The sequence below is a fragment of the Mucilaginibacter sp. genome, from assembly GCF_965225845.1.
Classification (GTDB): domain Bacteria; phylum Bacteroidota; class Bacteroidia; order Sphingobacteriales; family Sphingobacteriaceae; genus Mucilaginibacter.
On sequence record NZ_CBDDBL010000002.1, the window covers coordinates 1 to 230,686 of the forward strand.

A 230,686-nucleotide genomic window follows, 5' to 3' on the forward strand; every position below is an offset into this window, starting at 1 on the left:
TTGCAATCAAATACTGTTGGCCCACCGCTACCGGGTACTGACCAAAACCAGGAGACTGCTTTCCAAAGTTCGTACCAGCGTCAATATTCTACACAACAGCAACGAATAGGGACCATTGCATCTTTGGACTATAAATTTGATGAAAATAACACGATCAATTTATTTGCTACTTATGTTGCATTAAACCAATACCGCGTTCGTCAAACTATTGACGATACTTATGGTGGTTATACCTACCAGGGTTATCGTGGTACATTCTCTGTTGATAATCTTACAGAAACACGTTCCGACCTGCAAGATATTCTTAATTTAACTTTAAATGGAAAGCATAAAATAAGTGATCCGTTTTCACTTGACTGGTCCGTTTCAGATTCAAAAGCAGAACATAAATTACCTGATGATGCGGAATTTGACACAAAATATGGTACAAGTCCTACATCTACAACAAATGAAGCCACAGGCAACCCCAACGAGCCGGACGTTTCAGTGGCACAAGGTATAAAATACTACACCTACTTATGTTCAAAATGAATCACGGCTGTGGTCTCATAATACAGATAAAGACATATCTGCCTATTTAAATTTGCATTATAATGCAACAATTTTTGGCCGAAAAGTTATTTTCTCTGCCGGTGGAATGTTAAGGCACAAAACAAGAGATAATTATTATAACAATTATAACCTGCCAAACACAGTTGTTAATGGAACAAATGAGCTTTATACAACTATCCCGAACGCGAAATTCATATTCCTGGGTTCCGATTCGCTCAATGCAAAAGGCTCCTATGCTACAGACGCTAACGACTACACATTTACCGAAAACGTACAAGGTGGTTATGGAATGTTTAAATATTACATCAGTGATAAATTATATCTGATAGCAGGTTTAAGGGCCGAACATACTTATCAAACTTATCTTACTAACCTGCCTGTTTATTTTCCTGCTAAAACAGCTACGATAACTTACACAGACTATTTACCTAGTGTTAATCTAAAATACGACTTTACAGATAATCAGGCGTTAAGGGCATCATATTATAAATCTATTCTTCGTCCGTCTTTTGATCAACTTGTTCCCGGCGTAGTATATACTTCTGACGAAAATTATGGTTACCAAGGAAATCCAGAGCTACAACACACTATTGTAGACAATTACGACCTACGGTACGAATTTTTTCCCCGCGTATTTGATGAATTTATGATAGGAGGTTTTTATAAAAATCTTACTGATCCTATTGAAACAGTTCTTAAACAAGATCAAAACGGTGGAGCAAGCTTAAACTACACCCCATCTAATTTTGGCAATGCCCAAAACTACGGCGTAGAAATAGAGGCAAAAAAGTACTTCGGTAACATAGGCGGAGAAATAAACTATACTTACACTGACTCCAAAATCACTACAGCTAAGAGTATTGATCTTAATGGTGAAATAACCAGCCGCGAACAAACCAGGCCTTTACAGGGACAGGCTGCAAACATTGGGAATGCATCATTATTGTACAAAGATCAGCGAAATGGTTTAGATGCTCAATTATCTCTATCATATGTAGGTGAGCGTATTGAAGCGGTATCAAATTATTACAACCTTGATACCTGGGAAAGGCCATCTACTTATTTAGACTTTTCTGTACAAAAGAAAATCGGCAAGCATTTTATTATTTATGCTAAGGCCAATAACCTGTTAAATACCCCTTACGAATTAATAGTAAAGCAAAATAACACTTACAACTACTCTGGTATAGCCAAATACCCTCACCAGGAGAGCCCAAATTACACTACTGTAGAATATGATCAATATTTTGCCCGCTACAACTTAGGGGTTAAATACAATTTTTAAACAAGCACACACTTTAAAAAATCAATAAACATTTATTCATTCATCATTTTATGAAAAAATTACAAATTCTCTCGTTAGGATTATCAGTTTTACTGCTTGCGGCATGCGGTAAAGGTGGTCAAAAAACTGTGGTATCAGTACCACAGATCCAGATTGGTAAAGCAATCCCGAATACAGGTACTTTACCTGCAGGAACTTACAAAGGTACATTCCTGGCTAATCAAACTTACACTATAGGTGGTGACATCACCATTAATGCAGGCGATACGCTATTGATCCAAAAAGGTGTAAAGCTTAATATGACCAACGGTGCAAACATCATTGTAAATGGTGATTTGATCAGCTTAGGTACACAAGCGTCTCCGGTTACTATTACTGACCCACGCAGAACTAAAGTTGCAGGTGCTTCTACTTTTGGTACCGATTCGGCTTACGTAGGTGGCTGGGGCGGTATTTATGCAGGCCCAACAAGTAAATTGGTTGTAATTAAATGGACTCACCTTGATTTTGGTGGTGCTGCGTTAAAAGCCTTGCCTTTCTCAGGATCTAACTCATTAAAAACCGGAGCTCAGTATATCCTTTATTTTATGAATCCTGCCGGTGTCTTCATTATGGAAGATTCATGGTTATACGGCTGTCCTGATGACGCAACCCGTTTTTATGGCGGTACTTACAACATCATGAGAAATACCATGGAAAAAGCTGGTGGTAACGGTGGCGACGGCTTTAACGCCAAAGGTAGCGCTGTAGGTAACATGGCATACAACCTAATTATAGGCGGTGCTACAAACGGTACAAAAACTGCAAGTGACGGTACTACAGCAGGCGAATGCCAATTTGCAATGTATAACAACACTTATGTAAACGATGGTTTCAGAAACAGTGGTGTTTACGGTGCAAGAAGTGGTTCTGCTGAAATTGAGAACAACTCAAGAGCAGCAGTATTTAACAACCTGGTTGTTGATTGCGATTTTGGTGTACGTATTGCCGGCGGCCCGGGTGGTGCTAAAGTTTATTTAGCTGATACTACTTTAAATTCTTCAGATCTGATCCCGAAAACCGTTGCAAATTATAACTTTTATTACGCTGATAATGCTGCTATCGCAGGCCAGTTTGTACCAACAAACGTTGCTCAGCCGGTTGTTACACATCCTCAAACCAATGGCATTCCAAATATGGCGGCTTTCTTAGGCGCTTCTTACACTTTTGGTTTAGTTTATGATGGTACTTCATTAGTAGGTAAAAATAACCCAATGTTTGTTAACTATCCTTTACCAGCTCCTGCAGGTTTCTGGTTAACTCAAGCATCTGTTGATAGCTATAACTTCCGTTTGCAAGCTGGTTCACCGGCAATAGGCCAAGGAACTGCTGCTTCTTCAACTTATACATATGTAACAGCAGGCATCCCTGTTGATCCTAACTTCGGTTCAAGCGGTATCACTGCTCCAGGAAAAGATATGGGCTGCTACCAAACAAATGGTACAGGTAACCAACACTAATATTTAATTACATACATAAGGGCAGCTACATATGTGGCTGCCTTTATTTTTAAAGCAAAATAATTTTTCAAGCAAATACCAGGATGAAAGCAAAAGCAGCGATAGTTTTTTTAATAACAGGAATATTTTTTTGGGTAGCATGTTCAAAATCACCAGGTACTGCACCGGCCACTAAAACTACTACTACAACACCAACCGGGCCGATTGTTATTCCGCAACCTTTACCTAATACAGTTGATAAAACTGATACGCTAAAAGTTATGGCTTACAACGTATTAAATTATGGTGATATGTGCCAGGGAAGTACGTCTACCTTAAATGGTTATTTTAAAACTATTATTCAGTATGCTTCACCAGACCTGTTAAGCTGCGAAAAAATGAATGCCTTTCCTATCTCATCAACTATGCCTGATAATTTGGCAATAAATATTAGGGACAGTGTTCTTAATATTGATTTCCCGAATCGTTACGCGTTCGCCACACCTACCGATGTTTCCGGTGGCGGCATGTCTGTATTATTTTATAACAAGCAAAAGTTAACTTTTGTAAAAACAGAAACCTTATATCAATACATCACGGATTTTGACTTGTATAAACTTTATTATAACGACCCCAATTTGGCTATTACTCATGATACTACTTACATATATGTAGTAGTTAATCATACGCAATCCGGTACGCCAAGCACAACCAGGGATCAGCAGGTATCTACGTATATGGCCACGCTACGAGCCAAATTTGCGTATTTCCCCAATTTAATAAACATGGGCGATTTTAATACCGCCAACAGTTATGAAGCAGGTTACCAAAGTGTAATAACTGCAACTGACTCCACACAACGTATGAGTGACCCTCCGTTTTATCCGGACCAAACAGTAAAATACCCTGCTGAATGGGAAGATAATGCAAGTTCTTATGCATCACAATTGACCACTACCACCAGGGCCCTGGCAACTGTACCCAATTCATGCGGTACTAGCGGCGGGGCGAAATCCTGGTACGATCATATTTTTATTTCTCCTTGGCTGGTTAAAGGATCCAACTACGTATCCTACATTCCAAATTCATACAATACCATTGGTAACGATGGGCATAGGATTGGGGTAGATATTAACAGCACTGCGCCACAGATAAATACATCAGCCCCGGCTGCTGTTATTAATGCATTGTGGCAATTTTCAAATAAATATCCAATTACAATTAAATTACTGGTTAAAGCTAACCGTAACGCGTACAGCATTGCCGATCCAATTGAAAAGAATTAGTCAGACAATGAAAAAGACTTTAATAAACAAAATAGCAACGGTAGCTTTTTTAGCTGCCGCGATGCTATCTCCAACAATTGCATCGAGCCAAACGGTGCAAATGGTTTTTACTTCGGATTCGCATTACGGCATTACCCGTGATAAATTCAGGGGGGATACTGCTGTGCCGGGTTACAAGGTGAATGCAACACTTGTTAAACAAATTAACGCCTTGCCTGCACTTAGCCTACCGGCAGATAACGGAGTAAACGCAGGCAAACAGGTTGGTGGAATTGATTATGTAATTGAAGGCGGTGACATCGCTAACCGTATGGAAATTCCGATCCAGAGCGCAGCAAAATCATGGGCGCAGTTTTCGCACGATTATATGCATAGCTTAAACGTAAAAGGGCACGATGGAAAACCGGCAACATTGTTAATAGTGCCCGGAAATCATGATATTTCAAATGCGATTGGCTTTGCTAAGCCTATGAACCCGCTTACGGACCCAACATCAATGGTAAATATTTACAACCTGATGCTAAAGCCTGAACAACCACTCACCAACCAGGATTATAATTATAAAGTTGATAAGATCAACTATTCGAGAAATATAAAAGGTATCCACTTTGAATTTATTACGCTTTGGGCTGATTCAGCCGAACGGATCTGGATGCAAAAGGATCTGGATACAGTTGCCTCTACAACACCGGTAATTATTTTCACACATGATCAACCTGAATGTGAGTCTAAACACTTCACCAATCCTTTGCCACCATATAATATGACTATAAAAAACAAGTTTGAAAACCTTGTTGAAGAGCATTATAAAGAAGGTAATACCGCTGGAAAGGATGAGGATGCAACAGCAATTGAACAGCGTGGTTTTGTTAAATTCCTGAAAGCTCATCACAATATTGTAGCTTATTTTCATGGTAATAGCAACTGGAATCAGTTTTATACCTACCACGGTCCGGATAACGATGTTGCCCTAAATGTTTTCAGGGTTGATTCGCCGATGAAGGGTAAATATTCATCCAAAGATGAAACGCTTGTTTCTTTTCAATTAATATCACTCGACCCTGCAAAACAGGTATTAACGGTACGTGAATGTTTATGGAACACGCAGCCTTTAAATCCGGATAACAAAGTAGTTTTTGGAAAAAGTGCTACGGTTTCATTAAAAATTAATTAACTTACTCATTGATTTTATTTCTTTTTTGTCGGATATCTAAGTTTCGATTAAAAATGTGTCCAGCGGAACTGTAAAACAGTTTTATCGGGATGCATTTTTATCCATTACTTATTGATTCATACCCCATCGGCATTACTAAATTAATCCAAGATTATAATATAGTTTAGCTGACAAATCATTCGGAGTTATTGATAATGAGATTATTTTTAAGCATTGTTTTGTGCATATTTACCTGTTCTGTATCATTGGCGCAAACCTACACGCTAAATCATTATCTCGAACTCGCGAAAAGCAATAGCCCCTTATTAAAAGATCTTAATAACCAAATAGCATCAAATCAAATTGATAGTATGCGGATAAAGGCTGGTTACAAACCGCAGGTAAATTTAAACAGCAGCGGTCTATACGCGCCTGTTTTAAATGGCTACGGCTATTCGGAGGCTATTACCAACGAACATACACTCGCCGGTTTAGTTGGCGTTAATCAGGCTATAGTTAGCAAAGGAAACGTTAATGCCCAGGTTGAAGCGATCATGCTGCAATCGCGGTCACTAAGTAATTCTGCAAAAATATCTGAGCAGGATCTGAAAAAAGCGGTTACAGCGCAATACATTACGGCCTATGGTGATCAACAACAATACAGCTTTAATAAAGATGTTGTTGATCTGCTTACCAAAGAAGAAGAGGTACTTAAGAAACTTACGCGCGCTAACGTTTACCGGCAAAGTGATTACCTTACTTTTTTGGTTACATTAAAACAACAGCAATTGCAGCTATCGGTAGCTCGCTCGCAATACAAAAATGATTATGCTACGTTGAACTACCTGGCCGGTATAGCGGACACCACTACCAATGAACTTACGGAGCCTGATATTCAAAAAATGAGCATGCCGGAAGCAAATAGCAGTATTTATTTTCAGCAATATAAACTGGATAGCTTAAAAATCATCAATAGCAAGCGATTGGTAGATTATGCTTATAAACCCAAAGCCAATGTTTTTGCTGATGGAGGATACAATAGCGATTTTATGGGCCAGGCATATAAAAATATTGGGTTTAGTGCCGGCTTTAGTTTTGTATTACCAATATATGATGGCGGCCAGCGTAAAATGCAACACCGCAAATTATCTTTAGAGGAAGAAACACGTGAAAATTATAAAGCATTTTTTGATGTGCAATATCGCCAACAAATAGCACAATTAAATCAGCAGATTTTGGAGAATGAAAGGCTGATAGCACAAATAAATGATCAGACTAAATATACCGAAAGCCTGATAAACGTTGATACCGAGCTACTGCAAACCGGCGACCTTAAAATTGCCGACCTGATAATTGCTGTAAATAATTATTTGAGCATAAAAAACCTAAGGGCGCAAACCGTTATCAGCAGGTTGCAACTCATTAACCAATTAAACTATTGGAATAAATAAGTCCATGAAGAAATTTAGCATATCATATAAAATCTACTCCCTGTCTCTACTGTTGATTGTTGCTATGTTAACATCTTGCGGAAGCAACACTAAAATTGATGGTGAAGATGATGATAAAGCCGTAAATGCCCAGGTACCCGTTACGGTTACCAGTGTGAGTGATAGTAGTATGGTTGATTATACCACGCTGAACGCTACTTCATCTTTTCTTCAAAAAAACTTTGTAAAGTCAAATACAAATGGATATGTGCAAAAGGTTAATACCCAAATAGGCCAGTTTGTTAATGAGGGCAAAACCTTGTTCACCATTAAAACCAAAGAGGCAGCAAGTATTGGTAACAGTATTAATATTTTAGATACCAGCTTAAAGTTTTCAGGCATTAACCGTATTAAAGCGGCGAGGCACGGCTACATTACCCAATTGAATCACCAGGTTGGTGATTATGTTCAGGATGGAGAACAACTAGCCGTAATCAGCGACCGTGGCAGTTTTGCTTTTATTATGCAATTACCCTTTGAAATGCGTAACTCGGTAAAAATTAACCAGGGTGTTCAATTATTATTGCCCGATGGAGAAAAGATAGATGGCGAGGTAACATCTTTCATGCCTGCGGTAGATACCGCTTCGCAAACACAAGGCGTGGTGATTAAAGTAAACACCAATACGCAAATTCCTGAAAACCTGGTAGCAAAAGCACGGATTATACATACAGCAAAATTAAATACCATTTCGCTGCCAAAATCGGCTGTGTTAACCAACGAAACGCAAACCGAATTTTGGGTGATGAAGCTCATTAATTCAACCACAGCAATTAAAGTACCCATTACCAAAGGCATAGAAGTTGGTGAAAGGGTGGAAATTTTATCGCCAAAGTTTACACCCGAAGATAAAATAGTAGTAACCGGAAATTATGGTTTAAGCGATACGGCAAAAGTTAAAATTGTACACTGATGACGCCGGTAAAGGATTATTTTATTTCGCACAAAAAGCCAATTGCACTGCTACTGTTCCTGGTCATTATCGGGGGCATGTATTCCTATTCAAGGTTACAAACGTCGCTTTTCCCTGATATTACGTTTCCTAAAATCAAAATAATTGCGGATGAAGGTTTACAACCTGTAAATAAAATGATGATTACGGTTACCAAACCATTGGAGAACGCTATTAAACAAGTGCCCGACCTGCAGTTAGTACGCAGTACAACCAGCCGGGGTAGTTGTGAAATATCAGCTTTTATGAACTGGGGCGCTGATATTGATTTGAGCCAAACTAAGATCCAGTCTGCAATAGATCAAATAAAAAATGATTTGCCCGCTGATGTAAATATCAGTGTAGAAAAGATGAACCCATCCATTCTGCCGGTAAGTGGCTACACGCTTGAAAGCCATAACCGCAGCCCGATAGCGCTAAGGCAACTGGCAACTTATACGGTTAAGCCCTTTTTGTCGCAGGTTGACGGCGTATCGGAAATCCGGATAATTGGCGGGAAAATAAAAGAATACTGGCTGGTATTGAACCGGCAAAAAATGAGTTCGCTTGGCATAACACCTGATATGATTAGCAATGCCCTGGCTCAAACAAACTTTGTAAAATCAGGTGGCTATCTGTCTGATTATAAAAGGATGTACTTAACTATAACTGATGCTACTATTGCTACAAAAGAGGGGCTGGAAAATATGGTTATCAGCAACGACCGTAAAAGAGTTATCCAATTAAGGGATGTCGCGAACGTTGAGATAAGTGAAGGAATAGATTATACAAAAATTAACGCCAATGGTCACGAAGGTGTATTGGTAGCTGTAATAAAACAACCAAATGCTAACCTGGTAGCTGTATCGGCCGATATGGATCAAAAGGTAAAGGATCTGCAAAAAATATTACCTGCCGATGTAACTATTAAACCCTACTATATTCAGGCCGATTTTGTTAATGACGCTGTGAAAAGCGTAAGTGATTGCTTATGGGTTGGGTTATTGTTAGCGATTATTGTAGCTATTGTTTTCCTGCGCTCGGCAAAAGCAAGTTTAACAATACTTATAACTATTCCGGTAACGCTGTGCCTTACTCTTATTGTATTGTATTGCATAGGGTATACCTTCAACATTATGACGCTTGGGGCCATAGCAGCATCCATAGGTTTAATTATTGACGATGCTATTGTTATAGTGGAGCAAATTCACCGGATGCATGAAGAATATCCGGATGAGCTCACCCGTAATCTGCTGAAAAAAGCAATTGACTATCTTTTCCCGGCGATGATCGGTTCGTCCATCAGCACAATTGTTATATTTATCCCTTTTTTATTGATGACTGGTGTTGCCGGAGCTTATTTCACCGTGCTCACCAACACAATGATCATTACGCTAATATGTTCATTTTTTGTTACTTGGATAGGACTACCGGTTATTTACCTGCTGTTTACCCGCAAGCCGAGTGCTAAAAATATATTTAAAGAAAAGAAGCAAAAGGCTGAGCATGTTAAAAAGCAAAAATGGGTTTCGTGGTTTATTTTGCGCCCATGGCTTAGTATTATTATCATATTAGTTCTTATTGCTGTTATTGTAATTGTTCCGCCATTGCTAAAAACTGGTTTCTTGCCGGATATGGATGAAGGCAGTATCGTATTAGACTACACCTCTCCTCCTGGAACATCACTTGAGGAAACTGACCGGATATTGCGTGAGGTTGAAAAGATCATTATAAAAGAACCTGATGTTGAAGCCTATTCGCGCAGAACAGGGACTCAAATGGGTTTTTTTATTACGGAACCCAACACAGGCGATTACCTGATCCAGCTAAAAAGAAACCATAAGCAAACAACAGAAGAGGTGATCAGCGATCTGCGCTCCAAGATCGCATCCACACAACCTGAATTGACCATTGACTTTGGGCAGGTAATAACCGATATGCTTGGTGATTTAATGTCATCAGCGCAGCCAATAGAAATAAAAGTGTTTGGTGATGATCAGCAGAAACTGCAGGGTTTTTCCAAACAGACAGCGGCTGCAATAAGCAATGTAAAAGGTACTGCTGATGTTTTTGACGGCATTGTAATTGCAGGGCCTTCAGTTTCTATCAATCCCTATTTCGACAAGCTTGCCCAGTACAATATCAGCCCCGCCGAATTACAATTGCAGGCGCAAACTGCATTGGAAGGGAATATTGTTGGAAATGTAATTGAACAACAACAGCTATCACCAATCCGCATGGTTTATCCAGGGAACCGTTCATTAAGTATTGCGGACATTAATAACCTGGATGTTTTTTTATCAAAAGGACAATTAATACCTATAAATCAGGTAGCAAGCATTACCCTTAACCCTGGTGATGCAGAAATAAACCGCGAAAACCTGCAATCTATGGGTATAATAAGCGCCCGTATGGAAAATACAGATTTGGGCACAGTTATGGCTGCTATTAAGCAAAATATTGCTAAAAAAATAAACTTGCCGCAAGGTTATCATATTGAGTATGGGGGGGCCTACGCCCAGCAGCAACAATCATTTAAAGAGTTGCTTTATATATTAATACTTGCTTGTTTACTTGTATTTGGGGTTATTCTATTCCTGTTTAAACAATTCAGGATAGCATTTTTGATCCTGGTTATAGCTGTATTAGGCGTATCCGGCAGTTTGCTTGCTTTGTTTATTACAAACACGCCGCTTAATGTTGGCAGTTATACCGGCTTAATTATGATTGTTGGGATTATTGGCGAGAATGCCATATTTACATTCCTTCAGTTTAAACAAAGTGCGGCAACATCTTCTGTAAACGAAGCCATTATATTTTCGATTTCCACAAGACTACGCCCAAAATTGATGACTGCTTTGGGGGCTATTATCGCGCTAATGCCATTGGCATTAGGAATAGGTGCCGGCGCACAATTACATCAACCCCTGGCAATTGCTGTAATTGGTGGGTTTTTAGTTGCGTTGCCGCTATTGCTGATTGTGATGCCAAGCATGCTGCGTATATTATACCGCAATGGTGGCGTAAACCCTTTAGCAAATTTAGATCATCCGAAAAATAATTAAATACAAGTTTTATACAATATCCGGATAGACATTTATATTATAAATCACCGACAAATGAAAACCAACTTTCTAAAATTCGCATTGCTATTAATTATTGGTATTGCGCCGCTTGCGTTACATGCACAAACTTATGTACTGGATAAAAGCATCCCCCTCACCGGCGATGGCGGCTGGGATTATTTGTCTATTGACAAATTGAACGATAGGCTTTATGTATCACATAGTAATTGTGTAAACGTAGTGGACCTAAAGACCGAAACACAGGTTGGAGTTATCGAAAATTTAAAAGGTATTCATGGTATTGCTGTTGATAATAAAGCTAACCGTGGTTTTATTAGCGATGGCAAAGCAAATGCTGTTGTTGCTTTTGATCTTAAAACGCTGGCAATAATAGCTACTATACCTGTTGATGCTAAAGGTCCGGATTGCATTATTTACGAACCGTTTAGTGATCATGTTTTTAGCTTTAATGGAGATAGTAACAATTCATCAGTTGTTGATCCAAACATGCTAAAACAAGTGGGAACTATTGACCTTGGCGGAGGCCCTGAATTTGCGGTATCTGACGGTAAAGGGAAAATATATAATAACCTGGAAGATAAAAATAGCCTCGATGTTATTGATGTAAAAAGCTTAAAAGTAATTGCCAATTATCCATTGTCCCCCGGTGGAGGCCCTACCGGCATTGCGATGGATATAAAAAACGGGCGCACCTTCAGCGGCTGCCGTACTAACAAAGGTATGAGTGTTGTTGATGTTAAAACAGGCAAAGTGATTACTACTTTGCCAATAGGCGCGGGCGTTGACGCAGTTGATTATGACCCTGAAACTAAGCTGATATTTTGTTCTTGTGGTGATGGTACGGTTACTATCATTAAACAATTGAGCCCGGATTCTTATTCAATTGTACAAACTTTGCAAACACAAAACCGCGCGCGCACTATGGCTTTAGATACAAAAACGCACAAAATATATTTGAGCGTTGCTGAAACCGTTACCGGAACAAGAAAACCACTACCCGGTACTTTTAAATTATTAGTTTATAAAATTCAGTAGAATAAACAAATAGTACATGGTAGATAGTTTATGGGCTGTATAACTGGAGGATAAAAAAAATGAACAATAAGATCATTATCTAACCAGTCAGAATGATAAGAAAATAAGTATAACACCTGCACAATAGTTATAATTAATAAAAAGACTAATAGTCAATTTATTACAAAAAATATTGAAAAATATTCGGTAACAACAAATTATCCGCCACACTCATTTTTCATGGCCGATTTAAGATTCCATTATATTATGAAAAAAAGAGGACTTTTTTGAAAGATTAACTACCTGAATATTTGTATGTTAGATAATTTATACTTCTTTAGTGTTGATAAATAAGAAATCGCTTCTATCATTAATAGAAGTGGTTTCTCCTAGGTAGTTTTGCGGAGAGGGAGGGATTCGAACCCTCGATACACTTTTGGCGTATACACACTTTCCAGGCGTGCTCTTTCGACCACTCAGACACCTCTCCGGGTATTTTTTGGATTGCAAATGTAAAATAAATTTTCGGATACATTTGCTCATCTTTATCTTCACGCAATAGCTTATCCTCATTAACGTTTTAGCATTATTAAACGCACACAAAAAATGAAACTATTCCGCTCTAACTTTTCCGTACTTGTTATTTTAGCCGCGCTAATTACAATGCAGGCCTGTAAGGCAAAAAAACTGGCTCAAAAACCGGCGCCAGTGGTGACTGAAGCTACAAAACCAGCGCCTCCGCCAGTGCCTGCACCACAACCAGCACCGGCTGCACCAGTGCCGGCGCCTGCACCACCGGTTTACACATTTACAAATATTCAGTTTGAGTTTAACTCCGGCATTCTTAAAACAACTTCATATCCTGATTTGGATAAGGCTGCCGCTTTGATGAAGGTTGACCCAACCGTGAAGTTTGTTTTAAAAGGATATGCTTCAGCAGAAGGAACCGATGCCCACAATATGGAACTTTCTGTTGATAGGGCAAATGCCGTAAAAGCATATCTGGTTAATTCAGGTGTTAGCGGCGATAATATAACCGCTAATGGTTATGGCGAAAGCAACCCTGTTGCTGATAATTCAACCGAAGCAGGTCGTATCTTAAACCGTCGAGTTGAAATAAGTAAACAAAATTAAGTTATTCACTAAACAAACAGGTCTGCGGTTTAGTCGGCCTGTTTGTTTTATGATGTGTCTTCTGTCCCTGTCTTTGCTACGTTTTGTCGTCAATCAGCAATATTGGTAAGTCATATTATAATACTTAATAGCTTGTAAGCAAATAGGCACCACCTTGTACTACTAAAGTAAAATATTGATAAAATCATACCAAAATGAAAACAAGAACATTAGGAAAAAGCGAACTTGAAGTATCTGCATTAGGTTTAGGTTGCATGGGGCTTAACTTTTCATACGGACATCCTATGGAGAAAAAGGATGCCGTAACGCTGTTACGTGCCTCGGTTGAACAGGGAGTAACCTTTTTTGATACGGCAGAAGTTTACGGGCCATACACCAACGAAGAAATTGTTGGCGAAGCACTGGCGCCTCTGCGGAAGGACGTAGTTATTGCCACAAAGTTTGGATTTAATATACAGGATGGAAAAATGGCCGGAGTAAACAGCAAGCCAGCGCACATCCGGGAAGCGGTAGAAGGCTCGCTAAAAAGATTAAATATTGAGGTGATAGATCTGCTATATCAACATCGTGTTGATCCTGCTGTTCCCATTGAAGATGTTGCCGGAACGGTAAAAGAACTGATAACAGAAGGTAAAGTAAAACATTTCGGCCTTTCAGAAGCCGGCGCGCAAACTATCCGTAAAGCACATGCTGTACAACCGGTAACCGCGCTGCAAAGTGAATACTCATTATGGACAAGAAATCCTGAAAATGAAATTATCCCAACACTTGAAGAGTTGGGCATTGGCTTTGTACCGTTCAGTCCGCTGGGCAGAGGTTTCCTGACCGGCAAAATGGGTGCAGATACTAAATTTGACAGTACTGATTTCCGTGCCGGCAACCCAAGGTTTCAACCTGAAGCATTAAAAGCCAACCAGGCATTAATTACTTTGCTGGATAAAGTAGCAAGTGACAAAAATTCAAGCACTGCTCAAATAGCGCTGGCTTGGTTGCTTTCTCAAAAACCTTGGATCACACCTATCCCGGGTACTACTAAACTGGAACGTCTTAAAGAAAATATCGGTTCCGTTGATATTGAATTGACCTCGGCTGATCTTAAAGAAATTAATGAAGCAGCAGCAAAGATCCAGATTGAAGGTGACCGTTACCCGGAAGCTGCCGAAAAAATGACAGGTTTATAATATATATACCAAGAAAGAAGTATATCGGATGGAAAAGCCCTGGGTTTTTAAAACCCAGGGCTTATTAATATCAAACTTAACACAAAGATTACTTACGTATGAAACTTATATTGCGTTCTCAAAACAGATTTTCCTAATTTTAGGTTCTTAACTTATGAACCCAGTAAATTATGGAAAATCACACAGATCACAGCTCCTTATCCGAGGTTAATAACCAAAGCTCGGCGAAGTGCCCCTTTCTAAACGGATCCTTAAAACAAAGTGCAGGTAATGGCACCCGGAACCGCGACTGGTGGCCTAATCAGTTAAAATTAAACATCCTGCGCCAAAATTCTTCTCTTTCCGACCCGATGGATAGTGGTTTTAACTATGCGGAAGAATTTAAAAGCCTTGATCTGGATGCTGTAAAGAAAGATATTTTTGAACTAATGACCACCTCGCAAGAGTGGTGGCCAGCCGATTACGGGCATTATGGTCCGTTATTTATCCGTATGGCATGGCATAGCGCGGGTACATATCGCGTAACAGACGGCCGTGGGGGCGCTGGCTTCGGAACACAACGTTTTGCGCCATTGAACAGCTGGCCTGATAATGCTAATTTAGATAAAGCACGTTTATTGCTTTGGCCGATCAAAAAGAAATACGGCAGGAAACTTTCATGGGCCGATCTGATGATATTGACCGGTAACTGCGCACTTGAATCAATGGGGTTAAAACCCTTTGGCTTTGCCGGTGGGCGTGCCGATGTTTGGGAACCCGCAGAAGATATTTACTGGGGATCGGAAAAAGAATGGTTAACTGACACCCGTTATACCGGCGATCGTGAATTGGAAAGCCCGCTTGCTGCCGTACAAATGGGTTTGATCTATGTAAACCCTGAAGGGCCTAATGGTCATCCTGATCCGCTGGGTTCTGCACGCGATATCCGTGAAACATTTGGCCGCATGGCGATGAACGATTATGAAACTGTTGCATTAATTGCAGGCGGACATACTTTTGGAAAAACGCATGGTGCAGCTGATCCGGGTGAACATGTGGGCAAAGAACCTGCCGGTGCCGCCATCGAAGAAATGGGTTTAGGCTGGAAAAATTCTTACGGAACCGGCAATGCCGGTTATACCATTACCAGCGGCCTGGAAGGCGCCTGGACTACCACGCCAACAAAATGGGGTAATAACTATTTTGAAAACCTTTTTGGTTATGACTGGGAATTAACCAAAGGCCCGGGTGGCGCCAACCAATGGAAACCAAAGGACGATGCAGGTGCAGGCTTAATTCCTGATGCGCATGATCCGGCGAAACGACATGCGCCATTTATGCTGACATCGGATATCGCTCTTAAAGCTGATCCGGCTTATGAAAAGATCTCAAGGCATTTTTATGAAAACCCGGAAGAATTTGCAGACGCTTTTGCACGTGCCTGGTTTAAATTAACCCACCGTGATATGGGCCCACGCGCTCGTTATTTGGGTGCCGACGTTCCGGCAGAAGAATTGATCTGGCAGGATCCTATCCCGGCCGTAAATCATAAACTGGTTGATAATTTTGATATCGACACATTAAAAGTTAAAATACTGGATTCAGGTTTGAGTATTTCCGAACTTGTATCTGCTGCCTGGGCATCAGCATCAACATTCCGTGGTTCTGATAAACGTGGCGGCGCTAATGGAGCACGAGTTCGTTTGGCTCCTCAAAAGGATTGGGAAGTAAATAAGCCGGCTCAGTTAGATAAGGTATTAAAAACCCTTGAAGGCATCCAACAGGAGTTTAATAGCGCACATACAGATGGCAAAAGTATTTCTATTGCTGATTTAATCGTTTTAGGCGGAGTTGCTGCTATAGAAAAAGCTGCAAGGAATGCCGGCCACGATGTTACCGTTCCATTTACTCCTGGACGTGCTGATGCTTCACAAGAACAAACCGATGTAGAATCATTCGAAGTGTTAGAGCCAGCAGGTGATGGTTTCCGCAATTATCTGAAAAATGTTCATACTGCTTCGGCTGAAGAAATATTGATTGATAAAGCACAGCTTTTAACATTGACCGCTCCTGAATTGACTGTTTTAGTTGGTGGTATGCGTGCATTGAATACTAACTTTGATGGTTCAAAACATGGTATCTTCACCACACGCCCTGAAGCGTTGACCAATGATTTCTTTGTAAACCTTCTTGATTTTTCAACTACCTGGAAAGCAACTTCAGATTCCGCAAAGGTATTCACCGGTTCCGACAGGATCTCAGGTGAGATCAAATGGACAGGCACCCGTGTCGACCTGATCTTCGGTTCAAACTCTGAGCTTCGTGCCATTGCCGAAGTTTATGCTTTTGAAGATGCACAGGAAAAATTCGTTCACGACTTTGTAGCCGCATGGGATAAAGTAATGAACCTTGACCGTTTTGATTTAAAGTAACATTCATTTTATTCAATAAAAAGGTGGCTCGTTTAGGGCCACCTTTTTAGTTATAGGTTACTTGGATAAGAAACTTAGGCTTTTATAAACTCCAGCAAATCCTTATTGATCGTAGCCGCTTCGGTGGCCGGCATCCCGTGAGGGAAACCCGGGTAGCTGATCAGCTTACCATTTTTTAATAGTTTTACTGCTTTTGCCCCGCTGATTGGGAAAGGGACGATCTGGTCATCCTCGCCATGCAGAACCAGTACCGGGATATCCACACTTTTCAAGTCTTCAGTAAAATCAGTTTCCGAAAAAGCTTTGATGCCTTCATAATGAGCTTTTACACCGCCCATCATTCCCTGGCGCCACCAGTTTTTCCTGATACCTACTGATATTTTCGCACCTTCACGGTTATAACCGTAGAACGGCATGGTGAAATCCTCAAAATATTGTGCCCTGTTGAATCCCGTACCCTGGCGGATCTCATCAAATACCGACATCGGCACACCGTCAGGGTTACTTTCAGATTGAACCATGATTGGCGTAACCGCGCTGATCAAAACTGCTTTGGCTACACGGCCTTTACCCTGGTTGGCCGCATAATGGATAGCTTCGCCACCGCCTGTTGAGTGGCCAATGTGAATAGCATCTTTTAAGTCAAGTGCTTCCGTAAGCTCGGCAACATCTGCTGCATAAGTATCCATATCGTGCCCGCCTGATACTTGAGTTGATCTGCCATGTCCGCGGCGGTCATGGGCGATTACACGGTATCCGTACTGCAGGAAAAACATCATTTGTGCGTCCCAGTCATCACCGGATAAAGGCCAGCCATGATGAAATACGATGGGTTGGCCTGTCCCCCAGTCTTTGTAATAAATTTCTGTTCCGTCTTTTACTGTGATTGTGCTCATTTTTATTTCGATTAGGTGAGTAAATAGCATCAGCTTTGAATAATTAAAGCTATCAAATAAAAGCTGATTTATATATTAGTTAATTATAAACCAATTGTTACTTCGATATTTGTAATACTTAAATTCCATGATATGAAAAGGATAGTCACTACACTTTTGCTGTTATCTACATTGCCTGGCTTTGCCCAAACATCTTCAGATATATCAAGTGGCACACACACGCAAACTATTGGCAACTTAAAGCTTCAATCCGGTGCAGTAATAGAAAATTGCGAACTGGGTTACCGTGTGCATGGCCATCTGGATAAATCCCGTTCAAACGCCATCATATTTTGTACCTGGTATACCGGTGACGCTTCGGGTGTGGAATCAACTAAACCATGGCTATCTGTGGATACCAATAAATATTGCTTAATTATTATTGATGCTTTGGGCGATGGAACATCCTCATCTCCATCAAACAGTAAACAGCAGCCCGGGGCGGATTTTCCCCGCTTTACTATTAGCGATATGGTGAACAGCCAGTACCAGCTTTTAACAAGTAAGTTGCAAATTAAACATGTAAAAGCAGTTATGGGTATCTCAATGGGGGGTATACAAACTTTTCAATGGGCGGTAAGCTACCCGGGTTTTATGGATGTGCTGATCCCAATAGTCGGCAGCCCGCAGCCAACCAGTTTTGACCTGATGGTTTACAATACGTTACGGGAAACGATTGAAGAAAACCCTGGTTATAACCAGGGACATTATAAAACTAATCCGATAATTCCCAATGCAACCATGATGCTGGACGTGTTTTTAACCACACCCGCCGACCGCGTTAAAACAGTTAACAGAGCAGATATACCGAAATGGGTCGCTTATAACAAAACCCGCCAGGACCAGGACTGGAATAATACGGATTACCAGCTGAATGCTATTATCAACCACGATATTTCTAGAAGCTTTAATAACTCGTTAAAAGATGCCGCCGATCATATCAAAGCAAAAATGCTCATTATTTCATCATTGCAGGATCATATGGTAAACCCAACGGCAGCAATTGAATTCTCGAAGTTATTGCCTGCAAAACTGATTGTTTTGAATGATGAAAAAGGGCACCAGGCGCCAAATTTTTATACGCCGGTTATTAAAAATGCTATCGTACAGGTATTATCCGGAGATTGAAATTGAAAAGTATAAATAACCTTATCGGCTATAAAAAAGCGCTTTTTAACCTAAAATTAATCAACGATTATGCAGGTTTATTCACGGTAATTAATATAAATTAAATAATTAGCTTATTATCAATTAATTAATTGTATGTTTGAGGCTAATATAAAATACAATGCAAACAGGAACAGTAAAATTTTTTAATGAAACGAAAGGCTTTGGCTTTATTACACCAAGTAATGGTGGTAGCGAAGTTTTCGTTCACTCAAGCGGACTGATTGACAACATTCGTGAAAACGACAGCGTTCAGTATGAAGTTGAGCAGGGCAAAAAAGGCCCTAATGCGGTAAATGTAAAAGTAGCTTAATCACTATATAAAATTTAATCGTAAAGCATCCTCTTAACCGAGGATGCTTTTTTTTATTATTATGAAACCAAAAGCTTTCGCTACAATAGCACAAAAAGAGAATTTTAAAACAGAATTCGCGGCCATAGTTGCCGATAATAAAACACTTAGTAATAATTACAGCATCCAGTTTTTTGATACGGCAGCCAAAAGCAATTATGTTTTTAATGGCACCAACGGAAAATCGATCAATATAATGGAGCACCTGTCTGTTGAGGAGCTGGAAAAATACAGGCAGCTTAAAAATAACTGGCAGTCTTAAAGTTTTTATTACTGTAATATCAGTTTTAAACTAAAGCCTAAAGTAGTAAACGACGTATTAAAACTTTGTGATGTATATGGCTTGGTAATGTTCGCGTCGTAAAAGAAACTGATGTTAAAGCGTGAGCTTAGCGCATAATTAATTTCCGGGCGATAAGTGATATTTTCAGCGCCTGATGATACCTGCGCGGCTAACACATCCGGTTGATAAATTAATGTTTTGGTATTTCTGAGGGCGAATGCCAGGTTAAAAGTAAGGTCGTTTTTTAATATAAAATCCTCCCACAATCCAAACGGAAACCTGAAGTTTTTGGCTTTGTATCCAAAGCTTACTATTACATCGTCTTCATTTTGCTGCGCCAGCTGGCTGTTTAGCAGGCTTAGGCTAAGGGCCCGGCTTTGCGCATACGATACACTTGTAGTAACGCCATTTTTAAAACGCATATCAATACCCAATAATGGCGCGAATTGCTCAAATATGGTTACCTGCGCAAACTGGTACATCGGCAGAAAATCGTTATTAATATCCCTGGCATTTACCTCCCCATCACTTTCAGTGTACTGCAATAAGGTGGTATAGCCGCCAACATTGTAGGTTGAGCTATAGGCGTGCTTAAGATCGAACGAGTCAAAAATATCGGACATAAAAGGTATTTTAACCAGTCCGCCATATGTTATTTGCCAGTTTGGTAAAGGAATATCAGGAAACTGGCTAAGATTTGATGTTGCAGGATTTTTGCCGGAATAAGCAGCCAGGAACGCGGGTACCAGCACGTTTTGTGAATTTGGGCCATAGCCATCGGCGAAGCCATTAGTTATAACACCGGTTGAATTTGGATTGGTTTTACCCAGGCGTCCCGAAATGATCGACCTGTCATTCATAAACGCATTATAAAGTGGTGAAGTGTTATTTACACCGCTTGTTTTTGAAAACGCTGTCGCGATAGTAAGGTAGGATATACTGTAATCGCCTGTAGTTACCGGTGAAAGGTTTTCAAAGCTGCCTGTTTCATCCAGATACTTTAATGTGGTTTGATAGGTGTGATCCTGTGTTTTAAACGCTGTTAAATTTATTCTTAACCCTTGTATTGGCTCTAATGTCGCGCTTAGGTGTAAATCGGCGTTATAAGTTTTAACATAGGCCTGGTTTTGTAGTGTATCGGAAGATATCCAGCCATTTTCCACAGCCCGCTGCCTTATATCGGTTTGGCTGCCCAATAAAAATCCAATGCCCGGCGCATTATAGGAAGGATCTTCACCAAAAATTGTTGATTGTGGCAGATAGCCAGGCAAAAAGATACCCTCGGTACGGGAATAGGTAACATTAACAGTTTTTAGCCCGGTTAACAGGTTTAATAAAAACTTTTTAAAGCCTTTTGGCTCGTCGTCGGGCTTTGCCGGTTTGCGAAGTAATTTAAATTTGTTGTATAATGTATTAAAATTAAGTATTGGATTAAACAATATAGTGCGTGAGTTCTGGATGCTGTTACCTACGTTGAGTTCAGGATCATCAATAGAAAAACCCGGCTCTGCCAGCCAGTTAAAGTGCGCGCTGTAACTGGCATTGGCAGTAATGAAATCAAGATAAGGTATCTTACTAAATGGTATGGCGTAGTTTAACGCGAAAGTATGGTTGTAATTGGTGGTGCGGCCTAAACGTGCCAGGTTGTTATATAAAGTATCCCTGTTAAGGCCGGTTAGCGGACCCTGAGGCTCATCAACCGTTGAAAGGTTGGTTGCATCAAAATTTAGTGTTAATGATTTGGTCAGATTCCACCCCAGGCCAAATATCCTTGTAATGGTAAAGGTATTATTATACGTTGTTGGTATCGCAATAACATCACTCGGATCATTATTTCGCAGTGTAGTTTCCGAATCGAACCTGTTGAAATCAATACTCATATTAACCCTTGTGGGTACAAGGTCCAGGTTAATGTCCTTAATCAATTGCAGGCTATTCTTTTTAATGATCTTAGCAAAAGGGGTAAAATAATTAGGCCTGTTGGTATAGTTATAAGCAAGCTCTAACTGGTAGGTCTTTTCAAAATCCGATAGGGTAGTAAAATCGTGGTGCTCATAATCGGTATAAGCGTAAGTAGCTGTAAAGTTAGAAATATCATAAACCCTGTTAGGCGCACTGGAGTTTGTTTTAGCTATATGCACATTGGTAAAGTTTATGCTTTTTCGTTGCGTTACAGATTCAGCGGCATTTTTAATCGAGTCCCGTTGTTTGGTACTTGTGGCATTTTTGAGTGTTTGGCTCAACAAAACATCGGGTTGTGCCGGATCATACAAGGGGGCGCTTACCTGCTGCGATATGTTGATATAAGTTGGAATGTGCACACCACTTTTATCGGGAAAAAATTTACCAAGCTCAACGCTTGCAGATACGTTATAGCTTGAATTGTTATCTAACGACCGGTCGCCGATTTTAGAATCAAGCGTACCAAAACCAGCAGTTTGATCGCTGCCCGATACGGTTATATCGGCAAAGTCAGCCAGTTTAACATCGGCTTTACCAATAGCCGCCCAGCCATCGCGCTGGTTAAAGTCCGTTAGCCTCAATTCGTCAAACCAAACAATACCTGATTTTGCCAGGCCATCATCAGCAGCAGGATTATTGCCTTTAAACGGGTTGCGTACCCCCAGCATAACTGTTGTGAGGCGACTTAAATCGGGCTGACCCATGATCGTGATTTTGGCCGTGCCTATCGTAATGGTATAGGGAACTGTTAAAGGCCATGGCTGGCCTTTATATTTTGCTGCATCACGGGCCAGTTTTGCATTGGTTAATAATGAAAGCTGCAGATCGATCTGGTTAACAGTTGGCCATATACCGGCTGGGCTGCTTGTACCCGGTTGTGTAACTGTTAACGGAATTTCGTACTCATAATAATTTTCGGTGTAATCAAGCCCCAAACGTATAAAAGTGTGCAGGTCGCCGTTGTTTAAGGTAGCTGTTGGCAATGCCTCGGCGTGTACAAACATTTGCAGGTTTTTGTATTGGCGCAAATCGTTATTAAAGGTTTTAAAAGCTGCCTGCGAATAACCATCACTCAGGTTATTAACTGTTAATGATAATGATTGCTCATTTAATTTGGTATTTGCATTAACGCTGCTGTAATTGGTTTGGCGTTGTATGCCCGGCGGAACTACATAGGGGATAGGGGTACGATTGCCATTTTCCTCGATATTTACGGTACCCACAACCAGCGTTGAACCATCGGCCACAGGGTTAACAATGGCAGGATCAGCAATAACATTGGCCGGGTTGTTATCTGAATCAAATGCACGCCAATCACCCCTTACCAGTTGCAGAGATGCAAAACGTAAAACGGCAGTATCCGCAAAATTAGTCATGAATAAGCGCAAAAAGCGGATGGATTTAAAATCCTGTATGCCGCCTACTGCCGATTGATAATTGGCAATAGGGATACGGAATTGATACCAGGTATAAGTTTGCGTAGTACCGTCGGCAAGTTTAACGCTTGATGTTACCTTATCATTAACAAAACCCTGGCCAACAACCAGGTTTTTAGGGGTTATATTTACGTGATATTCAAAATATTCATCATCCTGGCTCATGTTGTTATCGCGGTCAATATCCTCCTCATCAGGTAGTGAAGTAGATGCCGACGTTTGCAACCCTAATTGCGCCTGTGACTGTGCCGCTGTTTTAGAATTACCATCTGTTCCATTGTATTTGGCATAACGTTGTAATATACCGGCGCCGGCCTGATCGAGCGTTGGCCCCTGGTAATATTGGTAATCATCTGTTGAAGGATCATTTGCAATTGCCGCTGCGGCCTGCGGGTTAACCTGGCTTTGGATCCGCTGTACCTGGGGGGCAAATTTTGTGCGTTCATCTGCATCGCCCAAACCATCTAAACCAACATCCTGCAACGCGCGGGAATTAGGGTCATTGTCAAAAGCGTTTACTACGGGTTGCAGTTTAGCCACGCGTCCCCATGCGGTAGTGTCAACGGTGCTTAAATCGCCGTTTACCGGCAGTCCATTTTCTATGCTTTTGCGGCCATCTTTTAATATATCTTCTGAAATATCACCCAGGTCAAAATAGATATCGCCGCCTGTTGAGTTTGGTTTACCTATAAATGGATCCAATACCCAAAATTCAATATAAGTTACGTTTAGCGCCTCAAAATCGGTTGTAGATATCGCGCGCATCATACCACCCCAGCGACTGCTCGGGTTTTGTAGCGTACCATCTGTATTGATACCTGTTGTAACATAGTTATAAGGGCCGCGGGTATTTGGATAATAAGCTAAATCAAGAGTTGGCAAAATTTGCGGTTGGCCGGTTACTGATTGTATATACGGAAACACCTCGGTTTGCAATACTTCGCGAACATAGGGCTTGGATAGTTCAGCACGTGATACAGGAATTGTTGACGAGGTGTAAAATGTTGGGTCGATATTATAAAAGGCTAACCGGGCACGGTTATATCCGTATCCCAGATTGTCAAAAAGCTGCGACTCGTTAAAGAATTGTGGTGTGCTTGATATTTGCCATGTATTGGCACTTTTAAGGTCTATCTCGGACTGGCTATTTTCAAAATCGTCCAAATATGCAGTGCCATTTTTTGAGCCGGCATAATTTAATGAACTTGGGGTACCGGGTAATAATTGCGCAAATTCTCCGCTTAAACTTACTGATGATGGAACCTTAGTATGTATAAAAGGAATTCCATCAACCAGCCTGGTAAGCATCCGAGATGGTGAATTATAATTGGCATCGAAACCCCAGATGGTATTTGAGATTGATTCAGCGCCAACAGCCTCATTTTGCGAGATAGGCTCTTCGGTTAAGTGCATTATAGTTGCACCCAAAGCAAATTTAGGGCTTACCTGGTAGTCAAACCTTGATCCAAACAGCGATTTTTGCTGAACTCCGAAAAGTTCATTATTTTCCAGGTTTACCGTAATTGGCTGGCCTGATGCAAGAATGGATTGATTAAGTATCCGGATGGTGCCTGCGTTATAATCAACGGTATAATCATTACCCTCAACCAGTTTGGTTGCGCCTGCCGTTACAATTACCGAGCCTTGCGGTATGTTGGTGGCATTCAACTGGTATTCCGATCCACCCTGTGAGGTATAAGTGCCTGAGATTACATACCGGTTTAACAAGGGATAAAATTGCTGCGCCACACTTTGGGTGGAATCATACAATGGTTGATACACATAGGTATTGATCAGGCTGGTTTCACCCGGCGCAAATTTGGCGGCAAGGTCCGCACCAAATGGCTCCACTTCCGGGAAGATCAGTAAACCGTTATGTGAATCGATAGTTATACCTTCCAGGTAGTCAAAATATCCATCCGGGATTTTTTGGTTTTGCTGGTCGAGGTTGTCAAGGCCGGTTAGCTGCAACCATAACTTTCCAGTTGTGTTTTTGCCTTCGGCCATAATAGGTTTGGCAATGCCCGATGTATTATCCAGCCGTGTAATTAACATTTTAAAGTTTGCAGGACTTATTTGGTATGCGCCCAGGGAATAGATGTTTTTCATCATCAGGTTCCAGGTTGGCAGGTTGGTTTTAAGTAGCGTGTTTTTTAATAATTTTACATACAGCACGTTTGGCGTGGTATTGTTTATTGGCCTGTCGCTGGAGAATTCACCCACCTGGTAAGTAACCCCGTTATAGGTATATTGATAGGCTACCGCCAACACTTCATCATTATTTAAAGGATAATTTAGTGAGATATAACCCAACTGCGGATGCAGGGTATACTCCTTGGTGGTTAGCATACGGGCATAGGTTAACTGCGCATAGTTATCGCTGCCGCCTGTGCTCGCAAAATAATTTGCCGCAGTATTTGAGTTTGTTAAACGTGCGCCCGCAGGCAGGTTTTTAAGCAAACTGTTTGATTGCTGTGGAAAGCCCGGTACATCAGTTCCTGCAGGTAAAGCGGTAAAACCCGAGCCGCCCTGGATCAGGCGTTTGTCATATGGATTGTTTTCGCCCAGATCCATAAAAGCTAATATATCCCTTGAGTTGGTGGTAGTGTTGTTGCGGTTAGTGATCCAAACCTCAATTTTTGTAATGTTTACATTTGAGCTGATGATTGGCGAATTGGCCAATGCCTTATCATAATTATTCCTAAAGTACTGCGAAAGGAAATAGTGTTTATTAGCATCATAGGCATCGGTAGTTAACTTAAAATTTCCCTGCTCCGATCCATTGGTTATGGTAATGGTTTTTGATTGCGAGCGCTGCTGGGACATGATAGAGGTAATGTTCAGCTTGCCAAATTTCAGCTTGGTTTTTACCCCGAACAGCGCTTGTGTGCCGGTGATTAACGTAGTATTCAGCGGCATGCTCACCGTACCCGCCTGAATCTCCTGGATGATATCATCCTGTTTACCTTTGTAATCCAATTTGATTTGGTTATCAAATTGGAACTGGGCATTGGTATTGTAATTGGTAGCCACAGTAAGGTTTGTACCTATTGTACCCGTAAGGTTTAATTGTATTTGCTGGTCGAAATTAAAATTAAACTGATTGCGTTGCGCCGAGTTAAATAGCGGGTTGTCGTTTTTATTTAATTGCCCGGCAAAAGTTGCATTGGCCGATCCCTGCGCCTTAATATCAATATTTGGGCCACCAAAGATCTGCTCAAATGTTTGGCTATGAATTTTTATTTGTGGAATAAAACCCGGTTGCTGTGATTGGTAAGCATATTTATCTGCCAGTGTTTTAAAGTAATCCCGCTGCGTTTCTTCCTGCTTTATAGCCAGGTATTGCATATAGGTGAGGTACTGCGGCGCTCGGTAAAGCATATTGCCTACACGCTCATACAAAATATATTGGTTGGTAGCGGGATCGTACTCAATTGTACGGACAAGATTGGGCGGGTCCTGGTCAAAAATACCCTGCCGTAAGCGCATGTTATTTGTTTCCTGAATATTGTATGGTTCCTGTACAATAACGGTATCATTAGTACGGCTGGTAATAGTGGAAGGTGAGCCTGTATTAGGCGGAGCTACTTTGGTTGGATCAGGCAATTGGGCAAAAGAACGCTCTGTTCCGCAAAAAGCGAAAATTATTAAGATGCAAATAAGAGTTCTGAGCGTAAGAATCTTAGTCAAAAAGCGATCAAATTAATATAGTAATTATAAGTTTTTTAAGGCGGACTTGATCAACTGTTCAACAGTTAAATCTTCCCCGCTTTTCTTTATTTCCTGTTCCACAACCTTTTCGGCAGCATTACGCGCAAAGCCAAGCATTACCAGCGCAGAAAGCGCTTCATCCTTAGTGGTGTGCGTTGCCGGCATAACGGTAAGCGTATCAGGGCCTTCTTTACGAAGTTTATCCTGTAATTCCAGTATTACGCGTTGTGCCGACTTAGGGCCAATACCCTTTATACGTTGAATGAGGGCAACATTGCCACTAATAATTGCATTTTGTATTTCGGTTGGTGTAATGGACGAAAGCATCATCCGGCCGGTGTTTGGGCCGATGCCTGAAATAGAAATTAAATGAAGAAATAACCGGCGTTCGCCTTCTTCGGCAAAACCATAAAGGCTGTGAGCATCCTCCTTTACATAAAGCCAGGTGTAAAGCTTACAATGCTCGGAGTTGCCTATTTGCGAATAAGTGTGTAGAGAAATATTGATGTGATAACCTACTCCGCCGGCATCAATAACCACATACGAAGGGCTTTTAAAAGCTAATTTACCATCAATATAAGCGTACATGTTTTTTCTATATGTTATTTTGTTAATTGTATATGGACTGACTCAGTTTAGGTGATGGCGCTAAGACGGCCAATACCGCCGTTAGTTTAAGGATGAGGAAAATTTCTCACCCTTTTCAAGATCACATTATATATGTTTAAATTTAATCAACAGCATATTATTTTTTTATCTCGTCGTTCAAATTGCCTTCTTTTTCTTGCGCGTCAACCACCGCGATGGTTATCATATTCACAATTTCGCGCACCGAACTGCCTAATTGTAAAACGTGTACCGGTTTTTTTAAGCCTAATAATATCGGCCCTACAGCTTCGGCACCACCTATTTCCTGCAGCAGTTTATAAGCAATATTCCCAGACTCCAAATTAGGAAATATCAGCGTATTTGCAGCCTTCCCGGTTAAAGTTGAGAATGGAAAATTATCTGTTAATAAATTCGGGTTCAAGGCAAAGTTAGCCTGCATATCGCCGTCCACTATCATTTCAGGGTACTTATCATGCAATACCTTTACTGCTTCGCTAACCTTCTCCGGTACCGGCCCGCTGTTCGATCCAAAATTTGAATAAGAAAGCATGGCAACACGGGGCGTAATATTAAACTGTTTTACAGAACGCTCCAACAGCACGGTAATATCTACCAGTTCCTGTACTGATGGGTTTACGTTAACCGTTGTATCACCAAAAAATACAGGGCCTTTTTGCGTAAGCATCATGTACATACCGGCAACACGGTTTATACCCTCTTCGGTACCGATGATTTGCAAGGCAGGTTTAATGGTGGTCACATAATCTTTAGTTAAGCCGGAGATCAAAGCGTCGGCCTCACCAAATTGCACCATACTGGCGCCGTAATAGTTACGGTCATACATTAATTTACGCGACTGGAACAGGCTTACGCCTTTACGCTGACGGCGTTCATAAAGATAATCCGCGTATTTTTCAGTGTTTTCCGCATGGCCGTTGGTTGGGTCGATGATCTTCACATCATCCAGATACAGGTCATTCTCGCGCATAATGCGCTTAATGGTTGCCTCGTTACCGAGTAGGATAGGGGTTGCAATACCTTCTTCCTTAATAATTTGCGCGGCTTTTAATATTTTGTAGGTGTCTGCCTCGGCAAAAACAATGCGTTTAGGGTTTTGCTTGGCCTTGTTGGTTAGCGTACGCATAATGCGGTCATCAACCCCTACGCGTGAGCGCAATTCTTCAATATAAGCATCCCAATCGGTAATGACTTTACGGGCAACACCTGAATCTATAGCAGCTTTTGCTACCGCAGAGGATACCTCGATAATCAGGCGCTGATCCATAGGTTTTGGGATGATATAATCCCTGCCGAACTTAATATTTTTGGTATTGTAAGCCAGGTTAACAGCCTCGGGCACCGGTTTTTTTGCGATGCAGGCGATTGCGTTAACCGCGGCGATCTTCATTTCTTCGTTAATCGCGGTAGCCCTAACATCCAATGCTCCACGGAAAATATATGGGAACCCTAAAACGTTATTCACCTGGTTAGGAAAGTCAGAGCGGCCGGTAGCCATAATAATATCCTTACGTGTAGCGTGTGCAATGTCGTAAGCAATCTCCGGTTCAGGGTTAGCCATGGCGAAAACAATCGGGTTTTTTGCCATCGTTTTCAGCATATCCGCAGTAACCACATTGCCTGCTGAAAGGCCAACAAAAACGTCAGCGTTCTTCATGGCATCGGCCAGGGTTTTTATATCGGTGCGGATTGTGGCGAATTGCAAACGGATGTCATCCAGGTCAGTGCGCTGGGCAGTGATCAGTCCGTTGATGTCGAACATCACCATATTTTCCTGTTTCACACCCAGTGAAAGGTACATTCGTGAGCATGAAATAGCTGCCGCGCCTGCACCATTAACCACCATTTTTATTTTGTCAAGCTTTTTACCCTGGATCTCGCAGGCATTAATTAACGCTGCTCCGGATATGATCGCGGTTCCATGCTGGTCATCATGCATCACTGGGATCTTCATTTCGGCCTTTAGGCGGCGCTCAATCTCAAAACAGGTTGGGGCAGATATATCTTCGAGGTTGATGCCACCGAAAGTTGGCTCAAGAGCTTTAACAATAGCAACAAATTCATCCGGAGTTTTGGCGTTGATCTCCAGATCGAAAACATCAATATCAGCATATATCTTGAATAAAAGGCCTTTACCTTCCATCACCGGCTTGCTGGCTTCGGGCCCTATATTTCCTAAACCCAATACCGCGGTGCCATTGCTTATAACACCCACTAAATTGCCTTTAGCGGTATATTTATAAACATCGTCAACATTTTCGGCAATTCGTAAACATGGTTCGGCTACACCCGGTGAGTAAGCCATAGAAAGATCGCGCTGTGAATTGGTTGGCTTTGTTGGCACTACCTGTATTTTGCCCGGGCGGCCCTTAGAATGGTAATTTAAAGCGTCCTGTTTACGATTGGTTTTGTTATTCATCATCTCAAGTTCAAGGACCCAAAATTACAATTTCTTTTCTAAGCGATTTGCCGAAAGCCTTTAGTTAATGATTAAATCATCAACAAATAATCCTGCTTGTATAGAAATTATATGGCTTTACTTAAAACAACAATAATTAACCATTGCTTATTTTAAGCCTTTGCCCTACAACTGCTTTATTGTGATGTAAATGATTCCAGGTTTTAAGGTCGCTTACTTCAACGCCATAACGGTCTGCAATATCGGCCAGTGTTTCACCACGTTTTACTTTATGATAAGCCGGTTTATCGTCAGCGGCACTATACGTTGAATGTAAAGGAACGTATATTTTGGGGGAGGCGGCAGCCGCGTATGAGGTACTGCCGGTAGTATTGTTCAGCGCATCGTAAAGCGCGGAATATTTTGTTCTCTCTACCTGCGGGATGATCAGCCTGCGCGGGCTGTGTGCCGAAGCATTGATCACCTGCATGCGGTAAGCAGGATTAAGCAGTGACAATAATTTAGCATCAACCCCTAAAATATTTGAAACGGTATTAAGCGAGATTTGCCTGTCAACCACAACGGTATCAATATTTAGCGCGAAGCTGCAAGGCTGTTCGGTAATATTATGCTTTTTATAATAATTCATTACATAAGCTACCGCGATATAAGCAGGTACGTAATTCCTGGTTTCGGCAGGCAGGTACTGGCGGATAGACCAAAAATCGGTTGCGCCACCGGCTTTTGCCAATGCGTTTTCCACATTGCTTTTACCGCAATTGTACGATGCGATGGCCAACAGCCAGTCGCCAAATTCTTCGTAAGCATCTTTGAGGTAAGCAGCTGCAGCATAGCTTGCACGGACAGGGTCACGGCGCTCATCGATGTAACCATCCATGTTCAAGCCGTAAAGCTTTGCAGTTGTACCCATAAATTGCCACGGACCAGTAGCCCCCACGCGTGAAATAGCATTGGGATCAAGTTTTGACTCTACAATAGAAAGGTATTCAATTTCGGCAGGGATACCCGCGTCGCGAAAGATCTTTTCATAAATAGGGAAGTAGTATTTTGATAAACCGATCACATGGCCCATTTCCTCGCGGTTTTGGGAATAGATGTCGATATAGTTTTGCACAAATTCATTATAGTCTAACGGCACATCCTTTTTAATGGCATCAAGGCGTGATTTTATGATGCTTTGATCGGCATTCAGTTGCGCCTGGTTTGCTGCTGCATGGGCAAAAGAGGTGTCTTTAGAAGAACTTTGAGAAATATGTTTTTCGCCCGGATTTAAAACACTCCCGGCATGTGAAAATTGCAAGGATAGAAGGCAGATGATCAGGATAAATAATCTCTTCATTTTTTATCAATTAGGGATTTAACTTCAGACTATGTAATACGCCTAAAATCATACTAATGTTGCAAAAATTTATAGTTTAACGAAATATTTTGAAAAATTTAACAATTCCAGTTCTTCGAATTGTCCCGCAAGTAATTGTATCCCTAACGGCAATCCTTCATGATTATTGCCCACCGGTAAAGAAATTGCCGGTAAACCCGTTAGTGATGCCTGGACGGTGAAAATATCGGCTAAATAGCTTACTACCGGGTCGGTTTTCTCTACACCTATATTGTAGGCAGGTTCAGGAGCTGTTGGGGTTAAAATAAAATCGTATTCCTTTAAAATATCCAGTGTTTTTTCGCGGATCAACCGGCGTGTTTTTTGGGCCTTCGCATAATAAGCATCATAATAGCCGGCACTTAATACAAAGGTTCCCAGCATTATACGGCGCTTCACCTCTTTGCCAAAACCTTCCGAACGGGAAAGCTTGTAGGTGGATTGAAGGTCTGTAGCCTTCGGACTGCGGTAACCATAATGCACACCATCATAGCGCGACAAGTTCGACGATGCTTCTGCCATCGCCAGTATGTAATAGGTTGGTACCATATAATCCAGGTACTCAAAAGTTATAGGTTTAACGGTGTGGCCATTGGCGCGAAGTTTCTCAATAGTTAAGCTTAAGGCGTTCTTAACTTCTGCATCAACACCCGGGCTTGATAATGATTCCTGCAAATAGGCGATCTTTTTTTTGCCCGGCTCCGGCATTTCGGCGCTGAATTCGGGAACTGTTTTGCGCGATAAAGTACTATCGTATTCATCCTCACCTGCCATAACCTCTAAAAGCAAGGCAGCATCCTCAACAGACTTAGTGATCGGGCCAACCTGGTCGAACGATGAGGCATAAGCAATGATTCCGTACCTTGAAATACGTCCGTATGTAGGTTTTAACCCAATCAAGCCACAGAACGATGCCGGCTGACGAACAGAACCACCGGTATCAGTGCCGATAGCTGCATGGCACAGATCAGCCTGCACAGCAACCGCCGACCCGCCTGATGAACCGCCTGAAACTTTGGTATGATCAGCAAAATTCTTTACCGGGCCAAAATAGGAGCTTTCATTACTGGCGCCCATGGCAAACTCGTCGCAATTGCAGCGGCCGATGATGATGGCATCTTCAGCCAATAAACGCTCTACAATAGTTGATGAGTAGATGGATGTAAAGCCATCCAATATTTTTGATGAGGCCGAAACCTGGTGGTCTTTATAACAAATATTATCCTTTATACCGATAACCATACCGGCAAGCTTGCCACCGGTACCTTCTTTTATTTTGGCATCAATAACCAAAGCCTGTTGCAGCGCTTCATCCTCAAAAACCTCGATAAACGCGTTTAAGTGAGCATTTGCCTTGATGTTTTGTAAATAATGCTTCACCAGTTTCTCAACGGTAACTCCCCCGCTTTGCAACCCGCCCTTTATTTCTGTTAAAGAGGAATAGTTTTTAGCCATGGGGCTAAAATAAAAAACTTATCCGGTTACACGGTCAAAAGATTGAAATTGATATGAAGCGTTGGTTGCAGTACGGTGATAACAACAACCACAAGCTGCAACTGAAAATGCAGTCAATAAACTTAAATTACGGACGATTTTACTCTTAATTATCGAACGTAACCGAACAGTAAACTGTAACGAAATCGAACATTAAATAAATTTATTCTATTTTAATTTACTGATAATTAGATAATTATAAACATGGCTTATGTTTTGAATTATTATCGAAAAAATTCTTAACTATCATTTGAATCGGTCGCATGATAAAAAATTACATTAAAACCGCCTGGCGCAATATTATTGCCAATAAACTTTTTACATCGTTAAATATTGTAGGCCTGGCCATTGGGATGTGCGTATGCATTACCTTGTTTGCTTGTATATCATACGAATTAAGTTTTGACCGCATGTACAAAGACTCGCAGGATATTTACCGGGTTAACATGCAAACCAGCGCGCAATATAACTATAAGGTATGGGCGGAGTTACCTAATGCGGTGGGCCCATCCATGCTGCAAAATATCCCGCAGGTAAAGGCCATGACCAGGCTTATCAAACATGATTTTGGCGGATCCGTATCTTTAAAAACCGACGACAAAAACTTTACTGAAAAAGGCTTGTACCTCGCCGATTCGTCAGCCTTTAAAATGTTTGATTTTAGTTTTACCGAAGGGAATGCCAGAACAGCTTTTTCGCAACCTAAATCAATTGTGCTTTCACAATCTGCTAAAGACCGGTTATATGGTAGTGAACCCGCTATCGGGAAAATTATTTACGTAAATAACCGGGATACTTTGCACGTTTCGGGTGTTTATAAAGACCTCCCGGTAAACAGCACCATCGATTGCGACATGGTTTATAATATAATGGACTCATGGATGGGAAAGAATGTTTACTGGAGCAACGCCAGCTTTGAAACTTATTGCCAATTGCAGCCCGGCGCTGATATCAACCAAATACAAAAACAGGCCACTGCACTTATTGATAAAAATGTAGCTAAGAAAGATCAATATTTCACCCAATTCTTTTTGCAGCCCTTAACCGGCATCCATCTTTATTCGGCTGATATACGCGAGGGTTATTCTTCCCGAATAGGAAGTATAAGCACTGTAAAAGCATTGTTGTTTTTGTCGCTGCTGGTATTGGTGATTGCCTGCATTAACTACATGAACCTGGCTACCGCGCGTTCACAAAAACGCGCCAAAAGCGTAGGGGTAAATAAAGTGATGGGGGCAAATAAAAGCCAGCTGCTCGCGCTTTTTTATACTGAAACCGCTGTGTTATCATTTATTGCCATCCTTATCGGCTATTTGCTGGCATTTATTGTGCAGCCTTTGTTCCAAAATATTACCGGTATTTTTTTAGAACCATCGGCATTATATGCCATGCCTATTTTGCTGTGTTTGCTATCAACATGGCTTTTGGTGACAATCCTTGCAGGCAGTTACCCGGCATTCTCCATGTCGGGTATTTCTCCGCTGGTGTTAATGAACAAGTTGAAGTTAAAAAACTCAGCTGCTGATTTTGTCCGCAGATCGCTGGTCGTATTCCAGTTTGCATCATCCGTGATCCTGATCGTAGCGGTTATTGTAATTTTGCAGCAGATCTTTTATATCAGGAATAAAGACCTGGGGTATAATCCTAATGGTGTTATTGCAGTTTCAATCAAGGCAGCTGAGAACAAACAGCAGATCGCTTCGCTTATCAATAACCTGCATACCATGCCGAATGTAGAAAGCGTTTCGGCTGTACAATCTATTCCCGGTGATATTGAAAGCGGCAGAAGCGTCAGGAAATTATCGACCGATAAAGACGGTTATCCTGTAAAAACCTGCCATACAGATGGCTCTATCGTAAAAACCATGCAGCTAAAACTACTGGCCGGCACCACATTGCCACAAACCCTTGCCGAGGGCGACACCAATTGTTATGTATTAATTAATGAAGCGGTATTAAAATACCTCGGCTTTAAAACGCCGCAGGATGCCGTTGGCAAAAACATCATTACAGAGATGAGCGAAAAATCAATTGTAATGGGGGTTGTTAAGGATTTTAATTTTCAATCCCTTAAAAATGATATTGGCGGTTACGTTTATTATAGCATGAACAAGGCACCTGAATCATTAAGAACATTATTGGTGCGCTATAATGCCAAAAACCTCCCCCGGTTTGTGCAGCAAGTGCAGGCTACATTTAAAGGGAACATGCCTAACTCCAGTTTTGATTATGAGTTTCTGGATACGCATATTCAGCAGCTGTATGCATCAGAGCAGTATACAGCCAGTACTGCTACCGTGTTTTCAATGCTGGCCATATTTGTTGCCTGCCTGGGCCTGTTTGGATTAGCAGCTTTCATCGCGGAGCAACGAACAAAGGAAATTGGCATCCGTAAAGTGCTTGGCGCAAGTGTGCCGGGAATAACTTCGCTATTAACACGCGATTTTCTGAAACTGGTCGTCATCGCGATAGTGATCGCATCGCCGATTGCCTGGTATATTATGAATCAATGGTTAATGAGCTTTAGCTACCGGATGACACTTAGCCCTTGGCCGTTTGTAATTGCCGGGCTTACCGCAATTGCATTCGCGTTGCTTACCATAAGCTCTAATGCGATAAAAGCGGCATTGATGAACCCGGTAAAGAGTTTGAGGAGCGAGTAGGTTAGTCAATAAAAGCCGTGCGGTAATAACACCGACCCGGGCAGTAATAATGATGAGAATACGATGTAAAAAATAAAAGCCCGGCAACTACCCCGGGCTTTTAAATTCCAACTTAACTAAACTACAAACTATTCTACAATTAGAATCCACGTTCTTGTACGTAACAGGCAGTTAAATAGTTACTTAATAGTTTAAAATAATTATGAGTGTTTTGGCCCTAACTATTTGGATAAGTCAACTTAATAATCAAATCAATAAATTAGACATTAATTATAGATCAGAATATGATGAGTACTAAACCTGTAATCTTGTTCATTGCAATTATCCTTTCATTTTTAACATCCCGGGCACAGGAAATATTGCCTGTTATAAAAGGGAATGTAGATATTTCTATAAAAAAGGGGACCATGTCCTGCGACATGATCCTTAGTAATCTCCCCAATACAGACAAGTATGTTATTCGCTTAAATGCAGGCATGAATATTTATTATTTTAAAGATGTAAAGCGAGGCCCTAAACCTTTATTTTACGATGTGGATAAAAGGGACAGCGTGCAGACTGATGAAAGTAAGTCTTACTATGTACATGAAAATCGTGGCAACCCTGCGAGGTATTTACCACAAGAGCTTGAAGTGAAATATTTAGGCATGTACCCGGTAGTTACAGATTCAACAAGCGGATATGAGGGGGAGGACTGGCGCGGTAATATTGCTTTTAATAGCTTCTCAATTCGTGCGGATGGTTTTCAATCCAACTGGTATCCTGTTCTTTATGATATCAGCACAAAAAAGCAATATGAACGCTTAAAATATGATTTAACCATAACCTGCGAAGACTGCACGGTACTTTTTGTTAATGGTAGTGTTCCTGTAAAGGCAAAATCAGCGCAATTTATTTCAGATATTCCACGCGAGTTAGCTATTTTTTGCGGCGATTTTGAAACGGCACAGCATAATGGCGTATGGTTATTAAACTCCGGAATGAAAAAAGAAGACCAGGACAAACTTTATGCACTTGCAGGTACTTACCAGGCCTATTATTCCAAAAAATTCGATATCCCCTATAAAGGTAATTTAACATTTTTACATGCAGCCACAGTAGCCAATCCGAAAGAATGGGGATTTAATTTTTATGCGGATCCTACAACTTTTAATGTGGCTGATGGCGAATATAGCTTAGCATCTTTTTTCAATAGCGGCAACAGCACAAAAAATAAACAGAGCATGGCGCATGAATTGGCTCACTATTATTTTGGCACTTTACTTAAGCCGGGAGCGGAGTTTGGGCATGTTATGGAAGAAGGATTTGCCGAATATTTATCTTTTTATTTAACATTTAATTTAGAAGGTGCAGCACCTTACCATGATCTGTTGCAAGTAAAATTTGACAGGCTCCAGAATTTACATCACTATAAACCATTTTCCCTGGTTAAAACTGAAGCGGATTATGGCAACAGGGAATACTATCTTTACTATTATGCGCCTGTGATTTTTTTAGCTATACAAAAAGAAATTGGTGAACAGGTTATGTGGAGATGGTTAAAAGCAATGGTTGCTACAAAATCCGACCGTACAGATTATAATTTGTTTTTGGATACTTTTAACAGTTCAGTTACCGATCCTGTACTGCGGAAAAAGATCATAGGTAATTATTTCACATCAGACAACGCGTTGCAAAATGCGAAGGATGAATTGGGTGAGAAATAATCGTATGTTATTTTTGCTTATATTTTGTGTGAATACCGCATAAGTCACAAAGCAGATAATTGAAGATCCGAAATCAAATAATTCCGGATCTTCAAATTTTATGAGGTACCGAAAGATTAAACCTTTGGTTTTTCTTCGGTAGTTGTTGCAGTTGGGTTTGCAGCAGTAGTGTTTGTTGTAGTTGTAGTACCCTCGCCGTTGGTTGCGTCTTTAAATTCTTTAACGCCTTTTCCTAAACCTTTCATCAGTTCAGGTATTTTTTTACCTCCAAACATCAGTAATACTACCGCGCCTATTAGAATAAGCACTGGTCCGTCTAATCCCATGATTTTTAAGTTTTATGTATGATTAATATTCTTGTTTACGCTTTATGCTCTTCGTGTGTTGTATTGGCTTCTGCCGGTGTTACCGGTACAGCCGGTGCTTCCTGTACTTTAAAAGGATCAGCAACAGGGGCTGTATTTCTAACAGGCTCGGCAACTGCCGCTGTGGCGCCTATTTCGGCAACCGGTACGGTGTCATGATGCTCAATAACAGCAGGTGCCTCGCTTGGTGCAACAGGCACATCGCTTACCGGGTTTGTAACCGGGTTTTGTACTGCAGCCGCTTCGGCATCTTTTTTAGCCTGAAAAGTATCTATCTGGTTGGTTATTTCGCGTTTTACGCCTTCTGATGCATCCTTAAACTCACGGATGCCTTTACCTAAACCCTTAGCCAAACCCGGTAGTTTTTCGCCCCCGAATAAAAGCAAAACTACAAACAGGATCAGCATGATCTCCGGTGCGGTAAATTCAAAAAATAACAGGACTGAACTAAACATAATCTTTTATATTTAAGAGGTTACAAATATAAACATTTTTAATATCACAAAGTTTCAAATCAATTTGGCGCCAGCCATTGTTTTGGGTCAACCGCGGTAACACCTTTGTATAAACCAAAATGTACGTTGGCCTGGCCTGTTGTAGGATCGGTAGCTACTGTCCCTATGCTTTGCTTAGTGCTAACCTTATCGCCTTTGCTTACACTAACCGATTTAAGGTTGGAGTACGCCGTAAAGTACTCCCCATGCCTTATCAGTACCAAATACGTGCCACTTATATCGGCAACCCTAATCACATCCCCCTGGAAAACCGCCCTTACCGAAGCGCCCTGGTTGCTTTTTATATCAACGCCATCGCTTTCGCTTTTAATATTCTCAGGGGTATAATAAATACCAAACCCTTGTGTTACTACCCCGTTAGCCACCGGCCACGGTAAACGGCCGCGGTTGCCCAAAAAGTCGTTGGATAACCGGGCAGCTTCAGGCGTCGCGTTAAGCACTTCGCTATTAGAAGATACTTTGCTTATAGCGGCCCTTTTAGGTGCTACAACTTCTTTGTTCTCTGCCTTAGCCTTTGCTGCTGCTAATCGTGCCTGCTCCCTGGCTTCTTCTTCGGCCTTGCGCCTTGCTTCTTCAATTTCGCGGCGTACAGCGGCATCAATCTCATGGTTTGTTGCAACTATCTTACGCTGCAGGTCTCTTTGCTGCTGCTTAAGTTGCCCTATCTGTTTCGATAACCCTACAACTACCTGGGCTTGCGTATTACGCTCATCACCCAACGATTTCTTTTCCTTTTCCTGGTCCTTTAACAGGTCATCCTTTGCCTGCTTGGTTTTATCCAGTTCAACAATTTTAACGTTCAGGTCTTTCTCTGTTCCCTGAATATAATCTGCCTGCCTTTCGCGATAAGTGCCAAACTGTTGCAGGTACTTTAAGCGTTTGTAAGCCTGGTTAAAATCCTGGGCGGCAAAAATAAACATCAGCTTATTGTAGGCACTCTGGTTACGATAGGCAAACAATATCATTGCCGCATATTCCTTTTTTAACTGGCTTAACTGGCTTTGTAAACTACGTACGGAATTATTACTCTCAGAGATTTCATTATCCAGGTTTCTTATTTCGGAATTGATGTTGGTGATCTTTTCTTCGCGTAGGTTTATCTGTGCTTTCAGGATGTTCAGCTGCTTTAGCGTGCTTTTTTTATTGCTCGCAGTTTGCTGGTATTCGGTATTAAGTTCCTGTAACTCTTCATTTAACTTGTCGCGGCGGTGCTTTAGCTCCGAGCTGCTTTGGGCATGGGCGCTTATCGCGGCAAAAACAAAAACCAGGAATAATAATATTTTAAAAGATCTCATCCGTATTGGTGATATGTATAAGTTCGGCAGGCAAATTTATTTTTCCCGGCATCAACACTGCAAAAATAGGATTTAATTTTGAGGTGTATAACTGGCCGGGATAGTAAACGGATAATCCTGCGGTTGGTTAAGGTCAACCTTAACGTAATGCAAATTAACCTGTATTTTTTTATCTTTTGCTACCGAATTGATATCTATTTGCGATGGCAGCTTTTGCGCACCTGCCGGCATAAAAGCACTGTTGTTCACTTGTAACGATACACCTTGCTCCTGGCTGATTAAGCTGGTTTGTGTTGCTTTTAAGCTGGTATCAAGCATTAAGCGGTAAATAATATCATCCAGGTTGCCACTTAGCGTAACAAAATTATTTGCGGCCAACATTTTTGCACTGTCATTCAAAAGCGATGGTATCGCATTGCCGGTCAGTAATGCCTGCACCATGCCATAATTAATTTGCCTGTTGGTATACTTATAAATATAACCGAAAGGCTGTTTAACATAGATGTCCTGCAAACGGTTAATAATAAGTATACTATCAGGTGTTATAACCGCCCTTGCCACCTCGATACCCAACAGCGCGGTTATAGATACCCAGATCTTTTTATTATTGGCTATGCGGATGTTCATGGTAACATCATTTTGGTTACCGGAAATATTCAAACTGGTACGCGCCTTGCCCGAAAATGTGTTGAACGTTAATTGCTGCGAACGGATGTTATTCAACTCAAGCGCTAAAGCACTTTGGTGTTTTGCTACAACAGGTGATGTTTTTGCGGCGACTATTTTACGCGCCTTACAACTAAACATGGCCAGCAGGCAACAAACTATCAGTATTTTATTCAATGTATTTTCTTTCATTTATTTTCCTGTCTAATATTGGCGACTGCTCACCGTGGGCCTTTGCCTTTTTCCAGCTGGCAACGGCGGCATCGGTGTCGCCTAAATAAAACATAATATCGCCATAATGTTCTGTTTCGGTAACGCTGTTTGTTTTATCGTGTAAAATGGCTTTTTCAATCCAAACCTTGGCATCGGCATATTTTTTTTGTTTGAAGAGGATCCAGGCATAAGTATCCTCAAACGAGGCCATATTCGGTTGCAGTTCATTGGCGTGCGCCGCCATTTGTGCTGCCTTATCCAGTTGCTCACCTCTTAACGATAAATAGTAAGCATAATTGTTTAGCGAAAACGCGTTATCGGGGTTATAACTTAGCGATTTATCATATGCACTATCCGAATTTGGATTGTCCTTGATTTCATGGTAACAATCACCCAGCGAAGAGTAGGTTAACGATAGCAAATCCTTATCATCCGGAGCCATTTCCGTAGCGGTTTTCATGTAGCTGATCGCCTTATCGTATACTTTCTTTTGCGAATAGGCAACGCCGACTAAATAATTCATCCAGGCCTGGTTAGGATAGAGGGATAGCGCCGTGCCGCCATCCTTAATCGCGGCATCCGCTTCATTGTTGCTTACTTCCAGCCGAACTAACTGGTCGTAAACCTCGTAATGCTGGCCATCGATGGCAATAGATTTACGGTAAGCAACTTCCGCATCAGGATATTTCTCATTTTGAAAAAGCATATCGCCATACATCGCCCAGGCGCGGTAATCATCAGGGTGTGAAACGCTTATCGCACGGCTCAATTCCAGCGCGCTGGCTTTGGCATTAGGGTCAGGAAATTTGGGGATGTAACCCGATATGATCTTCAGTTCCTGCTCAATATCCAGGTCGGGGCTTGCAAAGGCCAGTTCAACCTGGTTAAAAAAGTCTTCGTATTTTTTTTGATCGCGGTAAACATCAGCCAACGCCAAATGCAACTGCGGATTTTTAGGGTTGATCTTTTCGGCAGCTTGTAATGTTTTAAGCGCCTTGTCATTTAAGTTATTAGAGTTATACAACTCGGCAAGCAGCAGGTAATAACGTACCTCGGTTGGGTTAGCGGTTATCATCTGCTGTACTTCGGCCGTGGCTTGGTCTACCTTGCCCTGTTTTAAAAATATTTTTTGTCGGCCTGCCAATATATCATCATCAAGTCCCCCTTTCATTTGGATCAGCTGATCATACACAGCCAGCGATTCATCATATTTCTGATCGAAATATAAAACCTTGGCTAAATCAAACCGGTAATCGGTATTGTTCGGCTCCAGGCGTATAAGTTGGTTCAGCGCATGCTCAAGTTTAATAACGCTGGATGTTTTTTCATAGCAATCAACCAGCGTTAGCCAGTACCATTTATTATCAGGTTTTACTGCAACCGCGTTCTCCAGCATGCCCTGCGCGCTGGCATAATCCTGTTTTTGAATTTTTAACTGCGCAAGCTGGTACAGGGCGGCATCGTTTGTGGGTTCAATCTGCAAAACGCGGTTAAACATTTCGGCGGCCGGGCCATAGTTATCGGTAACCTTGGCTTCCATAGCCGAGTAAAATATCTGGTTCACCATCAGGCTGTCCATATCGGTCATTTTGCGTGGCTGTGCCACACTTGTACCCTCGCTTGTTTTGCTTTGCGCGCTAACAAACATCGGCAATACCAATAATGAGCTTAAAATGAACCTGAATTTCATGAATTTAACTAACCCCTGTATGACCATAACCACCAACCCCGCGCGAAGTTTCATTTAAAACCTCAACTTCTTCCCAATCCACTTTTTCATGTTTTGCCACTACCATTTGCGCAATGCGGTCGCCGGTATTGATCTCAAATACCTCGCTCGAGAAGTTGATCAGCAATACCTTGATTTCGCCCCTGTAATCCGCATCAATGGTGCCCGGCGAATTTACAATACCTATTCCAAACTTAAACGCTAAACCACTGCGCGGGCGTATCTGTGCCTCAAAACCTTCAGGCAATTCAATGTGCAAGCCCGTTGGCACCAGTTTACGTTCCATTGGCGCAAGGGTTACAGTGCTTTCTACATCGGCACGCAGGTCCATACCCGCGGCATGCAAAGTTTCATAAGCCGGCAGGCTGTTTTTTGATTTGTTTATTACTCTTATAATCATGTAACCCCCTCTAAATCTCCCCGGCAGGGGAGACTTTATTTTTATGTTTTTTATCGTTTAAATATAGCCTTTAGGTTAGCCCGTTCAAAATAAAATGCAACGGCAACATAAAATAATAACAGTCCATCACCAATAAATATATTGCGGTTAAAAATGTAAAACGACAGGTAAACCACCACTGCCGACGAAACAATATAAACCAGGTTTTTTTTGATGTTATAGGGTATCGGGTAATTTTTTTGTCCCCAGATGTAGGATAGTACCATCATGGTAGCATAAGCGATCAGTGAGATCCAGGCTGAAGCCATGTAACTGTACGCCGGGATGAAGATCACATTTAGTACGATGGTTAAAATGGCACCAATCCCCGAAATATATAAACCATATTTGGTTTGATCTGACAGTTTGTACCATACCGAAAGGTTCATATATATCCCTAAGCTAACATAACCAAAAACCAATGGCGGCACCACACGCAGGCCTGTCCAGTAAAGCGCAGTTTGTGTTGGGTTGGCACCATGTACAAAGTATTTGAGTATTTGGATATTGGCGATCAGCGCGATGAAGATCACACAAACGGCTATCACAAAATAATCCATAATGCGGGCATAGGTTTGGCCGGCGTTTTTATTTTTGGCGTGATTGAAAAAGAACGGCTCGGCACCCAACCTGAAAGCGTTTACAAATATGCTTAGGAACAGCGATATTTTAGCGCAGGCACCATAAATGCCCACATCATTTAAACTACCATGAGGCAGCAGTTTGCCTAACAATATCTTATCCATGTTCTCATTCACCAGATAAGATAAATTGGCGATCAATACGGCCAGCTGTAGCTGTACATGTTCCACAGCATTTTTTTATCAAAGTCCGGCCTTAACTTCAACAATTCGGGCAGTAACAGCAGTAAGGTTACTATGCTTGATATCAGCTCCGAAACAAACACATAGCCCACCCAGCCTTTGGTGTACCATTGTGATATCCATGCTGAACCCACAATGTGATGCTTTAACCAAAATGGGATCACCACAATAAAACTTACGTTGAACGCGATAAACACCAAAACGCTGGCTAATTTGATCAGCCCGTATCTCGAAGGCCTGCCATCTGACCGGATCTTGGCAAAAGGTATAGCGCACCAGGCATCTATAATTACGATCGACAAAAAAAGGTAAGTATACTTTACAAAGTCAACATGGGTTGTGCCGATTACCGCCCCAACATGGCCGTGCATTTTTTGCGCATGGCTTATATCCACAAAATTGGCAATGTTGCCAATAAATGGCAGCGGAACACAGCAGGAAAATTATCGTTATGGCAAATACCGATGCAAAGGCATTATTATAAACGCGCTGCTTGTTATCGGCATGTTTATTAAGATAACGGAAAAAAGTAGTCTCCCATTCCGAACGACAGTAAAGCATTCGTCATGGATACATAGCTGTACATGGTAGTTAAAATACCATATGCCGCGGTAGGGTACGCCCAGGTGTAAAGAGGGGTCAGGAAAAAAGTAAGCACCCTGCTGGCAATGGTACTTATCCCATAAACAGCGGTTTGGCCCGCGAATTTTTTAGCTGTTGACAATCGTGTATTATTTATGATAGCGTAAAGAACCAAGGATCAAGCGCCAAGATTGGAATAAGAAGCGCGTCTTGATTCCTGATTCCTGACTATTAATTCTAAATCCTTACCACAAAAAGTTCTTTTTTACTACCTCAAAATTACGATAGTTTTTTAATTCGCCTTCATGCGATTCCACAGAAGTAACATCGGCTTTTTCGGGGCCTTCCTTGCACCAGTCTAAAAACATATCGAGCAACGTGTTAGTGGCTTCGGCAGCGATCAGCACATCGCCATTTTCGGCATTTTTTACATAGCCGCGTATGCCAAGCTGGTCGGCAACGGCTTTGGTTGCCATGCGGTAGGACACGCCTTGTACTTTGCCTTTTATCGTGATATCAAGATGTTTGATCATATTGGTTATGGTGTCATTGGTCATTATGTCATAAGGGACCCGTATATTCAAAATGCTAAAATAGGGGTTTGGTTTTCTATTTTCACAATGGAAACCTTTTTCGCACCTCCAAATTTCGGACAATAGATTGACTTAAGTACTGACACTACTTTGTCAGTAACTGATTTACAAGAAGTTATTTTTATAATAAAGGCTATACCAGCCTTTTTATTTTCGATTCGGGCGTAAGCTGCGTATCGTTAACTCCGGTAATAAGGTTCAATCCCGGTTTTTTTCCAACCTCAAGCGTTCCTTTTTCCTTGTCGATACCTAAAAACTCAGCGCCATTTATGGTCGCCCATTCCATCAGTTTGGCGGTAGAGATTGCAGGGAATTTATGCTGAATGGCTTGCATTTCGCTTAAAATACTTAAACCATGGTTTGATGCCAGGCTGTCAGTACCCAAAGTGATGTTAAAGCCCTGGTCGACAAACAGGTTAATCTTAGGCAGCTTATGTTCTATGTATAAATTTGCGTTGGGGCAAAAGCACCAGTTGATCTTACGGTCAAAACGCTTCAGGAAATAAATATCCTTTAAATTGGTACATGTATTATGCACCATCAGCACTTCCTGCCTGTTAGTCAGCATCGGGATAATGGATTGCAACGAATTACGCGCCTGAGGCTTAAAGTAGCTGATATCCATCCCAAAGTATTCGTACAGCTCGGTAAATTTCCCTAATTTATAGCGGAAGAATTTATTTTCGTCCTCGCATTCCTGGTTGTGGATGCTTAGCAGGTTCTCGTGTTTATCACAATAACTTTTGATCAGCCTGAACAAGTCTTTCGATACCGAATAAGGCGCATGTGGTGTAATAGAAACCGGTTGCGGTTTAAACTGATCCTTTAATGCCAGCGCTTGCTCAAAAAGCGCGTCGGCACGGTCGGGCAAAAATCCGAAGATCTCTACAAACGTGTGATAATACAGCTTGCTTTTAGCTTTTATGCCGATGGTACTGTTGTTGTTGGAAATATCGCCAACGGCAACAATACCATTTTCATACATATCGTGGTCTGCCTTTTCAGCGGCCGCTTTAATCAGCCCGTCATCTGACACACGGTTCTTGGTGATGGCTTTTATAAATTCAACCAGGCCGGTTTGGGTTGGTACAACACCCGACATGTGCGAAAGCTCCAGGTGGCAATGGGTGTTTACAAAGCCCGGGGTTATGATACCGCTTAGTTTTTCGGGGGTGGGGGTATTGTCTAAAGGTTTATCTGTAACGGATATGATCTTCCCATCATCGTCAACTGTAACAACTCCATTTTTGATCGGATCGGCATAAACGGGAAAAACGTAATCGGCTGTAAAACTTTTCATTATAAAAAACTAAGTATCTGCATAAACTCTTTTTCTAAAACAACCAACACCTGTTTGCCACATCAATTACAATTAACTTAAAGTTATTGTTTTTAATTTGACAAAAAGAAGATTTTAAAAAAAGCCACAATTTTTAAAATTGAGTACCTTTGCAAAAGTGATCACAACAAAAGAAAAAACAGACATCCGTAATATCAGCCTTGCGTCTCTGCAAGAGCACTTTACGCGTATGGGCGAAAAAGCCTTCAGGGCAAAGCAGGTTTACGAGTGGCTTTGGAAAAAATCCTGCTTTTCTTTTGACGATATGAGCAATATTTCAAAGGAACTCCGCACCAAACTAAACGAGAATTTTGTAATCAACAATGTCAAAATTAATAACTCGCAGTTTAGTGCTGATAAAACTATAAAAAATTCTTTTATTTTACATGATGCCCACCTGATTGAGGGTGTTTTAATACCCACTCCGGGCCGAATGACGGCTTGTGTGTCATCACAAGTGGGGTGCAGCCTTACTTGTAAATTTTGTGCTACAGGCTACATGGAGCGCAAACGCAACCTCAATCCCGACGAAATTTACGACCAGGTGGTGCTGATCAGTCAGCAGGCGCAGGAAAATTATGGCATCCCGCTAAGTAATATTGTATATATGGGGATGGGCGAGCCGCTGCTGAACTACAAGAATGTGATGGATTCGATTGACAAGATCACATCCGAAGAAGGACTGAACATGGCAGCCAAAAGGATCACGGTTTCAACCGCGGGCATTGCCAAAATGATCAAAAAACTGGGCGACGACCAGGTGAAATTCAACCTGGCACTCAGCCTGCATGCCGCAAACGACGAAAAGCGCAATACCATAATGCCCATCAACGAGCAAAACTCGCTGAAGGCATTAGCCGAAGCCCTGAAATACTACTACGCCAAAACCAAGAATCCGGTAACTTACGAATACATTATTTTTGATGGCTTTAACGATAACATCCAGGATGCTGTTGAACTGGCCAATTTCTGCAAGCATTTGCCTTGTAAAGTAAACATCATTGAGTATAACCCGATCGCCTTCGCCAATTTCATTAACGCCGGTGAGGATAAAGTTGAAAAATTCGCTGATTACCTGAAAAGCCAAGGCGTTAACACGCATCTGCGCCGCAGCCGCGGTAAGGATATTGATGCCGCCTGCGGGCAATTGGCTATTAAGGATAAAGCGGCTGCAGAGTAATAGCAAGTCCTACCCTTTGTCCATTGTGAACGGAGTGAAGAATCTGTAAAGTGGTGACCATCGGACAAGTCTCTGTGCTTATCTACTTCTTGTCCTTACGAGGAACAAAGCAATCGCGAACTTTGCATCTTCATAACACACCCTGTTTCATAATCGTTCCAAACCACATAATTATCAGATTAAAAAACCGTAATAAACACTATTTTTTGAGCGTTTCTTGGTAAAAAAAGGCGCTATTTGGGCCGATTTAAGGCGAATTATAACTCAAAAAGTACCTTTTTTTATTCAATTTGGCATTTAAAAACCGCGTTTTCAGGATTATTTAGGGCGATTTCAGGCTAAAGTTTATCAATTGTCCTAATTGTACCAGTATTTTGGTGATACAATTTTTTAATTTTTCTTCCTAAATTACCTCCGTGAAACTATCCCGAACCTACCTTGCTGATTTTGTGGCTTTACTGTTCCCCCAGCTTTGCGCCGCCTGCGGGGAAAGTTTAATGGCTAATGAGAACGTCATTTGCACTACCTGCCAGTATAGCTTGCCGCTAACCAATTTTCATTTACAGCCGGACAACATTGTAGCCCGCCAGTTTTGGGGAAAGGTGAATTTGCAGGCTGCCTATGCATTGTATTACTTTACCAAAGGTGGCAAAGTGCAAAACCTGTTGCATCATTTAAAGTACAAAGGCATGCAGCAGGTAGGCCACATCACCGGCAATATTGCCGCAGAGCAACTGATTAAGAATGAAATCTTTTATTCAGTTGATGTTATAATCCCGGTTCCGCTTCATAAAAAGCGCTTAAAGCAGCGTGGGTATAATCAAAGCACCTGCTTCGCCGAGGGCTTATCTAAAAAATTGAATGCGGTTGTTGATGAAAGCAGCCTAATCCGTAAAAAAGCAACCTCTACTCAAACCCGCAAAGGCCGTTTTCTGCGGTTTGAGAATATGCAGGAGGTATTTACCGTCATCAATCCTGAAAAATTGGTGAATAAGCACGTTTTATTGGTTGACGATATTGTAACTACAGGCTCAACACTGGAAGCCTGCGCTATTGAACTGCTGAAGATAGAGGGTTTAAAGCTGAGCATCGCGACTATTGCCTACGCTGAGTAAACAAATTGATACAATGATTTTTTGGTTTGATTATTGGTTAGTTGGCTTTAATTAAACAACCCAAATTATGCGTATAGTAGCCCTTGAAGAACATGTTATATTTCCTGAAATAACCGCGCTTGCACCCAAAGATAAGGTTGGCGGTTTTAACCAGTCGCCGATGATGGAAAAGCTTGCACCCAAACTGGCCGATGTTACCGGTGAGCGCCTGGACCTGATGAATAAAAGCGGCATCAGCGTACAGGTATTGTCAGTAGTAGGCCTTGGCGCAAATGTGCTAAGTGCTGAGGATGGACCCGCTTATGCCCGTAAATACAATGACCTGCTTGCTGAGAAAATCAGTGCACAACCCGATAGGTTTGCAGCATTTGCGCATCTGCCCACATCCAACCCGAAAGCTGCGGCCGAAGAATTGGAACGCACAGTAAAAACCTATCACTTTGTTGGCGCATTGATAAACGGACTAACCAACGGTGAATTTTTAGATGATGCTAAATATGCACCTATCTTGCAAAAAGCTGAAGAATTAGGCGTGCCGATCTATCTTCACCCGGGATTACCTCCAAAATCAGTCTTGGATGCTTATTATAGCGACTTGCCCGGGCAATCAGGCGCCACATTATCTGTAGCTGGCTGGGGCTGGCATTCCGAAACCGCAATTCACACCTTGAGATTAATCATTTCGGGTACATTTGATAAATACCCTAAGTTAAAATTGATCATTGGCCATATGGGCGAAATGCTGCCAATGATGATGGTGCGTTGCGATGGCATGTTCAGGCCGGGTGAAAATGGTGTAAATCAGCGTACTATCAGCCAAACCTTAAAAGACCAGGTTTATATTACCACCAGCGGCATATTTACCCAACCACCTCTAAAGGTAGCTATTGAAACTTTTGGTATAGATAATATTATGTTCTCGGTAGATTATCCGTTCAGTCCGAACGAAAAGGGAAAGGAGTTTTTAGATCAAATTGATCTGCCGGTTGAGGAAAAGGAAAAGATAGCTTATAAAAATGCCGACAGGATATTAGGCTTGAAAGCTTAAACTTTCTGATACTTGTTCAGCTTATCAAATAATGTCTTAGCATCGAATGGTTTCAATATGAAATCATTCATCCCGGCATCGCTCATTTTATTAACCTCGCTGGTTAGCATTGATGCAGTTAACGCGATAATAGGCAATTGCTGAAAATATGCTTCTGCTTTGCCTCGAATAACTTTGGTTGCTTCTAATCCATCCATAACAGGCATATGTACATCCATTAGTACCACATCGTAGTTCATGTTTGATGTAATCTTGTCAACTGCCTCCTGGCCGTTTTCGGCAAAATCAACAGTAGTACCCCATTTTTGCAATACTTTGTTAACCAAAATCCGGTTTATCTGGTTATCGTCAACTACAAGTACATTAAGGCGAAGTCCTGTTTCCATTTTATCTGGTGTGATGTTATCGTGGCTCTGTGCTTTGTTAAACGTAATGATAAACCAAAAAGTTGAACCCTGCCCTAAAACACTCTCAACATTTATCCTGGAATCATACAATTCAACCAAACGCTCACTTATCGCAAGCCCTAAACCTGTACCTCCGTATTTACGGGTGGTATCTGCTTCGGCTTGTTTAAATGATTCAAATATAGTGCCTAACTTATCGTTCGGTACACCTATACCGGTATCAGTAACATCAAACCGAATGCGGATATTGTTTTTGGTTTCTTCTAATACTTTCAAATCAATAGTTACGCCGCCCTCATCTGTAAACTTTATGGCATTGCTTACCAGGTTCAGCAATACTTGTATCAACCTCGCGCTATCTCCAATAATAAACTTCGGTAAGGCCTTATCAATATTTTCTGTAAGATAGATGTTTTTTTCATTCGCCCTGTACTGCATTGAATTTACAATGCGATGTACCATATCGCGTAAATTAACATCAGCCTGCTCCAATTCAATATTACCGGTTTCTATCTTGGTAAAATCAAGCACATCATTAATCAGCGTCATTAAATTCTCAGCAGAAAACTTGAGGATATCAAGATTTTCCTTTTGAGATTCCAAATGGTCGTTATCGATCAAAATGCGCGACATGCCGATAACTGCATTGAGCGGTGTGCGGATCTCATGGGTCATTATGGATATAAACATATCTTTAGCCTTATTCAACTGCAGCGCTTCTTCTTTGGCCGATATTAACTCCATCTCAACTTTCTTTTTCGATGTGATATCAATAATAACTTCGATATATTTATCTACATCGCCATTAGGAGCTAAGATCACTGAGTTAATTACCGTGATCCATAGCGGTTGCCCATCCTTACGGTAGGCTAACAAATCAACTTCAAAAGATTGCTTATTTTTGGATAAACTGCGCGCCCGTTCAATGATAGATATATCGGTAAGCTCACCTTTTAAGCTATCGCCTAAATGTTTACCTGCAACATCGCCTAAATTATAACCGGTAATTTTTTCAAATGCGCTGTTTATCCACTCTACTTCGCCGTTGCGGTTATTAATTACAACGCCGCTGGTTGTACTGCTCGCCACTAACGACAATAATTTCAATTGTTCGTCTGCCGTTTTTCTTTCGGTAATATCAACAACAACGGTTATCTGTCGCTCAACGTGGCCCATTTCATCAAGCAAAGGGCTGTTTGATAAATATGCCCAAATCGGCTTCCTGTTTTTAGGATATATTTTTAATTCAACTTCATAGGGCCTGTTTTCTTTAACCGCCTGTACAGCCTGCTCAAATTGATTGACATCGCTTTCCTCACCCATTAGCAAAGTACCAAATACTTTACCTTCCATTTCCTCAAGCGTGTAACCAAGCATGTGCTCCAACGCCTCGTTCATCCAGATCACCCTGGTATCCTTATCACGTATTAATGTACCGCTTGGTGATTTTCGCGCAGCGAATGATAATATATCTAGGTCTTTTTCAGCTGCTTTGCGCGAAGTAATATCTATAATAATACGGATAAACTTGTCAACCTTACCGGCATCATTATAGATAACCGAGTTGATCACCGAAATCCAAATATCCTTACCATCTTTCCGGTTAATTAGCAGATCAGCCTGGTACGATTCTTTATTCGCTATCGCCTTATCTAATCTTTTTTCCGTTTCAGGATTTGACCGCCCCTTAAGCAATGTTCGTAAGGTTTTGTCCTTAACATCATTTATGCTATATCCCGTAATTTTTTCAAAGGCATCATTTGTCCATACAACCTCATCAGCAGCATTGCTAATAACCACCCCATTATAAACCTTACTGGCAACCAGGGCCAGTTGCTCCAGTTCGATCAGTAATTTCTTTTGATAGGTAATATCGCGGCCACTGCCATACCATTTACCCTCTTTATTAACAGCACTCCAGCCTATCCACTTAACATCTTTGTCAGCAGTAACGGTTTCCGTTTCTATATCAAATGGTAATTGTGTGGCAACAGCTTTTTCAATAAGAGGAACAAATTGTTCGCGGTTTTGTCCGACGACAAATTCCCAAAGAGAACGACCGATAGCCTGTTCAGGGGTGTAACCTAAAATATTTTTTACAGCATTGTTGATCAGCTCAATATTTGAGTCCTTATTTGCAATAAAATGCACCTCAGGCGAGCTGTTGAACAACCTGTAAAAATCCTCGTGTACTGCTAATGATGCTTCTAATTCTTTTTTCTGCTTTCGCAGGATGAGGTGCGACATCACCTCATCAGCCAATATACGCAATGCATCATGTTGTTCTTCAGTAAGTTTGCGTGGTATAAGATCAACTACACATAATGATCCTAAACGATGACCATCAGGATCAATCAGGGGGGCACCTGCATAAAATCTGACTTTTAAACCGCCGGTAACATCCGGGTTATGTTTGAACAGGTCATGTTCAAGCGTATCTGTTATTTCAAGCGTATGATCATTCTGTATGGCATAGTTGCAAAAGGCATCTTCACGCGGAACTTCTTCATAATCAATCCCTACTTTTGATTTTACCCACTGGCGTTCGCCGTCAACTAAGGTGATCAATGCAATAGGCGCCTGGCATATATAGGATGCCAGGCGCGAAAGAGCGTCATATTCCTTTTCGGGCAATGTATCGAGTACATTGTAGGAATTCAGCGCAGCGATGCGTTGATTCTCGTTATCCGAAGAGGTATTTAGTTTCGTCACTATGCTTATTAAGCCAACTCTTTGTTGTGCTTGTATAATGGAAAATCTTCCATCAATTTATGTACCCTTTTACGCACTTTTTTAATAGAATGTTCATTTTCAGGGTCTGATATTACGATATCTATCAATTCCACAATATGTTCCATGTGTTTTTCTTTCATACCACGTGTGGTAATAGCTGATGTTCCAACGCGTATACCAGAAGTAATAAATGGTGATTTGTCGTCATAAGGTACCATGTTTTTATTAATGGTGATATCAGCAGTAACCAAAGCATTCTCGATAGCCTTACCGGTAACATTTTTATTGCGCAGGTCGATCAGCATCATGTGATTATCAGTACCGCCTGAAACGATCTCGTAACCACGGTCAGTAAACGCCTTAGCCATTGCTGCGGCATTCTTTTTAACCTGTACAATGTATTTCATGTAATCCTCGCTTAAAGCTTCACCAAAGGCAATTGCTTTTGCGGCGATGATGTGCTCCAACGGACCGCCCTGTATACCGGGGAATACCGCCATATCCAATAAATTTGACATCATGCGGATCTCACCTTTTGGAGTTTTTATTCCCCATGGGTTTTCAAAATCTTTACCTAATAAAATCAGGCCGCCACGCGGGCCGCGCAGGGTTTTGTGAGTAGTTGTAGTAACAATATGGCAATGCGGCAGCGGATCGGTCAGTAAACCGCGAGCGATTAAACCGGCAGGATGCGAAATATCAGCCAAAACAAGCGCGCCGATCTCATCAGCTACTTTGCGGATAAATTCGTAATCCCAATCGCGCGAGTAAGCTGAAGCTCCGCAGATGATCATTTTTGGCTTTTCTTTTAAAGCTACTGCTTTAAGCTGTTCATAATCAACATAACCGGTATCTTTTTTAACCCCGTAAAAATGTGGAACATATAATTTACCTGAGTAATTAACTGCCGAACCATGTGTTAAGTGACCGCCATGCGAAAGATCAAAACCTAAAATTTTATCTCCGGGCTGTAAACAAGCCAGCATAACCGCGGCATTAGCCTGTGCACCAGAGTGCGGCTGAACGTTTGCCCATTCAGCATTGAATAGTTGCTTAGCACGTTCAATAGCGATGGTCTCTATCTCATCAACAACCTGGCAGCCGCCATAATAGCGTTTGCCCGGCAAGCCTTCGGCATATTTGTTGGTTGCTACAGAACCCGCAGCTTCCATTACCTGTAGGCTTACAAAGTTTTCAGATGCAATCAGTTCAATACCTTCTTCCTGGCGTTGTTGCTCTTCGTCTAACAGCTTAAAAATTAGTTTATCTCTTTTCATTGTGATTATTAAAACGCCGCTAAGTTAAATAATTAGAAATTAGCTTTAAGCCTTAAAATGGCATTTTTTGAGATTATGAGCTTGATGTTCAAACGATACGGAAGATGTACTTTACTTAATTTACTCGCTTCGTAAACTTTTAACCGGGTTAGCAAAAGCAGCTTTGATAGTTTGTAAAACGATTAAAACCGTAGTTATAACCGTAAGCAAGGCCACCGAAAAAACAAAAGGTGATAGGGAGATACTTACCCTGTATGCATAACCGCTCAACCACTTTTGCATGATAAGATAAGCAAGCGGACAGGCAATCACGCCTGCGATTATGACCACCCCTAAAAAATCTTTCAGGAAAAGCGAGGTTATACCCGCAACAGAAGAACCTAATACCTTGCGGATACCGATTTCTTTGGTGCGTTTTTGAATGCTTAAAGATATTAAACCTAATACACCAAGTAAAACTATTATCAAGGCTAAAACAGTAGCGATATAGGCTGCCTTTTTTAGCTGTAGTTCTGTAGCATAAAGATTTTTAAGCGCATCATCCATAAACTTATATTCAAATGGCGCGCCCGGTATAAGCTCGGCCCACTTCTTTTGTAAGGCAGATAGATTTTGTTGAATGTTGCCTGGCTTTAGCTTAACGGAGAAGTAACGGTAATAAGTACTGAAATTAACATTATTAAATGTGATTGGCAAGATCTTATCCTGCATTGATCCAAAGTGAAAATCAGCAGTAACGCCGCGAATGATAGATGCAACAGGGTAACCCGGCGACATTATTTTTTGGCCAATGGCTTCATCGTTATTTTTAAATCCCAGCGCTTTGGCTTCTGTTTCGTTGATCACCACATCGCTACTATCTGCAAGGTTAAAAACAGGTTTAAAAAACTGCCCTGCTTTTAATGGAATATTATAGGTTGAGGCATATTGATTATCAACTGTTAGGCCCTGGGCTACTACAGTTTGTGATGGGTTTGCACCTTCACGGTAAACCTGGTAATTACCGCCATTTGCACCATCCGGAATTACGTATGATAAGGTAACACTGCTTACCTGTGGCATTTGTGAAAGCCGGTATCGGATCTCCTCCATTTTTTGGACACCTTTTGGCGACCAGTCTCTTGGTACTTGTGAATAGATCACATAATCCTTACTGTAGCCTAAATTATTGCTAAAAAACAGGTTGACCTGCTGCGATACGATTACTGCGCCAATTAACACAATAGCCGCCGTAGCAAATTGAAAAACAACCAGTGATTTACGGAAAAGCACACTTTCCTTTACCGAAGCCAATTTCCCTTTTAGCGAGTCGACGGATTTTAATGAGGATAAAACTAATGCAGGATAAATACCTGCCAGCACACCAACAATCAAAGCAAACACAAATGGTACAGGTATAAAATAAACTGGGAAAGAAAACAATCCCATAATATCTTTCCCAAGAACATTACTAACAAAAGGTTTTGCTATTAAGTAAATGCCCAGTGAAACTACCATCGCCAGCATTACTATTAAAGTCGATTCAGTTAAAAATTGCCATATCAACTGTTTGCGTAAGCCGCCCATTACTTTACGGATACCCATTTCCCTCATTCTTCCCGAAGCCCGGCCTATGCAAATATTTACAAAATTGATAATTGCCATCAGTAAGATAAACAGCGCAATACAGGATAATGTATAGATCATTTTTTTAATTACGCCGCCTGAGGTAATCATGTTGTATTCTTTAAGCGGCACCAAATATGGGGTTAGGTTTTTGCTGATCTGTTCCGGTGCGTTTTTTTGCAGCAAAGCAACCATCGCCTTTTCAACCGCTTTGGGATCGGCGCCTTTTTTCAATTCAAGATAATCTACGATATAGGTATTATCCCAACCTGATAAATTTCTTTTGAAATATTTGGCAGCATCGGCATTAAAAAAGAAGTCGGAAATATTGCGGGTGCTTACGGAAGTAACAGAGTTTTGCGGAAGATTCCCCAATACACCCGAAACGGTAAAGTCGTGCTTGTCGCCTGAAAAGCTCTCAAAATTCAGCAATTGCCCAACTACGTCTTTACGGCCGAAATATTTAATCGCCATTTGCGAAGTAATCACTACCGAGAAAGGATCGTTTAAAGCGGTATTCGCGTTGCCGTGCAGCAATTTAAAGCCATACATGTTTAACAACGTGCTATCGCCTACCTGTACGGTTTCACGAAAATGCTTATCTCCTTTTGATACATTAGTGGTCACGCCATCAAACCGGTAATAATTAGCAACTAAGCCCGGATAGGTTTCCTTAAGGGCTTTTGGCAATTCCGCTGAACTACCAATTTCAAACCCCATATTTGGGTCTTTCCACTTACTTTGGATGATGTATTGATTGTCAGCATCCTTAAGATCTCGGTTAACCTGCAATTCGCTCCAAACATAAGCGCCGATCAGCAAGCTAAAAGCAATTCCTATTGATAGTCCGAAAATATTGATCATAGAGAATACCTTGTTTTTCCAAAGGTTTCGCCAGGCAATTTTAAAGTAGCTTTTGAGCATAGGATAATCGTTTAGTTAACACAAATATGCGCATCGATACCCGCTTATTTTTAGGCAGATATGTTAAATAGTGTTATTTATCCGCAGTAAATGTTAAACTGCCGCTATCCAAAAATTATTAAAGCCTAATCCAATCTCAATTTTAACCAGTTCCTGTTGCAACATCTCCAGCACGGCTAAAAAGTTGTATACAAAATGTACTTTATTATCCGAGTTCCCGGCAATGGATTTAAAATCGAGCATTTTGTTAATGCTCAGTAATTGTTTAATGGCCTCCTTTTCTTTTTCGATAGTGTAGGGATATTGAATGATGGTATGCGTAACCTGTTTTTCACGGCTTTCATAGTTTCTGTTTAGCCGGTCATAAACCATCATTAGTTTATACAGGCTTAGTTCCTGTAATTCATCGCCGGGTAATGGTACTTTTTCAACCTGCTCAAGGTCGTAGGCTATATTACCGCGTTTTTCCTGCTTAAAACGTTCATCTTCGTACGGACGAAGCTCTTCGCACACCTGTTTTATCTTTTTGTATTCGATCAGCTTGCGGATCAGGTCTTCCTTGTGATCTATTTCATTGCCCGCTTCGTCAACTTCATATCGCGGCAGCAGCATTTTCGCCTTGATTCGCATCAGCGTAGCGGCCACAAAAATAAACTCGCTGGCAACTTCCATGTTCAGCGTAGCCATGTGGTGCAGGTAATTCAGGAAATCGTCGGCTACTTTGGCAATCGGGATATCGTAAATATCAAGCTCATCACGCTCAATAAAAAACAGCAACAGGTCGAACGGCCCCTCAAACTGGGGGAGCTTAATTTCAAAACCATCTTCTGCAACCATAACTCAAAAATAGGTTAATTGGGGAGAAAAAGAAATCTCACATTCTCGTACTAAATCAGGTGGGAGATGCCGACTTAGGAGACAGGTGGGGTAAGGTAATATTTATTACACTAACCCTAACAATTTTAATAATAAAATAACTTACTTTGTAAGTTATAACTTTGTTTACATGGCAATGCAGGTACCCGCCGGGAATTTACTTCAAAATATAAACTATCCATTTGACCTAAAGCAACTTAGCGAAGAACAGCTGGAGCAGGTTTGCCAGGAGCTGCGCCAATATATTATTGATATTGTATCGGTAAATGGCGGCCACTTCGCCGCGAGTTTAGGCGTTGTTGAACTAACCGTTGCCCTGCAGTATGTTTTAAATACTCCTTACGACCAGTTAGTCTGGGATGTGGGCCACCAGGCCTACGGACATAAAATACTAACAGGCCGCCGCGATCAGTTTCATACCAACCGCTTGTATGGCGGTATCAGCGGTTTCCCAAAACGTTCAGAAAGTATTTATGATGCCTTTGGCGTCGGGCACTCGTCTACTTCCATTTCAGTAGCTTTGGGTATGGCAGTAGCTTCTCAATACAAAGGCGAAACCGACAGGCAGCATGTAGCCGTAATTGGCGATGGTTCCATGACGGCCGGTATCGCTTTTGAAGCCTTGAACCATGCCGGTATTGAAAATTCGAACCTGTTGGTTATCCTGAATGATAACAATATGGCGATTGACCCTAATGTGGGTGCATTAAAAGAATATTTAACAGATATAACCACTTCTAAACCATACAACCGTTTTAGAGATGATATTGCCGGCGTATTGGCAAAGATCTCATCAATGGGGCCTGATGCTTTTAAGATCGCTAAAAAAATAGAGAAAAGCATTAAAGGCACTTTGCTTAAACGGAGTAACTTTTTCGAGGCGCTGCAATTCAGATATTTTGGTCCAATAGATGGCCATGATGTAAAACACCTGGTTAAAGTGTTGAATGACCTTCGTGATATACCCGGCCCGAAACTATTACATTGCGTTACCACCAAAGGTAAAGGCTATGCTTTGGCCGAAAAAGACCAGACCAAATGGCATGCGCCGGGCCTGTTCGATAAGATAACCGGCGAGATCAAAAAAGTAAAATACGATAAGCCACAGCCTCCTAAATATCAGGATGTTTTTGGCCACACCATAATCGAGCTTGCCGAGCAGAACTCTAAAATAATGGGGATTACCCCGGCAATGCCTTCAGGTTGCTCATTAAACCTGATGATGAAAGCCATGCCTAACCGCGCTTTTGACGTAGGTATTGCCGAGCAGCACGCGGTGACTTTTTCTGCAGGATTAGCTACACAAGGATTAATTCCTTTCTGTAATATTTATTCCAGCTTTATGCAGCGGGCCTATGACCAGGTAATACACGATGTTGCCATACAAAAGCTAAACGTAGTATTCTGCCTTGACCGTGCCGGATTTGCCGGAGCTGACGGTGCGACACACCATGGCGCTTATGACATGGCTTACATGCGTTGCATCCCGAATATGACAGTATCAGCTCCTATGAACGAAGAAGAGTTGCGCAACCTGATGTTTACTGCACAGCAGGATGATATGGGACCGTTTGTGATTCGCTACCCGCGTGGCAATGGTGTAATGGTAGATTGGCAGCGCCCTATGAAAGCTATCCCGGTTGGTAAAGGCCGTAAAGTTTGTGATGGTGAAGAAATTGCTATTATTTCAATAGGTACTATTGGCAATGAAGTTGTGAAGGCAACTGAAAGCTTGAATGCTGATGGCTATAACCCTGCTCACTACGATCTGCGCTTTGTAAAACCTTTGGATGAAGCCTTATTGCATGATGTGTTTACAAAATTCAACAAGGTAATTACCGTTGAAGATGGTTGCCTTGAAGGCGGCATGGGCAGTGCGATATTAGAATTTATGGCCGATAATAAATACAAAGCTGATGTTGTGCGTTTAGGTATACCTGATCATGTTGTAGAACATGGTGAACAACCTGAGCTTTGGGCTGAATCCGGCTATGATGCCGCATCAATTGCTGTACGGGTTAAGGCAATGGCCGGAAAACGCAGCGCGCATATTATAGCTTCTTAATAAATGTGCAGATTAGTGGATGCGCAAATTGCAAATGAAACTGCATTAGTTTGCCTCAACTAATACTAATCATTATCTAAATCAAATAGTATCTGCATCTCCGCACATTTGCATACATGCACAATAGCCACTATTCAAAATAATTAAGCGTTTTGTAGCCGCCCTTTTTTAAATAATCGTCTTTTTTAACTAAATTAAAATCTGATTTAACCATGTCGCTAACCAGCGATTGCAAATCATATTTTGGTTGCCAGCCTAATTTTTGTTTTGCTTTGGATGGATCACCGATCAATAGATCAACCTCGGTAGGCCTGAAATATTTAGGGTCTACCTTTACAATGGTCTGCCCGAATCGCAAAGCATCAGGATTTAATCCTAACTCTTTAATTTTCTGTTCTTCGATATCGATAATAACACCTTTCTCAAACTGATCCCTGCCGCTAAATTCAACTTCGATACCTAACTCAGCAAAAGCCATTTTCACAAACTCCCTAACAGTGGTTGTAACGCCGGTAGCGATCACAAAATCTTCGGCCTTATCCTGTTGCAGCATCAACCACATGGCTTCAACATAATCTTTCGCATGGCCCCAATCCCGCTGTGCTGAAAGGTTACCCAGGTATAAATAGTCCTGCAAACCCAAGGCTATTTTTGATGCCGCACGCGTTATTTTCCGGGTTACAAACGTTTCGCCACGAACGGGGCTTTCATGGTTAAATAAGATGCCATTACAGGCATACATATTATAGGCTTCGCGATAATTTACAATGATCCAATAGCCGTATATTTTCGCTACAGCATAAGGTGAGCGCGGATAGAAAGGAGTTGTTTCGCTTTGTGGAACAGCCTGCACCAAGCCATAAAGTTCGGATGTAGATGCCTGGTAGATACGGGTTTTATTGGTTAGGCCTAATATGCGAACCGCCTCTAATATTCGTAAAACTCCGATTCCATCAGCGTTAGCAGTATATTCAGGGGTTTCAAAGCTTACCATTACATGGCTTTGCGCGGCGAGGTTATAGATCTCGTCGGGCTGAGTTTCCTGGATCAACCTGATGAGATTGGTTGAATCCGTCATATCGCCATAATGAAGTTTAAATTTCACATTAGGCTCATGCGGGTCGTGATATAAATGATCTATCCTATCGGTATTAAAAGATGATGACCTGCGTTTGATACCATGTACCACGTAACCTTTTTTTAGCAAAAATTCGGCTAAATATGCCCCATCCTGCCCTGTTATACTTGTTATCAGCGCTGTTTTCATCTCTAATAATATTTAATTATAGCACAATATTATTAATTTAATCGCGAAAGGCGAGTGCAAGGTAAAAGTAATACAAGTAAGGGTTTAAAACCCAGACTTGTATCATAATAATTACACCATCGTCTTTAGTACACCACCTTCAGCACGGATAGCAGCGCCATTAGTTGCGGCAGCCAATGGACTCGCCAGGTAGGTAACCATATTTGCAATTTCTTCAGTTGTTAAAAACCGTTGTACGATAGAAGTTGGGCGCATGTGTTTAAAAAAATCATCCTCGATCTGCTGCTTGGTTTTCTTTTGATCTTTTGCCAGACTTTCAATAAAACTACCTATACCTTCTGACATGGTTGGGCCAGGCAGCACAGCATTTACCGTAACATTAGTTCCTTTGGTCAATTCAGCTAAGCCGCGTGATATAGCCAGTTGTGCAGATTTTGTCATCCCATAATGGATCATTTCTGCCGGGATCTGCAAGGCTGATTCGCTTGATATAAAAATGATCCTTCCCCAGTTCTTTTTTATCATTTTATCAAAGTAAGCACGAGATAAACGGATACCACTCATCACGTTCACCTCGTAAAATTTTAGCCAGCCGGCATCATCAATAGCTGAAAATTCTTTCGTATCAAAAATAGCTACATTGTTTACCAGTATATCCACTTCAGGAACTTGCCTGATCAAAGCATCAATTTCATCTACTTTCGAAAAATCAGCAATAACGCCTGTCACTTTATCGCTACCGGTATCTGCCTTTATGTTTTTTACCGCGGCATCAACACGCGCTTGTGTACGCCCATTAACTATTACGCTTGCACCTTCGGCAGAGAGGCTTTTCGCAATGGCATAACCAATACCCGCGGTTGAACCGCTTACCAAAGCAATTTTATTTTTAAGTTGTAAATCCATGTTATTTGTATGTATCAACTTAAAACCTAGTACGGATTAATTAGTTTGAAACATAAAATAAGGTTGACATTGATATGATGTGAGCCTGTTAAAATATTGCTTCTGCAATCTTTTGAGTAGGGCCGGGGTTACTCATGGTATAAAAATGCAATACCGGAACCCCAAATTTTATTAATTCTTTACATTGATTGATCATCCATTCAATACCTAATTCTTTAACTTCTTTTTCGGTTTTGCAGGCATGTACCGCATCGCTCAAATCTTCAGGCATATCAATATGGAAAGTTTTAGCTAATCCTGTGAGCTGTTTTGATCCGGTAATAGGCTTTAAACCCGGAATGATCGGCACATTGATACCATTGGCACGGCAAGTATTTACAAAATCAAAATACTTTTGATTGTCGAAAAACATTTGGGTTACGATGAAATTCGCGCCCATATCAACCTTTTGCTTCAGGTATTTAAAATCAGTTTTAAGGTTTGGTGCCTCGAAATGTTTTTCAGGATAACCCGCAATACCGATACAGAAATCAGTCTTTAAGTTCTCATCGCCATGTTCATGCAGGTAAATGCCATTATTCATATTCACTACCTGCTGTAGCAGATCGGTAGCATAATTATGCCCGTTAGGCGTAGGCACAAATGATGCATCACCACGGCGCGCATCGCCACGCAGTACCAACACGTTCTCGATACCCAAAAACTGCAGATCAACCAAACCATTTTCGGTTTCATCCTTGGTAAAACCACCACACAACAAATGCGGAACGGTATCTACCTTATATTTATTCATAATGGCCGCACAAATAGCAATTGTGCCGGGGCGTTTACGATAGCTCAGTTTCTCCAGTAAACCATTTGGGTGTTCTTTATAAATAAAGTCCTCACGTAATGAAGTCACATCAATAAACGGCGGTTTAAACTCCATCAGAGGGTCAATTGCATCATAAATCCCTTGAATACTATGGCCTTTTAGCGGTGGTATTAGTTCGAAGGAGAATAAGGTTTTGCCGTTAGCGTTTTTTATGTGATCCGTGATTTTCATTTGGTTGTGTGTAAACTCTATATTTTTACCGTCATTGCGAGGAACGAAGCAATCTTTACATAAGCAAATCCGCAATGTATAATATAGAGATTGCTTGGTCCCTCGCAATAACGCTTTTTTACTTTCCCATTTAATAATTAAGATTAGGACTTAGCCATCTCTCCACCTCTTCCAAATCCATCCGCTTCCGCTTTGCGTAATCCTCAATTTGATCCTTGCTAATTTTACCCAACCCGAAATACCTTGATTGCGGATGCGCGAAATAAAAACCACTTACCGATGCAGCCGGTGTCATAGCTAAGCTTTCGGTTAAATGCATGTGGGCATTATCTTCAGCCTTTAGCAGCTCAAACAAAGTTGTTTTTTCGGTATGATCCGGGCAGGCGGGATAACCCGGTGCCGGGCGGATTCCCTGGTATTCTTCCTTGATCAGTTCAACGGTATCCAATTGTTCTGTCTTCGCATAACCCCAGTAATCCTTGCGGACAAGCTCATGCATCTTTTCAGCGAAAGCTTCCGCCAAGCGGTCGGCAAGGGCTTTGGCCATAATGCTGTTGTAATCATCATGATCCTTTTCAAATTCGGCAACCATTTCATCGCAACCAATTCCAGTGGTTACGGCGAATCCGCCCCAATAATCAGGGATCCCGCTTTCTTTAGGGGCGATAAAATCCGACAGGGCATAACAAGGTTCGCCCTTAACTTTCTCGGCCTGCTGTCGAAGCGTATAAATGGTAGTCAATACCTGCGTGCGGGTATCATCAGTATATAATTCAATATCATCACCTACGCTATTCGCAGGCCAAAAACCAATCACGCCATTGGCTTGTAAAAGCTTATTGTTAACTATTTTTTTCAATAGTTCCTGTGCGTCGTCATAAAGCTTTTTGGCTTCATCGCCCACAAACTTATCATCAAATATTTTAGGAAAACTACCCCGCAATTCCCAGGTATGGAAAAACGGTGTCCAATCGATATAAGGCACCAATTCTTCCAGCGGATAAGCTTCCAAAACCTTTGTTCCCAAAAATCTTGGCTTTGGTGGCATCATCCCATTCAGATTGATCTCGAATTTCTGTTTACGCGCTTCATCAATACTCACAAAACGTTTGTCAGATTTTTTATTCAGATGCGCCTCACGTGCTTTTTCGTATTCGTCTTTAATACCTTGAATATATTCGTCACGCCCGGTTTCGCTCATTAAATTACTGCAAACCGTTACGCTGCGCGATGCGTCCAAAACATGTATAGCAGGCCCCGAATAATTTGGCGCGATCTTCACCGCGGCATGGATCCTTGAGGTAGTTGCTCCACCGACAATAAGTGGAATGGTAAAATTCTGGCGTTCCATCTCCTTGGCGAAGTGAACCATTTCATCTAATGATGGTGTGATCAATCCGCTTAAACCTATAATGTCAACTTCCTGCTTGATAGCTTCTTCAATAATGCGTTGTGCGGGCACCATCACGCCAAGATCTATCACTTCAAAATTATTACAGGCTAAAACTACGCCTACTATATTTTTACCAATATCGTGCACATCACCTTTAACCGTAGCCATTAAGATTTTACCGGCATTGGCGCGCGAGTCGGCTGCGGTATCTTCGCCAGAGGCCAAAACACGTTGTTTTTCCAGTTCGATAAATGGCAGCAGGTAAGCCACTGCCTTCTTCATCACACGGGCCGATTTTACAACCTGTGGCAGGAACATTTTACCCGAACCAAACAAGTCACCCACGATATTCATGCCGTCCATTAATGGCCCTTCAATCACCTCTAAGGGACGGGCATACTTTTGACGGGCTTCTTCAACATCTTCGTCCAGGTATTCAATAATTCCTTTTACCAAGGCATGTGATAATCTTTTCTCTACCGGATCTTTACGCCATTCCTCATCACGTACGATCACTTTGCCTTTACTCTTGATGTTATCTGCAAATTCCACTAAACGCTCGGTAGCATCCGGGCGGCGGTTTAATAGTACATCCTCAACAAGCTCTAACAAATCCTTCGGAATCTCCTGGTAAACTTCCAGCATACCGGCATTCACGATGCCCATATCCATACCCGCTTGAATAGCATGGTAAAGAAAAGCCGAGTGCATCGCCTCCCGCACAACATTATTACCGCGGAACGAGAACGAAATATTACTAACCCCGCCGCTAACTTTGGCATATGGCAGGTTTTGCTTTATCCAGCGGGTGGCTTCAATAAAATCAACCGCATAGTTGTTGTGCTCTTCAAGTCCGGTTGCAACCGTTAATATGTTCGGGTCGAAAATAATATCCTGTGGCGGGAATCCAACTTCATTCACTAAAATATCATAAGAACGCTGGCAGATCTCTTTACGCCTCTCTAATGAATCTGCCTGACCAACTTCATCAAAAGCCATCACAACGGTAGCAGCACCGTAACTCATGATCTTGCGGGCGTATTCCTTAAACTTCTCTTCGCCTTCTTTTAATGAGATGGAGTTCACGATACCTTTTCCCTGTAAACATTTCAACCCGGCCTCGATAACGGTCCATTTAGATGAATCCACCATTATTGGCAGCTTGGCAATATCCGGTTCTGAAGCTACCAGGTTCAGGAATTTCACCATTACCGCTTCCGAATCGATCATCCCCTCATCCATGTTAATGTCGATCACCTGCGCCCCACCTTCTACCTGCTGCAAAGCAACGGTTAGGGCAGCTTCGTAATCCTCGCCCAATATCAACTTTGAGAATTTTGGCGACCCAGTAATATTGGTACGTTCACCCACATTCATAAATACACTTTCGGGTGTCAGCGTTACCGCTTCCAAACCACTCAGCCGCATGTAAGGTTGTATTTCAGGTATTTTTCTTGCAGGATATTGGGCAGCCTTATCTGCTATACATTTAATGTGCTCGGGCGTTGTACCACAGCAACCGCCGACAATATTCACCAACCCGGCCTGCATAAAATCATCTACCTGGTGGGCAGTTTCATGCGCGGTTTCGTCGTACTGGCCAAACTCATTTGGTAAACCCGCGTTTGGATAGGCCGAAATAAATACATCAGCAATATTGGATAATTCCTCTAAATGCGGGCGCATTTCCTTCGCACCTAAAGCGCAATTCAGGCCAACGGATAACAAGTTTGCATGGCGGATGGAATTCCAAAATGCCTCAACGGTTTGCCCCGATAAAGTACGCCCTGAAGCATCGGTGATCGTACCGGAAATCATGATCGGCAAATGCTTGCCCGATTCTTCAGCATACCTATTGATCGCGAAGAGTGCAGCTTTGGCATTCAGTGTATCAAAAATGGTTTCCACCAACAACATATCCGAACCGCCATCAACCAAACCCCTAACCTGGTCGTAATAAGCCGAAGCCAGGTCATCAAAAGTAACCGCACGATAACCCGGGTCGTTAACATCGGGTGATAAAGAAGCTGTTCTATTCGTAGGCCCAATGGCACCTGCTACAAAGCGTGGCTTGTCAGGTTTTTTTTTTGTGTATTCATCAGCAACCTCTTTGGCTATGCGTGCGCCTTCATAGCTCAACTCATAAGCCAGTTCTTCCAGGTGATAATCAGCTAATGAAATTACTTGTGTGCTGAAGGTATTGGTCTCGATAATATCAGCGCCGGCATCCAGGTATTCGGCATGTATTTGTTTAATAACGTCGGGCCGTGTGATGTTCAGCAGGTCGTTATTTCCCTGCAGGTCTGATATATGGTCACGAAATCGCTCTCCACGAAAATCCGCCTCGGTCAATTGGTACCGCTGTATCATGGTGCCCATTGCCCCGTCAATTACGAGTATGCGTTTTTCTAATTCTTTTCTGATATCCATTGTTGAGTACTAAGTAGCGAGTATCAAGTATCAAGACCCAAATTTGATCTCAAAACATCAGTCCAAATGCAAGCGCAATCTTGTTACTTGATACTAATTATTTGATACTAAAAAAAGCTTATATCGAAAAGTCGGGCGATAACTGACTTTCGCTTATCTTTCCTAACCCTGTGTGTTTAAGTTAAGTAGAATGTAGCACCTTGTGAAGCACAGGTTGCTAAGACATCGCAGGGTCTAATCCCTCCGTCTTTCTCTATAAGCATTGCAAATGTGCGTAATAAATTGGTAATATGCAATAGGGATGAAAACCATGCTATCTCACGCTCTTGTCATAAAAAAAGCCGTCTCTTTCGAAGACAGCTTTCAATAATTGCTTTTATGATTAGCGTCTTCTACCGAAAATACGCATCATCGACATAAACAGATTTATAAATGTGGTATACAGTACAAATGCACCGATAATTACCAACTTTTTCGATTGCTCATTACCATATTCAATACCTGCACCTATTCGTTTAAGCATTTGCATATAATAAGCGGTTAAACCAACCATAATAGCTACGAACAGGAAGCTGATGATATAATCTAACTGTGAGCTTCTGAAAAAGAAGTTAACCAAACTGACTACGAATACACCCATAAATATCATGAATAGGATAGAGCCGAATTTGCTTAGATCCATTGATGTTCTGTAACCAGCTATTGCCATTATACCGAACACTAATGATGCGCTCAGGAATACGCTGAATATTGAACCGGAAGTGTAGATCAAGCCAAAGATACTAAGAGTAATACCAATAGCTACTGAATAAGCCAAATAAAGCACAACCATTGCTGTGTAGGACAAGCGGTTAAAGCCAAAGTTTATAACCAATGAGAAAGCAAGCGGCGCAAATATGGCCACATAGCCTAAACCTGTAAAACCACCTGCAACCGGATCAATGATCAGGCTTAAAAGGCTTGGTGTAAGAAAAAATTCAAACGCGGTAAATGCCGAAACGCCCAATGCCACAAACATCCAGGCAAAAACTTTTGCCAAATACTTGCGCGATGCGGTTTCGCTGTCATCTAATTGTACTACACTATTATAAGTGTAATTAGGATTATTACTTTCCATTTTTTAAAATTCTATTTTCTTTTTTTGGGTTATACAAATTTAGATATTAGATGTGAGATTTTATACATGAGATTAAATCCCATCACGCATAATATCGGTTTTTAAATCTATGATATAGATATCAATATTCTTATATGGTTTAATCAAATCTTATACCGCGATGCTAATTAAGCCGTTTTGTCAGTTGTTCATCAATTTGTTTAAAAACCTGCAGCGGTTTTAACGCCCGCCAGTTCATTTCGTCCAGTCCTCCGCCAAAGTTGATATAGTAATCGATATTGTTACGCTTAAACTCTTCGATCACATGATCACGAAAATTGATACCGGCTACCCAGCCATCCTCTACTTCCTGGAACCATTCCTCGTAATAACAATCGTCTGAAGAGTGGAAGTTTAGTACATTCTCGCCAATTAATATAAAATGCGTTACCCCCTGGTCGGTCATTAGGTCGATCAGTTCCCGCTTCATCAGCATAATGTCATTGTTGATGGCGTCGTTCCATTCACCTATAAACTCAATAATGGTATACCCGATGTCATAATCAACATACAATACTTTTAAATATAAGGTATTTGAGCCAAACGAATCCCATTGCGGGTGCAGCAAATAGTTATATACCTGCTTATCAAACTCAAACTCACTATACTGCGTAGCATAAAAAGGCGAAAATTCGTCCTCTGATGCTACGTAGTCATCTCTCCAACGGTAATATGGTTCTATTTCGTGCATTCTTTTTTATGTGCAGATGTGCGCATATGCAAATGTGCGGATTTTATTTAATGAGATGCAAATGGATCAATTAGAGCATTCGCGTATCTGCACATCAGCATATTTGCACATCTATTTTTTTTTATAAGCATCAACCGCTAATCTTACACTGCCGTGTTCTTTTAGCAAATCAGCGGAGGTTGCTTCGTCCAAGCCAGTTTCAGCCATGATCATACGCATACCACGATCAACCAGCTTGTTATTGGTTAGCTGCATGTCTACCATTTTATTTCCTTTTACCCTGCCCAACTGTATCATTACGGCGGTGCTAAGCATATTCAACACCAGCTTTTGGGCGGTACCGGCCTTCATACGGGTTGAGCCGGTTAAAAATTCAGGTCCGGTTATTACTTCAACCGGGTATTGTGCTTCTGCCGCTACAGGGCTGCCACTATTACATACGATGCAACCAGTAGCAATATTATACTGGTTAGCCATTTTTAACCCGCCGATTACATATGGCGTAGTGCCCGACGCCGCTATTCCAACCAAAACATCCTTTTCATTAATACGATATTCTTGCAGATCAATCCAGGCTTGCTGTGCATCATCTTCAGCAAATTCCACCGCTTTGCGGATTGCGCTATCTCCGCCGGCGATAATACCGACAACCATATCAAATGGCACACCGAAAGTTGGAGGGCATTCTGAAGCATCAACAATGCCCAAACGGCCGCTGGTGCCTGCACCAATGTAAAATAACCTGCCGCCTGATTTCATTCTTTCAGCAACAATACTTACCAGCTTTTCAATCTGCGGCAATGCTTTGGCTACTGCAAATGGAACAGTTTGATCCTGGTCGTTTATATTCTGGAGGATGTCGCCAACAGGCATTTGCTCCAGGTTATTGTATAGCGAGCTTTTTTCGGTGGTAGATTCCATTGCGGCTGTTTTTACAAAATTGGTTAAAATTGGGACACGATTATAGGATTGGATAGATTTTTATTTTTTAAGATGACCCAAAAATATCAAGTCAATAAAAATGACAAATTAAGTAGAAGTTAAAGAATTTCACTTCTACTAATCGCCCCAATTGGCTAACTTTGTGAGCGACACGTTTGGTATGAAAAAAAGCGCCGGCATTATTTTCAGGTCTGTTATTTTAATTTTGATAGGGGTAGCTATCGGCCTGCTTGTTGGCGACAACAGTTTTTCATCAAAATATTTCGGCGAGTCCGTTTCCCAAAGTGATAAGCTCGCAAAAGTACTACAGCTCGTTCGCCAAAATTATGTCGATTCTGTAAATGTAGATAGTGTTGAGGGTGTTACTGCAAATAATTTATTGCAAAACCTCGATCCGCACTCTACCTACCTGCCGCCCAAACAAGCACAGGCTATTCATGATAAATTAGAGGGTGGTTTTAGTGGTTTCGGGGTTGAGTATCAATTATTGCGTGATACACTTTTTATTACCCAGGTTTATCCCGGCGGACCGGCTGAAAAGGCGGGTTTAGCAAGTGGGGACGCGATCATCGATATCAACAATCAAAAATTTTCAGGAACGAACCTTACAACTGAAAAAGTAGACAACGTATTTACCAATGCAAAGCAAACACAACTGGTTTTTAATGTACAAACACCAAACGACGAGCAAAAAGAAACTTTTACCGTAAAACGCGGCTACGTGGATTTAAGCAGCATTGATGCTTATTATATGGCTACGCCAACGATAGGTTATGTAAAGATCAGCAAGTTTGCGTCCACTACAGATAAGGATTTTCGCCATGCCTTGATCGACCTTAAACAAAAGGGAATGAAAAAGCTGATCCTCGACATCCGTGGCAATGGCGGTGGTTACCTGAATACCGCGACTGCCTTGGCTGATGAGTTTTTAACCAAGGGCCAGCTCATCGTTTTTACAAAAGGATCACATGAACAACGTACGGATTATTTCGCTACTGATTCCGGCGTATTTCAGCAAGGTAAAATGGCGGTACTGATTGACGAATATTCGGCATCAGCAAGTGAAATATTGGCGGGTGCTTTACAGGACCTGGACAGGGCAACCATTATTGGCCGGCGCTCATTTGGCAAGGGTTTGGTGCAGGAACAATTTCCTTTTGATGATGGATCGGCAGTAAACCTTACTGTAGCCAGATATTATACCCCGTCAGGCAGGTCGATACAAAAATCATACGCTGAGGGAGTGGATAATTACCATGCAGAACTGTCCAACCGGATGAAAAAAGGCGAACTTTTTACCGCGCAAAGCAATATGGATGACAGCCTGTTCAAAAAACAATCGCCCTATCATACCTTGAGCGGCAAAACGGTATACAGTCACGGCGGTATTATGCCTGATATTTTTGTCCCTGCGGATACTACAGAAGAAACCCAACTCATACAGGAGCTTGACGATAACCAACTATTTACCGCTTATGTGCTCGACAGGATGCAGCCAACCTTAAATAAATATTCCAATGAGGCAGACTTTGTAAATCACTTTTCGGTAAGCGGGCCAATGTTTGACGATTTTATTATTTATGCTTCAGGAACTATTAAAGAAATGGATTCTACCGATATCATTATATCTAAGCAAACCATCAGGCTGCTATTAAAAGCTTACGCAGCGCGTTTTAAATGGGGCGACCAGGCCTACTACGAAACGGTAAATAATGATGATGCCGGCTTTAAGAAAGCTGTTAGAAATTTGAGCCAGGATTAGAGAATGTGCCAATGCGTAGATAGGTAGATGTGCAGATAAGGTTATTTGCACATCAAAACTATTTCTGCCTAAACCAAACCTGTACCGGGGCTCCCTGGAAATCGAAATGCTCTCTTAACTTATTCTCTACAAAACGGTAATATGGTTCTTTTACATATTGCGGCAGGTTGCAAAAGAACGCGAACATTGGCGATGAGCCTGCAATTTGGGTTGCATATTTGATTTTTACGTATTTGCCTTTGGTTGATGGTGGGGGATAAGCCTCAATAATAGGTAACATAACTTCATTTAATTTTGAAGTAGGGATGCGTTTAGCACGGTTGGCATAAACCTCGTTAGCTACATCAATCACCTTTAACACGCGTTGCTTTTCTGTAACGGAGGTAAATACAATAGGCACATCAGTAAACGGCGCTATCTTTTCGCGAATCATTTCTTCAAAAACTTTAATGGTTTTATTGTTCTTTTCAATCAAATCCCATTTATTTACTACGATAACGATACCTTTTTTATTCTTCTCGGCAAGGTGAAAAATATTGATGTCCTGCGACTCAATACCTTCAACAGCATCAAGCATCAGAATGATCACGTCGGCTTCTTCAATAGCCTTGATGGTGCGCATTACCGAGTAAAATTCGATATTCTCTTTTACCTTGGTTTTTTTACGCATCCCGGCAGTATCAATGAGCATAAAATCATGACCGTACTGGTTGTAATGAATATGGATAGAATCACGGGTTGTGCCGGCTATTGGCGTAACAATATTACGTTCCTTACCGATCAATGAATTGATGATAGAAGATTTACCCACATTCGGGCGACCAACTATCGCATACTTTGGCAAGGTATTCGGTTCAGTTGGTTCATCATCAAAATGCTTAACAACATCGTCCAATAACTCACCTGTACCCGAACCGGTCATGGATGATATATTGTATAACTCACCCAATCCCAGGCTATAGAAGACCATTGAATCTGCTAACAACGAGGTATTATCCATTTTATTAACCACCACAAATACCGGCTTTTGGCTTCTGCGTAATAATGAGGCGATCTCATCATCCAGGTCGGTGATGCCTGTGGTAACATCAACCACAAACAAAATAACGCTTGCTTCCTCAATGGCGATGATCACCTGCTCGCGGATAGCCGCTTCAAAAACATCTTCAGAATTGGCCACATAACCACCGGTGTCAATTACCGTAAAGCTGTGGTGTGTCCATTCAGAAACACCGTAGTGCCTGTCGCGCGTTACGCCGCTTACGTCATCAACAATAGCCTTGCGGCTCTCGGTTAAACGGTTATATAAAGTTGATTTACCTACGTTAGGCCTGCCCACTATGGCTACTATATTGCTCATTTTTTATTAGATGTGAGATGTAAGACTTGATATATGAGTTTTACTTCACATTCAAATCAACATCGATATATAAAACAAGATATTAGCGTAATCAGATGCGAAACCAAAGGGCTCCAATCTCATATCTAATATCTCAAATCTTTCTTATTCGTACCCAAATTTTTTCAGGTAATTTTTTTTGCTGCGCCAGTCGGGTATAACTTTAACAAACATTTCCAGGAACACTTTCTTCTGGAAGAATTCTTCCATATCGCGGCGGGCGTAAGTGCCTACAATTTTGAGCATGCTGCCGTCCTTGCCGATCAATATGTTTTTCTGTGAATCGCGCTCCACAATAATTTCGGCACTGATTCGGTGCAGCGTTTCCCCCTCAACAAAGGCAGTAACAATTACCTCACTGCTGTATGGGATCTCTTTTTTGTATTGTTTAAAGATTTGCGCACGAATCATCTCCGAAGCAAAAAACCTATCGTTACGGTCCGTCAGCGCGTCCTTTTCATAGTATGGCGGATGTTCGGGCAAGTGCTCAATTACAAAGTTCATTACCGCAAGCACGTTGTAATCTTTTAAGGCTGATATCGCGAAGATCACTTTTGGGTTTAATTTCTCTTTCCAAAATTCAACCTTTGCCTTTACCGTTTCTTCGTCGGATTGATCTACCTTATTGATCAACACCGCAACGGGAGCCTGTGTACCTGATAATTTCTTCAACACGTCCTCCTCATCGTATTCTTCGTAGATGTCGGTAACCAAAAGGATCAGGTCGGCATCAACAATAGAACCATCAACCTGGTGCATCATGCTTTCGTGTAAAGCATAGTGCGGTTTGATAACGCCGGGTGTATCAGAAAACACGATCTGGTAGTCCTCTTCATTAACAATACCTAAAATACGGTGACGGGTTGTTTGCGCCTTTGGGGTGATGATGGACATTTTTTCGCCCACGAGTGCATTCATCAGTGTTGATTTACCTGCATTTGGCTTACCTATTATACTTACAAATCCTGCTCTGTGGGCCATAAAAAAATAAATGAAATAATATTTGGACTGCAAAGAAACGAATTATATCTTTGCAGTCCAATTTAAACAGGATGTAAATTGCATTTTTGGTTTAGATGGCACACTTTTAGTAGTTATGAACTAAGAGTTATAATAACAAAAACAGTGCGGGATGGAGCAGTTGGTAGCTCGTCGGGCTCATAACCCGAAGGTCGTAGGTTCGAGTCCTGCTCCCGCTACCTGAGTAAAAAAGAAAGCCTTTAATCGCAAGATTAGAGGCTTTTTTGTTTTACACCTATTTGTTTTGGAGATAAAGAGGTACACAATAAGGTACACAGGTTTCTTTTCCGAGGTACACAATGAAAGCTCTGTAAAGCATTGTAAATCAATTTGTAATACCGGTTCTCTGATTTATCATTTTTTAAAATTAGACAATCATGGGACACAACATGAACATCCTTTTCTTCTTTTATAAGTCGAAAGTGAATGTTAAGGGAACGGCTCCTATCTTCTGCCGAATCACATTAGAGACAAAACGTAAACAATTCTCTACTGGTATTTACATAAAAGAACAATCCTGGAATACATTAGCTCAACACGCGAAGGGTAACTCAACGGATGCACAACAAACGAACAGTTCAATTGACACTATCCGACAGAAGCTCAATAAAGCCTTTGACGAATTAAACAAGGAACGTGAATACTTTGTGCTTGATGAAGTTTACAATCGTTACACAGGTGCTGACAAGGAGTATAAGACGTTGCTTCAGGCCTTCGATTACCACAATGAGAAGATGAAAGCACTTATTGGCATGGACTATGTTCAAGCCACCTATGATAAATTTGTAGTGATACAGAGCCACGTTTCAGACTTCATTCGTGAAAGATTCAACGTAACTGATTACGCATTAAGCTTCATAAAACTTAACTTCCTAACTGAGTTAGATCACTACCTAAAAGTAACTAAAGGGCACAATCAGAACACCATTAACAAAGTCATCGAAAGGGTTAAGAAGGTCATGAAGATTGCAGTAGGCAATGGATGGGTGACCAACGACCCCTTTCTGCTTTATCAAAAGAAGAAATATACTAAAGAAGTTGTGTTTCTTAGCAATCAGGAACTAAAGAAACTTGAGGCGCATAAGTTTGCGCAAGAAAGACTTGCTGTCGTGAGAGATTGCTTTATATTCTCTTGCTATACAGGATTAGCTTATAATGAAGCAGCCATACTTACTAAACAACACATCCAACTTGATGAAACGGGCACACTGTGGATTGATATGGTAAGACAGAAAACTCAGCGACCGATCACGGTACCAATGTTGCCTAAAGCGTTGAGGCTTATAAAGAAGTACGGTTATCCTGACAACAATGGATTGCTACTGCCTGTTATATCCAATCAAAAGATGAACTCTTACCTTAAAGAGATTGCTGAAGTTATTGGTATAAACAAAGTTTTGACACATCACATAGCCAGGAAAACTTTTGCATCAACAGTACTTCTTAACAACGATATACCTTTAGAGATCGTATCATTCCTTCTCGGCCATAGTAAAACTACTACAACCGAATCTCATTACGCCAAAGTTGTAAAAGAGAACGTAATGAGCCATATTGCCAAACTCAATGAGAGGCTTAAGTAGAACTTCAAGTTGCAGAGTAGTATCACTACTCTGCTTTTTTTATCTTCGCCCATGGAATTTTTCATCGTTCGACCTGACTATGCACAGATTGCTAAGTATCATCAGATTTCTATTTCGAGAGAGGATCTCGTTAAGTTAAAGACAGACAAACAGAAGTTACAATACTTAAACAAGTTAACAAAGGAACAATCCAAGCATGGCATAGAGCTGATGATTGAACCCTACGACAAAGATGGCAAAGTCTTATTCGACGATGAGCATGTTAAAGAGGTACTGGTTGAGTTTGAAGTAATTTTAGAGCGATACAACTTAGTACAGCATAGAGAGAACCTATTGTTCATGATAGTCAACTTGGTTCAATCTTTGAATAGCAACTTTGATTATCTACAATATGAATCTTATGAGTTCCAGCAACGCTTGAAAGAGTTGGCTGGTTTCATGTACAGCCTTAAGAACAATCCCAAAGACAAGAAATATACGTTGACATTGAAATCTAAGGATAGGGAGACAAGTAAAGCAATGGACACCTTCAATATCACCGATCAAAAGTTGATCGAGTGGATGGCAAAGTTTGTTATGGATGTGATAGACGGAGGAGAAGCCCCTGTCTACCTGTTTGGGATCTACGAAAATGCAGTGAATCGAACAAAATCATCTGGTCCAACAATACTTAGAGAGCTGAAAGATGCTGCATCACTTACCAACAAATCAACCACTCAGAGTCGAAATAAGCAGACAGCTGGCCATTTTTGCTTATGTCTCATTCCTTATTTGGAAGGAGAAACGTCTTTGAAGGTCGCGGAACGCTGGAAGACCAATGATAAGCAGTTGAGATTCCTTTATGAGATTTGTATGTTATTTGATTTGATGGACAAACAATTTGACCCTGACATTAAGGATGTTACACCAGAGAGACACATGAGAACGTTGTTGAATGACACCAGAAATAATCTTTAACTTAAGGTGGTAGAAAAAGCTTAGGAAAGTTCCACATATCTATCAAACAAAGGTTTTGAGTGTTGGCGACCTTGCAAGTGCCAACGCACTAAGGCTGCGGCAAAACTAAAATGAATCACTTATTTAAAAGTGCAAAAGACACAAAAGATGTGTCACACAGCAGTACTGCTACATTGTTAACTGCTCAAATGTTCTTTGGCAGAAACGGAGAAACACCTTATGAGGTGCCAGAGAAATTCCTAAGCTTTGGAGAAAGCTTACGACCCAAGGAAGCCAATGACTGGCAAAAACTTGTTTTGTGTTTGAAAAACAACATGAAGATGGATGGCAACCCTGCCACCGGTGTTGATGCTGGCAATAGGCCGTACACATTTCATAGGGTGTACAAATCCAGGGCAACATTGGGTTTTAAGATGATCAACGGTGGAGGGATGCCGCAACTGATCGAGGATTACCAAGAAGGTAAAATCCTAATCGGCTTTACTTTGGATGACCTTATAGAAGAAGCCAAGAAAGTCTAAACTATTGCTTGGGAGCGATCCAGCTCCCAAGCTTTTCAAACAATTTACTAATCACTCATGCCAGATCACCTCGTGACACTGATGGGACAACTATTTCCATAACTATGATACCTATAACTATAACCTTACCGTTTGGTAATTACATAAGCCAAATTGAACCCTTTATGTCAGAAGGAATCGACACTGACAGTATTTATCACAAAACAGTACCAGGCTGTGGCTTCACAGACTTCGCGATCAGAAAGCTCAAAGAAAATCTAATTGGATGCCTGCCAAACAAACCCGTAATAGAAGATAAAGTAACTAGACACAATGAGAAGTACCCTGATAAGAAAATACTTGGGGTATATAAAGGAATTGAGGTAGCTGACATAAAAGCTTATCTGCTATCTGATGTCAAGTATAAAAAGATTTTGACGACCCCCGAAGGCTTTACATCTAAGGTAGTAAAAGCTTTTAAAGACATACAGGTAATGCGAGACACATTCTTTATGCTGTTAGATGAATGTGAACGTATTATAACTGACGTAAGATACAGAGGAAAGATAGCAGCACCGATCAATGAATTTCTAAAGTTCAAACGCAAGGCTATGGTGTCTGCCACCACTTTACCGTATAGCGACGAAAGGTTTAAGGACTTTAAGCACTACCTGATAGAGCCAGACTATGATTACAGTAAACATATAACTGTGGTCAATACGAATAGCGTTGCAGCTTCATTGCATAAACTCTTAGATAAACTAAAAAGTGAACACGTGTGCATATTCATGAACTCTACCAAAGGAATAGCAGCACTAACAAAGACATTAGACATTAGAGCAGAAAGTAAAGCATTCTGTGCTAAAGAAAGTGTAGTTAGTTTAATGGAGAAAGGGTTCAAACAAGCCTATAGTCACTTTGAAGTTGAAGACTTGGCTAAGTACAACTTCTTTACAAGCAGATACTTCTCAGCATTTGACATGAAGATAGATGATTACAAACCGGATGTAGTTATGATCTCCGATGTGATTTTTGCTGACCATAGCATACTTGATTGATATTCCGGGGATGTTGACCACCTGATTCCGTGGCAAAGTGACCAGGCGATTAGCTGGCGAACGATAGCAGCGAGAGCTGTAAAAGCGTTTTCAAAGTTAGTTATTAAAAGTGGTTATTGATAACTGACCTCTTTATCATCAGTTCTTCGTTTCTTTCTCATTGATTCCCCCTTCAGTTCGATACGGTGTGCACTATGTACAATCCGGTCCAGTATAGCATCAGCAATTGTCTTTTCACCGATCACATCGTACCATTTACTTACAGGTAGCTGAGAGGTAATGATCAGCGAGGTCTTTCCATGCCGGTCTTCAATGATCTCCATTAGCGCAGCCCTGCTTTGCGCATCAAAAGGCTGTATACCGAAGTCATCCAATATCAGTAGTTCTTGCCGCTCGATCTTCGCAACCTCTTTGAGATACGAACCATCGGCCTTCGCCATTTTGAGTTTAGAGAACAGTTTGGGCGTACTGGCATAAAAGACCCTGTAGCCCAGTGTGCAGGCCTGGTACCCAATAGCAGAAGCGATATAGCTTTTACCGATACCTGTGCTGCCGGTGATCAGCAGATTCTCATTGCGCTCGATGAATGTACAGTCCGCCAGGCGCATGATCTGGTTACGGTCGATACTTCGGTCGGCATGATAGTGAACGTCCTCTACAGAGGCTTTGTAGCGGAACTTGGCATAATATATCTGCCGCTCGATACGCCTGTTATGGCGGTCATCCCATTCTGCATCTACCAGGTGCGCCAGTAGCTCATCTGCTGTGTAATCCTCTGTTTTACCTGTTTCCAGGGTGCTTTGAAAAGCATGGTACATGCCGAAGAACTTGAGCTTCCGCATTTTGTCTAACGTGTTTGTGTTCATTCCATTGGTTGTTTAAAAGGTTATTTGTAATAGTCTTCGCCTCTGATATTATCATGGCTGGGCATAGGAAGTTCATCTGCGAACAGGCTTTCTTCGTATTGATCCATCTTCTTTTCCAGGATCATATGAATGGTCTTATAGTTATAAACGCCATAGTGAAGACCTCTTCGGCAAGCCATGATCAGGCGTTCATTACCTACTTTGCGGGAGAAGCCAAGGATACCCAGGCAGGACTTATAAGCCTGTTCAGGATGTTGTTTACGGTCGAATATATTATGGATATAAAGCCTGACATCCTCGTGTATGGATGAGGCCCAGCCCAGGAACTTATCTTTTGACCAGTCGGCCACGAACTGATGAGTGGAAGCCAGATGGTCTTTCTCGGTTGTATAAAGATATAGTCCCCTTGTGCGTTTATGCATGGCAATACGCTCATAATGGTAAAAGGCTTCTACCGAAGAACTGGAATATAGCAGCTTGATCTTTCTGCCGATAAACCGATAAGGGACGCTGTAATAATGTTTATCCGGTCCAAGGCATACATAGCCGTTCTTCATCACGGTAGCATGGAACTGCTTTTTAAGCTCGTAACGCAGAACAGGTAAAGGGTTGAGCACTTCGCGCTCTATCTCATCGAACTGCTGCCTTCGGCTGTAGTTCCTCCCTTGCAGGAACCGGTTGTTGTGCTCTTCGAGCACCACTCTTATGGCTTCGTTCAGATCCTTTAACGAATGGTAAACTACTTTTCTTAAGGGGGCATAGATCCGGGTATACATGATCTTAACCGCACCTTCTACCAATGCTTTATCACGAGGGCGGAACGCCCGAGCTGGTAGTATGGTAGTACCGTAATGATCAGCAAAGTCAGCGAATGTTTCGTTTAACGTGGGCTCAAAACGGCTGCTTTTGGTCACGGCAGCTTTCAGGTTATCCGGTACAATGGCATCAGGAACGCCACCGATATAATGCAGCGTATTCTCACAGGCCGTAATAAAGTCCTCCTTTTGCTGACTACTCACAGCTTCTACATAAGTAAGCTGGCTGGCTCCGAGTATCGCTACAAATACCTCAACGGTAATGATCTCGCCGGTCTCCTTATCGGTAATGCTCAGCTTTTGCCCTGCAAAGTCCACATACAGCTTATCACCTGCTTTGTGATCCATATGCATGGTCGGGTTGACCCTCGCTTTCCACTGGGTATAATAGAAGCAGAACTGGCTGTACTGATAGCCTTCCGGGAACTCTTTATAATACTCTGCCCATAATATATGACGGTTAACGCCGGTGCGTTTAAGCTCCTTATCTACATGCGGAAAGCACCGCAGCATAGATTGCATACGGCCTGTAGGAGGCATCTCCCTGCTTTTTCCAAAGAAGTCCTCTAGTTCCTTATCGTTCAGCGCATCAACCTCCTCGAACGTAAAGCCACTATCCTTAAACGAGGCCAGGTACTTCTTAACGGTATTCCGGGACGTATCAGCCTGGGCAGCTATCGACATGATACTGCGCCCATTGGTGTACATCCTTATTATCTTTCTGATCTTACTCATGCTAATCGTAGTGTTGGCCATGCTTTTGGAGGTTATATTAAACCTCGTAAAGATGGGTGCTTCTACAGCATTAGCTGCTCGTTCGGGGTGGTCAATTTGGCCCGGAATGCCTGGTCAGTTTGCCCCGGAATGGGGTGGTCAATTTGACGCGGAATCACTGGTCACATTCCGCCGGAATTGGGTGGTCAATATCAGCGGTATATCCACCATACTAAAGAAATGAAACCTTTGGCAACCTTTAGAGATGAATATCTGCATGAAGCTAAACTGCTTATTAAACAACACAATGAGTACGTAGCTGACTGTAAACTACAAGGCACAGAGCCTAAAAAGGACGATAGATTGACCCCATACGCATATATAAACGAAACGAATAACATCGCGATCTTGAACCTCATGAAACTTGATCAACAAATAAACGAAGCAGCTAACAACGAGATATACAACCACATCAGTTATAAGAACAGGATTGGGAGAAAGGTTACTTTAATATAACCCGCTACGATTCCGACATCAAATTGGACACGAAAACCATTATCAAACGCAAGTCGGCTTCAAAACGACTTGAGGAGACTATCTGAAAATAGCGAATTACAAAAATCAACAGCAAAAGTGTATGACGTTCTTCCTAGGCGAAACACCGGAGGAAGAAGTCAAGGAAAGTAACCCAACAGCTTATAAAGCGTATATTCATTTAGATGGAGCAACACTGATAAAATTTAAGTACAATGTGAAGAAAGTGGACGCAGCCATCATACTTAAGGAAAATACTATCGCTGAGATTAAATTGCTAAACTGATTGGAGAGTTATTTAAAGTAAGTGAACGCTATACCAACGAATACATCAAGAGCAAGTTACAGGAGATTTACATCAAACTGGACATTCGGGAAGAGAATGGTAAAGTTAAAATAGCGAACGCGAATGATCTTGGTGACAGAGGAAGGTTTGAAATAAAACATTGTAAGATACCATCCAGTAAGGGCAAACCGATTAACGGACAATTAATTCTACGCGCTCAGTTTGGCTTAAGGATGGTGGCATAAGCTATTCTAAAATATATAGTTTCCAACTTTATCAGGAATGTTGCTTCTATATAGAGTATTACAAAAACTTAAGAAATATTGGAAAATCTCAATTTGGTATTATCAATGTAATCCATGAGAACCTGCATACAGTGCAGGTTTTTTTGTTTACTGGCTATGTTAAACGAGTATGACCGTAACAACATATTTAAATCGTTGTAGGCTTAAGACGTGCATTTTACGTCCGATAAGGATTAAAGCATGCAAATTGTACCATTTGGCGCTTAATGAATGCAACTTGCACCCTTTTAAAGCTTTCAAGTGACTATTTGCACTTCTAAAAAGACAACAAACATTGGTTTGAACTTGTTGAGCATCTGCTTGTCTTTTTTATAAGGTAAAAGTTAGTGCTTTACCTTAGTCTAATTTATAAACCCAAATTGCAATCAGAGTGATGCTACCATAAGCAAGTAGGTATTCTGTCCCCTGTTGAACCCAACTACCTTTTAGGATATAAAATGGAAGTGCAGCAAGCACGACTCCTGCAACAGAGAGTAAAAGTTTCTTAACTACAAGTGTAGTAGAAAGGTGTTTAACTATTACTACTGCTATGATAGACACGATAAAGCTCGGCATGGAAAAGTAAAACCCATACTTGACATCATAATGAAATTGATGTGGGTATTGAGGTTCAATAATGGTTTGCACTGGATAGTAAAGCATTGGGCCAAGCAGTAAGCTGGTTAACCAAACCTTCAAACTATAAATGAGTGCTTGCTTCATGCGCGTAGTTTGTTAGTAATCATCATGACCAATGCACCCAAAAGCAATATACCAGCTATTATAAACATTTCGTTGTCACCATATCGTACAGTTGCGCCATTTCCACCATACCTACTATATAATGTCCCGCCTGTAGAAGTATTCGTAAGATTACAGTAAACGCCTAACCCCATGATAAAGAAGATTGCGAAACCGAATACATATAGAGCGCGCTGCATTGCTGGATTACTAGCTTCTTTCATTCCCATTCTTTGTTATTAGGGTTATTGTAATAGCGCTTATCCATACCCGGAAACAAGCCCTTAAAGTAACATGCAGCTCCCAGCGTAACCACCAAACCTGTTATACCAATTGTATCGCTTAACCAACTGGTTCGAACGATGCTTTTTGCAGCAATCCAAATCATCGCCCCGCCCACCGCAATAACACCTATTGTAATTACTTTCTTTTGAAGTTTGCTCATATGGTTTAGCTGATGCTAATATACAACGGCATTGGCATATATCCAACCAACCGCTCCCTCCATGCCTAATTTACGGACTTCACTTTTTCATAAAACATATCCCCTCCACACGCCGATTGAGACCAGACATCACCCCCGGCACTGAATCTTGATTTAAACTAAAGTATATCCCTTACTCTCGGCTACATCCAGCCAAGCTTTTAAACGCCAACAGATTTACGAACCAAAATGCAACTGATTTATACTATAAGCAGTGCCTGGACAAAACACTTCGATGCTGTTCGGTTTAACCGCTGCTGTGCAGCCGAGCGTAGGGATTGCCTGTCTATCTCTAATTCACATCAATTCATCACACTAAAACCTAAAACTATGAGTGCCGAACAAGTACCGGAGAGTAAACCACGCATAATTCAGCCTATCCTCATGCATCAGCGCATCCCTAAACGCTGGGTGCTTGCTAAACGAAGGAACGGAGTACAGCAACAACTTCATAACGAGGCAATCGAGAATGAGTATCACAGCATACTTGCTACAGCAAAGCAACTTCTAAAAAATCAAGGAGGAGTTTATTTTAAACGCGACTACAAGCGCGACAACACGGAGAATGCCTTTCTACTTCACGCCTTTACAAGTGACAGCTTTTATTTCATCCTTGAATGCAATGTGGCGTTTGTTTATCAGGTAGAGTATGCCTTTTATAACTGCAAACACGAAGCATCAATCAAAAAGCTGCTTGATAACTACAGCTTCAAGTTAAGCACAAACGAAGTAGTGTTGGCCGACTTCAACACCTTTTATGATACTGTAACTACTGTACAGAACCAACGCTACGTCCATTCTTTATAAGTTTCACCCATAACAAAAAGCTTGGCTTGTAGCCAGGCTTTTTCTTCGTTAACCCATAATCCAATCATTATGAAAAATCAAATCCATTCCGAGAGTCAAATGCTTAACGCATTCAACAAGCAAGTGTATGAGAGCTACTTCAAACTTTTAAAAGAAACAGAGAAACTTTTAGCTACCTTACAACAACATGAATTGCGTTTCACCTTACAACGCAGGGATAACTCAGAGATCAGCACATTCAGTAAAGTTCATGAGTTGGTGAATCCGTTAATTTACCTCTCGCTTGAATCCCAGGATGGAGAAAAGCTTTGCATCAAGTTCGGGTTCGAGCAAGGCGGAGATGACTACCGGTTCTCACACATAACCGCTAAGTTTCTGCGTATGCTGTACAAGTGCACAGCAATCGAAAACACAGCCTTTAACATCAAGGACTACATCAACACTGATTACATCATTGTTAATTGCTCAGAGCTTTACGAGTGCATCGAAGATTCCAAACATAATCTGCACACCTTTAAGTTTATAAAGTACAAGCAACCAGCTACTCAGAGAAAGAGAATGCTCAGTGTAGCTTAACATTCACAACTGTTTATTAACTTTACACCAAAACAAGGAGGAACACATCAACATAGCCATTTACTAACATACCATATACGATACAAGCGTTAAGCTTTGTTTGTTCAGCTATTTAGGAAACCTAGGAAATTTCAGTACGCCAGAACAGATGAGTTAGACGTCCACGCGCAAGCTTAGGACGAAAACTATCTGTGGCCGTGCGGGCTCTCCCAGGTGCCTCTAAAGCTCAGACTAAGTTCAGTCCTTCGCTTTCGTGCTTTAAAGCCAGCCGATGAAGGGACTGCCCAGGTATTACAAAACAAGATCCTTTCACACAATGAAAAAACTTCTATTGCTTGCCTTTTTATCAGGTACAACCTTATTCTATTCATGCTCTAAAAGCAGCTCTACAAAGCCAACAATTCCATCAACCACAGCAACAATAACCGATACGGTCGTAATTGGTAATCAGACCTGGACTTCGGTAAACTATAACGGTTCAGGTGGAGTAAACTACAATAACAGTAGTACAAACGATCCGACCTACGGTAAACTTTACACACTAGCTGAAGCGAAGGCGATAGTTCTACCGAAAGGTTGGCACCTGCCATCAACCGACGACTTCAACACACTGATGAAAAACTTGGGTGTTACTTTGCAAGACGGTAATGGTTACTACCAACCGAGTCAAACCGTAACTTTACAACTCATGTCTACCTCTAAATGGACATTACAGAGTGGTGGGAACAACACTGGATTCAGCGCTTATCCGGCTGGCTTCTACAACACCAGTGAGTCGAAAGGCTTTTCAAGTCAGGGAACAGAGGCAGATTTTATCACAACGTCAACATTAGTAGGTTACCCTGGCACACAAGCTAACTTTAGTATCTATGAGGAAAAGGATGCAAACCAACTCTTAATCAGTTCAGTGTTCTCGGATGAAGTAGGTTAAGCAAAACATAAAATTTTGCATTTTAGAAGATTTAAATGGAGGGCTGCTGCAAGATTATAGAGGGTACCATAATTTGTCTTTCAATTAATTCCTGATTTAACATCTTAAAAAATAGTAGCGTCGATTTTTTAGAAATAAAGCTTTTAACGAATGGGTACTTTAGGAGGTTGATTACAGTTGGTTCACAGCTTGAGATAATGTAAATTTCAATTTTTTTGGTCAAATTTTTCGTAATGGCTTTAAACATGTCTAAAAAAATCCAACCGTTAAGTATTGGCATATCTAAGTCTAAAAATATAATATCGGGTAATATGTCTTCATAATCGATACTTTTGCTTAGCTGATTCAATACTGCATAGCCATCTGTCGTATATTGAGCGTTCATTACTTTCTGGCTAAGAGATTGCTTGGCAAAACAATGAAAAATTAAGTCATCGTCTAGTATAACTATATTAGTTTGTTTAAACTTGATTAGCTCCAAAATATTATCAAGGATTATATCAAAAATAAATGAAATCAATTTTTCACCACAAGAAGGGCAATTAAAATCACTGGAAATAGCTGCTTCAGGGTTAATACTAACTAAATCCCAACTTGCAACGTTAGTAATCGAATTTAAACAATGATTATTAAAACAATAATAAAGAAGCTCTTTAGGATTTTGCATTATCTAATAATATTATTTATTAAGTCAATCTTCATACCAATAAACAATATACCACAATTATTCATGCGTTTATTATTTGAATTTATTTTCTGTAAGTCAATGACTTAATTTGAACTAATAATGTAAGCTATTCCGACATTGTAAAAGCTTATTACTAATCATTAGAAGGCCGTCACAGTAGGCTTGTTAACTAATCAATCACATAAAATTAGGAAATATAAGTAACTTTTCATCGCTGGTGGATATATTTTAGCAATGTGGGTTTCGGATATTAAGTAGAGCAAAAATAAATATTAAGCTGGAAGCGTTCAAGTTTCTTTGTAAAACTAATAACGACATAACTAGAGGCAATGCAAGTGAAGAAGCGAAACTGGTTTAACTCCCTTTTACCAAAAAACCAGCATTCTATATCTTAACTAATATCCAACTTATTCATAAATATGGTAAGGCGACATGAAAAACTGTTCCTCCATCAACATTGTTTTCAAACCAAATTTTACCATTGTGCATGTCGATTATTTTTTTTGAAATTGATAATCCAAGACCAAATGGTTGTTCTCCGTTAGTGCCATACCTTTTAGCGGAAGTAAACATGTCAAATATCCTATCTTTGGAATTGGCAGGTATACCAATACCATTATCAGCTACAAAAATTTGCACGCCATTATAATCGGAACTTAAGCCAATGTTAATTTCACTGTTTGAATAACTGAATTTTATAGCGTTTATAATTAAGTTATTTATAACACGCCAAATTTTTTCGTAATTAGCTTTAATTAAAATTGGGTTATTTTCGCTTTTCATATTTAACTGCTGAGTTTTATTATTTGCTCTAAACTGCATCAGCTCAACCGAGTCATTTAATAAAGCATTAATATCCAATTCCTCTTTTTCCAAGACCTGATTTTCATCCATGAAACCATTTTTTAATAATTCATCAATCATTTCTAATGAATGTATTCCGGTGGATTCAATTAATCGGATCATATTTTTATGCTCGGATGAGAATTGCATTTCGTCCAACAATATTGCTGCAAAGCCGGTAATCCCTGAAAGCGGCCCCCGTAAGTCATGTGCCATAATTTGCATAATACGCATGTATTCACGATTAACAGCTTTTAGCTCGTCCAATTCTTTTAGTAGTCTCTTATTATTTTTTGAGAATTTGTGGTGAGTATTTCTACCCTTGGGAATTATTCGCCCCATGAGACTTCTAAAGTATTGTAATAAAGTTATTTATCATGTTGTCTCTAAACGAAATTATATTGAATAGATTTAATAATGGCTTATACGAATAATATTTAAATTGGTTAACTAATAAACTTTGTGACTTAAAGTTGAAATAATTAGTCCATTTCTTTATAAGTATAAAATCGAATAGTGTGTTATTTACTGACGGAATTGCGCTCTAATTTAAAAATCAGTTATATACAATATAATATCGCACGAATTATTTAGGAATGATTATTGCGTATTTTTATATAAAACCTTATAAAAATTAAGTATATGGAAATTTTTGACCTTCAACCGAATGATGTTTTTATCAAAGTAGAATCATATAAGTCAAGTGACTTATCACCTGAAAAATGGGCTTATTTACACCGACCTTATGCTGATCACCATTTGAAATTTGATGAGTGGAATGTTGAATACAATCGCAATGAAATTAATAATTTTACGCGTTTAATTTAGTGAACGTAGTTTAATAGGCATATTAAACCTATAATAATTTTCTTGTTTTAAATTCATCATACAATAATTACTAGTAACGACATGCTGATAAGCATTTCCGCAAGTAAATAATGTAAAATTAATTAGTTTAAAACTTTTAAGATTATTTATTATAAAATGTCAACTTCATAGATTAAATTTATGATATGACTCAAACCGGAACCTTACTCAAAATTATCAAACTTTGCATCCCCTTCAAGTTTGATTAAAACCGTAAGAGTATTGAGTTTTAGAAATCGTTTTTCATGTCGACTAATTTACGTCGATTATTAAGTTAATTATATCAATGCCTAAAATATTATGCGTAACAAATATGCCAGTCCCTTATCGTGAAAAAGTTCACGAAATTGTTAGCCAAACTTTAAATTCAGATTATCTGGTGATTTATTGTGCGAAACTTGAACCTAACCGGCAGTGGAAATTTAAATATGGTAATTATGATAAAATTTTCTTAGCTGATGTTAGTAAAGGATATATTCATAATAACATTGCAATATGGAGAGCTTTGAATAGATCTAAACCAGAGGTGATAATTTCCACAGGTTTTAATCCAACAATGCTATATGCTTTTATTTGGTCTATATTACATAGGGCAAAATTTATTCCTTTTACCGATGGCACATATGACTCCGAAAAAAAGCTATCTTTAATTCATGGCCTAGTCCGAAAAATAGTTTTTTTTAAGTCCTATGCCTTTATTGGTGCAGGTAATGGAAGTTCACAATTATATCAAAGCTACAAAATACCCAATAATAAAATATTTAAAAGTTGTCTTGCTATTGACAATTCCTTATTTAAAAAAAGCACATCTAATAAAGAATACACATTAATGTTTTCTGGTCGGCTTGTAGAAGGTAAGATGCCATTTTTTTTCGTAGAGGTAGCCAGAAAAGTTAAAGAACTGACGGGAAATTGTAATGTGCTCATATTAGGTAGCGGCGAATTGGCCAATGAAATAGGAGCAATGCTCGATGGTTATAAGATAAGTTACAATATGCCTGGCTTTATTGATCAAAAGCAACTACCAAATTTTTACCCAAAATCGAAACTGTTTTTATTACCAACCAAAGGCGATGCATGGGGCATAGTAGCCAACGAAGCAATGGCAGCAGGTGTTCCCGTGATTACCTGCGAAGAGGCCGGTGTTGCGAATGACCTAGTGATTGATAATATTAACGGATATATTTTACCTTTAAATGTGGATATCTGGGCTGAGATGATTGTAAAAATTTTAAGTAATGATGAGTTATATGCAGAATTTGCAAAAAATGCTTATACACATGTTCAGAAATATAATTTTAAATCCGCAGCAGACGGAATTATTGATGCGATAGATTTTACGTTTGCTAATTTAAAATAGATGCTACGAATTAGGGTGATTTCTGGTGATAATACACATTAAGCAATTATAAAATTATAAATATCGTCAAAATTTAAGTTAATTTAAATATGCGGCTTTTTTCAAACAGCCAGTTGGTATTTGTATTTTAATATTCTAATATTCTAATATTCAAAATAGTTAACAACATAATCTCACTTCTTAAATAAAATTAATAATCGTACCTGAGTAATTTTGATCTTTTATTATTTAAAGTTTTTTTATTAAATACGATAGCTCTATTTTGAGATCTGTTAATCTACTGTGATTTATAAGGCTTTTATATGGTATTAAAATGAGGTGAATTTTCCCCAATAGTGGGTATAGCGACCCCAATTAAAATGTTGGCAAAATATGATTTCGCTTTTTAAGCAATTAATAGTTAAACCTATTTTTAAAAAAGGTTTATATTCTTGTATCAAAAATGTTGTTTAAAACTAAAAGATTGAATGATTGTTTATATATATAATAAAAATTATGCATAACGATGTTTCGTTTATTATTCTTCCAAAAACAATAATTAATAATACTGTTTCCACATCCGAAAAAAATATAATATGAACATTTTTCAGGATTGGGATGCTAATATGGGAAGCATCAAGAGTAGATTAATATTATTAAATTATCGAACAGCTAGAGCTATACGGTATAATAGGGTGTTATTGATCTTATTTTTTTGGTATCTCCCAATATATATAATTTTTGTAGAATGGTTTTTGGGAGTAGAGCTGCCTTGGAAGATCAACGCAGGATTTGGATTGACAATACGTCATGGACAGGCATTAGTAATAAATCCTGATGTTATTATAGGGAATAATTGTACGCTACGGCAATCAACAACTATTGGAAATAAAACCAATAAAAGAGCTAATTATTTAACTAAATCACCTGTAATTGGAAATAATGTTGATATAGGTTGTAATGTTTGTATAATTGGTGATGTTAATATTGGAGATAATGTTATAATCGGAGCAGGATCAGTTATTGTTAAAAGCATACCCTCAAACTCTATTGTTGTTGGTAATCCCGGAAGAGTTATAGGTTTAATCTAATACTATATTAGCCATAGAAGGTTATAACTGCTTATCTCCTCTGCTATGATTATCAATAGCTTTTAGCAAAATCAAGAATGGTAAAGCCGGGACTTTAGTAGGTATCTTGTAAGAATTCTTATACTATAGCGTAATAGAGTCGAATTAAAAACAGTTGCTTGTTATCGTAAATATTATTCACCAAAATTAGTTTTTTGTAGGTTCGAAAAAAATATATCAAAACTAATAGTAAAATTCTTTTAGAAATTTATAAATGAAACTAATACTATATATAAGACGTTTAAAAGTCTTATGCATTAGCGCCTAGGTTTTACTACCTAATTAATTTAGAAATTGTTTAAAAAAAATAAATCTTTAAAAAAGTTGTCGGTCAACTGATGCGTTATAAAATAATGCTCATCGTAAATAAAAGACGAATTATTAGCTTTTGTAGATACAGCGTTAAATGGTTATCACACAAGTAAATTTTAAACAATTATATTTAAAACGAATTTACTCAATGGCTTCGATAGATTTCATTAATAATACTTATTATTTCAGTATAACTCGTGTTAACAGAAATTCTCCTGGAATATTGCTATACAATGTATGTCTCAATGATATTACATATCTAATAAGTAAAAGTATAGCGAAAAATGAATTTACTCAGTTAGATAGTCATCCAAAACTTAATACCGCAATATTTTATGAATTAAATCAAGTCCTCCTGGAGGTAGAACCTTTAATTCATCGTCGCGTCAGCATCGAGTTAATAAACCAGCAGATATTTAGGATTCTTAGTAAGATGCGAAGTGAAAGTATTAAGCTATCCGGATCTAATTTAAAATAGTTTAACTTTTGATGGATAAAAAATTAGTTGTGAAATAAGTTAATATTGATAATCTAATAATCGATGTCCTTGAATTGAAACCAACTGTTTTTAATTTTAATAATGCATTTCTGGCTAGTTAATCCTGGAATAATCTTTTTTTAGGTAGCCCAAGTTAAAAAATTAAGCAACTATTTCAATTTAATTATATTCTATATTCATATCGAAAAATTTAGCATACGACTTAAAACAATGCTAAAAAGACAATTTATTTATTATAAAACTGCTTGTTTAATCGATACTAAGTAAATTCCAAATTTAGTTCAGAGCTTATTTTTTTTTCTGTTCTTTATGAAAGGTATACTTGGAGGATCGTATATAGCGATGCTAATTCGTTTAGAATGCTACTAGTCATTTGTAAAGCGCAGGTTGGAAAATAATTTAGTATTAAGGGTGTTGAATCATAGCACTTCCTATTAGAAGAGAATATTTGAGCCGAAAATTGCCGGACTTTCTAAATGGTCAAAAAATTATATATTTAATTTCGCAAAATGCTTTTATTAACTTTCAAAAGTTATAATTTTAAATCCATTACAGATGTTATTTTTGATGCTGTAAAATTTGCGTATTAGTAATTTTCACCTTCACAACGAGACACTTTTTATTTATTTTTAAACGATGTCAATTTTACCTAATCTAATTGTGAACGCGGATGACTTTGGTTTAAGCTCATCAGTAAATAATGCAGTTTTATACTGTTATCAGTTAGAATACATCAATAGTTCTTCTTTATTTGCCACCAACACAAATGATTTGGCGATTTATGAAGCCCTCGATATGATAAAAAGTAATAAGGTAATTAAAAATGTTGGAATCCACATTAACTTGGATGATGGTAAACCACTCACAAATTTTAAAAATAAACATTTTTTAAATGAAGACGGAAAGTGGGATTCAAGTAAAACTGGAAAAAAAATAAAATTTTTAGATACACAAACAAGACATGATTTTTATAATGAGATTGAATCACAAATTTTAAAAATACTAAGAACAAATATTAAAATCAATCACATAGATTCACATCATCATTTGCATACTTTACCTGGCTTCTATAATTTGTTTTTAACTGCAGCCCGTAAATACAAATTGAAATTACGGATAGCACAAACTTATAATGAAGGAAATTATATTAAATCAGTTTTTCGTAAATATGTTAATATGAAGATAAAGGCTAATGGTTATAATTATTCAGACTTCTTTGAAACTGTAGACCATTTTTTAGCGCATAAAATCGACGGAATAAATTACAAGAAAACAGAATTAATGTTGCATCCTGATTTTGATACCCTGGGAAAGTTAACAGATCATTATTCGGCGTCCGATATGAATAACTGGTTGTCTTACTTGAAAAAATAATTATAGATATAAGATTGAAAACAAAAGTTTTTGATAAATATCGGCTTAGAAATATTTTACCATTGGTAAGTAAAATTGCTACGGGGTATAATATCCCCAATTTAAGGAATTTTGTCATTGATGTTTATAAATAAATAATTTGTTTTAACTCTAAATTAAACTTTTAGGCAATTATTGAGTGGTTATTTTATATAATTTATGTATAAATAGAATGTTTTTAAGTATTTATTAAACAGTGGCACAATTATGGCGATATTGCAAAAAATATTATAAAATAATTAACCAACAACAAAAAATTAACTCATTTTTTTAAATCTTATGAAGCAAAAAATACTTTATTTCGTTTTTATTTTATCAATAATTATCTCAAGTTCTTCTTGTAGTACCTATAAAAACGTCCCTTATTTTCAAGATTTAGATCATTCAAAAATCACAGAAAATCAGGTCGAAAATTACTCACCGCTTATCATCAAGCCAGCTGATATTTTAGGAATTAATGTAAACAGTAGGAATCCTGAATCATCTGCCGTATTTAATTATAATTTGAATAGAGTAAATGGTGGAAGTATGGACAGTTCACCCGAAAATCCGATCACTGGCTACATGGTTGATGATAAAGGTGATATACATCTACCGCTGATAGGTAATTTAAAAGTTGCAGGTTTAACAACATCTCAATTAAGTGTTAAACTAGATCAAATGTTGCTAACTTATTATAAAGATCCCGTTGTAAATATAAGACTAATCAATTTTAAGGTTTCGGTATTTGGCGATGTTCTGAGACCTAATGTTTATACTTTGCAAAGCGAAAGGACCACAATAACTGAAGCACTTACCTTAGCTGGGGATTTGAATATTACAGCAAAGCGAACTAACATCATTTTGATTCGGGAGCAAGACGGAAAAAGAATGTTTATTCCAATAGATTTGACTTCTAAAACTATATTTGATTCCCCTTATTACTATTTAAGAAATAACGATGAAATTTATGTGCAGGCAGACAGGGTTAAATATTCTCAGGTCGATTCAAGATTTCAGGTTGCAAGTTTAATTGTTGCTGCTTTATCAGTATTAGCTATAGTTTTCACAGCGGTGCACAATCATAACTAATTTATACAAATCATGAATAGTCAAGAAGATTTTTTAAAAAGTTTAAATACTCCCCAAAAAACCAATAAATCTAACAATGCAACGTTGGCTTTAAAGAAATATTTATTTCATTGGCCATTATTCTTATTAGCTATAGGGATTTCGCTGGCGGTTGCAACACTCTATCTCACTTTTTCAAAGCCTGTATATACAATAAAAGCATCTATTTTAATTAAAGAAGATAAATCTTCTGCTTCAGGTGACCCTCAAACAGCGATGCTCCATGAAGTAGGTTTAGCAAGTTCATCAGAGGGAGTTGAAAACGAGATTTCAATTATAAAGTCGAAACAAATTATTGATAAAATAGTTAATGATCTACAACTATGGGTGACTTACATTAAAAAAGATGGTTTTTTGCAAACTGAGGATTTGTATAAAAATACTCCAGTAAAATTAGATACCCTAATTGCCTATGGTGGTTCTAAAAAGGGAGTACTTGAAGTTAAGATAAAGGATAGCAAAACTTTTTTACTGAAACAGGGTGATGACCAATTTGTTGAACTTGCGTTTGATAAGTACCATATATCAGACTTCGGTTCTTGGAAATTGAGCCCTACTAAAAATATTGATCAATTTAAGGGAAGTTTAATAAAGATTATTATTGCAGATCGTAACACAACTACAATAAATTATCAAGAGGCAATTGATGCTAATTTAAAAGATAAACTATCAACCTCAATAGATATTTCAATAAATGACGTTGTTCCTAGAAGGGGTATTGATATATTGAATTCTCTTATATCCAGTTACAATATATCTTCCACGGATGAAAAAAATCGTGAAACTAAAAGCACGTTAACATTTTTGGATCAACGCATTGACTCTCTTTCAAAAGAATTAACAACATCTGAAAAAGGAATTGAGGGCTTTAAAAGCAGCAACGGCTTAACTGATATAAGTGCTCAATCCCAAGTGCAATTACAAAATATGCAACTTAATGATAATAACTTAAATGAAGTTAACATTAAGCTTAATGTAATTGATGGAGTTGATAAATACGTAAACTCTAATCAAAATTCTGAAAAAGCTCCTGCTACTGTTGGTATTGTTGACCCAGCATTAAGTAATTCCATTGAGCGGCTATCATTATTACAATTACAACATGATAAATTAGCCGCTACTCTACCTGAAACTAACCCTGATTTTGAACCAATTAACAATCAAATAAAGACAGCTAAGGCGGCCATCCGTGAAAATGTAAAGAATATAAAATTATCTCTTTTGGCTACTAAGCAAAAATTAGAATCTATCAATTCAGGTATTGAAGGAAATATAAAAAGCATGCCTGAAGAAGAACGACAATATGTAAGTATTAAAAGGGAACAATCGAGTAAGGAGGGGCTTTATACGTTCCTTTTACAGAAGCGCGAAGAAGTGTCAGTTAAATACGCATCTAATCTAGCCAACAATCGCGTTGTTGATACTGCATATGCTTCCCCTCCCCAGGATAAAACATCACAAACTTACTTGATAGCACTATTGTGCGGGGTGGCAATTCCGGTAGGTTTAGTTTACAGTAGAAAACATTTCAACAATAAAATTTTATCTATTGATCAAATTAATAATGAATTAAAAGCGAAAGTTGTTTGTGAACTACCCTACGAACCTTTAGAGAATAGCTCACCCTTTTTTAATTTCGAAAGTTCTAATGCGGCAAGTGAACAATTAAGAGCCTTAAGAATGAAATTGTTTTATTTACATGGCGAGAAAGAGAATGGAAGAGTGACATTAGTGACATCCAGCGTTCCTTCTGAAGGTAAAAGTTTTATTAGCACTAGTTTAGCTTCAATTTTAACATTAGCTGAGAGAAAAACCCTGATATTGGAATTGGACATGCGCAAACCCAAAATTATAAAATCATTGGGGATGTCTAATGATGTTGTTGGCATGAGTGATTACTTAAATAAAAAAGCGACTAAAGAAGATATCATTCAAACTTTTGAGAATTTTCCATACTTATCAGTTATAAGTAGTGGTTCGCCAATTAATAATCCATCCGAGCTTTTGGAAAGAAAAAGGTTAAGTGATTTACTTCTAGAATTAAAAGCAGAATATGATGATATTATTATCGATAGCCCGCCAGTGCATCTAGTTTCTGATGCAGTAATTTTATCAAGGTTGGCCGGGGTTACATTATATGTAATAAGGCAAGGGTTTACAGGTTTAGATGAATTAGACTTTATTAATCAGCTAATTGATCAGGAACAGCTTAAAAATGTAAGTGTGATTTTTAATGGTATAGACAGAGTTAAACATGGTTACGGTTATAAGTACGATGAAAACTATTACCATAAAAAGAAAACAAATATTTTTTCGCTTGCTTTTAGAGATTTCAAACATAGATTTTAGTTCCATAGCTCGTTTAGCCGTAATTGTCTTATCAATAATTTAAAAAATGAATTTGCCAAAAATTTCAATTATTACACCCTCTTATAATCAAGGACAATTTATTGAAGAGACTATTCTTAGCGTTATTAATCAAAATTACCCAAACTTAGAATATATTATTATTGATGGCGGATCTACTGACAACTCTGTAGATATAATAAAAAAATATGAAAAGCATCTTAGCTACTGGATAAGTGAAAAAGACAGTGGCCAAACGGATGCGATTAATAAAGGTTTTAAATTAGCGACAGGAGAAATTATTGCTTGGATTAACAGCGACGACTTATACGTTAATAATGCATTTTATAATATCGCTGAATTCTTTAATGAAAATTTGTCTGCAAGAGTGGTAGTTGGAAATGGACTATTTATGAATGCTGATGGAACCGTTTATTTACGAAAACATCCCAATATATCTAAATGGCTAGAAAAACATTGCATGATGTCTATTTTTCAGCCAAGTACCTTTTTGAAAAGAAGTGTACTTACCGATATTGGGTATCTTGATGAAGCATATGTGATGATGATGGATGCGGAATGGTATTGCCGAATTAACAGAATTTTCCCATTTTATGTGATTGATAAAGATATATCGATCTTTAGATGGCATCAAGCGAGTAAATCATCTTCTCAAAAAAACTCGAAGCTTTACCATCGTTATGTCGAAGAGCAATTATTGGTCTTTAATGCATCACACAGTAACTATAAAGCTCTTGTAAATAAATTTCCAATGACGTCGATGTACCTGTATACAAAAATTGGTTCATCAGTGAGATTCATTAGACGTTTATTAAAAAGAGAATTGTTTAAAATAAACGATGTTAATGTTTAACATACATGTAGTCTAATATCATTTCAACAATGGCAAATGATACCCCTGGAATCTATATTAAAAAATTATCGGACAATGGTAGCGTTTTTAAATTTATTTATAATTTCTTGATTCTATCAGTTAAATTGGTTTTAGCTGTTCCGCATTTGATCATATTCGCATTTCATCCTAAAAAAAAGTTAATACTTTCTGATGTTTACGATGTTAAAAATTTATTATTATCCTTGATTTTTGTAAAACATTATAGGAACTTATTTTATTACAGAGTTGGGAATTGTAAATATTTTTTTAAGTGGTTATTACCGGAAGACAGTACGATTCATGTTCCAGTTAGTTTGGACCTTGGAAGTCATGCTCATTTCGTCCATAATACGTCTTGTTTTTTAAACGCAAAAAAAATTGGAGATAATTTCGTTTGTTATCATCATGTTACAATTGGGACAAATGGTTTAGGTTATTTCGACAAACCTGTTATTGGAAATAATGTAACAATTTATACAGGAGCTGTAGTTGTAGGCAATATAACTATTGGCGATAACGTTATAATCAGCGCTAATTCTGTTGTAATAAAAAATGTCCCTTCAAATTCATTAATCGTAGGAAATCCAGCCATGATAGTAAAGCTAAATGGTCAACGTGTTGATATTAAACTTTAAATTATAAATAATAATAATGAAAGTTCTTTGGGTTAATCCATCATTTCTTGACTACAGAATACCTGTTTATAAAAAACTATTTGATTTAACCCATGGAAATTTTTTCTTGATATATTCAATGAAGCGCGTGCCTGAACGAGTAGTGAGCAAAATAATTAAAGCTATAGGTCTAAATGCAATAGGATTGAAAGGCGAAATTGTATTGGAGACTAAAACAAAAGGCGATTTCGCGAATACTGGCCTTCGATTGCCTATTCAACCTGGATTATTAAAGGCAATAGCCAAAGTAAAAGCTGATGTTATAATTGCAGAAGGATTTTTTCAATGGACTCCTTTTGCGTTATTAATAGCCAAATTATTTGGAAAACCCTTTTTTATTGCCTATGAGCGAACTGCTCACACTGAACGGAATTGTCCCAAATGGAGAACATTTTATCGGAAAGTAATAACATGGTTTGTCGATGGGTATCTAGTTAATGGGTTACTTACTAAAGAATATTTATTGGGTTTAGGTATAAACTCTGATAAGATATTTATAGGAGGAATGTCCGCCGATAGCGAAAATCTTGTAGTTCGAGTTAAATCTTTATCAGATAAAGAAAATAATCAAAAGATATTAGATCCTAACGATAAAGTCGGGTTAACATATTTATATGTTGGTCAACTTATCGAAAGAAAAGGTGTCACCTACTTATTGAAAGCATGGGAAAGTCACACAAAAAAATATGCATTTGACAACTTACTAATTGTCGGCACCGGTCCATTACTTGAGGAGTTTGTTGAAGAATACTCTTTTTGTGATTCAATTAAAATACTGGGTAATGTAGACTATGATTTAATTCATCAATATTATGCAATTTCTGATGTGTTTATAATACCTACCCTCGAGGATAATTGGAGTTTAGTAGTACCTGAAGCTATGGCATGCGGTCTACCTATAGCGTGCTCTATTTATAATGGATGTTATCCAGAATTAGTTAAGGAAGGTTTAAATGGTAAATTATTTGATCCATTAAATGAAGGTGATATTTTAAATGTATTAAAATATTTTCACGACAAAGATTTAGAATCATTTGGTAACAATTCTATTGATATAGAAAAGGAGTACAACGCAGATAGTGTTGCAAATAAGATATTTAATAGTTTGTCTACTAAAACTTCAATATAATTTATAATGATATTTAAAAAAATTTAGTCCATTAATTAAATAATGAAAATTTTAATAGTTCATAATAAATATCTTGAACGTGGTGGTGAGGATACTGTAGTAGAAAATGAACTTGATCTTTTAAGGAGAAATAGAGAGGATTGCGAGGTAGTATTCTTCAATAATAGCGGATCTTCCTTGACAAGATTTTTTAAATTTTTATTTTATCCATTCAATATTTTTTCTTATCTAAAAATGAGAAAAATTATAAACGATGTTAAGCCAGATGTTATTCACGTACACAATTTTTTTTATGAAGCTTCACCATCTATTTTCTATGCTATAAAACATAAAAATAAACCTTTTGTAGTAACTATACATAATTTTCGGCTATTATGCCCATCAGGGATATTATTTTCAAAAGGTAAATTATATCTGAAAAGTTTAGGTTACCAATATTCATTTCAACCAGCGCTGGATAAGGTTTATAGAAATTCAGTTTTTCTTACATTTTGGCTATACACTACAAATTATTTTCATGCCAAGCTTGGAACATGGAACTTACCCGATAAGTACATATTTGTTTCAAAATTTTCTCAAGATATTTTTTTAGAAAGTAATTTTTTAAAGTACAAGGATAAGTTTGAATTAAAGTATAATTTCATGTCGCCAAAAAATGAAATAGGTCATTATAAGAACGTTCATAATAGTTATGTGTATGTTGGGCGATTGTCTGAAGAAAAAGGAATTAATTTATTGTTAGATGTATTTAGTAAATCTACATTCAACCTTTTAATAATTGGTAATGGTAAGCTGAAAGATGAAGTTGTTAAAAACGCTTCTATAAATAATAATATTAAGTATCTGGGATTTAAATCAAATGATGAAATACTAAAAATTTTAAGCGAGAGCAAAGCTTTGATTTTTCCTTCTATCTGGTATGAAGGTATGCCGTTAACAATAATAGAAGCTTTATCTGCAGGCACTCCCATAATAGCTAGCGATATTGGAGCGATGTCTGAAATGGTAGTCGATAATGTAAACGGTTTTCATTTTAAACCAGGTGATGCAGATGATATGTCCGAAAAAATTAAAAGTTTTGATGATCTTGATAAAGAGCGATATAAAGAATTGAGGATATCAACTCTTAAAGATTTTCACGACAGATTTACAGATTCAAAAAGCTTTGTCACTTTGAAAGATATTTATAAAAAAATTTTGTAAATTAATAAAATCCAATGTTGATACCTTTTTTACTAAAAATTAATCTGTAATTTGATCCTCTATTAAAAGTGTAAGTTTCTAGCATGAAAAAAGTATTGATGTTTTTTATTATATGTATAAATTACGCTAATGCTAATACTTATTATGTTAAAGCAACAGGTGGAAATGGATCGGGTTTAACCGATGCTGATGCATGGAGTTTCTCAAAATTGTCATCAACCAGTTTGAATCCAGGTGATTTTGTGTTTTTTAATAGAGGAGATACATTTTACGGACAAATATCAAGTACAAATGCCAACTCAAATGGTGTAACATTTGGCGCATATGGCACAGGTGTTAATCCACTTATTAGTGGGTTCACACAGGTAAATTCCTGGACTCAGTTTAATGGTAATATTTATTATACAACACTTAATGTTGCATCTTTGAATGCCGTAACATTGGATGGTTCAATAATTGGGATGGGTAGGTATCCCAAAACGGGATATTTGACATATATAAGTCATACAAATAATTCCTCTATTACTGGGAGCGTATCCATTCCTTTTAATCCAACTGGAGGACAAGTGGTTATAAGAAAATATCGGTGGATTATTGATAGGCATAAAATTGCTTCTGTTAATGGAAATACAATTAATTATACTACTGATAATAACTATGGAAATAATAATATATACTCACCTGTTGATAACAATGGTTTCTTCATTCAAGGTTGTTTAGGTACGTTAACCCAAAACGGAGATTGGTATTACGATAATAGTAGTGGTAGGTTGTACATGTATTTTTCAGATTTACCTGGCAACCACGTTGTAAAAGCAAGTACTCAAACTCAAAATTTATACGTTAACTATTTTACTACATTAACTTTTAACAATATTGATTTTGAGGGCGGTAATTTATATGGCGCTTACATTGTAGGTACATCAAATATAACTTTTAACAATTGCAATTTTAGGCAGCAGGGAGGTGACGCAATCAATATCAATAATTCTCAAAATATTATTTTTAATTTTATAAATATTTCTGATGCACTTAATAACGGTATATATGAAGCTACTGGTGGAAACAGTACATTGGTAACCAATTCTGCTACTACCAATATAGGAATTATTGCTGGAGCCGGCAAATCAGGAGATGGTGCACAGCAAGCAATAGCTATAACAGGTGATGGAACTACAATTTCTAATTGCGTTATAAAAAACACTGGATATAATGGGATTAATTTTGCGGGTAATAATGTATTGATAGAAAAAAATTTAATCGATACTTTTTGCACTCTAAAAGATGATGGAGGCGGAATATATACTTACAATGGAACCGCTTCTGCGCCCACCACTAATAGAATTGTCAGGAACAATATTATATTAAATGCGATTGGTGCACTGGCAGGTGCGGGAGCTTATTATTGGGAAAATTTCGGTAAAGCTGCAGGAATATATTTAGATGACTACAGTAATGGCACTCAAGTATATAATAACGGTATAGCAAATGGAGGGTGGTTAGGAATTTTTTTACATAATGGCTATAACAATCAGATTTTAAATAATCAGGTCTTCAATTTTGGAGTAGCGCAAATAGAATTAGGAGAAGACTTTTTAGGTGCGATAAGGTCAAATCTAATTACTGGAAATAATTTCATATCGAAGACTACTTCTGAGTCTACCTTAGAAGCAGCTATGACGGTAAATGAAAGTCCTAGATTATTTGGTAGCCTAAATAATAATGAATATGGAAGGCCTTTTGATGATAGTTTGACTTTTGATGTATACCAAAATTATACAGGTGGGACAGGTATAAATAACGTTACTTTGGCAACTTGGCAGCTCAACTATAAACTAGATTTGAATTCTAGAAAATCACCTATTATTTATCCTTCATATTATGTTGGAAGTGTTAACGGATTAAACAAAGATTTAAATAGTAATTTTGATAGCAATATTTCAGGAGTATCATTAACAGGTAGTGGTTCACTCTCGTACGTTCCAAACAGTAAGCTTTCCGGGGGGGCCTTACAAGTAGCAAATTCAGGAACAACCTATGTTATTATACCTGTCGGCGCATTGGATCCAACAAAACAATATGATTTAAAATTTACTGCTTTAAGCAGCCAAACCGCTAATTTAAAAGTCTATTTAAGACAAGGTTCTTCACCATACACATTATTATCAACAGTTTCAACAGAAAAAATAACTACTTCTGTTGCACAGTATGAATGTTTATTCTCCTTTCCTACTGTTCAGGCAAATAGTTCTCTTATTTTTGAATCAGATAGTCAAAATTTAAATTATTGGTTAGATAATATTCAGTTTTACGACGCAAACGTAACAGCTATTAAGCCTGATGATTTTATGTTCTTTTATTATAATGCTTCAACAGCTCCAGAAAGTATTTCTTTATCAGATAATTACATAGATCCTCAAAATGTGAGTTATAGCGGTGCTGTAGTTTTGCAGCCTTTTACTTCGATTATTTTAATGAAACAATATTGTGTTCAACCTCCAAAACCGCTTATTCAATCAACTACACCCTAATATATTTCAACAATTTTACAACATATTTCATTTTTAACTTTAAATTTACAAAACATAATAAGCCTGTTACTCCGATTAAATTACTGAAAGTTTTGTGTTAATAATTTATATGCCTATCATTTTTTTTGAAATTATAATTTAGCTACAGCTTAACTATCAGTAACTGTCGTGTGAGTAAAATTATTTTCTTTTTATTAAAAGTTATAAATAACTCTATAATATAATTAATATAAATGAAACTTGCATATTTAATTGCGGCCTACGCAGATGAAAAAAACCTTTGTCGTTTAATTAAAGCACTTAATTTCAACGCAGATTTTTTTATCCATATTGACCAAAAAAAAGATATAAATATCTTTAAAAATGCACTGGTCGGAGTAGAAAATGTTCATTTTTGCGAAAATCGATTTTTTGTTAATTGGGGCGCGTTTGCGCAAGTTTTATATCAAAGAGAGTTGTTAAGGTGTGTATTTGATACGAATATTAGATATGAAAGATTAATATTTATAGGTGGTACAGATTACCCAATTTGGTCTAATAAAAAAATAGCCTTAGAATTCAAGTTGAATGCGGATAAGGAATACATATCTGCAAAATGTTTAACCAGGGATAAAGATATTCACCAGTTACAAAAAATTTCTCTTTATCACTTTTTCAGAGATATAAAATTCAAGAATATCAAGCTTAAAAAATGTTTCAGTGGCCCTACCAGACAATTGATGCGTGCTTTGCCGATAAGAAAAAAAACAACAGTTTACTTGAACTCAAAAGAATCTGAAGTCTATTTTGGGGGAGATCTATTTGGGTTGACATTTAACTGTGCCAAATACGTTTATCAGGTTATGTGTAACGATAAGAAATTTATGAAATACTTTAAATACTCTTTTGCGCCTAGCGAATTAGTTATTCCAACAATTGTTTTCAATTCTGATTTTGTAAAAAATGCTTGTTTGCTACCGGATAATACAATTAAATTGGAGGACTTACTTTCCTTACATCATATTGACTATTCAGATATTGTAAAAGTTTTTGACGAAAATGACTATGATATCTTAATCGATAGCGGAAAAATGCTTTTTAGAAAAGCTATAACTGGAAAATCAGATGGATTATTAGATAAAATCGATCTTTTAAGATCCGAATAAAAGCGATCTTAAGGTGTTTGAAATGTTGTTTTATTTTTCAATGCCTCTAATTGTTTTTCTAAGATTTTGATAGCAAAATCTTCATGAATATTTGAAATATAGTTTCCAATTTTGATTTCATTTTCTACATTACATACAATCAAGGCAAATCCTAAACCGGGAGCATGCGATTTTATAATGTCAGCCAATATCCGCATATCATCCGCCCCTATATTTTTTGCTTTTTTAATAGTCATATTTACAAATTTTATTTTGCTGTTATGAAAGTATTGACAATAAAATCCTAATCTTTTTACGCAATATTTCAAGAAAGGTTTCAATAATCAAATTATATAACGGGAAATAGTTACCCAAAACGTAGAATTTTTTTCTCGAAATGATTTCTGTCAAGAAAATTAAATAAATAATAATTGTTATATTTTTAATTGGTTAGTTCATAATTGACATTAATTAACTCTTAATAGTTGTCAATGAGGTGTTTTAGCATTTATATTTAAATATCTTCTAATTTAAATTACACGGGCATAAAAATTGAACTAATACGTAAGAGCATATAAAATAGTTACATATGAAAAGTTTATCAACTATATTACTTTCGGATTATTCAATTTTAAATACTAATCTAGATAATATTGATTTCGATTCGAAATGTGTAATTAATACTGTTAACCAGTATTCATTTATCATTGCTGAACAAGATAATGATTTTAAAACGGCACTAACACATTCCACTGTCCTGTTACCCGATGGTATTGGAATTGTTGCGGCCGTTAAACTTTTGACTGGTAATTTAATAAAAAAAATAGCAGGAGCAGATATACACTTGCATCTATTAAAAAAACTAAATGAAAGCTCAGGTAAATGTTTTTACCTTGGTTCGACAGAAAAAACTTTAGGGTTAATAAAAGCAAAAATTAAATCGCAGTATCCCAATATAAGTGTTGAGACCTATTCTCCACCTTATAAGAAAAATTTCTCTATAGAAGAAAACACTGAAATAATAAATATTATTAATGAGTTTAGCCCAGACGTCTTGTTTGTAGGAATGACTGCTCCTAAACAAGAAAAGTGGACCTATCAATTTCAGGATGTGCTACGAGTACAAACAATATGTGCCATTGGAGCTGTATTTGATTTTTATGCAGGAAATATTAATCGTCCATCTAAATTCTGGCAAAATATGGGCCTGGAGTGGTTTATTAGGCTTGTAAAGGAGCCTCGACGGATGTTTAAGAGATATGTTTATTATGGTCCTGTTTTTATTTTTTCCATATTGAAAAAAATGTTTGGGAATTTAATAGTCTCATTATTTATTCACAATAATCAACTAATCGATAGCTGAAGTAAAGTAAAAAGTAGTTTAAAAATAAAAAGTTTTAGGTTCACCACTACTTTTGTTTTTCTTTAATAAAAAGCTTACAGACAATTCATGAGATCCATATCCAGAATTGCCGATCGCGTTCAAGGAATAATCAAAAGCATATCCAACTCGAAACCTTGGATTTAAAAAAAATTCCACCATGCCTACTACGGCATTTGATGAATTCAAATTGATATTACTCCCATTATTGCTTGAATTTATAGTCGTACGATAAGTTGCGCCAACCCAAAATTTATCATTAAATAGCAGAAAGGAATTTATATCTACACTTTTTGGAGAACCAGGGCTATCTCTCATTAATATGGAAGGCTTAAACTTAATATCATCTTGTAGTTCAAATAATCCACCTACTGTAAAATATAAATGAGTTTCTGGGATTGTTGTAAGAGAACTTTCTGCAGATGTATGTACGCGTGAAGCAAGTAAATTATCAGCAGATGCTCCAGCAAAAAAATGGTCTGAAGTATATAATATTCCCAAACGTGCATCCGGTAAAATCACACTTACATTACCAGAAGGGATATAATTATCATTTGTTTGTGTAGCATTTAGTTCATTTCCATTTAAACTGCTTTGTAAAAAACCAAATCCTAATCCAAAGGATATATTAGAGTCATATTGCTCATCGAGTTGAATTTTATAGGAATAATTACCGTACATCGAGGTAGTGCTTTGTGCCCCGATCTTGTCCTGATTCAATAACACACCTAAACCAGTATTTAAATCACTTAAAGATCCGTCAACGGCAACAGATATTGTTTGCGGTGCACCTGGAATTCCCGTCCACTGTGAGCGGAAAAAACTATTCACAAAGACATCTTGTTTTTCTCCTGCATAGGCTGGGTTGATATATAAGCCATTAAATATATATTGACTGAATTGTGCATCCTGTTGGGCGTTAGATATCTTGAAATAAAAGACAAACACAAGCACCATTGCTATTTTTAGAAATTTCATATTTTACTTCTTAGTAATGTGAGATAGCCTTTATTTACTTCCCAGGTTCCAGACGATGACATTGTTTTTAGTACATAAAAATAGGTACCTTCCACTAATCCCTGCCCCGTCCAGTCGTTCTTATAGTTTTTCCTTGCGTAAATTTCGCTTCCCCACCTGTTCATGATGTGAAGTTCATTTTCCGGGAAACTCTCAAGGCCGGGAATAACAAATGCATCATTCACTCCGTCGCCATTTGGTGTGAATACATTAGGGACCTTAAGCGATCCAACTTGTTGTTCTGTTGTGGCGGTATTATTTTGCTCATTAGGATCGTACTGTGCACCAGCAATTGAAACTGTGCTTACGATTAATCCTGGTAAATTTATTTTTACTGACACAGATAGATTTTTCGACTGATCCTTACTTAAACTATCAATATTCCATACCAACATTCTTGTAGTATCATTAAAGGTTACACTGCCATAATCTGATGTCTCGGATATGTAGCTCAAATTACTTGGAATAGTATATTTTACTTTTATATTGGAACCAGTACCGCCGCTATTGTTAATTGCAGACAAGTTGTAACTATAAATTGTTCCCAGTCCCGCGTTAGCGTTACTTGAATTTATTGTGGTCATTAAATCAATACTATCGGGTTTTAAAGTAGGAGTGGCTAATGACGTAAAAATAACAGTTACTACATCCGATTGAGGGGATTGACATCCTTGAGAGTTAAATGCTAAGACACTATATACGCCGTTTGTAGTGACTGCCAGATCTCTAGAAAGCGCACCATTAATTGAGATTCCATTTTGATACCATTGATAAGCTGCCGCACTGTCAGAGGCGGCATGAAGTGTAATAGCATTTAAATTACTTATAGTAAAGGTTGTATTATTACCTACTGTTACAGAACTTATTTGAGAGAACGCATATATTGGCGATTGCAATAAAAAAAGCAATAAAATGATCTTTAATATACGCAACATAATAAGCTAAATAAATAATAACCTGAAATCACTCTTATCAACTTGCGGTAATAACCGGCTTTGTCGGAATTGGAATAATTGTAATCGGAATGGTAGCGTTTGCCGTGCAAGATGGATGTAGTGCATAAGAAACGATCACTCCATAGGTTACAGTAGCATTTGCTGTTTCACCATTTACGTTATAAGTGTTGGATTGCGCTCCTGGAATATTTGTGCCATTTCGAGTCCATTGATATGTAACCGAATAGCCGGTACTTGCAGGCACTTCAGCAGTTAATAATAGTGAGCCAGTAGAAGAACATACAGATGTGCTTGATGAATTTATCGAAATTAATAAAGCAGGAAGAACATAAACTTGATATTCGTCTGAGGCGTCAGATGTGCAGCCTGTAGAATTTTCAGTTATTAATTGATAATTGTAGTAGCCTGCTGCAGTTGTGTTTTCGGTATAAACTTTACTTGTTGTAGACGTCAAAATTTTATTGCCATTTCCATCCACTTTATACCAATGGTAAAATGTATAATCTGCTCCATTTACATCCTGGGGGCCGGTTATAGAAATGTTTTGACCATTACAAAGTATTTGATTAACGCTTGTATTTGTAGTTGGCGGCGGGGTAGTAATATCACTAGGTCCTGAACTTTGGGCAGTAGCGACGCCAGAAAACAGCATTAACATCACTGCCGTTAATTTACATACCAAGTAAACTCGTTCCATAATTACCATCTGAAGTATCTGAATTAAATATTAAACACAGTTAAAAAGCAGCGCAATGGTAAAGCCATCGTTGCCGTTTTTTACGGTGTTTAAATTGAATTGTTTCAGAATTACAAAATGGCAAATATTAAGATGGGGAATTTTGGGGAACTACCGTAGAAAAATTTCCATTATCTTATATGACAAATTCAATAAATTTGGTTTAAATGCAATATATTTTATGATAATAAAAAATATAACAACATATTTTATCAATATCGAAAAAGTAAAATAATATACTAAAATTTTAATTTTGGCATGATTTTATAAAAAATATATATGAGAGATCTCAATGGAGTCAACTTTGAAGACAAATATTTAATCTTAAGGTAAGATTTTGAGAAAACTGACTCAGTAAGCAATAATTTTTATGAGTATTTAAAGGCGCAAATATTCAGTTGTCTGTTTGTAAATATTCGTAATAAGACCTAAAAACAATAATTCGATACACAGAGAATATTTTTCCCACATCGCTTCTTGCGTCATAAACGTTATAATCCATAACAAAGACACGAAAATTAATATTTTAATAAATTCACTATGTTCAGTTTTATTCTTTCTCAAAAGAAGCCATAACTTAATAGCGTAACCAAACAACAATGCAAGGATAAATATGTATAATGTTGTTCCTATCAATCCTCCATGGTATAGTAAATCTATAATACCATTATGTGGATTGGCTAAGTCATCTGGTAAACCATAATTTTGGAGGCTGCTAAATCCTATACCACTAACCATGTTTCTTTTCCAAATTTTCATTGCAAACTCTTGCGGCTGACGTCTTCCATTGTCCCACTGTGGATTGTCTACATCAGTCGCAAATGTCGCGGTAGCTACGATTTTGCTCACCGGATCATATCCTTTTTTTGCTAGAACGTCTCCAAAAACAAAATATCCAGCAAAAAGAAATAATGTTACTGCCAATATTTTAATAATAGTTTGTCTAATGCTTACGGTATTAAATATGAAATATAAAGTTATTAATAAAACCATTATTAGTGTACCTCTAAATATTTGAATAACTAAGCACATTAAAATGCTTACTACAGCAGCGGTAAAAATCGCTTTTAACCATACAGGATTTTTCCTTGAAAGAAAAAACAATCCATATGCGTATACAAAACATGTTAAAATAAATGAATACACTGACTCTTTGCTTCCAATAACTTCAATTTCTATTCTGGTACCAAAATCAGCGAAAATTACGTGACCAATAGAAAAGCAATACAGCAAATAAAAATTTGTTAAGGTCACTACAACAGCTCCAATAATGGCGATTCTTTCTAAAAAATGAATAATTCTTTCAATTTTTATAGAAAATGTAGACAGGTCAATAATTATGAAAAAAGCTAACACAGTAATAAACTGGGATTGTTGAGTGGAGGCATCCACTAAGCCACTTGTCCGAATAAGCTGAATTAATTCGTAAAAAATATAAATATAACAAACGAATGTTATTAGGCTTTTGGTAGCAAACTGTATAGTATTATTAAAAAAAGCATAAAAATGTTCTAGTAAAACTATTAAAATGGCTACATCTATCCATTTAAAATTAATAATTGGGATACGATAAAAAATTTGAACGTTAGTGTTTAATGCATTTGCAATAGAGGAAGATGCTACAGATATTAAATATACTAGTACCAAAAACCAATATTTTATTAGAATTCTATTTTCATTGTTCATATTAAATCTTTTTATCTAAAATTCCTCGTTTTATCCTCTTCCACATTCAAAAAGAAATTGTCAATTTCATAAAAATATCTTTCAATTTTTTTCCAAACACGTTTATCTTGATCCCACCATTTCAGGAGTAACAATTTATCAATAACTTCTTGGTCAAATCTAAATTTAACAACTTTAATAGGGCAACCTATCGCTACCCCGTATGCTGGAATGTCTTTACTTACAACTGCTCCTGCGCCTATTACGGCACCGTCGCCAATAGTTACACCATCTAAGATCGTAACATTGGCGCCAATGAATACATCATTGCCGATTGTGATTGTGCTTAACTCTTCAATTTTATTTTCGGATACGAAAGTAAAGCCGTTTTGTTTACCAGTTGAATAAAAAGCAGGAGATGTAGAAATTCCATTAATTGGATGTATCCCGAAACCGCATAAAACATTAGGTCCAATTGAGCAAAATTTTCCAATTGACGTATTTATTATTTTTGCATTAGTCGAAAGATAGGTACCATAGCCGATCTTCACATTTTGAAAAGAGGACTTTTGGTTGATAACTACTCCATGTGATATTTGGCATTTGTTCATTTTGTTAAAAAGATAAATCATCATTTTTCTATAAAATACCAATTTCACCGACGTAATTTTATTATACAAAGCTTTTATCATAATTACTGATTCCAAATTCCTTTAGCAGTTTTATTAACAATTTTATTATATTGAATAGTACAAATACCACCAATTAGAAAGAATACGATTGTGTTGGCGTTAATTATCCCAGGAAGCCCGAATTTTTCACCAAAATAAATGGATAATGGAATATTGACAAAAACACCACATATAACCACAACCAATTGGAGCTTTATTTTACCAATTCCATTCAAAAAATAAACATGTAAAGTTTGCCATGTAAAAACAATTACATAAATAAGCATACAGAAAGAAATTGAAATTGGAACATCAACTGAATTATGAATCCAAACCCTATATAAGAATTTCGAGAATATGAATATTATTATTGCCATTAATGATAAGGCCAACCAAATAAGTCTAAGTCTCTTAATGTTAGCTTTAATCCAAATATAATCGTTAGTAGTATATGCATCAGTAAAAGCGCTCCAATAAGGTGTGATTACGATTACAAATAACATTGAAATAACTGAAAATAATTTAAATGGAATATAATAAGTTGTAACGGCGGCCGGACCAAGAATTTGGGTTATTATAAAGTTGTCCGTGTATATCAGTATCATCGCACAAATTTGAATTAAAAAAAAATTCCCTCCTACGCTGAGTAATTTTTTTAAAAATCTAAAATCAATATCTTTAATACTGGGTGCAAATCTGCTTAAACTAGTGTTATAAAGGTAAACTGTTGCAATTATTATTATCAAAATTGGACTACCAGCCATTATAGTAACTAACAGGAACAGACTTCCCGGAACAAACAAGGTTAATAAATAAATTCCCACAAGGCCAGCTAATTGTCCCAGGAAAAGAATTATTGCTGATAAATAAGTTTTTTGCACAGCAGCAATTACGGCATCTAATAATTGTAAAATAAATTGAATGCTAAAAAAACCAATAAAAAGTATTAGGATAGGTCGGATGTTCAAATTGTTTCTATTGGAAATATTTAAAATATGATTCCAGTTAAAAAAAAGAGTTAGAATATAAAAAGTTATAAAAATAAATATTGCAATTAGAGTTAATATAGCATAGCTTGTACTTACATATTTCTTTAAATTGCTTTCGTCTTTTGTAGCTATAGCATAAGCAATTTCATTCTTCAACCCATTTCCAATTCCGATATCAAAAACAGTTATCCAATAAATCATAGAACTTATCGTTAACCATACACCATATTGTTCAGGATTGATATAATTAATAGTTATGGGTACTAACAAAAATGTAATTAATACACTTCCGCACTTCAAAAACAATGAAATAATTATACTTTTTTTAACTTTAAACGTTCTTTCATGGTCATCTTTAAAGAAAAATAGATTTTTTAATTGCATATAGTAAAGATATAAATTTGTAGAAATTAGGCTTAGGAATAAGGAAATAAGATAGGCATTTAACGGCAAATATTTTAAAAATTACAACTTATAGTTTTTATTAATGCAAATGGTTTGAGAATAAGATTAATTATCTAAAGCATCTATTTTACATTTATTATCACAATTACAATTCTTTTTTTATAAAATCTTTTGGTTTCCAATTAGAGAACAACCCCTTGTCAAGCTAATTTGGTTTGTTATCTTTAATGAAAATTTAATTCAATAGTGACAAAAAAAAAATCAATAACAGTAATACCTTCGGGAGGTTTGGGAAACAGAATGAGGGTGATATCATCCTGTGTTAATATTGCAAAAACTGATCAACGCGAATTGGTAATTGCCTGGCCAAATAATTCCGAATTAGGTTGTGAAATAACAGATATTTTCAAAAGTATAGGACTGAATTATAAAATTCCTTCAAAATTAAATTATTTTATTCTTGTTCAATTATATAGGCATGGGGCTGTAAAGAAATTTTATAGATTATATAAATTCTTTTCAAAGTTATTTTTTGATAAAACTGTTTTTGATAATGATACTGAATTTAACCGTCCTGAAATAAGTGAAAACGATGATGCTATATTAGTTTCTACATGTTTTGCTTTTAGGGACCTTGATTTAACACAATTTAAATTTATTGATCATTTAAATAAAAAAACCGATGAATTTTATAATCTAATAGGTGGCGATTATATTGGTATACATGTAAGAAGAACAGATCATTCTGCCATTATAAAATTGAGCCCGTTAGAAAATTACCTGTTGCAAATTGATAAGTGTATTCTAAATAATCCTCAACAGAAGTTTTACTTGGCCACGGATGATATTAATACTAAAAATCTGTTAGTTGAAAAATATGGTGAACGGCTATACACATCAGATCATAAATTAAGCCGGGAAAATTTGGAAGGTATTCATGGAGCAGTAATTGAACTTTTACTTTTGTCAAAGGCGACCCATATAATCTGCTCATCAATGAGTTCATATAGTGATACAGCAATACTCATCGGAAACATCAATAATGTTATTTTTGTCTAAAATAGCAAGTACAATACAAGCGAATATTTTAAACATTACCGTTGTGTAAACAACAATTCTTTATTTAAAAAATCTTGATATGCTAGTTTTATACCTTGCTCCAATGTAGTATGAGATTTCCATCCGGCATTAGACAGTTTAGTAACATCCATTAGCTTTTTCGGCGTACCATCGGGCTTTGAAGGATCAAACTTTATTCCACCCTCAAATCCTATAATTTTTTTTATAAGCAAGGCAAGATCTTTGATAGAAAGATCTTCGCCGGTGCCGATATTAATTAAACCATGTTCATTATAATTCTGCATTAGGTAATAACATGCTTCAGCCAAATCGTCGGCAAATAGAAACTCACGCATAGGTGACCCGGTACCCCAAATAGTTACTTCAGCTGCATTTTGATCTTTTGCCTCATGGAATCGGCGAATTAAAGCTGGTAATACATGTGAATTCTGGGGGTGATAATTATCATTTAAGCCGTAAAGATTTGTAGGCATAACCGAAATAAAGTTACAGCCGTATTGATCGCGGTAAGCATCACACATTTTTATACCTGCTATTTTTGCAATAGCATATGGCTCATTAGTTGGTTCTAATAGTCCTGTTAGGAAATATTCTTCTTTTATAGGTTGGGGTGCCATTTTTGGATATATACAACTCGAACCTAAAAACATTAGTTTTTCAACCTGATTTAAATAGGAGTTATGTATAACGTTATTTTGTATTTGCAGATTATCGTACAAGAAATTTGCACGGTAAGTATTATTAGCAATAATTCCCCCAACTTTGGCTGCTGCTAAAAATACATACTGTGGCTTTTCTTCAGAAAAAAAATTACTTACCTGTTGTTGATCTCGTAGGTCAAGCTCTGATGAACTTCGAATTATTAAATTGGTAAATCCCTCTTTAACCAGCTTGCGATATATAGCTGATCCAACCATTCCTTTATGACCTGCTATATATATTTTATCTTTTTTATCCACTTTGAATACGAATTTGATTAATAATATTGATTAAAAATATAGTTAGGAAGGAAATGTGTTATTAACGAATTACTCAAACTGATTTTTAATGTAATAACCTGATTCTTTCAATAGTTTTTCCTTTCTAAATAGTTCCAGATCGGCAGCAACCATTTCAGCAACCAAACTCGCAAGATTGTATTTAGGTTTCCAGCCAAGTTTAGTTTGCGATTTTGTTGGGTCGCCAATTAGTAAGTCAACTTCCGTCGGCCTAAAGTAAGCGGCATCAACGGCAACTATTTCTTTACCTGTTGCGATTTGATATTCGGGTTTTGAACATGAAACCACATACCCTTTTTCGTCAGCACCCTCTCCTTTAAATTCAATGTCAATACCAACCTCAGCGAATGACATTCTTACAAATTCACGTACCTTCGTTGTGATTCCTGTAGCTATGACAAAATCTTCGGCCACCTCTTGTTGTAATATCAGATACATGGCTTCAACGTAATCCTTTGCATGACCCCAATCGCGTTCAGCATCGAGGTTACCTAAATATAATTTATCTTGTAAACCAGTGGCAATCTTAGCTGTAGCGCGAGTAATTTTACGCGTTACAAAGGTTTCTCCCCTTAATGGGCTTTCATGATTGAAAAGAATTCCGTTAGAAGCGAACATACCATAAGCTTCACGATAATTTACTGTAATCCAGTAAGCATACATTTTTGCAACAGCATAGGGTGATCGAGGATAGAACGGTGTAGTTTCCGATTGTGGCACAGCTTGTACTAAACCGTAAAGTTCTGAAGTTGAAGCTTGGTAAATTTTAGTTTTTTTAACCAAACCAAGAATTCGTATCGCCTCTAAAAGACGCAGTGTTCCAATTCCATCTGCATTTGCAGTATATTCAGGTGTATCGAAACTTACTTTTACGTGAGACATTGCACCTAAATTGTAAATCTCATCAGGTTGAACCTGTTGAATAATACGGATAAGGTTGGTTGAATCCGAGAGATCACCATAATGTAAAGCAAATTTTAAGTTGCTCTCATGCGGATCTTGATATAAATGATCAATTCTGTCAGTGTTAAATAGTGAACTCCGGCGTTTTATACCGTGAACTTCATAGCCTTTAGAAAGTAAAAGTTCAGCCAGATAAGCACCATCCTGTCCGGTTATTCCGGTAATAAGAGCGATTTTTTTCATTTGTTAAAAGAAGATTGATTTTGTAATCACTTTCACGTGAATATTTTATTTATTTATCACTTACAAATATGTAATGATTTCTTGGTCCGGAAATTTTTGTTTCGCTACTGGATGATGCTTCCTGAAGATTACTTTGATTTGCGGATTGTGAGGAAGTTTTTCTTGAATGAACAGTTTTATAACTTTTACGATTAAAATAATATGTTATTCCAAAGGTCCCAAATAAATCTCCTTTTAAAGTATTACTAACAATATGAGTGTTATATATTTCGTTCCCATCTTTAGTATCTATATTATATAAACCTCCTGTTAATGATAATTTAAAATTATTCTTTTGTAAACCTAAATCTATTGCGGCATAGTTACTTGATGCATATGAACTTTTAACATCACCATTATTCAATAAATCTGTAGCTAAAGTTTTATCAAAAATACCAGAAGGGTGTACTTGATTATAGTCACGATACCATTGGCCGCTTTTAATTTGCGCATCTGTCCCTTCATCTGTGTTATCCCCAAACCCAATATTGTTACTTTCAGCAACTAAATCAAGATCTATGGTGAAATGAAGATCTTTTTTCAATTTTAAGTATAGTACATGTGTCAACAGTTCATAACGATAATACGTCATGCCTTGCGATAAATCAAAATATCTTTGATCTGGAGTTGATGCAACAGGTGTATTTATCAAGGTTGCATCTGCTCCAATTAACACTGGTCCAATATTCAACCCCAAATGTGCCCCCCAATTTTTATATAGGGTATTAAATCTAGGTACTTGGCCAAATGCACCGGTATACTCTGAATTTTGATATCCTACCTCTCTTGATCCAATCCCATAAACAACGCCAAACTCTGGATATATAATAGGTTTTATTCCTCTTTTATTTACAGAATCTAATCCAGAAAAGAATAAATCTGTTTCCAATCTCAATTCCACTCCATTCTGTGATATTTTGGAGCCATCTGGTACATATCCCAGAGGATCGTTAACAGTTCTATATTCTGTATGTCTACTTGATAGACTAATTCTAGGGCTAAATATATTTAAATTGTTTATTTGCGTAATTTCTTCGCTTGAGGAATTATTGATAACAGTATCTCCGCTTTTTGTTATTACAGTTAAGTAACTTTTAGGGATAACATGAGGCTGCAAATCGGGCGACGCTACTGCAAGTAAAATCAAATCAGCATTTGTAATATTGTCAGTTTTATTTTTTTGAAATCCCAATGAAGTAAATTGTTCAGTTCCATGTTGGGCTAATTCACTTACTCTTTTCGCAGTAAAACCGGATTGTTGTGCGGGAGTTGATCCATAACCATTGATTAATTGAAACAATAGTTTAGTAGCGTCGCGTTGACCATAATGTAATGAAGCCAATATAATTAACTCTTTCGCTTTCTCTGCTGAATTAGCAGCAATTTCTTCCGGATTAATGAGTTTATTCTCCGTTAATAGAACAGGTCCGTCGCTTCCAGGCACATTTGCTGTAAAAAAAAGACTTTCTTTAAGTGCAATAATAGTGTTACTTTCTTTTCCTTTCGACAAATCTAAAGTTAAATCTGCTGTTAGCTTCTCTTCTAATGCATTACTATTGATATAATTTTCTTGTGCTGATATTAGCGCAAAGAGTGCCCTTTTATAATTTTCATTTGCATTTGCTAAGGAAATTCTGCTATTTGGAAAGGTATGATTTCTGAAGTCAAGAACCGCATCCTTTTCTGTTTTATTACGGGCTGAAATGCTTCCTAAAGTGACTGGTTTTCCGTCATAATCAATCAGTTCTAAATTTTTATTTTGTCGAATTTCAGTTATTGCAGTTGTTTGCGTGATAGTATTAGATAATTTTGTACCATAATCCCTTGCTAGATATGCAGTATAAATATTGCTTTTCCACAATGGCTCACCTATAGAAGCAGGCCTTTCAGCTATCGTTGCTTTTAAATTCTTTAATTCTAGAGGATTATTAGCATCAATAATAGTCTCTATATCATCAGTTTTAAAGGAAATTAATTCTCCTTTAGGAAGGTTTTGGTTTATTAAATGAAACAAAGCAATTATACCATTAGTGCCCTGATCTTTCACATATGTTAAATCATCATTGTTGAATATTTTGATTAATGGTAAGCCTTGCTTTCTATCATACTTACTTGTGTCCTTTAAAATGATTGATGCCCTGGAAGCAATATCTAATAACCTGGAATCATTTTCCAGCATTTGTGTTTTAACTGAAAAAGTTGTGAGAGATTCATTAGGATAGCGTTTCGTAGCTGCTGTATCTTGCGGCGCTTTATAGACCTGCGCTTTACAAAAAAGGCAACTGCAAGTTACAATAACTATTAAGATAGATTTGTAGATTTTTTTCATAAGATGTTTTAAAAATTCAGGATTTGTAGATTCATTTTGAGTTCAGCTTTCTTTATGCACTTCTTTAAAAAAGAACCAGCCAAAAAGATAAAATGTCAACACTACCAATAAAATAATCATAAAATAAAAATTTAGATATTGCGTAATAATTAACAGGCAATATATATGCCATTGAAATATTGATATAAATATTTTCAAATTAATAAACATTTGGTAGAATTAATTCCCCATATAGTTGAATTCTTTACTCATTTAGGCAATTGCAAATTGACTGATGTTGAAATTTTTTATTCAAATACTTGAATAAAAATTAAATTATTTAACAAGATAAGTAGTGCCATTTGATTTAAATTAATCCGGTTTAAGATGACCATTGTTTTCTTCACTCAAATTAATCGGAAACGTGAATCCAAAATTAAGGCCGGCTGATCCAGAATAATTTCCTCCCCTATTTTTGTTTTTTTGGATAGTCACTAATCCATATTTGCCAATACCCTGTATAAAAATGTTATTTGAATCAAAGTATTTTTTAAAACCTAATATATACTCTACGCCGACGTTTAACTCATTTAATTCAGATTTTACGTTTATGGAAGCATTTATCGAGTTTTGATCTTGTGTTAGAAAAAATTCATTTGCCGAAAGTAGATAACCGACATATCCACCTGCCGAAGTGTAAATAGAAATTTGAGAATTTTCCGAAAATGTATAATTAAATTTAATTAACAGCGGGACATCTAGGTAATTTAGTTTAGCAAAAGTTGCATCATTACTTGTGGTGTTTGGGTAATTGCTCGTAGATACAAACCCTCCTTTTTTACTTCCTTGATTTGAATAATCAATTCCAGATTGAAATGAGAAATTTCCGAATGCTTGAAACTCAATTAGAGCGCCAGCATTGAATCCAAGATCTAATTTTTTTAAAGAATTCGAACCATAACTCAAATTTCTAGATTCGGGCCCTCCATATACTCCTAATGAATAAGTTTGTGCCTCAATAAAATTTATAGAAATAAAAATTGTTATAAAAAAAGCGAATGTAATTTTCTTTAACACGGATATATGTTTTTAATTAAGTTTTTTTAGACAAGAATGAATAAATATTTTCTTGTAAATATAATTTTTTGAAAATCTTTTGACGGTAATCTTGAATTATTGATAATTACTTATTTTTAGAACTGATATGATAGTCTTAATTCTGGTTTAGAGTTTTTTTTATTTATGATATTTTAACTAGATAAAGTAGCTTTTGTTTCGACTTAAATAGATAATTGTAAATTCTAAAGTTTACACATCAAAGCTTAAATACTTGCATTTAATTAGTATGGTAGTAAAATTAAATTAATAAACCTTATCACCTTTTTTTGAAATTTAAAAGTAGAAGTCAGGATGATCGATTTTTGATAAGTGCCATTTTGTTTTTTGTAATTCAAGAATTTAAAAATAACAAGACTCCATTTTTTTACCCAATTGTTTTATAATTAAATCTAAATTTTGGCTATTAACATTATAAAATTCTTGGTATTGTAATTGCATAATTAGTAATAAAAAGTATGAGTTCTCTTGTAGTAGTTGATGATAATGAATTAGATTTCTTAATAGTTAATCACAATTTAAAAAAATATTCTAAGTTTAGTACCGTTACTTACTACAACGGAGGATTGTCATTCATAAACTATATAAATGAGCATGCTAAAGAGAGGGATTTTTTGCCGGACACGGTTTTCCTTGATTTAAATATGCCAACATTTAATGGATGGGATGTTCTTAACGCACTAAAAACCATTTATCCAATTTTGGCGAAAAAAATTAATGTGTATATTGTTTCTTCGTCAATAAACCCAATAGATGTAATTAAATCTAAGGGATATGCTTTCGTAAAAGAATTTATTACCAAGCCATTTACTAAGGAACATATTTTTGAATTTGCTTGTAAAGATTGGGAATAATCTAACATTAAATGATTATAAATATAATCTTATTTGGAAAACTTACTTTAATAATTTAATGTAATAATTGGTCTATAACTCTTACGTTCTGCTAATTCTAAGTTTAAACTCTTAAAAAAACGAATTGTTAAACTTTTTGAAATGAAACATTTAACAAAAGGAAATAGTGAAAGGTCTATTTCAGATTCGATACTATTGGAAATTATATAAATCTCAATTTCTTTTGTCAAATTTTTAGTGACCGTTTTAAATAACTCTAAAAAGGCCCATCCATCTAGCACTGGCATATTCAGGTCTAAAAAAATAATATCAGGTAATATTTGCTCGTTGTCGATATTTGAGGCAACTTTATTCAATAAATCAAATCCATCAGTGAAGTAAGATGCATTTATTAAATCCTCATTAAATAATTTTTTGACAAAGTGATGGAACATTAAATCGTCGTCTAACAACATCACATTGGTTTGCTCATTATTTATGAGCTCTAATATGCTTTGTGTCATCAAATTCAAAATAGGCGAAATCAATTCTTCGGCACAAAATGAACAATTTAAATTGTTGACAAGTGCGGTTTGAATATTAACCCTTACCAGAAAAGGAATTTCAACATTCGCGATGGAATTCGCACAATTGGGATTAAAACAATAAAAAAGTGGATCTTTTTGATTGAACATAGTATTTTTTTAAATAATAATTGAGCAATCTCCGGTCCATGATAATATTTTCGTCGACCTTTTTTATTTTATTGTAAATTTAATTATTAGATATATAAAAAACTAATTAAGATCTATATTTATAGAAAACCAATTAAGATCGATAATTGATTTCTCTATTTATTTTAAAGTACATTGATTATTATACCTCATTTACTTTTGTTTATTCATAACTAGTTAAAATTTGCTGTTTAATAAAGTCTTATTTGATTATTAATGAAATACCCGTATGCACACACTTTTTCTTGTTGATGACAATACTGTTGATCAGTTCATCATGATGACCGTTTTAAAGAAAAATCCAATTTTTGAGAACATCAAAAGATTTGACTCAGGCGAGTCTATAATCAAATACATTCAGAATAATAAAAAGCATCTTGAAGATTTACCAGATGTTATTTTTTTAGATTTAAGTATGCCGCAGTTTGACGGCTGGGATGTTCTAGAGGCTTTAAATAATGAATACGAGTCATTGATAAAAAAACTTATTGTTTATATTATTTCTGCATCTATTGATAAAAATGATAGAGCTAAGGCTTTTACATTTCCTTTTGTTAAAAATTTTTTTTCCAAACCGATAACAAGCGCCAACTTTGTGCTTATTTCTTCCGATTTAGAAAGCTTTTGGCGAAGTCAGAAGCTTAAAAGTTAAAAATGTGTTTAGTTTTTTAATATTAAGAGCGGCCGCTGAAATACTGTGACGAAATCGAACATTAATTTGATTTGTCGCCTCTATAAGCTAATCTGTGAAATAATTATCTCATAATCCTAACTCATTTTAATCCATTATACACATTTTACTTTTCCGGAGAGTCCTTATCCTCATTATAAAATGGCGAATTGAAAAGAGCAACTTATTGATGCAATTTAAAATAATATTAATCCAATATAAGTAATGCGTCATATGAGCCAGTCATTAATTAAGGCTTTTTGTTCATTTCGTTTATTGTTTATTTAATTTCTGAAAATTAAGAGAGGGTAGTTAGATTAGTATTATACTATTATTAAGTTAATCACCTATTTTATGAGCGACCTTGAAATTATAAAGAATCTTGTCAAAATAGAAATCAAGTATGATGATTATTTTAATATTCAAGATATTTGGATTCTGAATTGTGTAGAAATCAATGGAAGAGAAATTACTATAATCAAAAAAGACATTCCTAAAGAAATTATAAAGGAGATTAAGCAAATAAGCACAACTAAATGATTTAGAATATTCTTAAAATAGTTAAAATTATAAATTAATAGAAACTAATTTACTGAAAATAGGTTTTAATTAAAAGAATATTACCTATATGAGTGCAAATGTGTTAATTATTGATGATGAAGAATTAGATACTTTTATAGCTAAAATAACGCTGACTAATATTTTGTCAGATGTAAATATCAGTACTTGTAAAAATGGGTTGAAAGCGCTACAAAGCCTAAGAAAACTCGTAGTTTCCAATCCACAAAATCTTCCTGACTATATTTTTTTGGATCTATCAATGCCTGTCATGGATGGCTTTGAATTTTTAGATGAATACAATAATCTATCTTTGGATAATACAAGAACAACAAAAATTTATGTTTTGTCATCATCTATATTCACTGATGACATAAAAAAAACTTTGGAGAACTCATCTGTATCTGGGTTTCTCTCAAAACCTATCGATTCTAATAAAGTGAAAGATATCTTCAATCTTAACTAGCATCCCTTGCTCGTTTCTTTATTGTATGAAACAATACTTGTTATCAACAATGATATTATATTTGGTTGAAATTCAGGTAACGTTAGCCGGGCATAGCCAGTTAAACGCGTCTGTTGCCGCTAGTGTTGCTATTTTATCTTCATTGGAAAACGCGGTGATTAATTTACCCATCATCTGGAGAGCAGTAAAAGATAAGGCGGTAGTAAAAAGGTTTACCATAGAACTCATTACGATAGTTTTCAGCGGACTGGCCGTAATTTGGGCAGACCAGTCGTTTGCCCTTTCTGATCATATATTACAATTATTAAAATCCTGATATTCATGAAAATATTGCTTTCCTTCTTGTTACTCATTGGGCTTTCTACGAAAGCACAACAAATTCATTGGCCTGAAAATCATCAATGTGCAATTATCTAACGTATGATGACGCATTGCCTTCGCAACTGAATACTGCCATACCCCAAATGGAAAAAGCAAAATTAAAAGCTACGTTTTACTAACTAGCGATATTGACAGCCTGAGTATCCCACGTTGGCGTGTGGCAGCAAAAAAGGATTTGAGTTGGGAAACCATACGGTGTTCCACCCTTGTTCCGGCACTGAAGATAATCCGGTACCATCCGAACCTTACACTGCTTATCAGATCATCAGGGAAATTGAAGTAATGGATTACTTCCTATATGCTGTTGACGGCAAAACCCACCGTACTTTCGCTTACCCTTGCGCAGAGACATTGTTGGAGGTAAAGATTACGTAGATACCCTGCGAAAATATATGCTAATTAAATATGCCCGTGCTGGGGGCGATAACAGTTCAGTAATCACAGACTTACAGCACCTTGATTCTTTGCGAATACCATCCTAGGGACTGGATGGGGGCGAAACAGGGGCGCAACTGGTCGCCTTTGTAAAAGGGGTACAACAAAGCGGAGGTTTGGGAATTATTATGTTCCATGGTATAGGCGTTGATTACATCACTGTTTCTGCTAAAGCACACCTCGAATTAACAGAATATCTGAAACAACATAAAAAAGATGTTTGAGTCCCTACTTTTTCAGCAGGGAATGGATTATGTAAATAAGCAGGTACTATTGAAGGCACAAAAGCAATGAATGAATTCATCTTATAATACTTTCGGTGAATATACAGAATAAGTATAATTGCAATTATTTAGTCGACTACCAAGGATTTAAAACGATTTAAATGTGATTAGGAAAGCTGTGAACCCTTCGGATGCTCGTAATAAGAGTCTCCCAAATGGGTTCAACCCTAATCATAATCATACAATAGTAATTTACATATTATGTTAAGTATATATTGCGTGTTTACAAATGTTCATTACATCAAATGATTGATTATCAATATTATTACATAGCTGAAAAAGCAGCTATGGACTTCAAATTCTCTAGAAAGCGGTTCGAGTTTAGTCCGATTGGGGCTACCCAGTAAGTAAGAAGCCTTTTAGAGTAATCTAAGAGGCTTTTTTGCTTTTACACCAAAAATTAAAATATGAAAGCCTTTAATCTTTTGATTAAAGGCTTTCATGTACTTGGGTAAAAAAGATAATTTTCAAGCTAAGCTTAAAGTTTGGAGATAAATCGCTCCTTTGATGATCATCTGCTTACTCAGGCTTTGCTTGCCATATAAGTTGGTAAGCTAAAATAAAACCTGCTGCCTGCACCAACTTCGCTTTCCAAACCTATTTGGCCGCCCTGGGCTGATATAAATTCTTTGGATATAGCTAAACCTAATCCTGAACCTGATTTATTTTGCCCGTCGGTAGGTACCTGGAAATAACGGTCAAACAGGCGCTCCTGGTATTTTGCCTCTATTCCTTTGCCATAATCTTTTACGGCAAATTCAACATTCCCATTTTTTTGTTCAACACTTACAATGATTTTTGATTTTTGGGCGCTATAACGTAAAGCATTCGATAGAAAATTGATCATGATCCAGGCTGTTTTTTCTACATCGGCGTTTACGGCAGGTGCATTTGTATCAATATGTTGTTCAATTACTACACCCTTTTGATCTGCCTCAAATTTCACCGCTTTAATCGCGTAATCAATGATCTTGTCCGGATCTGTCTTTACAAAATTCAACTGGATATTCCCGGTTTCCACTTGCGACAGATCGAGCAATTCATAGGTTATTTTGAGCAGGCGTTCTGCATCGCCGCTAATGTGCTGCACCAATTGCTCCTGTTCGCTGTTTAAGGAACCAACCCGGTTATCTGCCAGTAATTTCGAGCTCATTTTTATGGCTGATATCGGTGTTTTTAATTCATGCGAGATAGTAGCGATAAAATTACTTTTAGCCTCATCCCGTTCCTTAAATTCGGTTATATTCCGCAGGATAAAAACTTTACCTGCAGATTTGCTCGCAATGTTTACCGGCGAATTTTCATTTGGAGCCAGGTTTGGTACAGTTATCTCACGGGTCTCCAGCTGGAAGTGTGAATCCTTGCCATTAACCACAATTTTAAATGGTTTTCCTGCATTTTTTTCTTCGATTATAGATTTGAACAAATCATTATCCTTTACCAATTCGGCAACCGCTTTGCCCTCTATCTTTTGCTCGGTTAGGTTTAAAATACTTTTCGCGGCGGTATTGATGAATAATATTTTTTGATTTTCATTAATACCGATAATGGCATCATGCATTTGCTCAATAATAGTTTCAATCCGCTGCTTTTGCGACATGATCTTTGACAGGTTGCTATTCTCCCAGTCGTTTAGCCGGGTTGCCATGTTGTTAAATTCATCGGCAACTTCTGCAAACTCATCATTTTTTTCAAAGTGTATACGCTGTCCGTAATTCTTTTGACTTATTTCCCTGATACCTGTTAACAAAGTATTTAAAGGCTCTGATATGATGTTAGGGAAGTTAACACTAAAACTAAATAATACAAGGAAAGTGAACGTGCCGGCAAGGCCCAGGAAAATGGTTGCTTCTTCAACCGATGCATGTGCCTTTTCATTTTTACGGACAATGGCTTTCATGTTTTGCGTTTCAATATTACGTAAAAACCGCCGTGCCACTTTTTCGGCATCGGTTAGCTGTGGTAGCGTGGTTGATTTGTTTTGCAATTGGGTAAATGCTGCACGTAAACCACGTGCGGATTCCAATTCGCCAACTTCGGTAATATTATGTTCCTCCTTAACCAATTGCTGGTTAAAATGGCTTATCGCCGCATATGATAAGGGGAGGTTCTCCTCGTCCAGTACAGTGCGCATTTCGCTTACGTAGTTAAGGGATTCATAATTATCCTTTAAAATAACTTTAGCGCTGTTAGAGATCTGGTTAATATAAAACAGGGATATTGTGCCAAAAAAAATGACAACAATAAACAAAAAGCCAAAGCCTAAACGAAGTTTGTTTTTTACTTTCATGACAGTATCACTAAATCAGTTTCAGTAGCTGCCAAATTTTTCAGCAGCTCATTAAATACAGTTGTTCTCAAGATTACCTGGAAAAGGTTCAAATGCGGTTTACCTATACAAATGGTTGTTATTTCCCGTTCCGAAGCAACCTGCATTATCGAGGCGGTAATTTTATCACTCTTTACTTTCAATAATTCGGCTCCAAGTTCGGTAGCCAGTTTAAAATTGTTGATCAAATGACGTTGCTTATCGAGTTTAATCTTATCTAAACTTTCGCTGCTGCTTTGTACATAAAGTACTATCCAGGGCGCGTGAAAATAGGATGCTAAACGTGCCGTTTTTCTGATTACTATTTTCGATGTTTCGGCGTTTGATGAGATACAGGCGAGGAATCGTTCTGGGCGTAATTTAATTTGTTTCGGTATCTCGATGCTGATCTTACGCTCCAAATGATGAGCGACTTCCTTTAGTGCGATCTCGCGCAATTGCAGTATCTTATCACTCCGAAAAAAATTTTGTAAGGCACGCTCAACTTTTGATTTTTCGTAAATCTTGCCATCTTTTAACCTATCGATCAATTCATCGGCGGTTAAATCAATGTTGACTATCTCATCTGCCAGCTCAAGCACTTTATCGGGAATACGTTCGGTAATCGCGATGCCTGTAATAGACTCGATCTCTTCATTTAAACTCTCCAGGTGCTGTATGTTTACTGCCGATATCACGCTAATGCCTGATTCCAGAATATCCAGTACGTCCTGCCAGCGCTTGCCGTTCTTGCTGCCCTCTATGTTACTATGGGCCAACTCATCCACAATAACCACTTCCGGGTGGCGGTTGATGATCTGTTGGGCGTCCATCTCCTCCAATTCCTTGCCTTTATAAAATATCTTACGGCGGGGAATAAATTTTAAGCCATCAATAAGTGCATGCGTTTCTGCACGATTATGAGTCTCAATATAACCTACTTGAACATCAATCCCATTGCGTTGCAGGGCATGCGCTTCCTGCAGCATACGGTAGGTTTTACCCACACCGGCGCTCATACCAATATAGATCTTGAACTTTCCCCGCCTGGAGCGTTTCACCAACTCCAGGAAGTGTTCAACAGATTGTTCTTTTAGATCTTCTTCACTCATGATTAGTCTTAATTCTAATTGTCATTTCGACCGGAGGGAGAAACCTTCTTCGACTTGCATAGCCGCTTTGCATATTGAAGAAGATTTTTTCCTCCGGTCGAAATAACAAAAAAACTTATTTCATTTCATCTAAAGCCACATTCAATTTCAAAACGTTCACTTTAGCAGGCCCGAATAAACCTAACAATGGCTTTTCGGTATTAGCAGCTATCAGGCTGCTGATCTTATCAGCAGGGATATTTCTAACCTTAGCAATACGTGCAATCTGTATCTCGGCACCAGCCGGTGACAAGTCCGGATCCAAACCACTGCCAGATGAAGTTACTAATTCGGCAGGAATTTGTGCGCGGGTTACAGTTGGGTTGTGCTTTAAAAAAGTATCGATAACCGCGTCCACACTTTTTAGATAATCAGGATTGCTTGGGCCCTTGTTTGATCCCGCACCTGCATCAGCCTGGTAATTGGCAGCTGAAGGGCGCGACCAAAAGTATTTATCCTTAGTAAATTTTTGACCGATATTGGCAAAGCCAACAACACGGCCATTGTAAATAACTGTTTCGCCATCGCCGTGGCCCGGTGCAAACTTGCCTAAACCGGCAATTGCCAATGGATATATTCCTGCTAATAACACTATCAGTATGACAGTTAGTTTTAGGGATGGTAAGAAAAACGATTTCATTTTCTTGAGATTTGAGATATTAGATTTGAGATTTAAGACACCTTGTCTGTTCTCTTTTTTATTTTAATTTTTCGTGGGTATGAAATGTTAAAATGAGATCCTGTCTCATATTTAGCATCTCAATACGCACATCTATATTATAAAAATACACCTACTGCTAAGTCGATCAGTTTAATGCCTATGAACGGGATAAGTACACCGCCCAAACCGTAGATCAATAAGTTACGGCGTAACAAAGCACTTGCACCTATCGCTTTATATTCCACACCGCGTAAAGCCAATGGGATAAGTAGCGGGATGATAATGGCATTAAATATTACTGCTGATAAAATTGCCGATTGCGGGCTGTGCAGATCCATAATATTCAATGACCTTAATGCAGGTATTGACACCATAAACAATGCAGGCACAATAGCAAAGTATTTGGCCACATCGTTAGCGATAGAGAAGGTGGTCAACGTGCCACGGGTCATCAATAACTGTTTGCCAATTTCAACGATCTCGATTAGCTTGGTAGGGTCATTATCCAAATCCACCATGTTACCGGCTTCTTTGGCTGCCTGTGTACCGCTGTTCATGGCTACACCTACATCTGCCTGGGCCAATGCGGGGGCATCGTTTGTACCGTCGCCCATCATGGCTACCAGTTTGCCTTGCTGCTGCTCAACCTTAATATAGTTCATTTTATCTTCCGGTTTTGCTTCTGCGATAAAATCATCCACACCGGCCTTTTCAGCGATAAATTTGGCTGTTAACGGGTTATCGCCGGTTACCATTACGGTTTTTACACCCATGCGGCGCAAACGCTCAAAACGTTCGGCAATGCCGGGTTTAATGATATCCTGTAGCTCAATAACACCTAATATTTCTTCGTTTTGTGATACAACCAAAGGCGTACCTCCGTTAGATGCGATGGTTTTTACATTTACTTCAACTTCCGCAGGAAAAGCATGACCGGCTTTGATTGCCATGGTACGGATAGAATCAAATGCGCCTTTACGTACACGTGTGCCGTCAGGTGTATCTAACCCGCTTGAGCGTGTTTCGGCTGTAAACTTGATAAATACTGAGTTTTCAGGCGCTTTGGTTACTACCATGTTTTTATTCTGTTCAGCCAGCTCAACAATTGATTTACCTTCAGGTGTTTCATCGGCTAATGAGCTTAATACGCAGGCTTTGATAAAGTCGGCTTCATTTACACCGGTTGCAGGGTAAAAATTGGTTGCCTTACGGTTACCAATGGTGATGGTGCCTGTTTTATCTAACAAAAGCACATCTAAGTCGCCGGCAGTTTCAACTGCTTTGCCCGATTTGGTGATCACGTTGGCACGTAATGCCCTGTCCATGCCCGCAATACCGATGGCCGATAAAAGGCCACCGATAGTTGTGGGTATCAAACAAACAAACAAGGATATGAATGCTGCGATGGTTATCGGCGTGTTAGCATAGTCGCCAAACGGTTTCAGCGTGATACAAACAATCACGAATATCAGCGTGAAACCGGCTAATAAAATTGTTAACGCAATTTCATTAGGTGTTTTCTGGCGGGATGCACCTTCAACCAACGCAATCATTTTATCCAGGAAGCTTTCGCCGGGTTGTGTAGTAACCTGGACCTTAATCCTGTCGGATAATACTTTTGTACCACCTGTTACGGATGATTTATCACCGCCTGATTCACGGATAACCGGGGCAGATTCACCTGTTATAGCAGATTCATCAATGGTTGCAATACCTTCAATGATCTCGCCATCGGTAGGGATGGTATCATTTGTTTCGCAAATAAATATGTCGCCTTTTTTTAGGAGGGACGACATGATGGTTTGTTCCTTACCATCCACCAGTAAACGGGCCGGAGTTTCAGACCTGGTTTTGCGTAAGCTTTCGGCTTGTGCCTTGCCACGTGCTTCGGCAATTGCTTCGGCAAAGTTGGCAAACAGTACGGTCAGGAACAGTACTAAAAATATAGTAAAGTTATAACCCCAGCCACCCTGGCCGGTATTGGTGAAAGAGAATATGGTTACAATAAGCATTACAACAGTTCCTATCTCCACGGTGAACATAACAGGGTTGCGTACCAGTATACGTGGATCAAGCTTGATGAATGATTGCACAAAGGCATCCTTCATTTGATCAGCCTGGAATAAGGTATTTTTATCAGATTTCATGATTGATATCTATTAAATTATTTGATTGAAAAGTGTTCGGCTATTGGGCCTAAGGTTAATGCCGGGAAGAATGACAGCGCGGCAACAATTATAATTACGGCCATTATCATTACTCCAAAAGTTCCGGTATCGGTTTTTAATGTTCCGGCAGATTCTGGCACAAATTTTTTGTTGGCGAGTATGCCTGCAATTGCAAGCGGGCCAATAATAGGCAGAAACCTTGCCAGGAATATTACGATACCTGTACTCACATTCCAGAAGATGTTATTGGCAGTTAGGCCGGCATAACCTGACCCGTTATTTGCCGAGCTTGAGGTATACTGATAAAGCATTTCGGAAAAACCATGGAACCCTGGGTTATTTAACCATGCTGATGGCTTGGTTGCCCAGCCCGCGTTAGCAAAATGGATCAAAACATAAGTTGATATGGCTGTACCTACCAGTATCAGGAAGGGGTGAAGCAAAGCGATCAATGATGCGATCTTCATTTCGCGGGCTTCGATCTTGCGGCCCATAAACTCAGGCGTACGCCCAACCATCAAGCCTGAAATAAATACCGCGATAATGATGAAGATGTAAAAGTTAAGGAACCCTACACCCACACCACCATAAAAGGCATTGATCATCATATCAAACATTTGCGCCATGCCCGATACTGGCATCATGCTGTCATGCATGGAGTTTACCGAACCGTTTGAGGTTACTGTAGTAGTAATACCCCAGAAAGCTGAAGCCGCAGCGCCGAAACGCACTTCCTTGCCTTCCATTGACCCGCCGGGTTGACTGATACCTAAATGCGCGATTGCCGGGTTACCACCAACTTCGGCATTTACCGATGGATATACCATTGCCAGGAATCCGACGGTCATCACCCCGAAAATTACCCAGGCCAGTTTCTTTTTATTTAGATAGAAACCTAAAGCAAAAACCAAAGCAATAGGGATTAATATAATGCTGATATTCTCAACCATGTTGGTTAAGTAATTAGGATTTTCAAGTGGATGGGCAGAGTTAACGCCGAACCAGCCGCCACCGTTTGAACCTACCTGCTTAATAGCAACCATGGCTGCAACCGGTCCGCGTGATACGTGAACAGTATCGCCTTGTAAACCTATTACAGCAACCTTGCCTTTATAACTGGTTGGTGTACCGTTAAAAGCTAATATTAATGCAACAACAAAACTGATCGGCAATAATACACGGGTGATAGATTTCAGGAAGAAATCCCAAAAGTTACCAAGCTTATCGGTGATCTTGTCTTTCATGGCTTTAAAAACCACCATCATGGCAGCCAAACCTGTAGCGGCACTTGCAAAATGCAGGAACATGAATACAAAATGCTGTGTAAAATAAGTAGCTAATGATTCGCCTGAGTAATCCTGCAGGTTGGTGTTAGTTAAAAAACTGATGGCGGTGTTAAAGGCCAGATCAGGGGTTTGGCTTGGGTTGCCATCGGGGTTTAACGGTAGATGCGACTGGAACAGTAAGCAAAAGAAAGCGTAAAATAACCAGATTGCGTTTATGGTTAACAATGCTTTTAAATGCTGTTTCCAGTTCATTTCGCGGGTTGAATCAATACCTGCGATCTTGAAAATAAAGCGTTCTACCGGGGCTAAAAAATCAAGCCAGGTGTGCTCGCCTTTAAATACTTTAGCAATGTATTTACCAAGCGGTATGGCCAGTGCTATGGTGGCCAGGTACATAAAAATTATACCTATAAATTCTGTGTTCATGGTTATAGAGTTTAAAATCTTTCGGGATTAAGCAGTACATATACCATGTATATGAATACCGCGATGGCTACAAAGAATAGTGCGATCATGATGATTAAATTTTTTCGAAGTAATTAACAGACTTGAAGAATAGCCAGAATACGACTACAAATACAATTAGATAAGCGAAGGTGAGTATGACATCCATAATATTGTTTGTTATTTTGGAGAGCTTATAACCAAGCAGATGCCATAAAATGGGATTTATTTATAAGTAATTATATATCAATAAATTATGTGATTTTTTCTATGTTTAAAATTACCTAAATAAAAAAGACCCTACCATTTTGGTAGGGTCTTTTTTCATATTGATGTGGTTTAGGTATTATAAAAATCTTTTGTCATTATTCGCTTAACTAATAATAACATTTAATTAAATCAGCTTATACTGATCAAGTTTACGATAAAGCGTAGTCAGGCCGATATTCAGCAATCGAGCTGCTTCGGTTTTATTGCCGTGGGTGTGGTTTAGTACTTTGTAGATGTGTTGTTTTTCGATTGATTCCAAATCGAGAGCATCCTTTTCAACATGGGCTGTTTTGAATTCTAAGGGCAGCAGATCAGAGCTGATCACCCCATTTTCAGCCAGGATCACAACACGCTCAATTACGTTTTTAAGTTCCCTAACATTACCTTTCCAGGTATGCTGCGTGAGCATGTAAATAAATTCATCGCTCATTTTCTCAATCCGCATATTTACTTTGGCGCTGAACTGCTTAAGGTAATGTTTGGCTAACAGTTCAATATCTGCTTTACGATCGTTTAATGATGGCAGGTTGATCGTGAATACTGAAAGCCGATAGAAAAGGTCTAACCTAAATCTTCCTTCTTCGGCCTCATGCTGCAGATTGCGGTTGGTTGCCGCCAATATGCGGATATTTACTTTGGTGGTTTGTGTATCACCAATTTTGATGAACGAACGGCTCTCGAGCACACGCAGTAATTTAGCTTGCAGCTCTAAACTCATTTCGCCAACCTCATCTAAAAATATGGTGCCGTTATTGGCTTCCTCAAATAAGCCTTTTTTATCTTTCAATGCACCGGTGAATGATCCTGCTTTATAGCCGAATAATTCGCTCTCTAATAGATCGGGTGGGAAACTACTGCAATTAACCGCTACAAAAGGCTGCAAATGCCGCGGACTATCGTAATGTATAGCCTCGGCAAAAACTTCTTTACCGGTACCTGTTTCGCCAAGTAATAAAACAGTTGTATCAGTAGGGGCAACGCGTTTGGCAATATCAATGGCCTCGGTTATAGCTCTTGATTTACCGAGTATATTATCAAAGCTGTATTTGCCGCTAATACGCGCCTCTAAATTAAAAACCCTTAATTGTAATTGCGCCTTTTCGGCTGCTTTGTAGGTAAGCGGAATTATTTTGTAGTTATCATCACCTTTGGTTATATAATCAAAACCACCATTTTTTATGGCTAACACGCCATCAGCTATGGTACCGTAAGCAGTAAGGCTAATCACCTCTACATAAGGTTTTTTATCTTTTATAAGCTTAACAAGCTCAACACCGTTAATATCAGGCAGTTTTACATCACTCAAAACCACGTGAATTTCCTCCAGCATTAAAACTTTTAGTCCATCCTTAGCTGTATTTGTTTGGAAAACTTTAAACCCTTCCAGTTCCAATGTGCGTGCAATTAATGCAGCCAATGTTTTTTCATCATCAATGACGAGTATATTCGCCAATATTTTTGTTTTGGTTTCCACAGTTCTTGAGGTTAGTCATCCGTGCCGGTGCTAAAAGAATGCCTTATTATCCGCCAAGCTATATAATTGCTTTATATAGCTGTAAAACAGCTTATTTAGTTTTGTAAAATTTATTGTAAACTAATAAATCCTTTCAAAATGATAAGGTATTTTATCATTTTGGTAAAGTAGACAAGTTCATAAAACAAAAAGCCACCTGATCGAATAGTTATTGTTTTATGATTGAGTAAAAGTAATGATAAATTACATTCCAATTTTTCGCGGGTATCTTTACACGCCGTATTTGTTTGATAAAATCTGTATAGTGAATTTGAAGTTCAATTGATAATATATGTAGCTACCAATAAGCCTTGGGTATGTTAACCTCCATTATATTTATTATTTAAGTAATAGATAGTATTTAATGGTTTAATATTCGTCAAAATATTTAGGCAATTAACCGGGATAGCTATTTTTAGCTTATGTTTGTTTCACATTGCCAATAGGGCGACAATTACTTATAAAAGCCGTTTTGTTTTAGATGCTGAGCATTAACGAGATTAAAAAACCCATAGCTACAGAGATAGACGTTTTTGAAGATACCTTCAAAAACTCCATGTATAGCTCAGTACCCTTGCTCGACCGTATTACGCACTATATTGTAAAACGCAAAGGCAAGCAGATCCGCCCGATGTTCGTATTTTTTTCGGCGAGTATTTGCGGCGGAATCAATGAATCTACTCACCGTGGCGCGGCTTTAGTCGAATTATTGCATACAGCTACATTGGTACATGACGATGTGGTTGATAATTCTTATCAGCGGCGTGGCTTTTTCTCGATAAACGCTTTATGGAAAAATAAGATAGCAGTTTTGGTAGGCGATTACCTGTTATCAAAGGGATTGCTGCTATCTATAGAAAACAACGACTTTGAATTATTACGTATCGTTAGCGAAGCGGTAAAACAAATGAGCGAGGGCGAATTATTGCAAATAGAAAAGGTTCGGCGCATGGATATTGACGAGCCTATTTATTACGAAGTGATCCGCCAAAAAACAGCTTCACTTATTGCATCATGCTGTGCTTGCGGGGCTGCATCGGCAGGTGCGGATAAAGAGGTTATCGAGAAAATGCGTTTGTTTGGCGAGAAGATCGGCATCGCGTTTCAGATCAAGGATGATATGTTTGATTTTGGCACCGATGATGTGGGCAAGCCATTAGGCATCGATATCAAAGAGAAAAAAGTTACGCTCCCGTTGATCTACTCATTAAGTAATTGCGATAAAGCCACTAAAAAACGAATGATCAACCTGGTTAAAAATCATAATGATGAATCGGAGAAGATTGCACAGATCATCAAATTTGTGCAGGATACCGGTGGCCTGCAATATGCCGAAACCCAAATGAAGAAATACCAGGACGAAGCCTTTGAGATATTGAATACCTTTCCTAATGGTGACTCTAAAACAGGTTTGGAACAATTGGTGCGATTTACAACCGAACGCAATAAATAATGCCGAGCGAGCTAATATTCATATTAGGCTTTTTGATTTTCATTTTCATTATGCTGGCGCTCGACTTGGGCCTGTTTGCCAAAGCCGATAGGCCGGTTAGCCTGAAACGTGCCGGGATAATGAGCGCGGTTTGGATCTCACTTGCTTTACTGTTTTACTTGCTGCTCTTAAATTTCGGAGATCTGCTGCATCATGTAGATAGCTTTGACGCGTTACAAAAGGTTAATACGGAGAATTTTCATCAGCTTAAATTAAATCCAAATGATTTTGCGGGCGGATTGGAGCTTTATCGTAAAAATCTGAGCCTTGAATTTATTACCGGCTACGTGGTTGAATACGCCTTATCGGTAGATAATATTTTTGTGATGGTGCTGATATTTACTGCGTTTTCTGTAGAACCTAAGCATTATCATAAGGTGTTGTTATGGGGCATCATCGGCGCGGTAGCTATGCGTTTCGTGTTCATATTTGTAGGTTCTGCATTGATCCTGAAATTCCATTGGATCCTGTACCTGTTTGGCGCGTTCCTGGTTTATACGGGGATTATGATGTTTGTAAACCGCAACAAGGAAGAAAAGATCGATCCGGATAACCACCCTGTCGTGAAATTCGCATCCAAATACTTTGCGGTATCGCCTCATTTTGCAGGTAATAAGTTTGTTGTCAAGGTTGATAGCAGGAAATTAATAACACCTTTATTATTGGTCTTATTGATCATCGAAGTAACTGACCTGGTATTCGCGGTGGATTCTATCCCCGCGGTTTTCTCTATTACTAAAGATCCTTATATTGTTTTTTTCTCCAATATCTTCGCCATTTTGGGATTGCGCTCCATGTTCTTTTTGCTGGTGAATATTATTGATAAGTTCCGGTTTTTAAAAATTGGTTTAGCGGCATTGCTCACTTTTATCGGCTTGAAAATGCTCGGCGGAGAGTTTGTTGCTGAGATGGGGTTAACTACTATTAATTCGCTATTTATTATATTAGGGATATTGGTGGTGAGTGTCGGGGCCTCGTTGTTGTTCCCGAAGAAGGAAATTATGTAACTATTATTTATTGCTAAGTTTTTTCTAATTTGTAACCTAAATCCAATAATATCACGATGCAAGAAATTACTATACAAATTCCATTTGATAATCAAGAGTTCATTAGAGGTCAAAATACTGCTTGGAAATATATGAGTAAGGGATTTATTAAAAATAATACGATATATGTAGTCATTGCTGTTATTTGCTTGGCGGTTGCTTTTGAACCTGTAAATCGGGAAAGGTATCCTTTGTTTATATCCTTTGCAGGTGGATATCTTTTTTATCTTCTTGCCAGCTGGATGGGCTTTTATGAACGACGCTCCAAATTTATTAAAAGAGTTAATAACTTAGCCAACAATAAAGTGATTAACGATAGCGGATCTAGTTTAATATTTTCCGATTATGGTATTGAATATGCTGATGCTGAAAAGCTATACAAGCATAGCTGGCCTCTTTTTAGTCGGTTTTTAATAATCGACGACACCATATTGATAATCTTAAAAGAGTCATCAGCTGTCCTCTTTACGCTTACTAAAAAGGAGTTAGGTATAGATAATTACAATATAGTAAACGAAATATTAAAAGCGAAACTGGGATAACTTATCTGGTTTCTGTCAAAAAAGTTGATTGAACTCGTTGAACATACTGCTTTAACAGGAAAATCTTACCTTAGTAAAATGCAGTCCCTCGATTTTAGCTTCCTCAAAATTACACCGTTGAGCGTGTTGGATGTAATACTGGTGGCATTTATTATATACCAGCTATACAACCTGATACGCGGCACCATTGCGGCTAATATTTTTATTGGTTTTGTAATTGTCTACCTGGCCTATTTTGTTGTTAAAGCATTACAAATGCAATTACTTACGGTAATACTGGGCAAGTTTGTTGAAGTTGGGCCTATAGCCTTAATTGTAATTTTTTGGCAGGAGATACGACGGTTCTTGCTGCTCGTTGGTAAAAATGCCTCGCTGCAACGCAACAAGGCCTGGTGGCAATACTTTTTTGGCAAAGCCGAGGCCGAGAAAAACAACTTCGCGCGTATAAAACCGATCATCGATGCCTGTAAAAGTTTAAAACAATCTCGTACCGGTGCGTTAATAGTATTTACAAAGTATTACGACGAGCAGTTTTACCAGAATAGTTGTGAGGTGATTGACGGAAAAATATCAAAACGCCTGCTGGAAAGCATATTTCAAAAGACAAGCCCGCTGCATGATGGCGCGGTGGTGATATCGGAAAATAAAATAAAATCGGCCAGCTGCATTTTACCGCTTACCGATAAAACCGACCTGCCGCCGCAATTTGGTTTGAGGCACCGCGCAGGTATCGGTGTAACGGAATCGAATGAAGCGTCGGCTATTATCGTATCCGAAGAGACTGGTGAAATATCATACGCCAAACAAGGCCGTGTAAAGATGAACATCAGCTTTGCTGAACTGGAAAAACTGCTGAATAAGGATTTTTAATGTATTTGAGTTAATTTTGCAGCATGGGAGAGGGGAACACATTATGGTATGTGATAGGCTATATATTTTTAGGCCTGGCTGTGATGTACACTATTTTCGCGGGTTTTGCTTACTTGTTTTTTTACAAATGGCGGGGCAAGTTTTACTGGGAGCATAAGATCCAACAATATTATCCCGAACGCAAACACATTATGCGCGAGATATGGCTATCAGCAAGCACGCTGCTTATTTTTGGCGTAGTGCTGATATTTGTTGCCTGGGCCAACTACCGTGGCTATACACAAGCGTATCATCCCGCCAATAAATATGGTTATTGGTATTACGCGCTTAGCATTGTAATTATGGTGTTTATACACGATACTTATTTTTACTGGGCGCATCGTTTGCTGCACTGGAAGCCTTTATTTAAAACCGTGCATGTAAAACATCATTTATCTATTAACCCAACACCTTTTTCAGCGCTGGCTTTTCACCCGATGGAAGCTTTGAGCGAAATATTTGTAGTGCCTTTAGTGGCGTTTACCATTCCACATTATCCCTCTGCCATGCAGATCGTATTTATTTACTCCTTACTGGTAAATATTGGCGGACACATGGGCTACGAGACTGTACCCAAAGGATTTGTACGCCACTGGGTATTTAAATGGCATAATACATCCACCCATCACAATATGCACCACCGGTTGGTGAAATACAACTATGGCTTGTATTTTAATATATGGGACAGGCTGATGGGAACTAACCACCCTGACTACGAGAAGCATTTTGAAGAAGTAGCTGACCGTCGCGATAAGGAGAAATTAGCTAAACTTAACAGAAAAGTTTGGGCCAAAAAAAGCAAGCAGAAAAATCTGACTAAGGGATCAAAGATTTCGCAACCGGCTCATTAGGGTTAATGATCGTCACTTTTTTTATCAGCATGGTGTAATTCATAAGTGAGTTTGGTACAGATACTGGCATGCGATCGGTTGATGATACCTTTGCAACAGGCATGGTGCTATAAATAGTAATCCCTTTATTACTTTGATCAACATTAACTTTTGGTTGCAGCAACAATTGTTGGGGTGTGAGCGGGGTTACCGGTTTAAAGGCATTTTGCAAACCATTGTTTAATTCAAGATTAGGTTGGGCAGGCAATAATTGCTGCGCTTTAAGTTGGGTTGATGCTGCTGCTATCAGCAATAAAAAAACTGCTATCTTTTTCATAACCGGCTAATTGTTAGCACTAAATTAAGATATCCTATTGTAAAAAAGTGTTAAATAAATAATTTGTTACAAAAAAGCCGCCCGTTAACTAGCGGGCGGCTTTTTTATTGAAGATATCCTAATTATTTAGAGTCCTGTATTTCTTTTACAGTTTTATCGATCAATGCTACCGAAGCATCATCATGCAAGGCAGTACGGCCGGTTTTTATCTCGCCGTTTAATTCACCGATTACAAATTGATCAGCGCCATACACTTTGTACTTTATACCCATTTCTTTCAATTCCAATATGCCTTGCTGCGCATAAGCAGGATTGTCAACACGAGCTGTAAAGGCAGCAAATTTCCTGGCCACGTTAAATTTGGTTTGGATATGCGCATCCATAAATTGTTTATAAACAAACGGCCATTCTGCCGAGCTGCCACTTGTTGCATATACGCCAAACATAGCGGTAGTCAGGTCGTCCATATTATCACTTTCAAAGCCTTTAGCCAACTTAAGGCCCTTAGCCGGATCAAGCTGATTAATGGCGGTTAAAGCAGCACCTTGTACGGCATATGAACGGCTTTTTAGAGCAGCTGTGAATATATCCATATTGCCCGATGCTTTTAAATTGCCTAGAGCGGTAATGGCAGCAGCTTGTACCAAAGTATTTGGATCAGTTTGCGCTAATGAAGCTAATATTGGCATAGCCGCATTGCGGATAGCATCATTCTTCATATCCAGCGCCTTGATATCTTTAATTTGCAGGCGATAGTATTTATCGTGTAATGCAGCAATCATTACTTTTTGTGCGCCTTTATTATCCTGTTGTTTGCTTGCAGCGGTTATAGCCTCGGTGCGGTCAACATATAACGGTGCATTAAAGTATTGGAATACAAATTGGTCTAACGGCTTATTGTCTGTTTTTTTAACTAACAGCACTTTATCGCCGTCAACATTAACCAAATCAGGTTTAAACTCGCTGTTAAAGGTTAAGGTATCGGTTTTGTTCTCCATCCAAACTTTGTGGCGTACCTTTTTGCCGCCTGCATAAATATCTACCGCGAACGGTAAAATAAATGCTTTGCCTTCCTGGGTTTGCTGCAGGAAAACTGTTTCTTTTTTAGCGGCATCATCCCATTTGTAACTGATGCTTAAATCCGGATTGCCTGCACCGTAATACCATTGGTTAAAGTACCAGTTAAGGTCAAGTCCGCTGGCTTCTTCCAAAGCTAAACGCAATTGTTGTGCCTCGCCTGCTTTAAAAGCGTTGGTAGTCAGATATATTTTAAGGCCTTTAAAAAAAGCGGCATCACCTAAATAAGTGCGCAGCATGTTTAAAATTCGGCCGCCTTTTTGGTAGCTTACCAAATCAAACACATCTTCCTTATCATTATAATGGAAACGAACCAGATCTTTGCTTTGATTAGCAGGATCCTGCATGTATTGATTCATATCTACATAATTCTGGTAGCCGGCTTCATCCTTACCATATTTATGCTCAGCCCAAAGCATTTCGCTAAAGTCAGCGAATGATTCGTTCATGGTGATGTTGGTCCAGTTTTCGCAGGTTACATAATCACCAAACCATTGGTGGAATAATTCGTGGGCAATATCTATACGACTATCATTATAGTATGCATCAATCAACTGGCGGTCAGTTAGTTGCACCTGCTCGCCATGCAAAGTTGCCGTGGTGTTCTCCATAGCTCCGCTAACATAATCACGCACTACAATTTGCGCATATTTATTCCAGGGGTAATCAACACCTAATGTGGTTGAGTAAAACTCCATCAATTCCGGTGTCATACCAAAAATTTCTTTGGCGTAAGGAGCATATTTTGGCTCAAGATAATAGTCAACATCTTTACCGCGCCATTTATCGTGGTAGATCTTAAAGTCGCCCACAGCCATCATAAACAGGTATGGCGAGTGTGGCAGGTCCATCTTCCAGGTATCGGTGCGGGTACCATCGCCATTAATCTTTTGTGTAGTTAATTTACCGTTAGATAAGGTCACATATTTAGCCGGAACGGTCATCGTGATCTCGTCGGTAGTTTTTTGTTGTGGCTGATCGATTGTCGGGAACCAGGCAGAAGAACTTTCGGTTTCGCCCTGCGTCCAGATCTGGATCGGTTTATCCGGGTCCTTGCCATCAGGGTTTATAAAGTATAACCCTTTTGCATCGTTAATAGCCGCGCTGCCATGTACTTTTAATAAGTTAGGCTTTGAAGTATAGCTAATGTAAATGGTGTAACTCTCGTTATTATGATAAACCCTGTCTAAACGGATAGCTAATGAAAGGCTGTCCTGGTAAACATATTTAAGCGGGATATTTTTACCGTTTTGAACGATAGAGATATTATTAATATCCATGCCTTTGGCATCAAGCCTTAAAGTATCGGTTGGGTAGAAATGCGGTTTTAACGTAACCCATTCCTTACCATACATAAAGCATTTTTTATAATCAAAACGTACATCAAGCCTGGTATTGATCAAATCATTTACTCTTGCCGGTGTAGCGCGGTAAATATCAATTGGGGGCACATGGTGTGGGATAGGCGGCTCTATTTGTGCCGACGCTGTATTAAGCGCTGCAACGGCCATAAAAAGGCTGCCTAACAAGCCCGCAGTAAGGGTTCTTTTCATATTAGTTTAATGATATTTGTTTATTATTAGCGAAAGTATGATTTGCTTAGGATTTTAAGACAACCGGCAATGAAAAATGTTACAGAAAGAATAATTTTTTGAGTGGAGCGAGGAGAGAGACCAGGGAGCGAGTTTCCAGTTTTTTTGTGTAGCAAGCATTTTAATACGAACGAAGTTTTAAAACTTTGTACGTCTGCTACAGCGCTGTTTATTACGAAAACAAAAAGCCGTCAATATTAATATTGACGGCTTTAAATATTATTTTTATTAAATATTATTATTCAATAACGCTTACTTTAAGCATGTTGGTTTTCCCTTTTTTAACCAATGGAACAGAGCCGGTGTTAATTACTACATCGCCTGCAAATACTAAACCGTCAGCTTTAAGGGTGTTATTTACATCCTCAATAGTTTGATCGGTACTTTCAGTTTTATCGTAATAAAAAGAACGCACACCCCAAACTAAACTTAAGGCATTTAACAGCTGTTTATTTGGTGTAAAGATGTAGGTACTTGCTTTAGGGCGATGGCTTGATATTTCAAAAGCGGTATAACCTGATCCGGTCATAGAAACGATCCCGACAGCGTTTGTATGTTCAGCTAAATATACTGCTGATCCGCAAACGGCATCACTTAAGTTAGTTGTCAGATCTTGTGATCGGATTATTTCTTCTTTAGCGTTGTAAGGATAGCCTAACTCTTCCACGTTACGAACAATTTTAGCCATTGTTTCAATAACGATAACCGGGAATTCGCCAACAGATGTTTCACCGCTAAGCATCACCGCGTCGGCGCCATCCAATACAGAGTTTGCAACGTCATTCACTTCGGCACGGGTTGGGCGCGGGGTGGTGATCATTGATTCCAGCATCTGTGTAGCAACAATAACCGGTTTAGATGCCGCACGGCATTTGCGTGCGATCATTTTTTGCAATAAAGGAACTTCTTCCATCGGCATTTCAACACCAAGGTCGCCACGGGCAACCATTACGCCATCTGTTACTGCAATGATCTCGTCGATATTATCGATAGCTTCAGGTTTTTCAATTTTAGCAATTACACGGGCTGAACTGCCATGCTCGCGGATGATATGTTTTAATTCAACAATATCCTGTGCGTTACGAACAAATGATAAGCCGATCCATTCTACATCAAACTGTAAAACAAATTTAAGGTTTATCAGGTCCTCTTCGGTTAAACTTGGGATAGATACTTTGGTATTTGGCAGGTTAACGCCTTTACGTGAAGTAAGGATACCACCGTGTACAACTTCGCAAATAACAGTATCAACACGATTGGTTTCAATAACACGCATCTGGATTTTTCCATCGTCCAATAAAATAATTTCATTGGCCTGTACATCCTGCGGGAAGGTGTCATAAGTGATGTAGATCTTGTTATCATCACCAATACACTCGTGTGTGGTAATATTAATTCGTGTGCCGTTTATTAAATGTATACCACCATCTTTCACTAAACCTATGCGAATTTTTGGCCCCTGTAAATCGGCAAGGATACCAACATTGGTATGGTATTGCTCGTTTATTTCGCGAATGGTGTCGATGACTTTTTTGTGATCTTCAGGTTTTCCGTGCGAAAAATTCAAGCGGCAAACATTTACGCCTGCCTTTATCATCGATAAAAGGGTTTCTTTCGGGGCCGAGGCAGGGCCCATGGTGGCAACTATTTTAGTACGATTATAATACAATTTCATAAATTCTAAGTTTAATCTTGGCTTTTAATGCTCTACAAAGTGTAAAACGGACACGTTTAAATTTTCCGCTAAAATAGAAGATTTTCGCGTGATTTTATTTTTTTTGGATCAATCTTTACCGCCGCCACTATTTCGGCTATGCGGTTAAGCGAAGATACAAGGTTATCCAGTTCATCTTCATCAATATAATTTTTTATCATTAAAAAATAATCGGTTTTGCGCATTTCAGGAATAAGGTATCCATCAGAACCTTTATTGGCTATAAAAAAGAAGTCAGTATCACTATCTTCCCAATGATAAGTATACATCGAAAAGAAAACCGCTTCAGTATTTGGATGAATCTCGACTTTCAAATCATCAGTTTTAGCCAGGTTAAAGTTTAAATACTTGTTAATAAGATAACAAATACGGTAATCTTTAAGCGGTGTTGTAACTGCAATCAACACAAAATCAAGATCGATCTCAAACTTTAATATTTTTCTGTTCAAAATCATTACATTTGCGCCGGTAAAAATACAATTTGAAAACCTTTGCAATTAAATTTTTGTTGAGTTAAATGCGCAAAAGTTTTTAGATTTGATATTTAACAGAATTTATTTTTCTTTGCACTGAAATTATTAATCATTAAACTATAAGACTATGTCTGATATCGCTTCAAGAGTAAAAGCTATAATCGTAGAAAAATTGGGTGTTGACGAAAACGAGGTAACCCCGGAAGCAAGCTTCACCAACGACCTTGGTGCTGATTCTTTAGACACCGTGGAACTGATCATGGAATTCGAAAAAGAATTCAATGTAGCTATCCCTGACGATCAAGCTGAAACCATTGGTACTGTAGGCCAGGCCATTGCTTACCTTGAAAAAAACGTTAAATAACTCCTAAAACCTTTAAATGGAGTTTAAAAGAGTTGTAATAACCGGGCTTGGAGCACTTACTCCAATTGGCAACAGCGTTCCTGAATATTGGGAAGCGTTGATAAATGGGGTAAGTGGCGCCGCGCCTATTAAGAGTTTTGATACTTCGAAATTCAAGACTAAATTTGCGTGCGAAGTAAAAGGTTTTGATGCTGATGCCTTTTTAGGCAGAAAGGATGCGCGCAAGCTGGATCCTTTTGTTCAGTACGCCTTATATTCAACCGCAGAAGCGGTTGCGGATGCCGGTTTGGATTTTGATAAACTGGATACCAGCCGCATTGGCGTTATCTGGGGTTCTGGCATTGGTGGTTTGAAAACATTTTTGGATGAAATTGTAAATTTTGCCAAAGGTGATGGTACACCGCACATCAACCCATTCTTTATCCCCCGAATGATCGCCGACATCGCACCAGGCCATATCTCTATCAAATATGGTTTACGCGGTCCAAATTTCACTACAGTTTCTGCATGTGCTTCATCAAATAACGCATTAATAGATGCCTTTAACTACATACGTATGGGTAAAGCCAATATGTTTGTTACCGGCGGATCTGAAGCAATTATAAATGAGGCAGGTATTGGTGGCTTTAATGCAATGCATGCTTTATCTACACGAAATGATGACCCGGCTACGGCCTCGCGCCCGTTTGACCTTGACCGTGATGGTTTTGTAGCAGGCGAAGGTGCAGGAACAATTATTTTAGAGGAATATGAGCATGCCAAGGCACGCGGCGCTAAAATTTATGCTGAAATGATAGGCGGTGGCATGAGTGCCGACGCTTACCATATGACTGCCCCGCACCCGGAAGGGCTTGGCGCGGCATTAGTAATGAAAGAGGCGTTACGTGATGCAGGTATTGAAGCAACTGATGTTGATTATGTGAATGTGCATGGCACATCAACCCCGATTGGTGACCCGCAGGAGATAAAAGCGATACAAACTGTATTTGGTGATCATGCTTATGACATCAACATCAGTTCAACCAAATCAATGACAGGACACTTATTAGGTGCTGCCGGTGCTGTTGAAGCTATCGCGACTATATTGGCTATTAAAAACGGCATTATCCCGCCAACAATTAATCACTTTACTGATGATCCTGCTTTCGATCCGCGTATAAACTTTACTTTTAACAAGGCGCAAAAAAGGGAAGTGAAAGTTGCCCAAAGCAATGGTTTTGGTTTCGGCGGTCACAATGCATCGGTAATATTTAGAAAGTTAGAAGATTAATTGTATTAAATGCCTATAAGCCGTTTCTACAAGCTATATATATCTCCTAACAGAAAATATGTTAAAGTTTTAAAGAATTTGCTCGGATTTGTTCCGGGCAATTTGTCGTTATACCGGTTGGCGTTCCGCCATAAATCGGCAGCACAAAACGTTAAAAAGGGAGTAAAGAACAGCAATGAACGCCTGGAATTTTTAGGCGATGCCGTTTTAGGCAGCGTTGTTGCAGAAGTATTGTTTAAACTTTACCCTTACGAGGATGAAGGCTTTTTAACGGAGCTACGGTCAAAAATAGTTAGCCGGGTTAACCTAAACCAGTTAGGCAAAAAGCTGGGCTTTGATAAACTGATTGAATTTGATAACCGCGCATTAAACTCACAGCGCCAGGGATCGCTTTTGGGCGATGCTTTCGAGGCATTGATTGGCGCCGTTTATCTTGATAAAGGCTACGACTTTACCAAAAACTTTTTGATAAACCACATTATCAAATCGCATATCGACATCCACAAACTGGAGCAAACCGAAACTAATTTTAAGAGTAAGCTGATCGAATGGTGCCAGCGCCATAGCAAGGACATTAGTTTTGATTTGGTAAGCAACCTGGAAGGCGAAAATATAAAGCTCTTCACCGTACAAGCCAGCGTTGACGGCGAAGTTGTTGGTTCAGGAAAAGAATTCAGCAAAAAAAATGCGGAAAAACTTGCCGCAGAGAAAGCTTGTGAAACTTTAGGGATCTAAAAACTATCGTCTTTGTCTGAACCTGAATTAAATGAATTAAAAATTCACAAATTCACAAAATTCGAGTTCAGACAACTTTAAACTTAATATAGCCTCTGCAACTCTATCCCGTCCTTATGCTTCTTGTAATATTCCAGGTAATGTTTAATGTGGCTTATCAGCGTATAATCGTTCCAGCCCCGCATGTCCTCGTATGATGGTGTGTATTGCTGCATAAATTTCACCACATCTTCATCAGGTAGTTTTGTAACCTGTTTAACCAGTTCAGGGGTATAACGTTTATTTACCTCAATGGCCTCTAACTCGTTCTTTGAAAATTTAGCAAAATGACGCTCGTTAATCGCATCCGAACTAAAAAGTTCGTAAAAAGCGGTGAGCGGAGAGGCAATAAATGCCATTAGCGGTGGATGGCCGTCAAAATATAAACCCTTGCTACGGTAATCATTCATTACACCGTTAATTTCCTGCTTAGTACTTTGGCCCTGAATAGTTACCTCCGGCAAAACAATAATTGGCTGCATGTAAACAACCAGGTCATTAGCGCTGCCCACCACTTGTATTTGGTTAGTATAACCTGTTTTTTTAAATAGCAAAGTATCACCTTTAGATACGGGGATGCTGAATCCGCCAAGCTCATCACTCATCATGATCTGCTGGCTTTTAAGGTTAGTAACGGTTGCCGATGCTATCCGCACATCGCTGCTTTTCCTGAAGAATATACCTTTTAACGTAAATGTTTGCTGTGCCGATGATAGCAATGGCAAACAAAATAATACGATTAATAAAAAATATGCAGGGCGAATATTTATGTACATTATAACGCAAACTTATTAATTGTATACCGTACTAAATGTAAAAAAGTGTTAATGATTGGAGATTAGAGGTCAGTTGATTAGAGATTAGATTTTTTTAGAAGATAGGATTCATTATAATGTGATTATTTTAGCCTGAACTCTAAACTACAATCATAATTACTAAATTTGCACATGATAAAATCCATGACAGGGTATGGAATTGCCACTTTAGATTTCGGCAATACAAAATATACCGTTGAGATAAAGTCCCTGAATAGCAAGTTTTTAGAGCTATCGTTACGATTGCCAAAAGTTTTCTCAGATAAAGAGTTCCAGTTGCGTACCGAATGCAACAAACAAATAGAACGCGGAAAAGTTAATCTTTCCATCAATGCCGAGCAGCAAGCCGGTGTGGTTAAAGCCGCCGGAATTGATACCGTATTATTAAAAAACTATTACGAACAATTAAAAGCAGTAAGCATTGAACTTGGCGAGCCAACCAGTAACCTGATGCAGTTAGCGCTTGGCTTACCCGAAGTGGTTAAATACGACGAAGAAACGGTATCCGAAGATGCGTGGAAAGTAGTTGAAAAAGCGTTTAATCAGGCGGTTGCTGCATTCCAAAAGTTTCGTGCTGATGAAGGTAATGTTTTAGAACAGGACCTTAAGTACCGCATTAATATCATTCTTGAAAACCTGAAGCTGGTTGAAATTGAGGAGCCAAAACGTGTTCCTGTAATCCGCGAGCGTTTGAATACCTTTTTACAGGAGGCAGCAGGCCGCGAAGCGATTGTTGATCAAAACCGGTTTGAGCAGGAGTTGATCTATTATATTGATAAACTGGATATTACCGAAGAAAAGATCCGCCTGAAAACACATTGTGATTATTTTGTTGAAACATTGAAAAATGCGGATGCTAACGGCAAAAAATTAGGTTTTATTGCACAGGAAATAGGCCGCGAGGTAAATACACTTGGTTCAAAAGCTAACGATGCCAACATGCAAAAGCTGGTTGTTGGCATGAAAGAGGAGTTGGAAAAAATTAAGGAGCAACTTTTAAACGTATTATAGCAGATGGCTACAGACGGTAAATTAATTATTTTTTCTGCACCATCCGGAGCCGGTAAAACTACCATAGTACATCACTTGCTGGGTAAAATGGATGAGCTGGAGTTTTCCATCTCAGCCACCACACGCGAAGCCCGCGGTGAAGAAGTTGATGGCAAGGATTACTATTTCATCAGTAAAGAAAGCTTTTTGCACCGAATTGCAAAAAAGGAATTTGTTGAATTTGAGGAAGTATACTCCGGTACTTTTTACGGAACCCTGCGCAAAGAAATCGAACGCATATGGGAAAAAGGTAAAGCTGTTATATTTGATATTGATGTAGAGGGCGGCCTGCACCTAAAACGTAAATATAACGGGCAGGCATTGGCTATTTTCGTTCAGCCGCCATCACTTGAAGTATTAAAAGAGCGTTTAACCGGTCGCGGGACAGATAGTGCTGAAAAGCTAAAGGAACGTTTCGCTAAAGCGGAAAAGGAATTGAACTATGCGCCGCAATTTGATGTCATCCTGAAAAACTACGACCTGGATACTGCATGTGGAGAAGCGGAATTGTTGGTAAAGAATTTTTTGAATCAATAAATTTTAGCTATATTTCTAAAGTAATAATAACTGATCAGCCATACCTTAAAGAATGAAAATAGGTTTACTATTCGGTTCGTTTAATCCCATACATATAGGCCATTTAATAATAGCCAATTACATGGCCAATTACACCGACCTTGATAAGGTTTGGCTGGTTGTATCACCCCAAAACCCGCTCAAAAAATACGGCGACCTGATCAATACTTATGACAGGCTTGAAATGGCGAAACTGGCTACTGATAATTCAAAAAACCTGTCAGTTAGTGATGTGGAGCTTAAATTACCGCAGCCTTCTTATACCATCGATACCCTTACCCACCTGAAAGAGAAGTATCCACAGCACGAATTCGCCATCATTATGGGTTCGGATAACCTGGTATCGCTGCCGAAATGGAAAAACTTTAAGCTGATATTACGTGATTATAAGATCTATGTTTATCCCCGCCCGGGTTATGAGAACGCGGAATATGCTTCGCATCCATCAGTAACCATCACCATGACGCCACATATGGAATTATCCGCAACCTTTATCCGTAAGTCTATTGCTGATAAGAAGGATGTACGCTATTTTGTGCCCGATCCTGTATTGGAGTTTATAGAGAGTAAGAATCTTTACGGGACGGTCAGATAGATTTCTCTGAATCGATAGCATTTTAAGTATCAGCATTAACGCTTAACTTTACCCCTGTGAGCGAGAAAACCATACTAAAACTACAATTACCTACCGACCCAACCTGGGTAAAGAATGTTGTTGAAAGCAATATTGAAGAACTATTAACTGACCATGCTTTTTGTGAGCAGAAAGCTGCCAGCAATGCCATTACGCTGATCGTTCAAAACCCTAATTTATCCGACCTGGTGCAGGAAATGATTTCCCTGGCACAGGAAGAAATGGATCACTTTAAACGGGTTCATGAATTAATCGTTCAACGTGGTTTTGTTTTGGGTAGGGAGCGCAAAGACAATTACGTAGGCGAACTGCAAAAGTTTATTGTAAAAGGCGGCGGCCGTATAGTGCAGTTGATTGACCGTTTATTGTTTTCTGCAATGATTGAAGCCCGTAGTTGTGAGCGTTTTAAAGTGCTATCCGAAAATATTGATGATAAAGAGTTAGCTGATTTTTACCATGAGTTGATGATCAGCGAGGCTACACATTATGCCATGTTCATCCGTTTAGCTAAAAAATATTGCGGTGATATTGATGTAGATGCCCGCTGGAAAGATTACCTGGAACATGAAGCTGTAGTAATCCAGAATTATGGTAAAATGGAGCGGATCCATGGATAATCTCACCAACAGTTCAATGAGAGGACTATACTACACCAATAATATTTTTTAAGTAATTATCCATCATCGTAATATCGACCACATCATTAATGTAACCAATGTACATATCCGGCCTAACAATTAGCGCCTTTTGACTGCGCGGATTTACTTCGAAAGCCTCAAATACATCCAGGTTTTTGCCTGATGGCGGCAAGTAGAAGAAATTAAGCAATCCCGGGTAGGTTTGTGTAATCCATTTAGCTACGGTGAATAGGTATAGCTCGTCAAATTTGCCTAAGATGATAAGGGTAAAGCCAGGTTTGCTGCACCATTCGTGTAAATCTGTTTCTTCGTGTTTCTTTTCGTCATATACCTTTAAATAAGGCAAGCGGTCGCCGGCTCGTACTTTAATGTCCTTGCTCAAATGCAGGTTGATGAGGCTTTCAGTATAGCAAATATCAATTTGCGATACCCGCCTGAAAAACGCCAGCCGGATCTTCTCGCTTTTCCATAATCTATTCAAAAGCCTGAACAGGAACCATTTTTTTAACAAGCCCATAAAAAAATTGCCAGACATCACGATGTTGAACACCCTGTCGGTTGTTTTTAGCAGGGCTTTGGCTACAGGCATACGCTCGTGCGCGTAACTGTCTAAAATGTCGGATTTTAGTTGTCCGTTCACAACACCGGCCAATTTCCAGGCTAAATTATAGGCATCCTGCAAGCCGGTGTTCATACCCTGTCCGCCAACCGGCGAATGGATATGTGCGGCATCGCCAATTAAAAAAGAGCGCTGAACACGGAACTGATCCGCCATGCGGTGGTGCAGCTTGTAAGTAGTGAACCAGTTATTATGAATGATCTTTAACTTCGACCTGATGATGGGATCGATATAAGGAATGATCTCTTCAATTTGGACATCCTCCCGGTCGCCAATGGCAGCAGGCAGGTTACCTAAAACACGATAACTTTCTTCCTCCGGCATAGGGAAAAATGCAGCGAAACCATCTTTCGAAAAATACATATTCATGTAATCCTCGGTTAAGGCTATCGTATCCAGTTTGGCATCTATCAGGTAAAAATAATGCGCGTAGGTATCTCCATTAAAGTTTAAGCCCGATTGCTTACGCACCACGCTATGTGCGCCATCAGCTCCTACCACCCAATCGCAGCTTAACTTATGTTCACCATCGGCATTTTGCAGGATAACATCTGCGCCGTCAGTTTTTTGCGTTAACGATGTCAGCGTCGTATTCCAATATACCGGGCAGCAGTTTTGGGTGAGATAATCCAGCAGCAAACGCTCGTTTTTGCTTTGCTCATACATTAACAGGTAGGGGAAAAGTGTTTGCCCTTCGCCAACATTGGTTAGCGATAACGATGCTTCTTTCTTGCCATCCTGGTTAAATACAATGCCCCTTGATGGTTTGCCATTCGACAATACTTTATCGATCACACCCATCTGGCGGTAGATCTCCAAGGACCTCGACTGAACGGCTAACGCTTTGGAATGAATAGTCGGCCCGTCCTTGCTATCGATAATGATCGGCTGCACACCATAACGCAGCAATTGCGCTGCCATCATCAATCCCGACGGTCCGGCGCCTACGATGAGTACTGGGGTATGTTGCGGAATGATGAGCATTTATTGATTAACGAAACAACAGGAAAATAGTTGGGCGTTTATGCAACTCGGGTACTTTTTTTTGCCATTCGGCGATGGTTTTAGTTTGCACAAACTCTGTCGCAGCGGTAAGGTCAGTCGCGATACACAAACGTGTTTTCGGGCTGCATGACCGCAAAATTTCCTCCAGCATCGGGTTGTTGCGGAACGGCGTTTCGATAAATAATTGTGTTTGATTATTTTTTACAGCGGCAGCTTCCAGTTCTTTAATACTGCGGGCACGTTCCACCTTATCAATAGGCAAATAGCCATGGAAGGTAAAGCTTTGTCCGTTAAAGCCGGAAGCCATCAACGCCAGCAAAATAGAGCTCGGCCCAACCAGCGGGACAACTTTAATGCCCATACGGTGTGCTTTTTCTACAATATCCGCACCCGGATCTGCAATACCGGGGCAACCCGCCTCGCTCATCAGGCCCACATCGTTACCTGCCTGCAGGCCTTTGAAAAATTCGCCGCCATCACCTTCGCGGTTATGTTTGCCGTAGTCGTGAATGATCAGTTCGCTTTGCGGCGTTTTCAACCCGGCTTCTTTTAACATGCGGCGGGCAGTTTTTTCGTTCTCTACAATATATTCCTTAATGCTGTTGATGGTATCAACCAAATAAGGCGTAAATGATTTAGCGGCCGCGTTTTCGGCAAGGGGGACGGGGATTAAATAAAGGGTTCCGTAAGGCATATTGCAAAATTGGCTTTTTTTATTTAATTTAAGCTACTGTAAAGGAGGCTAAACTATTGAATTCATTAGGCTTAAATTGGTTTATTGAGGGTTCGCTTGATTTTGAGCATAAAAAATATGTGCTTTTAAATTATTTGCAGGAAATAAACCGACATTTTGATAAAAGTAAACTCTACCCAAATCTAACAGACTTGGTTTTTCACTACAACAACCTGCTCGATTTTAAGCAGAACAAAACCACCCTACAACAAGCTTTTCCGCAGCGGTTAACCAAGGCCGACATTGAAGCGGTTAAACTCACTTACAAAAAGATAGTGGCGGATGACAGCACCATGCAGGAAATTGAGCACATCATCAATTACGCCATCGCTAAGATGAATTCGACAGTACAAATCGGCAGGGAGATCTATGATTTTGTGGAAAGCCGCCTGAACATTGACCCGATTGGCCTGATCCCGCTGAAAGTGGATTATGGCTATTTCTCCCTGCGCAATGGCAGCGATAAAACCAACTGGATCTACGAGTACCAACTCTCCATATTTAAAAATAAGGATGATGCCTATCGCGACATTAACGTGGTACTGATTGACACCTACGAGCAAAGCATCACCAATACGCTTGAATCTGTCAAACTCAACCTCATCAATCATCGCAGGCATTTGCCTAACCCGGCAGTTTATTATGTGCAAAGCGATATCAGTTTCCCGCTGGAGCAAACCTTATTGCCGGTAGCGAAAAGGTGTTTGGTGAAGTATATAATGGCAGCGTAAACCATACCTTTGCCCATTATGAAGGATGTTTATAAATCGAAGATCGGGCCGCCGATCATGTTCCCGCTGGTTACTGTTGGCGGCAGTTTTATCGCCATGCTATTTACCCGGTCCTGGCCCGCGGTGGCGGCTACCGGTGTGGTTACCTTGGTAATGATCCATATGTGTTTTAATACCTACTACACAATTGCCGGCAACTGGCTGCTGGTTAAAAATAGCTTTGTTATTAATAAGAAGATCGACATCGGCACAATTAAAAAGATAGTACCCATTAAAAATATGCTAAGCGCGCCCGCGCTTTCGATGGACAGGCTGGAGATTTTCTACAATCAAAATGAAAGTGTGCTGGTATCGCCGGAAGATAAGGAAGAATTTGTGGAGCGGTTGAAGGGGATTAATCGAAGGATTGCTGTCTGATTCGATTGCCTCAACCGGATTTTCCCACCTGCTCGTTTGTAACTAGTCCTTAAAATGGGTTTGCGATTGCATCTTGCAGACGCATTGCAAATGCGAAAAAGAGTTAAGCACTCGTTAGAAACGAGCGCAAGTTTACTTTTTAGCGGGTCAGTTTCAATATTTCAAAGAACATTCTTCGCCCTTCACAAGAGCTATTAACCGGTCCATAGGACTCCTTCGGAGTGCATACAAATTTCAGGAAATGATTTGAGAAAAGTACTGACACTGTTTTGTCAGTAGTTGGGGCGTTTGTGAGCGTAGATTGACTTTCGCTTGGTATCGTTGCGCTAAGCGTCACTGTTTTCGGTTGTTTGTTTTTCAAAGGCTCTCAAGAGGGCTCCGCCGTTCTTTTGGCCGTCAAAAAGAAAGTAACCAAAGAAAAACTCCCGGCTGCGCCTGCTTCTATGAAAGTTGGTGTCAATTGTTCTGTTGTACTACCCGAACCAGACGATGCCGATATTTGGAGTTAACGGGGCTTGTGCGTTTGAATGGCGGCAAATGTCTGAACTCGAATTTATAGAATTTAAGAATTAATCGAATTGCAGCTTATTCTGGCAATTCAATTAATTCTATCAATTCCGGTTCAGACTAATTTAGCCAACGCTTCCTTAATCCTCGGGATCATCGCCCGAATGTCTTCTAAAGTAATAGCGCCAACCGATACGCGGAACCAGGCCAGGCCTTCATCGGTACCAAAAGCGGAGAATGGCACTAAGGCCACTTTAGCTTCTTTAATGAGATAAAAGTTGATATCCGCCGGGTTGTTTAATACCGTTCCATCAGGTGTGGTTTTGCCGGTATAGTCAACCTTTACGGTTAAGTAGATGGCGCCCATGGGCTCGATAGAATCAACGTTAAAACCTTCAGTTTTCAATTGCTGAAAACCTTCATGCAGGGTATTTAAACTTGCCTGTATGTTGGTTTTTAACTTAGCCAGGTAAGTGTTTACGTAAGTATCGTTAGCTAAAAATTTAGCCATGGCTACCTGCTCGGCTTTTGGCGCCCAGGCACCCATGTGGCCTACAATGGCTTTCATGTTGTTAACTACGTTCGTTGGGCCAAATCCCCAGCCTACGCGTATACCCGTAGCCGCAAAGCATTTGGACGAGCCGTCAACAAATATGGTATAGTCTTTTAATTCAGGGCGTAAAGTAACCGGGTCGAAGTGCTGGTGCGCGCCAAATGTTAATTGCGAATAGATCTGGTCGTACATTAAGTACAACGGTTTTTCGCCGGCTGCACGGGTTTTGTTTTCGGCAATCACCAGGTCGCAAATTTCTTCTAAATCCTTTTTACCAAACATGGTACCGGTTGGGTTCAGCGGCGAGCATAAAGCCAGCAAAGCAGCGCCCTTTAAATGAGGACGGATCTCATCCGCCGTAGGCATAAAGTTATGCTCAGGCCGGGTAGTTATCATTACAGATTCAGCACCAAGCAAATCGCAATAGTGGTTGTTATTCCATGACGGGGTAGGGAAAACTACCTTGTCGCCGGGATTAACCACAGCTAAAAATATAGAATAGATCAATGGGCGTGAGCCGCCTGAAATTAAGATCTGTGTTGGGGCGTAATCTAAATTATACCTGCTTTTTAAAAACGAGGAAACACTTTCGCGCAGGCTCAGCATACCATCTGCAGGAGGATAATTGGTTTGGTTATCATTATAAGCAGCAATGATGCCTTCCTTCAGTTCGGCAGGGATTGGGTAGATGTTAGAATCGAAATCGCCGATGGTTAAATTGGCAATATTTTGTCCCTGGCGTTTTAACTCGTTTATTTCGCCGGCAATTTTGATGATCTCAGAACCGCGAAGGCCCTGCGCTAATTTAGATACACTCATTTTGATAAGTAAAAAGCCAAAAGTAAAAAGTCAAAACGACTTCAACGAATTTTTACCTGTTTAAAGTAGAAGGCTTTAATTTGATCAGGCGGATCCAATGCATAAACTTCATGACAGGGTAAACCGGGTCAACCTCAAACCAGCGTGCGCCAAAGTTGGCATTATTGGGGCGTTTATGGTGATTATTCTGGAAAAGCTCGCCTAATAACAAAAAGTCAAATGGGGTGGTATTTTTTGATTTATCGTTATTGTCGAAGTTTGAATAACCGTACTTGTGGCCGCACCAGTTAACAATAGCGCCTTGTATAGGGCCCATTAAAAAGTGTACCGGCAATAATAAGAACATCCACCAATGGGTAGCAAAGGCTACGTAAAAGGCAGTATAAAATACACCAAAGCCTATGCGCATAGCCAGGCTCGAGCCTACGGTATCAATAAATTTCCATTCGGGATAGTGGCCGCCGAATTGTGCGTCAGGTTCCTTAACACGGCTTTCGTAAGCCTTGTAGCTGGTTGCTGTGTACATCATCATCTGGAATACATCTTTAAAAAAATGCGGCGAATGCGGGTCTTTTTCAGTATCGCTGAACGCGTGGTGCTCGCGGTGCATAATTGCATATGCACGCGGGTTTAAGAATGATGATCCCTGGAAAATGAATGTCAGAAAGTAAAAAACACGCTCGTTAAACTTGTTTGTAGAGAACATTTTGTGTGAGACGTACCGGTGAAGAAAGAATGTTTGGAAAAACAAGGAGAGGAACCAGTGAGCCAAAAAGAAAATAAGTATTATCACGAAATTGGTATTGATAGAAATAAAAAAATCTGTTTACAAAGATACGATTTAATCCCGTAAAAAGTTTTTTTAGAACGTCGGCGGTTAAATAAACCTGCTTTGGTAACGCGGGCGCGACTGTAAAAATATTAATTAAGTAAGAGCCTGTTTCGCCTGCATTTAACGCATTTATAGTGCCTGAGTGGTAAAAAGAATAAAAATATTTTAATTAACCAGGGTCGTTTTATCCTGATCAGGTCAGATCGGCTTGTTTTACCGCACGGACACGTAGGCGCTAATGGTAAGACAGGGTCGGGGATACTTATCATAGCTTATGGGTTGAGCCTCTGATCAAATATAATAAAAAAAGCCGTACTATCAGAAATAGTACGGCCTCATTCTCAATATAAGCTGATTATTCAGCTTGCCTGTCGCGTAAAAACTTGATCTGGTCATGAGCGGCAATTATGCCTTCCTGTTGACGGGCGATAATCTGCTCGTTTTGAACAGATAAGCCGCTTTCAGGTGTTAAGGCATCTTTATAAGCTTTTTTAATAGCATCTTCGCCGCGTTCGCACTCAGCTAATACACTTTTACGGTCATGTCCGGTAAAAGTAGCTTTTACGTCAAGCCATGCACGGTGAATGCTGCCGCTTGCGCTGTGCGTGTTATCCGCTTCGCCACCTAACTGATTAACAGCTGCAGTAAGCTCCTGTACATTTTTACGGCTGTCGCTGCTGAACTTTTCGAAGATCGCTTTTAGGTCTGCATCACCCTCGCCTAAATCTTTGCTTGCATGCTCAAAGCCCGCGATACGGTCATTATTGATCTCGATCAAATCGTTTAATACTTCAACTGATTTTTCTATGGTTTCCATAATAGTAGATTAAATATGTTTTGTTAAACCATATGCAAGTATCTTGCCAGTATTTATTTTTTAATTTAAAATAAAATTAAGAAATGTGGATAAGAAAGATTGGGGCATTACCTTTGGCCCGGGCTTTGCCATTGCCCGAAAGAGGTTGAAAATTACTTTATCTTTTGCAGTATATTAAAGTAAATGGTAGTCCTGGGTGTAAAGCCAATGCTTTCGTAAACCTTAATTGCACGTTCATTGGAATCCTTTACATGCAGTATTGGAATATTACCCGCTGCCCGCATCCGGTGGATCTGGCCCAGCAGTAATTGCTTAGCATACCCTCTGCCCAAATAATCCGGGTGGGTGCAAACAGCGCTGATCTCGGTGTATTCAAAAATATGCAGGCGCTGGCCTGCCATAGCTACCAGTTTATCACCATCAAATACACCGTAGTAATGCCCGAAATCAATGGTACGAGCTGCAAACGGACCGGGGTTGGTTAACCGGGTAAGCGCCAGCATTTGGGGTATATGCTCTTCAGCCAACGGAACAAGATCTATCTCAACTTTGGCAGCTGTTGTAGAAGCGTCAAACACCATCTGGTAGGCGTTATTGGGGCTTAGCAACTTCCAGTTTTTGGGAGCTTTGCGGCCTGTGTTGCTTACAAAGCCTACCGGGCCGTCATGGTCGGTCACATCATGCAAAATCTGGAACTGCTCATCGGAATTGTCCTTCATACCCACGAATGGCGATACATCAGTTGCGAAGTACTTTACCTGATCATTACCAAAAGCGAGGTTCTTATTGCCGGATAAAAGCGCATTCCAGCAGGGGTTATCTAATACATGTTCCATCATCGGCAAACGTATAAAAAAGCGATAAGATGAGGGTAATCAAATTGTATAATTTAGTACCGTTGTGTTCCGGTAAATGATGAAACAACCATTACAATTGATACACTTTTAAGACAAAAAAGAGCGTTTTTGGGTCTAAAAACGCTCTTTTCACATTGCTTTTTAATCATTTTTTGACCAAAAACCACCTTTTTTAAGCAAAAAAAAATTAAAAAACGAGACTTTTTTTCTTATTTCTACCCATTTTTTTGCCTTTTAAACACTTTTTTATACCAGCACATGCCCGCCATCCGCAATAATAACCTGCCCGGTACTGTAGGTTTGGCGCATCAGGTAAATATAGGTATAGGCTATATCTGCTGCTTCGGCGATGAATTTTACCGGCAGTTGATTGCCAATTTGTTCATACATGGTGTCACGATCCGTAACTGCCATATCCGACCACAGATCAGTTTTTACAAGGCCCGGTGCAACCATATTTACCCTTAACGGTGCAAGTTCAACAGCCATAGCGCGTGTAAATCCTTCCATGCCTGCGCATATGCTTGCCCCCAGTGACCATCCCTTGCCCGGCCTAACACTGGCGGCGCCACCTGTTAATACAATGGAACCGCCGGTGTTAATATGCGGTGTTGCATATTTTACTGCAGTTAACGCTCCCCAGTAACGCAGTTCGAAAAAACGTTTTGCTTCCGCGATAGGCATATCCTGTAAGGTCTTTATTACCAGGTTTTCGCCGGCAGTATAAACCAAATGGTCTAATGGACCGATTTTGTCGAATAGTTCCTTTACTTGTTGTTCGTCAGTGAGGTTTACTGCAAAACCTTTACTGCCTTTCGGCAATTGCTCAAGTGCTTTATCAATACGTTGCTGATTGCTGGATACGATGATCACTTCGGCGCCTTCCTGCGAAGCCGCTATGGCTGTTGCTAATCCTATACCGGCGCTGCCGCCTAGTACTACAACCCTTTTGCCTGTTAAAAATCCTTTGTTTTCAGATGTTTGGTCTTTCATAATTATACTTCTTTTTAGATGAAGCAAATTTGCGAAAGCTATTGCCTGTTACAATTAACAAATGGTAAAAAGCAGTCTTATCTTAGATTTTTCCGGATGCGGCTGAGTGATTGCGGCGTAATGCCCAGGTAGGAAGCAACATCGCTCAGCTGTACCTGCGATGCCACAAAGGCCTGTTGGTTAAGGAAGCGTTTATAACGCGCGGTAGAGTCAAGGCCGAGGTAGCCGTTGGCCAACGCGATCTTATCCATTAAGCCCTGTTGCGTTATCCTCGTTATCAATTCCTCCAAATAAGGTATCTGGGTGTAAAGATGATCAAGTGTTTTGCGGCTGAGTACTAATACTTCGGCATCGCTGGCAGCTTGTATCTGTTCGTGTGCGGGTACCCGGTTATTAAAACTATTGAGTATGCTGCAAAACTGGTTGTCCTTTAAAAAGAAATGGATCACCGGGTTACCCTGCTCGTTGATCACCATAATGCGCAATACACCTTTGCAAACAAAAAATAATTCGCGGCAGACCTTGCCGCCGCTAAAAAGTTCATCACCCTCACTATAAGCCCGGCGCTCGGTGGCCTCTGCAATTAATTCAGCATCACCTTCCCGAAATTTGCCGTATCCCCGCAGAAAAGCCACCAGTTGATTTTCCATGCCCCGAAATTAGTGATTTTTGAAAGAGTGCAAGCGCATTGGCCAAATCCCGGATATTCATTTCCACCTAAAAAGCGCGCAAACAGCAATAGAGGCCTGGTCGGGAACCGGACTTTACAGGTTCTTCACTACGTTCAACATAACAATTGTTGGTAAAGTTCGCTTAATCCAAAAAGTGATACAAGAAAACCACCTCACCTACATAAGCAGGTTTTTTTACGCCCTCAATCTCCATCGTAACACCTATATTGGCTTTTGTAACGCCGCGCAGGTTAACAATTCCGGCAAGCTTGGCTATCAGCCTTACTTTGCTGTCAACCAACACAGGTTGGGCAAACCGCATACTCTCTATACCGTAGTTAATTTCCATTTTCAGGTTTTGCACGTCGGCAATCTGGTGCCAAAAGTAGGGCAGCAGCGATACCGTTAAATAACCATGGGCAATGGGGCCGCCAAACGGTCCTTCGCTTTTTGCGCGTTCCGGGTCGGTGTGGATCCATTGGTGGTCGATGGTTGCGTGGGCAAACTCATTAATCTGCTCCTGGGTTATGGTATGCCAGCCTGATGTGCCTAACTCCTTACCTAAAAAAGCTTCAAATTCTGCATGGGTTTTAATAACAATCATTGTTTCGGAATTGTATTGGTAACGGATTATGCGGTAAAAGTAATAAAGTAGCGGGAATTGCAAAGAGGGGAAGCTGTTTTTGTTGGTAGGATTATCTGAACCGCATCACTTCTACACTTAGCTATCAGATATAACATTGGACTGGTGAGGTGATAACACCGACCAGAAGCTAAATTACCAACCCGGTAAAAGCCTTAAAATTAAATAACTGATTTAACTTAAAAACTAACCCCCAACCTAACCGCTGAATTTACATTGCTCCCACTGTTAAACGATTTGCCATACATTAACCTGAAGTTGAGGTATTGTACGCCGAAGCCCAGTTCAGTATAGTTTTTTAATGAAGAGGTGCTCAAATAATTCGCATCGACGATCTCCTGTAGCTTCAGCTTCCTGATCAGCGGGATTTTATTCAGGATAAACCCGGAGAAGTTTTGCTCAAAGTGCCCTTCTATATATTCCTTGTAGGTGCTAAAGGTATAATAATTGAGCAGCAGAAAGCTACTAATGCCACTCTTATAGAATAATACCTGGTTACCCGCAAATTGCTGGTAGTCGGGGTAATAAAGTTTGTTATCGTTCAGGAATTTGCCCGCGCCAACATAAAATGAGCTTTGCCCCAACACGCCCGCGTTTATATTTGATTTAGATATATCGGCAGATAGCAAACTATAATCCACATCAGAGCCTAACACGCCTTTTATACCTGTGATGTAATTTACACCAATGGTTGGATAAGGCGACGGCAGATAACGCCTGCCGGTAGGGAAGGTCTCGTATTTGTCGCTAAAATCATATGATGTTCGTAGAGTGATCTTGAATGATTGGTTCTCAGGAAAAAGCGGTATGTCTGCATTAGGTAAAAGCGGATTGTTAGACATGTATGTCTTGTTGCCGGGGTTAAAAAAACTATAGGATGTGGCATTAGGTAGCCAGGTCCTGTCGGCCCATTCCGCGCTGGCACTTGCGAGCCAGCCACCGGCTATCCGTTTATTGGCCGAGAGCGATACATATCGTTTTTGGTAAAGCTTTTCATAGTTCTCCTTCTCAAACAAACTGTAAAATGTGTTAACGAGCGGAGAGATAGGATTGTCACCATTTAGATCCACAACTTCTGAACCAGCCTTAATACCAAGCGTGAATGAAGATACCGGTAATAAGGTGTAAACATTCCCGGTAAATTTATGGTCGGCAAAACCATAACCGGCTTTAGCGCCAATTACCAGGTAGCGGTTGTTCAATGTATCAATGCGTTTGGAGAATGATCCGCCATAATTAATATCAAAGCCCTGTACGGTGTTGAATTTTACGGCTGTTAGCAGCGGATCAAGGTTGAGGTATTCGTGCTTATACCTATCGCGGTAATGGTAACCGCCCAATATCGCGCCGGCATTAAATTTATTATTCACCCTATCCAGCGAATCAAGATAGGGTTTTGATTCGCGCTTACGGGCTAGCACAGCTTTATTTTTGTAATCGGTTTTTTCTTCTTCGGTTAAAGGTATGGGCCGTTCATTCGCCCAAAAAACAGAATCCTTTTTATTGATGCCTGTTGAAATGCGCAATACTTCGTTAAATTCGTTTTTACTGAAGACAGGCTCAATATTATAATTCTTATAAACAGAAATAAAGTACCCGCTGAACTTAAAACTGAAGAATCCGCCCACAAATTCAAATTTGACGGTCGAAGGCATCCAGGCCGTTTTCCCTACCGGGAAAAACTGCTGACTGAAACGCAGCGTATCAACAAAATTGATGTTTTGCGCTTTGGTTATAAATAAATTCAGGCTATAAATGCGCCAGCTATCTTCCAGAATATAAATATCACCCTGGAAACAGGCGTCATAAGTTCGCTTAGGTGTAACCCTGATCTTGTAAATGGTTTCACCATTTTCAACCGTTTTGCCCAGGAGCTTATATTTGTAATAAAACAAAGCGTTATCAGCAACAGGCGATATCACCGGGCGGTTGCTTAAGCCTTGCCAAACCTGTATATTTTCGTAAAAATTGATCTTCATGTCGGATGCCCTATTGTAGCTAAATGCCCGGTTGCTCCCGGATACTTTGGAGGAGATCATTTCCTCGTGTACTTTATCAGGCTGCTCAAAACTGTATTTAGATTGCGATTCAGACAGGTAGATAATGCCCCTGCGGTTTGAATCAAGGCCGGCTTCGCTGGTAGCCTTCTGAACATCGAAACCCATGAATTTTTTTGGCGCGGCTAATAATTTTTGTACGCCTTTTATATAAACATCGCAGGTGTAGGCTTTAACTTCTTGCAGGTGCTGTTTGCGTTTTTTTATCGCTTTGCGGATGATGCCATAAGCCGGGTTCTCGCCCGTAGCGCTGATCACTACATCAGTAAGCTGATAGCTTTCAGTTTTTAAAACAATATTAAGCTGTTTATTTACTGTAAGAGTTACCACCTTGTTTTCCTGTTTGTATCCAACCGAACCGAATCTTATTTCATAGGTGCCCGGCTTTAATTGCAGGGTGTAGTCGCCATCGCTGTTTGATGATGTGCCCGCTGTGGTGTTTTTAACATATATACTTGCAAAAGGTATAGGCTGATTATGCTCGTTTGTTATTTTGCCGCTTACAGATACCTGCTGGCCAAAAACAGCAATCCCGGGTATCATAAAAAATAATAAGGCAATAATGAGTTTCATTTACGATGTTTCCACTAAGATGAAACTTATTTACGAGTTATGTAAATGAGATCCTGTTAATTATTGTTAAAGTGACAACACAAGTACAAATTCAGATTTTTTAAAAAACATTTGCGCAATCAGATAATTGCACATATATTAGCAATCAAATAGTTGCAAATGGATACAAGAAGAGATATTTACCAAGCCATAGCCGACCCTACCCGCAGGGCCATCCTGATGTTGCTTACCGTAGGCGCCATGACGCCTAACACTATTGCCGGGCATTTTGGCAGCAGCAGGCAGGCGGTATCAAAGCATATACAAATATTGGCTGAATGCGGCGCCGTTGATCAGGACCAGCGCGGTCGAGAGATTTATTACCAGCTGAATATTGATAAAATGAAAGAGATAGACCGTTGGATGGAAGCTTTCCGCAAGATGTGGGAGGACCGCTTTAACCGATTAGATAATTTATTAAACGACTTATAAAAATAAAAATTATGACAAATTATTTTGCGTTCGAACCAGACCTGGCCGCCAAAAAAATTCATATGATACGTGAATTTAACGCGCCTGTTGAAAAAGTATGGAAAGCTTTTACCGATCCTGATCTGCTTAAACAGTGGATAGCGCCAAAACCATGGACCGTTGTACCCAAAATTGCAGATTTTGCTGTTGGTGGGGTATGGCAATATATTATGGTTGGTACTGAAGGCCAGGAACATTGGGTTTACGATGAGTTTACCGCGATAGAAACCTGCAGCCTGATTGAATCAACGGGTGCGTTTTGTGATGAGGAGGGCAACCCGAATATGGATGGGCCAAAATCTTACGTAAGCACCAAATTCTCAACTATTGAAGGTAACAGGACCAGGGTTGAAACTCTGATAACGTTAGATAGTGCCGACACCATAAAATGGTTTGTAGAAGGAGGATTTAAAGAAGGCACCGCCATGACTTATGAGCAGCTGGATGAAATACTGGCATTGGAATAAGTAATTCACTATCAATTAAAATGATCACGATGCGGAAATTAAAATTACAGGTACAAATAACCATTGATGGCTTTGTATCAGGGTTAAATGGCGAGCAGGATTTTATGTTGGCAGGTGGCCCTGATGCTGCTGGCTTTAAAAAGGTAATTGAACTGGCCGAAACCAGCGATACTATTTTGCTTGGACGCAAAATGACGCCGGAGTTTATAGCTCACTGGGAAAATATGGTAGATAACCAGCCCAGCAGCCCGGCACAGCCTTTGGCACAACTAATGGTAAATATGCGTAAAATTGTTTTCAGCCGTACCCAAACCGACATAAAGGGCCGGAACCTGGAAGTGGAAAACGGCGACTTGGCCACTAAGGTAAACGCCCTGAAAAATCAGCCGGGTAAAGATCTGTTAGCTTATGGCGGAGCTGATTTTGTAAGTTCGCTGATCAGTTTAAACCTGATTGACGAATATTATCTTTTTGTATGCCCTGTAGCTATTGGCGAGGGTCTATCAATTTTCAAGGAGAAAAAATCGCTGAAATTAGAAAGTTCAACGGCTTACCAGCATGGCAAGGTGCTTAATAAATATGTACCGGCATAAGCTTAAATTAGCATGCCTTTAAAATTTTTGTAGACGCAGGGTTTGAGGAAGGCCCTGCGTTTAAAGATAATCGTTAATTTATTGTTGTTCTTCTTACACTTATCTGTAATAATTTGGTTACCAATTGTTTTCACCATGAATTGAGGTATATTTACAGATGAGAAAACCAATGCTCGTTTTGCTGTTATTAGCGCTCGCACTAACAGTTAAAGCACACCAAACCAATAAACCAATGGATGCTACTGTGCTGTCAGCTTTCCAAATCAATCAACAGGATACAGCGCCCGAGCCGCCGGGAGGTATTGATGTATTGAATAAGTATATGAAAAAGTATACCAATCATCAATATAACAACGACCAGGCAGGCAAGGTAACTTTAAGTTTTGTTGTTGAAAAAGATGGCACTTTATCCGGCTATAAAATTGTACAATCACTCAATAAAGAAGCGGATGGCATAGCCATACAGGTACTGAAAGACTATAACCAAAAATGGAAACCGGCAATGCAAAACGGGCAACCTGTTAGCGCACCGTACACCATTGTGGTGCCATTCGGCAAATAATAATTAACAGTTCTTATACTAACGTACAACCGGGGGTCATTTTAAAAAATGAACCCGGTTTCAATTAAGGCCCTGCTTTGTGAATTGTCATTATGCAACGGGCCAAACGCGTATCCGTTTGTGGTATTGCCTGCTTTAACGTACGATAATTCCGCACGAACAAAAACGCGTTTATATTGGTAGGTAGGTGTAAACGTAGCCGACCAGGCGTTGCTGCCTTGACCATAGATCAAATTTGGTGCACCCCGGGCCGCGCTTCCTGTAGAATTGATATACTCCACCCGAACCGGGAAACTAAAGCCAGAATGCGGCACAGCATATTTTACCAATAACGCGGCCCCGAAGGTGGATGCATTTTGTGTTGTATTCAGCAGTGCTGCCTTCGGTACCTCGGTATACTGCAAATATGGTTCAACGGTAAACGAACCTGAAGTATAGGTATAAATGATGTTGTAGCCTTGCTCGTTATCCTGGTAAAGAGGTGTCGCGGTAGTTGAAATATTAGTGCGGCTTAAACTACCTGCGCCAATCAGGGTAAATGTATTGCTGTTATTAATCGTATAAGTAACCGTGCCGGAAAGCCAGTTATATTTATTAGAGTAGAAGCCATCGTTATAAGAGAAGGCGAACACAACCGGACCCGTCGTATAATTTAACTGAATACCCCGGTTAATGGAATTGCTCTGATCCCACAATAAACCGCGTTGGATATTCAAATTCTGGAATGAAAATGTATACTCGGCACCCATAAACGCCGGAAGCTTACCAATCATAACCGAGAAATTATTGATTGGGGCAATCTCCAGATAGGCTTGTGGTACAACGCCATAAAATTCCGGCGGTGAAAGGCTTGACCGTAAATACGGAACGCCAATATCCGGTTGGGAATAAGCCCCAACCTCCGCGAAAAACTGGATAAGCCCGCTGTTTTTCTGAATAAAGAGCTGGCCATTGCTGATGTCTGTTTGCGCTGCTTTATCGCCTTTAGTAACGTTATTTTGAAACTGTGCCAATCCACTCACTACGCCCGACACATAAATATCACCAAATTTTATAGGGCTCGGGTTAGGTGTAAGCGGCCCGGCCATGCCGGGCAGGCTCAATACGGATTCCACCGGAATTGCAGGTTTATTTGTAGTGTCGGAATTGGTTTGTCCGAAACTACGTATTGCATAAAAACAGGAGAAAGCGAAAATAAGAATCGGTCGTATCTTCATTAATGGATATGTTTTAGTGAAATTATTTAGTTAGATAACCTCACCAATTCAACACCATGAGTTGGCACGCCAAACTTAAAAGTCTTATTATCGGTCTGTATATACTTTTGGCGCCAAACATCACGTAGTTTATGATACCCGCTAATACCAAGCCCGGCCCAGTTAAGTTCAATGTTTTTGTATTTACCCGATATATTGAATATGCCAACCGCTTTGCTGCCGTCTTCCATATCTTTTACATAAACTAAATAATCGTCGGTTTTTAAAATTTGAGTTGCCTCTTTACCCAGGGCATCCTGATTAATGGCAAGTACCTCATCATTGGTAAGCAGGTTTAGGGTAAACCTGTCCAGCTTGCCCATATCACAACCTATCAATAATGGCGACGCCAGCAAACTCCACAAACTGATGTGCGTGTACTGTTCATCAGGCGTTAAGCGGGTGTTGTGCTGATCATCTCCCCAGCCAACTTTACCCACAATCAGCATATCCGGATCATTAAAATGACCGGGGCTTGCATGTGGCGCTTCAGCCTGTTGATGGAAACCGATAGCGCTCATGCTTTGCCAGGTATCGGTAATATCACCTGTGGTGCGCCAGCTGTTAGCCCCAATTTCGCCGGCCCAGTTCCAGCTATCGCCCATGCCATACTGGCAAAAGCTGAATAATATGTCACGCTGGTTTTGATCCAGCGCCGAACGCATTAGAATATAAGGCTTTTTGTAATCATCAATAGTTGGTTGTTTTGGGGCAATATCGCCGTACGAACACCAGTCGTATTTTAAATAATCAACACCCCAGTAGGCGTAGGTTTTAGCATCCTGCGCCTCGTTTTTATAGCTCCCCAAAAACCAGCCGCAGGTACGCGGGCCGGGCGATGAGTAAATGCCAAATCGTAATCCCAAACTGTGGATATAATCAGCTAAACCCTTCATATCCGGGAATTTTTGGTTGGGCACAATAGTGCTGTCAGCGGCGCGGTGTTCCGCTTCCCATCCGTCATCAATATTAACATAGCTCCATCCGTGAGCGCTTAATTTGTCTGATATGGTTTTTGCGGCTGTGCGCACTTTGACATCATTAACACTTAAGCCAAAGGCATTCCAGCTATTCCATCCCAAAGCAGGTGTAAGGCCAATAACATCGCCAATTTTAATGGTGAATTTTTTAGTGATGAAAGCCACTTTATTAGTTACCGTGAACACAACATGATAATCGCCTTTTGTGGCGACTGTTCCGGTAATTATGCCTGTTGTTGGGTCAAGGGTTAAACCGGCAGGCAGGCTATCAACCTTAAAAACAAGCGGTTTTTGCCCGGTTGCCGGTATTTTATATAAGAACGGGTAGCCCGGATGCGCGCCAAAAACATTCGGACCGTTGATCTTCGGCCTTGCACTTGCATAAGGTGTTAAAATATAAGGTGTGCCCTCAGTCCCTATAACTTTTTTTGTTGACCTGCTATCGGTAAAAGTATAAGTTAACAAATACGATTGCGTTTTGAGCGAAGCAATGGTAAATGTGTAAGTAAACGGTTTTCCTTTTGCCAGCTCTGCATTATGTGTACTTTGGTAGATCACTGTGCCGGTAACCGGGTCGGTAGCTGTGAAATCCAGTTTGCCATTGTAGGTATAATTGCTTGTTGTTTCTATTTTAACGCTTTTGGTAAGGCTGTTTTTATCGCCATAACTAAAATCGCCGCCCTTGTTTATCCGCACATGGTCCATAATATCAACCATGCTCAGTTTAAAATCGGCCGGATCGCCGTAAAGCCCGCCATCGCCGCCGGTATCAAATACACGTACCGCGATCACATTATCTTTACCCCACAAAACAGCAGGATCATTTGCCGCTATCACCAATTTTATCCTGCTATAAGATCCTGATTTAGGGTCGGTATTATAATTTTTACCGATCATTTTGCCGTTAAGATAAACCGCGTAACTGTCATCACCGTAACCCATCTCAAAACGCAGACTGTCTTTTAAAAAAGAACCTTCTTTTAATGATGCAGGGATTATAACATGCGTTCTGTACCAGCCAAATCCGTCCAGTCCCTCGTGCCCTTGCTGTTCCCAGGGTTTTGATATGTCGATGGCTTGCCAGTTTTGATCCTCAAAGCCGGGCGCCAGCCATTGCTCAGAATCGCCGGGACTAAATTTCCAGCCGGTAGCTAATGAAACGTCCTGCGCATGAACAAAAACAAAAGTTAGTGAAAGTAGCGTAAGCAGGAATAATTTTTTCATAAGAAATTGGTTTGCAGACTTGGTATTGCAATATTAAAAATATTTATTAAAAAATGTCGGAGATACATTTACAATTAGTTTTATCTTTATAAATCATAACCCTGATTGCCAATAAACCTGTAATCAAAAGATAAATTTACCGCCTTAATAGCATACTGATGGCTCAAATGAAACCCTCTTTAAAAAATCTGTTTACAGTGTTTTTTGCTTTATTATTGATAACAGGCTGCGCTGCTAAAAAATCAGGCATAACTAACCATTCCGATGCATTTGTAAAAGGGGCAGATATTAGCTGGTTGCCGCAGATGGAAGCTTCGGGCTATAAGTTTTACAACGAAAACGGGGTACAGCAGGACTGTTTTAAAATATTGAAGGATCATGGTGTGAATACCATCCGCCTAAGGGCTTTTGTAAATCCCTCCGATGATAAGTTTAGCGGGCATTGCAGTACTGAAGAAACTGTGGCGATGGCGCTCAGGGCTAAAAAGTGGGGCATGCGCATACTGATCGACCTGCATTATAGTGATAGCTGGGCGGATCCCGGCAAGCAAAAGAAACCAAAGGCTTGGGAAGGCCATGATTTTCAGCTTTTATTAACTGATGTTTATGACTACACATTAAGCGTGATGACGGCGCTAAAAAAAGCGGGCGTTACTCCGGAATGGGTACAGGTTGGTAATGAAACGCCAGGCGGTATGATCTTACCCGATGGAAGTACAGCAAACTGGGATAAATTGGCACAACTGATTAACAAAGGCTACGATGCCGTAAAGGCAGTGAGCCCCAAAACCAAAGTTATTTTGCATGTAGACCAGGGAAATAACAATGCGCGTTTCAGGCATTGGTTTGATAATGCCACCGCGCACCAGGCAAAATTTGATGTGATCGGTTGTTCGTATTATCCATATTGGTTGCCGGGCAGCCCTGATTATACATTATCCATCAACGACTTGGGGAATAACTTAAAAGACATGGCTTCCCGCTACGGAAAAGAAGTGATGGTAGTTGAAGTAGGTAACGAGGACAAAAAAGCGCAAAATACCTATGACATGTTACTGGCTGTGGAACAAAAAGTTAAGGAAGTGCCTAATGGTAAAGGAATTGGACTGGTTTACTGGGAGCCCGAAGGTGCCCGCAACTGGAGCCACTACGCCTTAAGCGCCTGGGGCGATGACGGCAAGCCAACCAAAGCGCTGGAGGCCTTTATGGTGAAGTAATTATGAATCAGAATTTATTAAATTAAGGAATTATAGCCTCATTGCTCATTCTCTATATTATTAATTAACAATCTTCGCTTCTCCTGTTTTAACGTTTAAGGTCCATGGTTGCGGTTTGGGTAAGCTTAATTTGCCATCGCCAATCTCCAAAGGCATCCAAAGGTAGCGCGAATCCCATTGTGTTTTGGGTTTCCAGATATCGCCCATAAAAATTACGGTAGTTTTTTTGCTGCCTACTACTTTGATCAGCATGGTAGATTGTGAGCCATAGGTATTAGTTTCCGGCGGGGCAATATCCTTAAAATCACTCCACGGCCCGGCAAGCGAGGTTGCTGTTGCGTATTTGTTAGGGTTTGGCGACCACCCGGTTAATGATGAACCGATGGCGTAATACAATCCACCGTAATGCACAATGGCACCACCCTCCATATGCTCGGGGATAAGGCTCATTTGTTTTTCTACCGTTAAATAATCGTCTGAAAGTTTTGCGATGCGGAAACCATAAGGCCTATCCTCAAATACAAGATAGGCTGTGCCGTCGTCATCAATAAACTGACCAATATCCCGGCTCTCATGCCCTAAAGGCCTAAACGAGCTGATGAGTGTAAAAGGGCCCGATGGACCGTCGCTAATAGCTACACCAACCCGCGCATAGGAATATCCGCCGGAAACCTTTTTAGTAACCGGGTCGCGCACGCCGCCATCAATATGCAGGTACATGACATATTTTTTGGTCCGCTCGTTGTAATAAACCTTGGGGCGCTCAACCACCCAGTAAGTTAAAGTAGAATCCGGCTTGCCGAATTTAATTGTGGTGATAAATTTCCAGTTAACCAGGTCCTTCGAGGTATAACAACCTACAAAACGATAATTGGTATCAAGCCCCTTGCTGCGGTATTCGCCATACCAATAGTAATCGTCCTTAACTTTAATTATTCCGCCGCCATGGGCCTGTATATGGTTGCCGTTGTTGTCGGGCCAGATGTCAGTTGGTTTGATAGTGTCGGTTTGCGCTTGACTGTGCAATATTTGTACGAGAATCAAGAATAAAGCGGGAAATATATATTTAAATAGTTGTTTCATTGAGTTTAAGATCGTTCGGTTAGCAAAATACCAAATATTAGTTAAGGAAGCAGCGTTTGTTTTCAGGTTAACAGTAATTTTTTAGATGCTGATTTATTTGTATCAACCATGATTTTTAGGATTAAAGGATTTACCTGATTTTACCTTCGAATTAATATACAGCAGACAAGTATATTCCGCTATAGATCCCACGCTCCAAACTCCCGCTCTTTAAAAAAAAGGTACAAACCATTTGTTAACCACCACTACTGGTAAGATAGCGCAGTGCTCTTAAATCCACAGATCAGGGGGAGTCTATGACTTCCTAACGAGATTACATCGCCGCCCCAAACATTGCACAAACAAAAGTACTGACAAAACAGTGTCAGTACTTTTCCCAAACCATTTGCCGAAATTTGTATGTACCGGTTAATAGCTCTTGCGACAAGAGCAAAGCACGTTCTATGAAATATGAAAATCAAACGAGGAAAACCCAGCTAACGTTAAATTCGGGAAAACAATAGATAAACCCCGTATATGATCGAAAGCACTATCAATACCCAATAAATAGTATAAAGCCAGCCCTTGTAGTAATGTGGGTAATCGTTTACGATAGCATTTAATTCAGGTTGAAAAAGGATGTTTATCATCGTATGAAAAAACAGGGAAAAAATAATTACAACGATAAGCCAACTGGATGAAATAGGTATATTAATCAGCCTTAACGAAGCTAAAAGGCAAATCTCTAATCCTGCATTCATTGCTATCGCAGTGCTTTTGTTACTAGTAAAGCTATTGTCAAATACTCCATCAAGATCATTTGATAGTTTATAACCTGTCGCATTCAGGAATAATAATATTTTTTTTAGGGTATTCATCTGGTATATTCAATAGTTTAGCCGGCTTTAAATATATAGATTTTTAACAAATCCGAAATTGATAAAACGAGTTGTCATGCTGATGCATTCGAAGCAAATGCGCAAAGGCGATCACCACCAGCAAATTTCCTCTGAAAGGGTAGAACCCGTAGGACTCCTTCGGAGGTGTGTCTCTGCACCATAAAAGCTACCACCACAGGTTTAAGAGTTAGCATAGCGCTCTTAAACCCACAGATTAAGGGAAGTCTCCGACTTCCTAACGAAATCATATCACTACTCCAAACCCACGCATAACCAAAAGTACTGACAAAATAGTGTCAGTACTTTTCCCAAACCATTTACCGAAATTTGTACGTACCGGTTAATAGCTCTTGCGATAAGAGCAAAGAATGTTCTTTGAAATATTGATTACAAACAAGCGTAATAGTGATGAACCTACATGCTGACTAATTAATTCAAGATACTCTCGGTATAAGAAAAAAATCTTAAGTTGGATTTATATTTTATCTTTAAAACTAATTCCCACTAAAATCATGAAAAGGCTTTTCCTAATATCCTTATTATTTATACAAAATGTTTCTGGGCAGCAATCGGGTAACTCAAAATCAATTAAAATAATTAATGTTACTGTAGCTGATAACTATACTGGCCAATTAATTACGGTACAATGCAAACCTGAAACGGATATGATTTATGAAGACAAAGACCGTGGAGTAATGCTTTTTTGTGAAAAGCCCCATACAAATAGCATATTATTTGAAATATGGTTGGTAGGTAAAGTTAGTTATCTTGCTAAAACAATGATCCATAAAAAAATTGCGGTTACAGGTACCATAACTGATGATGGCAGCGGGGCTCAAATGACTATAACTGATCCTAAGCAAGTTGAAATATTAAGCAATTATTATAAATAACTTAGTCAGCTGTAGCATATCCTCCCACATCGACAAATAACCGTTTAGGGCCTGCCGGTTTAGAGAGAAAAAGATCGTCAGCGCTACCTAAACCATAATTGGATGTATTAATTATAAAGTCAGGTAACCCATCACCATCTAAGTCTCCAATAAAATTAATATAGGTGACAAATCCGCTTTCATAAAAATCATTATGAACCAACAGTTGCTTAAAATAATGGCCTTTGGCATTTCCTTCAATGTATAGGTTATAATTTAAAATAAAATCAATACTATGGCCGGCAGGGATATGCCCTGTCGCATAAAGTTTATAGGTGTTTCCATTAAAATTAAATGTGTATGGCTTTCCCGGGATAATCTCTAACATAGCCGGTATCTTTAAAAAATTGACAGGACCATTGTCTATTAAATAGGATAGCCTTGTAACAAGTAAAATCTCATCATCTTTATTATCAGTTTTTACAATATAATCACCATCCGGATTCTCATCACTTATTGATTCTTTATCAAGCGTAACTGTAACTTTAGTATCTGCTAAGTAATATAAACCTTTATGTTCAAATAATCCTCTCCAATTATATTTGCTGTCTTCAGGAGTTATCGATTTATCAACACATTCGCCTGATTGAATAAAGCGGGCATTTTGTGTTGTATCTACTTCGCGTTTTGAAAGTAGTTTGATCGTATCACCATTTACTGTATCATTTTCAATTATTTCTTTATCACTTTCTATGGTATCACCGTCAATTTTGCCAATTGTTTTTGTGGTGGTTTTAATGGTATTGGTAGGTTTATTATTGTTAAATGCGGCCTTATGATTACAAGCTAATAAGAATATTGTAATTGTTACTATGATAAAGGTTCTCATGTTGTTATAATATATTTCTAAAATATAGATAAGTTTTCAGAGTATTGAATTTAAAATGTGCTGAGCTATAGAGTACATTAATTATATAACTTTATTGGCACCTGTTTCGGCCATCCTGGTAATCCAATAAATCCTACAAACGGCAAAGCCACCCCAAACGCCAAAATTAAATAAATCCTGTAAATCCAGACTCCGACAAAAAACTTACAAACCATTTGTAAATCACACAAAAACATCTATCTTTGCAGTCCCGAAAATGCGGGGTATAATAAACGTTTAATTAATTTAATTTAAAGCAAGTGAATACGTTAAGTTACAAAACTGTCTCAGCCAACAAAAAAACCGTTAACAAGCAATGGGTTGTTGTTGACGCACAAGGCGAGATTTTGGGGCGCTTGTCTACTAAGATCGCAATGATCATCCGTGGAAAAAACAAGCCTGATTTTACCCCAAACGTAGACTGTGGTGATAATGTAATAGTTATCAACGCAGACAAGGTTAAACTGACCGGAAACAAATTCAGCGAAAAGCAATATGTTTCTTACACTGGTTATCCAGGTGGTCAGCGATTCATTTCTCCTAAGGAGTTAATGGCAAAACATCCAACACGCGTAATTGAAAAAGCTGTGCGTGGTATGTTACCTAAAAGTCGTTTGGGCAAAGCATTGTTTGGCAATTTGCATGTGTATGCAGGCGCCGAGCATCCTCATGCAGCACAAAACCCTACAACCATTTAATTTTAAAGGAGAAAAGAAATGCCAACAACAACTAACACTTCGGGCAGAAGAAAAACAGCAGTTGCACGCATCTACTTACAAGATGGTAGCGGCGCAATTATCGTAAACGGTAAAGATTACAAAGAGTACTTCCCTACATTGCCTTTACAATACATCGTTACACAGTCGACAGAAGTTTCTGGCTCGACCGGTAAATTTGATGTTAAAGTAAATGTTGCAGGTGGTGGTGTAAAAGGACAGGCAGAAGCCGTTCGTTTAGCTATCGCGAAAGCCATTGTTGAACTGGATCCTGAAAAGAAACCTTCACTACGCGCTAAAGGTATAATGACACGTGATGACCGTATGGTTGAGCGTAAAAAACCAGGACGCAAGAAAGCACGTAAGAGATTCCAATTCAGTAAACGCTAATCAACAAAGGAGGACAACAAAATGGCAAGAACAACATACGACGAGTTACTGGACGCAGGTGTACACTTTGGTCACCTTACCCGCAAATGGGATCCAAAAATGTCTCAGTACATTTTTATGGAGCGCAATGGTATCCACATTATCGATTTAAATAAAACCTTAACTAAGGTTGAAGAAGCTGCTGCAGCTATAAAACAAATTGTAAAATCAGGCCGTAAGGTATTATTCGTAGCTACAAAGAAACAAGCGAAGGATATCGTAGCTGAATATGCAAAAAATGTAAACATGCCTTTCATCACCGAAAGATGGTTAGGTGGTATGTTAACCAACTTTGCAACTGTACGCAAGTCGATCAAAAAGATGTCAAACATCGATAAATTGACTAAAGACGGTACTTACAGCAACCTTTCTAAAAAAGAAAGACTGATGATCCAACGTGAGCGTATCAAATTAGAAACTTTGTTAGGTGGTATATCGGACTTAAACCGTTTACCTGCAGCATTGTTCCTGATCGACGTTAAGAAGGAACACATCGCGGTATCTGAAGCATTAAAGTTAAATATCCCAACCTTTGCAATGGTTGATACTAACTCTGATCCATCAAACATCGATTTCCCTATCCCTGCGAATGACGATGCTACCAAATCAATTTCATTGATCACCGGTATCATCATCAAAGCAATTGAAGAAGGATTAGATGAGCGTAAACGCGAGAAAGATGACGAAGCTGAAAAAGAAGCAGCAGCAGCGAAAGCTAAAGCAGATGCTCCTGAAGCAGTAACGCCAGACAGATCAGCTAACGAAGGTGGCAAAAGAAGCCGTACCAAAGCAACAACTGCTGAAGTAGCAGAAGCCGCTGCTGAAACCGGTACCGAGCCAGCTGAGAACGAATAATAATATTTAGTTGAAAGTTTAAGGTTTAAAGTGTAAAGTTTTTTTACTGCTTTTACTTTGAACTTTCAACTTTTAACATTTAACTAAAAATACAATGTCAACAGTACAAATATCTGCATCTGATGTAAATAAATTGCGCCAACAAACCGGTGCAGGCATGATGGATTGCAAAAAAGCTTTAACTGAAACCAATGGCGATTTTGAAGCTGCTATTGATTTTTTAAGAAAAAAAGGCGCTAAAGTTGCTGCCAGCCGCCAGGACCGCGAATCAAACGAAGGTGTTGTTATTGCGCGTACATCTGAGGATGGCAAACGCGGTGTGATCATCGAGTTGAACTGCGAAACTGATTTTGTTGCTAAAAATGCTGAATTTATTGCTTTTGCTAACGCGATCGCTAATGAGGCAGTACAAAAGAACCCTGCTTCTATCGAAGCATTAAACGAGTTGCCAATTGATACTGAAGTTAACCGTGTTAGTATTGCTGAAGCTATCATCAGCCGTACAGGTACTATCGGCGAAAAGATCGGTGTATCTAAATACGAGGTTGTTGAAGGCGAAAAAGTTGTTGCTTACATCCACGGTAATTTCCGTTTAGGTGTGTTAGTAGCACTAAGCGCTAACGCTGCCGGTGTTGACGAAGCAGGTAAGGACGTAGCTATGCAAATTGCTGCCATGAACCCTGTTGCTTTAGATAAAGACGGTGTTGACGCAACAGTAATCGAGCGTGAGTTAGAGATCGCTAAAGAGCAGATCCGCGCTGAAGGCAAACCTGAAGAAATGGTTGAAAAGATCGCTGCAGGTAAACTGAACAAATTCTATAAAGACTCAACTTTACTTAACCAGGAGTTTGTAAAGGACCCATCTAAAAACGTTGCCCAGTTTTTAGGCACCGTTGATAAGGGACTAACAGTAACCGCCTTTAAGCGGGTAGCTTTAGGAGCTTAAATATATTATCCCCCTCGTTTATTAACGAGGGGGATTTTTTTTGCGATATTGTTTCGGTTTTCAAATACCATCATGTCATTTCGAAGAACGAAGCAATCGCACATAAATAAAAGCTATGACCACTGCCCTCCACAACCTCCAGCTAATCTCCGATGGTGTGATCACCAGGGGCAAAGCCATTTTAATTGATGGCGAAAAGATCATTGATATTATCGATGAATCTGTAATTCTACCAGATGTTAACGCAATTGATCTAAACGGTGCTAACATAGCACCGGGATTGATCGACCTTCAAATTTACGGTAGTGGCGGTAAGCTATTTGCTGGTACGCCCGAAGTTGCTGCGTTGGAGCAAATGGAGAATGATCTGTTGAGCCAGGGTACTGTAGGTTTTTTTGCATGCATCGGCACCAATAGTGATGAGATTGTAGAGCAGGGTATTGAATCAGCTAAGATTTATCGCGAGAGGGCAAAAGGTAACTTTTTAGGGCTGCATTTAGAAGGGCCTTTTTTAAACCCCATCAAAAAAGGTGCTCATCCTGAAAAGTACATCAAAAAGGGAACGATTGAGTTAGTCCGCAAATGGGTTGAATCTGCCGACGGTGTGATCAAAATGATGACCATAGCACCGGAATTGCAGGACAATGACGTGGTTAATTATTTAAATGATCACGGCGTAATCTTATCATCCGGTCATAGTAATGCGAGTTATCAGCAAGGCAAAACATTTTTAAATAACCCCATAAAAGCAGTTACGCATTTGTTTAATGCCATGCCGCAAATGCATCACCGCGAGCCGGGGTATATTCCTGCAATCTTCGAAGAAAAACCATATACAAGTATTGTTGCCGACGGTATTCATGTTGATTTCGCGATGATACGTTTAGCTAAACGCGAGTTGGGTGATAAACTTTTCTTTATTACTGATGCTGTTACTGCAACAGATAAGGGCGAATACCAGCATCGTTTTACAGGTGACCGCTACACTATGCCCGATGGTACGCTATCCGGTTCGAGTTTAACCATGCTTAAAGCAGTGCAAAATGGTGTTGAGCAGATTGGCATCCCTTTAGCAGAGGCTATAAATATGGCATCATTATACCCGGCGCGATTAGCATCATTAACAGCAAACGGAAAGATAGCTGCCGGCTTTTATGCCGATATGATTGTATTTAATGAAACCTTTGAAGTACAAGGCACCGTGTTTAAGGGCAATTACATTAAACACTAATTTTCACTAATTAATTCAAATTGCACGAATAAACTGTAGGAAACTTCAATTTTTTAATTCGTGTTATTGGTACTCATTCTTAACAAAGTAGATATATAATTTTAACATCAATTTTATTTGTATAATTTTGACAAACTCTCCTCAATGAAATACAAAAGAATCCTACTAAAACTTAGCGGCGAATCGCTTATGGGCGACAGGCAATACGGTATTGATAACAACCAGGTATTGCAATATGCAAAAGATATAAAAAGTGTATTTGACGAGGGCATAGAAATAGCCGTAGTTGTAGGAGGAGGTAATATATTCAGGGGTTTAAGTGCCGAGAAATCAGGCATGGAGCGCGCCCAGGCCGATTACATGGGTATGCTTGCCACCGTTATTAACTGTATGGCGCTGCAAAACGCGCTGGAAAGCATTGGCGTTGAAACCCGCCTGCAATCCGCCATAAAAATGGAACAGATCTGCGAGCCTTATATTCGTCGTCGTGCCATGCATCATCTACAGGAAAATAAGATCGTGATTTTTGGTGCCGGTACTGGTAACCCGTATTTTACCACGGATACAGCCGCGTCGTTACGCGCTATCGAAATAAAAGCTGATGTTGTATTAAAAGGCACCCGTGTTGATGGCATTTATACCGCTGATCCTGAAAAAGATCCAACCGCTACCCGTTATGATGAAATTTCTTTCCAGGAAGTTTATGATAAAGGACTGAATGTGATGGATATGACTGCCATTACCCTTTGCCAGGAAAACAACCTGCCGATCATTGTTTTTGATATGAACATAGAAGGCAATTTTATGAAGATAGCCAACGGCGAAGCCATTGGAACGCTGGTAAAATAAATCTTCCCCGGTGTTTTTGGCATCTGCAGTTTCGGCAGGTGTTCAATCCCGATTAAAATAATACATAGCCCTGGCCTTTAGGCCAGGGCTATGTATTTTAAGGAAATGTGGCTTTAGGCCAATCAACTTTATTATAATTAATAATTTTTATTCCCCCAAAAACCTCATTCAGCTTAATTACGTAAAATAATTATAAGCATTAAACTGGTATGAAAGCATTTTGCATAGCCCTGATAGTTTTTTTTACTGCCTCGCCGGGCATTAGTAATAAACCGATTGACAAGCTTGATATTCACCGCTTTGCGGGGAAATGGTATTCCTTATACTCTATACCTACCATGTTTGATAAGGATTGCCGTGAAACAACCGCAACCTACACACTTAATAACGATGGCTATTATAATGTACTCACCGAAGCCAAAAAGGTAGGCGATAACGAGATCCATACTTATAATTCTAAATTATATCCGGGTAAAAACGGCGAACTAAAGGCACAATTTGTTTGGCCTTTTAAAGTTGATTACTGGGTTATTGATATTGCCGATGATTATTCCTACATGGTGGTTGGTCACCCTGATCATAAATTCCTTTTCATCATGAGCCGTAAGCCAACTATGGATAAAAAATTACATGAAGAATTGGTAGAGAAATGTAAGGAAATGGGTTACCCGGTAGAAAAACTAACTGCACAAAGAGGGAGTTGAAATGCGACCGATAGCTAAAATATACGCGTCATTACAAGAGTCCAGGAATTTTATGAACAAGATATTGATCAAGCATATTTTGTATAGTATAGAGATCGCATCATATTACGCGACCACGCTTTAAGTTTGCGTTGGAATATAGAAATTATGCTATCGGCAATGTAAACCAAAAAGTGCTTCCTTTACCCGGGTAATTATCCAGGCCTATCTCGCCATTATGCTTTTTAATGATCTCGGCACTGATGTAAAGCCCCAAACCAAGCCCCGAAAATTGTACGCCAGAATAATCAGCACGGAAATAGCGGTCAAATAATTGCGCTATTTTATCAGGTGGTACACCCGGCCCGTGGTCTGATACGGAAACCCGAAACTTATCGCCTTGTGCTTTTATTTCAACTATAATTTCTTTAGAATCCGGTGCATATTTAACCGCATTATTCAGCAAGTTAACCACCACCTGTTCAATCTGCTGTTCATCAGCAAAAGCCTCAAGCCAAAGATCACCTTTTATTGATACATGATGTTCGCCGGCGCTATTAATATGATGGCTCGATTGTTTCACCACATCAGCAACGGTGAATTTAGTTTTATTGAGCATCAACTGCCCTTCGGCAATACGATTGGTATTTAGTAAATCATTTACCAGCTTGGTAAGCTTATCAAGGCTTTTGTTGGATTGCGCTATCAGCGTTAAAAATATGGTTGGCAGTTTTACAGTTTCCTTAAGTTTATCCAATAATTGAACAGATGCTTTAAGGCTGGTGATAGGTGTTTTAAGCTCATGGCTGGCAATGCTGATGAATTCCTCTTTTTGTTTCATCAATTTACGCCGGTTCGTCACGTTCATAAAGGTGCCTATGCCACCACTCAATCGGCCATCCTTATCAAAAATAGGAGCGGCGTTTATCGAAATGTAAAATCGCTCGCCATTTATAGGTTGTACGCCTATTTCCTTATCATAAACAGGCATACCTGTTTCCCTGATGATGTACATTGGGTGTTCTTCTTCGGGTAACACACTGCCATCAATTCTTAAATTGGTCCATTTCGTATCATTATAAACCCTGTTTTTCATACCATCATCGTCAATCCCGAAAATCCTTTGCGCCATAATATTGGCATAAACTAATTTTCCTTTGGCATCAACAACGGTTACCCCTTCGGCCATGGTATCCAGTATTCGTTGCAGGTGTTCCTGGCTGGTATTTAATTCCTCGTTTATTGATTGTTGTTTTTTGGTTTTCTCAATGTTTGATAAGCGCAGCTCTACCTGGTCCATTGTTACATTAGCCATGTGCTGCAATATCTCCAATTCATGGTCACTTAATGTGCGTGGGCTAAAGTCTATCAGGCATATGGTACCAATAATATAACCGTTGGTATTGATGATGGGGGCGCCGGCATAAAACCGTAAACCAAGCGGGCCCACTACTGCGGAGTTTCCAACCAGCGCCGGCTCTAATAAAGCATCCTCAATTATCGTCACTTCATTTTGCTGAATTGCCAGGTTGCAGAGGCTGTCTTCGCGTGGTACCTGTTTTACACCCTCTAACCCGGTAATAGCTTTTACAAACTCAAAGTCGGTATCTAAAAATGAAATATGCGCAACCGGTACTTTGAATATGGTTTTGGCAAGCTTAACCAGGTTGTCAAACTCCGGTTCCGCAGGGGTATTTAATATTTGGTAGCAATGAAGCGCGGCAACGCGTTCCGGTTCATTTTCAGGTATTAAATTAAGGCTTGTTGTATATTTCATCTGCAATAGTTACCTAATGTATATACGACGACAATTGATAAAAAGTTATTGTGTAAGGCAGTTAGTTTATAGGTTTTGTTAAATTTTTATATTCAATCTGTATAGTTTAATATTGCCTTCTTCCATAAAATCCATGGGTTAGCAGGTAACGTCTTGAATAAATCAAACAATTTAGCTTTCACCTGCTTTTTAGAATTGAGATTAGTAACTCCGAAATCATACTTTTTACTATTTTTGTCAAAAATCTATATCGATGAGCGAACTCATTAAAAAACAGGTGACTGAAACAAAGGCTCTAATGGATAAAGCCATTGACCATTGCGAAAACGAACTGCAAAAGATCCGTGCAGGCAAGGCAAACCCATCTATGCTGGATGATGTTTATGTTGATTACTACGGTACTGCTACGCCATTAAGCCAGGTTGGTAACGTAAATACCCCCGATGCTCGCACTATTGTTGTGCAACCATGGGAAAAATCATTATTAGGCCCGATAGAAAAAGCCATTATGGAAGCGAACTTAGGTTTAAACCCGCAAAATGATGGTGTGATCATCCGCCTTAACGTTCCGCCTTTAACTGAAGAGCGCCGTCGTGATTTGGTTAAAAAAGCTAAAGCTGAAGCCGAAACAGGTAAGATCGCTATCCGCAACCTGCGTAAGGACGCGAATGAGAAAATAAGAAAACTTAAAACCGAAGGCGTTTCAGAAGATGAAATGAAAGTAGGCGAAGCCGAGATACAAAAGCTAACTGATGCCTACATTATAAAGGTTGACCAACATTCTGAAGCTAAGGAAAAAGATATCATGACGGTATAAAAACAACCTGGGTTATTTGAGAGCCGCTTTATTTAAAGCGGCTTTTTATTTCGGATCTTCGAATATTTTTAACAATAACCAGATCTTTACTATAATCTTCCTTATAACCTTTATATACCTCGAAATTTAAATATACAGTTGAGCCCAGCGGAGTCTTTAATATACTCCAATTGCAACTTATTGGTATGTCAATGGTGTCCTTGCAATTTAAAGGTATAAAAGTTACTGCCGAACCTCCAATAATCTTTATCGATAACTTTCTATCTTTCTTTAGCTTAACAAGTTCTGTTGACCCATCATACCGGTGAAAGTCTAAAAGTTTTGCTTTTATGGAAGCATTTGCTTTTCCATTTAAAAAATGTAATCTGCTTAAAAAATCACAATATTGATTGTTAGCTATTTGTGCTGACACACAAGTTGAAATAAAAATTAAAGAAATAAGGGCTTTGATTTTCATAATTGATTTTCTTTAAAGATAGTCAAAATGTCAAATTAAAGGGAATGAGCTACTTAGCCGTTCCCTTTTTTTACTTTTGCAGCAAACATGAAAATACTCTTATCATATCTAAAAAAACACCGCTGGATCGTAATGTCTGCATTGTTATTCGCAGCTTTCAACATCGGTTTTTCCTTACTTGACCCCTACATTTCGGGACGAATTTTCGATACCGTAATCAACAAACACAGCAGCCTTGATTACAATACGTATCTTTTTAGGGCATTAAAATTAGTTGGCCTGGCTATTGGCGTTGCCATGGTATCGCGCATAGCAAAAAACTTCCAGGATTATTTTACCAATATCATCACCCAAAAAACTGGTGCAGAAATGTATGCCGACGGCTTAAAACGTTCGCTTGAATTACCTTATCAGGTATTTGAAGATCAGCGCAGCGGCGAAACTTTAGGTATCCTGCAAAAGGTACGACTGGATTGTGAAGCATTTATCACATCATTTATAGGTGTACTATTTGTGAGTATTACCGGTATGACTTTCGTTATCGTCTATTCATTATTTGTGAGTTATAAGGTAACATTGGTATACGTTGCTGCTATCCCAATCATCACCTTTGTGAGTGTAGCATTAAGCCGCAGGATCAAAAGAATTCAGCGAAGTATATTGTCGGAAACAACCGCTTTAGCAGGTTCGACTACTGAATCATTAAGGAATATCGAATTGGTAAAAAGTCTGGGATTAGTTAAGCAAGAGATCAACCGCTTAAACAACACAACCTACAAAATATTAGGCCTCGAACTTAAAAAGGTAAAATATGTACGCAGCATGAGCTTTGTACAGGGCACAACCGTAAACTTTGTGAGGAGTACGATGGTAGTTGTATTGCTATTGCTGATCTTCGGACAAACCATTACCCCGGGCCAGTATATTAGCTTACTTTTTTATTCATTCTTTTTGTTTAACCCTTTACAGGAGCTTGGCAACGTGATTGTAGCCTGGCGCGAAGCTGAAGTTTCATTAGGGAATTTTGAAAAGATATTAAATACACCAATCGACATCAAGCCTGAAAAACCGGTTTTATTAGAGCAGGTAAACACGCTTACTTTTGACAACGTAACTTTTAAACACTTAACCGCTAATCGTAACGCGCTTAACCACATCAACTTTGAAGTTAAATTTGGCGAAACCATAGCTTTTGTTGGCCCATCAGGTTCGGGTAAAACTACCTTGGTTAAATTGCTGGTTGGTTTATATCAGCCCTTGGAAGGTGATGTACTTTACAATAATATTCTAAGTAAAGATATCGACCTGGATCAGCTGCGCGAGAAAATCGGTTTCGTAACGCAGGATACACAGTTATTTTCAGGAACTATCCGAGAGAATTTGTTATTCGTGCGCCCGGATGCTACGGATGCCGAATGTATGCAGGCCTTGGAAAAAGCCGCTTGTCGTACCCTGTTGGCACGAGCCGATAAGGGTTTGGATACTGTGATTGGCGAGGGTGGTGTTAAGGTTTCCGGTGGTGAAAAGCAACGTTTATCCATTGCCCGCGCATTGTTGCGCAGGCCTGATATTTTAGTGTTTGATGAAGCCACTTCATCACTGGATTCATTAACCGAGGAAGAGATCACTGAAACTATTAAAGATGTATCGGTGTTCGGCGATCATATTACCATTTTGATCGCTCACCGCCTGTCAACCATTATGCACGCCGACAGGGTATATGTATTGGAGAAAGGCAATATCATCGAATCCGGCAAGCACGCCGACCTGCTTGCCCAAAAAGGCCTTTACTACGCCATGTGGAGGCAACAGATAGGTGAAAAGGATGACGTGGACGCGTAAGAATTTATTATTATGAGCGAAGTGAAAAATCCGTAAGGGGTAAATTATTTTACTGGTTCTTCACTTCGCTCAGAATGACAATTTTGTTTAATAGCAATTCGCATTAGCGATGGAAGCAGGTACCGGCCTTGAACCTAAGGCATTGTGCAGTATGAGCGCACAGCCTGGGCCGCAGGCAATGCCAAATTAATTTAAAGTTTAATTAAGATTCCAGCTCCTCTTTCTTTTCCGCATTTTCTTTTGGTACGTGTATGTCTTTTAACTTTAAAGGCAACAAGCTTTTAGTTTTAAAATAAGTAAACGTAACAATCATTAAGGTCATGCTTCCGCCAAACAATACCGCGGGTATGGTATTTAATAGTTTGGCTGCCATTCCCGATTCAAAATCACCGATTTCATTGGATGAGCCGATGAACATGGAGCTTACGGCAGATACCCTTCCCCGCATTTCATCGGGTACTAATAATTGCATTAATGTGCTCCTGATAATTACACTTACGCTATCAAAAGCACCCTGTGCAAACAAGAATATTAAGGATAAATAAAAGCTGGTTGATAAACCAAAAGCTATAATACTACAGCCAAAGCCTGCTACTGCAATTAATAAATTTCGCCACGGCTTGCCCATAGGGGAGTATTTAACCATAATGATCATGGTTAGCGCCGCGCCTAATGATGATGCCATCCGCATTACCCCTAAGCCTTCGGCGCCTACTTTTAAAATATCAAGCGCGAATACAGGCAATAATGCTACTACACCACCAAAAAATACAGAGAAAAGATCAAGGCTCATGGCATACAACAGCATTTTATTATTGAAAACAAAATGAAGCCCTGCCGAAAGGCTTTTTTTGATACTTTCTTTAGCAACAAATACCGCCGGATATTTTTTAAGCCGGTAAACCAGTACCAAAGCTATAACAAGTGAAATCAGTATAATGCTGAAAGTGGCGGTCATTCCGCTTAACCCGGGTATAATTTTATCTGCAAAAGCATATGAAAAACCGGCAAGCATAGGCCCTAATATCGATGCGATCTGCCATCCGGTACTACTCCAGGTACTTGCGTTTGGATAAACATCGCGGGGAACGCTTTTAGTGTAGACTATGAAAGTTGCCGGCCCGTAAAATGCGCGTGCAATACCATTACAAAATATCATAGCGTACATGGTTGGTATGATCCAACCTGTAGAAATATAGCCCGACATGTTTTTGAGCGTAACAATAAATATTACTAATGATGATATGAGAACACCAATATAGATCATCAGCAACATTTTACGTTTCTCATATTTATCGGCAATATAGCCGCCGTAGAGGGCAATACCAACTGCCGGGAGCGCTTCGCTTAAGCCAATAAATGCAATAGCAACTTTGCTATGCGTCATTTGGTAAATGTAAAAACCTAGTACCGTGGTTTGCATTTGATACGCAAGTGTAAAAAAGAAACGCATTCCAAGGTATGAACGAAAGTCCTTGTATCTTAAGGCTGCAAATGAATCTGCTTTGGGTTGACTGAGCGGGTCGGGCACTATTTTTTTGAGATTGATGTACTGCAAAATTACAACTTATGCAGGTAAGTAGCGATAAGCGGCTTAAATTATCACCGGAAAATTACATTAAGATATTTTATCCCAGCTTAAGCCCTGGTCTTTTGATTGTAATGAATGGTGCAGGATCTGGTTTTCAGGTAATGCTAACTGCGGATCTTTCTCAAAAATTTCCTCTACAATTTTACGCACATGTATCAGCAACTGCTGGTCGGTAGCCAGGTTTGCTACTTTAAGATTGAGTACACCGCTTTGTTGGGTACCCTCTATATTGCCTGGGCCACGTAATTGCAAGTCTATTTCCGCTATCTCGAAGCCGTTGTTGGTTTTAACCATGGTATTAAGCCTTTTACGCCCATCATGGCTTAATTTTAGGCTGCTCATCAATATACAAAATGATTGTTCGGCACCACGCCCAACACGTCCGCGTAGCTGGTGTAGTTGCGACAAGCCAAAACGTTCGGCATTTTCAATGATCATCACCGAAGCATTGGGCACATTTACACCAACTTCGATCACGGTGGTTGCTACCATTATTTGCGTTTCACCTTTGATGAAGCGTTGCATCTCGTAATCCTTTTCGGCCGCCTTGAGTTTGCCATGTACAATGCTGATGTTAAATTGCGGCGATGGAAACTCATGCATCATCGTATTGACGCCGTCCTCCAGGTTTTTAAGGTCGAGTTTTTCACTTTCCTTAATCAATGGATAAACTACATATACCTGCCGGCCTTTGGCTATTTCACCTTTCATAAAACCAAACATGCGCAAGCGCTGGTTCTCAAAAAAATGTACGGTGTGTATAGGCTTACGTCCAGCGGGCAATTCGTCAATTACCGATACATCAAGGTCGCCATATAAGGTCATGGCTAATGTGCGGGGGATAGGTGTCGCCGTCATTACAAGTATATGCGGCGGGATATCGTTTTTTCTCCAAAGCCTGGCACGCTGTTCCACACCAAAACGATGCTGTTCATCAATAACAACCAATCCTAAATTTTTGTACTGAACTTTATCCTCAATAAGGGCATGGGTACCAATGAGTATTTTCAAATATCCGCTTTCCAAACGATGGTGTAATGATTTTCGTGCTTTTTGTGATGTAGAACCGGTAAGCAGGGCAACTTCAACAAAATCATTGCCTACCAAGTCTTTAATAGTTTGATAATGCTGATTAGCCAAAATCTCTGTTGGCGCCATAATGCAGGTTTGGAAACCGTTATCAATGGCAATCAGCATGCTCATTAATGCTACAACGGTTTTACCGCTGCCCACGTCACCCTGTAACAAGCGGTTCATTTGTACGCCACGCTGGGTGTCCTGTCTTATCTCCTTTAAAACCCTTTTTTGTGCGTTGGTTAGCGGAAAGGGGAGTTTGTGCTCGTAAAACTCATTAAAAATTGTCCCGACTGTGCTAAAAATATTCCCTTTAAATTTTAAGGTGCGGTGCATCTTGCTTTTAAGCATGCGCAGCTGCAATAAAAATAATTCCTCAAACTTTAAACGACGCTGTGCTTCATTTAACGCGGCGGCATCATCAGGAAAATGAATGTTGAGATAGGCAGTCTCTCTTGAAACCAGCCTGTTTTTATTGATGATGTATTGCGGCAGGTTTTCCTGTATATCTTTACTGTATTGCTCAAGCAGGGTGGCAACCAGCTTTTGCAAGCCTTTGCTATCCAGCATAAAATGCTTTAACTTTTCGGTAGAGCTATAAGCAGGTTGAAGGGTAAGGTTTCCGTTACTGGAAGCACCGACAGGAGAATATATTTCCATTTCCGGATGGGCCATTTGGGCTTTCCCGTTAAAAAAACCAGGTTTGCCAAATATTACATAGGCTTTGCCGGGAATAAGGGTTTTCTCCATCCACTTAATTCCCTGGAACCATACCAGTTCTATCATCCCGGTATCATCCTGAGCTTGAATGACTAAACGTTTGGTATGTTTTTCACCTAAAATTTCTTTACTGCGGATGCGGGCAATTACCTGCACGTGAGGAAGCTCAGGCTCTATTTCGCGGATCTTATAAAACCGGGTACGGTCTATATACTTATAGGGGAAATGCCTAAGCAGATCCTCGAATGTGGTTAAACCCAATTCTTTTTTTAAAACATCCGCACGGTTAAGGCCAACGCCCTTTAAGTACTCAATAGGTGTTTGAAAAGGGTTCAATAAAGTAGTTGTGGGTTTATACTAATATCAGGATATTAATGCAGTAACCGAAATCTCCACGTTTACATTTTTAGGTAAGCCTAAAACCGCTACTGTTTCGCGCGCCGGGAACTGATCAGTAAAATAGGAGCTGTATATCTCGTTAACCTTCGCGAAGTTCTGCATATCTGTTAAAAAGATAGTAGTTTTTACAATATGGCCAAAACCAATACCAGCTTCGGTTAAAATAGCTTTTATGTTTTCCATTACTTTGGTTGTTTCGTTTTTGATATCATCTAAAACCAAATTACCAGTAGCTGCATCAATAGCAACCTGGCCGGATACAAAAAGAAAACCACCGGCTGCAATAGCTTGATTATAGGGACCGATAGGTGCAGGTGCGTTAACGGTATTAATTACTGTTTTCATTTATAAGAGATGTGTTTATAAAAGATTAGTGCTTTAATATATAAAAGCGGATCAATGTCCAGATAATACCCAGCACGAACATAATAATAGCGATTGCATTTATAGTATGCATCACTTTAAGATTAAAGTTGGTTGGCCTGTTAGGGTCTTTTTTTCTAAAAAAGTACATATACAAATATAAGCAGAAGCCTAAATAATTATGCAAATATAAAGCAACAAAAAAGCCTCCCTGTATGGGAGGCTTTTTTCAATATATTATTTTATCTAATAATTATTGGTGGAATTCAACACGACGGTTAGCAACGCGGCCTTCTTCGGTTGAGTTATCAGCTATTGGGTGAGTTTCACCGTAAGCTTTGATTTTTAAGTGCTTAGCTTCAACACCTGAATTAACAAGGTATGTTTTTACTGATTCAGCACGGTCTTTAGATAAACGCATGTTGTGAGCAGCAGTACCTTCAGATGAAGCGTAACCAGCTAAAGTGATAGTTTTACCAGATGCACGCAGATCAGCTGATGATGCGTCTAATGCTGGGTAAGAAGAAGTTCTTAATACTGAGCTATCAAATTCAAATTGGATGTTAGAGAATGGAGCAGCTTTAGCAGAATCCATTTTCACAGTATCTTTAGGGAATACGATAACGCAACCAGAACCGTCAACTACGCTACCAGCAGGAGTGTTAGGGCATTTGTCAAATTGATCAGATACACCGTCACCGTCAGAATCTTTCTTCAAGTCAGCAACTGCAGTTTCAACATTAGTAACACGACCTTTTAAAGCTTCAACTTCCTGGCGTAATGCTGCATCATATAATTCATCATACATCATCGCAACAGGGTTAGCCCATTCTAAAGCTGGTTTTGATTTCGAACCTAAAGTAAATTCTAAACCTGCGTAACCGTAAGCATAGTGGTCTTTTTGTGGATAACCAGTTTTGGTTCCGTCAAAGTTTTGAGCGTCGATAAAGTTTTCAGTGTAACCTAAATCTAAAGCTACAGCGTTTGATAAACGGAATTTAACACCTGCACCTGCATCTAATACTAAGTTGCTTACGTAATGTTTTTTACCAGCATCATTTGTGTAATCAAATGTTGTTCCGTCAGCAAATTCACCTTGAGGGTTATACTGAATTAAACCAGCACCACCTTTTAAGAAGAAATTTACTGTTCTTTCGCGGTGTAGGTAGTCCATATCAATGCTTGCAAAGTTATAGGTACCATTTAATTCTTCCTGGAAATAATTGGTTTTGAAAAAACCTGGGTCAACGCTACCGTCATTACCTTTTACCTGGCCACCAGTCAAATCTAATTGAGTTGACCATGATTGAGCCCATTGTTGTTTTAAATAAATACCGTAACCGTAAGACACAACGGCACGACGGAAGCCATCATTACGGCCACCGGTTAAAAGCGCGTCACCTGTAACGCCGCCATTGATACCGATGCTAAAGGTTCTGTACTGTGATGCACCACCAAATACCTTGGCAGTGGACATTGCAGACGACATTTTGGATGTATCAGTGGTAGCAGTTTGCGCGCTAGCGATACCTGCAGCCATCAAAGTTACAACTGACAATGCGACTGTTTTCTTTAATGTAGAATAGTTCATAGTTTTAAGATTAAACAATTTAATTGTGATTTTTTTTCAAAATTAGTAATTATGTTTGAACCATTACCAAATTTTGTTCCAAAAATCATACTACTACTACAATTGAAGTAAAAAGATTGTTTAAACAAAATTAACAAATACACAATTCATGAAATATCTGCCTCTTAATCAGCAATTATTTATTAATAATAGAAAAAATTTCGTTTCGCGATTAAAAGCCTCATCGTTAGCTATTTTTAATGCAAATGATGAATTTCCGCGTAGTGGTGACCAAAATTTTGTGTTTAAACAAAATGCTGACTTTTTTTACCTGACAGGAATTGACCAGGAGCAAAGTATACTGATATTATTTCCGGATTGTCCTAATCCACTATACAAAGAAGTACTATTTTTAAGACAGACTAACGAACACATTGCCGTTTGGGAGGGTCATAAGTACACTAAGGAGGAGGCCAAACAGGTATCGGGCATTGAAAGTGTATTTTGGTTGAATGATTTTGACTCCATTTTGCACAATATTGTGAACTATGCCGAAAATATTTATATCAATACCAACGAAAATGACCGTTTTAGCTTTGAAGTTCCGTACCGTGACCTACGGGTTTTGGATAAATTAAAAACACAATATCCTTTGCATCATTATCTTCGCTCGGCACCTATTATGCGCGACTTACGGGTAGTGAAATCAGACAACGAAGTTGAACTTACCAAAAAAGCGTGCGCTATAACAAGGGATGCGTTCATCCGTACCCTTAAGTTTGTTAAGCCCGGCGTAACAGAATATGAGATAGAAGCCGAAATAATACACGAATTTATTAAACAACGTGCAACAGGCCACGCTTACACCCCGATAATAGCATCGGGCAAAAATGCGATAGTATTACATTATATTGATAACAACCAGGTTTGTAATGATGGTGATGTGATACTTTTTGATTTTGGTGCTGAATATGCCAACTACAATGCAGATATGAGCCGATCTATACCGATAAACGGCCGCTTTACCAAACGCCAGCGCGATGTGTATGATGCTGTATTACGTGTTATGAAGGCCTCAACAACAATGATAGTTGAAGGGGCGATCTGGAATGAATACCATGAAGAGGTGGGTAAGATAATGACCGGCGAACTGATCGGGTTGGGATTATTAAACAAGCATGATGTTGAAAAGCAGGACCCTAAAATGCCTGCTTATAAAAAATACTTTATGCATGGTACATCGCACCACTTGGGTTTGGATGTGCATGATTTTGCAAGCAGGTACAAACCATTTGAGGTTGGCAACATCCTGACTTGTGAACCCGGCATTTATATCCCGCAGGAAAATTTAGGCATCAGGCTGGAAAATAATATCCTGATCACTCAAGGCGGTAACATTGATTTAATGGCTGATATTCCACTAGAAGCTGATGAAATCGAATCGATAATGAATTCTAAATAACCGTCCTTTCATTTTGACCGAAGGAAAAACTTCTATAATATGTAAAGCGGACATACTTAGCGAAAAGTTTTTTCCCTCCGGTCAAATGACAATAGCTAATAATGGTCCTCCAAAAACTTATACAAGTTAAACCCCGTATTAACAGAAGCTTCAGCGATATCCTGCCGGAGTTTTTTTTTGTCGATGCCCGCCATGCGGTTTTGCTGAATAAGCTTATATGCCCTATCGGCTAATAGCAATTGCTTCCGGTCATGTTTTTCATGATTCGCAGATCTAATGAAATTAATTATTGCAGAGACACCGTCAGCTTGAGAGGCTACACTTTTAAATACAGGTGTTTTATCACTCAATTTTTTAAGGTTATTAGCAAATGTATCCGCACCATCACGGTCGGCTTTATTTACAATAAAAGCATCGGCAATTTCCATCATGCCCGATTTGATATTTTGGATCTCGTCACCGCTTTCGGGTACCAATACAACTAAAGTAATATCGGCTAAACCCGCGATTTCAACTTCACTTTGACCTACGCCTACGGTTTCCACAAAAATGTAATCGAAACCCGCCGCGCGTAATACGTCGGTCATTTCAATGGTTTTGGCAGATAATCCACCCAATGATCCGCGTGTAGCCAATGAACGGATGTACACATTTGGATGATTAAAAAAAGCCGACATGCGAATCCTGTCGCCCAATAAAGAACCAAAGTTGAATGGCGATGTTGGATCGATTGCTAAAACAGCCACTTTTTTATTATTAACAACAAAGTTACTGATTAACGCGTTTACCAAAGTGCTTTTACCGGCACCTGGCGGCCCGGTTATACCTATTATAGGAGTATCATTATTAAAGCTCAGGTTTTTTAATAATTCAGCCGAATCTTTAAGGTCATTCTCCACAATAGTTAATGCCCGTGCAACCGATTTAAAATTGTTGCTGTTTAGGGTAGATAAAATATCGGTGGCTGTTTTCAAGGCATTGCAATGCAAATCAAAATAAATTACCACAAGTTATTCAATAATTTGCCCGAAAATTATTTGTTTAAATAAAAAAGCGAATATTTACAGCTTAATAAGTATTATATAGTGTCAAAACCATCCATACTGCTCACGTTCGATTCCATGAAATATCCAAACTCAGGTTTTTTTTCTTTCGGAAAAAGCTTGGGTGATGCACTTTTGATTCAAAATAAAGCACGATATAAGCTGTATTTTTATGTTCACAAAAGGGCTACATATCTGTTTAATCAGAAAGTAAGCCTGGTATACTTATCAAAACTCCATAAACTATTTTTCCCCGAACCTAATCGTTTTGAACTCACACATTTTACTGATCAATATTGCAGGTTAAGACCTAAAAAGGTAAAGGGTAAAAAGATATTAACCATACATGATATTAATCCGGTACATGAGCAACGTAAATCGCCTAAAAAAATAGAAAAGCACCTTGAAAAATTAAGAGGTTATATAAGCGCTTGTGATAAAGTTGTAACCATATCTCATTTTGTAGCCAAGGATATTTTAAAATACTTCCCCGAAGCTGAAAATAAGGTAAGTATCATATATAATGGTGCCGATCAGTTACAGGTTGTTGAAGGGCATTCGCCAAAATATCAACCAAAAAAAACATTTTTATTTACTATCGGGTTTATTGCGGCTAAAAAAAATTTCCATGTATTGCCGCCTTTATTGGTGGGTAACGACTATGAACTGATCATCGCCGGTGTGGAAACTCCTTATAAAAGCGTGATAATGGATGAGGCTAAAAAGTTTGGTGTTACGGATAGGGTAACCATCACCGGCCCGGTAAGCGAGGAGGATAAGGCCTGGTATTATAAAAATTGTGCGGCTTTTGTATTCCCGTCCATTGCCGAAGGCTTTGGTTTGCCTGTGTTAGAGGCAATGCATTTCGGTAAACCGGTATTTTTGTCAACCTACACCTCATTGCCTGAAATTGGGGGCGATGCCGCTTTTTATTTTGAAAATTTTGAACCTGAAGCGATGCAAGCGGCATTTGTCAATGGTATGGAAAAATTTAAAGCCGATGATATGCAGCAAAAAGTAATGGCCCATGCCATGCAGTTTGACTGGCAGGAAACGGCCCGCCAATACCTGAAACTATACGATGAATGCCTTGGCTTATAATGACAATTTAATTATAGCGTTAATTAGCTAATTACTTTAGATTTGTACTCTTTTATTTAATTATTGATGAAGACTTATTTCAGGCTGCTCTCTTTTGCAAAACCCATTGAGAAGTATGCTATACCTTATATTATATTTACTATATTATACGTAGTATTCAGCACATTGGTGTTCCCATTGTTAATACCGCTTTTAAACTTGCTTTTCTTAACTGTACATACCCGGGCAACCGCGGTGGCGCAACCAACTTCATGGCTTAACCTTACCGGCTGGTTTAAGTATTATATGTACTATTTTGTTAAGGTATATGGCGCCTGGGGAGCATTGCGTTTTGTATGCTCTGTATTAATAGTAACCGTGTTGCTTAGTAATTTGTTCCGCTACCTTTCTGCCAGGATAATGGAAAACTTGCGTGTACATACTTTATTAAACCTGCGCCGTAGTGTTTTTAATAATGTGATGGACCTGCACCTTGGCTATTTTAGCAACGAGCGCAAAGGTGATATTATATCGAAGGTTGCATCAGATGTGCAGGTAGTGCAATTTTCTGTAACATCTACTTTGCAGGTTATTTTTAAGGATCCTATTCAGCTCATTGCTTTTCTAATAACATTGTTTGCTATATCGGCGAAGCTTACCTTATGGTCGTTATTAGTTGTGCCGATCTCCGGATTTATAATTTCGCGCATTGTTAAACGACTTAAGTCGCAAGCAATAGCTGCCCAGGTATCGTACGGCAATATGATCAGTTATCTTGACGAAGCATTGTCAGGTGTTAGGATTATTAAGGCATTTAACGCCACCGGGTTTATTAAAAATCGCTTCGACGATGAAAATAAACACTATACTAAAATACTTCGCTCAATGGCTAAACGCCAGCAGGCGGCATCACCGGTATCTGAAACTTTGGCTGTAACCATGATATCATGTATAGTACTATATGGCGGTTATCTTATCTTAAATAATAAGTCCGATCTTAGCGGAGCGCAATTTATTGCTTATATAGGTATCTTTTCACAGTTAATGCGGCCGGCAAAGTCCATTTCTGATTCATTTGGAAATATACACTCGGGTATTGCCGCAGGCGAAAGGGTATTGGCGCTTATTGATGAAAAACCTGTAATTAATGATTTGCCCGATGCCAAACCTATCGGCGAGTTTAAGCAGTCGATAGAATTTAAAAATGTATCCTTTGCCTACGGCGATAGAAAAGTATTGCAAGATGTTAATCTAACAGTGCCTAAGGGTAAAACAATTGCATTGGTTGGTCCTTCTGGTGGTGGTAAATCTACCTTGATCGATTTGATACCTCGTTTTATTGTACCGCAATCAGGCCATGTGCTGATTGATGGTGTAGATATTGAAACCGCTACAGTAGATTCGGTAAGAAATTTATTGGGTATAGTAAACCAGGAATCTATATTGTTCAATGATTCCATTTTTGGCAACATTGCCTTTGGTAAAACCGGCGTAACCATGGAAGAGGTAATTGCCGCTGCCAAAATAGCAAACGCGCATAACTTCATTATTGAAACAGAGAATGGTTATGATACAAACATCGGTGACCGTGGTACAAAACTATCCGGAGGGCAAAAACAACGTATTTGTATAGCACGTGCAGTGTTAGCTAACCCACCTATCATGTTGCTAGACGAGGCGACTTCTGCACTGGACACCGAGTCGGAAAAATTAGTTCAGGATGCTTTAAATAACCTGATGAAGAACCGTACTTCGATAATTATCGCGCACCGTTTAAGTACTATACAAAATGCCGACTCCATTATTGTATTGGAAAACGGCAGGGTGGTGCAGCAGGGAACCCACACTGAATTATCTGCAACTGATGGCTTATATAAGCGGCTTATCAATATGCAAACCTTTAACGGCGATTAATATATTTTAATTTCAATATCAGCCTTAATTTATTTAGAAAATATAGACTTAAATAATCTAAACAAATACCTGATTCCAATTTTGGCTTCAAAATTTGATAGGATCAACTTGGTTTTATCCTTTTCAAACGCATCATCTACTACACGTGACGATATGCCTGTATGGTTATATTTGCAGATGATAATGTCGAGGTAAATAAATTTGTAATTTTTGTCTTTATACAACTGCATGTTAAGTGCATAATCGGCAGCAATTTTATATTTTGTATTGTACCTGTACTTATCAAAAACAGATTTAGGGTAAATTATAGCCTGGTGATAAATTCCACCCTTTGCCATATAATAATTACTTATAAGCCCCGAGCGCTTAATACCATTGGCTAAAACATTCCCATAATAAATTGCACTTGGGTTGGTAAGCTGCATAGCCATTTCGGAAAATTCCGGTAGTAAGACATCGTCCGCACCTAAAAAATAAACCCATTCCCCGGCTATATGGGTTAGTGCTTTATTCATCGCATCATAAATACCCTTGTCCTTTTCGCTTTGCCAAAAATGCAGGCGCAATGAATTATTGCGCAATATTTCAATGGTACTATCAATGCTTTGCCCGTCGATAACAACAATATCAATTGCAGGGTATAGTTGGTTGTAAATACTATTTAAGCAGCTTTGTAAGTATCCGGCCGCATTGTAGGTAACAATAATTATTGTTATTCGCCCTTTTTGGCTAATAGCGCTTATTGAATCTTTTACCTCATTAAGTCCCATTAATGCTTTGGCTTATATTTGGTGCTAAGTTAATATAAGAATTACTATTAGCTTTACGTTTTAACATTTGCAGATGGAATGTTTGTTAATTAGGTATGAATAAAAAAAATAAAGTAGTTGTAATAATACCATTATACAAAACACAATTATCTGTTTATGAATCTATTGCTTTAAAACAATGCCGGGCAATTTTACACAAGCACCCGGTTGTTTTTGTTAAGCCCCAGTCCCTAAATATTGATTCATTAGTAGCCGATACAGGCTATTCTGCTATTTCGTTCAACGATCATTATTTTGCAAGCGTGCATACATACAACGAACTTTTACTCGGCGAAGAGTTTTATAAAGCCTTTGTTGATTATGAGTTTATGCTGATCTATCAATTGGATGCCTTTGTATTTTCAGATCAATTGGATTACTGGTGTAATTTAGGTTACGATTATATTGGTGCCCCCTGGTTGCGGTTAAAAGGATATAAGAATGCGTTTGATGAGGCCTTTACCAAATTGAAAAACTACTTATACATGCGTTATGACGCAAAATATAAGAATGGCATGCCAAAAGTTGGTAAGCAAATTGAAGATAGGGTAGGTAATGGTGGATTTTCGTTGCGCAGGGTCGATAAATTTTTGCTATACACAATTCAATATAAACCGTTAATTGATCATTATATAACCTTGCGTCATCCCTGGTTTAATGAGGATATATTTTGGAGCATAGCGCTCAACCGTACAAAAAAGAATATTCTTAAACCCGGATTGAAATTGGCATTGGAGTTTTCGATCGAAACCAATCCGCAAAGGGCATTTAAGATCATCAATAATAAATTGCCTTTTGGCTGCCACGCCTGGGATAAAAATTTAGATTTTTGGCGGAGCATATTTAAGGATCAGGGAATAACTATTTAGTTAGGCTTACTCACTTTAAATAGGTTTTATAAATTAAGAATTTAAGTTTCCAGAATAATTTTAGTTCGCGATACTTCTTATTTCCTGATAGAATTTTATTGGCTACACTAAGAGGAATATCAAACTTTGTCAGCAAGCTAATTAAATCATTGAAAGTGCGTTTTTCTATCTGCCGGCATTCATTAAAACTTATATTGTTAACATTTATCGGCAAAACTAACTTCCACTTTTCATGAAGCTTAATCATGTCTTCAACCCATTCGCGGCTATAACTTCCCTCAGATAAATGATTCAATAATATCTCATAGGTTACAACTACCTTATATTTTTGACCTATCGCAATTGAAATATCAATATCATAACCATGAAATCCGTTAAAAAGAGTTTCATCAAACTTAAATTCCAAAAATGCTTTTTTTGTAGTAGATAAAAATACACCATCCACACAGGCAACCTGCTCTCTTTTAAGATTATCAGGGTTTTTATAATCATGAAATTGCGGCTTATCTAAATATTTGTAGGATTGTAAAATATTAGCGCGAATATGCACTGAATCAATCCCCGTCCACCCGGATGGTGTAAATGGTTTATATCCGCTACCAACAATGCCAATCAATCCTATTTCCGAATTATCAAAAAAAATATTTTTTAGGATAGAACCCCAATTATTGGTTTTAATGATTACATCTTCGTGCATAAAGCATAAAATATCATACTTCGCCTTGGCCGAACCTTGATTATAAACCGCACATAAGCCTTGCTTTCCCTGGCTGTTATCTATCGCGATTATTTCAAACGGGAGGCCAATAGTTGAAGTAATATTTTCGGAAACTTGACGTAACAAATTGCTATCTGCTGATGATATAATTACTGAAATCATTAATGAATTTAAAAAATTGCAATTGTTATAAATAAGTTAATTAGCGCCTGCAAATTACTTATTTAGCTTTAAACACCTAGCCGGTAGATGCAAAAGCTTATAACAAGTTAGATAATCTATCACCAATACGCCTTTCCATTTTGAAAATCCTGCCATGCTATTATGGTAAGATTAATAATGTATTAAATTCTCTAATATCTTTAAGTGCTTGTTACATAGTATTTTAATGATTTTATTTTTCGCATGGCATCATAGTGGCATATGTGGGTCAGATTCATCATAAATAAAATAAAGCGTGAACAAAACATTTACATCCTTATTAAACAGGCAATTCAAAATGAAAAAATTAGGCACATTATTTATTCTTTCGGTATTTGGTTTACAGGCATTTGCTCAACCGATTGATTCCAACCTTGTTAAAAGTATTAATGCCGATACGATAAAACACCGTACCGTACAACGTTCGCTTGACTCTCCACTTCCTGATCCTCCGTTTCCAACAAGTGACTGGGATGGCGGCCCGTTAATTGGTTCTGACGGAACTGCACCTATATACCCATTACAAAAGCTGTTGGGCTTAACCAAAACGCATTTCAGAGTTTATGGTTGGGTTGATCCGGGGGCTGATATCAGTAGTTCAAAACACTCGAATGCACCTACCTCTTATGATCTGATTCCAAATACTGTAATGCTGGATCAGGTGGGATTAAAATTCGACTTGCAACCAAATACCGTTCAAACAGACCATGTATCCGCAGGTTTTTTGGTAACTACCATTTTTGGTACAGATTATCGCTACACTACAGGTAAAGGATATTTCAGTAACCAATTATTGGGCAACAATAATAAATATGGTTTTGACCCTGCTGAAATGTACGGTTTGATCTATTTTCCGAAAATAGCCGATGGCATGCTGTTGAAATTTGGACGTTTTATTTCTCCCGCAGATATTGAGGCACAATGGGCCCCTGATAACTACCTGTACTCGCACTCTTTAATGTTTACCGTCGATCCTTATACTTTTACTGGTGCGCAGGCAACCTTCAAATTGGGTTCATACTGGCAATTAGAAGTTGGTGTTGATGCAGGTAACGATATGGCTCCATGGAGTAAATCTGCGCAGATCAACGGTTTGCTGATGGCGCGTTGGGTATCCAAAGATAATAATAACTCTTTATATGGTGGTATAAATGCATTAGGCAACGGTGATTACACCCGTCAGCATGATGACCTGCAAATGTTGGTTGCTACCTGGGGACATAAGTTTAACAAAACCTTCCACATGATGACAGAAGTTTATTACTTATGGCAATACCATGCATTGGTTGGAGGTACAGTAATTACAGGCCCTCCTCAACCATTTTATACCAATGTTGGTGCCGGAGCACCTATTCCCGGAACAATGCAGGCAGTTGGCGCGGTTAACTATTTTCAGATATTAGTTTCAAAACGTGATTATATCTCTATCAGAAACGGCTATTTAAGTGACCCTCAGGGCGGCAGAACGGGTTATGCAACTAGTTATTCTGACCACACTATTGGGTTTGTACACTACTTTAATGATTACATCAGGATCCGCCCTGAAATCAGATACGAGCGTGCTTATGCCGATGGAATTACGCCTTATGATAATGGTACTAAAAAAGATCAACGTACTGCAGCAATGGATTTAATTGTTCGTTTTTAAAACTTTAAACGCTTTGGTGCCATCGTCAGCTATGGCACCAAAGTCTAGAAAAATCAACTGAAGAAAAATTAAAAAAAAATAATGAAATGAAAACTGTTAAATTAATGATCGCCATTGTGTTAATGGCAGGATTTGCCCAAAAAACATTGGCCCAGGAAAAAACTTGCGGATTGTACTTAACCGCTGATGATTACCATAACCATAAATTAAGTTATAAAACTACGGGTAATGACGGCAACAGCATCCAGCTTAATGAGTTTTTAGGATCGCATAAGGTTGTTGTAGTTTATAATGGTAAAAAAGAGGTGATTTATAAAAGCGCCATCTACGGTTATAGATATAACAAGACCGATTATCGTTACTTTAATAATAACCCTTATAAAATTATTGATGACAAGGATTTTTACCTGTACAGCGCCCCAAAACTGGTGCAATGGGGTAAGAGCCCAAAATCAATTGATGCTTTTTATTTCAGCAGTACTGCAATCTCTGATGTTAAGCCTTTATCTATTAAAAATCTGCAAAGCACTTATGCCGATAATGCAAAATTCAGGTATTTGCTTGAGTCTCAATTTCAAACAGATAATGCTTTAACTGCTTATGATTCTGCAACAAATGAATATAAGGTAAAATATTTATACGAACATAGTACATCTATGTAAATTAATATAGCTAAGGGTAGGGGTAGTTGCGAATAGCAGCTGCCCTTTTTTATTTGATACGTTATTAACCTTTAGTAATTTTATTACCCTAAAAGATAAATCGATTTACTTATTTTTTTATTCCTATTACGAATATGTAACTTTTTAATTCTTTTTAAGAAGTTATCTCTTTTTTATTTGAAATTTTATTAAGTTTGTTTTAGCAGATCTCGCCAATTATTGTGTTTAAATGGAACTTAAAACTAAAAATGTTAAAAGCGCCGAATTAAAGAACCTCATTATAAAGCAACTTTATTTTGATAATGTTTTATCATGCGCCGAGCTGGGTGAGGTTTTAGAAAAAAGCGTCCCTATGGTATCAAAAACCATTAGTGAGCTTATTGTAGAAGGCTTTGTGGTGGAGGATGGATATGCGCCATCAAGCGGTGGCCGAAGGCCATTAGTATACTCATTAAAGCCATCAGCTATGTACATAGTTACTGTAGCTATGGATCAGCTTTCAACACGCATCCAAATGGTTGACCTGTTAAATAACCCTGTAGCGGAAACTGCTATGATGGAGCTTAAGTTACTTAATAACCCTGCCGCGCTTTCTTCACTTATTGATTATATTAAAGAGTATATCCGTTCAACAGGTATCGATAACAGCAAAATAGTTGGCATCGGTATTGGTATGCCTGGTTTTATAGATTCGGCAAAAGGGATCAATTATACTTATTTAGATTCCGGTGGCCAAAGTTTAACGGAACTTATTTCCGGGCAAACAGGTTTGCCGGTATACATAGCCAATGATTCCAGCCTGATAGCTATAGCCGAGCAAAGATTCGGTACGGCTAAAAATCACAAAGATGTAATGGTTATTAACCTGGGTTGGGGGATAGGCCTGGGAATGATCGTAAACGGCGAACTCTATCGCGGGCATAGTGGTTTCGCAGGGGAGTTTAGCCATATTCCGCTATTTGAGGATGGTGCGCTTTGTACCTGTGGGAAGCGCGGTTGCCTTGAAGCCGAAGCATCGATGCTGGTAGTTGCCGAAAAAGCTATCAAAGGTCTTAAAGATGGCCATATCTCAAGCCTGAACCATACCGACAAAGATCCCTACAAGGTTGTAGGAAACGCAATTATGGAAGCTGCTAATAATGGCGACCAGTTTGCTATTGAATTACTATCAGATGCGGGTTATAAAATAGGTAAGGCACTGGCTATACTGGTTCACATCATGAACCCAGAGAGCATTGTGCTGAGTGGAAGAGGAGCGATAGTAGGGAAAATATTGATGGCGCCTATACAACAGGCCATGAATAAGTACTGTATACCAAGGTTGGCAAATAGTACCCAAATTTTAATCTCGAACCTCGGCTTCGGTGCAGAGCTTATTGGCACGGCGGTACTGGTAATGGAAAATTTCGATAAAAAAAATAAAAATAAATCTATCACCACAAAACAACCAATTATGGAGAAATCAACAACTATCTAATCCACCACACTACAACTCATTAACATTAAATTAATCCACTGAAAAATGAAAAAATTATTACCACTAATTTTATTAGTACCGTGTATTGCAATGGGGGCAAACAGCCATCCCCTCAGTACACAGGCTAAATTTATAAAGGTATCCACAGGATATACCTTAAAAAACGCAGGCCCCATAACCGGGATTGTAAAAGATGAAACAGGTGCAGCTTTGCCAGGTGTAACGGTTTTAATTAAAGGTACAACAAACGGTACGCAAACAGATGTAAATGGTAAATACACTCTTAATGCAAAACCTGGCGATGTATTAGTATTTAGCTATGTTGGCTACTTAAGCAAAGAGGTTCTTATCGCTAATGGTACAAATTATGATGTTGCATTAGCTCCAAATGGCAAAAGCCTTAACGAGGTTGTTGTAACAGCTTTGGGTATTACTAAAACTGCAGCATCAATTAGTTATGACCAACAAACTGTGGCCGGCAGCCAATTACAGGTGTCAAAAGATCCAAGTTTTGTAAACAACCTTGATGGTAAGGTATCAGGCTTACAAATTACCCAAAGCTCATCAGGAGCGGGTGGTTCAACTAAAGTTGTGCTACGGGGTGAAAAATCAATTAACGGAAGCAATAACGTTTTATACGTAATTGACGGTGTTCCTTTACAGGCACTTACAAGTGGGCAACCTAACGGCGTGTTCTCTTATGGCCCGGATGGTGGCGACGGTATTTCAAACATTAACCCTGATGACATTGAGAGTATCAGTGTTTTAAAAGGTGCATCTGCCGCTGCTTTATATGGCAGCGCCGCTGCAAATGGCGTTATATTAATAACTACCAAAAAAGGTAAAGACGGAAAACCTGAAGTAACATTCAGTTCATTAACAACTTTTGAAAAACCTGTTAAAGTTCCGGTATTACAAACCGAGTATGCGCGTGGCGATACAGGGGTTACTAGTGGGACATCAATAAACTCATGGGGTGCCAAAGAGGCTGCTGGTGCTATTAATTCTCAGCCATCAAGTTTCTATACCACCGGTAAAAATCTGATTAATTCATTTACGTTACGAACAGGTACAGAGAAAAATCAAACTTTTATATCTTACGCAAACACACGTAATGATGGGATATTGCCAAATAACACATTTGAAAAAAATAATGTTACTGTAAATAATTCAAGTAAATTATTGAATGACAAGCTTACATTAAGCGAAAATGTTAGTTATATTTTTCAGAATACAGTAGACAGGCCAGGCGAGGGCACTTATTTTAACCCTTTAACCAGTACTTACTTATTCCCACGAGGCACTGACTTTAATCAGTACAAAAACTACGAATCATTTGATCCAACCAGGAATATTGAGTTACCAAACTGGATCACGCCATATACAGATCCGGGTATTGGCGGGGATGATTTACAAAATCCTTATTGGATACAGTATAAAAATTTAAATCACCAGGGATTAGACCGGTTATTAGCAACTATTACTGCTAAATATGAGATTAGCAGCTGGTTAAATTTACAGGGACGTGTAAGCGTTGATAAAGCTGATCAAACAAGCGACCAGGAACTTTATGCGGGTACCACAACTCTTTTATCAGGTTTAGCAGGTAATTATACCTACAATTCAAGTAGCTCAAACCAGGTATATAGCGATTTATTGCTTACTGCCAATAAAGACTTGTCAAAAGATTTTAACATCAACGGAACTTTGGGTGCTAGTATACAGGACAACCAATACAGCGCAACCGGCTTTGGTGGTAAATTAGGCAACATTGATAATTATTTCAACGTAAGTAATATTAGCCTTGCATCAGGTAATCCGTTTAACCAAACAAATAAAGAAGAAAATCAAACACAATCTCTTTTTGCAACAGTTGATTTAGGTTATAAGAAATTCTTGTATTTAGATGTTACAGGCCGTGATGACTGGACCTCAACTTTAGGTTATGCAGCCACTGATCATTTCTTTTATCCTTCAATTGGTTTAAGCGGTGTATTAAGCAGCATGTTTAAAATGCCTGATTTTATCAGCTTTAGTAAAGTACGTTTATCTTATTCTGATGTTGGTAATGGGCTTCCGGCTTATGTAAGTACAAATCCATCACAATATACGTTGAGTAGCGGTTTTCTTAACCTGAACCAAACACAACCACTTGCTACATTAAAGCCTGAAAAAACACACTCATTTGAAGTAGGTACTGAATGGCGTTTCTTAAATGATCATATTTCATTTGACGCGACTTATTATCACACAAACACATACAATCAATTGTTCCTTGTTGGTACATCGATAGCAGGTAGTCAGTATGCAAATGAGTATGTAAATGGCGGAAATGTTGAAAATGAAGGTTTTGAAGGTAGCTTAGGCTATAACGGAAACCTTGGCGGCGGCGTACATTGGACCAGTAACTTTACATTCTCTTTGAATAAAAACAAAGTGCTTTCGTTATATACAACTGATGCTGGCCAGATAATAAATCAGTTTGAATTCGGAAATTCATTTAACAGCTATTCAGAACAAGCTGTTGTTGGAAAACCATACGGTGAACTTTTTGCGAAAGCCCTTGAAAGAGATGCAAGTGGCAACGTTGTATATGCAAATGGCATACCTCAGTTCCAGGCTACACCTAACGGCGATTTTTCTTACAAAGATGTTGGTAACCCAAGCCCTAAATTCTCACTGGGCTGGACAAATACATTTAAGGTAAAACAATTTGATCTGGCATTTACCGTTGACGGGCGTTTTGGAGGCGATGTGATTGACATGACCCAGGCTTATCTTGATTCTTATGGTGTATCACAAGCATCAGCAAATGCAAGGAATGCTACCAATGGAAGCCAACAGGCATTAGCTGCGGTTCAAACTTACTATCAAACAGTAGGCGGTCGTTCCGGTGCTTTAGCCGAATATGTTTATTCAGCAACCAATGTTAGGTTAAGAGAAGCTTCTTTCGGTTATACTTTCCCAGGTGCAATGTTTGGTAACGCGATAAGTAACCTTCGTATAGCATTTAGCGGTAGAAACTTATTCTTCTTCTATCTAAAAGCTCCGTTTGATCCTGAAACAACTTTGTCAACTGATAACACCCTGCAAGGTATTGACCTGTTTGGGCAACCAAGCGTAAGAACCTTAGGCTTTAACATATCAGCGAAATTTTAATAACGAATATTAAATAAAAAGACATGAAAACAATATTTAAAAAGAACAGGCTGTTATGGATGGGCGCTGTATGCCTATTATTAGCCAGTGCCTGTACAAAAGAATTTAAAGCATTTAATACTAATCCTAGTACTGTTACTCAATCTCAGGCCCAAGGCGATTTCCAATACATCGGTGGCTTTTTCCCGGATATGGAGGAAAATATATTCAGCCCCGTCGACTATATATACCAGTTACAACAGAGCTTAAATGCTGATGTATATTCCGGTTACATGATGTCGGCAGATGCATTTGGTGGCCCGAATAACACCAATTATTTCATGGTTCAGGGTTGGAACACGACCACATTTGACCAGGCTTATTCACATGCGATGCATGATTGGTCACAGGTGAAACTGAAAGCTCGTCCACAGGATCAGCACTTTGTTGCTATGGCACTTATATTGAAGGTTGAAAGCATGCACCGTGTAACGGATGTTTACGGTCCGCTTCCTTATTCAACTTATGGAACAAATGCGTTTGGTGTAAGTTATGATAGCCAGCAAGCTGTGTATACCAGGTTTTTTAGCGAGCTTGATACCGCCATTTCAACACTAACAGCCTATGTAAAAGCTAACCCGGGCGCTACACCATTTAAGCCATATGATTTAATTTATAATGGTAGTTATCCTCAATGGTTAAAGTTTGCTAACTCATTGAGGCTTCGTTTGGCTATGCGCCTTGCTTATGCTGATCCGGCTACGGCTCAGAAAGAAGCAGAGAAGGCCTGTGCAGATCCAAACGGATTATTAAGTACTACCAGTGATGGTGCTTTCTTATCCAATGGTGGCTTATTTACTTACCAAAACCCAATTTGGAATATTACCAACGCTTATGGCGATATCAGCATGGGCGCGCCAATGGAATCAATATTAGAAGGTTACAATGATCCACGTATAACTAATTATTTTTTACCTTCAACTGCGGTACCTGGGCAAGAAAAAGGTATACGTAACGGTATAGCTATTTCGGGTGCAGAATATGCTGGTTATTCTTTAATAAATGATGCTGCAAGTACGCCTATACAAATTATGGTAGCTTCTGAAAGCGACTTTTTAAGAGCAGAAGGAGCATTACGCGGATGGAATATGGGGAGTGGTACAGCTCAATCATTTTATGAAGCTGGTGTCACGCTTGCCTTCCAGGAAAAGGGAGTTACAATGCCTGCAGGCTACTTAACAAATTCAACTGCTACTGCAGCTCCTTATGTTGATACTCAAAATGCAACTAATAGTGTACCTGCGGGCTCTCCATATTTGAATAATATCCCGGTGGCGTGGAGTGCAACTGCAACTTTTGAGCAAAACCTGCAAAGAATTATCACTCAAAAGTGGATCGCAATGTTCCCTGATGGTGAAGAAGCCTGGGCAGAATATAGGCGTACAGGTTATCCTATTTTGTTCCCGGTAGTGGTGAATAATAGCGGTGGTACGATACCTACTATACCAGGCATACGTAGATTACCTTTCCCGTCTGACGAGGTTACTAACGATGCAAAAGGTGTTGCTTCAGGCATATCCGAACTTGGTGGCCCGGATAATGGTGGTACCAAATTATGGTGGGATAAAAATCCTAATCACTAATAAATACCGAATACAAAAAAATCCCCGCTTTTGGCGGGGATTTTTTTGTATGTTTTAATACGAATCCATTATATAGCGCTTATTTTTTTATAACCTTTGGATACAAAAAGTAATACTGTACATATCGCCCCTCCGGCTATTATACCCACAAGTATACAAACTGCTATATTTAATTTATTAGTTTCCAGCGGCAGAACCGGAGAATCAATTACTTGTATTAATGGTGTTTCCTGCCTTAATATCATTCTTGAAACCTCAAGATTTTTTACAACTTCAGCATAAATGGCCGAACTTGCCTGTACATCTACCTGGCGGCGCTGTGAAGGTACTTTTAAAGATAATAATAATGGATTTGCATTTGGTGATGCATCAATTGCTGATGCTACACCAGATATGGATGTATTTAAAACTGCCCTTACACTATCCGCCTGTTTTTGTAATAACTGTACATTCTGGATTGCTTTTTTGGTCTTGGTCTGAATATAAAAGTCATTTACTGTTTCCACAATTATATTAGTAAATTCCTTTGCAAATAACTCATCTGTTGATGAAACCTGAACGTTAATTATTCCTATTTTTTTATCAGGTTTAGTAACGGAAAGTATTTTTTTATTGAAGATGTCAACAAGATCATTTACAATGCTATCTTGAGTCCTGGTAAAATTAGCGGGATCGCCTGTAAAGTTTATATTAGTAATGTTGTTTTTTTCTTTCCAGCGTTTCCTTAATTTGTTAAAATCAATATACCTGTCAATTAATAGTTCGCTCTTACCGTTGAAATTACCTTTGGTTAATAACGATTTTTCAATCATCAATCTTGACTTATAAAGTTCAAGGATGTTATCGCCCTGAAATAATCCCGTATTGTTTGACCCGGAAAGATCAATTCCCGCTAACGATGCTAAGCCCGCATACTGGCTTACACTGCTGCCTTTGTCCTCATCTAAAACAAAAGTGCAATTGGCAATATATATTTGCTTTTTCAAACAATAGTACGCCAGGCCGCTAATGCCGCCTAATATTCCGAAAATTAATAAAATAAGCCATTTAGTTTTTAAATACCTTATTCCTGACTTTACCTTTACTATTATTTCGCGAAGAGATATTTCATCATCTTGCTGAATAGTTTCTTGATTTATTTCAGATCTCATAAATAATTTAGTACTTGGGTTGGAATAATTATTTATTCAAACTGATTATTCCTAAAATAATGGCACCGATTGAAGCCAGCCCGGTAGTAAGCCCAATTATTGTTTGCAATGAGTTACCTTTTGGAGCGGGCTTTTGCGGAACATAGATCTCGCTGCCCGGTTTAACCTTGGGATGGATATTAAAGAAAATAAATTTTCTTGTTCCTTTAACGGTACCATTGGCATATACAATGTAGGCACCACGGCGTAACGCTTTTGGTGAGAAACCTCCTGCATTTGACACATAGTCGCTAAAGTTTTTATTTTTTTCATACACAACAGCACTTGGGTATAATACCTCACCATTTACACGTACAATTTGTTGTTGTTTAGGAACTCTTAATTCGTCACCATCTTCAACTAACAAATCACTGCTGCTCCCTGGTTTTTTTAATATCTCAGCCAAATTTATTCCTATGTAATTATTACGCATGCCTGCGTTTTCGCTTTGCGATGAATCCTTATAGTTGTTTTGAAGCCTTGATAAGCGTTCAAGTCTTTCCCGCGTTAACTCAGCAGTATCAACTTTATTCTTGTCAACACCAAGTATGGCTATATTATCGCGCTTTAACGTACCCCCATCAACATCTGCTGCTGATGTAATGCCACCGGCCCTGGCTATTATATCTGATATCTTTTCGTTCTTTCGCTTAATGGTATAATAGCCGGGATAAAGTACCTCTCCCTCTACCCGCACCGTTTTTTGCTTTTCGTAACCGGGCAGCGTGTAAACAGATACGACATCATAAGGCTTTAATTTAAAACTTAAATCACCGCCTTTTAAATCATCATTTATATCAACACTAAAAACTTGGGCTATGGCAGCATTTTTTGCTAAAGCATCGTTGCCATATAAACGTCTTGCAACCTCAATCCGTTTTGAACTTGCGCCTTCGGCAAAACCTCCTGATTTTATAATCAAATCCTGTACGCTCATACTATCAGCATACACAAATGTGCCGGGATGCCTCACCTCACCTTTGATCATTACGTTATATTGATCGCGTAAGTCAAATATTGAAGATATAACTACCGAGTCTTCCCGTTGCAGCATTATATCCGGTTGCGATTTATCTAATATTGCTTTAATACTAAAGGAAATAAATTCAGCAGTATTGTCACTTTTTAAACGTACAATGCTTGCCCTGTCGGTAAAAGCATCTTCTTTTAAGCCGGCCGCTTTTTGAATTAGGCCGCTAATTGTAAGGCCTTTTTCAAGTTCATACTCACCCGGCCTAAAAACAGCACCTGAAATTGTAACCCTGTTCTCAAATCTATTAAGAATACTCTGAACAACGTATCTGTCACCTCTTAATGGTAAATAATTCCTGTAATCATTTTCGGTAACGTCAGTTATCCGGCGTTGTTCATCACTTATTTGGTAAACCTTTACAAGGGCGGTGTAAGCTCGATCGGTAAAGCCACCGGCAAAATTTATAACATCCTGTAAATTTTCGCCGGGTAATACTTCAAATAGTGCAGGGTTTTTTACTTCGCCCAGCAGCGCAACCCTTGTACGATAAGTGGGCACACGAATAATATCCTGATCCTGTAGATTAATATTATCTTTTTGGTTTCCTTTTGTTAAAAAATCATAGATGTCCAGGTGGCGTATAACACGATTGTTTCTGATGATCTCTATCTGGCGGAACGAACCATTATCATTAGGTCCGCCTGCAGCATATAGCGCGTTAAACACAGTAGCTAATGATGGCAAAGTGTAAGTTCCAGGGCGCTTTAACTCCCCAATCAAAATTACTTTTATACTTCTTATATTTCCTAACGATATTTGCACATTGGTGCCATGGCCGATGGCATAATTACTTGAAGCAAGTTTTGCTTTTATTATTTCAGAAGCCTGTTCAAATGTTTTACCTGAAACGTTAACAAGCCCAACACCTGGTATATTTATATTGCCTTCGGGAGAAACATTGAGCTTCCAGTTCACTACTGAATTACCGTAAACATTTATATCAACCTGGTCATCAGGCCCCAGAACATAATTAACCGGGGTGGCAATTTTTAAATTGGGCTCGAAGGTTTGATTTGTTCCTGAAAAAATATCGGAACCAAAAATACGTGGCAAGCCAGTGCGGGCAGTTTTTCCATTGCTGTTGACTGAAGTGTCTGAATTATAATTTAATCTTCTTGTTTGAGATGATGTATCTGACTGGATATTAGTGTTATACTTAACAGTACTTATTCTTTGCCGCAGTAACTGTACCTGGCTTGCTGACATCCCCCTGTTTTGGGCAGATTGTAATAATTGATCATCGGTTAGCCCGGCAGATTGGGCCTGCGATACTAATTGTGTTATTTGAGCATCTGAAAAGTCGTTAACATTAGCATTCGATAGATCATTAGGCAGAGATTGCCCCAGTAGCCGTCCAGAAATTATAAACAATAAAAAAAACGTGCTTAAAAAAAAAGTAACTCTTTTGTAACTCATAAATAAAAAAAACGCATACTTACGGTATGACTATTAGCAATCCTCAGCAACTCCTCCTTAGTATTTTTAATAGATTAAAGTATCCTTTAAGCAATTTTCTTTAATACTGTGATTAGTATGTTTAAGTTTAATCGTGCAAATGTAATAATTTTTGCAAGTTTTACCTTTGGTATCAGCCTGTATTTAATTAAATAAAAGCGGTATTAGCAAAATAGTGACAGCTACAATGTATTATGGTGAAATATAATATAATAGAAATATATCCTATTTTTTGTAGCCAATTCAGAGCCTTGAACCTCTGGATTATTAAAGCAAATAACAAATTGAGGGGTTAAGTCATTTTACTAAATTACATTTGCCTCAAATATGATGAATACACTTAAACAATTACAAAAAGGAGAGCTTAAAGGCGCAACATCACTAAAATTAGCTGAAGGGCTTTTACACTTTCCGCCGGAGATATTTGAGTTAGAAGATACTTTAGAAAAGCTGGATCTATCCTTTAATAATTTAAGCGCATTACCTGAAGATTTCGGCAGATTAAAAAATTTGAAGATTCTTTTTTGCTCTGAAAACTTATTTACCGTGCTTCCTGAAGTGTTGGCTGACTGTCCTCAGCTTGATATTGTTGGTTTCAAATCCAATTTTATAGAAAATGTATCGGCTAAGGCATTAAACCCTAATATTCGTTGGTTGATTTTAACCAATAACAGGATAACTGATATACCGGCAGAAATAGGTGATTGTAAACGCATGCAAAAACTAATGCTTGCCGGAAACAGGTTGGAAGCCTTACCACATGAGCTTAGTAAATGTCTTAATTTATCGCTTTTGCGTATCTCAGCCAATCAATTAACCCAATTGCCTCAGTGGTTATTAAGTATGCCTAAACTATCATGGCTGGCGTTTTCGGGTAATTCATTTAATTTAAAACCGGAGCTAAAAAGCATACCTCAAATTAATTTTAATGAATTAGAGATTGATTCTCAGCTTGGCGAAGGCGCGTCGGGTATTATTTACAAAGCCAGGCAACATAGTAACAACCAAGCAATAGAAACTGCTATAAAAATATTTAAGGGCGCGGTTACCAGTGACGGTATTCCGGAGGATGAGATGATTGCCTATATATCAGCAGGAAATCACTACGGGCTGGTTAAATTACTTGGGCAAATTACAGCGCATCCTGGTGGAAAGCAAGGTATATTAATGGAGTTGATACCAAATCGTTTTTTTAACCTGGGTAATCCACCCAGCTTAGCCAGTTGTACACGTGATGTTTTTAGTGATGATATGAGCTTGACAGCTCAACAGATCATTAAAATAGCATTAACTATAGCATCCTTAGCGGCACAATTACATAAAAATGGCGTTATGCACGGTGATTTGTATGCTCATAATATTTTGATTGATGCTTACGGAAATACTTTATTTGGTGACTTTGGCGCAGCGAGCATTTATGATAGGAATGATATTGAAACAGCCACAGCGCTGGAACGAATAGAAATAAAAGCTTATGGATATTTGCTTGATGACATACTTGATTTACATAAAGAGGCAGAAACAGACTTTACATTATTAAAATTAAAAGCGTTAAGAAATGCCTGCCTGGCTGAAAACGTATTGCTCATGCCTACCGGATTCCAATTTATTGTGGATGAGCTTCAGCTTCAGGAACGATAATTAAAAGGCTCAGTGCTAAAATAGTTTTTATAATTTATTCCTGTTTATTATATCTACCGCTAATGGTTTATCACCAAGCTTAATAACATAAGCGCCGCGTTCTACTTTTGAAGAGCCAACTAATTTATAAGGCGATATACGGTTACCACCACTTATTGGGTGTTGAATATGTAGGTAGGCAACAGGCGTGTATTGATCGGCTACATTTAATAATACATTAACTTTACCGGTTTTAGGATTAAATGACACTGATTTAAATGTACCGGCATCTAATGTTAACCATAAACCCGCCGGCGCTATATAGATACGCGATTTTGCTGCAGTAGTAATTTCTACATTTATAGCATCCGGCTTAACTATTAGGTTCCCACCGAATGCCAACCAACCCAACTCTTTATCGTGTGTAATATAGGTGGCCGTATTCAATGCATAGCCAAAAAAATTAGGCCCGTAATCACCAGATAAACCATCAATTTTTAATGCAGATGGATAGGAATGGAATGCTGCGGATCCAAAACCATCCTGCGTGATATTAGCGATAGAACCCATCACGCCGCCATAACCAACACGTAAAAGATATAAGTCGTTTGGTTTATTCCTGTATTCACTTAAAATAGGGATAGCATTTATACCCGAACCGTAATGATGCAGTTGACGCTCTATGCGCTGTAATTTACCGCCGTATAGGAAATCCCAATACCTGCGTGCCGAACCATTGTATCCCCAGTTAGGGATAGTAGGCATGTATCCTAAAATGGCATCAATTGTTATTTGTGCTTTATCCAGGTAACCAAAATATTCCGACCATAAATAAACTTCCTCCTGTCCGGTTGAATCCCATGGCATTTCGCTACCGAAAGGGTACATCAACGTACGCCAGTGATCAGCTCTTATCTTCATTGCTTTTTCAAGCAAGTCGGCTTTATCATCCCAACCCTCCGCTTTCAGATCGATCAGTATCTTAAAGAAGATATCTCCCTCCATTTGCCCAAACTGTACATAATACGGCGCTTTGGTAATCATAGCCATCGTGGTTTGGTAAGCATTATCCAAATACCATTGCCAGGTTTGTCCGCTAACTAAACCGGTGTGATACCGGGCCAGGCGGTACATCACCCAATGGGCAGATGCAACGTGCGGGTAGTTATACGATCTTCCAACATCGTTGGCATCTTTATGGCTCCAGGCCGACCATGTCTTCCAACGGATGCTGTCGCTATACGTGCCTTTCGGCAATGAATCAGGCTGATAATAAAACACACTTTTTTTAACGCCATATTTTTGATCGCCCTTACTATGCTGAATATTCCCCCAAAGGGTATGATCTACAAAACGTTCTAACTTATCAACCTCAGCTTTATCAGGTTGAACAAATTCTTTCATCATGGCACCAAGCCATGATCCTGCACCTGCCTCATCACTTAAACCGGCTATCCAAGCCCGGTTATCTTGTGTTATCTGTTGTTTCTTTTCGTAATCATAAGTTATAACCGATTGGTCCCTGCCAAACACATCTGATTTGTTTTCATACCATTGTTTAGTAGTTAAAAAATGCCCAAAATCTCTAACTAATTCGGTTTCTGGCTTTATTACTTTATAATTGATGGTTTGGCGTAAACCGTCAGCATAAATAATGGTAAGCCTTGCCCTGCCCCAGGTTACACCTTTTACATTATAAGTTTTCCATTTACTTTCTGCCGATAGGGTAGTGGTAACATTTAAAGCGCCTTCCGGTTCAACCTGTACTGATTTTACCGCTTGGGAATAATTTAAAAATAATTTGGCGTTAACATCCTGTGGTAATACATAGCCGGGTATACCTACCGCAACAGGGCGCTTGTTTTTAGCCAGTTCATGTTCAATGCCTTTAATAGAATCAGCAAGCAAAAATTTAACGCCATATGAAATAGTTTTGCCGGGATTTATTTTTACAGAAGTCGGCGTGTTCCATGGTTCAGCATTTTTCCACTCATTTTCGGCATAAGCTTTACTGCATACCATCCATTCGTAAAAGCCCTCGAAATCAATTCCTCGAGGGGTTGGGTCATTATTTAATGGATTGTAAGCTTCGAAAGGTGTTTTACCAAAAGGAACTACCACTAAAGCAGGGCCATGCCCATTTAAACGGGTTACCTGCAAATAGCCGGCATCCATTCCGATGTAAGGGTCATAAAAAACGTTTTCGGCATGAGTTTCTTCAAGCGATTTTCCCTGCATAATATTATTAAATATCATAGGGATGCCTAATGAACCGATCTCAACTATTTTATTGGATTTATTTTTTAGCTTGAACAATAAAACCAGGTGCCCATCGGCAACTTCCCAATAACGTTGTATGTTTAATGGGATATCAGCAGGTAATGTCGCAGCAAGATCAGCGGCAGCTAATATTGTTTTATTGCTATTTTGTATTGGGATGACGGCTCCGCGTTTTGTGGCAGTGGAATAATTTTTCCAGTCTGCATTGCCTACTGATTTTAGACGTAAGTCAATATCCCCCAACTGGTACATGCCATCGCTACTACGTATTTTAAGTCTGTCGCCAGGGGTAAAATCAAATTGCTTGTTGGTATTTGGCTTTAAGCTGCCGACCGTTTGGGAAGCTTTAACCAACTGCAACTGAAGATCGGGGGTTGTATAGGTCGATACGCCACTTTCAAGTCCAAGAGTTGACTGCCTTTGTTCAAGGGCTTTCCATGGATCTTGTCCGTATGTGTTATCAATATTTAAAAAGCAAAGAGCAAGAATAAAAAAACTAAACCTTACAAGTTGGTAGTTAAGCTTTTGTGCCGATATTATTCTATATAAAAATTGGAACATTAACATAATGTATTTAAGGACTAAACTTTATAAAGTAAAAGTAAAAGTTTAACTCCCTCACAATTTACTGTAATTTGCCAACTTGTAGCAACTTATTATCCTGCCAACTCTATTAAGCAGGAGCTTTAATATTAAATGATATAACACGTTAATTAATTGCCACATTAAGTTAATTAATGAAAATACAGACATTGTAAACTGTATATATTTGCATTAAGCATTATGAATTACATTTACCCTGCGATTTTGTGTTAATACTACTCAAATGACAACTAAAGAAAAAATTACTTCCATACGTGAGCAAATGACTCAAAATGGTGTATCCGCCTATATTATCCCATCTTCCGATCCGCACATTAGCGAATATCTGCCTGATCATTATAAATGTATACAGTTTGCCTCAGGATTTACGGGTTCAGCCGGTACACTGGTTATAACACAGGATTTCGCAGGTTTATGGACCGATTTCAGATACTTTGTTCAAGCGGATGAACAACTCCAGGATAGCGGTTTTGAATTGGTTAAATTAAAAGTGCAGCATGCTCCCGAATATATCGCCTGGCTACATGAAACGCTGGCGGATAATGCTGTGGTCGCTTTTAACGACAGGCTGTTATCTGTATTTTTAGGGCAGCTATTACAGAACCAATTGGCAGATAAACATATTGAATTTAAAAGCTATGATTTTTTAGATCCGATATGGGCAGGCAGGCCCGAATTACCTACAGAGCCCGCTTTTTTAATAGATGCCAAATATAGCGGATCATCAACTGCGGAAAAGTTAACAGCCTTACGAAAGTCGCTAAAATCTCTAAAAGCGGATTACCAGTTGCTATCGTCATTGGATGATATTGCCTGGCTGTTTAATATACGTGGTAAAGATGTAAGCTACAATCCGGTTGTTTTAAGCTTTGCATTGATAAGTGCTGATATTGCGACGTTATTTATTGATCCAATCAAATTGTCGCTTGCTGATGTAGAAGTTTTGAACCAATCTGGTGTAAAAACAGCACCCTATGGCGATATTGAAAAAGCATTGGCCGCATTACCTGAAAATTGTAGCGTATTTATCGATCCTAAAAGGAATTGCTTTGGCTTGTTTAAATTAATACCGGCATCTGCCACCTTTATTCATGATATAAATCCCACAACGCATTTTAAGGCTGTGAAAAATGAAACCGAGGTAGAGAACATGCGCTCGGCCATGGTGAAGGATGGTGTTGCCATGACGAGGTTTTTTAAGTGGATGGAAGAGAACATCGGGAAAATAAAGATCACCGAAATTTCTGCCGCTGAGAAGCTTAAGGGCTTCCGTGCCGAACAGGATACTTTTGCAGGAGTAAGTTTTAACACCATTGGCGGTTACAAAGCACATGGTGCTTTACCACATTACTTTGCAACAGCCGAAAGTGACGTAAAAATTTTAGAAGAAGGTTTATTCCTGGTTGATTCGGGCGGACAATATTTTTATGGCACTACGGATATTACCCGAATGATTGCCCTCGGTAATAATACTGATGAAGAAAGAACGGATTATACCCTGGTTTTAAAGGCGATGATAGAGGGCTCTAAGACATTATATCCCAAAGGCACCTGTGGTTATCAGATAGACTCGATATGCCGCAGGCCATTATGGGATTATGCCATAAACTACGGGCATGGTACCGGGCATGGCATTGGCTTTTATTTAAATGTGCATGAAGGCCCGCAGGTTTTAAATCCAACTAATACAGCCATTCCACTGGAAATTGGTATGATCACCTCGATTGAACCAGGTATTTACCGGCCCGGCAAACACGGCGTCCGTATTGAAAACCTGGTATTAACTATTCAAAACGTAAGCAACGAGTTTAATGATTTTTACTCCTTTGAAACGCTTACATTGGCGCTTATTGATACCAGGTTGATAAAAAAAGAGCTTTTAGAGATTAGCCATATCCAATGGTTAAACAACTATCATAATACGGTAATTGATCGCTTAGGCCCTCACCTAACTACCGAAGAACTGGATTGGCTAAAAGAAAAAGCAAAGGCCATTTAGAATAGCCGGATAATTAGCTGGCTATTTTTGAAATACTTTTTACGTTCCTAAAGTAGTTGTCGAGGTATTCACGGGGTGATATGCCTATTACACTTTTAAAAACTCGGTTAAAGTTGGTTATACTTTTAAAGCCACATTTATAAGCCACAGTTGATATACTTTCGAATTTATGCGCCGTGAGCTTTTTGCAGGCTTCATTTATTCTTATCTCATTTAAAAAGGATATAAATGTATGCCCGGTATGTTTTTTAAAATACCGGCAAAACGATTCCGGCGTCATAAAGGCTTCTCTTGCTACATCTTCAAGTGTTATAGAGCCACTATAATTTTGCATAATGTAGTTATAGATATTCCCTATCCTGATGCCTTCATTGTCGGTAATTGCCGGCAAATTGCCGTGTGATGAAAGCGGTTCTATTTTACCATTGATCTTGAGCAGGCTGTTAAGCAAATTAAAAAACTTGATTAGTTGTTCTAGACCTGAAGTATTTTTAATGGCATTCATCACCTGGGATACTTCATGAAAATTTTCATCAGGAATTTTAAAGCCTTGCTGATGTTGCTGCAGAAATATTTTATAAGCTTTCATCTCCGGCAGAGCAAATAGGCCGGCCAAAACCCCATCAGGATTAAAAAATATAGTAAAAGCTTTAATCGACCTGTTGCTGTCTGTAGCAAAATATTCGGGGCTGCTTTTAAACAGATGGGGTAAATTAGCGCCAAGAAGGTAGATTTCTCCGGCTGTGTAATCGTGCATGTTATTGCCTGCAATTAACGTGCCCTCACCGCGCTGCACCCAGGTAATTTGGGCTTCGGTATGGCGGTGCAGATAAGGATAATGATAAGGAAGCTCTACCTCATCAGTTGTTACGCTCTTATCATGAGCTACAGGAATGGTAAATTGCAGCACTTTCATAAAATGATCCCTAAAGATTAATTATTTTGAATGTACAATTAATTAGCCTTAAAATCAACATGATTTTCATTATGGGGTAATATACGGTAAGTATAAGCTAATTTTTAACTTATTTTTAGGTAATAACCATTTGTCTTGTTAAAATAGTAATGCAAAAAAAAAGTAAAGCGTAGGCTGTCCTGATAAAAAAAGTGAGTTTATAAGCTTTAAAATCTATTTGGCGAAAAAGCGCTGATATTGATAGTTGTTTTGGCGTCATTAAGCACTTCGCTAACCAACAAACCGGTTGCCGGGCCTAAGCTAAGTCCCATCATACCATGGCCTGTAGCAACTACAAGGTTATTGTATTTATTGCTGCGGCCAATGTACGGCAAGCCATCAGGTGATGACGGCCTGAAACCAAACCAAATATCTTTTTTAGCCGGTATTGCAGGATGCAGGTTTGGGAAATATTGTGGGATAGATTCAACAATGCCCTTTACCCTGTTCATATTTAAGCGGGTATTTATCTTATCTAACTCCATAGTACCGCCATATCTTAACTGGCCATTCATTGGGGTAATTGCCACCCTTGCTTCAGCTAATAAAGCGGGTATGTGCATTCTTTTTTCAGGCTCATCAACCATAAAGGAATAACCCTTACCCGGCATTAGCGGGGTTTTAATATCAATCAGTTTAGCTATTGATGGCGACCAGGAACCACCTGCTATAATGTAATTATCAGCTTCCCATTTCTGCGAACCTGTAAATACGCCTGTTATCGCGCTTCCTGAAGTTTCAATTTTTGTTACTTCATGATTCCTTACAATGTTTACGCCGTTCGTAGTTAGGTATTGGAGTAAAGCGGTCATTAATGCTTTTGGATATAAATGCGCATCGCAACGGTAATGGACAGCGCCTAATACATCCAGTTCCAAATCGGGTTGCAGGGCTTTACATTGGGCAACGGTAAGTACTTCCATGTCCAGGCCGAGTTTCCTGCCTTGCTCAGCTAAATGTGCTTCCTCTTCGCCAGCCTTTTCTGTTTTGTAAAACATCAGGATGCCTTTATCGGTCAATTCAAAATCAAAACCTGGCTCTTTTGCCAGATCTTTGTAAAGGTTTTTACTAAGCAGCGATAACTCAGTTAAGGGTTTTGCTGAATCTTCTACATGTTTGTTATTGGCATTTTTCAGGAACTTTATTCCCCACGAGATCAGATCGGGATTAAGTGATGGTTTAACATAAAAAGGGCTTTTGCTGTTAAACATCCACCTTATTCCCTGTTTTATCATGCCGGGTGCAGCTAAGGGAATAAAATGACTTGGAACGATCATACCTGCATTGCCGTAAGAGCAATTGTCATTCAGATCGCCTTTATCTAAAATGGTAACCTCGTGGCCTGCTTTTATTAAATAATAAGCAGAGCTAAGCCCCATTATCCCGCCACCAATAATCAATATTTTAGACATCTTAATACATTATATGCTTAGGCTACGGGCCTAAGATCTTAAATCAAATAATATTATATCACCTGGAAACCGTGCGCGTAAGGGTCGTCATCGTCTATTTTAATGGTGTTATAGCCGTAAACCTTTGCCCAGCCTTCAATGCCGGGAACTATAGCATTAATATTGCCGATCTTAACAACATCTTCAACAGTGCCAATAAATTTACTGCCGATGATGCTTTCATGAATGAATACTTCGCCTTTTTTCAACTTGCCTTTCGCGTGCCATTGCGCCATCCTTGCAGATGTACCTGTACCGCATGGAGAACGATCAATTGCCTTATCTCCATAAAATACGGCATTTCGGGCTGTAGCATCAGCAGAAAGTGTTGCCCCCGCCCATAAAATATGAGTACAGGTATTTATGGTTGGGTTTTGCGGATGCACAAAAGTGTATTGCTCGTTAATACGCTCGCGCAACGTCCTGCTCCAGGCAATCAATTGCCCTGCGGTATAATCTTCCAACCCTTTAAAATTAGCTTGCGGATCAATTATCGCATAGTAGTTACCGCCATAAGCAACATCAAATGTTAAGGTACCTAAATCAGGACATTCTACCTGTAAGTTTTCTGCAGCGAGGTACGATGCTACGTTTGTTAATTTAACAGATTTAACCTTGCCTTCCTCTTGCTTGTAGTTAATAATAACCAAGCCAGCAGGCGCTTCCATCCGGATGATACCCGGTATTTTGGGCTGGATCAGGCCCTCCTCAATAGCAATGGTTATGGTGCCAATTGTACCATGGCCGCACATAGGTAAGCAGCCGCTGGTTTCAATAAATAAAACCGCCACATCATTATCAGGGTTTGAAGGCGGGTACAAAATACTACCCGACATCATATCGTGCCCGCGCGGTTCAAACATCAAACCGGTACGGATCCAATCATATTCCTTCAAAAAGTGCTGGCGCTTTTCGCTCATGTTTTCGCCCTTCAAATCAGGGCCGCCTCCTGCTACAAGCCTTACCGGGTTGCCGCAGGTATGTGCATCTATACAAAAAAAAGTTTTACTCGCCATTTTAGTCTTTAGTGAGGTTATTATCTATCTGTCTCCAAATCTTTAGTGGGTTTGCAGCCTGCAATTCCGGCGGCAATAGGCTGTCTTCCCAATCCTGCCAGGCAATCGGCCTAACAAACCTATAAATTGCACCTGTACCAACCGAAGTAAAACGACTGTCGCTCGTAGCCGGGAATGGCCCCCCATGTTGCATTGCCGCGCAAACTTCAACACCTGTAGGTACGTTGTTTAATATCACACGGCCTGAAATTTCAGCTAATGCATTTAATATGCTGGTATGGTTCGGTAATTCATCTTTTTCAGCCATAACCGTGGTGGTTAACTGGCCATCAAGCGATTCAATCACGTTTTGTAATTCAGCAATATCATCGCAAGCAACAACCAATGACCATGGGCCAAATATTTCTTCACTATATTTTTTATTGGCGATGAAGTCTTTTGCTGATACGGTTGCTACAGCAGCAATAGATTGGTTTACCTTTTCAGTGTTTACAGCAGTTGATTTAGCGATCAGTTTTGTGGTTGGTTCGGCAACAATATTAGCTGATAGGGACTGATAATTTTTCCAGATGCCCGCTGTCAGCATGGTTGCTGATGGAATATTTACGATAGCGCCGCCTAGAGCGGTAAGAAAACGATCTAACCCGGCTGATTTTATCGCTAATATTAAACCGGGATTGGTGCAAAATTGCCCGGCTCCTAATGTTATGGATGCCGTGTATTTTGCGGCAACTGATTCGGCTTGTGATTCAAGAATAGCAGGTAATAATACTACAGGATTTATGCTCCCCATTTCTGTAAACACTGGGATAATACTTTTACGATCCTGCGCTATTTTTATCAGCGCCATACCGCCGTTATATGAACCGGTAAATGCTACTGCCTTAGTCTGTTCATGCTTTACGAGTGCCGAACCAATCTCGTAACCATCATCAAATAATAAAGAGAAAACACCATCGGGCATGCCTGTTTCTTTGGTTGCCTTGCTGATAGCCTGGCCAACCATTGCGCTGGTACCGGGGTGGGCCGGATGAGCTTTTACAATAACCGGGCAGCCCGATGCCAATGCCGAAGCCGTATCGCCGCCGGCAACAGAAAATGCCAGCGGGAAATTACTCGCCCCAAAAACAACCACCGGCCCAATTGGCGAATACATTCTCCTGATATCTGATTTTGGCAAAGGCAAACGCTCGGGCTGGGCAGTGTCAATAACCGCGTCCACCCACGATCCTTCTTCAACCAAACTGGCAAACATATTTAATTGGCCGGTTGTACGGCCCAATTCTCCTGTTAACCTTGCAACAGGCAGCCCACTTTCGGCTACTGCCCTGTTTATCAGGCTTTCACCTAATGCTGTTATTTCGGCAGCAATGGCTCTTAAAAATTTCGCTTTATTAACCGGCGCAATATGCTTATAAACTTTAAATGCTGCGGATGCAGCATTTAAAGCATTATTTACCATTAAAGTATCGGCTTTTTGAAATTCGCCTTCCAGGTATTCTCCTGTTGAAGGGTCTAAAGCTTTAAAGCTTTCCTTATCAACAGGAGCGTAGTTGGAAGCTACTATATTAGTACCATTTATCATTTGAGCTTTTATGTTAAGCAGTTACTTTTTCTAATATACCCCAGCTACCCTCGGGTAACTCCGGGCGGAGAGCTAACGCGGTATTAATTACATTTAATACCCTTTCACGTTCCTTACCCTTAAGCGGTAAGCGGGGCGCCCTGACTTTTTCACTCCCAATGCCAGTGGCAACTTCGGCCAGTTTAATGTATTGCACCAGTTTGGCATGGATATCAAGCTCTAAAAGAGGCAGGAACCAGCGATGGATAGCGATAGCTTCCTGTATGCGGCCGGCTTTAATTAAACGGAAGATCGCAACGGTTTCTTTAGGAAACGCGTCAACCAAACCGGCAACCCAACCATCGGCACCCATAATTATACTTTCAGTAGCAATCGGATCAACACCGGTAAATATTTTAAACCTGTCACCAAAGCGATTGATCAACCTCGTAGTATTAATAATATCCCTTGTTGATTCTTTTATAGCCTGGATGTTTTCATAAACAGATAAACGCTCAAACATATCAAGTGTTATCTCAATCTTATAATCAACCGGGTTGTTATAGATCATGATAGGCAATGGCGTGCTTTCAGCAATTGCCGTTATGTAAGTAATGGTTTCGTCCTCGTCGGCATTATAACGCAAAGGAGGTAACAGCATTAAACCATCGGCGCCATATTCAAATGCTTTTTTGGCGAAGGCAACTGCTTTATAAGTAGACTGCTCAGCGATATTTAAGATTACAGGAACCTTACCATCTACATACTTTAAGGTATGTTTTAGCAATACAAATTTTTCGTCCTCGGTTAATACACTGGCCTCACCTAATGAACCACCAAGTATGATACCGTCAACCCCGGCTTCAAGTTGCGCTTTGATGTTGATATCAAATGCAGCTAAATCAAGTTCCTCATTCTCAGTAAACTTTGTAGTTACAGCCGGGAAAACCCCTTTCCATTCAAATTTCATAATAAAATGTATTGTCTTGTAATATTCCAAAGATAGGTTTAAAGCTTTCTCGTAATCACTCGTAAATTAACATTTACTTGTTTAATATTAACTACATTTTAGCATCACAATAATTACGTTGTTAACCACCATATTATTGCTGCTATCGACATAAATAAACAAGCTAAAATATGGGTATCAACAGCCAAATATCAACTATTATTATTGGTTGTTCATTGGTAACTTTATGGTTTAACCTTTATTAAATACCGATGGGTGTCAAAATGAAAAAATATTTTTTGCCTGCTTTTTACTGCACTGTATTGATAATGCTTTTTACTAATTGTGTAAGCGCACAATCGTATGTACCCGAATTAAATGACACCCGCATTAAAGTAAAATCGCAGGTGCCTATCAAAGCATATTCTTTTGATTTAAAAGATGTTCATCTTTTAGAAAGCCCTTTTAAGGATGCCATGGAAAAGGATGTAGCCTATCTTTTAGCTATAGACCCAGACAGGCTGCTAACCGGTTTTCGCTCTCATTCCGGCCTTAAACCAAAAGGAGCATTATATGGTGGATGGGAATCAAGCGGATTAGCCGGGCATACCCTGGGGCATTATCTTTCAGCCATTTCAATGGAGTATGCATCAACCAGAGACCCACGATTTTTAAATCGTGTTAACTATATTGTAAGGGAACTACGTGAATGCCAGCTTGCCCGAAAAACAGGATATATTGGTGCTATCCCAAAAGAAGATTCGATCTGGAGCGAGGTTAAACTTGGCAATATAAAAACAGGCGGGTTTGATCTTAACGGCGGTTGGTCGCCATGGTATACCGTACACAAAGTAATGGCTGGTTTGCTGGATGCCTATCTTTACTGCAACAATACAGAAGCATTGACCATATGCGAAGGCATGGGAAACTGGACCGGTGAGACGATCAAAAGCCTAACCGATGCACAATTACAGAAGATGCTGATATGCGAATATGGCGGCATGGCCGAAGCATTAGCCAATCTTTATGCGATCACGGGCAATAAGGAATATCTGAATATCTCTTATAAATTTTACGATAAACGCGTGCTTGACCCATTGGCCGAAGGCAAGGATATTTTACCGGGTAAACATTCAAATACACAGCTTCCAAAATTTATTGCCAGCGCAAGGAGATATGAATTAACAGGGGATGAAAAAGACAAAGCGATCTCAACCTTTGCCTGGCAGGTTATAACCCGAAACCATTCTTATGTGAATGGCGGCAACGGCAATTATGAGTATTTAAGTGAGCCCGATAAATTAAATGACAAGCTTACAGATAATACCATAGAAACCTGTGCCACTTATAATATGCTCAAACTCACCCGTCATCTTTTTTCCGTTAGCCCTTCTGCTGCGTTAATGGACTATTATGAAAATGCTTTATATAATGATATCCTGGTATCTCAAAACCATGAGGATGGCATGATGTGTTATTTTATCCCATTACGCATGGGCGGTAAAAAGGAGTATAGCGATCGTTTTGATACTTTTACCTGTTGTGTAGGGACCGGAATGGAAAACCACGTAAAATACAACGAGAGTATATATTTTGAGGGTGCCGATGGAAGCTTATATGTAAACTTATTTATACCATCGGTATTAAACTGGAAAGCCAAAGGTGTTACTATTACCCAGCAAACCGTATTGCCTGAAAATGATATGATTCATTTTACAGTTAATACGCTTAAGCCTTCAACATTTACTATACGGATCCGTAAACCTAAATGGACCAGCAATTATGTGGTTAAAATTAACGGAGCTGTGCAACAAGTTGTTGCTGACAAAGAAGGCTATCTGGTATTGAACCATAAATGGAAAAATGAGGATAAGATAGAATTCATCACGCCTGAAAAATTATATACCGAGCAAATGCCGGACAACCAATCGCGTAAGGCAGTATTTTATGGCCCTGTATTACTTGCAGGCGAATTAGGCAACACAGAACCAGACCCGCTTAAAGGTGTGCCTGTTTTTGTAACCAGCGAAACAGACCTTAACAAATGGCTGCAGATGGTTGACAAAAAAACACTTGAGTTTAAAACTGCTGATATTTCAAAACCTGAAGAAGTCAGGCTTATCCCTTTCAACCAAACAAAAAACGAATATTATACTGTTTACTGGGATATTTTTAGCCCATCGGACTGGGTAGCACAGCAAAAGGCCTACGATGCAGAAAAAATAAAACAGCAAGAGCTGGAAGCCCATACTACTGATGTAATACGTTTAGGAGAAATGCAGCCCGAGCGTGATCATAACTTTACCGGTAAAAATGATATTACCAGTGAAGAACACCAAAAGAAATGGCGTTTAGCACAAGACGGCGGCTTTATGAGCTTTGAAATGAAAACTGATCCCAACGCGCAAAATACTTTAATTAACACCTATTGGGGCATGGACAACCGCGGTAGGATATTTGATATTTATGTAGATAGCGTTAAGCTAACTACCGAAGACCTGGATAAGTTTAAAGAGAGCAAGTTTTACTACGTTTCCTACCAAATACCTATTGAACTTACCAAAGGCAAAACAAAAGTTACTATAAAGCTTGTTCCAAAACTACACAACGATGCCGGCCCTGTTTACAATAGCAGGATGGTAAAAGACTAAAAAAAATAGCCAAATCAATTTGTTGAGCACAGGAAAAGCCAAAAGATTGTTTCGATATTTTTTGATGAGAATTTGACCACATTGAGGTTAACGGAAATTAAAAAGGGCTGATTATACAGCCCTTTTTAATTTTAAAAATTACTTTAATTCAATCTGGCGGCTAGCCATCTTCGCTTCTTCTTTTTTAGCGATATCTACTTTCAGTATACCATCTTCATAAGCCGCTTCAATCCGGTTATGGTCGGCCTGTTCAGGTAAAGTAAACGAACGCACAAATGAGGAATAGCTAAATTCACGTTTAGCGTAACGTTTGTTTTCTTCACTGTTTTCAGTTTGGTTTTCCACAGTAATGTTCAAGACATTCCTGTCCAGGCTGATCTTAAAATCTTGTTTCTTCAAGCCTGGTGCGGCCAAATCTACGTGAAAATGATCTGCAGTTTCGCTAATGTTAACCGCAGGTACGCGGGTTACCATGCGGTCATTAAAAAATGTGTCATTAAAGATTGATTCAAAAACGTCATTAAAGCCTGGCAATAATGCGTTCGCTCCTTTGTTGTTGTTAAATTTAACCAGTGTCATGGCTCTCTTCTTTTAATGTTATAATTTACTATTTAACTAAACGGAATGTTACAAGTTAAGTACCAATGTGACAAACCCGTAAAATTTCAGTTTTCGGCTGAAAAAATATCAGTCGAAATGCCATTTTTTCATAAGCTGAGATTTTTAAATACATCACGGGTGATGATGCGAACGTTATACACCATCTCATCCAGCGTACAATGCAGTATCCGGACAGGTAACGGAACCCCATCCTGCACTTCTGTTAAATCCATGTACAGGATGGATTGTTGCGATAAATCTTCAGCGCCCTTAAACTGTTCGACAATTGCCATAGCCTGTTCCCGGTCTGATCCAAGATCAAAGTTGCCATAGGTTTCAAACCCCGATGGCGTTTTCATGTGCAGTGAAATTTGAAATCTGGTTTCCATGTTTTTGACTTTTTAAACATTTTGCAATTTCCGTTCCATCCGGCGGGTTGTTTAAATCACCTATTAGCTACCGCCACTATTTTTTACTTTTATTAACAATTTTATAAATATCTAATCTTCTGTCTTTCAGGTTTCTAACTGCTCCGAAATTATGAAGTTCCTTTAACAAATCTACGTCCACATCGGCAATCAGTGTTGTTTCGGTATTAGGCGTGGCCTCAGCTTTGATACCATTACTCGGGAAAGAAAAATCGGAAGGCGTAAAAACAGCCGACTGCGCATATTGTATATCCATATTATGAACTTTAGGTAGATTCCCTACACTACCCGCTATAGCCACATAGCACTCATTTTCAATAGCCCTTGCCTGCGCGCAGCTTCTAACCCTTGTGTAGCCGTTTTGAGTATCGGTCATAAATGGTACAAAAAGAATTTGCATGCCCTGTTCAGCTAATAGGCGGGGTAGTTCAGGAAACTCCACATCGTAACAGATCAGTATCCCTATCTTGCCGCAATCCGTATCATAGGTAGTAATCTGATCTCCTCCCACCATTCCCCAGGCACTTTGTTCTGCCGGCGTTAAGTGAATTTTACGGTACATTTCATAAGAACCATCCCTGCGGCAAAGGTAACCTACATTTTGCAGCACCCCGTTTTCCAGGTAGGGCATACTGCCGGTTATGATATTGATGTTATAACTAATTGCATACTCCATAAATTTGTCGCGCAGCGGGATAGTGAAATTGGCTATTTCACGCATCGCATCAGCCCCGCTTAAATGATTGTATGCAGTCATTAACGGCGCATTGAACAATTCCGGGAATAGCACAAAATCACTTTGATAATCACTTATCACGTCCACGAAGAATTCGATCTGCTCACATAGCGATTCCATATTCTCAAATGGGCGCATTTGCCATTGCACCAATCCTAACCTGATAATGGATTTTTTGGAATTGATATGTGCAGCTTCCTCGTTGTAGTAAATATTATTCCACTCCAATAATGATGCGTATTCAAGTGATTGCGTATCTCCGGGTAGATAGCCTTTTAAGATTTTCCTTACGTGGAAATCATTAGCTAACTGAAAAGATAAAGTTGGGTCGTGGATCTCTTTACCTTTCACCTTCTCCAGGTAGGCTTTAGGTGTCAGCTTATCGGCATAGTCTTTATATTTAGGGATACGCCCTCCGGCTATAATAGCCCGTAAATTGTGTCGTTCACATATTTCTTTACGTGCATCATATAACCTTCTCCCGATACGCATGCCCCGATGGTCGGGATGAACAAAAAAGTCAATGCCGTACAACACATCCCCGTCTTTATCATGTGTTGAAAATGTGTAATTCCCGGTAATTTGCGCATAGGTATGGTTGTCACCAAACTTATCATAATCCACGATCAGCGAGAGCGCACAGCCCGCAATCGAGCCGTTTACTAATATGCAAATCTGGCCTTCAGGAAATATTTTAACTAATTCGGTGATATGTGGTTCTCTCCAATAGGAAGCGCCTTCCCATTCTGCGTATGCCTCTATCATAGAAGCTTTTAATCCTAAATAGTCGTCTTTAGTAAGCGTTCTTAATTCTATTTTAAGATCTTCGTTCTTAATTTCTTTTTCCATTTTCATGATTGGTCTCCTCTGCAACGGTGAATATAAATGTGCAGATCGAAATTTAAAAGTAAAAAAAAAAGCATCCTCCCGGTAAGGAGGATGCCCACAATAATATTTATAGTTGTTAAGCTACTTTTACATTTACTGCGTTAGGACCTTTACGGCCTTCTTCTACATCATAGCTAACAGCATTATTCTCACGAATATTGTCAATTAAGCCTGTAGAGTGAACAAAAATCTCGCTACCACCATTGTTTGGTGTGATAAATCCGAATCCTTTTGTTTCATTAAAAAATTTTACTGTTCCTTGTTGCATTATATTGTTTATTAAAATAAGTCTACAATGTAGTTATAAATATCGGTATATTTTCTTATTGGTGAAAATATTAAACAAATATTCAATCCCTGATCGGATTTAAAATTCCAGGGATGTTTTTTGAGTATTTCTTAGCTGTAAATCAGCTAAGAAATACTCAAAAATTTGCTCACTTTTCGCAGCAAATAGATTGATTCATCTTGCTAAATATCGTTAGATTGTAGTTAATATATTGATAATTAAGCAATTGGCTTTAGTCAAGGATTTAAGTTCATATCCCCTATAAATGAAAATAACTTGCTGATTTCAGCAAGTTATAATCCGAGTAGCCCGTAGGGGAAACTTTTCGAACCCCTTTGGATGATTTGAGGCTTTGGCTACCCAATAATCCATAGTATTTAAAATTAGTGCTATATGGAAAATAAAAGAGTCGAAGCATTCAACAAAACGGTTAGTGATACTTCCGACCTATGAACTCACATTTTTTTGTAACATTCCAAAAAGCGTATCCGGCCTGGCCGGATGGGATCAACCAGTATACGATTTCACGACTATGGGTTCGCAAACCAAATTCGAATAAATAACCCTCTGTTTTGACAGATTTTAGTGATCCGTCTATCCTTATTGATATTGATTTATAACCGTTATGACAGATAAAATCTGTATAAAAAATAGATTCAAGATCAGATTCGCCAATTTTTATGAATCTATGAGTTGTATTCAATATAAATCCGGCATTGCCACAACTAAGCAAGAATACTGGCTTTTCGTGCTCATCTAAACTTGCTCGGTCAAGAAGTTTCTGTTGAAGATCTTCGGATATAAGATAAAAAAAAGTAAAAGTTTCAGATCCTGAAAAAAAATTTCTTTCCTTATGGTGATAAGAGAGAAACCAATGTTGCATCAAAGCAGATATTTGATCTGGTGTTTTAAAAAACTTTTCCATGTAGGTTTTGAAATGAGCCAATGGCGCTAAACTACAAAAAAGCCGACCTACTTTCGTAAAGCGACTTTAGTAGCCCGTAGGAGAAGTTTTTCGAACCCCTTTTTAGTAAATTTAAGGCTATTAGTCGCTTCGTAGCTATTTGCAACTTTCTGATATTAAAACAGTTAATAAAAACTGAAAAAATATCATTATTGAATTATACTTAACATAATATTGCTGTAAATGTCCCGGTGTACGGACTTCTTTTCTTGATAGAAAAGCAAAAGAACCAGGGGAAGATTAGGTCTTTTGAAGCACTGTGCCATATGGTTCAAGTCCCGCTCCCGCTTATCTTGAATCTAAGCGGGAACAGGACTAAACCCGAACCGGTTGGCAGAAAATATTAGGGCTTTGGCTGCAATAATTTAACTGTCTGTAATTTGTTAGAATTGATAAAATCTTTCTGATATCTACTATCAAATTTGATATATGTGATACTGAAAAATTTAAATTAACCGTTTAGCAAATAATGTAAATACAACTATAGTAGGAAGCAATTATCTTATACTTTCAACTGTGTAAATAAAGCTGTCAGATTTATAATAGCCTAAATTATACTCTATAGGTCTTTCCCCATGATCAAACACAAACCTTTTACGAAACAATACAGGGCTACCAACAGGAATTCTTAGTTTATCTGCAATAACATTATCTGCAGCTTTAGCACTTATCTCTTCTTTCGATAAAGTAGCAACAACCGAGTGTTCGCTTTCCAGCATCTCATACAAAGGCATTTTAAAATCTTCTTCGCCTGTTAAGCCAACGCGCGGGTGAAAGTAGGAGATAAAGTAAACGAATGGCTCAGTAGGTTTGCCGCGCACTTTCTCCATTTTTAATATCTGCCGATCCGTTTTTATTTCAAAAAAATTAGCCAGCGCCTCATCGGGATAAACCCAGCTGATATGCAATTCGAAATTTTTGATAGGGATGCCACGCAGTTTCATCTCTTGTGAAAAGCTTAGCCAATTATTTGATTTTGAGCTTACCGCAGCTTGTGCAACTTTGGTGCCCGTGCGTTTTTTTCGGATCAGTAATCCTTCGTATACTAATTTATTAATGGCCTGCCTTAGTGTTGTTCGCGATATGGCCAGCATTTTGGCAAGTTCAACCTCATTAGGCAGTACGTTCCCGTTCTGGTATTCCTCCTCATTAATTAGCTTTCGCATCAGTTCTTCTGCCTGTATATGTAGTGGAACCGGGCTTTTATGATCTAAGGAATACCTCATTTATAATTGAAATTTCAAGACAAGATTGTAGCTCGCTTTGGTATTGTATATACAACACCAGAGCAAATTAAAGCAATTAAACACTTAATTACCACTTAAATAAAAAAAATAAAAAAAATAAAAAAATAGTAAATATTAAAAAAGTTTATATGTTTGTACATTATAACATTATAAGCCAACCATAATTAGATTTTCCAGAAATGACATTTTACTGTCCTGAGGCATTTTTCTGTATAATTTAATATGTACATACATTACTACAAAATAAAAATGAATCAATTATTTGCATCAAACACAAGTGTTAGTATGGATACACCCTTACGTAAATCTTCACAGCCTGTAATACCAATAAAGTTACAAGCCAATACTTTAGCTGCCAATGAATATAATATATACCCGGTTAGCCATATTGCAGGCAATAAAATCAATAATGGTTTTGAATCATTAGCTAAATGGATCATTTCTAAGGGTAATGTAGTAATAGATGGTTTTGGAGGCGTTATCTGGGAGCATATTAAAACAGGCTTAACTAATGAATTTGATAAACATAAAGTAACAGTTAACTGGGTTAATACGCATGATTACATTAAAACGGAAATAGAAATAGACGCTTTAGTAAGCCCTTTTTTAGGTACAGAAGAATCTGTATGGGGAACCAAATGTACACTGCAATTAAGCGACTTTTTTAATGATGAACTGCCTATGCAAAACTCATCAGTCAATTTCGATATAAACATAGCTTTTGGTACTGGTGCTTCATTAGTGAACTGGGATTCACCTTTGATTTATATTGATTTGCCAAAAAACGAAGTGCAATTCAGGATGCGGGCCGGCTCGATAAGCAACTTGGGTAGTAATACTTTGTACGAGCCGTTTATCATGTATAAACGCTTTTATTTTGTTGACTGGGTTTTGCTGAATGAGCATAAAAAGGAAATCCTCAATAAAATAGAAGTTATTGCCGATGCACAATGGGCCAATGATATTAACTGGATGCTTGGCAGCGATTTCAAAACTGCTTTAAATAAAATAAGCAAATCGGTTATACGGGTAAGGCCATGGTTTGAGCCTGGCGCCTGGGGCGGCCAATGGATAAAAGAACGCATTAAGGGTGTTAACACAGAGGTGGTAAACTATGCGTGGTCGTTTGAACTGATCGTACCTGAGAACGGCTTGATATTTGAAAGTGGCGGCTACTTGCTGGAAGCTTCCTTCGATTTCCTGATGTTTCACAACCAGCAACAGGTATTGGGTAAGCATGCCGTACAATTTGGCGATGAGTTTCCGATCAGGTTTGATTTTTTGGATACTTATGAAGGCGGTAACCTGTCTATTCAATGCCATCCGCGTTTAAAATACATCCAAGAGGTGTTTGGCGAAAATATTACCCAGGATGAAACCTATTATATACTGGATTGCGAACCGGGCGCCAATGTCTATCTCGGTTTTCAGGATGACATACAGCCGGCCAAATATCGTGCTGCTTTAGAAAGCAGCCAGGCAGAAGGGAATGAAATTGATATTGAAAAGTTTGTGCAATCGCACACCGCTAATAAGCATGATCTTTTTTTAATACCTAACGGCACGGTTCATAGTGCGGGTGCAGGCAACCTGGTGCTTGAAATAAGTGCCACGCCATACATATTCACCTTTAAAATGTATGATTGGCTAAGGCTCGACCTTGACGGTAACCTGCGGCCTATAAACATTGAGCATGCCTTTAATAACCTTGATTTTAACCGCAAGGGCGACAGCGTAAAGCAGGAGCTGATATCAAAACAAACAATAATTGAGCAAGGGGATAACTGGCAGCTAATACATGTGCCTACCCATGCTGAGCATTTTTATGATGTTCATCGCATAGAATTTGATGATAGTGTTACAGTGGAAACCAACGATTGCTGCCACGTAATGATGCTGGTTGAGGGTGAATCGATCACTGTTGAAACTGCCGACGGAAGCATCCATCATTTTGCGTACGCCGAAACATTTGTTGTACCGGCTGCTGCGGTTAGCTATAAACTTACCAATAAAGGTTCAGGCCGTGCAAAAGTTATTAAATCATTTTTAAAATAATAACCATGAGCAATACAACACAAAGTACAACCGGTAAGCATAGCAATATGTATTTATACCTTATTTGCCTGGTAGCTGCTTTAGGCGGGTTTTTATTCGGGTTTGATACTGCGGTGATATCGGGCACAGTAAGCCTGGTAAAGCACGACTTTAATTTAGATGCCTTGCACGAAGGCTGGTTTGTTAGCTGTGCCTTGCTTGGTTGCATATTAGGTGTAAGCATGTCGGGTAAATTGAGCGACAAGTATGGCCGCAAGATTATCCTCATACTTTCGGCGGTATTATTTTTATCATCAGCGCTGGGCTGTATGCTATCCGACTCTTTTACAGTATTGATCATCTTCAGGTTGATTGGAGGTTTGGGCATAGGCGTTGCATCTATGGTATCGCCTTTGTACATCTCGGAGTTTTCTCCTTCGCGTTTCCGTGGGATGATGGTTTCCATGTATCAACTGGCACTAACAATTGGAATCGTACTGGCTTACTTCTCAAATGCCTATTTAGCTAATCATACCGGTGATGTATTTGGCAGCGATATCACCCAAAAAATCTTTTCAGCTGAAGTGTGGCGTGCAATGCTTGGGTTAGGCACTTTGCCTGCGGGGATATTTTTGATCTCGTTGTTTTTAGTTCCCGAATCGCCAAGATGGCTTTTATCTGCCGGCAAAAAGGAAGAGGCTTACAATATACTCATCAATATAGATGGAGTTGAAGCGGCAAAAAGCGAAATAAAATCATTTGAATCATTACAGCAAACCCAACAAAATACAGGCTTTAAGGAATTATTTACACCAGTATACCGCCGCGCCTTATGGATTGGTTTGCTACTTCCGTTCCTGTCGCAGATCTGCGGTATAAACGCAGTGATCTATTATGGTCCAAGGATTTTAGAGCAGGCAGGCTTTACGTTAAATAACGCGCTTGGCGGCCAGGTTACCATAGGCTTGGTTAACGTGGTATTTACATTCGTAGCCATTTTTACCATTGATAAATGGGGACGCAAACCGCTACTTTTTGTGGGGATAGGCGGCGCGGTTATTTCATTAATAATTATCGGGCTGCTTTTCGCTCTGCACGTTACATCGGGCCCTTGGATATTGATATTTATACTTGCATTTATAGCCTGCTTTGCCTTCTCTTTCGGCCCGGTATGCTGGGTGGTAATTGGCGAAATATTTCCCAACGCCCTACGAGGTAAAGCGATGGCCCTTGCCACACTTTCTTTATGGATTGGTAACTTTTTAGTTGGTCAGTTAACGCCATTAATGCTGGAGGGTTTAGGCTCAGCGACAACATTCTGGATTTTCGCGGCTTGCTGTTCCCCTGCATTATATATTACCTGGAAACTGATCCCCGA

The 230,686-nt window shown here is 39.1% G+C and carries 194 protein-coding genes, 2 tRNA genes and 1 riboswitch (1 of these 197 cut by a window edge); of the genes, 95 read left to right on the forward strand and 101 right to left on the reverse strand.

Going from position 1 to position 230,686, the window contains the following annotated elements; translation table 11 throughout:
- The 9 genes from ACYZ0U_RS03830 to ACYZ0U_RS03870 form a co-directional block, all read left to right on the forward strand.
- On the forward strand, positions 1-531 hold a 531-nt coding region (locus ACYZ0U_RS03830; RefSeq protein WP_461450017.1), incomplete at its 5' end, for a hypothetical protein.
- Between the two features lie 7 nt (positions 532-538).
- Positions 539-1,837 (forward strand): TonB-dependent receptor domain-containing protein, encoded by a 1,299-nt coding sequence (locus tag ACYZ0U_RS03835; protein ID WP_461453682.1) that lies wholly within the window; start codon positions 539-541, stop codon positions 1,835-1,837.
- A gap of 50 nt (positions 1,838-1,887) precedes the next feature.
- Complete coding sequence (locus tag ACYZ0U_RS03840) at positions 1,888-3,336, forward strand: hypothetical protein (RefSeq protein ID WP_461450019.1); 1,449 nt, start codon at positions 1,888-1,890, stop codon at positions 3,334-3,336.
- Between the two features lie 83 nt (positions 3,337-3,419).
- Positions 3,420-4,601, forward strand: a complete 1,182-nt coding sequence (locus ACYZ0U_RS03845; protein ID WP_461450021.1) for a hypothetical protein — start codon at positions 3,420-3,422, stop codon at positions 4,599-4,601.
- 7 nt (positions 4,602-4,608) lie between these two features.
- Complete coding sequence (locus ACYZ0U_RS03850) at positions 4,609-5,775, forward strand: metallophosphoesterase family protein (RefSeq protein ID WP_461450023.1); 1,167 nt, start codon at positions 4,609-4,611, stop codon at positions 5,773-5,775.
- Between the two features lie 194 nt (positions 5,776-5,969).
- On the forward strand, positions 5,970-7,205 hold the full coding sequence (locus ACYZ0U_RS03855) for a TolC family protein (protein ID WP_461450025.1): 1,236 nt from the start codon (positions 5,970-5,972) through the stop codon (positions 7,203-7,205).
- A 64-nt stretch (positions 7,206-7,269) separates the two neighbouring features.
- Positions 7,270-8,157 (forward strand): efflux RND transporter periplasmic adaptor subunit, encoded by an 888-nt coding sequence (locus tag ACYZ0U_RS03860; RefSeq protein ID WP_461450027.1) that lies wholly within the window; start codon positions 7,270-7,272, stop codon positions 8,155-8,157.
- Positions 8,157-11,240 carry an efflux RND transporter permease subunit gene (locus ACYZ0U_RS03865; RefSeq protein ID WP_461450029.1) on the forward strand — a complete coding sequence of 1,028 codons (3,084 nt, stop codon included), beginning with the start codon at positions 8,157-8,159 and terminating at the stop codon, positions 11,238-11,240. Before ACYZ0U_RS03860 ends, ACYZ0U_RS03865 begins: the two co-directional genes overlap by 1 nt.
- Positions 11,241-11,294: 54 nt before the next feature.
- Complete coding sequence (locus tag ACYZ0U_RS03870; RefSeq protein ID WP_461450031.1) at positions 11,295-12,296, forward strand: YncE family protein; 1,002 nt, start codon at positions 11,295-11,297, stop codon at positions 12,294-12,296.
- A gap of 381 nt (positions 12,297-12,677) precedes the next feature.
- On the opposite strand, the gene ACYZ0U_RS03875 is transcribed toward ACYZ0U_RS03870, so the two are convergent.
- Positions 12,678-12,765, reverse strand: a tRNA-Ser gene (locus ACYZ0U_RS03875).
- A gap of 116 nt (positions 12,766-12,881) precedes the next feature.
- Between ACYZ0U_RS03875 and ACYZ0U_RS03880 the strand changes: the two genes are divergently transcribed.
- The 3 genes from ACYZ0U_RS03880 (at position 12,882) to katG (ending at position 17,001) form a co-directional block, all read left to right on the forward strand.
- Positions 12,882-13,409: an OmpA family protein gene (locus ACYZ0U_RS03880; protein ID WP_461450033.1), complete on the forward strand. Its 528-nt coding sequence runs from the start codon at positions 12,882-12,884 to the stop codon at positions 13,407-13,409.
- A gap of 194 nt (positions 13,410-13,603) precedes the next feature.
- A complete protein-coding gene (locus ACYZ0U_RS03885) occupies positions 13,604-14,590 on the forward strand; it encodes an aldo/keto reductase (protein ID WP_461450036.1) in 987 nt (328 codons plus the stop codon).
- Positions 14,591-14,760: 170 nt separating this feature from the next.
- Positions 14,761-17,001 (forward strand): catalase/peroxidase HPI, encoded by a 2,241-nt coding sequence (katG, locus tag ACYZ0U_RS03890; protein WP_461450038.1) that lies wholly within the window; start codon positions 14,761-14,763, stop codon positions 16,999-17,001.
- 74 nt (positions 17,002-17,075) lie between these two features.
- On the opposite strand, the gene ACYZ0U_RS03895 is transcribed toward katG, so the two are convergent.
- Positions 17,076-17,897, reverse strand: a complete 822-nt coding sequence (locus tag ACYZ0U_RS03895; protein WP_461450040.1) for an alpha/beta fold hydrolase — start codon at positions 17,895-17,897, stop codon at positions 17,076-17,078.
- 132 nt (positions 17,898-18,029) lie between these two features.
- Here ACYZ0U_RS03895 and ACYZ0U_RS03900 point away from each other — a divergent pair, with 132 nt between their 5' ends.
- The 3 genes from ACYZ0U_RS03900 to ACYZ0U_RS03910 all read left to right on the forward strand — a co-directional run bounded on the left by ACYZ0U_RS03900 (position 18,030) and on the right by ACYZ0U_RS03910 (position 19,717).
- Positions 18,030-19,064 carry an alpha/beta fold hydrolase gene (locus ACYZ0U_RS03900; RefSeq protein WP_461450042.1) on the forward strand — a complete coding sequence of 345 codons (1,035 nt, stop codon included), beginning with the start codon at positions 18,030-18,032 and terminating at the stop codon, positions 19,062-19,064.
- Positions 19,065-19,224: 160 nt separating this feature from the next.
- Entirely contained in the window at positions 19,225-19,416 is a 192-nt protein-coding gene (locus ACYZ0U_RS03905) for a cold-shock protein (protein WP_461450044.1), read from the forward strand.
- Positions 19,417-19,477: 61 nt separating this feature from the next.
- Positions 19,478-19,717: a hypothetical protein gene (locus ACYZ0U_RS03910; RefSeq protein WP_461450046.1), complete on the forward strand. Its 240-nt coding sequence runs from the start codon at positions 19,478-19,480 to the stop codon at positions 19,715-19,717.
- Between the two features lie 8 nt (positions 19,718-19,725).
- Here ACYZ0U_RS03910 and sov read toward each other — a convergent pair whose 3' ends face one another.
- The 5 genes from sov to gatA all read right to left on the reverse strand — a co-directional run bounded on the left by sov (position 19,726) and on the right by gatA (position 32,726).
- A complete protein-coding gene (gene sov, locus ACYZ0U_RS03915; RefSeq protein ID WP_461450048.1) occupies positions 19,726-26,826 on the reverse strand; it encodes a T9SS outer membrane translocon Sov/SprA in 7,101 nt (2,366 codons plus the stop codon).
- Between the two features lie 24 nt (positions 26,827-26,850).
- Positions 26,851-27,435, reverse strand: coding sequence for a Holliday junction branch migration protein RuvA (gene ruvA / locus ACYZ0U_RS03920; protein ID WP_461450050.1), 585 nt, complete (start codon positions 27,433-27,435; stop codon positions 26,851-26,853).
- Between the two features lie 157 nt (positions 27,436-27,592).
- A complete protein-coding gene (locus tag ACYZ0U_RS03925) occupies positions 27,593-29,896 on the reverse strand; it encodes an NADP-dependent malic enzyme (protein WP_461450052.1) in 2,304 nt (767 codons plus the stop codon).
- Positions 29,897-30,029: 133 nt separating this feature from the next.
- Positions 30,030-31,232, reverse strand: a complete 1,203-nt coding sequence (locus ACYZ0U_RS03930; protein ID WP_461450054.1) for a lytic transglycosylase domain-containing protein — start codon at positions 31,230-31,232, stop codon at positions 30,030-30,032.
- A gap of 69 nt (positions 31,233-31,301) precedes the next feature.
- Positions 31,302-32,726 (reverse strand): Asp-tRNA(Asn)/Glu-tRNA(Gln) amidotransferase subunit GatA, encoded by a 1,425-nt coding sequence (gene gatA, locus ACYZ0U_RS03935; RefSeq protein WP_461450057.1) that lies wholly within the window; start codon positions 32,724-32,726, stop codon positions 31,302-31,304.
- A gap of 302 nt (positions 32,727-33,028) precedes the next feature.
- On the opposite strand from gatA, the gene ACYZ0U_RS03940 reads away from it, so the two are divergent.
- The gene (locus ACYZ0U_RS03940; protein WP_461450059.1) at positions 33,029-35,428 is read left to right on the forward strand and encodes an ABC transporter permease; all 2,400 of its coding nucleotides are present in this window, start codon (positions 33,029-33,031) and stop codon (positions 35,426-35,428) included.
- Between the two features lie 284 nt (positions 35,429-35,712).
- Entirely contained in the window at positions 35,713-37,134 is a 1,422-nt protein-coding gene (locus ACYZ0U_RS03945) for a gluzincin family metallopeptidase (RefSeq protein ID WP_461450061.1), read from the forward strand.
- Positions 37,135-37,250: 116 nt separating this feature from the next.
- On the opposite strand, the gene ACYZ0U_RS03950 is transcribed toward ACYZ0U_RS03945, so the two are convergent.
- The 11 genes from ACYZ0U_RS03950 to ACYZ0U_RS04000 form a co-directional block, all read right to left on the reverse strand.
- A complete protein-coding gene (locus tag ACYZ0U_RS03950) occupies positions 37,251-37,460 on the reverse strand; it encodes a Sec-independent protein translocase subunit TatA/TatB (RefSeq protein WP_461450063.1) in 210 nt (69 codons plus the stop codon).
- A 35-nt stretch (positions 37,461-37,495) separates the two neighbouring features.
- Entirely contained in the window at positions 37,496-37,954 is a 459-nt protein-coding gene (locus ACYZ0U_RS03955) for a twin-arginine translocase TatA/TatE family subunit (RefSeq protein WP_461450065.1), read from the reverse strand.
- Between the two features lie 59 nt (positions 37,955-38,013).
- Positions 38,014-39,309 carry a murein hydrolase activator EnvC family protein gene (locus ACYZ0U_RS03960; RefSeq protein ID WP_461450067.1) on the reverse strand — a complete coding sequence of 432 codons (1,296 nt, stop codon included), beginning with the start codon at positions 39,307-39,309 and terminating at the stop codon, positions 38,014-38,016.
- Between the two features lie 72 nt (positions 39,310-39,381).
- On the reverse strand, positions 39,382-40,167 hold the full coding sequence (locus ACYZ0U_RS03965; protein WP_461450069.1) for a DUF4292 domain-containing protein: 786 nt from the start codon (positions 40,165-40,167) through the stop codon (positions 39,382-39,384).
- Positions 40,145-41,878 (reverse strand): tetratricopeptide repeat protein, encoded by a 1,734-nt coding sequence (locus ACYZ0U_RS03970; RefSeq protein WP_461450071.1) that lies wholly within the window; start codon positions 41,876-41,878, stop codon positions 40,145-40,147. The genes ACYZ0U_RS03965 and ACYZ0U_RS03970 overlap by 23 nt, the downstream gene beginning before the upstream one ends.
- Positions 41,879-41,882: 4 nt before the next feature.
- Positions 41,883-42,317, reverse strand: a complete 435-nt coding sequence (gene dut, locus ACYZ0U_RS03975) for a dUTP diphosphatase (protein ID WP_461450073.1) — start codon at positions 42,315-42,317, stop codon at positions 41,883-41,885.
- 50 nt (positions 42,318-42,367) lie between these two features.
- Positions 42,368-43,168, reverse strand: a complete 801-nt coding sequence (locus ACYZ0U_RS03980) for a lipopolysaccharide biosynthesis protein (RefSeq protein ID WP_461450075.1) — start codon at positions 43,166-43,168, stop codon at positions 42,368-42,370.
- Positions 43,135-43,575 (reverse strand): hypothetical protein, encoded by a 441-nt coding sequence (locus ACYZ0U_RS03985; protein WP_461450077.1) that lies wholly within the window; start codon positions 43,573-43,575, stop codon positions 43,135-43,137. The genes ACYZ0U_RS03980 and ACYZ0U_RS03985 overlap by 34 nt, the downstream gene beginning before the upstream one ends.
- Positions 43,576-43,691: 116 nt before the next feature.
- The gene (locus ACYZ0U_RS03990; protein WP_461450079.1) at positions 43,692-43,904 is read right to left on the reverse strand and encodes a hypothetical protein; all 213 of its coding nucleotides are present in this window, start codon (positions 43,902-43,904) and stop codon (positions 43,692-43,694) included.
- Positions 43,905-44,007: 103 nt separating this feature from the next.
- Positions 44,008-44,346 (reverse strand): acylphosphatase, encoded by a 339-nt coding sequence (locus ACYZ0U_RS03995; RefSeq protein ID WP_461450081.1) that lies wholly within the window; start codon positions 44,344-44,346, stop codon positions 44,008-44,010.
- A gap of 142 nt (positions 44,347-44,488) precedes the next feature.
- Positions 44,489-45,655 carry an amidohydrolase family protein gene (locus ACYZ0U_RS04000; RefSeq protein ID WP_461450083.1) on the reverse strand — a complete coding sequence of 389 codons (1,167 nt, stop codon included), beginning with the start codon at positions 45,653-45,655 and terminating at the stop codon, positions 44,489-44,491.
- A 139-nt stretch (positions 45,656-45,794) separates the two neighbouring features.
- On the opposite strand from ACYZ0U_RS04000, the gene rlmN reads away from it, so the two are divergent.
- The 3 genes from rlmN (at position 45,795) to ACYZ0U_RS04015 (ending at position 49,037) form a co-directional block, all read left to right on the forward strand.
- Entirely contained in the window at positions 45,795-46,874 is a 1,080-nt protein-coding gene (gene rlmN / locus ACYZ0U_RS04005; RefSeq protein WP_461450085.1) for a dual-specificity RNA methyltransferase RlmN, read from the forward strand.
- Positions 46,875-47,290: 416 nt separating this feature from the next.
- Complete coding sequence (locus ACYZ0U_RS04010) at positions 47,291-47,989, forward strand: ComF family protein (RefSeq protein ID WP_461450087.1); 699 nt, start codon at positions 47,291-47,293, stop codon at positions 47,987-47,989.
- Positions 47,990-48,056: 67 nt separating this feature from the next.
- Positions 48,057-49,037, forward strand: a complete 981-nt coding sequence (locus ACYZ0U_RS04015; RefSeq protein WP_461450090.1) for an amidohydrolase family protein — start codon at positions 48,057-48,059, stop codon at positions 49,035-49,037.
- Here the strand turns inward: ACYZ0U_RS04015 and ACYZ0U_RS04020 are convergent.
- From ACYZ0U_RS04020 to ACYZ0U_RS04035, 4 genes are all read right to left on the reverse strand, one after another.
- Entirely contained in the window at positions 49,034-52,156 is a 3,123-nt protein-coding gene (locus ACYZ0U_RS04020) for a PAS domain S-box protein (RefSeq protein WP_461450092.1), read from the reverse strand. The genes ACYZ0U_RS04015 and ACYZ0U_RS04020 overlap by 4 nt on opposite strands.
- An 8-nt stretch (positions 52,157-52,164) precedes the next feature.
- A complete protein-coding gene (locus tag ACYZ0U_RS04025; RefSeq protein WP_461450094.1) occupies positions 52,165-53,454 on the reverse strand; it encodes a serine hydroxymethyltransferase in 1,290 nt (429 codons plus the stop codon).
- Positions 53,455-53,574: 120 nt separating this feature from the next.
- Positions 53,575-55,983, reverse strand: a complete 2,409-nt coding sequence (locus tag ACYZ0U_RS04030; RefSeq protein WP_461450096.1) for an ABC transporter permease — start codon at positions 55,981-55,983, stop codon at positions 53,575-53,577.
- 93 nt (positions 55,984-56,076) lie between these two features.
- Entirely contained in the window at positions 56,077-56,820 is a 744-nt protein-coding gene (locus ACYZ0U_RS04035; RefSeq protein WP_461450098.1) for a segregation and condensation protein A, read from the reverse strand.
- Positions 56,821-56,995: 175 nt separating this feature from the next.
- Between ACYZ0U_RS04035 and dxs the strand changes: the two genes are divergently transcribed.
- Positions 56,996-58,924, forward strand: coding sequence for a 1-deoxy-D-xylulose-5-phosphate synthase (gene dxs / locus ACYZ0U_RS04040; protein ID WP_461453683.1), 1,929 nt, complete (start codon positions 56,996-56,998; stop codon positions 58,922-58,924).
- A 130-nt stretch (positions 58,925-59,054) separates the two neighbouring features.
- Here dxs and gmd (ACYZ0U_RS04045) read toward each other — a convergent pair whose 3' ends face one another.
- The 7 genes from gmd (ACYZ0U_RS04045) to murQ all read right to left on the reverse strand — a co-directional run bounded on the left by gmd (ACYZ0U_RS04045) (position 59,055) and on the right by murQ (position 68,733).
- A complete protein-coding gene (gmd, locus tag ACYZ0U_RS04045; RefSeq protein WP_461450100.1) occupies positions 59,055-60,191 on the reverse strand; it encodes a GDP-mannose 4,6-dehydratase in 1,137 nt (378 codons plus the stop codon).
- Positions 60,192-60,302: 111 nt separating this feature from the next.
- Positions 60,303-61,097 (reverse strand): SDR family NAD(P)-dependent oxidoreductase, encoded by a 795-nt coding sequence (locus ACYZ0U_RS04050; RefSeq protein WP_461450102.1) that lies wholly within the window; start codon positions 61,095-61,097, stop codon positions 60,303-60,305.
- 88 nt (positions 61,098-61,185) lie between these two features.
- The gene (gene metF, locus ACYZ0U_RS04055; RefSeq protein WP_461450104.1) at positions 61,186-62,142 is read right to left on the reverse strand and encodes a methylenetetrahydrofolate reductase [NAD(P)H]; all 957 of its coding nucleotides are present in this window, start codon (positions 62,140-62,142) and stop codon (positions 61,186-61,188) included.
- Positions 62,143-62,272: 130 nt separating this feature from the next.
- Entirely contained in the window at positions 62,273-65,965 is a 3,693-nt protein-coding gene (metH, locus tag ACYZ0U_RS04060; protein ID WP_461450106.1) for a methionine synthase, read from the reverse strand.
- 150 nt (positions 65,966-66,115) lie between these two features.
- A riboswitch (SAM riboswitch) is annotated at positions 66,116-66,227 on the reverse strand.
- Positions 66,228-66,347: 120 nt separating this feature from the next.
- On the reverse strand, positions 66,348-67,082 hold the full coding sequence (locus tag ACYZ0U_RS04065) for a Bax inhibitor-1/YccA family protein (RefSeq protein WP_461450108.1): 735 nt from the start codon (positions 67,080-67,082) through the stop codon (positions 66,348-66,350).
- Positions 67,083-67,245: 163 nt separating this feature from the next.
- Complete coding sequence (locus ACYZ0U_RS04070; protein ID WP_461450110.1) at positions 67,246-67,812, reverse strand: hypothetical protein; 567 nt, start codon at positions 67,810-67,812, stop codon at positions 67,246-67,248.
- Between the two features lie 111 nt (positions 67,813-67,923).
- A complete protein-coding gene (gene murQ, locus ACYZ0U_RS04075; protein WP_461450112.1) occupies positions 67,924-68,733 on the reverse strand; it encodes an N-acetylmuramic acid 6-phosphate etherase in 810 nt (269 codons plus the stop codon).
- A gap of 181 nt (positions 68,734-68,914) precedes the next feature.
- Here murQ and ACYZ0U_RS04080 point away from each other — a divergent pair, with 181 nt between their 5' ends.
- The gene (locus ACYZ0U_RS04080; RefSeq protein ID WP_461450114.1) at positions 68,915-70,516 is read left to right on the forward strand and encodes a S41 family peptidase; all 1,602 of its coding nucleotides are present in this window, start codon (positions 68,915-68,917) and stop codon (positions 70,514-70,516) included.
- A 58-nt stretch (positions 70,517-70,574) separates the two neighbouring features.
- Here the strand turns inward: ACYZ0U_RS04080 and der are convergent, their stop codons facing one another.
- Both der and era read right to left on the reverse strand, forming a co-directional pair.
- A complete protein-coding gene (gene der, locus ACYZ0U_RS04085) occupies positions 70,575-71,876 on the reverse strand; it encodes a ribosome biogenesis GTPase Der (protein ID WP_461450116.1) in 1,302 nt (433 codons plus the stop codon).
- Between the two features lie 144 nt (positions 71,877-72,020).
- Positions 72,021-72,896 (reverse strand): GTPase Era, encoded by an 876-nt coding sequence (era, locus tag ACYZ0U_RS04090; RefSeq protein ID WP_461450118.1) that lies wholly within the window; start codon positions 72,894-72,896, stop codon positions 72,021-72,023.
- A 145-nt stretch (positions 72,897-73,041) separates the two neighbouring features.
- On the opposite strand from era, the gene ACYZ0U_RS04095 reads away from it, so the two are divergent.
- The 5 genes from ACYZ0U_RS04095 (at position 73,042) to ACYZ0U_RS04115 (ending at position 77,033) form a co-directional block, all read left to right on the forward strand.
- Positions 73,042-73,114, forward strand: a tRNA-Met gene (locus tag ACYZ0U_RS04095).
- A 210-nt stretch (positions 73,115-73,324) separates the two neighbouring features.
- Complete coding sequence (locus ACYZ0U_RS04100) at positions 73,325-74,518, forward strand: site-specific integrase (RefSeq protein ID WP_461450120.1); 1,194 nt, start codon at positions 73,325-73,327, stop codon at positions 74,516-74,518.
- Positions 74,519-74,569: 51 nt separating this feature from the next.
- Positions 74,570-75,475, forward strand: a complete 906-nt coding sequence (locus ACYZ0U_RS04105; RefSeq protein ID WP_461450122.1) for a hypothetical protein — start codon at positions 74,570-74,572, stop codon at positions 75,473-75,475.
- 110 nt (positions 75,476-75,585) lie between these two features.
- On the forward strand, positions 75,586-75,996 hold the full coding sequence (locus tag ACYZ0U_RS04110) for a hypothetical protein (protein WP_461450124.1): 411 nt from the start codon (positions 75,586-75,588) through the stop codon (positions 75,994-75,996).
- A 164-nt stretch (positions 75,997-76,160) separates the two neighbouring features.
- Complete coding sequence (locus tag ACYZ0U_RS04115) at positions 76,161-77,033, forward strand: hypothetical protein (RefSeq protein WP_461450126.1); 873 nt, start codon at positions 76,161-76,163, stop codon at positions 77,031-77,033.
- Between the two features lie 113 nt (positions 77,034-77,146).
- On the opposite strand, the gene istB is transcribed toward ACYZ0U_RS04115, so the two are convergent.
- Both istB and istA read right to left on the reverse strand, forming a co-directional pair.
- On the reverse strand, positions 77,147-77,899 hold the full coding sequence (gene istB / locus ACYZ0U_RS04120; protein ID WP_354431475.1) for an IS21-like element helper ATPase IstB: 753 nt from the start codon (positions 77,897-77,899) through the stop codon (positions 77,147-77,149).
- Positions 77,900-77,919: 20 nt separating this feature from the next.
- Positions 77,920-79,449, reverse strand: coding sequence for an IS21 family transposase (gene istA, locus ACYZ0U_RS04125; protein ID WP_461449803.1), 1,530 nt, complete (start codon positions 79,447-79,449; stop codon positions 77,920-77,922).
- A gap of 219 nt (positions 79,450-79,668) precedes the next feature.
- Here istA and ACYZ0U_RS04130 point away from each other — a divergent pair, with 219 nt between their 5' ends.
- Both ACYZ0U_RS04130 and ACYZ0U_RS04135 read left to right on the forward strand, forming a co-directional pair.
- Positions 79,669-79,944 (forward strand): hypothetical protein, encoded by a 276-nt coding sequence (locus tag ACYZ0U_RS04130; protein WP_461450128.1) that lies wholly within the window; start codon positions 79,669-79,671, stop codon positions 79,942-79,944.
- Between the two features lie 121 nt (positions 79,945-80,065).
- Positions 80,066-80,248 (forward strand): hypothetical protein, encoded by a 183-nt coding sequence (locus tag ACYZ0U_RS04135; protein ID WP_461450130.1) that lies wholly within the window; start codon positions 80,066-80,068, stop codon positions 80,246-80,248.
- 641 nt (positions 80,249-80,889) lie between these two features.
- Here ACYZ0U_RS04135 and ACYZ0U_RS04140 read toward each other — a convergent pair.
- From ACYZ0U_RS04140 to ACYZ0U_RS04150, 3 genes are read right to left on the reverse strand one after another with little or no spacing between them, the layout of a single operon-like run.
- Positions 80,890-81,255, reverse strand: coding sequence for a hypothetical protein (locus ACYZ0U_RS04140; protein WP_461450132.1), 366 nt, complete (start codon positions 81,253-81,255; stop codon positions 80,890-80,892).
- Positions 81,252-81,497, reverse strand: a complete 246-nt coding sequence (locus ACYZ0U_RS04145) for a hypothetical protein (RefSeq protein ID WP_461450134.1) — start codon at positions 81,495-81,497, stop codon at positions 81,252-81,254. Before ACYZ0U_RS04145 ends, ACYZ0U_RS04140 begins: the two co-directional genes overlap by 4 nt.
- Entirely contained in the window at positions 81,494-81,718 is a 225-nt protein-coding gene (locus tag ACYZ0U_RS04150; protein ID WP_461450136.1) for a hypothetical protein, read from the reverse strand. Before ACYZ0U_RS04150 ends, ACYZ0U_RS04145 begins: the two co-directional genes overlap by 4 nt.
- Positions 81,719-82,087: 369 nt before the next feature.
- Between ACYZ0U_RS04150 and ACYZ0U_RS04155 the strand changes: the two genes are divergently transcribed.
- From ACYZ0U_RS04155 to ACYZ0U_RS04165, 3 genes are all read left to right on the forward strand, one after another.
- On the forward strand, positions 82,088-82,564 hold the full coding sequence (locus tag ACYZ0U_RS04155; protein ID WP_461450138.1) for a hypothetical protein: 477 nt from the start codon (positions 82,088-82,090) through the stop codon (positions 82,562-82,564).
- Between the two features lie 123 nt (positions 82,565-82,687).
- The gene (locus tag ACYZ0U_RS04160) at positions 82,688-83,140 is read left to right on the forward strand and encodes a hypothetical protein (protein WP_461450140.1); all 453 of its coding nucleotides are present in this window, start codon (positions 82,688-82,690) and stop codon (positions 83,138-83,140) included.
- 316 nt (positions 83,141-83,456) lie between these two features.
- Positions 83,457-84,071 (forward strand): FISUMP domain-containing protein, encoded by a 615-nt coding sequence (locus tag ACYZ0U_RS04165; RefSeq protein WP_461450142.1) that lies wholly within the window; start codon positions 83,457-83,459, stop codon positions 84,069-84,071.
- A 31-nt stretch (positions 84,072-84,102) separates the two neighbouring features.
- Here ACYZ0U_RS04165 and ACYZ0U_RS04170 read toward each other — a convergent pair whose 3' ends face one another.
- Positions 84,103-84,738: a PleD family two-component system response regulator gene (locus ACYZ0U_RS04170; RefSeq protein WP_461450144.1), complete on the reverse strand. Its 636-nt coding sequence runs from the start codon at positions 84,736-84,738 to the stop codon at positions 84,103-84,105.
- A 432-nt stretch (positions 84,739-85,170) separates the two neighbouring features.
- Positions 85,171-85,869 carry a sensor histidine kinase gene (locus ACYZ0U_RS04175; RefSeq protein WP_461450146.1) on the reverse strand — a complete coding sequence of 233 codons (699 nt, stop codon included), beginning with the start codon at positions 85,867-85,869 and terminating at the stop codon, positions 85,171-85,173.
- A gap of 375 nt (positions 85,870-86,244) precedes the next feature.
- Between ACYZ0U_RS04175 and ACYZ0U_RS04180 the strand changes: the two genes are divergently transcribed.
- The 12 genes from ACYZ0U_RS04180 (at position 86,245) to ACYZ0U_RS04235 (ending at position 102,195) form a co-directional block, all read left to right on the forward strand.
- Positions 86,245-86,430, forward strand: a complete 186-nt coding sequence (locus ACYZ0U_RS04180; RefSeq protein WP_461450148.1) for a hypothetical protein — start codon at positions 86,245-86,247, stop codon at positions 86,428-86,430.
- A 325-nt stretch (positions 86,431-86,755) separates the two neighbouring features.
- Positions 86,756-87,829, forward strand: a complete 1,074-nt coding sequence (locus ACYZ0U_RS04185) for a glycosyltransferase family 4 protein (protein ID WP_461450150.1) — start codon at positions 86,756-86,758, stop codon at positions 87,827-87,829.
- A 575-nt stretch (positions 87,830-88,404) separates the two neighbouring features.
- Positions 88,405-88,899, forward strand: coding sequence for a serine acetyltransferase (locus ACYZ0U_RS04190; RefSeq protein ID WP_461450152.1), 495 nt, complete (start codon positions 88,405-88,407; stop codon positions 88,897-88,899).
- Positions 88,900-90,409: 1,510 nt separating this feature from the next.
- A complete protein-coding gene (locus ACYZ0U_RS04195) occupies positions 90,410-91,123 on the forward strand; it encodes a ChbG/HpnK family deacetylase (RefSeq protein WP_461450154.1) in 714 nt (237 codons plus the stop codon).
- Between the two features lie 318 nt (positions 91,124-91,441).
- Positions 91,442-92,233, forward strand: a complete 792-nt coding sequence (locus ACYZ0U_RS04200) for a polysaccharide biosynthesis/export family protein (RefSeq protein ID WP_461450156.1) — start codon at positions 91,442-91,444, stop codon at positions 92,231-92,233.
- 12 nt (positions 92,234-92,245) lie between these two features.
- A complete protein-coding gene (locus ACYZ0U_RS04205) occupies positions 92,246-94,621 on the forward strand; it encodes a GumC family protein (protein ID WP_461450158.1) in 2,376 nt (791 codons plus the stop codon).
- Between the two features lie 46 nt (positions 94,622-94,667).
- Positions 94,668-95,492: a glycosyltransferase family 2 protein gene (locus ACYZ0U_RS04210; RefSeq protein WP_461450160.1), complete on the forward strand. Its 825-nt coding sequence runs from the start codon at positions 94,668-94,670 to the stop codon at positions 95,490-95,492.
- Positions 95,493-95,521: 29 nt separating this feature from the next.
- Positions 95,522-96,148 carry a serine acetyltransferase gene (locus ACYZ0U_RS04215; protein WP_461450162.1) on the forward strand — a complete coding sequence of 209 codons (627 nt, stop codon included), beginning with the start codon at positions 95,522-95,524 and terminating at the stop codon, positions 96,146-96,148.
- 16 nt (positions 96,149-96,164) lie between these two features.
- Positions 96,165-97,316: a glycosyltransferase family 4 protein gene (locus ACYZ0U_RS04220; RefSeq protein ID WP_461450164.1), complete on the forward strand. Its 1,152-nt coding sequence runs from the start codon at positions 96,165-96,167 to the stop codon at positions 97,314-97,316.
- A gap of 42 nt (positions 97,317-97,358) precedes the next feature.
- On the forward strand, positions 97,359-98,519 hold the full coding sequence (locus ACYZ0U_RS04225) for a glycosyltransferase (protein WP_461450166.1): 1,161 nt from the start codon (positions 97,359-97,361) through the stop codon (positions 98,517-98,519).
- 83 nt (positions 98,520-98,602) lie between these two features.
- A complete protein-coding gene (locus ACYZ0U_RS04230) occupies positions 98,603-101,050 on the forward strand; it encodes a right-handed parallel beta-helix repeat-containing protein (protein WP_461450168.1) in 2,448 nt (815 codons plus the stop codon).
- A gap of 233 nt (positions 101,051-101,283) precedes the next feature.
- Positions 101,284-102,195 (forward strand): beta-1,6-N-acetylglucosaminyltransferase, encoded by a 912-nt coding sequence (locus tag ACYZ0U_RS04235; RefSeq protein WP_461450169.1) that lies wholly within the window; start codon positions 101,284-101,286, stop codon positions 102,193-102,195.
- An 8-nt stretch (positions 102,196-102,203) separates the two neighbouring features.
- Here ACYZ0U_RS04235 and ACYZ0U_RS04240 read toward each other — a convergent pair whose 3' ends face one another.
- A complete protein-coding gene (locus ACYZ0U_RS04240) occupies positions 102,204-102,431 on the reverse strand; it encodes a hypothetical protein (RefSeq protein ID WP_461450171.1) in 228 nt (75 codons plus the stop codon).
- A gap of 332 nt (positions 102,432-102,763) precedes the next feature.
- Here ACYZ0U_RS04240 and ACYZ0U_RS04245 point away from each other — a divergent pair, with 332 nt between their 5' ends.
- A complete protein-coding gene (locus tag ACYZ0U_RS04245; protein WP_461450173.1) occupies positions 102,764-103,537 on the forward strand; it encodes a WecB/TagA/CpsF family glycosyltransferase in 774 nt (257 codons plus the stop codon).
- An 18-nt stretch (positions 103,538-103,555) separates the two neighbouring features.
- Here ACYZ0U_RS04245 and ACYZ0U_RS04250 read toward each other — a convergent pair whose 3' ends face one another.
- The 6 genes from ACYZ0U_RS04250 to ACYZ0U_RS04275 form a co-directional block, all read right to left on the reverse strand.
- Entirely contained in the window at positions 103,556-104,533 is a 978-nt protein-coding gene (locus ACYZ0U_RS04250) for a PorP/SprF family type IX secretion system membrane protein (protein ID WP_461450175.1), read from the reverse strand.
- On the reverse strand, positions 104,530-105,507 hold the full coding sequence (locus ACYZ0U_RS04255; protein ID WP_461450177.1) for a T9SS type B sorting domain-containing protein: 978 nt from the start codon (positions 105,505-105,507) through the stop codon (positions 104,530-104,532). The genes ACYZ0U_RS04250 and ACYZ0U_RS04255 overlap by 4 nt, the downstream gene beginning before the upstream one ends.
- Before the next feature lie 37 nt (positions 105,508-105,544).
- Entirely contained in the window at positions 105,545-106,180 is a 636-nt protein-coding gene (locus ACYZ0U_RS04260) for a hypothetical protein (RefSeq protein WP_461450179.1), read from the reverse strand.
- 462 nt (positions 106,181-106,642) lie between these two features.
- Positions 106,643-107,950 carry an O-antigen ligase family protein gene (locus ACYZ0U_RS04265; protein WP_461450181.1) on the reverse strand — a complete coding sequence of 436 codons (1,308 nt, stop codon included), beginning with the start codon at positions 107,948-107,950 and terminating at the stop codon, positions 106,643-106,645.
- An 11-nt stretch (positions 107,951-107,961) separates the two neighbouring features.
- Positions 107,962-108,621 carry a CatB-related O-acetyltransferase gene (locus ACYZ0U_RS04270; RefSeq protein ID WP_461450183.1) on the reverse strand — a complete coding sequence of 220 codons (660 nt, stop codon included), beginning with the start codon at positions 108,619-108,621 and terminating at the stop codon, positions 107,962-107,964.
- A 2-nt stretch (positions 108,622-108,623) separates the two neighbouring features.
- Positions 108,624-109,973 (reverse strand): lipopolysaccharide biosynthesis protein, encoded by a 1,350-nt coding sequence (locus tag ACYZ0U_RS04275; RefSeq protein ID WP_461450185.1) that lies wholly within the window; start codon positions 109,971-109,973, stop codon positions 108,624-108,626.
- A gap of 267 nt (positions 109,974-110,240) precedes the next feature.
- On the opposite strand from ACYZ0U_RS04275, the gene ACYZ0U_RS04280 reads away from it, so the two are divergent.
- Entirely contained in the window at positions 110,241-111,053 is an 813-nt protein-coding gene (locus ACYZ0U_RS04280; protein WP_461450187.1) for an O-fucosyltransferase family protein, read from the forward strand.
- A 35-nt stretch (positions 111,054-111,088) separates the two neighbouring features.
- Here the strand turns inward: ACYZ0U_RS04280 and ACYZ0U_RS04285 are convergent, their stop codons facing one another.
- From ACYZ0U_RS04285 to ACYZ0U_RS04300, 4 genes are all read right to left on the reverse strand, one after another.
- Positions 111,089-112,033 (reverse strand): GDP-L-fucose synthase family protein, encoded by a 945-nt coding sequence (locus tag ACYZ0U_RS04285; protein ID WP_461450189.1) that lies wholly within the window; start codon positions 112,031-112,033, stop codon positions 111,089-111,091.
- 69 nt (positions 112,034-112,102) lie between these two features.
- A complete protein-coding gene (gene gmd / locus ACYZ0U_RS04290; protein ID WP_461450191.1) occupies positions 112,103-113,218 on the reverse strand; it encodes a GDP-mannose 4,6-dehydratase in 1,116 nt (371 codons plus the stop codon).
- A 49-nt stretch (positions 113,219-113,267) separates the two neighbouring features.
- Positions 113,268-115,586 carry a hypothetical protein gene (locus ACYZ0U_RS04295; RefSeq protein ID WP_461450193.1) on the reverse strand — a complete coding sequence of 773 codons (2,319 nt, stop codon included), beginning with the start codon at positions 115,584-115,586 and terminating at the stop codon, positions 113,268-113,270.
- A gap of 351 nt (positions 115,587-115,937) precedes the next feature.
- Entirely contained in the window at positions 115,938-116,642 is a 705-nt protein-coding gene (locus ACYZ0U_RS04300; RefSeq protein ID WP_461450195.1) for an outer membrane beta-barrel protein, read from the reverse strand.
- Between the two features lie 497 nt (positions 116,643-117,139).
- Between ACYZ0U_RS04300 and ACYZ0U_RS04305 the strand changes: the two genes are divergently transcribed.
- Complete coding sequence (locus tag ACYZ0U_RS04305; RefSeq protein ID WP_461450197.1) at positions 117,140-117,535, forward strand: response regulator; 396 nt, start codon at positions 117,140-117,142, stop codon at positions 117,533-117,535.
- 47 nt (positions 117,536-117,582) lie between these two features.
- Here the strand turns inward: ACYZ0U_RS04305 and ACYZ0U_RS04310 are convergent, their stop codons facing one another.
- Complete coding sequence (locus ACYZ0U_RS04310) at positions 117,583-118,209, reverse strand: response regulator (RefSeq protein ID WP_461450199.1); 627 nt, start codon at positions 118,207-118,209, stop codon at positions 117,583-117,585.
- A 268-nt stretch (positions 118,210-118,477) separates the two neighbouring features.
- Between ACYZ0U_RS04310 and ACYZ0U_RS04315 the strand changes: the two genes are divergently transcribed.
- The 5 genes from ACYZ0U_RS04315 (at position 118,478) to ACYZ0U_RS04335 (ending at position 120,698) form a co-directional block, all read left to right on the forward strand.
- Entirely contained in the window at positions 118,478-118,900 is a 423-nt protein-coding gene (locus ACYZ0U_RS04315; RefSeq protein WP_461450201.1) for a response regulator, read from the forward strand.
- Positions 118,901-119,272: 372 nt separating this feature from the next.
- Positions 119,273-119,458 (forward strand): hypothetical protein, encoded by a 186-nt coding sequence (locus ACYZ0U_RS04320; protein WP_461450203.1) that lies wholly within the window; start codon positions 119,273-119,275, stop codon positions 119,456-119,458.
- A gap of 88 nt (positions 119,459-119,546) precedes the next feature.
- Positions 119,547-119,942, forward strand: coding sequence for a response regulator (locus ACYZ0U_RS04325; RefSeq protein ID WP_461450205.1), 396 nt, complete (start codon positions 119,547-119,549; stop codon positions 119,940-119,942).
- Between the two features lie 49 nt (positions 119,943-119,991).
- Positions 119,992-120,258, forward strand: coding sequence for a hypothetical protein (locus tag ACYZ0U_RS04330; protein ID WP_461450207.1), 267 nt, complete (start codon positions 119,992-119,994; stop codon positions 120,256-120,258).
- A gap of 245 nt (positions 120,259-120,503) precedes the next feature.
- On the forward strand, positions 120,504-120,698 hold the full coding sequence (locus ACYZ0U_RS04335; protein ID WP_461450209.1) for a hypothetical protein: 195 nt from the start codon (positions 120,504-120,506) through the stop codon (positions 120,696-120,698).
- 867 nt (positions 120,699-121,565) lie between these two features.
- Here the strand turns inward: ACYZ0U_RS04335 and ACYZ0U_RS04340 are convergent.
- The 7 genes from ACYZ0U_RS04340 to ACYZ0U_RS04370 all read right to left on the reverse strand — a co-directional run bounded on the left by ACYZ0U_RS04340 (position 121,566) and on the right by ACYZ0U_RS04370 (position 130,804).
- Positions 121,566-123,332, reverse strand: coding sequence for a HAMP domain-containing sensor histidine kinase (locus tag ACYZ0U_RS04340; RefSeq protein WP_461450211.1), 1,767 nt, complete (start codon positions 123,330-123,332; stop codon positions 121,566-121,568).
- The gene (locus ACYZ0U_RS04345) at positions 123,329-124,462 is read right to left on the reverse strand and encodes a sensor protein KdpD (RefSeq protein ID WP_461450213.1); all 1,134 of its coding nucleotides are present in this window, start codon (positions 124,460-124,462) and stop codon (positions 123,329-123,331) included. Before ACYZ0U_RS04345 ends, ACYZ0U_RS04340 begins: the two co-directional genes overlap by 4 nt.
- Positions 124,463-124,577: 115 nt before the next feature.
- On the reverse strand, positions 124,578-125,141 hold the full coding sequence (locus ACYZ0U_RS04350; RefSeq protein WP_461450215.1) for a K(+)-transporting ATPase subunit C: 564 nt from the start codon (positions 125,139-125,141) through the stop codon (positions 124,578-124,580).
- 137 nt (positions 125,142-125,278) lie between these two features.
- Positions 125,279-127,309 (reverse strand): potassium-transporting ATPase subunit KdpB, encoded by a 2,031-nt coding sequence (gene kdpB, locus ACYZ0U_RS04355; protein WP_461450217.1) that lies wholly within the window; start codon positions 127,307-127,309, stop codon positions 125,279-125,281.
- 17 nt (positions 127,310-127,326) lie between these two features.
- Positions 127,327-129,042 (reverse strand): potassium-transporting ATPase subunit KdpA, encoded by a 1,716-nt coding sequence (gene kdpA / locus ACYZ0U_RS04360; protein WP_461450219.1) that lies wholly within the window; start codon positions 129,040-129,042, stop codon positions 127,327-127,329.
- 11 nt (positions 129,043-129,053) lie between these two features.
- The gene (locus ACYZ0U_RS04365; protein WP_461453684.1) at positions 129,054-129,131 is read right to left on the reverse strand and encodes a potassium-transporting ATPase subunit F; all 78 of its coding nucleotides are present in this window, start codon (positions 129,129-129,131) and stop codon (positions 129,054-129,056) included.
- A gap of 323 nt (positions 129,132-129,454) precedes the next feature.
- Positions 129,455-130,804 carry a sigma-54-dependent transcriptional regulator gene (locus ACYZ0U_RS04370; protein WP_461450221.1) on the reverse strand — a complete coding sequence of 450 codons (1,350 nt, stop codon included), beginning with the start codon at positions 130,802-130,804 and terminating at the stop codon, positions 129,455-129,457.
- A 520-nt stretch (positions 130,805-131,324) separates the two neighbouring features.
- Here ACYZ0U_RS04370 and ACYZ0U_RS04375 point away from each other — a divergent pair.
- From ACYZ0U_RS04375 to ACYZ0U_RS04395, 5 genes are all read left to right on the forward strand, one after another.
- The gene (locus ACYZ0U_RS04375; RefSeq protein ID WP_461450223.1) at positions 131,325-132,296 is read left to right on the forward strand and encodes a polyprenyl synthetase family protein; all 972 of its coding nucleotides are present in this window, start codon (positions 131,325-131,327) and stop codon (positions 132,294-132,296) included.
- Positions 132,296-133,342: a TerC/Alx family metal homeostasis membrane protein gene (locus ACYZ0U_RS04380; protein WP_461450225.1), complete on the forward strand. Its 1,047-nt coding sequence runs from the start codon at positions 132,296-132,298 to the stop codon at positions 133,340-133,342. Before ACYZ0U_RS04375 ends, ACYZ0U_RS04380 begins: the two co-directional genes overlap by 1 nt.
- 56 nt (positions 133,343-133,398) lie before the next feature.
- A complete protein-coding gene (locus ACYZ0U_RS04385; protein ID WP_461450227.1) occupies positions 133,399-133,923 on the forward strand; it encodes a hypothetical protein in 525 nt (174 codons plus the stop codon).
- A 78-nt stretch (positions 133,924-134,001) separates the two neighbouring features.
- Complete coding sequence (cdaA, locus tag ACYZ0U_RS04390) at positions 134,002-134,793, forward strand: diadenylate cyclase CdaA (RefSeq protein ID WP_461450229.1); 792 nt, start codon at positions 134,002-134,004, stop codon at positions 134,791-134,793.
- 23 nt (positions 134,794-134,816) lie between these two features.
- Positions 134,817-135,683 carry a sterol desaturase family protein gene (locus ACYZ0U_RS04395; RefSeq protein ID WP_461450231.1) on the forward strand — a complete coding sequence of 289 codons (867 nt, stop codon included), beginning with the start codon at positions 134,817-134,819 and terminating at the stop codon, positions 135,681-135,683.
- Here ACYZ0U_RS04395 and ACYZ0U_RS04400 read toward each other — a convergent pair.
- The 4 genes from ACYZ0U_RS04400 to ACYZ0U_RS04415 form a co-directional block, all read right to left on the reverse strand.
- Positions 135,649-135,999 (reverse strand): hypothetical protein, encoded by a 351-nt coding sequence (locus tag ACYZ0U_RS04400; protein ID WP_461450233.1) that lies wholly within the window; start codon positions 135,997-135,999, stop codon positions 135,649-135,651. The genes ACYZ0U_RS04395 and ACYZ0U_RS04400 overlap by 35 nt on opposite strands.
- Before the next feature lie 122 nt (positions 136,000-136,121).
- The gene (locus ACYZ0U_RS04405; protein ID WP_461450235.1) at positions 136,122-138,629 is read right to left on the reverse strand and encodes a M1 family aminopeptidase; all 2,508 of its coding nucleotides are present in this window, start codon (positions 138,627-138,629) and stop codon (positions 136,122-136,124) included.
- Between the two features lie 277 nt (positions 138,630-138,906).
- Positions 138,907-140,343 carry a pyruvate kinase gene (gene pyk, locus ACYZ0U_RS04410; protein ID WP_461450237.1) on the reverse strand — a complete coding sequence of 479 codons (1,437 nt, stop codon included), beginning with the start codon at positions 140,341-140,343 and terminating at the stop codon, positions 138,907-138,909.
- A 68-nt stretch (positions 140,344-140,411) separates the two neighbouring features.
- Positions 140,412-140,831 (reverse strand): IPExxxVDY family protein, encoded by a 420-nt coding sequence (locus ACYZ0U_RS04415; RefSeq protein WP_461450239.1) that lies wholly within the window; start codon positions 140,829-140,831, stop codon positions 140,412-140,414.
- Positions 140,832-140,982: 151 nt separating this feature from the next.
- Between ACYZ0U_RS04415 and ACYZ0U_RS04420 the strand changes: the two genes are divergently transcribed.
- From ACYZ0U_RS04420 to rnc, 3 genes are read left to right on the forward strand one after another with little or no spacing between them, the layout of a single operon-like run.
- Positions 140,983-141,219: an acyl carrier protein gene (locus ACYZ0U_RS04420; RefSeq protein ID WP_008241990.1), complete on the forward strand. Its 237-nt coding sequence runs from the start codon at positions 140,983-140,985 to the stop codon at positions 141,217-141,219.
- A gap of 16 nt (positions 141,220-141,235) precedes the next feature.
- Positions 141,236-142,489: a beta-ketoacyl-ACP synthase II gene (gene fabF, locus ACYZ0U_RS04425; protein ID WP_461450242.1), complete on the forward strand. Its 1,254-nt coding sequence runs from the start codon at positions 141,236-141,238 to the stop codon at positions 142,487-142,489.
- Between the two features lie 9 nt (positions 142,490-142,498).
- Entirely contained in the window at positions 142,499-143,224 is a 726-nt protein-coding gene (gene rnc, locus ACYZ0U_RS04430) for a ribonuclease III (RefSeq protein WP_461450244.1), read from the forward strand.
- Positions 143,225-143,307: 83 nt separating this feature from the next.
- Here the strand turns inward: rnc and ACYZ0U_RS04435 are convergent, their stop codons facing one another.
- Positions 143,308-144,039 (reverse strand): hypothetical protein, encoded by a 732-nt coding sequence (locus ACYZ0U_RS04435; RefSeq protein WP_461450246.1) that lies wholly within the window; start codon positions 144,037-144,039, stop codon positions 143,308-143,310.
- Positions 144,040-144,222: 183 nt separating this feature from the next.
- On the opposite strand from ACYZ0U_RS04435, the gene ACYZ0U_RS04440 reads away from it, so the two are divergent.
- Genes ACYZ0U_RS04440 through ACYZ0U_RS04455 form a run of 4 tightly spaced genes read left to right on the forward strand, consistent with a single transcriptional unit; the run spans position 144,223 to position 146,955 of the window.
- Positions 144,223-145,089: a YicC/YloC family endoribonuclease gene (locus tag ACYZ0U_RS04440; protein WP_461450248.1), complete on the forward strand. Its 867-nt coding sequence runs from the start codon at positions 144,223-144,225 to the stop codon at positions 145,087-145,089.
- Between the two features lie 3 nt (positions 145,090-145,092).
- Complete coding sequence (gene gmk, locus ACYZ0U_RS04445; protein ID WP_461450250.1) at positions 145,093-145,665, forward strand: guanylate kinase; 573 nt, start codon at positions 145,093-145,095, stop codon at positions 145,663-145,665.
- Positions 145,666-145,717: 52 nt separating this feature from the next.
- Positions 145,718-146,299 carry a nicotinate (nicotinamide) nucleotide adenylyltransferase gene (gene nadD, locus ACYZ0U_RS04450; protein ID WP_461450252.1) on the forward strand — a complete coding sequence of 194 codons (582 nt, stop codon included), beginning with the start codon at positions 145,718-145,720 and terminating at the stop codon, positions 146,297-146,299.
- A gap of 56 nt (positions 146,300-146,355) precedes the next feature.
- Complete coding sequence (locus tag ACYZ0U_RS04455; RefSeq protein ID WP_461450254.1) at positions 146,356-146,955, forward strand: MiaE family protein; 600 nt, start codon at positions 146,356-146,358, stop codon at positions 146,953-146,955.
- 25 nt (positions 146,956-146,980) lie between these two features.
- On the opposite strand, the gene ACYZ0U_RS04460 is transcribed toward ACYZ0U_RS04455, so the two are convergent.
- A complete protein-coding gene (locus tag ACYZ0U_RS04460) occupies positions 146,981-148,579 on the reverse strand; it encodes an FAD-dependent monooxygenase (RefSeq protein ID WP_461450256.1) in 1,599 nt (532 codons plus the stop codon).
- Positions 148,580-148,586: 7 nt separating this feature from the next.
- Complete coding sequence (locus ACYZ0U_RS04465) at positions 148,587-149,294, reverse strand: SAM-dependent methyltransferase (RefSeq protein ID WP_461450258.1); 708 nt, start codon at positions 149,292-149,294, stop codon at positions 148,587-148,589.
- A 56-nt stretch (positions 149,295-149,350) separates the two neighbouring features.
- Between ACYZ0U_RS04465 and ACYZ0U_RS04470 the strand changes: the two genes are divergently transcribed.
- Positions 149,351-150,064, forward strand: coding sequence for a hypothetical protein (locus ACYZ0U_RS04470; RefSeq protein WP_461450260.1), 714 nt, complete (start codon positions 149,351-149,353; stop codon positions 150,062-150,064).
- An 18-nt stretch (positions 150,065-150,082) separates the two neighbouring features.
- Entirely contained in the window at positions 150,083-150,481 is a 399-nt protein-coding gene (locus tag ACYZ0U_RS04475; protein ID WP_461450262.1) for a PH domain-containing protein, read from the forward strand.
- A 622-nt stretch (positions 150,482-151,103) separates the two neighbouring features.
- Here ACYZ0U_RS04475 and ACYZ0U_RS04480 read toward each other — a convergent pair.
- The 8 genes from ACYZ0U_RS04480 to ACYZ0U_RS04515 all read right to left on the reverse strand — a co-directional run bounded on the left by ACYZ0U_RS04480 (position 151,104) and on the right by ACYZ0U_RS04515 (position 159,803).
- Positions 151,104-152,360, reverse strand: a complete 1,257-nt coding sequence (locus tag ACYZ0U_RS04480) for a pyridoxal phosphate-dependent aminotransferase (RefSeq protein WP_461450264.1) — start codon at positions 152,358-152,360, stop codon at positions 151,104-151,106.
- 52 nt (positions 152,361-152,412) lie between these two features.
- The gene (locus ACYZ0U_RS04485; protein ID WP_461450266.1) at positions 152,413-153,153 is read right to left on the reverse strand and encodes an acyl-CoA desaturase; all 741 of its coding nucleotides are present in this window, start codon (positions 153,151-153,153) and stop codon (positions 152,413-152,415) included.
- A 394-nt stretch (positions 153,154-153,547) separates the two neighbouring features.
- Entirely contained in the window at positions 153,548-154,009 is a 462-nt protein-coding gene (locus ACYZ0U_RS04490; RefSeq protein ID WP_461450268.1) for a ferritin-like domain-containing protein, read from the reverse strand.
- Positions 154,010-154,161: 152 nt separating this feature from the next.
- Positions 154,162-154,848 (reverse strand): GNAT family N-acetyltransferase, encoded by a 687-nt coding sequence (locus ACYZ0U_RS04495; protein WP_461450270.1) that lies wholly within the window; start codon positions 154,846-154,848, stop codon positions 154,162-154,164.
- A gap of 264 nt (positions 154,849-155,112) precedes the next feature.
- Positions 155,113-155,859, reverse strand: coding sequence for an SDR family oxidoreductase (locus ACYZ0U_RS04500; protein ID WP_461450272.1), 747 nt, complete (start codon positions 155,857-155,859; stop codon positions 155,113-155,115).
- Positions 155,860-155,936: 77 nt separating this feature from the next.
- Positions 155,937-156,509, reverse strand: a complete 573-nt coding sequence (locus tag ACYZ0U_RS04505; RefSeq protein WP_461450274.1) for a Crp/Fnr family transcriptional regulator — start codon at positions 156,507-156,509, stop codon at positions 155,937-155,939.
- Between the two features lie 163 nt (positions 156,510-156,672).
- Positions 156,673-157,134, reverse strand: coding sequence for a MaoC family dehydratase (locus ACYZ0U_RS04510; protein ID WP_461450276.1), 462 nt, complete (start codon positions 157,132-157,134; stop codon positions 156,673-156,675).
- Positions 157,135-157,352: 218 nt separating this feature from the next.
- Positions 157,353-159,803: a DUF5686 and carboxypeptidase regulatory-like domain-containing protein gene (locus tag ACYZ0U_RS04515; RefSeq protein ID WP_461450278.1), complete on the reverse strand. Its 2,451-nt coding sequence runs from the start codon at positions 159,801-159,803 to the stop codon at positions 157,353-157,355.
- 159 nt (positions 159,804-159,962) lie between these two features.
- Between ACYZ0U_RS04515 and ACYZ0U_RS04520 the strand changes: the two genes are divergently transcribed.
- From ACYZ0U_RS04520 to ACYZ0U_RS04535, 4 genes are all read left to right on the forward strand, one after another.
- Complete coding sequence (locus ACYZ0U_RS04520; protein WP_461450280.1) at positions 159,963-160,274, forward strand: ArsR/SmtB family transcription factor; 312 nt, start codon at positions 159,963-159,965, stop codon at positions 160,272-160,274.
- Between the two features lie 11 nt (positions 160,275-160,285).
- Positions 160,286-160,780, forward strand: coding sequence for an SRPBCC domain-containing protein (locus ACYZ0U_RS04525; protein ID WP_461450282.1), 495 nt, complete (start codon positions 160,286-160,288; stop codon positions 160,778-160,780).
- A 29-nt stretch (positions 160,781-160,809) separates the two neighbouring features.
- Positions 160,810-161,373 carry a dihydrofolate reductase family protein gene (locus tag ACYZ0U_RS04530; RefSeq protein WP_461450284.1) on the forward strand — a complete coding sequence of 188 codons (564 nt, stop codon included), beginning with the start codon at positions 160,810-160,812 and terminating at the stop codon, positions 161,371-161,373.
- Positions 161,374-161,530: 157 nt separating this feature from the next.
- Positions 161,531-161,935 carry a TonB family protein gene (locus tag ACYZ0U_RS04535; RefSeq protein WP_461450286.1) on the forward strand — a complete coding sequence of 135 codons (405 nt, stop codon included), beginning with the start codon at positions 161,531-161,533 and terminating at the stop codon, positions 161,933-161,935.
- Positions 161,936-161,976: 41 nt separating this feature from the next.
- On the opposite strand, the gene ACYZ0U_RS04540 is transcribed toward ACYZ0U_RS04535, so the two are convergent.
- Both ACYZ0U_RS04540 and ACYZ0U_RS04545 read right to left on the reverse strand, forming a co-directional pair.
- Positions 161,977-163,152, reverse strand: coding sequence for an outer membrane beta-barrel protein (locus ACYZ0U_RS04540; RefSeq protein ID WP_461450288.1), 1,176 nt, complete (start codon positions 163,150-163,152; stop codon positions 161,977-161,979).
- A 26-nt stretch (positions 163,153-163,178) separates the two neighbouring features.
- Positions 163,179-165,395 carry a putative Ig domain-containing protein gene (locus ACYZ0U_RS04545; RefSeq protein ID WP_461450290.1) on the reverse strand — a complete coding sequence of 739 codons (2,217 nt, stop codon included), beginning with the start codon at positions 165,393-165,395 and terminating at the stop codon, positions 163,179-163,181.
- Positions 165,396-165,562: 167 nt separating this feature from the next.
- Here ACYZ0U_RS04545 and ACYZ0U_RS04550 point away from each other — a divergent pair, with 167 nt between their 5' ends.
- Positions 165,563-166,612 (forward strand): glycoside hydrolase family 53 protein, encoded by a 1,050-nt coding sequence (locus ACYZ0U_RS04550; RefSeq protein WP_461450292.1) that lies wholly within the window; start codon positions 165,563-165,565, stop codon positions 166,610-166,612.
- Positions 166,613-166,672: 60 nt separating this feature from the next.
- Here ACYZ0U_RS04550 and ACYZ0U_RS04555 read toward each other — a convergent pair whose 3' ends face one another.
- Both ACYZ0U_RS04555 and ACYZ0U_RS04560 read right to left on the reverse strand, forming a co-directional pair.
- A complete protein-coding gene (locus tag ACYZ0U_RS04555) occupies positions 166,673-167,638 on the reverse strand; it encodes a family 43 glycosylhydrolase (protein WP_461450294.1) in 966 nt (321 codons plus the stop codon).
- A 539-nt stretch (positions 167,639-168,177) separates the two neighbouring features.
- A complete protein-coding gene (locus ACYZ0U_RS04560; RefSeq protein WP_461450296.1) occupies positions 168,178-168,552 on the reverse strand; it encodes a hypothetical protein in 375 nt (124 codons plus the stop codon).
- Positions 168,553-169,085: 533 nt separating this feature from the next.
- On the opposite strand from ACYZ0U_RS04560, the gene ACYZ0U_RS04565 reads away from it, so the two are divergent.
- The gene (locus ACYZ0U_RS04565; protein WP_461450298.1) at positions 169,086-169,466 is read left to right on the forward strand and encodes a hypothetical protein; all 381 of its coding nucleotides are present in this window, start codon (positions 169,086-169,088) and stop codon (positions 169,464-169,466) included.
- 1 nt (position 169,467) lies between these two features.
- Here ACYZ0U_RS04565 and ACYZ0U_RS04570 read toward each other — a convergent pair whose 3' ends face one another.
- Complete coding sequence (locus ACYZ0U_RS04570) at positions 169,468-170,334, reverse strand: hypothetical protein (RefSeq protein ID WP_461450300.1); 867 nt, start codon at positions 170,332-170,334, stop codon at positions 169,468-169,470.
- A 299-nt stretch (positions 170,335-170,633) separates the two neighbouring features.
- Here ACYZ0U_RS04570 and rplM point away from each other — a divergent pair, with 299 nt between their 5' ends.
- The 7 genes from rplM to ACYZ0U_RS04605 all read left to right on the forward strand — a co-directional run bounded on the left by rplM (position 170,634) and on the right by ACYZ0U_RS04605 (position 176,103).
- Positions 170,634-171,071, forward strand: a complete 438-nt coding sequence (gene rplM / locus ACYZ0U_RS04575) for a 50S ribosomal protein L13 (protein ID WP_461450302.1) — start codon at positions 170,634-170,636, stop codon at positions 171,069-171,071.
- A gap of 18 nt (positions 171,072-171,089) precedes the next feature.
- Positions 171,090-171,479 (forward strand): 30S ribosomal protein S9, encoded by a 390-nt coding sequence (gene rpsI / locus ACYZ0U_RS04580; protein WP_461450304.1) that lies wholly within the window; start codon positions 171,090-171,092, stop codon positions 171,477-171,479.
- Between the two features lie 21 nt (positions 171,480-171,500).
- Positions 171,501-172,373, forward strand: a complete 873-nt coding sequence (rpsB, locus tag ACYZ0U_RS04585) for a 30S ribosomal protein S2 (RefSeq protein ID WP_461450306.1) — start codon at positions 171,501-171,503, stop codon at positions 172,371-172,373.
- A gap of 94 nt (positions 172,374-172,467) precedes the next feature.
- Positions 172,468-173,319, forward strand: coding sequence for a translation elongation factor Ts (tsf, locus tag ACYZ0U_RS04590; RefSeq protein WP_461450308.1), 852 nt, complete (start codon positions 172,468-172,470; stop codon positions 173,317-173,319).
- 115 nt (positions 173,320-173,434) lie between these two features.
- Entirely contained in the window at positions 173,435-174,550 is a 1,116-nt protein-coding gene (gene nagA, locus ACYZ0U_RS04595; protein WP_461450310.1) for an N-acetylglucosamine-6-phosphate deacetylase, read from the forward strand.
- Positions 174,551-174,694: 144 nt separating this feature from the next.
- Complete coding sequence (gene pyrH / locus ACYZ0U_RS04600; RefSeq protein ID WP_461450312.1) at positions 174,695-175,399, forward strand: UMP kinase; 705 nt, start codon at positions 174,695-174,697, stop codon at positions 175,397-175,399.
- Between the two features lie 209 nt (positions 175,400-175,608).
- Positions 175,609-176,103, forward strand: a complete 495-nt coding sequence (locus ACYZ0U_RS04605; protein ID WP_461450313.1) for a lipocalin family protein — start codon at positions 175,609-175,611, stop codon at positions 176,101-176,103.
- Positions 176,104-176,248: 145 nt separating this feature from the next.
- Here ACYZ0U_RS04605 and ACYZ0U_RS04610 read toward each other — a convergent pair whose 3' ends face one another.
- A complete protein-coding gene (locus ACYZ0U_RS04610; protein WP_461450315.1) occupies positions 176,249-177,859 on the reverse strand; it encodes an ATP-binding protein in 1,611 nt (536 codons plus the stop codon).
- Between the two features lie 253 nt (positions 177,860-178,112).
- Between ACYZ0U_RS04610 and frr the strand changes: the two genes are divergently transcribed.
- Positions 178,113-178,676: a ribosome recycling factor gene (frr, locus tag ACYZ0U_RS04615; protein ID WP_461450317.1), complete on the forward strand. Its 564-nt coding sequence runs from the start codon at positions 178,113-178,115 to the stop codon at positions 178,674-178,676.
- Between the two features lie 28 nt (positions 178,677-178,704).
- On the opposite strand, the gene ACYZ0U_RS04620 is transcribed toward frr, so the two are convergent.
- On the reverse strand, positions 178,705-179,133 hold the full coding sequence (locus ACYZ0U_RS04620; protein ID WP_461450319.1) for a hypothetical protein: 429 nt from the start codon (positions 179,131-179,133) through the stop codon (positions 178,705-178,707).
- Positions 179,134-179,220: 87 nt separating this feature from the next.
- On the opposite strand from ACYZ0U_RS04620, the gene ACYZ0U_RS04625 reads away from it, so the two are divergent.
- Positions 179,221-180,975 (forward strand): ABC transporter ATP-binding protein, encoded by a 1,755-nt coding sequence (locus tag ACYZ0U_RS04625; RefSeq protein ID WP_461450321.1) that lies wholly within the window; start codon positions 179,221-179,223, stop codon positions 180,973-180,975.
- A gap of 202 nt (positions 180,976-181,177) precedes the next feature.
- On the opposite strand, the gene ACYZ0U_RS04630 is transcribed toward ACYZ0U_RS04625, so the two are convergent.
- The 5 genes from ACYZ0U_RS04630 to ACYZ0U_RS04650 form a co-directional block, all read right to left on the reverse strand.
- Positions 181,178-182,506, reverse strand: coding sequence for an MFS transporter (locus ACYZ0U_RS04630; RefSeq protein WP_461450323.1), 1,329 nt, complete (start codon positions 182,504-182,506; stop codon positions 181,178-181,180).
- An 87-nt stretch (positions 182,507-182,593) separates the two neighbouring features.
- A complete protein-coding gene (recG, locus tag ACYZ0U_RS04635; RefSeq protein WP_461450325.1) occupies positions 182,594-184,696 on the reverse strand; it encodes an ATP-dependent DNA helicase RecG in 2,103 nt (700 codons plus the stop codon).
- Positions 184,697-184,723: 27 nt separating this feature from the next.
- Entirely contained in the window at positions 184,724-185,104 is a 381-nt protein-coding gene (locus tag ACYZ0U_RS04640; protein ID WP_461450327.1) for a Rid family detoxifying hydrolase, read from the reverse strand.
- A 25-nt stretch (positions 185,105-185,129) separates the two neighbouring features.
- Positions 185,130-185,273 (reverse strand): DUF6728 family protein, encoded by a 144-nt coding sequence (locus ACYZ0U_RS04645; protein WP_461450329.1) that lies wholly within the window; start codon positions 185,271-185,273, stop codon positions 185,130-185,132.
- A gap of 102 nt (positions 185,274-185,375) precedes the next feature.
- Positions 185,376-186,713, reverse strand: a complete 1,338-nt coding sequence (locus ACYZ0U_RS04650; protein ID WP_461450331.1) for an OmpA family protein — start codon at positions 186,711-186,713, stop codon at positions 185,376-185,378.
- Between the two features lie 148 nt (positions 186,714-186,861).
- Here ACYZ0U_RS04650 and ACYZ0U_RS04655 point away from each other — a divergent pair, with 148 nt between their 5' ends.
- Entirely contained in the window at positions 186,862-188,154 is a 1,293-nt protein-coding gene (locus tag ACYZ0U_RS04655; RefSeq protein WP_461450333.1) for an aminopeptidase P N-terminal domain-containing protein, read from the forward strand.
- Between the two features lie 95 nt (positions 188,155-188,249).
- On the opposite strand, the gene meaB is transcribed toward ACYZ0U_RS04655, so the two are convergent.
- Positions 188,250-189,128 (reverse strand): methylmalonyl Co-A mutase-associated GTPase MeaB, encoded by an 879-nt coding sequence (gene meaB, locus ACYZ0U_RS04660; RefSeq protein ID WP_461450335.1) that lies wholly within the window; start codon positions 189,126-189,128, stop codon positions 188,250-188,252.
- Positions 189,129-189,239: 111 nt separating this feature from the next.
- Here meaB and ACYZ0U_RS04665 point away from each other — a divergent pair, with 111 nt between their 5' ends.
- The gene (locus ACYZ0U_RS04665) at positions 189,240-190,298 is read left to right on the forward strand and encodes a glycosyltransferase family 4 protein (RefSeq protein WP_461450337.1); all 1,059 of its coding nucleotides are present in this window, start codon (positions 189,240-189,242) and stop codon (positions 190,296-190,298) included.
- A gap of 66 nt (positions 190,299-190,364) precedes the next feature.
- Entirely contained in the window at positions 190,365-192,191 is a 1,827-nt protein-coding gene (locus ACYZ0U_RS04670; RefSeq protein WP_461450339.1) for an ABC transporter ATP-binding protein, read from the forward strand.
- A gap of 29 nt (positions 192,192-192,220) precedes the next feature.
- Here ACYZ0U_RS04670 and ACYZ0U_RS04675 read toward each other — a convergent pair whose 3' ends face one another.
- A complete protein-coding gene (locus ACYZ0U_RS04675; protein ID WP_461450341.1) occupies positions 192,221-192,961 on the reverse strand; it encodes a glycosyltransferase family 2 protein in 741 nt (246 codons plus the stop codon).
- 95 nt (positions 192,962-193,056) lie between these two features.
- Between ACYZ0U_RS04675 and ACYZ0U_RS04680 the strand changes: the two genes are divergently transcribed.
- Complete coding sequence (locus ACYZ0U_RS04680; protein ID WP_461450343.1) at positions 193,057-193,869, forward strand: DUF5672 family protein; 813 nt, start codon at positions 193,057-193,059, stop codon at positions 193,867-193,869.
- A 10-nt stretch (positions 193,870-193,879) separates the two neighbouring features.
- Here ACYZ0U_RS04680 and ACYZ0U_RS04685 read toward each other — a convergent pair whose 3' ends face one another.
- On the reverse strand, positions 193,880-194,749 hold the full coding sequence (locus ACYZ0U_RS04685) for a glycosyltransferase (protein ID WP_461450345.1): 870 nt from the start codon (positions 194,747-194,749) through the stop codon (positions 193,880-193,882).
- Positions 194,750-195,044: 295 nt separating this feature from the next.
- Between ACYZ0U_RS04685 and ACYZ0U_RS04690 the strand changes: the two genes are divergently transcribed.
- The 5 genes from ACYZ0U_RS04690 (at position 195,045) to ACYZ0U_RS04710 (ending at position 203,356) form a co-directional block, all read left to right on the forward strand.
- Positions 195,045-196,436, forward strand: a complete 1,392-nt coding sequence (locus ACYZ0U_RS04690) for an outer membrane beta-barrel protein (RefSeq protein WP_461450347.1) — start codon at positions 195,045-195,047, stop codon at positions 196,434-196,436.
- 86 nt (positions 196,437-196,522) lie between these two features.
- Complete coding sequence (locus ACYZ0U_RS04695; RefSeq protein WP_461450349.1) at positions 196,523-197,098, forward strand: hypothetical protein; 576 nt, start codon at positions 196,523-196,525, stop codon at positions 197,096-197,098.
- 229 nt (positions 197,099-197,327) lie between these two features.
- Positions 197,328-198,575: an ROK family protein gene (locus ACYZ0U_RS04700; protein ID WP_461450351.1), complete on the forward strand. Its 1,248-nt coding sequence runs from the start codon at positions 197,328-197,330 to the stop codon at positions 198,573-198,575.
- A 45-nt stretch (positions 198,576-198,620) separates the two neighbouring features.
- Positions 198,621-201,734 (forward strand): SusC/RagA family TonB-linked outer membrane protein, encoded by a 3,114-nt coding sequence (locus ACYZ0U_RS04705; protein ID WP_461450353.1) that lies wholly within the window; start codon positions 198,621-198,623, stop codon positions 201,732-201,734.
- A gap of 23 nt (positions 201,735-201,757) precedes the next feature.
- Positions 201,758-203,356 (forward strand): RagB/SusD family nutrient uptake outer membrane protein, encoded by a 1,599-nt coding sequence (locus ACYZ0U_RS04710; protein ID WP_461450355.1) that lies wholly within the window; start codon positions 201,758-201,760, stop codon positions 203,354-203,356.
- 68 nt (positions 203,357-203,424) lie between these two features.
- Here the strand turns inward: ACYZ0U_RS04710 and ACYZ0U_RS04715 are convergent, their stop codons facing one another.
- Complete coding sequence (locus ACYZ0U_RS04715; RefSeq protein ID WP_461450357.1) at positions 203,425-204,507, reverse strand: lipopolysaccharide biosynthesis protein; 1,083 nt, start codon at positions 204,505-204,507, stop codon at positions 203,425-203,427.
- A gap of 28 nt (positions 204,508-204,535) precedes the next feature.
- Positions 204,536-206,995 carry an SLBB domain-containing protein gene (locus tag ACYZ0U_RS04720; RefSeq protein WP_461450359.1) on the reverse strand — a complete coding sequence of 820 codons (2,460 nt, stop codon included), beginning with the start codon at positions 206,993-206,995 and terminating at the stop codon, positions 204,536-204,538.
- A gap of 366 nt (positions 206,996-207,361) precedes the next feature.
- Here ACYZ0U_RS04720 and ACYZ0U_RS04725 point away from each other — a divergent pair, with 366 nt between their 5' ends.
- Entirely contained in the window at positions 207,362-208,675 is a 1,314-nt protein-coding gene (locus ACYZ0U_RS04725; protein ID WP_461450361.1) for a leucine-rich repeat-containing protein kinase family protein, read from the forward strand.
- A gap of 27 nt (positions 208,676-208,702) precedes the next feature.
- On the opposite strand, the gene ACYZ0U_RS04730 is transcribed toward ACYZ0U_RS04725, so the two are convergent.
- On the reverse strand, positions 208,703-211,495 hold the full coding sequence (locus ACYZ0U_RS04730; protein WP_461450363.1) for a DUF5695 domain-containing protein: 2,793 nt from the start codon (positions 211,493-211,495) through the stop codon (positions 208,703-208,705).
- Positions 211,496-211,760: 265 nt separating this feature from the next.
- Here ACYZ0U_RS04730 and ACYZ0U_RS04735 point away from each other — a divergent pair, with 265 nt between their 5' ends.
- On the forward strand, positions 211,761-213,536 hold the full coding sequence (locus ACYZ0U_RS04735; protein WP_461450365.1) for an aminopeptidase P family protein: 1,776 nt from the start codon (positions 211,761-211,763) through the stop codon (positions 213,534-213,536).
- Positions 213,537-213,549: 13 nt separating this feature from the next.
- Here ACYZ0U_RS04735 and ACYZ0U_RS04740 read toward each other — a convergent pair whose 3' ends face one another.
- From ACYZ0U_RS04740 to ACYZ0U_RS04760, 5 genes are all read right to left on the reverse strand, one after another.
- Positions 213,550-214,452, reverse strand: a complete 903-nt coding sequence (locus tag ACYZ0U_RS04740) for an AraC family transcriptional regulator (protein ID WP_461450367.1) — start codon at positions 214,450-214,452, stop codon at positions 213,550-213,552.
- Positions 214,453-214,658: 206 nt separating this feature from the next.
- Positions 214,659-215,903 (reverse strand): NAD(P)/FAD-dependent oxidoreductase, encoded by a 1,245-nt coding sequence (locus ACYZ0U_RS04745; protein ID WP_461450369.1) that lies wholly within the window; start codon positions 215,901-215,903, stop codon positions 214,659-214,661.
- A 53-nt stretch (positions 215,904-215,956) separates the two neighbouring features.
- Positions 215,957-216,958 carry a 4-hydroxyproline epimerase gene (locus ACYZ0U_RS04750; protein ID WP_461450371.1) on the reverse strand — a complete coding sequence of 334 codons (1,002 nt, stop codon included), beginning with the start codon at positions 216,956-216,958 and terminating at the stop codon, positions 215,957-215,959.
- A 1-nt stretch (position 216,959) separates the two neighbouring features.
- Positions 216,960-218,543, reverse strand: a complete 1,584-nt coding sequence (locus ACYZ0U_RS04755) for an aldehyde dehydrogenase (NADP(+)) (RefSeq protein ID WP_461450373.1) — start codon at positions 218,541-218,543, stop codon at positions 216,960-216,962.
- Positions 218,544-218,556: 13 nt separating this feature from the next.
- Positions 218,557-219,492 (reverse strand): dihydrodipicolinate synthase family protein, encoded by a 936-nt coding sequence (locus tag ACYZ0U_RS04760; RefSeq protein ID WP_461450375.1) that lies wholly within the window; start codon positions 219,490-219,492, stop codon positions 218,557-218,559.
- Positions 219,493-219,755: 263 nt separating this feature from the next.
- Between ACYZ0U_RS04760 and ACYZ0U_RS04765 the strand changes: the two genes are divergently transcribed.
- Complete coding sequence (locus ACYZ0U_RS04765) at positions 219,756-222,122, forward strand: beta-L-arabinofuranosidase domain-containing protein (RefSeq protein ID WP_461450377.1); 2,367 nt, start codon at positions 219,756-219,758, stop codon at positions 222,120-222,122.
- A gap of 138 nt (positions 222,123-222,260) precedes the next feature.
- Here ACYZ0U_RS04765 and ACYZ0U_RS04770 read toward each other — a convergent pair whose 3' ends face one another.
- The 6 genes from ACYZ0U_RS04770 to ACYZ0U_RS04795 all read right to left on the reverse strand — a co-directional run bounded on the left by ACYZ0U_RS04770 (position 222,261) and on the right by ACYZ0U_RS04795 (position 227,253).
- Entirely contained in the window at positions 222,261-222,701 is a 441-nt protein-coding gene (locus ACYZ0U_RS04770) for an Hsp20/alpha crystallin family protein (protein ID WP_179412157.1), read from the reverse strand.
- Positions 222,702-222,829: 128 nt separating this feature from the next.
- Entirely contained in the window at positions 222,830-223,111 is a 282-nt protein-coding gene (locus ACYZ0U_RS04775) for a hypothetical protein (RefSeq protein ID WP_461450380.1), read from the reverse strand.
- A gap of 76 nt (positions 223,112-223,187) precedes the next feature.
- A complete protein-coding gene (locus ACYZ0U_RS04780) occupies positions 223,188-224,735 on the reverse strand; it encodes a GNAT family N-acetyltransferase (protein WP_461450382.1) in 1,548 nt (515 codons plus the stop codon).
- Positions 224,736-224,850: 115 nt separating this feature from the next.
- Positions 224,851-225,042, reverse strand: a complete 192-nt coding sequence (locus tag ACYZ0U_RS04785; protein WP_461450384.1) for a cold-shock protein — start codon at positions 225,040-225,042, stop codon at positions 224,851-224,853.
- Between the two features lie 451 nt (positions 225,043-225,493).
- Positions 225,494-225,988, reverse strand: coding sequence for a hypothetical protein (locus ACYZ0U_RS04790; RefSeq protein ID WP_461450386.1), 495 nt, complete (start codon positions 225,986-225,988; stop codon positions 225,494-225,496).
- 536 nt (positions 225,989-226,524) lie between these two features.
- Positions 226,525-227,253: a GntR family transcriptional regulator gene (locus tag ACYZ0U_RS04795; protein WP_461450388.1), complete on the reverse strand. Its 729-nt coding sequence runs from the start codon at positions 227,251-227,253 to the stop codon at positions 226,525-226,527.
- 270 nt (positions 227,254-227,523) lie between these two features.
- On the opposite strand from ACYZ0U_RS04795, the gene ACYZ0U_RS04800 reads away from it, so the two are divergent.
- On the forward strand, positions 227,524-229,329 hold the full coding sequence (locus tag ACYZ0U_RS04800) for a class I mannose-6-phosphate isomerase (RefSeq protein ID WP_461450390.1): 1,806 nt from the start codon (positions 227,524-227,526) through the stop codon (positions 229,327-229,329).
- Positions 229,330-229,334: 5 nt separating this feature from the next.
- Positions 229,335-230,686, forward strand: partial view of a sugar porter family MFS transporter gene (locus tag ACYZ0U_RS04805; protein ID WP_461450392.1) — the 5' portion only. The gene runs 160 nt beyond the window's last position; the window shows 1,352 of its 1,512 coding nt (coding positions 1-1,352); it begins with the start codon at positions 229,335-229,337; its stop codon lies off the right edge, out of view.

What these genes read in the sequence shown, in the direction of transcription:
- ACYZ0U_RS04540 (WP_461450288.1), bottom strand. Translation starts at nt 163,152, where the DNA reads ATGAAGATACGACCGATTCTTATTTTCGCTTTCTCCTGTTTTTATGCA.
- ACYZ0U_RS03960 (WP_461450067.1), bottom strand. Translation starts at nt 39,309, where the DNA reads ATGAGATCTTTTAAAATATTATTATTCCTGGTTTTTGTTTTTGCCGCG.
- ACYZ0U_RS04150 (WP_461450136.1), bottom strand. Translation starts at nt 81,718, where the DNA reads ATGAGCAAACTTCAAAAGAAAGTAATTACAATAGGTGTTATTGCGGTG.
- ACYZ0U_RS04550 (WP_461450292.1), top strand. Translation starts at nt 165,563, where the DNA reads ATGAAACCCTCTTTAAAAAATCTGTTTACAGTGTTTTTTGCTTTATTA.
- ACYZ0U_RS04530 (WP_461450284.1), top strand. Translation starts at nt 160,810, where the DNA reads ATGCGGAAATTAAAATTACAGGTACAAATAACCATTGATGGCTTTGTA.
- ACYZ0U_RS04210 (WP_461450160.1), top strand. Translation starts at nt 94,668, where the DNA reads ATGAATTTGCCAAAAATTTCAATTATTACACCCTCTTATAATCAAGGA.
- ACYZ0U_RS03930 (WP_461450054.1), bottom strand. Translation starts at nt 31,232, where the DNA reads ATGAAGAGATTATTTATCCTGATCATCTGCCTTCTATCCTTGCAATTT.
- ACYZ0U_RS04640 (WP_461450327.1), bottom strand. Translation starts at nt 185,104, where the DNA reads ATGAAAACAGTAATTAATACCGTTAACGCACCTGCACCTATCGGTCCC.
- ACYZ0U_RS04250 (WP_461450175.1), bottom strand. Translation starts at nt 104,533, where the DNA reads ATGAAATTTCTAAAAATAGCAATGGTGCTTGTGTTTGTCTTTTATTTC.
- ACYZ0U_RS04395 (WP_461450231.1), top strand. Translation starts at nt 134,817, where the DNA reads ATGGGAGAGGGGAACACATTATGGTATGTGATAGGCTATATATTTTTA.
- gmd (WP_461450100.1), bottom strand. Translation starts at nt 60,191, where the DNA reads ATGAAAACAGCGCTGATAACAAGTATAACAGGGCAGGATGGGGCATAT.
- ACYZ0U_RS04770 (WP_179412157.1), bottom strand. Translation starts at nt 222,701, where the DNA reads ATGACACTGGTTAAATTTAACAACAACAAAGGAGCGAACGCATTATTG.
- ACYZ0U_RS04760 (WP_461450375.1), bottom strand. Translation starts at nt 219,492, where the DNA reads ATGAAATTTGAATGGAAAGGGGTTTTCCCGGCTGTAACTACAAAGTTT.
- ACYZ0U_RS03860 (WP_461450027.1), top strand. Translation starts at nt 7,270, where the DNA reads ATGTTAACATCTTGCGGAAGCAACACTAAAATTGATGGTGAAGATGAT.
- ACYZ0U_RS04400 (WP_461450233.1), bottom strand. Translation starts at nt 135,999, where the DNA reads ATGAAAAAGATAGCAGTTTTTTTATTGCTGATAGCAGCAGCATCAACC.
- ACYZ0U_RS03850 (WP_461450023.1), top strand. Translation starts at nt 4,609, where the DNA reads ATGAAAAAGACTTTAATAAACAAAATAGCAACGGTAGCTTTTTTAGCT.
- ACYZ0U_RS04440 (WP_461450248.1), top strand. Translation starts at nt 144,223, where the DNA reads ATGACAGGGTATGGAATTGCCACTTTAGATTTCGGCAATACAAAATAT.
- ACYZ0U_RS04695 (WP_461450349.1), top strand. Translation starts at nt 196,523, where the DNA reads ATGAAAACTGTTAAATTAATGATCGCCATTGTGTTAATGGCAGGATTT.
- dxs (WP_461453683.1), top strand. Translation starts at nt 56,996, where the DNA reads ATGCAGGTACCCGCCGGGAATTTACTTCAAAATATAAACTATCCATTT.
- ACYZ0U_RS04000 (WP_461450083.1), bottom strand. Translation starts at nt 45,655, where the DNA reads ATGAAAAGTTTTACAGCCGATTACGTTTTTCCCGTTTATGCCGATCCG.
- ACYZ0U_RS04535 (WP_461450286.1), top strand. Translation starts at nt 161,531, where the DNA reads ATGAGAAAACCAATGCTCGTTTTGCTGTTATTAGCGCTCGCACTAACA.
- ACYZ0U_RS04050 (WP_461450102.1), bottom strand. Translation starts at nt 61,097, where the DNA reads ATGGATTTACAACTTAAAAATAAAATTGCTTTGGTAAGCGGTTCAACC.
- ACYZ0U_RS04560 (WP_461450296.1), bottom strand. Translation starts at nt 168,552, where the DNA reads ATGAATACCCTAAAAAAAATATTATTATTCCTGAATGCGACAGGTTAT.
- ACYZ0U_RS03855 (WP_461450025.1), top strand. Translation starts at nt 5,970, where the DNA reads ATGAGATTATTTTTAAGCATTGTTTTGTGCATATTTACCTGTTCTGTA.
- ACYZ0U_RS04100 (WP_461450120.1), top strand. Translation starts at nt 73,325, where the DNA reads ATGAACATCCTTTTCTTCTTTTATAAGTCGAAAGTGAATGTTAAGGGA.
- ACYZ0U_RS04745 (WP_461450369.1), bottom strand. Translation starts at nt 215,903, where the DNA reads ATGTCTAAAATATTGATTATTGGTGGCGGGATAATGGGGCTTAGCTCT.
- kdpB (WP_461450217.1), bottom strand. Translation starts at nt 127,309, where the DNA reads ATGAAATCTGATAAAAATACCTTATTCCAGGCTGATCAAATGAAGGAT.
- ACYZ0U_RS04375 (WP_461450223.1), top strand. Translation starts at nt 131,325, where the DNA reads ATGCTGAGCATTAACGAGATTAAAAAACCCATAGCTACAGAGATAGAC.
- ACYZ0U_RS04735 (WP_461450365.1), top strand. Translation starts at nt 211,761, where the DNA reads ATGACAACTAAAGAAAAAATTACTTCCATACGTGAGCAAATGACTCAA.
- gmk (WP_461450250.1), top strand. Translation starts at nt 145,093, where the DNA reads ATGGCTACAGACGGTAAATTAATTATTTTTTCTGCACCATCCGGAGCC.
- ruvA (WP_461450050.1), bottom strand. Translation starts at nt 27,435, where the DNA reads ATGTACGCTTATATTGATGGTAAATTAGCTTTTAAAAGCCCTTCGTAT.
- ACYZ0U_RS04380 (WP_461450225.1), top strand. Translation starts at nt 132,296, where the DNA reads ATGCCGAGCGAGCTAATATTCATATTAGGCTTTTTGATTTTCATTTTC.
- nadD (WP_461450252.1), top strand. Translation starts at nt 145,718, where the DNA reads ATGAAAATAGGTTTACTATTCGGTTCGTTTAATCCCATACATATAGGC.
- rpsI (WP_461450304.1), top strand. Translation starts at nt 171,090, where the DNA reads ATGCCAACAACAACTAACACTTCGGGCAGAAGAAAAACAGCAGTTGCA.
- ACYZ0U_RS04110 (WP_461450124.1), top strand. Translation starts at nt 75,586, where the DNA reads ATGAATCACTTATTTAAAAGTGCAAAAGACACAAAAGATGTGTCACAC.
- ACYZ0U_RS03925 (WP_461450052.1), bottom strand. Translation starts at nt 29,896, where the DNA reads ATGATGAATAACAAAACCAATCGTAAACAGGACGCTTTAAATTACCAT.
- ACYZ0U_RS04720 (WP_461450359.1), bottom strand. Translation starts at nt 206,995, where the DNA reads ATGAGTTACAAAAGAGTTACTTTTTTTTTAAGCACGTTTTTTTTATTG.
- ACYZ0U_RS03955 (WP_461450065.1), bottom strand. Translation starts at nt 37,954, where the DNA reads ATGTTTAGTTCAGTCCTGTTATTTTTTGAATTTACCGCACCGGAGATC.
- ACYZ0U_RS04240 (WP_461450171.1), bottom strand. Translation starts at nt 102,431, where the DNA reads ATGACTATTAAAAAAGCAAAAAATATAGGGGCGGATGATATGCGGATA.
- ACYZ0U_RS04650 (WP_461450331.1), bottom strand. Translation starts at nt 186,713, where the DNA reads ATGAACTATTCTACATTAAAGAAAACAGTCGCATTGTCAGTTGTAACT.
- ACYZ0U_RS04475 (WP_461450262.1), top strand. Translation starts at nt 150,083, where the DNA reads ATGAAGGATGTTTATAAATCGAAGATCGGGCCGCCGATCATGTTCCCG.
- ACYZ0U_RS04570 (WP_461450300.1), bottom strand. Translation starts at nt 170,334, where the DNA reads ATGAGAACCTTTATCATAGTAACAATTACAATATTCTTATTAGCTTGT.
- ACYZ0U_RS04325 (WP_461450205.1), top strand. Translation starts at nt 119,547, where the DNA reads ATGAGTGCAAATGTGTTAATTATTGATGATGAAGAATTAGATACTTTT.
- ACYZ0U_RS04220 (WP_461450164.1), top strand. Translation starts at nt 96,165, where the DNA reads ATGAAAGTTCTTTGGGTTAATCCATCATTTCTTGACTACAGAATACCT.
- ACYZ0U_RS03885 (WP_461450036.1), top strand. Translation starts at nt 13,604, where the DNA reads ATGAAAACAAGAACATTAGGAAAAAGCGAACTTGAAGTATCTGCATTA.
- ACYZ0U_RS04765 (WP_461450377.1), top strand. Translation starts at nt 219,756, where the DNA reads ATGAAAAAATATTTTTTGCCTGCTTTTTACTGCACTGTATTGATAATG.
- der (WP_461450116.1), bottom strand. Translation starts at nt 71,876, where the DNA reads ATGAGCAATATAGTAGCCATAGTGGGCAGGCCTAACGTAGGTAAATCA.
- ACYZ0U_RS04275 (WP_461450185.1), bottom strand. Translation starts at nt 109,973, where the DNA reads ATGCAATTAAAAAATCTATTTTTCTTTAAAGATGACCATGAAAGAACG.
- ACYZ0U_RS04270 (WP_461450183.1), bottom strand. Translation starts at nt 108,621, where the DNA reads ATGATAAAAGCTTTGTATAATAAAATTACGTCGGTGAAATTGGTATTT.
- ACYZ0U_RS04145 (WP_461450134.1), bottom strand. Translation starts at nt 81,497, where the DNA reads ATGAAAGAAGCTAGTAATCCAGCAATGCAGCGCGCTCTATATGTATTC.
- ACYZ0U_RS03945 (WP_461450061.1), top strand. Translation starts at nt 35,713, where the DNA reads ATGATGAGTACTAAACCTGTAATCTTGTTCATTGCAATTATCCTTTCA.
- ACYZ0U_RS04645 (WP_461450329.1), bottom strand. Translation starts at nt 185,273, where the DNA reads ATGTACTTTTTTAGAAAAAAAGACCCTAACAGGCCAACCAACTTTAAT.
- ACYZ0U_RS04685 (WP_461450345.1), bottom strand. Translation starts at nt 194,749, where the DNA reads ATGATTTCAGTAATTATATCATCAGCAGATAGCAATTTGTTACGTCAA.
- ACYZ0U_RS03840 (WP_461450019.1), top strand. Translation starts at nt 1,888, where the DNA reads ATGAAAAAATTACAAATTCTCTCGTTAGGATTATCAGTTTTACTGCTT.
- ACYZ0U_RS04495 (WP_461450270.1), bottom strand. Translation starts at nt 154,848, where the DNA reads ATGATGGAACATGTATTAGATAACCCCTGCTGGAATGCGCTTTTATCC.
- ACYZ0U_RS04465 (WP_461450258.1), bottom strand. Translation starts at nt 149,294, where the DNA reads ATGCCTTACGGAACCCTTTATTTAATCCCCGTCCCCCTTGCCGAAAAC.
- ACYZ0U_RS04105 (WP_461450122.1), top strand. Translation starts at nt 74,570, where the DNA reads ATGGAATTTTTCATCGTTCGACCTGACTATGCACAGATTGCTAAGTAT.
- ACYZ0U_RS04080 (WP_461450114.1), top strand. Translation starts at nt 68,915, where the DNA reads ATGAAAAAAAGCGCCGGCATTATTTTCAGGTCTGTTATTTTAATTTTG.
- ACYZ0U_RS04605 (WP_461450313.1), top strand. Translation starts at nt 175,609, where the DNA reads ATGAAAGCATTTTGCATAGCCCTGATAGTTTTTTTTACTGCCTCGCCG.
- metH (WP_461450106.1), bottom strand. Translation starts at nt 65,965, where the DNA reads ATGGATATCAGAAAAGAATTAGAAAAACGCATACTCGTAATTGACGGG.
- metF (WP_461450104.1), bottom strand. Translation starts at nt 62,142, where the DNA reads ATGAAAATCACGGATCACATAAAAAACGCTAACGGCAAAACCTTATTC.
- pyrH (WP_461450312.1), top strand. Translation starts at nt 174,695, where the DNA reads ATGAAATACAAAAGAATCCTACTAAAACTTAGCGGCGAATCGCTTATG.
- ACYZ0U_RS03965 (WP_461450069.1), bottom strand. Translation starts at nt 40,167, where the DNA reads ATGAAAGAAAATACATTGAATAAAATACTGATAGTTTGTTGCCTGCTG.
- ACYZ0U_RS04750 (WP_461450371.1), bottom strand. Translation starts at nt 216,958, where the DNA reads ATGGCGAGTAAAACTTTTTTTTGTATAGATGCACATACCTGCGGCAAC.
- ACYZ0U_RS04610 (WP_461450315.1), bottom strand. Translation starts at nt 177,859, where the DNA reads ATGAAATATACAACAAGCCTTAATTTAATACCTGAAAATGAACCGGAA.
- dut (WP_461450073.1), bottom strand. Translation starts at nt 42,317, where the DNA reads ATGATTATAAGAGTAATAAACAAATCAAAAAACAGCCTGCCGGCTTAT.
- ACYZ0U_RS04755 (WP_461450373.1), bottom strand. Translation starts at nt 218,543, where the DNA reads ATGATAAATGGTACTAATATAGTAGCTTCCAACTACGCTCCTGTTGAT.
- ACYZ0U_RS04715 (WP_461450357.1), bottom strand. Translation starts at nt 204,507, where the DNA reads ATGAGATCTGAAATAAATCAAGAAACTATTCAGCAAGATGATGAAATA.
- ACYZ0U_RS04135 (WP_461450130.1), top strand. Translation starts at nt 80,066, where the DNA reads ATGACGTTCTTCCTAGGCGAAACACCGGAGGAAGAAGTCAAGGAAAGT.
- ACYZ0U_RS04165 (WP_461450142.1), top strand. Translation starts at nt 83,457, where the DNA reads ATGAAAAAACTTCTATTGCTTGCCTTTTTATCAGGTACAACCTTATTC.
- ACYZ0U_RS04790 (WP_461450386.1), bottom strand. Translation starts at nt 225,988, where the DNA reads ATGGAAAAGTTTTTTAAAACACCAGATCAAATATCTGCTTTGATGCAA.
- ACYZ0U_RS04515 (WP_461450278.1), bottom strand. Translation starts at nt 159,803, where the DNA reads ATGAAACTCATTATTGCCTTATTATTTTTTATGATACCCGGGATTGCT.
- ACYZ0U_RS03950 (WP_461450063.1), bottom strand. Translation starts at nt 37,460, where the DNA reads ATGGGATTAGACGGACCAGTGCTTATTCTAATAGGCGCGGTAGTATTA.
- ACYZ0U_RS04235 (WP_461450169.1), top strand. Translation starts at nt 101,284, where the DNA reads ATGAAACTTGCATATTTAATTGCGGCCTACGCAGATGAAAAAAACCTT.
- ACYZ0U_RS04345 (WP_461450213.1), bottom strand. Translation starts at nt 124,462, where the DNA reads ATGAGTGAAGAAGATCTAAAAGAACAATCTGTTGAACACTTCCTGGAG.
- ACYZ0U_RS04460 (WP_461450256.1), bottom strand. Translation starts at nt 148,579, where the DNA reads ATGCTCATCATTCCGCAACATACCCCAGTACTCATCGTAGGCGCCGGA.
- ACYZ0U_RS04655 (WP_461450333.1), top strand. Translation starts at nt 186,862, where the DNA reads ATGAAATATCTGCCTCTTAATCAGCAATTATTTATTAATAATAGAAAA.
- ACYZ0U_RS04205 (WP_461450158.1), top strand. Translation starts at nt 92,246, where the DNA reads ATGAATAGTCAAGAAGATTTTTTAAAAAGTTTAAATACTCCCCAAAAA.
- ACYZ0U_RS04025 (WP_461450094.1), bottom strand. Translation starts at nt 53,454, where the DNA reads ATGAAAAGAGATAAACTAATTTTTAAGCTGTTAGACGAAGAGCAACAA.
- ACYZ0U_RS04625 (WP_461450321.1), top strand. Translation starts at nt 179,221, where the DNA reads ATGAAAATACTCTTATCATATCTAAAAAAACACCGCTGGATCGTAATG.
- ACYZ0U_RS04435 (WP_461450246.1), bottom strand. Translation starts at nt 144,039, where the DNA reads ATGTACATAAATATTCGCCCTGCATATTTTTTATTAATCGTATTATTT.
- ACYZ0U_RS04305 (WP_461450197.1), top strand. Translation starts at nt 117,140, where the DNA reads ATGAGTTCTCTTGTAGTAGTTGATGATAATGAATTAGATTTCTTAATA.
- katG (WP_461450038.1), top strand. Translation starts at nt 14,761, where the DNA reads ATGGAAAATCACACAGATCACAGCTCCTTATCCGAGGTTAATAACCAA.
- ACYZ0U_RS04015 (WP_461450090.1), top strand. Translation starts at nt 48,057, where the DNA reads ATGCGTATAGTAGCCCTTGAAGAACATGTTATATTTCCTGAAATAACC.
- ACYZ0U_RS03910 (WP_461450046.1), top strand. Translation starts at nt 19,478, where the DNA reads ATGAAACCAAAAGCTTTCGCTACAATAGCACAAAAAGAGAATTTTAAA.
- pyk (WP_461450237.1), bottom strand. Translation starts at nt 140,343, where the DNA reads ATGAAATTGTATTATAATCGTACTAAAATAGTTGCCACCATGGGCCCT.
- ACYZ0U_RS04230 (WP_461450168.1), top strand. Translation starts at nt 98,603, where the DNA reads ATGAAAAAAGTATTGATGTTTTTTATTATATGTATAAATTACGCTAAT.
- cdaA (WP_461450229.1), top strand. Translation starts at nt 134,002, where the DNA reads ATGCAGTCCCTCGATTTTAGCTTCCTCAAAATTACACCGTTGAGCGTG.
- ACYZ0U_RS04170 (WP_461450144.1), bottom strand. Translation starts at nt 84,738, where the DNA reads ATGCAAAATCCTAAAGAGCTTCTTTATTATTGTTTTAATAATCATTGT.
- ACYZ0U_RS04350 (WP_461450215.1), bottom strand. Translation starts at nt 125,141, where the DNA reads ATGAAATCGTTTTTCTTACCATCCCTAAAACTAACTGTCATACTGATA.
- ACYZ0U_RS03845 (WP_461450021.1), top strand. Translation starts at nt 3,420, where the DNA reads ATGAAAGCAAAAGCAGCGATAGTTTTTTTAATAACAGGAATATTTTTT.
- ACYZ0U_RS04295 (WP_461450193.1), bottom strand. Translation starts at nt 115,586, where the DNA reads ATGAAAAAAATCTACAAATCTATCTTAATAGTTATTGTAACTTGCAGT.
- ACYZ0U_RS04185 (WP_461450150.1), top strand. Translation starts at nt 86,756, where the DNA reads ATGCCTAAAATATTATGCGTAACAAATATGCCAGTCCCTTATCGTGAA.
- istB (WP_354431475.1), bottom strand. Translation starts at nt 77,899, where the DNA reads ATGAACACAAACACGTTAGACAAAATGCGGAAGCTCAAGTTCTTCGGC.
- ACYZ0U_RS04775 (WP_461450380.1), bottom strand. Translation starts at nt 223,111, where the DNA reads ATGGAAACCAGATTTCAAATTTCACTGCACATGAAAACGCCATCGGGG.
- ACYZ0U_RS04620 (WP_461450319.1), bottom strand. Translation starts at nt 179,133, where the DNA reads ATGAAAATCAAAGCCCTTATTTCTTTAATTTTTATTTCAACTTGTGTG.
- ACYZ0U_RS04340 (WP_461450211.1), bottom strand. Translation starts at nt 123,332, where the DNA reads ATGAAAGTAAAAAACAAACTTCGTTTAGGCTTTGGCTTTTTGTTTATT.
- ACYZ0U_RS04215 (WP_461450162.1), top strand. Translation starts at nt 95,522, where the DNA reads ATGGCAAATGATACCCCTGGAATCTATATTAAAAAATTATCGGACAAT.
- ACYZ0U_RS03940 (WP_461450059.1), top strand. Translation starts at nt 33,029, where the DNA reads ATGATAAAAAATTACATTAAAACCGCCTGGCGCAATATTATTGCCAAT.
- ACYZ0U_RS04405 (WP_461450235.1), bottom strand. Translation starts at nt 138,629, where the DNA reads ATGAAAAGAACCCTTACTGCGGGCTTGTTAGGCAGCCTTTTTATGGCC.
- ACYZ0U_RS04525 (WP_461450282.1), top strand. Translation starts at nt 160,286, where the DNA reads ATGACAAATTATTTTGCGTTCGAACCAGACCTGGCCGCCAAAAAAATT.
- istA (WP_461449803.1), bottom strand. Translation starts at nt 79,449, where the DNA reads ATGAGTAAGATCAGAAAGATAATAAGGATGTACACCAATGGGCGCAGT.
- murQ (WP_461450112.1), bottom strand. Translation starts at nt 68,733, where the DNA reads ATGGAATCTACCACCGAAAAAAGCTCGCTATACAATAACCTGGAGCAA.
- ACYZ0U_RS04670 (WP_461450339.1), top strand. Translation starts at nt 190,365, where the DNA reads ATGAAGACTTATTTCAGGCTGCTCTCTTTTGCAAAACCCATTGAGAAG.
- ACYZ0U_RS04565 (WP_461450298.1), top strand. Translation starts at nt 169,086, where the DNA reads ATGAAAAGGCTTTTCCTAATATCCTTATTATTTATACAAAATGTTTCT.
- gatA (WP_461450057.1), bottom strand. Translation starts at nt 32,726, where the DNA reads ATGGCTAAAAACTATTCCTCTTTAACAGAAATAAAGGGCGGGTTGCAA.
- ACYZ0U_RS04710 (WP_461450355.1), top strand. Translation starts at nt 201,758, where the DNA reads ATGAAAACAATATTTAAAAAGAACAGGCTGTTATGGATGGGCGCTGTA.
- rnc (WP_461450244.1), top strand. Translation starts at nt 142,499, where the DNA reads ATGCCTATAAGCCGTTTCTACAAGCTATATATATCTCCTAACAGAAAA.
- ACYZ0U_RS04780 (WP_461450382.1), bottom strand. Translation starts at nt 224,735, where the DNA reads ATGGAAAAAGAAATTAAGAACGAAGATCTTAAAATAGAATTAAGAACG.
- ACYZ0U_RS04365 (WP_461453684.1), bottom strand. Translation starts at nt 129,131, where the DNA reads ATGATCGCACTATTCTTTGTAGCCATCGCGGTATTCATATACATGGTA.
- ACYZ0U_RS04800 (WP_461450390.1), top strand. Translation starts at nt 227,524, where the DNA reads ATGAATCAATTATTTGCATCAAACACAAGTGTTAGTATGGATACACCC.
- ACYZ0U_RS04330 (WP_461450207.1), top strand. Translation starts at nt 119,992, where the DNA reads ATGATATTATATTTGGTTGAAATTCAGGTAACGTTAGCCGGGCATAGC.
- ACYZ0U_RS04255 (WP_461450177.1), bottom strand. Translation starts at nt 105,507, where the DNA reads ATGTTGCGTATATTAAAGATCATTTTATTGCTTTTTTTATTGCAATCG.
- fabF (WP_461450242.1), top strand. Translation starts at nt 141,236, where the DNA reads ATGGAGTTTAAAAGAGTTGTAATAACCGGGCTTGGAGCACTTACTCCA.
- ACYZ0U_RS04675 (WP_461450341.1), bottom strand. Translation starts at nt 192,961, where the DNA reads ATGGGACTTAATGAGGTAAAAGATTCAATAAGCGCTATTAGCCAAAAA.
- ACYZ0U_RS04490 (WP_461450268.1), bottom strand. Translation starts at nt 154,009, where the DNA reads ATGGAAACCATAGAAAAATCAGTTGAAGTATTAAACGATTTGATCGAG.
- ACYZ0U_RS04265 (WP_461450181.1), bottom strand. Translation starts at nt 107,950, where the DNA reads ATGAACAATGAAAATAGAATTCTAATAAAATATTGGTTTTTGGTACTA.
- nagA (WP_461450310.1), top strand. Translation starts at nt 173,435, where the DNA reads ATGACCACTGCCCTCCACAACCTCCAGCTAATCTCCGATGGTGTGATC.
- ACYZ0U_RS03870 (WP_461450031.1), top strand. Translation starts at nt 11,295, where the DNA reads ATGAAAACCAACTTTCTAAAATTCGCATTGCTATTAATTATTGGTATT.
- ACYZ0U_RS04740 (WP_461450367.1), bottom strand. Translation starts at nt 214,452, where the DNA reads ATGAAAGTGCTGCAATTTACCATTCCTGTAGCTCATGATAAGAGCGTA.
- ACYZ0U_RS04200 (WP_461450156.1), top strand. Translation starts at nt 91,442, where the DNA reads ATGAAGCAAAAAATACTTTATTTCGTTTTTATTTTATCAATAATTATC.
- ACYZ0U_RS04785 (WP_461450384.1), bottom strand. Translation starts at nt 225,042, where the DNA reads ATGCAACAAGGAACAGTAAAATTTTTTAATGAAACAAAAGGATTCGGA.
- rpsB (WP_461450306.1), top strand. Translation starts at nt 171,501, where the DNA reads ATGGCAAGAACAACATACGACGAGTTACTGGACGCAGGTGTACACTTT.
- ACYZ0U_RS03905 (WP_461450044.1), top strand. Translation starts at nt 19,225, where the DNA reads ATGCAAACAGGAACAGTAAAATTTTTTAATGAAACGAAAGGCTTTGGC.
- ACYZ0U_RS04500 (WP_461450272.1), bottom strand. Translation starts at nt 155,859, where the DNA reads ATGAAAGACCAAACATCTGAAAACAAAGGATTTTTAACAGGCAAAAGG.
- ACYZ0U_RS03865 (WP_461450029.1), top strand. Translation starts at nt 8,157, where the DNA reads ATGACGCCGGTAAAGGATTATTTTATTTCGCACAAAAAGCCAATTGCA.
- ACYZ0U_RS04130 (WP_461450128.1), top strand. Translation starts at nt 79,669, where the DNA reads ATGAAACCTTTGGCAACCTTTAGAGATGAATATCTGCATGAAGCTAAA.
- ACYZ0U_RS04030 (WP_461450096.1), bottom strand. Translation starts at nt 55,983, where the DNA reads ATGCTCAAAAGCTACTTTAAAATTGCCTGGCGAAACCTTTGGAAAAAC.
- ACYZ0U_RS04155 (WP_461450138.1), top strand. Translation starts at nt 82,088, where the DNA reads ATGAGTGCCGAACAAGTACCGGAGAGTAAACCACGCATAATTCAGCCT.
- ACYZ0U_RS04795 (WP_461450388.1), bottom strand. Translation starts at nt 227,253, where the DNA reads ATGAGGTATTCCTTAGATCATAAAAGCCCGGTTCCACTACATATACAG.
- frr (WP_461450317.1), top strand. Translation starts at nt 178,113, where the DNA reads ATGAGCGAACTCATTAAAAAACAGGTGACTGAAACAAAGGCTCTAATG.
- ACYZ0U_RS04180 (WP_461450148.1), top strand. Translation starts at nt 86,245, where the DNA reads ATGGAAATTTTTGACCTTCAACCGAATGATGTTTTTATCAAAGTAGAA.
- ACYZ0U_RS04545 (WP_461450290.1), bottom strand. Translation starts at nt 165,395, where the DNA reads ATGAAAAAATTATTCCTGCTTACGCTACTTTCACTAACTTTTGTTTTT.
- ACYZ0U_RS04730 (WP_461450363.1), bottom strand. Translation starts at nt 211,495, where the DNA reads ATGTTCCAATTTTTATATAGAATAATATCGGCACAAAAGCTTAACTAC.
- era (WP_461450118.1), bottom strand. Translation starts at nt 72,896, where the DNA reads ATGGCCCACAGAGCAGGATTTGTAAGTATAATAGGTAAGCCAAATGCA.
- ACYZ0U_RS03970 (WP_461450071.1), bottom strand. Translation starts at nt 41,878, where the DNA reads ATGAAATTCAGGTTCATTTTAAGCTCATTATTGGTATTGCCGATGTTT.
- ACYZ0U_RS04505 (WP_461450274.1), bottom strand. Translation starts at nt 156,509, where the DNA reads ATGGAAAATCAACTGGTGGCTTTTCTGCGGGGATACGGCAAATTTCGG.
- ACYZ0U_RS04070 (WP_461450110.1), bottom strand. Translation starts at nt 67,812, where the DNA reads ATGCACGAAATAGAACCATATTACCGTTGGAGAGATGACTACGTAGCA.
- ACYZ0U_RS04225 (WP_461450166.1), top strand. Translation starts at nt 97,359, where the DNA reads ATGAAAATTTTAATAGTTCATAATAAATATCTTGAACGTGGTGGTGAG.
- ACYZ0U_RS04510 (WP_461450276.1), bottom strand. Translation starts at nt 157,134, where the DNA reads ATGATTGTTATTAAAACCCATGCAGAATTTGAAGCTTTTTTAGGTAAG.
- ACYZ0U_RS03900 (WP_461450042.1), top strand. Translation starts at nt 18,030, where the DNA reads ATGAAAAGGATAGTCACTACACTTTTGCTGTTATCTACATTGCCTGGC.
- kdpA (WP_461450219.1), bottom strand. Translation starts at nt 129,042, where the DNA reads ATGAACACAGAATTTATAGGTATAATTTTTATGTACCTGGCCACCATA.
- tsf (WP_461450308.1), top strand. Translation starts at nt 172,468, where the DNA reads ATGTCAACAGTACAAATATCTGCATCTGATGTAAATAAATTGCGCCAA.
- ACYZ0U_RS04700 (WP_461450351.1), top strand. Translation starts at nt 197,328, where the DNA reads ATGGAACTTAAAACTAAAAATGTTAAAAGCGCCGAATTAAAGAACCTC.
- ACYZ0U_RS04190 (WP_461450152.1), top strand. Translation starts at nt 88,405, where the DNA reads ATGAACATTTTTCAGGATTGGGATGCTAATATGGGAAGCATCAAGAGT.
- ACYZ0U_RS04310 (WP_461450199.1), bottom strand. Translation starts at nt 118,209, where the DNA reads ATGTTCAATCAAAAAGATCCACTTTTTTATTGTTTTAATCCCAATTGT.
- gmd (WP_461450191.1), bottom strand. Translation starts at nt 113,218, where the DNA reads ATGAAAAAAATCGCTCTTATTACCGGAATAACCGGACAGGATGGTGCT.
- ACYZ0U_RS04420 (WP_008241990.1), top strand. Translation starts at nt 140,983, where the DNA reads ATGTCTGATATCGCTTCAAGAGTAAAAGCTATAATCGTAGAAAAATTG.
- ACYZ0U_RS04520 (WP_461450280.1), top strand. Translation starts at nt 159,963, where the DNA reads ATGGATACAAGAAGAGATATTTACCAAGCCATAGCCGACCCTACCCGC.
- ACYZ0U_RS04260 (WP_461450179.1), bottom strand. Translation starts at nt 106,180, where the DNA reads ATGCTGTTTTCTGGCGTCGCTACTGCCCAAAGTTCAGGACCTAGTGAT.
- ACYZ0U_RS04480 (WP_461450264.1), bottom strand. Translation starts at nt 152,360, where the DNA reads ATGAGTGTATCTAAATTAGCGCAGGGCCTTCGCGGTTCTGAGATCATC.
- ACYZ0U_RS04035 (WP_461450098.1), bottom strand. Translation starts at nt 56,820, where the DNA reads ATGGTTGCAGAAGATGGTTTTGAAATTAAGCTCCCCCAGTTTGAGGGG.
- ACYZ0U_RS03880 (WP_461450033.1), top strand. Translation starts at nt 12,882, where the DNA reads ATGAAACTATTCCGCTCTAACTTTTCCGTACTTGTTATTTTAGCCGCG.
- ACYZ0U_RS04705 (WP_461450353.1), top strand. Translation starts at nt 198,621, where the DNA reads ATGAAAAAATTATTACCACTAATTTTATTAGTACCGTGTATTGCAATG.
- ACYZ0U_RS04320 (WP_461450203.1), top strand. Translation starts at nt 119,273, where the DNA reads ATGAGCGACCTTGAAATTATAAAGAATCTTGTCAAAATAGAAATCAAG.
- ACYZ0U_RS04140 (WP_461450132.1), bottom strand. Translation starts at nt 81,255, where the DNA reads ATGAAGCAAGCACTCATTTATAGTTTGAAGGTTTGGTTAACCAGCTTA.
- ACYZ0U_RS04725 (WP_461450361.1), top strand. Translation starts at nt 207,362, where the DNA reads ATGATGAATACACTTAAACAATTACAAAAAGGAGAGCTTAAAGGCGCA.
- ACYZ0U_RS04115 (WP_461450126.1), top strand. Translation starts at nt 76,161, where the DNA reads ATGTCAGAAGGAATCGACACTGACAGTATTTATCACAAAACAGTACCA.
- ACYZ0U_RS03895 (WP_461450040.1), bottom strand. Translation starts at nt 17,897, where the DNA reads ATGAGCACAATCACAGTAAAAGACGGAACAGAAATTTATTACAAAGAC.
- ACYZ0U_RS04065 (WP_461450108.1), bottom strand. Translation starts at nt 67,082, where the DNA reads ATGGAAAGTAATAATCCTAATTACACTTATAATAGTGTAGTACAATTA.
- ACYZ0U_RS04245 (WP_461450173.1), top strand. Translation starts at nt 102,764, where the DNA reads ATGAAAAGTTTATCAACTATATTACTTTCGGATTATTCAATTTTAAAT.
- ACYZ0U_RS04385 (WP_461450227.1), top strand. Translation starts at nt 133,399, where the DNA reads ATGCAAGAAATTACTATACAAATTCCATTTGATAATCAAGAGTTCATT.
- ACYZ0U_RS04680 (WP_461450343.1), top strand. Translation starts at nt 193,057, where the DNA reads ATGAATAAAAAAAATAAAGTAGTTGTAATAATACCATTATACAAAACA.
- ACYZ0U_RS04315 (WP_461450201.1), top strand. Translation starts at nt 118,478, where the DNA reads ATGCACACACTTTTTCTTGTTGATGACAATACTGTTGATCAGTTCATC.